At 70.2% G+C, this 226,847-nt stretch carries 207 protein-coding genes, 1 tRNA gene, 7 pseudogenes and 1 other annotated feature (2 of these 216 only partly in view); of the genes and pseudogenes, 104 read left to right on the top strand and 111 right to left on the bottom strand.

Annotated features, from left to right (window positions below):
• On the bottom strand, positions 1–1,025 hold the 5' portion of the coding sequence (locus ACETWP_RS06330) for a putative sulfate exporter family transporter (protein WP_373971375.1). Its footprint begins 31 nt before the window's first position; 1,025 of the gene's 1,056 nt are visible here — the first part of the coding sequence; it begins with the start codon at positions 1,023–1,025; the stop codon falls past the left edge of the window.
• 107 nt (positions 1,026–1,132) lie between these two features.
• Between ACETWP_RS06330 and ACETWP_RS06335 the strand changes: the two genes are divergently transcribed.
• From ACETWP_RS06335 to ACETWP_RS06345, 3 genes are all read left to right on the top strand, one after another.
• Positions 1,133–2,698, top strand: a complete 1,566-nt coding sequence (locus tag ACETWP_RS06335) for a circularly permuted type 2 ATP-grasp protein (RefSeq protein ID WP_373971376.1) — start codon at positions 1,133–1,135, stop codon at positions 2,696–2,698.
• Between the two features lie 73 nt (positions 2,699–2,771).
• Entirely contained in the window at positions 2,772–3,698 is a 927-nt protein-coding gene (locus ACETWP_RS06340; RefSeq protein WP_373971377.1) for an alpha-E domain-containing protein, read from the top strand.
• The gene (locus ACETWP_RS06345) at positions 3,695–4,546 is read left to right on the top strand and encodes a transglutaminase family protein (protein ID WP_373971378.1); all 852 of its coding nucleotides are present in this window, start codon (positions 3,695–3,697) and stop codon (positions 4,544–4,546) included. The genes ACETWP_RS06340 and ACETWP_RS06345 overlap by 4 nt, the downstream gene beginning before the upstream one ends.
• Positions 4,547–4,642: 96 nt before the next feature.
• On the opposite strand, the gene ACETWP_RS06350 is transcribed toward ACETWP_RS06345, so the two are convergent.
• Together ACETWP_RS06350 and glgC are read right to left on the bottom strand one after the other, a co-directional pair.
• Positions 4,643–6,121, bottom strand: a complete 1,479-nt coding sequence (locus tag ACETWP_RS06350) for an SDR family NAD(P)-dependent oxidoreductase (protein ID WP_373971379.1) — start codon at positions 6,119–6,121, stop codon at positions 4,643–4,645.
• A gap of 32 nt (positions 6,122–6,153) precedes the next feature.
• Positions 6,154–7,395 carry a glucose-1-phosphate adenylyltransferase gene (glgC, locus tag ACETWP_RS06355; protein WP_373971380.1) on the bottom strand — a complete coding sequence of 414 codons (1,242 nt, stop codon included), beginning with the start codon at positions 7,393–7,395 and terminating at the stop codon, positions 6,154–6,156.
• Positions 7,396–7,494: 99 nt separating this feature from the next.
• On the opposite strand from glgC, the gene glgA reads away from it, so the two are divergent.
• Positions 7,495–8,697 (top strand): glycogen synthase, encoded by a 1,203-nt coding sequence (gene glgA, locus ACETWP_RS06360; RefSeq protein WP_373971381.1) that lies wholly within the window; start codon positions 7,495–7,497, stop codon positions 8,695–8,697.
• Positions 8,698–8,802: 105 nt separating this feature from the next.
• Here glgA and ACETWP_RS06365 read toward each other — a convergent pair whose 3' ends face one another.
• Together ACETWP_RS06365 and ACETWP_RS06370 are read right to left on the bottom strand one after the other, a co-directional pair.
• Positions 8,803–10,893, bottom strand: a complete 2,091-nt coding sequence (locus tag ACETWP_RS06365; protein WP_373971382.1) for an acyl-CoA dehydrogenase family protein — start codon at positions 10,891–10,893, stop codon at positions 8,803–8,805.
• Positions 10,890–11,654 carry a TetR/AcrR family transcriptional regulator gene (locus ACETWP_RS06370; RefSeq protein WP_373971383.1) on the bottom strand — a complete coding sequence of 255 codons (765 nt, stop codon included), beginning with the start codon at positions 11,652–11,654 and terminating at the stop codon, positions 10,890–10,892. The genes ACETWP_RS06365 and ACETWP_RS06370 overlap by 4 nt, the downstream gene beginning before the upstream one ends.
• 62 nt (positions 11,655–11,716) lie before the next feature.
• Between ACETWP_RS06370 and ACETWP_RS06375 the strand changes: the two genes are divergently transcribed.
• From ACETWP_RS06375 to ACETWP_RS06385, 3 genes are read left to right on the top strand one after another with little or no spacing between them, the layout of a single operon-like run.
• Positions 11,717–13,033, top strand: a complete 1,317-nt coding sequence (locus ACETWP_RS06375) for an acetyl-CoA C-acetyltransferase (protein WP_373971384.1) — start codon at positions 11,717–11,719, stop codon at positions 13,031–13,033.
• Between the two features lie 2 nt (positions 13,034–13,035).
• Positions 13,036–14,373: a 3-oxoacyl-ACP reductase gene (locus ACETWP_RS06380; protein WP_373971385.1), complete on the top strand. Its 1,338-nt coding sequence runs from the start codon at positions 13,036–13,038 to the stop codon at positions 14,371–14,373.
• Positions 14,370–15,251, top strand: a complete 882-nt coding sequence (locus ACETWP_RS06385) for a MaoC/PaaZ C-terminal domain-containing protein (protein WP_373971386.1) — start codon at positions 14,370–14,372, stop codon at positions 15,249–15,251. The genes ACETWP_RS06380 and ACETWP_RS06385 overlap by 4 nt, the downstream gene beginning before the upstream one ends.
• A gap of 42 nt (positions 15,252–15,293) precedes the next feature.
• Here the strand turns inward: ACETWP_RS06385 and ACETWP_RS06390 are convergent, their stop codons facing one another.
• Positions 15,294–16,688 (bottom strand): glycosyltransferase, encoded by a 1,395-nt coding sequence (locus ACETWP_RS06390; protein WP_373971387.1) that lies wholly within the window; start codon positions 16,686–16,688, stop codon positions 15,294–15,296.
• A gap of 180 nt (positions 16,689–16,868) precedes the next feature.
• On the opposite strand from ACETWP_RS06390, the gene ACETWP_RS06395 reads away from it, so the two are divergent.
• Positions 16,869–18,098 carry a glycosyltransferase family 4 protein gene (locus ACETWP_RS06395; RefSeq protein WP_373971388.1) on the top strand — a complete coding sequence of 410 codons (1,230 nt, stop codon included), beginning with the start codon at positions 16,869–16,871 and terminating at the stop codon, positions 18,096–18,098.
• Here ACETWP_RS06395 and ACETWP_RS06400 read toward each other — a convergent pair.
• The 3 genes and pseudogenes from ACETWP_RS06400 to ACETWP_RS06410 all read right to left on the bottom strand — a co-directional run bounded on the left by ACETWP_RS06400 (position 18,095) and on the right by ACETWP_RS06410 (position 20,091).
• Positions 18,095–18,223 carry a hypothetical protein gene (locus ACETWP_RS06400; RefSeq protein ID WP_373971631.1) on the bottom strand — a complete coding sequence of 43 codons (129 nt, stop codon included), beginning with the start codon at positions 18,221–18,223 and terminating at the stop codon, positions 18,095–18,097. The two genes, ACETWP_RS06395 and ACETWP_RS06400, sit on opposite strands and share 4 nt — an antisense overlap.
• 750 nt (positions 18,224–18,973) lie before the next feature.
• Positions 18,974–19,717: pseudogene (locus ACETWP_RS06405) on the bottom strand (M23 family metallopeptidase); the annotation flags it as partial.
• A 289-nt stretch (positions 19,718–20,006) separates the two neighbouring features.
• Positions 20,007–20,091 (bottom strand) — tRNA-Leu (locus tag ACETWP_RS06410).
• Positions 20,092–20,258: 167 nt separating this feature from the next.
• Here ACETWP_RS06410 and ACETWP_RS06415 point away from each other — a divergent pair.
• Complete coding sequence (locus ACETWP_RS06415) at positions 20,259–21,587, top strand: M20/M25/M40 family metallo-hydrolase (RefSeq protein WP_373971389.1); 1,329 nt, start codon at positions 20,259–20,261, stop codon at positions 21,585–21,587.
• A 7-nt stretch (positions 21,588–21,594) separates the two neighbouring features.
• Complete coding sequence (locus ACETWP_RS06420) at positions 21,595–22,788, top strand: acyl-CoA dehydrogenase family protein (protein WP_373971390.1); 1,194 nt, start codon at positions 21,595–21,597, stop codon at positions 22,786–22,788.
• Here ACETWP_RS06420 and ACETWP_RS06425 read toward each other — a convergent pair.
• Entirely contained in the window at positions 22,785–23,027 is a 243-nt protein-coding gene (locus ACETWP_RS06425; protein WP_373971391.1) for a DUF5703 family protein, read from the bottom strand. The two genes, ACETWP_RS06420 and ACETWP_RS06425, sit on opposite strands and share 4 nt — an antisense overlap.
• 41 nt (positions 23,028–23,068) lie before the next feature.
• On the opposite strand from ACETWP_RS06425, the gene ACETWP_RS06430 reads away from it, so the two are divergent.
• Genes ACETWP_RS06430 through mshC form a run of 3 tightly spaced genes read left to right on the top strand, consistent with a single transcriptional unit; the run spans position 23,069 to position 25,516 of the window.
• Entirely contained in the window at positions 23,069–23,323 is a 255-nt protein-coding gene (locus ACETWP_RS06430; RefSeq protein WP_373971392.1) for a hypothetical protein, read from the top strand.
• A 59-nt stretch (positions 23,324–23,382) separates the two neighbouring features.
• Positions 23,383–24,216 carry an undecaprenyl-diphosphate phosphatase gene (locus ACETWP_RS06435; protein ID WP_373971393.1) on the top strand — a complete coding sequence of 278 codons (834 nt, stop codon included), beginning with the start codon at positions 23,383–23,385 and terminating at the stop codon, positions 24,214–24,216.
• 40 nt (positions 24,217–24,256) lie between these two features.
• A complete protein-coding gene (mshC, locus tag ACETWP_RS06440) occupies positions 24,257–25,516 on the top strand; it encodes a cysteine--1-D-myo-inosityl 2-amino-2-deoxy-alpha-D-glucopyranoside ligase (protein WP_373971394.1) in 1,260 nt (419 codons plus the stop codon).
• A 142-nt stretch (positions 25,517–25,658) separates the two neighbouring features.
• Here mshC and ACETWP_RS06445 read toward each other — a convergent pair whose 3' ends face one another.
• Complete coding sequence (locus ACETWP_RS06445) at positions 25,659–26,171, bottom strand: GNAT family N-acetyltransferase (RefSeq protein WP_373971395.1); 513 nt, start codon at positions 26,169–26,171, stop codon at positions 25,659–25,661.
• 275 nt (positions 26,172–26,446) lie between these two features.
• Here ACETWP_RS06445 and ACETWP_RS06450 point away from each other — a divergent pair, with 275 nt between their 5' ends.
• Both ACETWP_RS06450 and ACETWP_RS06455 read left to right on the top strand, forming a co-directional pair.
• On the top strand, positions 26,447–26,920 hold the full coding sequence (locus ACETWP_RS06450) for a DUF1990 domain-containing protein (protein ID WP_373971396.1): 474 nt from the start codon (positions 26,447–26,449) through the stop codon (positions 26,918–26,920).
• A gap of 285 nt (positions 26,921–27,205) precedes the next feature.
• Positions 27,206–28,387: an SLC13 family permease gene (locus ACETWP_RS06455; RefSeq protein ID WP_373971397.1), complete on the top strand. Its 1,182-nt coding sequence runs from the start codon at positions 27,206–27,208 to the stop codon at positions 28,385–28,387.
• A gap of 49 nt (positions 28,388–28,436) precedes the next feature.
• Here the strand turns inward: ACETWP_RS06455 and ACETWP_RS06460 are convergent, their stop codons facing one another.
• Together ACETWP_RS06460 and ACETWP_RS06465 are read right to left on the bottom strand one after the other, a co-directional pair.
• Positions 28,437–29,531, bottom strand: a complete 1,095-nt coding sequence (locus ACETWP_RS06460; protein WP_373971398.1) for an SDR family oxidoreductase — start codon at positions 29,529–29,531, stop codon at positions 28,437–28,439.
• Positions 29,532–29,584: 53 nt separating this feature from the next.
• Entirely contained in the window at positions 29,585–30,589 is a 1,005-nt protein-coding gene (locus tag ACETWP_RS06465; RefSeq protein ID WP_373971399.1) for an NADP-dependent oxidoreductase, read from the bottom strand.
• Positions 30,590–30,766: 177 nt separating this feature from the next.
• Here ACETWP_RS06465 and ACETWP_RS06470 point away from each other — a divergent pair, with 177 nt between their 5' ends.
• On the top strand, positions 30,767–31,387 hold the full coding sequence (locus ACETWP_RS06470) for a TetR/AcrR family transcriptional regulator (protein WP_373971400.1): 621 nt from the start codon (positions 30,767–30,769) through the stop codon (positions 31,385–31,387).
• Positions 31,388–31,519: 132 nt separating this feature from the next.
• Here ACETWP_RS06470 and ACETWP_RS06475 read toward each other — a convergent pair whose 3' ends face one another.
• The gene (locus ACETWP_RS06475; RefSeq protein WP_373971624.1) at positions 31,520–32,446 is read right to left on the bottom strand and encodes a PAC2 family protein; all 927 of its coding nucleotides are present in this window, start codon (positions 32,444–32,446) and stop codon (positions 31,520–31,522) included.
• Between the two features lie 89 nt (positions 32,447–32,535).
• On the opposite strand from ACETWP_RS06475, the gene ACETWP_RS06480 reads away from it, so the two are divergent.
• The 20 genes from ACETWP_RS06480 to ACETWP_RS06575 all read left to right on the top strand — a co-directional run bounded on the left by ACETWP_RS06480 (position 32,536) and on the right by ACETWP_RS06575 (position 54,260).
• Positions 32,536–33,291 carry an HAD family hydrolase gene (locus ACETWP_RS06480; protein ID WP_373971401.1) on the top strand — a complete coding sequence of 252 codons (756 nt, stop codon included), beginning with the start codon at positions 32,536–32,538 and terminating at the stop codon, positions 33,289–33,291.
• The gene (locus ACETWP_RS06485) at positions 33,288–34,418 is read left to right on the top strand and encodes a site-2 protease family protein (RefSeq protein WP_373971402.1); all 1,131 of its coding nucleotides are present in this window, start codon (positions 33,288–33,290) and stop codon (positions 34,416–34,418) included. Before ACETWP_RS06480 ends, ACETWP_RS06485 begins: the two co-directional genes overlap by 4 nt.
• Positions 34,419–34,545: 127 nt before the next feature.
• Complete coding sequence (locus ACETWP_RS06490) at positions 34,546–35,721, top strand: tRNA (adenine-N1)-methyltransferase (RefSeq protein ID WP_373971403.1); 1,176 nt, start codon at positions 34,546–34,548, stop codon at positions 35,719–35,721.
• 74 nt (positions 35,722–35,795) lie between these two features.
• On the top strand, positions 35,796–37,571 hold the full coding sequence (gene arc / locus ACETWP_RS06495) for a proteasome ATPase (protein ID WP_373971404.1): 1,776 nt from the start codon (positions 35,796–35,798) through the stop codon (positions 37,569–37,571).
• Positions 37,568–39,190 (top strand): depupylase/deamidase Dop, encoded by a 1,623-nt coding sequence (gene dop / locus ACETWP_RS06500; protein ID WP_373971405.1) that lies wholly within the window; start codon positions 37,568–37,570, stop codon positions 39,188–39,190. The genes arc and dop overlap by 4 nt, the downstream gene beginning before the upstream one ends.
• A 90-nt stretch (positions 39,191–39,280) precedes the next feature.
• Positions 39,281–39,484, top strand: a complete 204-nt coding sequence (locus ACETWP_RS06505; RefSeq protein WP_373971406.1) for a ubiquitin-like protein Pup — start codon at positions 39,281–39,283, stop codon at positions 39,482–39,484.
• A 2-nt stretch (positions 39,485–39,486) separates the two neighbouring features.
• Positions 39,487–40,290 (top strand): proteasome subunit beta, encoded by an 804-nt coding sequence (gene prcB, locus ACETWP_RS06510; RefSeq protein WP_373971407.1) that lies wholly within the window; start codon positions 39,487–39,489, stop codon positions 40,288–40,290.
• Positions 40,291–41,013 (top strand): proteasome subunit alpha, encoded by a 723-nt coding sequence (prcA, locus tag ACETWP_RS06515; RefSeq protein ID WP_373971408.1) that lies wholly within the window; start codon positions 40,291–40,293, stop codon positions 41,011–41,013.
• A 3-nt stretch (positions 41,014–41,016) separates the two neighbouring features.
• Positions 41,017–42,378: a Pup--protein ligase gene (gene pafA / locus ACETWP_RS06520; protein WP_373971409.1), complete on the top strand. Its 1,362-nt coding sequence runs from the start codon at positions 41,017–41,019 to the stop codon at positions 42,376–42,378.
• 180 nt (positions 42,379–42,558) lie between these two features.
• Positions 42,559–43,533 carry an FKBP-type peptidyl-prolyl cis-trans isomerase gene (locus ACETWP_RS06525; RefSeq protein WP_373971410.1) on the top strand — a complete coding sequence of 325 codons (975 nt, stop codon included), beginning with the start codon at positions 42,559–42,561 and terminating at the stop codon, positions 43,531–43,533.
• Positions 43,534–43,621: 88 nt separating this feature from the next.
• The gene (locus tag ACETWP_RS06530) at positions 43,622–44,017 is read left to right on the top strand and encodes an FKBP-type peptidyl-prolyl cis-trans isomerase (RefSeq protein WP_373971411.1); all 396 of its coding nucleotides are present in this window, start codon (positions 43,622–43,624) and stop codon (positions 44,015–44,017) included.
• A 99-nt stretch (positions 44,018–44,116) separates the two neighbouring features.
• Positions 44,117–46,126 (top strand): helix-turn-helix transcriptional regulator, encoded by a 2,010-nt coding sequence (locus ACETWP_RS06535; protein ID WP_373971412.1) that lies wholly within the window; start codon positions 44,117–44,119, stop codon positions 46,124–46,126.
• Positions 46,126–46,473, top strand: a complete 348-nt coding sequence (locus tag ACETWP_RS06540; RefSeq protein ID WP_373971413.1) for a hypothetical protein — start codon at positions 46,126–46,128, stop codon at positions 46,471–46,473. The genes ACETWP_RS06535 and ACETWP_RS06540 overlap by 1 nt, the downstream gene beginning before the upstream one ends.
• 32 nt (positions 46,474–46,505) lie before the next feature.
• On the top strand, positions 46,506–46,733 hold the full coding sequence (gene tatA, locus ACETWP_RS06545; RefSeq protein ID WP_373971414.1) for a Sec-independent protein translocase subunit TatA: 228 nt from the start codon (positions 46,506–46,508) through the stop codon (positions 46,731–46,733).
• Positions 46,734–46,781: 48 nt separating this feature from the next.
• Positions 46,782–47,549 (top strand): twin-arginine translocase subunit TatC, encoded by a 768-nt coding sequence (tatC, locus tag ACETWP_RS06550; RefSeq protein WP_373971415.1) that lies wholly within the window; start codon positions 46,782–46,784, stop codon positions 47,547–47,549.
• Positions 47,550–47,591: 42 nt separating this feature from the next.
• Complete coding sequence (locus ACETWP_RS06555; protein ID WP_373971416.1) at positions 47,592–50,429, top strand: DEAD/DEAH box helicase; 2,838 nt, start codon at positions 47,592–47,594, stop codon at positions 50,427–50,429.
• A 49-nt stretch (positions 50,430–50,478) separates the two neighbouring features.
• On the top strand, positions 50,479–52,113 hold the full coding sequence (locus tag ACETWP_RS06560; protein ID WP_373971417.1) for an amidohydrolase: 1,635 nt from the start codon (positions 50,479–50,481) through the stop codon (positions 52,111–52,113).
• A 360-nt stretch (positions 52,114–52,473) separates the two neighbouring features.
• On the top strand, positions 52,474–53,202 hold the full coding sequence (locus tag ACETWP_RS06565) for a polyprenol monophosphomannose synthase (RefSeq protein ID WP_373971418.1): 729 nt from the start codon (positions 52,474–52,476) through the stop codon (positions 53,200–53,202).
• A 212-nt stretch (positions 53,203–53,414) separates the two neighbouring features.
• A complete protein-coding gene (locus tag ACETWP_RS06570; RefSeq protein WP_373971419.1) occupies positions 53,415–53,741 on the top strand; it encodes a carboxymuconolactone decarboxylase family protein in 327 nt (108 codons plus the stop codon).
• Positions 53,742–53,804: 63 nt separating this feature from the next.
• Positions 53,805–54,260 (top strand): LURP-one-related/scramblase family protein, encoded by a 456-nt coding sequence (locus tag ACETWP_RS06575; RefSeq protein WP_373971420.1) that lies wholly within the window; start codon positions 53,805–53,807, stop codon positions 54,258–54,260.
• A 123-nt stretch (positions 54,261–54,383) separates the two neighbouring features.
• Here the strand turns inward: ACETWP_RS06575 and ACETWP_RS06580 are convergent, their stop codons facing one another.
• From ACETWP_RS06580 to ACETWP_RS06600, 5 genes are all read right to left on the bottom strand, one after another.
• Positions 54,384–54,731, bottom strand: coding sequence for an RNA polymerase-binding protein RbpA (locus tag ACETWP_RS06580; RefSeq protein ID WP_373971421.1), 348 nt, complete (start codon positions 54,729–54,731; stop codon positions 54,384–54,386).
• 228 nt (positions 54,732–54,959) lie between these two features.
• Positions 54,960–55,883, bottom strand: a complete 924-nt coding sequence (locus ACETWP_RS06585; protein ID WP_373971422.1) for an SPFH domain-containing protein — start codon at positions 55,881–55,883, stop codon at positions 54,960–54,962.
• A gap of 68 nt (positions 55,884–55,951) precedes the next feature.
• Complete coding sequence (locus ACETWP_RS06590; protein WP_373971423.1) at positions 55,952–56,431, bottom strand: NfeD family protein; 480 nt, start codon at positions 56,429–56,431, stop codon at positions 55,952–55,954.
• A 292-nt stretch (positions 56,432–56,723) separates the two neighbouring features.
• Positions 56,724–57,293, bottom strand: a complete 570-nt coding sequence (locus ACETWP_RS06595) for a dihydrofolate reductase family protein (RefSeq protein WP_373971424.1) — start codon at positions 57,291–57,293, stop codon at positions 56,724–56,726.
• Positions 57,294–57,557: 264 nt separating this feature from the next.
• On the bottom strand, positions 57,558–57,878 hold the full coding sequence (locus ACETWP_RS06600; RefSeq protein WP_373971425.1) for a hypothetical protein: 321 nt from the start codon (positions 57,876–57,878) through the stop codon (positions 57,558–57,560).
• Positions 57,879–58,453: 575 nt separating this feature from the next.
• Here ACETWP_RS06600 and ACETWP_RS06605 point away from each other — a divergent pair.
• Positions 58,454–58,762 (top strand): hypothetical protein, encoded by a 309-nt coding sequence (locus ACETWP_RS06605; RefSeq protein WP_373971426.1) that lies wholly within the window; start codon positions 58,454–58,456, stop codon positions 58,760–58,762.
• Between the two features lie 86 nt (positions 58,763–58,848).
• Here the strand turns inward: ACETWP_RS06605 and ACETWP_RS06610 are convergent, their stop codons facing one another.
• The 3 genes from ACETWP_RS06610 to ACETWP_RS06620 all read right to left on the bottom strand — a co-directional run bounded on the left by ACETWP_RS06610 (position 58,849) and on the right by ACETWP_RS06620 (position 60,786).
• A complete protein-coding gene (locus tag ACETWP_RS06610) occupies positions 58,849–59,376 on the bottom strand; it encodes a hypothetical protein (protein ID WP_373971427.1) in 528 nt (175 codons plus the stop codon).
• Positions 59,377–59,560: 184 nt separating this feature from the next.
• On the bottom strand, positions 59,561–60,085 hold the full coding sequence (locus tag ACETWP_RS06615; protein WP_373971428.1) for a tetratricopeptide repeat protein: 525 nt from the start codon (positions 60,083–60,085) through the stop codon (positions 59,561–59,563).
• 164 nt (positions 60,086–60,249) lie between these two features.
• On the bottom strand, positions 60,250–60,786 hold the full coding sequence (locus ACETWP_RS06620) for a hypothetical protein (RefSeq protein ID WP_373971429.1): 537 nt from the start codon (positions 60,784–60,786) through the stop codon (positions 60,250–60,252).
• 983 nt (positions 60,787–61,769) lie between these two features.
• Between ACETWP_RS06620 and ACETWP_RS06625 the strand changes: the two genes are divergently transcribed.
• Positions 61,770–62,420 (top strand): hypothetical protein, encoded by a 651-nt coding sequence (locus ACETWP_RS06625; protein WP_373971430.1) that lies wholly within the window; start codon positions 61,770–61,772, stop codon positions 62,418–62,420.
• On the opposite strand, the gene ACETWP_RS06630 is transcribed toward ACETWP_RS06625, so the two are convergent.
• Positions 62,413–62,679, bottom strand: coding sequence for a hypothetical protein (locus ACETWP_RS06630; protein ID WP_373971431.1), 267 nt, complete (start codon positions 62,677–62,679; stop codon positions 62,413–62,415). The genes ACETWP_RS06625 and ACETWP_RS06630 overlap by 8 nt on opposite strands.
• A gap of 485 nt (positions 62,680–63,164) precedes the next feature.
• Between ACETWP_RS06630 and ACETWP_RS06635 the strand changes: the two genes are divergently transcribed.
• Positions 63,165–64,037, top strand: a complete 873-nt coding sequence (locus ACETWP_RS06635) for a hypothetical protein (protein WP_373971432.1) — start codon at positions 63,165–63,167, stop codon at positions 64,035–64,037.
• Between the two features lie 98 nt (positions 64,038–64,135).
• Here the strand turns inward: ACETWP_RS06635 and ACETWP_RS06640 are convergent, their stop codons facing one another.
• The 4 genes and pseudogenes from ACETWP_RS06640 to ACETWP_RS06655 all read right to left on the bottom strand — a co-directional run bounded on the left by ACETWP_RS06640 (position 64,136) and on the right by ACETWP_RS06655 (position 67,675).
• The gene (locus ACETWP_RS06640) at positions 64,136–64,735 is read right to left on the bottom strand and encodes a recombinase family protein (RefSeq protein WP_373971625.1); all 600 of its coding nucleotides are present in this window, start codon (positions 64,733–64,735) and stop codon (positions 64,136–64,138) included.
• Between the two features lie 192 nt (positions 64,736–64,927).
• A pseudogene (locus tag ACETWP_RS06645) lies at positions 64,928–65,110 on the bottom strand (RHS repeat-associated core domain-containing protein); the annotation flags it as partial.
• 1,165 nt (positions 65,111–66,275) lie between these two features.
• Positions 66,276–66,725 (bottom strand): hypothetical protein, encoded by a 450-nt coding sequence (locus tag ACETWP_RS06650; RefSeq protein WP_373971433.1) that lies wholly within the window; start codon positions 66,723–66,725, stop codon positions 66,276–66,278.
• A 26-nt stretch (positions 66,726–66,751) separates the two neighbouring features.
• Complete coding sequence (locus ACETWP_RS06655; RefSeq protein ID WP_373971626.1) at positions 66,752–67,675, bottom strand: RHS repeat-associated core domain-containing protein; 924 nt, start codon at positions 67,673–67,675, stop codon at positions 66,752–66,754.
• A 50-nt stretch (positions 67,676–67,725) separates the two neighbouring features.
• Here ACETWP_RS06655 and ACETWP_RS06660 point away from each other — a divergent pair.
• Positions 67,726–68,978 (top strand): annotated as a pseudogene (locus ACETWP_RS06660) (IS3 family transposase).
• Positions 68,010–68,141 (top strand) — a sequence feature (AL1L pseudoknot). It overlaps the preceding pseudogene by 132 nt.
• Positions 68,979–69,065: 87 nt before the next feature.
• Here ACETWP_RS06660 and ACETWP_RS06665 read toward each other — a convergent pair.
• Complete coding sequence (locus ACETWP_RS06665) at positions 69,066–69,572, bottom strand: hypothetical protein (RefSeq protein WP_373971434.1); 507 nt, start codon at positions 69,570–69,572, stop codon at positions 69,066–69,068.
• The gene (locus ACETWP_RS06670) at positions 69,560–76,369 is read right to left on the bottom strand and encodes a DNRLRE domain-containing protein (protein WP_373971435.1); all 6,810 of its coding nucleotides are present in this window, start codon (positions 76,367–76,369) and stop codon (positions 69,560–69,562) included. The genes ACETWP_RS06665 and ACETWP_RS06670 overlap by 13 nt, the downstream gene beginning before the upstream one ends.
• Positions 76,370–76,893: 524 nt before the next feature.
• Between ACETWP_RS06670 and ACETWP_RS06675 the strand changes: the two genes are divergently transcribed.
• From ACETWP_RS06675 to ACETWP_RS06690, 4 genes are all read left to right on the top strand, one after another.
• Positions 76,894–77,346, top strand: coding sequence for an SOS response-associated peptidase family protein (locus ACETWP_RS06675; protein ID WP_373971436.1), 453 nt, complete (start codon positions 76,894–76,896; stop codon positions 77,344–77,346).
• 142 nt (positions 77,347–77,488) lie between these two features.
• Entirely contained in the window at positions 77,489–77,818 is a 330-nt protein-coding gene (locus ACETWP_RS06680; RefSeq protein ID WP_373971437.1) for a helix-turn-helix transcriptional regulator, read from the top strand.
• Between the two features lie 224 nt (positions 77,819–78,042).
• Positions 78,043–78,282, top strand: a complete 240-nt coding sequence (locus ACETWP_RS06685; protein ID WP_373971438.1) for a hypothetical protein — start codon at positions 78,043–78,045, stop codon at positions 78,280–78,282.
• Between the two features lie 391 nt (positions 78,283–78,673).
• Positions 78,674–78,964, top strand: a complete 291-nt coding sequence (locus ACETWP_RS06690) for a hypothetical protein (RefSeq protein ID WP_373971439.1) — start codon at positions 78,674–78,676, stop codon at positions 78,962–78,964.
• Between the two features lie 566 nt (positions 78,965–79,530).
• Here ACETWP_RS06690 and ACETWP_RS06695 read toward each other — a convergent pair.
• Positions 79,531–80,223, bottom strand: coding sequence for a DUF4913 domain-containing protein (locus ACETWP_RS06695; protein WP_373971440.1), 693 nt, complete (start codon positions 80,221–80,223; stop codon positions 79,531–79,533).
• A complete protein-coding gene (locus tag ACETWP_RS06700) occupies positions 80,223–80,804 on the bottom strand; it encodes a type IV secretory system conjugative DNA transfer family protein (protein ID WP_373971441.1) in 582 nt (193 codons plus the stop codon). The genes ACETWP_RS06695 and ACETWP_RS06700 overlap by 1 nt, the downstream gene beginning before the upstream one ends.
• Positions 80,805–80,838: 34 nt before the next feature.
• Here ACETWP_RS06700 and ACETWP_RS06705 point away from each other — a divergent pair.
• Together ACETWP_RS06705 and ACETWP_RS06710 are read left to right on the top strand one after the other, a co-directional pair.
• Positions 80,839–81,000: pseudogene (locus ACETWP_RS06705) on the top strand (integrase core domain-containing protein); the annotation flags it as partial.
• A gap of 276 nt (positions 81,001–81,276) precedes the next feature.
• Entirely contained in the window at positions 81,277–81,855 is a 579-nt protein-coding gene (locus ACETWP_RS06710; RefSeq protein WP_373971442.1) for a dihydrofolate reductase family protein, read from the top strand.
• A 385-nt stretch (positions 81,856–82,240) separates the two neighbouring features.
• On the opposite strand, the pseudogene ACETWP_RS06715 reads toward ACETWP_RS06710, so the two are convergent.
• Positions 82,241–82,492 (bottom strand): annotated as a pseudogene (locus ACETWP_RS06715) (YciI family protein); the annotation flags it as partial.
• Between the two features lie 17 nt (positions 82,493–82,509).
• On the opposite strand from ACETWP_RS06715, the gene ACETWP_RS06720 reads away from it, so the two are divergent.
• The 4 genes from ACETWP_RS06720 to ACETWP_RS06735 all read left to right on the top strand — a co-directional run bounded on the left by ACETWP_RS06720 (position 82,510) and on the right by ACETWP_RS06735 (position 86,315).
• The gene (locus ACETWP_RS06720; RefSeq protein ID WP_373971443.1) at positions 82,510–82,899 is read left to right on the top strand and encodes a mycothiol transferase; all 390 of its coding nucleotides are present in this window, start codon (positions 82,510–82,512) and stop codon (positions 82,897–82,899) included.
• A 692-nt stretch (positions 82,900–83,591) separates the two neighbouring features.
• Positions 83,592–84,413, top strand: a complete 822-nt coding sequence (locus ACETWP_RS06725; protein WP_373971444.1) for an FAD-dependent monooxygenase family protein — start codon at positions 83,592–83,594, stop codon at positions 84,411–84,413.
• Between the two features lie 811 nt (positions 84,414–85,224).
• Positions 85,225–85,569 carry a hypothetical protein gene (locus ACETWP_RS06730; RefSeq protein WP_373971445.1) on the top strand — a complete coding sequence of 115 codons (345 nt, stop codon included), beginning with the start codon at positions 85,225–85,227 and terminating at the stop codon, positions 85,567–85,569.
• Positions 85,570–85,688: 119 nt separating this feature from the next.
• Positions 85,689–86,315, top strand: a complete 627-nt coding sequence (locus ACETWP_RS06735; RefSeq protein WP_373971632.1) for a hypothetical protein — start codon at positions 85,689–85,691, stop codon at positions 86,313–86,315.
• Positions 86,316–86,501: 186 nt separating this feature from the next.
• Here ACETWP_RS06735 and ACETWP_RS06740 read toward each other — a convergent pair.
• Positions 86,502–86,741 (bottom strand): annotated as a pseudogene (locus ACETWP_RS06740) (hypothetical protein); the annotation flags it as partial.
• Positions 86,742–86,931: 190 nt separating this feature from the next.
• Here ACETWP_RS06740 and ACETWP_RS06745 point away from each other — a divergent pair.
• Entirely contained in the window at positions 86,932–87,183 is a 252-nt protein-coding gene (locus tag ACETWP_RS06745) for a hypothetical protein (protein WP_373971446.1), read from the top strand.
• A gap of 165 nt (positions 87,184–87,348) precedes the next feature.
• Here ACETWP_RS06745 and ACETWP_RS06750 read toward each other — a convergent pair whose 3' ends face one another.
• Positions 87,349–87,774, bottom strand: a complete 426-nt coding sequence (locus ACETWP_RS06750; RefSeq protein ID WP_373971447.1) for a hypothetical protein — start codon at positions 87,772–87,774, stop codon at positions 87,349–87,351.
• A 441-nt stretch (positions 87,775–88,215) separates the two neighbouring features.
• Between ACETWP_RS06750 and ACETWP_RS06755 the strand changes: the two genes are divergently transcribed.
• Positions 88,216–88,710 (top strand): hypothetical protein, encoded by a 495-nt coding sequence (locus ACETWP_RS06755; protein WP_373971448.1) that lies wholly within the window; start codon positions 88,216–88,218, stop codon positions 88,708–88,710.
• Between the two features lie 217 nt (positions 88,711–88,927).
• Here the strand turns inward: ACETWP_RS06755 and ACETWP_RS06760 are convergent, their stop codons facing one another.
• On the bottom strand, positions 88,928–89,491 hold the full coding sequence (locus ACETWP_RS06760; protein WP_373971449.1) for a hypothetical protein: 564 nt from the start codon (positions 89,489–89,491) through the stop codon (positions 88,928–88,930).
• A gap of 515 nt (positions 89,492–90,006) precedes the next feature.
• Between ACETWP_RS06760 and ACETWP_RS06765 the strand changes: the two genes are divergently transcribed.
• Positions 90,007–90,651 (top strand): DUF4240 domain-containing protein, encoded by a 645-nt coding sequence (locus ACETWP_RS06765; RefSeq protein WP_373971450.1) that lies wholly within the window; start codon positions 90,007–90,009, stop codon positions 90,649–90,651.
• A gap of 63 nt (positions 90,652–90,714) precedes the next feature.
• On the opposite strand, the gene ACETWP_RS06770 is transcribed toward ACETWP_RS06765, so the two are convergent.
• A complete protein-coding gene (locus ACETWP_RS06770; RefSeq protein ID WP_373971451.1) occupies positions 90,715–91,635 on the bottom strand; it encodes a hypothetical protein in 921 nt (306 codons plus the stop codon).
• Between the two features lie 199 nt (positions 91,636–91,834).
• On the opposite strand from ACETWP_RS06770, the gene ACETWP_RS06775 reads away from it, so the two are divergent.
• Positions 91,835–92,320: an SOS response-associated peptidase family protein gene (locus ACETWP_RS06775; RefSeq protein WP_373971452.1), complete on the top strand. Its 486-nt coding sequence runs from the start codon at positions 91,835–91,837 to the stop codon at positions 92,318–92,320.
• Positions 92,321–93,058: 738 nt separating this feature from the next.
• Here the strand turns inward: ACETWP_RS06775 and ACETWP_RS06780 are convergent.
• Entirely contained in the window at positions 93,059–93,934 is an 876-nt protein-coding gene (locus tag ACETWP_RS06780) for a putative RNA methyltransferase (RefSeq protein WP_373971453.1), read from the bottom strand.
• Positions 93,935–94,000: 66 nt separating this feature from the next.
• Between ACETWP_RS06780 and ACETWP_RS06785 the strand changes: the two genes are divergently transcribed.
• Positions 94,001–96,085, top strand: coding sequence for a S9 family peptidase (locus tag ACETWP_RS06785; protein WP_373971454.1), 2,085 nt, complete (start codon positions 94,001–94,003; stop codon positions 96,083–96,085).
• A 2-nt stretch (positions 96,086–96,087) separates the two neighbouring features.
• Here the strand turns inward: ACETWP_RS06785 and ACETWP_RS06790 are convergent, their stop codons facing one another.
• Positions 96,088–96,756, bottom strand: a complete 669-nt coding sequence (locus ACETWP_RS06790; protein WP_373971455.1) for a peptide deformylase — start codon at positions 96,754–96,756, stop codon at positions 96,088–96,090.
• An 82-nt stretch (positions 96,757–96,838) separates the two neighbouring features.
• Between ACETWP_RS06790 and ACETWP_RS06795 the strand changes: the two genes are divergently transcribed.
• Positions 96,839–97,216 (top strand): VOC family protein, encoded by a 378-nt coding sequence (locus tag ACETWP_RS06795; protein WP_373971456.1) that lies wholly within the window; start codon positions 96,839–96,841, stop codon positions 97,214–97,216.
• A gap of 703 nt (positions 97,217–97,919) precedes the next feature.
• On the opposite strand, the gene ACETWP_RS06800 is transcribed toward ACETWP_RS06795, so the two are convergent.
• Positions 97,920–98,627 carry a 4a-hydroxytetrahydrobiopterin dehydratase gene (locus ACETWP_RS06800; protein ID WP_373971457.1) on the bottom strand — a complete coding sequence of 236 codons (708 nt, stop codon included), beginning with the start codon at positions 98,625–98,627 and terminating at the stop codon, positions 97,920–97,922.
• A gap of 492 nt (positions 98,628–99,119) precedes the next feature.
• Here ACETWP_RS06800 and ACETWP_RS06805 point away from each other — a divergent pair, with 492 nt between their 5' ends.
• Both ACETWP_RS06805 and ACETWP_RS06810 read left to right on the top strand, forming a co-directional pair.
• Complete coding sequence (locus tag ACETWP_RS06805; protein WP_373971458.1) at positions 99,120–100,142, top strand: DUF808 domain-containing protein; 1,023 nt, start codon at positions 99,120–99,122, stop codon at positions 100,140–100,142.
• A gap of 233 nt (positions 100,143–100,375) precedes the next feature.
• Positions 100,376–100,780, top strand: a complete 405-nt coding sequence (locus ACETWP_RS06810; RefSeq protein ID WP_373971459.1) for a hypothetical protein — start codon at positions 100,376–100,378, stop codon at positions 100,778–100,780.
• Positions 100,781–100,868: 88 nt separating this feature from the next.
• On the opposite strand, the gene ACETWP_RS06815 is transcribed toward ACETWP_RS06810, so the two are convergent.
• The 3 genes from ACETWP_RS06815 to ACETWP_RS06825 form a co-directional block, all read right to left on the bottom strand.
• Positions 100,869–102,329 carry a S8 family serine peptidase gene (locus ACETWP_RS06815; RefSeq protein ID WP_373971460.1) on the bottom strand — a complete coding sequence of 487 codons (1,461 nt, stop codon included), beginning with the start codon at positions 102,327–102,329 and terminating at the stop codon, positions 100,869–100,871.
• Positions 102,330–102,541: 212 nt separating this feature from the next.
• Positions 102,542–103,144 carry a hypothetical protein gene (locus tag ACETWP_RS06820; protein WP_373971461.1) on the bottom strand — a complete coding sequence of 201 codons (603 nt, stop codon included), beginning with the start codon at positions 103,142–103,144 and terminating at the stop codon, positions 102,542–102,544.
• The gene (locus ACETWP_RS06825; RefSeq protein WP_373971462.1) at positions 103,145–103,744 is read right to left on the bottom strand and encodes a hypothetical protein; all 600 of its coding nucleotides are present in this window, start codon (positions 103,742–103,744) and stop codon (positions 103,145–103,147) included.
• 82 nt (positions 103,745–103,826) lie between these two features.
• Between ACETWP_RS06825 and ACETWP_RS06830 the strand changes: the two genes are divergently transcribed.
• Positions 103,827–104,216 (top strand): DUF3054 domain-containing protein, encoded by a 390-nt coding sequence (locus ACETWP_RS06830; RefSeq protein ID WP_373971463.1) that lies wholly within the window; start codon positions 103,827–103,829, stop codon positions 104,214–104,216.
• A gap of 58 nt (positions 104,217–104,274) precedes the next feature.
• Positions 104,275–104,553, top strand: coding sequence for an Lrp/AsnC family transcriptional regulator (locus ACETWP_RS06835; protein WP_373971464.1), 279 nt, complete (start codon positions 104,275–104,277; stop codon positions 104,551–104,553).
• A gap of 24 nt (positions 104,554–104,577) precedes the next feature.
• Here the strand turns inward: ACETWP_RS06835 and trpD are convergent, their stop codons facing one another.
• Positions 104,578–105,633 (bottom strand): anthranilate phosphoribosyltransferase, encoded by a 1,056-nt coding sequence (gene trpD / locus ACETWP_RS06840; protein WP_373971465.1) that lies wholly within the window; start codon positions 105,631–105,633, stop codon positions 104,578–104,580.
• Between the two features lie 147 nt (positions 105,634–105,780).
• Here trpD and ctaE point away from each other — a divergent pair, with 147 nt between their 5' ends.
• The 4 genes from ctaE to qcrB all read left to right on the top strand — a co-directional run bounded on the left by ctaE (position 105,781) and on the right by qcrB (position 110,061).
• The gene (gene ctaE / locus ACETWP_RS06845; RefSeq protein WP_373971466.1) at positions 105,781–106,419 is read left to right on the top strand and encodes an aa3-type cytochrome oxidase subunit III; all 639 of its coding nucleotides are present in this window, start codon (positions 105,781–105,783) and stop codon (positions 106,417–106,419) included.
• A gap of 64 nt (positions 106,420–106,483) precedes the next feature.
• Complete coding sequence (gene qcrC / locus ACETWP_RS06850) at positions 106,484–107,272, top strand: cytochrome bc1 complex diheme cytochrome c subunit (protein WP_373971467.1); 789 nt, start codon at positions 106,484–106,486, stop codon at positions 107,270–107,272.
• Positions 107,273–107,341: 69 nt separating this feature from the next.
• Positions 107,342–108,385 carry a cytochrome bc1 complex Rieske iron-sulfur subunit gene (gene qcrA, locus ACETWP_RS06855; protein WP_373971468.1) on the top strand — a complete coding sequence of 348 codons (1,044 nt, stop codon included), beginning with the start codon at positions 107,342–107,344 and terminating at the stop codon, positions 108,383–108,385.
• Positions 108,386–108,387: 2 nt separating this feature from the next.
• On the top strand, positions 108,388–110,061 hold the full coding sequence (gene qcrB, locus ACETWP_RS06860; protein ID WP_373971469.1) for a cytochrome bc1 complex cytochrome b subunit: 1,674 nt from the start codon (positions 108,388–108,390) through the stop codon (positions 110,059–110,061).
• Positions 110,062–110,274: 213 nt separating this feature from the next.
• Here qcrB and ACETWP_RS06865 read toward each other — a convergent pair whose 3' ends face one another.
• The 6 genes from ACETWP_RS06865 to ACETWP_RS06890 all read right to left on the bottom strand — a co-directional run bounded on the left by ACETWP_RS06865 (position 110,275) and on the right by ACETWP_RS06890 (position 116,755).
• On the bottom strand, positions 110,275–111,063 hold the full coding sequence (locus tag ACETWP_RS06865) for a GntR family transcriptional regulator (protein ID WP_373971470.1): 789 nt from the start codon (positions 111,061–111,063) through the stop codon (positions 110,275–110,277).
• 600 nt (positions 111,064–111,663) lie between these two features.
• Positions 111,664–112,065, bottom strand: coding sequence for a cytochrome c oxidase subunit 4 (locus ACETWP_RS06870; protein ID WP_373971471.1), 402 nt, complete (start codon positions 112,063–112,065; stop codon positions 111,664–111,666).
• Positions 112,066–112,067: 2 nt separating this feature from the next.
• A complete protein-coding gene (gene ctaD, locus ACETWP_RS06875; RefSeq protein ID WP_373971472.1) occupies positions 112,068–113,786 on the bottom strand; it encodes an aa3-type cytochrome oxidase subunit I in 1,719 nt (572 codons plus the stop codon).
• Between the two features lie 5 nt (positions 113,787–113,791).
• Positions 113,792–114,667 (bottom strand): aa3-type cytochrome oxidase subunit II, encoded by an 876-nt coding sequence (gene ctaC, locus ACETWP_RS06880; protein WP_373971473.1) that lies wholly within the window; start codon positions 114,665–114,667, stop codon positions 113,792–113,794.
• A gap of 209 nt (positions 114,668–114,876) precedes the next feature.
• On the bottom strand, positions 114,877–115,251 hold the full coding sequence (locus ACETWP_RS06885) for a HesB/IscA family protein (RefSeq protein ID WP_373971474.1): 375 nt from the start codon (positions 115,249–115,251) through the stop codon (positions 114,877–114,879).
• A gap of 85 nt (positions 115,252–115,336) precedes the next feature.
• The gene (locus ACETWP_RS06890) at positions 115,337–116,755 is read right to left on the bottom strand and encodes a dipeptidase (RefSeq protein WP_373971475.1); all 1,419 of its coding nucleotides are present in this window, start codon (positions 116,753–116,755) and stop codon (positions 115,337–115,339) included.
• A gap of 69 nt (positions 116,756–116,824) precedes the next feature.
• Here ACETWP_RS06890 and ACETWP_RS06895 point away from each other — a divergent pair, with 69 nt between their 5' ends.
• On the top strand, positions 116,825–117,409 hold the full coding sequence (locus ACETWP_RS06895) for a DUF3043 domain-containing protein (protein ID WP_373971476.1): 585 nt from the start codon (positions 116,825–116,827) through the stop codon (positions 117,407–117,409).
• A gap of 142 nt (positions 117,410–117,551) precedes the next feature.
• Here the strand turns inward: ACETWP_RS06895 and ACETWP_RS06900 are convergent, their stop codons facing one another.
• Positions 117,552–118,631, bottom strand: a complete 1,080-nt coding sequence (locus tag ACETWP_RS06900; RefSeq protein WP_373971477.1) for a quinone-dependent dihydroorotate dehydrogenase — start codon at positions 118,629–118,631, stop codon at positions 117,552–117,554.
• 60 nt (positions 118,632–118,691) lie between these two features.
• Between ACETWP_RS06900 and ACETWP_RS06905 the strand changes: the two genes are divergently transcribed.
• Positions 118,692–120,044, top strand: a complete 1,353-nt coding sequence (locus ACETWP_RS06905) for an alpha/beta hydrolase (protein WP_373971478.1) — start codon at positions 118,692–118,694, stop codon at positions 120,042–120,044.
• 77 nt (positions 120,045–120,121) lie between these two features.
• On the opposite strand, the gene ACETWP_RS06910 is transcribed toward ACETWP_RS06905, so the two are convergent.
• The 7 genes from ACETWP_RS06910 to ACETWP_RS06940 form a co-directional block, all read right to left on the bottom strand.
• A complete protein-coding gene (locus ACETWP_RS06910) occupies positions 120,122–120,931 on the bottom strand; it encodes an isoprenyl transferase (RefSeq protein ID WP_373971479.1) in 810 nt (269 codons plus the stop codon).
• Complete coding sequence (recO, locus tag ACETWP_RS06915; RefSeq protein WP_373971480.1) at positions 120,928–121,680, bottom strand: DNA repair protein RecO; 753 nt, start codon at positions 121,678–121,680, stop codon at positions 120,928–120,930. Before recO ends, ACETWP_RS06910 begins: the two co-directional genes overlap by 4 nt.
• 65 nt (positions 121,681–121,745) lie before the next feature.
• The gene (leuA, locus tag ACETWP_RS06920) at positions 121,746–123,488 is read right to left on the bottom strand and encodes a 2-isopropylmalate synthase (protein ID WP_373971481.1); all 1,743 of its coding nucleotides are present in this window, start codon (positions 123,486–123,488) and stop codon (positions 121,746–121,748) included.
• Positions 123,489–123,720: 232 nt separating this feature from the next.
• Positions 123,721–124,698, bottom strand: coding sequence for a GTPase Era (gene era / locus ACETWP_RS06925; protein WP_373971482.1), 978 nt, complete (start codon positions 124,696–124,698; stop codon positions 123,721–123,723).
• A 5-nt stretch (positions 124,699–124,703) separates the two neighbouring features.
• Entirely contained in the window at positions 124,704–126,038 is a 1,335-nt protein-coding gene (locus ACETWP_RS06930; RefSeq protein ID WP_373971483.1) for a hemolysin family protein, read from the bottom strand.
• Positions 126,035–126,508: an rRNA maturation RNase YbeY gene (gene ybeY / locus ACETWP_RS06935; protein WP_373971484.1), complete on the bottom strand. Its 474-nt coding sequence runs from the start codon at positions 126,506–126,508 to the stop codon at positions 126,035–126,037. The genes ACETWP_RS06930 and ybeY overlap by 4 nt, the downstream gene beginning before the upstream one ends.
• Before the next feature lie 3 nt (positions 126,509–126,511).
• Positions 126,512–127,639 carry a PhoH family protein gene (locus tag ACETWP_RS06940; protein ID WP_373971485.1) on the bottom strand — a complete coding sequence of 376 codons (1,128 nt, stop codon included), beginning with the start codon at positions 127,637–127,639 and terminating at the stop codon, positions 126,512–126,514.
• A gap of 247 nt (positions 127,640–127,886) precedes the next feature.
• On the opposite strand from ACETWP_RS06940, the gene ACETWP_RS06945 reads away from it, so the two are divergent.
• A complete protein-coding gene (locus ACETWP_RS06945) occupies positions 127,887–128,828 on the top strand; it encodes a GerMN domain-containing protein (RefSeq protein WP_373971486.1) in 942 nt (313 codons plus the stop codon).
• A gap of 6 nt (positions 128,829–128,834) precedes the next feature.
• Here ACETWP_RS06945 and ACETWP_RS06950 read toward each other — a convergent pair whose 3' ends face one another.
• From ACETWP_RS06950 to hrcA, 3 genes are read right to left on the bottom strand one after another with little or no spacing between them, the layout of a single operon-like run.
• On the bottom strand, positions 128,835–129,677 hold the full coding sequence (locus ACETWP_RS06950) for a 16S rRNA (uracil(1498)-N(3))-methyltransferase (RefSeq protein WP_373971487.1): 843 nt from the start codon (positions 129,675–129,677) through the stop codon (positions 128,835–128,837).
• Positions 129,677–130,795 (bottom strand): molecular chaperone DnaJ, encoded by a 1,119-nt coding sequence (gene dnaJ, locus ACETWP_RS06955; protein WP_373971488.1) that lies wholly within the window; start codon positions 130,793–130,795, stop codon positions 129,677–129,679. Before dnaJ ends, ACETWP_RS06950 begins: the two co-directional genes overlap by 1 nt.
• Positions 130,796–130,850: 55 nt before the next feature.
• A complete protein-coding gene (gene hrcA, locus ACETWP_RS06960; RefSeq protein WP_373971489.1) occupies positions 130,851–131,864 on the bottom strand; it encodes a heat-inducible transcriptional repressor HrcA in 1,014 nt (337 codons plus the stop codon).
• Between the two features lie 191 nt (positions 131,865–132,055).
• Here hrcA and ACETWP_RS06965 point away from each other — a divergent pair, with 191 nt between their 5' ends.
• Positions 132,056–132,904: a DUF3097 domain-containing protein gene (locus ACETWP_RS06965; protein ID WP_373971490.1), complete on the top strand. Its 849-nt coding sequence runs from the start codon at positions 132,056–132,058 to the stop codon at positions 132,902–132,904.
• On the opposite strand, the gene ACETWP_RS06970 is transcribed toward ACETWP_RS06965, so the two are convergent.
• Entirely contained in the window at positions 132,901–133,275 is a 375-nt protein-coding gene (locus tag ACETWP_RS06970; protein WP_373971491.1) for a hypothetical protein, read from the bottom strand. The genes ACETWP_RS06965 and ACETWP_RS06970 overlap by 4 nt on opposite strands.
• Positions 133,276–133,383: 108 nt before the next feature.
• On the opposite strand from ACETWP_RS06970, the gene ACETWP_RS06975 reads away from it, so the two are divergent.
• Complete coding sequence (locus tag ACETWP_RS06975; RefSeq protein ID WP_373971492.1) at positions 133,384–133,815, top strand: DUF4870 domain-containing protein; 432 nt, start codon at positions 133,384–133,386, stop codon at positions 133,813–133,815.
• Between the two features lie 130 nt (positions 133,816–133,945).
• On the opposite strand, the gene hemW is transcribed toward ACETWP_RS06975, so the two are convergent.
• Complete coding sequence (hemW, locus tag ACETWP_RS06980; protein ID WP_373971493.1) at positions 133,946–135,175, bottom strand: radical SAM family heme chaperone HemW; 1,230 nt, start codon at positions 135,173–135,175, stop codon at positions 133,946–133,948.
• 4 nt (positions 135,176–135,179) lie between these two features.
• Positions 135,180–137,033 carry a translation elongation factor 4 gene (gene lepA / locus ACETWP_RS06985; RefSeq protein WP_373971494.1) on the bottom strand — a complete coding sequence of 618 codons (1,854 nt, stop codon included), beginning with the start codon at positions 137,031–137,033 and terminating at the stop codon, positions 135,180–135,182.
• A 129-nt stretch (positions 137,034–137,162) separates the two neighbouring features.
• On the opposite strand from lepA, the gene ACETWP_RS06990 reads away from it, so the two are divergent.
• Together ACETWP_RS06990 and rpsT are read left to right on the top strand one after the other, a co-directional pair.
• Positions 137,163–137,738, top strand: a complete 576-nt coding sequence (locus tag ACETWP_RS06990) for a type II toxin-antitoxin system PemK/MazF family toxin (protein ID WP_373971495.1) — start codon at positions 137,163–137,165, stop codon at positions 137,736–137,738.
• Positions 137,739–137,949: 211 nt separating this feature from the next.
• Entirely contained in the window at positions 137,950–138,210 is a 261-nt protein-coding gene (gene rpsT / locus ACETWP_RS06995; RefSeq protein ID WP_373971496.1) for a 30S ribosomal protein S20, read from the top strand.
• A gap of 170 nt (positions 138,211–138,380) precedes the next feature.
• Here the strand turns inward: rpsT and holA are convergent, their stop codons facing one another.
• The 5 genes from holA to leuS form a co-directional block, all read right to left on the bottom strand.
• Positions 138,381–139,403, bottom strand: coding sequence for a DNA polymerase III subunit delta (gene holA, locus ACETWP_RS07000; RefSeq protein WP_373971497.1), 1,023 nt, complete (start codon positions 139,401–139,403; stop codon positions 138,381–138,383).
• Positions 139,404–139,461: 58 nt separating this feature from the next.
• Positions 139,462–142,035 carry a ComEC/Rec2 family competence protein gene (locus tag ACETWP_RS07005; RefSeq protein ID WP_373971498.1) on the bottom strand — a complete coding sequence of 858 codons (2,574 nt, stop codon included), beginning with the start codon at positions 142,033–142,035 and terminating at the stop codon, positions 139,462–139,464.
• On the bottom strand, positions 142,032–142,967 hold the full coding sequence (locus ACETWP_RS07010; protein WP_373971499.1) for a ComEA family DNA-binding protein: 936 nt from the start codon (positions 142,965–142,967) through the stop codon (positions 142,032–142,034). The genes ACETWP_RS07005 and ACETWP_RS07010 overlap by 4 nt, the downstream gene beginning before the upstream one ends.
• 160 nt (positions 142,968–143,127) lie before the next feature.
• Positions 143,128–144,165: a DegV family protein gene (locus ACETWP_RS07015; protein WP_373971500.1), complete on the bottom strand. Its 1,038-nt coding sequence runs from the start codon at positions 144,163–144,165 to the stop codon at positions 143,128–143,130.
• Between the two features lie 52 nt (positions 144,166–144,217).
• The gene (gene leuS, locus ACETWP_RS07020; RefSeq protein WP_373971501.1) at positions 144,218–146,755 is read right to left on the bottom strand and encodes a leucine--tRNA ligase; all 2,538 of its coding nucleotides are present in this window, start codon (positions 146,753–146,755) and stop codon (positions 144,218–144,220) included.
• A gap of 199 nt (positions 146,756–146,954) precedes the next feature.
• On the opposite strand from leuS, the gene ACETWP_RS07025 reads away from it, so the two are divergent.
• A complete protein-coding gene (locus ACETWP_RS07025) occupies positions 146,955–147,821 on the top strand; it encodes an alpha/beta fold hydrolase (RefSeq protein WP_373971502.1) in 867 nt (288 codons plus the stop codon).
• Positions 147,822–147,973: 152 nt separating this feature from the next.
• On the opposite strand, the gene ACETWP_RS07030 is transcribed toward ACETWP_RS07025, so the two are convergent.
• Positions 147,974–148,375: a type II toxin-antitoxin system VapC family toxin gene (locus ACETWP_RS07030; RefSeq protein ID WP_373971503.1), complete on the bottom strand. Its 402-nt coding sequence runs from the start codon at positions 148,373–148,375 to the stop codon at positions 147,974–147,976.
• 339 nt (positions 148,376–148,714) lie between these two features.
• Between ACETWP_RS07030 and ACETWP_RS07035 the strand changes: the two genes are divergently transcribed.
• The 3 genes from ACETWP_RS07035 to ACETWP_RS07045 all read left to right on the top strand — a co-directional run bounded on the left by ACETWP_RS07035 (position 148,715) and on the right by ACETWP_RS07045 (position 151,463).
• Positions 148,715–150,124, top strand: a complete 1,410-nt coding sequence (locus tag ACETWP_RS07035) for an AI-2E family transporter (RefSeq protein WP_373971504.1) — start codon at positions 148,715–148,717, stop codon at positions 150,122–150,124.
• A 214-nt stretch (positions 150,125–150,338) separates the two neighbouring features.
• Positions 150,339–150,509, top strand: coding sequence for a hypothetical protein (locus ACETWP_RS07040; RefSeq protein ID WP_373971505.1), 171 nt, complete (start codon positions 150,339–150,341; stop codon positions 150,507–150,509).
• Positions 150,510–150,572: 63 nt separating this feature from the next.
• The gene (locus ACETWP_RS07045; RefSeq protein WP_373971506.1) at positions 150,573–151,463 is read left to right on the top strand and encodes a diacylglycerol/lipid kinase family protein; all 891 of its coding nucleotides are present in this window, start codon (positions 150,573–150,575) and stop codon (positions 151,461–151,463) included.
• An 82-nt stretch (positions 151,464–151,545) separates the two neighbouring features.
• Here the strand turns inward: ACETWP_RS07045 and ACETWP_RS07050 are convergent, their stop codons facing one another.
• A complete protein-coding gene (locus ACETWP_RS07050) occupies positions 151,546–152,115 on the bottom strand; it encodes a cupin domain-containing protein (RefSeq protein WP_373971507.1) in 570 nt (189 codons plus the stop codon).
• 47 nt (positions 152,116–152,162) lie between these two features.
• On the opposite strand from ACETWP_RS07050, the gene ACETWP_RS07055 reads away from it, so the two are divergent.
• From ACETWP_RS07055 to ACETWP_RS07065, 3 genes are all read left to right on the top strand, one after another.
• Positions 152,163–153,002 carry a class I SAM-dependent methyltransferase gene (locus ACETWP_RS07055; RefSeq protein ID WP_373971508.1) on the top strand — a complete coding sequence of 280 codons (840 nt, stop codon included), beginning with the start codon at positions 152,163–152,165 and terminating at the stop codon, positions 153,000–153,002.
• Positions 153,003–153,232: 230 nt separating this feature from the next.
• Complete coding sequence (gene otsB / locus ACETWP_RS07060) at positions 153,233–154,012, top strand: trehalose-phosphatase (protein WP_373971509.1); 780 nt, start codon at positions 153,233–153,235, stop codon at positions 154,010–154,012.
• A 496-nt stretch (positions 154,013–154,508) separates the two neighbouring features.
• On the top strand, positions 154,509–154,946 hold the full coding sequence (locus tag ACETWP_RS07065) for a hypothetical protein (protein ID WP_373971510.1): 438 nt from the start codon (positions 154,509–154,511) through the stop codon (positions 154,944–154,946).
• Between the two features lie 182 nt (positions 154,947–155,128).
• Here ACETWP_RS07065 and dhaM read toward each other — a convergent pair whose 3' ends face one another.
• From dhaM to dhaK, 3 genes are read right to left on the bottom strand one after another with little or no spacing between them, the layout of a single operon-like run.
• Positions 155,129–155,806 (bottom strand): dihydroxyacetone kinase phosphoryl donor subunit DhaM, encoded by a 678-nt coding sequence (gene dhaM, locus ACETWP_RS07070; RefSeq protein ID WP_373971511.1) that lies wholly within the window; start codon positions 155,804–155,806, stop codon positions 155,129–155,131.
• Positions 155,803–156,450, bottom strand: a complete 648-nt coding sequence (gene dhaL, locus ACETWP_RS07075; RefSeq protein WP_373971512.1) for a dihydroxyacetone kinase subunit DhaL — start codon at positions 156,448–156,450, stop codon at positions 155,803–155,805. Before dhaL ends, dhaM begins: the two co-directional genes overlap by 4 nt.
• 32 nt (positions 156,451–156,482) lie before the next feature.
• Complete coding sequence (dhaK, locus tag ACETWP_RS07080; protein ID WP_373971513.1) at positions 156,483–157,481, bottom strand: dihydroxyacetone kinase subunit DhaK; 999 nt, start codon at positions 157,479–157,481, stop codon at positions 156,483–156,485.
• A gap of 337 nt (positions 157,482–157,818) precedes the next feature.
• Here dhaK and ACETWP_RS07085 point away from each other — a divergent pair, with 337 nt between their 5' ends.
• Both ACETWP_RS07085 and ACETWP_RS07090 read left to right on the top strand, forming a co-directional pair.
• Entirely contained in the window at positions 157,819–158,595 is a 777-nt protein-coding gene (locus tag ACETWP_RS07085) for an alpha/beta fold hydrolase (protein ID WP_373971514.1), read from the top strand.
• Positions 158,596–159,015: 420 nt separating this feature from the next.
• Positions 159,016–159,618: an NADPH-dependent FMN reductase gene (locus ACETWP_RS07090; protein WP_373971515.1), complete on the top strand. Its 603-nt coding sequence runs from the start codon at positions 159,016–159,018 to the stop codon at positions 159,616–159,618.
• 233 nt (positions 159,619–159,851) lie between these two features.
• On the opposite strand, the gene ACETWP_RS07095 is transcribed toward ACETWP_RS07090, so the two are convergent.
• The gene (locus ACETWP_RS07095) at positions 159,852–160,391 is read right to left on the bottom strand and encodes a DUF4240 domain-containing protein (RefSeq protein ID WP_373971516.1); all 540 of its coding nucleotides are present in this window, start codon (positions 160,389–160,391) and stop codon (positions 159,852–159,854) included.
• Between the two features lie 312 nt (positions 160,392–160,703).
• Here ACETWP_RS07095 and ACETWP_RS07100 point away from each other — a divergent pair, with 312 nt between their 5' ends.
• Positions 160,704–161,102 carry a hypothetical protein gene (locus ACETWP_RS07100; protein ID WP_373971517.1) on the top strand — a complete coding sequence of 133 codons (399 nt, stop codon included), beginning with the start codon at positions 160,704–160,706 and terminating at the stop codon, positions 161,100–161,102.
• Between the two features lie 168 nt (positions 161,103–161,270).
• Here ACETWP_RS07100 and ACETWP_RS07105 read toward each other — a convergent pair whose 3' ends face one another.
• Together ACETWP_RS07105 and ACETWP_RS07110 are read right to left on the bottom strand one after the other, a co-directional pair.
• Positions 161,271–161,600 (bottom strand): hypothetical protein, encoded by a 330-nt coding sequence (locus tag ACETWP_RS07105; protein WP_373971518.1) that lies wholly within the window; start codon positions 161,598–161,600, stop codon positions 161,271–161,273.
• A gap of 219 nt (positions 161,601–161,819) precedes the next feature.
• A complete protein-coding gene (locus tag ACETWP_RS07110) occupies positions 161,820–162,794 on the bottom strand; it encodes a hypothetical protein (RefSeq protein WP_373971519.1) in 975 nt (324 codons plus the stop codon).
• Positions 162,795–163,528: 734 nt separating this feature from the next.
• Here ACETWP_RS07110 and ACETWP_RS07115 point away from each other — a divergent pair.
• Together ACETWP_RS07115 and ACETWP_RS07120 are read left to right on the top strand one after the other, a co-directional pair.
• Positions 163,529–163,900: a hypothetical protein gene (locus ACETWP_RS07115; RefSeq protein ID WP_373971520.1), complete on the top strand. Its 372-nt coding sequence runs from the start codon at positions 163,529–163,531 to the stop codon at positions 163,898–163,900.
• Positions 163,901–163,978: 78 nt separating this feature from the next.
• Entirely contained in the window at positions 163,979–164,413 is a 435-nt protein-coding gene (locus ACETWP_RS07120; protein WP_373971521.1) for a hypothetical protein, read from the top strand.
• A gap of 131 nt (positions 164,414–164,544) precedes the next feature.
• Here ACETWP_RS07120 and ACETWP_RS07125 read toward each other — a convergent pair whose 3' ends face one another.
• Both ACETWP_RS07125 and ACETWP_RS07130 read right to left on the bottom strand, forming a co-directional pair.
• The gene (locus tag ACETWP_RS07125; RefSeq protein WP_373971522.1) at positions 164,545–164,907 is read right to left on the bottom strand and encodes a hypothetical protein; all 363 of its coding nucleotides are present in this window, start codon (positions 164,905–164,907) and stop codon (positions 164,545–164,547) included.
• 186 nt (positions 164,908–165,093) lie between these two features.
• On the bottom strand, positions 165,094–165,426 hold the full coding sequence (locus ACETWP_RS07130; protein WP_373971523.1) for a hypothetical protein: 333 nt from the start codon (positions 165,424–165,426) through the stop codon (positions 165,094–165,096).
• A gap of 251 nt (positions 165,427–165,677) precedes the next feature.
• Between ACETWP_RS07130 and ACETWP_RS07135 the strand changes: the two genes are divergently transcribed.
• The 6 genes from ACETWP_RS07135 to ACETWP_RS07160 all read left to right on the top strand — a co-directional run bounded on the left by ACETWP_RS07135 (position 165,678) and on the right by ACETWP_RS07160 (position 173,045).
• Entirely contained in the window at positions 165,678–166,298 is a 621-nt protein-coding gene (locus ACETWP_RS07135) for a hypothetical protein (RefSeq protein WP_373971524.1), read from the top strand.
• Positions 166,299–166,459: 161 nt separating this feature from the next.
• Positions 166,460–166,993, top strand: coding sequence for a hypothetical protein (locus ACETWP_RS07140; RefSeq protein ID WP_373971525.1), 534 nt, complete (start codon positions 166,460–166,462; stop codon positions 166,991–166,993).
• A gap of 1,120 nt (positions 166,994–168,113) precedes the next feature.
• On the top strand, positions 168,114–169,298 hold the full coding sequence (locus ACETWP_RS07145) for a heparan-alpha-glucosaminide N-acetyltransferase domain-containing protein (protein WP_373971627.1): 1,185 nt from the start codon (positions 168,114–168,116) through the stop codon (positions 169,296–169,298).
• Positions 169,299–169,406: 108 nt separating this feature from the next.
• The gene (locus ACETWP_RS07150; RefSeq protein WP_373971526.1) at positions 169,407–169,775 is read left to right on the top strand and encodes a hypothetical protein; all 369 of its coding nucleotides are present in this window, start codon (positions 169,407–169,409) and stop codon (positions 169,773–169,775) included.
• Between the two features lie 918 nt (positions 169,776–170,693).
• Entirely contained in the window at positions 170,694–171,800 is a 1,107-nt protein-coding gene (locus tag ACETWP_RS07155; protein ID WP_373971527.1) for a hypothetical protein, read from the top strand.
• 123 nt (positions 171,801–171,923) lie between these two features.
• On the top strand, positions 171,924–173,045 hold the full coding sequence (locus ACETWP_RS07160) for a hypothetical protein (RefSeq protein WP_373971528.1): 1,122 nt from the start codon (positions 171,924–171,926) through the stop codon (positions 173,043–173,045).
• 133 nt (positions 173,046–173,178) lie between these two features.
• Here ACETWP_RS07160 and ACETWP_RS07165 read toward each other — a convergent pair whose 3' ends face one another.
• Positions 173,179–174,333: an MFS transporter gene (locus ACETWP_RS07165; protein WP_373971529.1), complete on the bottom strand. Its 1,155-nt coding sequence runs from the start codon at positions 174,331–174,333 to the stop codon at positions 173,179–173,181.
• Between the two features lie 321 nt (positions 174,334–174,654).
• Positions 174,655–175,932, bottom strand: a complete 1,278-nt coding sequence (locus tag ACETWP_RS07170; protein WP_373971530.1) for an MFS transporter — start codon at positions 175,930–175,932, stop codon at positions 174,655–174,657.
• A gap of 279 nt (positions 175,933–176,211) precedes the next feature.
• Between ACETWP_RS07170 and ACETWP_RS07175 the strand changes: the two genes are divergently transcribed.
• The 8 genes from ACETWP_RS07175 to ACETWP_RS07210 all read left to right on the top strand — a co-directional run bounded on the left by ACETWP_RS07175 (position 176,212) and on the right by ACETWP_RS07210 (position 187,386).
• Positions 176,212–177,759 carry an ABC transporter substrate-binding protein gene (locus ACETWP_RS07175; RefSeq protein ID WP_373971531.1) on the top strand — a complete coding sequence of 516 codons (1,548 nt, stop codon included), beginning with the start codon at positions 176,212–176,214 and terminating at the stop codon, positions 177,757–177,759.
• A 42-nt stretch (positions 177,760–177,801) separates the two neighbouring features.
• Positions 177,802–178,743 (top strand): ABC transporter permease, encoded by a 942-nt coding sequence (locus ACETWP_RS07180; RefSeq protein ID WP_373971532.1) that lies wholly within the window; start codon positions 177,802–177,804, stop codon positions 178,741–178,743.
• On the top strand, positions 178,736–179,575 hold the full coding sequence (locus ACETWP_RS07185; protein WP_373971533.1) for an ABC transporter permease: 840 nt from the start codon (positions 178,736–178,738) through the stop codon (positions 179,573–179,575). Before ACETWP_RS07180 ends, ACETWP_RS07185 begins: the two co-directional genes overlap by 8 nt.
• Positions 179,568–181,136: an ATP-binding cassette domain-containing protein gene (locus tag ACETWP_RS07190; protein ID WP_373971534.1), complete on the top strand. Its 1,569-nt coding sequence runs from the start codon at positions 179,568–179,570 to the stop codon at positions 181,134–181,136. The genes ACETWP_RS07185 and ACETWP_RS07190 overlap by 8 nt, the downstream gene beginning before the upstream one ends.
• 248 nt (positions 181,137–181,384) lie before the next feature.
• Positions 181,385–182,680, top strand: coding sequence for an ATP-binding protein (locus tag ACETWP_RS07195; protein ID WP_373971535.1), 1,296 nt, complete (start codon positions 181,385–181,387; stop codon positions 182,678–182,680).
• A 399-nt stretch (positions 182,681–183,079) separates the two neighbouring features.
• A complete protein-coding gene (locus ACETWP_RS07200) occupies positions 183,080–184,768 on the top strand; it encodes an FAD-dependent oxidoreductase (RefSeq protein WP_373971536.1) in 1,689 nt (562 codons plus the stop codon).
• Positions 184,765–186,108: a cytochrome P450 gene (locus ACETWP_RS07205; RefSeq protein ID WP_373971537.1), complete on the top strand. Its 1,344-nt coding sequence runs from the start codon at positions 184,765–184,767 to the stop codon at positions 186,106–186,108. Before ACETWP_RS07200 ends, ACETWP_RS07205 begins: the two co-directional genes overlap by 4 nt.
• A gap of 120 nt (positions 186,109–186,228) precedes the next feature.
• A complete protein-coding gene (locus ACETWP_RS07210) occupies positions 186,229–187,386 on the top strand; it encodes a glutamate--cysteine ligase (RefSeq protein ID WP_373971538.1) in 1,158 nt (385 codons plus the stop codon).
• A 110-nt stretch (positions 187,387–187,496) separates the two neighbouring features.
• Here the strand turns inward: ACETWP_RS07210 and ACETWP_RS07215 are convergent, their stop codons facing one another.
• Positions 187,497–188,738 carry an ROK family protein gene (locus ACETWP_RS07215; RefSeq protein ID WP_373971539.1) on the bottom strand — a complete coding sequence of 414 codons (1,242 nt, stop codon included), beginning with the start codon at positions 188,736–188,738 and terminating at the stop codon, positions 187,497–187,499.
• A 106-nt stretch (positions 188,739–188,844) separates the two neighbouring features.
• Between ACETWP_RS07215 and ACETWP_RS07220 the strand changes: the two genes are divergently transcribed.
• The 4 genes and pseudogenes from ACETWP_RS07220 to ACETWP_RS07235 form a co-directional block, all read left to right on the top strand.
• Positions 188,845–190,146, top strand: a complete 1,302-nt coding sequence (locus ACETWP_RS07220; protein WP_373971540.1) for an ABC transporter substrate-binding protein — start codon at positions 188,845–188,847, stop codon at positions 190,144–190,146.
• Between the two features lie 25 nt (positions 190,147–190,171).
• Positions 190,172–191,095, top strand: a complete 924-nt coding sequence (locus ACETWP_RS07225) for a carbohydrate ABC transporter permease (protein WP_373971541.1) — start codon at positions 190,172–190,174, stop codon at positions 191,093–191,095.
• Positions 191,092–191,985: a carbohydrate ABC transporter permease gene (locus tag ACETWP_RS07230; RefSeq protein WP_373971542.1), complete on the top strand. Its 894-nt coding sequence runs from the start codon at positions 191,092–191,094 to the stop codon at positions 191,983–191,985. The genes ACETWP_RS07225 and ACETWP_RS07230 overlap by 4 nt, the downstream gene beginning before the upstream one ends.
• 36 nt (positions 191,986–192,021) lie before the next feature.
• Positions 192,022–192,681, top strand: a pseudogene (locus tag ACETWP_RS07235) (alpha-amylase family glycosyl hydrolase); the annotation flags it as partial.
• A gap of 122 nt (positions 192,682–192,803) precedes the next feature.
• Here the strand turns inward: ACETWP_RS07235 and ACETWP_RS07240 are convergent.
• Positions 192,804–193,973 (bottom strand): MFS transporter, encoded by a 1,170-nt coding sequence (locus tag ACETWP_RS07240; protein ID WP_373971543.1) that lies wholly within the window; start codon positions 193,971–193,973, stop codon positions 192,804–192,806.
• A gap of 211 nt (positions 193,974–194,184) precedes the next feature.
• The gene (gene ppk2 / locus ACETWP_RS07245) at positions 194,185–195,117 is read right to left on the bottom strand and encodes a polyphosphate kinase 2 (RefSeq protein ID WP_373971544.1); all 933 of its coding nucleotides are present in this window, start codon (positions 195,115–195,117) and stop codon (positions 194,185–194,187) included.
• 300 nt (positions 195,118–195,417) lie between these two features.
• On the opposite strand from ppk2, the gene ACETWP_RS07250 reads away from it, so the two are divergent.
• Together ACETWP_RS07250 and ACETWP_RS07255 are read left to right on the top strand one after the other, a co-directional pair.
• The gene (locus ACETWP_RS07250; protein WP_373971545.1) at positions 195,418–196,149 is read left to right on the top strand and encodes a DUF72 domain-containing protein; all 732 of its coding nucleotides are present in this window, start codon (positions 195,418–195,420) and stop codon (positions 196,147–196,149) included.
• Positions 196,150–196,461: 312 nt separating this feature from the next.
• Entirely contained in the window at positions 196,462–196,947 is a 486-nt protein-coding gene (locus ACETWP_RS07255; RefSeq protein ID WP_373971546.1) for a hypothetical protein, read from the top strand.
• A 174-nt stretch (positions 196,948–197,121) separates the two neighbouring features.
• Here ACETWP_RS07255 and ACETWP_RS07260 read toward each other — a convergent pair whose 3' ends face one another.
• The 14 genes from ACETWP_RS07260 to pyrR form a co-directional block, all read right to left on the bottom strand.
• Positions 197,122–197,586 carry a hypothetical protein gene (locus tag ACETWP_RS07260; protein ID WP_373971547.1) on the bottom strand — a complete coding sequence of 155 codons (465 nt, stop codon included), beginning with the start codon at positions 197,584–197,586 and terminating at the stop codon, positions 197,122–197,124.
• Positions 197,587–197,678: 92 nt separating this feature from the next.
• Positions 197,679–199,757 (bottom strand): primosomal protein N' family DNA-binding protein, encoded by a 2,079-nt coding sequence (locus ACETWP_RS07265; protein ID WP_373971548.1) that lies wholly within the window; start codon positions 199,755–199,757, stop codon positions 197,679–197,681.
• Between the two features lie 8 nt (positions 199,758–199,765).
• Entirely contained in the window at positions 199,766–200,971 is a 1,206-nt protein-coding gene (gene metK, locus ACETWP_RS07270; protein ID WP_373971549.1) for a methionine adenosyltransferase, read from the bottom strand.
• A gap of 9 nt (positions 200,972–200,980) precedes the next feature.
• Positions 200,981–202,327: a bifunctional phosphopantothenoylcysteine decarboxylase/phosphopantothenate synthase gene (locus ACETWP_RS07275; protein WP_373971550.1), complete on the bottom strand. Its 1,347-nt coding sequence runs from the start codon at positions 202,325–202,327 to the stop codon at positions 200,981–200,983.
• Between the two features lie 11 nt (positions 202,328–202,338).
• Positions 202,339–202,605 carry a DNA-directed RNA polymerase subunit omega gene (gene rpoZ / locus ACETWP_RS07280; protein ID WP_373971551.1) on the bottom strand — a complete coding sequence of 89 codons (267 nt, stop codon included), beginning with the start codon at positions 202,603–202,605 and terminating at the stop codon, positions 202,339–202,341.
• A gap of 43 nt (positions 202,606–202,648) precedes the next feature.
• Complete coding sequence (gene gmk / locus ACETWP_RS07285; protein ID WP_373971552.1) at positions 202,649–203,227, bottom strand: guanylate kinase; 579 nt, start codon at positions 203,225–203,227, stop codon at positions 202,649–202,651.
• Positions 203,228–203,238: 11 nt separating this feature from the next.
• Positions 203,239–203,574 carry an integration host factor, actinobacterial type gene (mihF, locus tag ACETWP_RS07290; RefSeq protein ID WP_373971553.1) on the bottom strand — a complete coding sequence of 112 codons (336 nt, stop codon included), beginning with the start codon at positions 203,572–203,574 and terminating at the stop codon, positions 203,239–203,241.
• A 101-nt stretch (positions 203,575–203,675) separates the two neighbouring features.
• Complete coding sequence (pyrF, locus tag ACETWP_RS07295; RefSeq protein ID WP_373971554.1) at positions 203,676–204,521, bottom strand: orotidine-5'-phosphate decarboxylase; 846 nt, start codon at positions 204,519–204,521, stop codon at positions 203,676–203,678.
• 1 nt (position 204,522) lies between these two features.
• Complete coding sequence (gene carB / locus ACETWP_RS07300) at positions 204,523–207,825, bottom strand: carbamoyl-phosphate synthase large subunit (protein WP_373971555.1); 3,303 nt, start codon at positions 207,823–207,825, stop codon at positions 204,523–204,525.
• A complete protein-coding gene (gene carA / locus ACETWP_RS07305) occupies positions 207,825–209,015 on the bottom strand; it encodes a glutamine-hydrolyzing carbamoyl-phosphate synthase small subunit (protein WP_373971556.1) in 1,191 nt (396 codons plus the stop codon). The genes carB and carA overlap by 1 nt, the downstream gene beginning before the upstream one ends.
• Positions 209,012–209,593 carry a PH-like domain-containing protein gene (locus ACETWP_RS07310; RefSeq protein WP_373971557.1) on the bottom strand — a complete coding sequence of 194 codons (582 nt, stop codon included), beginning with the start codon at positions 209,591–209,593 and terminating at the stop codon, positions 209,012–209,014. Before ACETWP_RS07310 ends, carA begins: the two co-directional genes overlap by 4 nt.
• Complete coding sequence (locus ACETWP_RS07315) at positions 209,593–210,936, bottom strand: dihydroorotase (RefSeq protein WP_373971558.1); 1,344 nt, start codon at positions 210,934–210,936, stop codon at positions 209,593–209,595. Before ACETWP_RS07315 ends, ACETWP_RS07310 begins: the two co-directional genes overlap by 1 nt.
• A 15-nt stretch (positions 210,937–210,951) precedes the next feature.
• Positions 210,952–211,932, bottom strand: a complete 981-nt coding sequence (locus ACETWP_RS07320) for an aspartate carbamoyltransferase catalytic subunit (protein ID WP_373971559.1) — start codon at positions 211,930–211,932, stop codon at positions 210,952–210,954.
• Positions 211,929–212,534 carry a bifunctional pyr operon transcriptional regulator/uracil phosphoribosyltransferase PyrR gene (gene pyrR / locus ACETWP_RS07325; RefSeq protein WP_373971560.1) on the bottom strand — a complete coding sequence of 202 codons (606 nt, stop codon included), beginning with the start codon at positions 212,532–212,534 and terminating at the stop codon, positions 211,929–211,931. The genes ACETWP_RS07320 and pyrR overlap by 4 nt, the downstream gene beginning before the upstream one ends.
• Before the next feature lie 117 nt (positions 212,535–212,651).
• On the opposite strand from pyrR, the gene ACETWP_RS07330 reads away from it, so the two are divergent.
• A complete protein-coding gene (locus tag ACETWP_RS07330) occupies positions 212,652–213,875 on the top strand; it encodes a PrsW family intramembrane metalloprotease (protein WP_373971561.1) in 1,224 nt (407 codons plus the stop codon).
• A gap of 114 nt (positions 213,876–213,989) precedes the next feature.
• On the opposite strand, the gene nusB is transcribed toward ACETWP_RS07330, so the two are convergent.
• The 14 genes from nusB to ACETWP_RS07400 form a co-directional block, all read right to left on the bottom strand.
• Positions 213,990–214,400: a transcription antitermination factor NusB gene (gene nusB, locus ACETWP_RS07335; protein ID WP_373971562.1), complete on the bottom strand. Its 411-nt coding sequence runs from the start codon at positions 214,398–214,400 to the stop codon at positions 213,990–213,992.
• The gene (efp, locus tag ACETWP_RS07340) at positions 214,400–214,960 is read right to left on the bottom strand and encodes an elongation factor P (RefSeq protein ID WP_373971563.1); all 561 of its coding nucleotides are present in this window, start codon (positions 214,958–214,960) and stop codon (positions 214,400–214,402) included. Before efp ends, nusB begins: the two co-directional genes overlap by 1 nt.
• A gap of 98 nt (positions 214,961–215,058) precedes the next feature.
• Entirely contained in the window at positions 215,059–215,559 is a 501-nt protein-coding gene (locus tag ACETWP_RS07345; RefSeq protein WP_373971564.1) for a tetratricopeptide repeat protein, read from the bottom strand.
• A complete protein-coding gene (aroB, locus tag ACETWP_RS07350; RefSeq protein WP_373971565.1) occupies positions 215,556–216,647 on the bottom strand; it encodes a 3-dehydroquinate synthase in 1,092 nt (363 codons plus the stop codon). The genes ACETWP_RS07345 and aroB overlap by 4 nt, the downstream gene beginning before the upstream one ends.
• Positions 216,647–217,183: a shikimate kinase gene (locus ACETWP_RS07355; protein ID WP_373971566.1), complete on the bottom strand. Its 537-nt coding sequence runs from the start codon at positions 217,181–217,183 to the stop codon at positions 216,647–216,649. The genes aroB and ACETWP_RS07355 overlap by 1 nt, the downstream gene beginning before the upstream one ends.
• Complete coding sequence (aroC, locus tag ACETWP_RS07360; protein WP_373971567.1) at positions 217,183–218,382, bottom strand: chorismate synthase; 1,200 nt, start codon at positions 218,380–218,382, stop codon at positions 217,183–217,185. Before aroC ends, ACETWP_RS07355 begins: the two co-directional genes overlap by 1 nt.
• A gap of 26 nt (positions 218,383–218,408) precedes the next feature.
• Positions 218,409–219,275, bottom strand: a complete 867-nt coding sequence (locus ACETWP_RS07365; protein WP_373971568.1) for a shikimate dehydrogenase family protein — start codon at positions 219,273–219,275, stop codon at positions 218,409–218,411.
• Positions 219,272–220,594, bottom strand: a complete 1,323-nt coding sequence (mltG, locus tag ACETWP_RS07370) for an endolytic transglycosylase MltG (protein ID WP_373971628.1) — start codon at positions 220,592–220,594, stop codon at positions 219,272–219,274. Before mltG ends, ACETWP_RS07365 begins: the two co-directional genes overlap by 4 nt.
• Positions 220,595–220,616: 22 nt before the next feature.
• Positions 220,617–221,132 (bottom strand): Holliday junction resolvase RuvX, encoded by a 516-nt coding sequence (gene ruvX, locus ACETWP_RS07375; RefSeq protein WP_373971569.1) that lies wholly within the window; start codon positions 221,130–221,132, stop codon positions 220,617–220,619.
• Between the two features lie 5 nt (positions 221,133–221,137).
• Entirely contained in the window at positions 221,138–223,819 is a 2,682-nt protein-coding gene (alaS, locus tag ACETWP_RS07380) for an alanine--tRNA ligase (protein ID WP_373971570.1), read from the bottom strand.
• Between the two features lie 60 nt (positions 223,820–223,879).
• On the bottom strand, positions 223,880–224,134 hold the full coding sequence (locus ACETWP_RS07385) for a hypothetical protein (protein WP_373971571.1): 255 nt from the start codon (positions 224,132–224,134) through the stop codon (positions 223,880–223,882).
• Positions 224,135–224,149: 15 nt separating this feature from the next.
• Positions 224,150–224,521: a DUF948 domain-containing protein gene (locus ACETWP_RS07390; protein ID WP_373971572.1), complete on the bottom strand. Its 372-nt coding sequence runs from the start codon at positions 224,519–224,521 to the stop codon at positions 224,150–224,152.
• A gap of 137 nt (positions 224,522–224,658) precedes the next feature.
• Positions 224,659–225,285: a 30S ribosomal protein S4 gene (gene rpsD / locus ACETWP_RS07395; protein ID WP_373971573.1), complete on the bottom strand. Its 627-nt coding sequence runs from the start codon at positions 225,283–225,285 to the stop codon at positions 224,659–224,661.
• Between the two features lie 169 nt (positions 225,286–225,454).
• Positions 225,455–226,847: the 3' portion of a replication-associated recombination protein A gene (locus ACETWP_RS07400; RefSeq protein ID WP_373971574.1), read on the bottom strand. It continues 2 nt past the right edge of the window; 1,393 of the gene's 1,395 nt are visible here — the last part of the coding sequence; only part of the start codon is in view: it crosses the right edge, with 1 base visible at position 226,847; the stop codon is at positions 225,455–225,457.

The following is a 226,847-nucleotide window of genomic DNA, read 5'->3' on the forward strand; positions in this document are numbered from 1 at the left end:
CCCGCGGCGGCGACGACCAGCCACGCGGTGAGCGCCGCGGCCGTCGCGCGCCACGCGGTGCGGAACAGGGCACGGACATCGATCGCGAAACCGAGCCCGACGAGGGCGCCGGCCAGCAGCAGGTGCTGGGCCACGGCCGCGGCGTCGAGCACCGCGTCGGGCAGCAGACCCGTGGAGCGCAGGGCCACCATCGCGGCGAAGCCGGCGACGAACAGTGGCACCAGCGGTGCTCCCGCCCGGGCCGCGCCGCCTCCGGGCGCGCGCCGGGCCGCCAGGGCGCCGAGCAGGGTCACCGGTGCGAGCGCCAGCACGCGGACCAGCTTGACGACGACGGCGGCGGCCAGCGCGGCCGCGCCCGCGGTCTGCGCCGTGGCGACGACCTGGCCGACGTCGTGCACCGAGGCCCCCACCCAGCGCCCGAAGTCCACCGCGCCGAGCCCCAGCGCGGCGTTCGCGGCCGGGAGCGCCGCGATGGCGAGCGTCCCGCAGAGCGTCACGAGGGCGACGGGCACGGGCGCGTCGCGCTGGCTGCCGCGGGCCTGGGCCATCGCGCCGATGGCGCTGGCGCCGCAGATCGAGAACCCCGCCGCCAGCAGGACGGGCTGGTCGCCGGGCAGGCGGAACAGCTTGGCCGCCAGCCAAGTCCCGCCGAAGGCGACGGCGACGGCGACGGCGATAGCCGCCACCCCGCCCACGCCGAGCGCCGCGACGTCGGCCAGGACCAGCTGGAGGCCCAACAGGACGATCCCCGCCCGCATCAGGTGCCGCGCGGCCCACGCCATGCCCGGAGACACGCGTGCCTTCCCCCCGGCGGCACCGGTCCGCCCGCGGGCCGCCGCCGGACCCCACGGCAGGTTCGACGCCAAGGCGCCGAGCAGGACGCAGAGGCTGAGCGCGGGCGCCCCCGGGAGCAGGGCGTGCAGGCCAAACGCCGCGGCGACGACGGCCGCGGCGGCCGCCAGTCCCGGCAGCAGGCGGCCGAGGACGCGGCCGGGGGCCGCCGGGGCGGGCGTGGAGGACGGCATGGGGGCCTTTCGCGGGAACAAGTGGAACGACTCCATCCTGCAACACCACACCCGGAGTTGGCGCGGCTAGGTGCCAGAACGCCCCGGGTCGTGAAAGTGTTGCACCTATGTCAGATCTATTTGAGGACTACGCCCGGGCGCAGGGGCGCTCCGCGGCCTTCGACGAGATGTTCCGTCGGGACCACGGGGTGCGCGACGTCTACGGCCAGGTGTCCGCCGCACTCGGCCGGCTGACGCCCGCCGACGTCGCCGCCCGTGCGGACTCCATGGCGCGGACGTTCCTGGACCGCGGCGTCACGTTCGACTTCGCGGGGGAGGAGCGGCCCTTCCCGCTGGACATCGTCCCGCGCGTGATCTCCGGTGAGGACTGGGACGTGCTGGAGCGCGGGGTCTCCCAGCGGGTCCGCGCGCTCGAGGCGTTCCTGGACGACGTCTACGACAAGATGCACGTCGTGGCGGACGGGGTGGTTCCGCGCCGGCTCATCACCTCCAGCGCGCACTTCCACCGCCAGGTCCACGGCTTCCGTCCGGCCGGGGGCGTGCGCGTGCACGTCTCGGGCATCGACGTGGTCCGCGACCAGGAGGGGACGTTCCGCGTCCTGGAGGACAACGTGCGCGTGCCCTCCGGAGTCTCCTACGTCATGGAGAACCGCCGCGCGATGGCGAAGGGCCTGCCGGAGGCCTTCGGCCAGCAGAACATCCGCGGCGTGGACGAGTACCCGCGCCGCCTGCTCGCGGCCCTGCACAAGACCGCTCCCGGGGGCGTCGAGGACCCGAACGTCGTGGTGCTGACCCCCGGCGTCTTCAACAGCGCCTACTTCGAGCACACGCTGCTCGCGGGGCTCATGGGCGTCGAACTCGTGGAGGGCCGGGACCTCGTCGTCCGCGGCAACCGCGTCTACATGCGGACCACGGAGGGCGAGCAGCGCGTCGACGTCATCTACAAGCGCATCGACGACGAGTTCCTGGACCCGCAGCAGTTCCGCTCCGACTCGGTGCTGGGCTGCCCCGGCATCGTCAACGCCGCGCGTGCCGGCAACGTGACGATCGCCAACGCGGTGGGCAACGGGGTCGCCGACGACAAGCTCGTGTACAGCTACGTGCCGGACCTCATCCGGTACTACCTCGGCGAGGAACCGGTCATCCCGAACGTCGACACCTTCCGGCTGGAGGAGGACGCGGCGCGGGAGGAGGTCTTGGACCGGCTGCACGAACTGGTGGTGAAGCCGGTCGACGGTTCCGGCGGGAAGGGCCTGGTCATCGGGCCGGACGCCAGCCGCGAGGAGCTCGAGGCCCTCCGTGCCCGGGTGCTCAAGGATCCGCGCGGCTGGATCGCGCAGCCGGTCCTGCAGCTCTCCACCGTTCCCACGATGGCGGAGGACCGCTTCAGCCCGCGGCACGTCGACCTGCGGCCCTTCGCCGTGAACGACGGCGAGGAGGTCTGGGTTCTGCCGGGCGGACTCACGCGCGTCGCGCTGAAGGAGGGCTCGCTCATCGTGAACTCCTCGCAGGGCGGCGGCTCCAAGGACACCTGGGTGGTGGACGAGACGTCCCCGGCCCAGACACCGGGGGCCGCGGCGGAGCCGCCCCCCAGCCGACGCCGGGAGAACGTGTGGCCGATCGAGGTCGGCAAGCGCGACGCCGAGCCCGACGAGCAGCAGGAGCAGCAGTGAGCGGCCGCGAGTCCCGCGGAACCAGGGCCACCCGGCCACAGTGCGGCCCCCGGGCCCGGAAGGGGAACACACCATGCTGAGCCGCATCGCGGAATCGCTGTTCTGGATCGGGCGCTACATCGAGCGCGCCGACGGGACCGCCCGCATCCTCGACGTCCACCTGGAGCGGCTGAACCAGTTGCCGCTCGCCGAGCAGCGCAGCGCGTCCCAGGAGCTGCTCGCCGTCATGGGGGTCCGCTCCGAGAGCGACGACTTCGACCTGGCCGATCTCCTGCACCACATGGCCTACGACCCGACCAACGCGGCGTCGATCGCGGGTTCGCTCGGCGCGGCCCGGGAGAACGCGCGCCGGGCGCGCGAGACCGTGTCCTCCGCGCTGTGGGAGACGCTGAACACCACCTGGTACGGCCTGAGCCAGCACCGCAAGGACGTGGTCGGGACCTTCCGCTTCTGCCATTGGACGCTGGAGCGCACGGCCATGGTGCGCGGCGCGGCCGACACGACCATGAGCAAGGACGAGTCGTGGAACTTCCTGATGCTGGGCCGCAGCCTGGAGAAGGCGGACATGACCGCGCGGATGCTGTCCACCGCCGACACGCAGGCCTCGGGCCTGTCGTGGGTGAACATGCTGCGCTGCGCCGGCGCCTACGAGTCCTTCCTGCGCACCCAGCGCACGGCGTTCGGGGAGAAGTACGCGGCCGAGTTCCTGCTCCTGGACCGCCTCTTCCCCCGCTCGATCGTCTACTCGCTGTCCGAGGCCGAGGACAGCCTGCGCATGCTGGACCCCTCGCACCGCCGCGTCGGCTTCCACAGCGACGCCCGCAGGATCGTCGGCCAGGCACGCTCCTTCCTCGAGTTCCACCAGTCCGAGGACCTGCTGCAGGAACTGCCCGAACACATGGAGCGCGTGCAAAAGGCCTGCTCCCAGGCGTCCGACGCCATCAGCCGGAAGTACTTCTCGCGCGCCGAAGACAACGCATGGGTAGGAGAGATCTCATGACCCGCCTCAAGATCCACCACCGGACCCGATACGACTACTCCGGGCGGGTGACGCTGTCCTACAACGAGGCGCGCATGTCCCCGCTCACGGACGCGCAGCAGGTGGTGCTCGAGAGCGGCGTCGCGGTCTCGCCGAGCGCCGCGGTCGCCACCACCTACCGGGACTACTGGGGAACGAAGGTCACCGCCTTCGACCTCACCGCCCCCCACGAGTTCCTGCAGGTCGACGCCGAGTCCACGGTCGAGGTGCACCGCGCCGAGCGCCCGGCCTCGCCGGACGCGCTGGCCGGCTGGGACACCCTGCGTGACTCCGCGGCCGCCGACGAGTTTGCGGACTGGCTGCCGCAGTCCCGGCTCAGCGAGCCCGGCCGCGAGGTCCGCGAGGCCGTCGCCCCCTTCGGCGCGCTGCCCACCCCGCACGAGGCGGCCCACGCGGTGCTCGGCTGGATCCGCGACCACATGGAGTACGTCCCGGGCGTCACCGGCGTCCACTTCAACGCCGAGGACGCCTGGCGGGAACGGCGGGGCGTCTGCCAGGACCTCGCCCACCTCGGCCTGGGCGCGCTGCGCTCCCTGGGCATTCCCGCCCGCTACGTGTCCGGCTACATCCACCCGCGTCCCGACGCCCCCGTGGGGGAGACGGTCGCCGGGCAGTCCCACGCCTGGATCGAGTGGTGGGACGGCGAGTGGCGCTCGTGGGACCCGACCAACCACAAGGCCGCGGGGGACCTGCACGTCTCGGTCGCGCGCGGCCGCGACTACCGGGACGTCAGCCCGCTGAAGGGGATCCAGTCCGGCGGGCGCGAGGCGTCGCTGAGCGTCGAGGTGCTGGTCACGCGGGTGGCGTGAGGCGCGGGGCGGTCGCGGGGAGGCCCGCGACCGCGGGGCGGTCGTCCGCCGTGCCGAGCGAGGGCGTGTGTCCGTCCCAGGCCTACCCGTGTGTGCCTACCAGGGGGAGGGCCGGTAGTCCTTGATGAAGCAGCCGTACAGGTCCACGCCGCGCTCGCCCTCGACGATCGGTTGGTAGACGCGCGCCGCGCCGTCGACCAGGTCCAGCGGCGCGTGCCAGCCCTCGGCCGCGTGGCGGATCTTCGAGTCGTGCGGCCGCTCGTCGGTGATCCAGCCGGTGTCGACGGCCGTCATGAGGATCCGGTCCGTCTCGAAGAGCTCCTCGGCGGAGGTGCGCGTGAGCATGTTCAGCGACGCCTTGGCCATGTTCGTGTGCGGATGGCCGGCACCCTTGTAGCGCCGCGAGAACTGGCCCTCCATGGCCGAGACGTTGACGACGTACTTCCTGCGGGCGTCGGCCGCCGCCATGGCCGGTCGGAGGCGGCTGGCCAGGAGGAAGGGCGCCGTGACGTTGCACAGCTGCACCTCCAGGAGCTCGAGCGCCTCGACCTCGCCCAGGGTCTGGGTCCAGCTGTTCTCGCTGACCAGGTCCGGGATCAGTCCGCCGGCGTCGATGGCCGTCCCGGCGGCGATCCGCTCCAGCGACGCCGATCCGGCGGTCATCGCCAGGGCCGCGAGTTGCGCGGGCTCCACCGCGCCGGTGGGCCGGAGCGTCGTCGTGTCGAGGTCGAAGGCCGCGGCCAGCGCCTGCGGATGGGCCTCCGGCGCGTGCCCCGCGCCCCAGACCTCGGGGCCGCCGCGCCCGGGCCCGAGCTCCGCGGGCAGCGGGACGCGCTCGGCGTCGATGAGGTGCCGGTAGGCGTTCCCCGTGCGGCGGACGGTCTGCGCCGCGTTGTTGATGAGGATGTCGAGGGGCCCCTCGGCGACCATGCGCTCCGCGAGCGAGACCACCTGGGACGGGTCGCGCAGGTCGATGCCGACGATGCGGAGCCGGTGCAGCCAGTCCGCGCTGTCCTCGAGCGCGGCGAAGCGCCGGGCGGCGTCGCGCGGGAAGCGGGTGGTGATGGTGGTGTGGGCGCCATCGCGCAGCAGCCGGAGCGCGATGTGCATGCCGATCTTCGCCCGGCCGCCGGTCAGCAGGGCCGTGCGGCCCGTCAGGTCCGCGCGCGCCTCGCGCCAGTGGCGGCCGCTGGCGGCGCACTCGGGGCACAGCAGGTGGTGGAAGGCGTCCACGCGCGTGAACGGCTGCTTGCACACGTAGCACTTGCGCGGTTGGCGGTACTCGCCGGCCGACGCCCCCTCGGCCGCCGATGTCAGCGGCAGTCCCTCGGTCTCGTCGTCCAGCCGGTCCGCCGCGCCCGTGGCCGTGGCCTCCATGGTCCGCCGGTCGGCCTCGAGGTCCTCCAGCCGCGCCGTCGTGCGCCGGTGCTTCTTGACCGCCTTGAACATCTTGCCGGTGGCGTGGCGGACGGCGACGAAGCGGTCGTCGTCGTCGGGCAGGACATGGACGGCCGCGAGGACGCGCAGGCAGGCCTGCAGGTCCTCGGGCGAGAAGGGGTTTTGGGCATCAGTCATGACCCGAGAACTCTACCGCCCGGGGCGCCGGATCACGGCATAACGACCTGGCCCTTGCTCAGCACCGTGATGCCGGATTCCGTGACGGTGAAGCCGCGCGCGCGGTCGTGCGCGGGGTCGACGCCGATCTGTGCGCCGTCCGGCACGACGACGTTCTTGTCGAGGATGGCGCGGTTGACGCGGGCGCCCTCGCCCACCAGCACGTTGTCCAGGAGCACGGACCCGGTGACGTGGGCGCCGCGCAGGAGCCGCACGTCCGTGGAGAGCACGGAGTTCTCGACCCGGGCGCCGGAGACCACGACGCCGGAGGCGAGGATGGAGTCGTGCGCCTCGCCCTGCGTGCCGTCGGCGCCGCGGACCAGCTTCGCGGGCGGGGAGACGGTCTGGCGCGTGAACAGCGGCCACTCCTTGTTGTAGAGGTCGAACTGCGGGATCGGCGCGATCAGGTCCATGTGGGCGTCGTAGTAGGAGTCCAGCGTGCCCACGTCGCGCCAGTACCGGCCGTTCCCGGGGTTCTCGCCGGGCACCGGGTTGGCCGAGAAGTCGTAGACGCCGCAGTCACCGCGCTCGACGAAGTGCGGAATGATGTCGCCGCCCATGTCGTGCTTCGTGTCCTCGCGCGTGTGGTCCTCGTCGAGCGCGGCGATGAGCGCGTCGGTGTTGAAGATGTAGTTGCCCATGGAGGCGAGGAAGCTGCCCGGATCGTCGGGCAGGCCCGGGGTGGTCTCGGGCTTCTCGACGAACGCGCCGATCCGGTCGGGGCGCTCGGGGTCCACCTCGATGACCCCGAACTGGTTCGCCATGGACAGCGGCTGGCGGACCGCGGCGACGGAGGCCGAGACCCCGGCCTTGATGTGCGCGTCGAGCATGTCCGAGAAGTCCATGCGGTAGACGTGGTCCGCGCCGACGACGACGACGTACTCGGGCTTGGCGTCGTGGACCAGGTTCATCGACTGGTAGATCGCGTTGGCGGACCCGAGGAACCAGTCCTTGCCGAGCCGCTGTTGGGCGGGCACGGACGCGACGTAGTTGTCCAGGAGCACCGACATGCGCCACGTCTCGGAGATGTGCCGGTCCAGGCTGTGCGACTTGTACTGGGTCAGCACCACGACCTTGCGGTACCCGGAGTTCACGACGTTCGACAGCGCGAAGTCGATGAGCCGGTAGCTCGCGGCGAACGGCACGGCCGGCTTGGCGCGGTCCGCGGTCAGGGGCATCAGGCGCTTGCCTTCTCCGCCGGCCAGAACGATGGCGAGTACCTTCTTCGTGGGCATGGAAGCTCCTTATCCAGGGCCGGTCCCCGGTGTTCCGGCCGCGACATTCACTACTGTGTCACACTATGTGACCGAGGCCGCAGGGACTACGTTGGCAGTGTGCGAATCGACATTATTTCCAAGGAATTTCCCCCGACCATCTATGGCGGGGCCGGTGTGCACGTCGCCGAGCTCTCACGGGTTCTGGCGCCGCTCGTGGATCTGCGGGTCCACGCGTTCGGAGACCCCCGTCCGGACGACTACCACGGGGCGCACGTGAGCAGCTACGGCGTCCCGGCGGAACTCGACGGAGCCAACCCGGCGGTGCAGACGCTCGGCACGGACCTGTCCATCGTCGGCAACCTGGCGCAGGCGGACCTGGTGCACTCCCACACCTGGTACGCGAACATGGCAGGACACCTCGGCTCGCTGCTGCACGGGATCCCGCACGTCGTCAGCGCGCATTCGCTGGAGCCACTGCGACCCTGGAAGGCGGAACAGCTCGGCGGGGGCTACGCGCTGAGCTCCTGGGCCGAGTCCACGGCCTACCACGCGGCGGCCGCCATCATCGCCGTCTCGGACGGGATGCGGCGCGACATCCTGCGCGCGTATCCGGACGTGGACCCGGGCAGGGTTCACGTGGTGCACAACGGGATCGACGTCGACGCGTGGAGCCCCGAGCCGGGAACCGACGCGCTGGCGGGTCTCGGCATCGACCCCGAGCGGCGGTCGGTGGTGTTCGTCGGGCGCATCACGCGGCAGAAGGGCGTGCCGTACCTGTTGCGCGCGGCGGCGCACCTCCCCGAGGACGTGCAGCTCGTCCTCTGCGCCGGGGCGGCCGACACCCCCGAGCTGGCGGCCGAGGTGGGCCGGCTGATCGAGGGCCTGCGGGCCACGCGCAGTGGCGTCGTCGTGATCGAGCGGATGCTCCCGCGCGACGAGCTGACGCAGGTCCTGTCCCAGGCGACCGTGTTCGCGTGCCCCTCGGTCTACGAACCGCTGGGCATCGTCAACCTCGAGGCCATGGCCTGCGGGACGGCGGTCGTCGCCAGCGCTACCGGCGGCATTCCCGAGGTCGTCGTCGACGGCGAAACGGGCTACCTCGTGCCGCTGGAGCAGACGCAGGACGGCACCGGCACGCCGCTGGACCCCGAGGGCTTCGTCGTCGCCTTCGCCGCGGCCCTCAATCGCGCCCTCGAGGACCCCGAGCGCGCCCGGGCGATGGGCGCCGCGGGCCGCCGGCGGGCGGCCGAGCACTTCAGCTGGACCGCAATCGCGGAGAAGACGCTCGAGGTCTACCGCAACGCCATCGCCGGCGCCTGACCGGCACCGCATCCGGCGGCACGGAGGCTCCCGCCGCCCGCGGGGGAGCCTCCGTGCCTCTGTCGCCGGGGCCCGCTGGTGCGGCCCCCCGGCCGCGTCCGCCGGTCAGCGCGCGGCGACCGCCCGCTCGGTTCCGCGGGTCGCCCGCTCCTCGGCCTTGCGCCGGGCCACGAGGATCTTCTCGTCCACCGGCGCGTCGGCGGAAGCGCGCTGCCGGCGCAGGTACTCCATCGACTCGGCCTGCCGCTCCGCCTCGATGCCCGTGGCGATGTCTGCGCGGAGGTGCTCCGGGCCGTAGCCGAAGGCGTCGACCAGGTCCTGCGCGTGCGGGCGCAGCCGGGCCAGGAGGCGGTTGATGTAGGGCCCCAGCGTGCGGGCGCGCTGGCTGGAAAGCCGGCCGTGCATGAGGTACCACGACAGGTTGGATTCGATGAGGCCGAGTCCGTAGAGGTCGCGCAGCCACGTCAGCACGGCCTTGGTGCCGGGATCCTGGACCCGTTCGACACCGCGGGTAAAGGCCTCCCAGAGCAGGAGCTCGGCGTGCGAGCGGGCCGCCTCGATGACCTGGTGCTGGTGTTCGTTGAACACTGCCGCCGCCTGGTCCTGCGGCAGGCGCGCCGCGCCGCGCATCTCGTCGGCGACCTCGGAGACCATGGTGCGCACGCGGTCGGTCAGCAGTTCGCGCTGCGTGTCGGCGTCCTTGAGGAAGTTCGCCGAGCGCTTTTCCGAACCGGTGTCCGCCCACGTCTGCGCGAGCTGGCGCAGGCCCGAGCGGTTCAGCGCGACGTGCTCGGCACGGCGGACGACGTAGCGCGCGAGCACTCCCGCGTCGAGGTGCCGGAACTCCTGGGCGTAGTCGGCCAGGAGCCGCTTGGCGACCAGCTGGAGAAGGACGTTGTTGTCGCCCTCGAACGTCGCGTAGACGTCGAGGTCCGCGCGCAGCGAGGTGAAGCGGTTCCGGGTCAGGAACCCGGCCCCTCCGCAGGCCTCGCGGCATTCCTGCAGGATGTCGAGGGCGTGCCACGTCGAGGTCGGCTTCAGGGCCGCGGCGAGCGTCTCCAGGTCCTGGCGGTCCTCGTCGGTGTCGTGCGCGCCGGAGAAGACGTCGTCGAACTTCTCCAGCAGCTCCTCGTGCGCGAAGGACATGGCGTACGTCGTCGCGATGCGCGTGACGAGCCGCCGCTGGTGGCGCTGGTAGTCGAGCAGCACCTCCTCCGTGGTGGTCGAGGAGGCGTTGAACTGGCGCCGCTCGTTGGCGTAGCGGACGGCGATCTGCAGGGCGACCTTGCTGGCCGCGACCGCCGCGCCGTCCAGCGAGACGCGCCCCTGCACCAGCGTCCCCAGCATCGTGAAGAACCGGCGGCCGGGGCTGGCGATGGGGGAGGTGTACGTCCCGTCCTCGGCGACGTCGCCGTAGCGGTTGAGCAGGTTCGTCCGCGGGACCCGCACGCGGGTGAAGTGCAGGCGCCCGTTGTCGATGCCGTTCAGTCCGCCCTTGAGCCCGTCGTCCTCGCCACCGATGCCGGGCAGGAAGCCGTTGTCGTCGCGGATCGGCACGTAGAAGGCGTGCACGCCGCGGTTGACGCCGCGGCTGATCAGTTGCGCGAAGACGACGGCGGCGCGCCCGTGGAGCGCGGCGTTGCCGAGGTAGTCCTTCCACGCGCCGCGGAACGGCGTGTGGATCACGAACTCCTGGGTCTCGGCGTCGTAGGTGGCCGTCGTGGCGATGCTGGCGACGTCGGAGCCGTGGCCGATCTCCGTCATCGCGAACGCGCCGGGGATCTCCATGTTCATGATGCCCGGCAGCCACTTGTCCTGGTGCTCCTGCGTCCCGAGGTGCATCACGGCGGAGCCGAACAGGCCCCACTGGACGCCGGCCTTGATCTGCAACGAGGGGTCGGCGACGACGAGCTCCTCGAAGTTCGCGATGTTGCCCCCGTGGTTGTCCTCGCCCCCCAGGCGCCGGGGGAGTGAGCGCGAGATGGCCTTGGCCTCCACCAGGAGCGTCAGCTGGTGGAGCACACGCTCGCGTTGCTCCGCCATGCCGAGGCCCTCGATGCGCTGGAACTCCGGCCGGCCGGCGAGTTCGCGGGCCTGCTTGCGGATGTCCGCCCACTTGCCCAGCAGCTGCTCCCCGAGGGCCGCGACGTCGACGCCGGGGTTCGGGGTGGCGGAGGTCGGTGTTTCCTGAGTCACTGCGGTGGCCTTTCGTCGTGCACGGGTGTGGTGGTGGGTGTGGAGGCGGGTGGGGTCGCAACTGTCGGCCGGCGCACGATGCCGCGGACCAGCCAGCGGGTGATGGTCTCGGCCAGCTCCTCCTCGGTGGGCTTCTCCGGGCCCTCCGGCAGGCGGAGCCACGTCTCCCCGGCGGCGCGGACCATGCCGATCGAGGCGCGCGGCCACAGCGCGACGGCGGCGGCGCCGCCCGCGTGGGCCTCGCCGGCGCCGATGTACGCGTGCAGGCGCTCGCCCATCATGGCCGTGATGTCGGCGAAGAAGTGGTGGAGGGGCTCCTCGTCCTCGCCGGCCGCGCCGCCGGAGGCGTCGGGCACGGCGAGCGGGTCCCGGCCGGTCGAGGTGACGAAGAAGTAGACGTTCGGGGATGTCTGCGCCATGTGCAGGTAGGCGCCCACCATGGCGCGCAGGCCCTCCTCCTCGGAGGAGGCGCGGCGCGCGGCGTCGATGACCTTGGAGCGCATCTGCGCGATGACGACCTCGCCCATGGCGCGGCGGAGACCGTTCTTGTCCCCGAAGTACCGGTAGAACACGGACTTGCTGGTGCCGGCGGCCGCGGCCAGGTCCTCCATGGACGCGGCCGGCCCCAGCCGGTGCAGCGCGCGCCGGGCGACGCTGATCAGCTCGAGCCGCCGGACCTGCCGGTGCGCGTCCCAGCGCGCGGACCGGCCGTCGCCGGCGGGCGCCTCGGGGACCTGGGTTTGTCGCGGGGTGACGTTCACGATACCCAGCGTATCAGGTACGCTTGGTATCGGTAACCCTCACCGATCCCCAGGAGCGTCCCATGGCCCCGCAGCCCACCCCCGCCACAGCCGGCGGAACCGCCCGCCCCGCCGTCGTCATCGGGGGAAACCGCATCCCGTTCGCCCGTTCCGGCGGCCCCTACGCGCGGGCCTCCAACCAGGACATGCTGACCGCGGCGCTGGACGGGCTCGTCGCGCGCTTCGGCCTGCAGGGGGAGCGCATCGGCTCCGTGGCCGGGGGCGCCGTCCTGAAGCACTCCAAGGACTTCAACCTGGTGCGCGAAGCGGTGCTGGGCACCTCGCTGGACCCGCAGACCCCCGCCTACGACGTGCAGATGGCGTGCGCCACGGGCATGGAGGCCATCGGGTCCCTCGCCAACAAGATCCGGCTCGGGCAGCTTGAGTCCGCGATCGGCGGCGGGGTGGACACGACGTCGGACGCGCCCATCGCCGTGAGCGAGGGCCTGCGCGCGGTGCTCCTGGACCTCTCGCGGGCCAAGTCCGCGCGGCAGAAGCTGGCCGCCGTCTCGCGGCTCCGGCCGCGCGACCTCGCGCCCCACGCCCCGGGCACCGGCGAGCCCCGGACCGGGCTGTCCATGGGCGACCACCAGGCAACGACGACCGCGGCGTGGGGCATCACGCGCGCCGCCCAGGACGAACTCGCGCTGGCCAGCCACCGCAACCTCGCGGCGGCCTACGACCGGCACTTCTTCGACGACCTCATCACCCCCTTCCGCGGCGTCTCGCGGGACACCAACCTCCGCGCCGACACCACGGCCGAGAAGCTGGCGGGCCTCAAACCGGTCTTCGGCAAGGACCTCGGGGACGGGGCCACCATGACGGCGGGCAACTCCACCCCGCTGACCGACGGGGCCTCCGTGGTGCTGCTCGGCTCCGAGGACTACGCCCGGACCCACGACCTGCCCATGCTGGCCAACTTCGTGGACTTCGAGGCGGGCGCCGTCGACTTCGTGCGCGGCAAGGAGGGGCTGCTCATGGCCCCGGCCTACGCCGTACCGCGGATGCTGGAGCGCAACGGGCTCACGCTGCAGGACTTCGACTTCTACGAGATCCACGAGGCGTTCGCGGGCACCGTGCTCAGCACGCTGGCCGCCTGGGAGGACCCGGACTTCTGCCGGAACAAGCTGGGCCTCGAGTCGCCGCTGGGGGCCATCGACAGGACGCGCCTGAACGTGAACGGCTCCTCGCTGGCGGCGGGACACCCGTTCGCCGCGACCGGCGGCCGCATCGTCGCCACGCTCGCGAAGCTGCTGCACGAGAAGGGATCCGGGCGCGGCCTGATCTCCGTGTGCGCCGCCGGCGGCCAGGGCGTCGTCGCGATCCTGGAGGCGCGCTGACCATGGGCGACAGCTACCTGAAACTCGTCAACACCGGCCTGACCCAGGACCTGGCGAAGCGACTGGGATTGCCGCGGCCGGCGATCCTCCGGCGGCACGACCCGGGGGCGCCGCTTGTCCCGGGCCCCGTCGTGCTGCTGGGCGCCGGGGAGGCGGCCCACCACCTCGCCGAGACGATGCTCGGCTGGGGACTGGACGTGCGTCGGCACGGCGCGGGATCCGAACGGATCGGCGCCATCGTGCTGGCGCTGGACTCGGTCCAGACGCCCGCCGAGCTCTCCGTGGCCGCGCTGGAGGCCGGGCAGTCCCTGCGTCACCTCCTGCCCGGCGGGCGCGTCGTGGGGGTCTCGCGGCCGGCGTCCGAATCGGTGGACCCCGAGCAGTCGGCCGCGCGGCAGGGGATCGACGGCATGCTCCGCTCCCTGGGCCGCGAGCTGCGCGGCGGCGCGACCGCCAACGGCATCGTCCTGGCCCGGGGCACCGGCGCCGACGCGCCGTCCGCGGTGGCCGCCCTGCGCTTCCTGCTCTCCGGCCGCAGCGCCTACGTCGACGGCCAGTTCGTCCGGGTCTCCACGGGCGACGGGGCGCTGCCGGCGTCCTGGGACGCCCCGCTGGCCGGCAAGGTCGCCGTGGTGACCGGCGCAGCCCGCGGCATCGGCGCGTCGATCGCGCGCACGCTCCGGCGCGACGGCGCGACCGTCGTCGTGGTGGACGTGCCGGCGGCCGGCGAGGCGCTGGCACGCGTCGCCAACGAACTCGGGGGGACCGCGCTGCAGCTGGACATCACCCGGCCCGACGCCGGCACGGTCATCCTCGAGCACGCGACCACGCGCCACGGGTCGCTGGACATCGTGGTGCACAACGCCGGCATCACGCGCGACAAGCTCCTCGCCAACATGGACGCCGCGCGGTGGGACTCCGTGATGGCGGTGAACCTCGAGTCGCAGCTGCGGATGAACCGTATCCTCCTGGACGCCGGCCTGCGGGGCCTGCGGATCGTGTCGCTCGCCTCGACCAGCGGGATCGCGGGAAACCGCGGGCAGACGAACTACGCAGCGTCCAAGGCCGGGGTGATCGGCATGGTCCGGGCCACCGCCCCGCTCGTCGCGGCCGCGGACGGCGGCATCAACGCCGTGGCCCCGGGATTCATCGAGACGGACATGACGGCGAGGATTCCCGCGGCCACGCGGGCGGTCGCGCGCATGCTCATGCCCTCGCTCATGCAGGGCGGACTCCCCGTGGATGTGGCCGAGGCGGTGGCCTTCCTCGCGGCGGACGGCGCAGGTGGCATCAACGGGGAGACCCTGCGGGTCTGCGGACAGTCGCTGGTGGGCGCATGAACCGCCGCGAGGTCCGCTTGGACGCGGTGCCGGGGCTGGTCGGCCTCTACGCGACCGCCCTGCGGCGGCAACTCGTGGCGCGGCGGAGCCGGCAGGGGGAACCGCTGGAGTTGCCGGCGGTCGAGCACGCGGTCGACGGAGTGACCGCCGACCCCGACCGGCTTGTCGCCTACCAGCGGCTGATGGGCGACACCGTCCGGGACACCCTGCCGAGCGTGTTTGTGCACGGCATGGCGTTCCCCGTGGCGATGAGCGTGCTGGCCGCCGAGGACTTCCCGCTGCCCCTGCTCGGCATGGTCCATCTGGGCAACGAGGTGGAGCACCGGCGGGCCGTCGGTGCCGAGGAGGAGCTGGCGGTGCGTGCCTGGGCGGAGGGCCTGAGACCGCACCACGCCGGAACCGCGTTCGACGTCGTGTGCGAGGCGTCGGTCTCCGGCGTCGTGGTGTGGCGCGGCGTCTCCACGTACCTCGCCAAGGGGGTCTGGGCCGGAGCGCGGCCGGAGCGCACGGAGCGCGCCGAACCCTCCGCCGCCGCGCGGACCAGGACCGGGGTGTGGAGGCTCGGGGCGGAGACCGGCCGCGCCTACGCCGCGGTTCTCGGCGACTACAACCCGATCCATCTCGGCCTCCTGCCCGCGAAGGCGCTGGGGCTGAAGAGCCACATCGCGCACGGCATGTTCCTGGCCGGCAGGGCGCTGGCGGCGACGGCGCCGAACGACGGCGGGTACCGCTGGTCGATCGGGTTCGAGGCTCCCGTGTTCCTGCCGGCCTCGGTCCAGTTCGGCGTCAGGGAGTCCGGGGACGCGACCCTGTTCGAGGGCTGGAGCGCCGCCTCGTCGCGCCGCCACTTCTCCGGGTCCGTTCGTCCGCTGCGCTAGCCGCGCGGCCGGCGGGCTGATGTCCGGCCGGCGGGGCGGGGATCAGGTCCGCCGCGCCGGCTCCGGCCGACCAGCCGTCGCCGTGAGGGCCCGACCGTAGGAGCCGAGGGCCGCCTCGGCCGTCCGCGCCCAGTCGAACCGCGCCGCGTGCCGCGCAGCCGCCTCTCCGTAGGCGGCCAGCCTCTCGGGGGTGTCGGCGAGCCCGGCCAGCGCGGCGGCCCAGCGCCCCGGATCCAGGTCGGGGAGCAGCACGCCCGTCTCCCCGTCCAGGACGGTGTGCCGCAGGCCCCCGACGTCGTGCGCCAGGACTGGGGTGCCGCAGGCCTGGGCCTCCATGGCCACGAGCCCGAACGACTCGCTGTAGGACGGAACGGTCACGAGGTCGGCGCCGCGGAACCAGCCGGCCAGTTCGTCGGGAGGAACCGGAGGCAGGAGACCCACCTCGCGCTCGACGCCTTCCTCGGCCACGAGCCGGTGCAGGTTCAGCTCCGGCGCCCCGCTGCGGGCGCCGATGACGGCCAGCTCGACGGCGAGGTCGGGCCGGGTGCGGTTCAGCACGCCGAGGGCCCGGACCAGGATGTGCGGGCCCTTCAGCTTCTGGATCCGGCCCGCGAAGAGGAGCCGCAGCGGGCGTCGGACCATCGTGTCGGGTGCGGGTGCGGGTGCGGGTGCGGGTGCGGCCGCGTCGGGTGCCGTCTCGGCGGCGCCCGTGGCGGCCGGCGCACCGCCGTGGAAGCCCCGCCACTGCCGCGGCCCGTCCGGACGGAAGATCCCGAGGTCCACCCCCGGGGGAACGACGTCCACCATGGACGGATCGGCGGAGTACAGGGACACGAGCTCGCGGACCTCGGCCGGGGTGTTGGCCGTGATGCGGGCCGACTCCGCCACCAGGCGAAGCTCGGCGCTGAGCCGGACGTCCGGTTCGTCGGCGTCGGCGTGGTGGCGGCGCTTCACCTTCCCCATGGTGTGCATGGTGTGGACCAGGGGCACGCCCCAATCCCGCGCAAGTTCGAGACCGGCCAACCCCGACATCCAGTAATGGCTGTGGATCAGGTCGAACCGGCCGGAGCAGCACTTCTGGATGGCGGCCACGATCTCGGGCAGGAACTCGGGCAGGCGCTCCTTGGAGAGGGGGCCCTCGGGTCCGGCGGCCATGTGGTGCACGGTTACGCCGTTCCCCAGCACCGTGGTTCCCGCCCCGTCGACCGCCCGAGTGAAGATGTCGACGCCGACGCCTCGGCCGGCGAGGGCCGCCGCGAGCTGGCGGACATAGACGTTCATGCCCCCGGCGTCGCCGGATCCCGGCTGGGCCAAGGGGGAGGTATGCAGGGAGAGCATCGCGATGCGCAGGCCTCCGCCGGCGCCACTCGGCGGTTCCGATGCGTCGGACCGCCGGGCGGCGCCGCCCGGCAATTGCTCGCGGAGTGAGGGGGTCATGTGCTTCCTAGCGGCGGTCCGACGGTTCGCCGGAGTATCACCTGAAGATTAGTCCCCGGCCGCGGCGCCCCGCCACTCCGGTCCGCGCTCTCCGGTGAGGCGGACTCCGGTAAGGCGGACTCCGGGCGAACCGCCGCCGCCCCGGCGTGGCGGGAACGACCCGTGGCCTACGCTGGAGCAATGCGTGTGGCCCTGATGTGCGACTACTCCCTCGAGTACCTCGGTGGCGCCCAGACGGCGTTCATCCAGCAGGCACGCGTGCTCGCCGACGCCGGGCACCGGGTGACGGTCATCGCGCCGCGGCCGACCACGTCCGTGCCCGAGCTGGAGACGCACGAGCGCATCGAGCTCGCGCCCATCGATTTTCCGCTGATCGTGCCGTCCGTCGGGCTGCCGCTGATTCGCAACACCGCCGCGGTGGTGCGGCAGGTCGGCGAAGTGCTCCGACGGACCGAGTCCCAGCTCCTGCACTGCCATTCGGAGTTCGGGCTGGTCCGGGCCGGGTTCACCGCGGCGCGGCGGGCCGGATTGCCGGTGGTCCTCACCGTGCACACGTTCTTCTGGCAGGCTGTGGGGCCGTTCCAGCGCCCCAAGGCGGCCATGGTCCGCGCCTGCTACCGCTGGCTCACCCGCTCCGGCATGACGAACGCGCGTCTCGGCCAGCGCCCTGTGGACGCGGCCCTGCGGAACATGACTTTGACCACGGCGCGGCTCGCCGACGCCGTGGTGTCGCCGTCGGCCCACCAGGCCGCCCATCTTCGCGCGGCCGGACTGGTGGACGTGGCCGTCATACCGAACACGTTCAGGATCGCCGAGCGCCCGGCCCCGCTGCCCCCGCAGACCGGGGACGCGCCGCTCCGCCTGGCCTGGATCGGACGCTGCGTCGAGGAGAAGCGTCTGCTCCCGTTCATCGAGGCCATCCGGTTGGCGGCGAAGGATCTGGGTCCCGGGCGCCTCAGTGTCGCGGTGATCGGCGACGGTCGGCAGCTGGCGGCGGCGCGGTCCGCCGCGGCCGCACTGCCGGAGGTCGAGTTCGTGGGCCGGGTGGGCAACGAACGCGTGCGGCGACTGATCAGCTCGTCGCACCTAACGTGCCTGACCTCTCACGGTTTCGACAACCAGCCCATGACCGTCGTGGAATCGATCCTCTTGGGCCGCGGGGTGCTCTATGTCGATCCGGAACTGCGCGAGGGACTGGTGTCCTGCGGGGTGCTGGCGGACGCACCGGACCCCGCCGCGATGGCCCGCGCGATCGTCGCGATCGCCAACGACCCGGAGATCGCCCGGGATCTCACGGACGCGGCTGCGGAGGCCGCGCGGGAGTTCCTGCCGGCGACCTTCGCCGGCTCGTCGACGGAACTCTACGGCCGGCTCATCGCCGGTTTGCCCGTCCGCGCGCGGCGGGCCTAGGCCACCTCGACGGTCCGCCGCGCGGCGGCGGTGGCGGCCTCGTGCGCGGTGTCGGCCAACGGTTCGCCGGACGCCCCGGAACCGGCGTCCGTGGTCGCGGCCGCGCCCGACTCCGAGGGAACCATGGTCGCAGTCGGCGTCGGGGCGGGTGCATCCGACGGCGGAGCCTCGCTCGGGACGGGTGGCCCGGGCGTCTCGGAGGGCACCGGCGGCGGATCGACCGGCGCGGGCTCGGGCGACGCGGGCGGCGTCCCCGGGGACGGTGAAGGCGGATCGACCGGCGCTGGCGCCGGGGCCGGTGGAGTCGGAGCCGGTGGGGTCGGGACCGGTGGGGTCGGAGCCGGGGGGTCGACCGTCGTCGGGGGCGCCGGCTCGCTCGGAGGCGGCGTGTTCAAGGGCGGAGTCGGAGTCGACGGGGGCGGTGTGGGCTTCGGCGTCGTTGTTGGCGGCGGGGTGCTCGGCGGGGGAGTCCCCGGCGGCGTGGAAGTCGGCGGGGGAGTGCCCGGCGGCGTGGAAGTCGGCGGGGGAGTGCCCGGCGGCGTGGAACCCGGAGGGGAGACAGGGGTGCCGCCGGACGGCGGCGTAGGGCGTGGAGAGGGCTTGCCCGGGGTCGCATCTGGGCGTCCCGGAACCGGCGACGGTGTCGGGTCCAGGGCGTCCGAAGGTGGCGCTGCCGGTGGCGCGGGGGCCCGCGGGGCGGGCGGAACCGCCACGCGCGGTGGCGACATGCTCGGGTCCCGGAGCGCGCCGATCGGCGCCTTGGGGCCGGCGAGGACACCTGCGGCCACCGTGCCCTGCACCGACCTCAGCTCCGCGGGCGTCAGGGGACGGGGCTGACCGGGCACGCTCGGCAGATACAGTGCCGGATCCGTCCATTTGCCGTTCAGGTAGACCTCGAAGTGGACGTGGCATCCCGTCGAATTGCCGGTCGTTCCGGAGAGCGCCACCAGCGCGCCCTGCTCCACCCGGTCGCCGACCCGCGCCACGAGGAGGGAGTTGTGGCTGTACGCCGTGCTTACGCCCGAACCGTGGTCGACGGTGATGCGGTTGCCGGAGTGCCCCGCCCAGGCGGACTGGACCACGGTGCCGGACTCGGCCGCCCGGACCGGGGACCCGCAGGCGATCGCGTAGTCCTGGCCGATGTGTATTTGGTGGCCGGAACCCGTGGGGTTCGCCCGCCAGCCGAATGGGCTGGTGATGCGCAGCGTCGAGACCGGATGCGCCAGGCGAAGGCCTCCCGGGAGCCCCGCGTCGGCGCCGACGAGCGCGAGCCGGTCCACGGCACGCAGGACGCTCTCGCCGTCCGCGGCGCTACCGTCCCGGTTCACCTCCAGGCCGGGAGGCTGCCTCCACGCGGCCGCCTGACGCGCGACGGCTTGGGCGGGCCCTTGGAAGGCCGGCGCGGCGAAGCCGGGCACCAGCACGGGTGCGGCCACGCCTATGGGCAGCGCGGCCGGTCCCGCGGCCACGGCCACACCCCGCGAAGCGGGCGTGAATCCGGCCGCGGGCGATGAGCCCACGAGTAGTGCGGCGGCGGTGGCGGTGGCCAGCCAGCGCCACGTCAAGAAGGTATTGCTGCGGCGCACCCCAGTTTGCCGCACGCTCCCCAATGTCGTCATGTTGTTCCCCTAAGTAACCCGCAGGGGACGCTCCCCAAGAGACCCCCCACAGGTACGACAACTGCGTACGCCTCACCGTACAGGCGGGACGTGGTCCGGTCTAGGGAACTGGTGAACTTGTGCGTCGGACCCCATGAGGGCCCCGACGGCGCGCGCTCCGGCATCGCGTCCCGCCGCGCACAAGCCCTCGCGGTTGTTCAGGGACATACAAGGTGCGTTGGGCGTCAATGGGGGTTCGGCGGGGAACGAAAAGGCCCCAGCCGGATCTCTCCGACTGGGGCCTTCGCTGTGCGCGGAGGGGGACTTGAACCCCCACCCACTATCCGTGGACTAGCACCTCAAGCTAGCGCGTCTGCCTATTCCGCCACCCGCGCAGGTGGTGCATTCCACGTCCGGAACCCGATCCTTGGATCGTCGTTCCCGGTGAAAGCGGCGAGTAAGACTCTAACACGGTCCCTACGGAGTTCCCAATTCGGCGGTCCCGGGCCGCGGCTGGCTAGGCTGGGGGTCTGGAGGTCCAGCACAACCGGAAGGTGAAGCCATGACACAGCAAACGAACGAGGGCGCGCATGGCGTGCCGGCGGGCGACGAGGTCGTCGAGATCTGCCGCGACCTCATCCGCTTCGACACCTCGAACTTCGGTGGGAACGACAGCCGGGGCGAGCGCGGGGCCGCCGAGTACGCGGCGGGGCTGATGTCCGAGGGCGGGCTCGAGCCCCGGATCTTCGAGTCCTCGCCCGGGCGCGCCAGCGTCGTGGCGCGCATGGAGGGCACCGACCCGAGCCTGCCCGCCCTCGTCGTCCACGGCCACCTCGACGTCGTCCCCGCGCTCAAGGAGGACTGGAGCGTCGACCCGTTCGCCGCGGACGTCAAGGACGGCATGATCTGGGGACGCGGGGCCGTGGACATGAAGGACATGGATGCCATGATCCTCGCCGTCCAGCGCCAGATGCACCGCGACGGCACACGCCCCCGCCGAGACCTCGTCTTCGCGTTCTTCGCGGACGAGGAGGCCGGTGGCGACTATGGAGCCTCGTGGCTCGTGGACCGGCATCCGGAGCTTTTCGAGGGAGCGGCGGAGGCCATCAGCGAAGTGGGTGGTTTCTCCTCGACCGTCGGCGGCCGCCGAGCCTACTTCCTGCAGACCGCGGAGAAGGGCATCGCCTGGCTGAAGCTCGCCGCGGCCGGCCGCGCCGGGCACGGCTCGCAGATCAACGACGACAACGCCGTCACGCTCCTGGCCGAGGCCGTCTCCAGGATCGGCCGCCACGAGTGGCCGTTGGAGTACACGAAGACGACCCGCGCCTTCCTCGAGGGCGTGTCCGAACTGACCGGTGTGGAATTCTCGGAGGACGATCCGGCGGCCCTGCTGGACCAACTCGGCACGGTCGCCCGGTTCGTCGGCGCGACGCTGCAGAACACGTCGAACCCGACCGTCCTGAAGGCCGGGTACAAGCACAACGTCATCCCGGGCGGGGCCGAGGCGCTCATCGACTGCCGGACCCTGCCGGGGCAGGACGAGCTGGTCATGCGGACCCTGCGCGAACTCGCCGGCGAGGGCATCGACATCAGCACCGTGCACTCCGACGTCGCCCTGGAGGTCCCGTTCTCCGGGACCCTGGTGGACAGCATGGTCGGCAGCCTGCGGTCCGAGGATCCGGACGCCGTGGTGCTGCCGTACATGCTCAGCGGGGGGACGGACAACAAGTCGTTGTCCCGCCTCGGCATCACGGGCTACGGCTTCGCGCCGCTGCGGCTGCCGGACGACCTCGACTTCACCGGAATGTTCCACGGCGTCGACGAGCGTGTCCCCACGGAATCGCTGCAGTTCGGCACCCGGGTGCTCCACCGCCTGCTGACGACCTACTAGGAGAGCGGTGACAGGGCCCGAAGACCTCCTCACCCCGGACCTGCTGGGCCGGGTGCGCGCCCGCGCCGCCGGCTACGACGCGTCCAACTCCTTCTGCGTCGAGGACTTCGAGGAGTTGCGGGCCGCGGGGTACCTCAAGGCCATGCTGCCGCCGGAGCTCGGCGGGTTCGACTGGGGGATGGAGCGCACGACGGCGGCGCAGCGGCTGCTGGCCGCCCACGCGCCGGCCACGGCGCTGGCGGTGAACATGCACCTGGTATGGACCGGTGTCGCGCGGCTCTTGGCCGCGCGGGGCGACCACAGGCTGAACGCGGTGCTGGAGTGGGTCGCCGACGGGGAGGTGATGGCATTCGGCGTCTCCGAGGCGGGCAACGACTCGGTCCTGTTCGACTCGACGACCGTCGCCGCTCGGGCGGCCGACGGGTCCTACGCGTTCACGGGCACCAAGGTCTTCACCTCGCTGGCGCCCGTCTGGACGAAGCTGGGGGTCTTCGGGAGGTCGGCTGAGGACGGCGGGGACATGCTCGTGCACGGATTCCTCGATCGGGCGGCCCCGGGAATCGAGGTGCTGAGCAACTGGGACACGCTCGGGATGCGGGCGACGCAGTCCCACTCCACCCGCCTCACGGCGGCCCGCGTCCCGGCGGAGCACGTGCACACCGCGTCGCCCGTCGGGCCGAGCGCGGACCCCTTGGTCTTCGGGATCTTCGCGTCGTTCCTGACACTCACGGCGTCCGTCTACGTGGGGCTCGCGGAGCGTGGCATGGAGCTGGCGGCGTCGATCCCCGGAACAAGGCATTCGCTGCGCGGCGGCGGGCGGACGTATGCGCAGGACCCGGACATCCGGTGGCAGGTGGCCGACGCCGGCCTTGCCGTCCTCGGGCTTGATCCCCAGCTGCGCCTCGCGGCCCGCGACCTGGACGATCTGGTGGACCATGGGGACTCGTGGTTCCCGCGCCTCGTCGCCCTGCGAACGCACGCCGGCGATGCGGCGCGGCGGAGCGTCAACCTCGCCCTGCAGGTGTCGGGTGGTGGCCAGTACTTCCGCGGCACCGAACTCGAGCGCCTCTACAGGGACGCGTTGGCGAGCCTGTACCACCCGTCCGACGCGGAGTCCGCCCACGCGACGGTTGCCCAGTGGCTCCTGGGCCCACCGGAGCGTTCGGGCCCGGCGGAGAGCCCGGGCCCCACGGAGCACTAGAGAAGGGGCGGGAGGGTCCGCTCCACGCGCATCAGGCGCCGGCGCATCCAGTACCGCCGCACGCCACCGTAGTAGATCCGACTGCGGCGCAGTTCCCATTTGCCGTATTCGGCGTGCTCGGCGAGCGAGCGCCGGGCTTCGGCCAGGGACTGTCCGGGGCGGACGGTCATGACCAAGTACTCGAAGGCCCCGGAGGGGTCTCGATACAGCTCGGGATCGGCGACTGCTTTTTCCATCATCTCCTGACCATTGTGCTCGAAAAACGGGTAACGTCTAGTCCATGAGCACTGATCCGCGCGTCGCCTTGCAGGCCCTCGTCTCCTCCTTCGAAGAGCACCTCTCGGCCATCGCGTCCCGGCGGGGCGAGTCGGACACGTCCGTCGAGTCGGCGTTCTTCTCGATCGCCGACGCCTTCGAGGAGTACGAGGACGCGCTCTACGAGGCCTACGGCGAGGTCACCCCGTTGGAGCTCTACGACGACGCCGCGGACGACGAAGACGGCGAAGAGGACGGGCGGACCGCCGCACGGGCATGAGGCGTCTCACGGTGCACTGACGCGGTTCGTGTGTCCCAAGTGAAGTAGTGTCTCTTCCTGTGAATTGGTTCGAAGCTGCCTTCCTTGGGCTGATACAAGGCCTGACCGAGTTTCTCCCGATCTCCTCCAGCGCCCACCTGCGCATCGCGGGGGAGTTCCTGCCCAACGCGGGCGACCCCGGGGCGACCTTCACCGCCATCACGCAGCTCGGTACGGAAACCGCCGTCATCGTTTTCTTCTGGCGCGACATCGTCAGGATCATCAAGGCCTGGTTCGGGTCGCTCGTGGGGAAGGTCGACCGCAGCGATCCGGATGCGCGGATGGGCTGGCTCATCATCCTCGGCAGCCTGCCGATCGCGGTCCTGGGCCTGATCTTCGAGGAGCAGATCGACTCCACCTTCCGCAGCCTGTGGCTGGTCGCGACCACGTTGATCGTCTTCGGCCTCATCCTGGCGGTCGCCGACACCATCGGGCGGCAGGACCGCACACTGGACCAGCTCACGTACAAGCACGGCATCCTCTATGGGCTGGCCCAGGCGCTCGCGCTCATCCCGGGCGTCTCGCGCTCGGGCGGCACCATCACCGGCGGCTTGTTCCTGGGCTACACCCGCGAGGCGGCCACGCGCTATTCGTTCCTCCTGGCGATCCCGGCCGTCTTGGCCTCCGGCTTCTATAAGCTGGGCAAGGCGGTGACGGACGAGACGGCCAACGGGCCCTTCGGCATCGGCGAGACGCTGGTGGCGACCGCCGTGGCGTTCGTCGTCGGCTACATCATCGTGGGCTGGCTTCTGCGGTACGTCGCCACACACAACCTCCGGCTGTTCGTTTGGTACCGCGTCCTGCTGGGGCTGGCCCTCTACCTGCTCCTGGGCCTGAACGTCATCCAGCCGTAGCCGGCCCCCGGCCTCCCGGAACTTCCACGAAAGGACCCCCGTGCACGCATGGTCCGCGCCCGCCATCCCGTCCCTCCTAGGTTCCGGCCCCGCCCTGCGGATCCACGACTCGGCGACCGGTCGTCTGGAGACGCCCAGCACGCCCTCCGCGGCCGGGCTGTACGTCTGCGGCATCACGCCCTACGACGCCACGCACATGGGCCACGCGGCGACCTACGTGGCCTTCGACCTCCTCAACCGGTACTGGCGCGACGCCGGACACCGCGTGGACTACGTCCAGAACGTGACCGACGTCGACGATCCGCTGCTGGAGCGGGCCGAGGCCACCGGTGTCGACTGGCGAGAGCTGGCCGTGCAGCAGACCGACCTCTTCCGCGCGGACATGGAGGCGCTGAACGTCGTCCCGCCCGAGCACTACATCGGCGCCGTCGAATCGGTGTCCTGGATCGTTCCCGTGGTCGAGGAGCTGCTGTCGCGGGACCTCGCCTACCGCGTTCCCGGCGGCGAGGGGGAGCCGGACGGCGATGTCTACTTCGACGCCCAGCGGGCAGCGTCCTCCGTGTGGCAACTCGGCTCGGTCAGCGGCTACGACCGCGACACGATGCTCGGGTTCTTCGCCGAGCGGGGCGGGGATCCCGGGCGGGCCGGCAAGCGGGACGCCCTGGATCCCCTCCTGTGGCGCGCCGAGCGCTCCGGGGAACCGAGCTGGGAGGGATCGACGCTCGGCCGTGGACGGCCGGGCTGGCACATCGAGTGCTCAGTGATCGCGCGCCGTTTCCTGCCCGCGCCGTTCACCGTCCAGGGCGGGGGCTCGGACCTGATCTTCCCGCACCACGAGTTCTCCGCGGGCCACGCGACCGCCTGCGACGGACTGCCCTTGGCCGAACACTATGTGCACACCGGGATGGTGGGCCTGGACGGCGAGAAGATGAGCAAGTCCCGCGGGAACCTGGTCCTCGTCTCGGCCCTGCGTTCCTCGGGTGTGGACCCCATGGCCGTCCGCGCCGCGTTGCTCGGCCAGCACTACCGGACCGACTGGTTCTGGACCGCCGAGACGCTCAACCGCGCTACGGCGCGGCTGGCCGCCTGGCGCGCCCGTCTGGACACGTCGACCGAGGGGGAGGCGACGGGCCTCGTCGCCGCCATCCGCGATCGGCTGGCGGACGACCTCGATGCTCCGGGCGCCCTCGACGCGCTGGACGCGTGGGCGGGCGGTAGTCCGGCCGACGGTTCCCCGGGTTCGGGGTCGGACCTGATCGTCGCGGCTGCCGACGCGCTGCTCGGCGTGCGCCTCCGCTAGGCCAGGGGGCCGGGCCGGCTTCACGCCTGGGGTCGGTCCAGGCCCCCGGTACGGAGCTCCGGCACCGTACTCCGGCACGCGACTCCGGGACCGTACTCCGGGACCGGGCGTCCCGCGGTCCACGTGGCGGCCTGCCGGTACCTCAGATGCCGAACGGCTCGGCGTAGCGCACCTCGCCGCGCGGCAACCGGCGCGCACCGTCCAGGCTGAGCGCCATCAGGGCGTCGTCCGGGATCTCGATGCCGAGACGGATCCCGGCTGTGGAGGCACGGCGGAATCCGAATCGTGGGTAGTAGTCGGGGTGTCCCAGGACCACCACGAAGTGTTCCCCCATCTCCCGTGCGGCATTCAATGCGGCGCGGATGGCCGCAGACCCCGCGCCCTCGCGTTGATGGGCGGGAAGCACGGCGCAGGGAGCCAGGCACAGGGCGGGGACGTCGCCGATGTGGCAGCGCGTCAGCAGTGCGTGCCCCACGGGCCGGTCCCGTGCGTCCGTCACCACCATCGACAGCCCCACGATCCACGAGGCGTCCGCGCGGAGTGCATCGACGAGATTGGCCTCCGCGGGCGTCCCGAAGGCGGCCACGTTGATGTCGTGGATGGCCGGAACGTCGGCTGGCCGTTCCGCGCGGGTGTTCCATCGTGGCTGGTGCATGGGCCGGTGCTCCGATCTGGGCGTTCGTGGGAGTCGTCGGGAATCCGGGACCGGGAAGCCGGTCCCCGGGCGATCCCAGTCAACCACGGAGTCCGGTCGGGCGTTTCGCGGTGTGGCGGCTCGGCGGATGACGGCCGGTCCGCGACGTGGGTGTCCGGCTTCGGCCGGCACTTCGGGGGCGGCGCCGCGGTGGCACGGCCCGGCAACAGCATGCGGGACAATGAAGACACGCCCGGAGGCACCGGGACGCGGCGCGGGACGCAGGGGGATGGGGCATGACGAGTCCGGGCAATCGCGACTGGCCCGCCACCGACCCCGCCTACCGTCGATCCGAGGTGACGGCGGCCTTGGGAGCCGGCGACGCGGTGTGGGCGAGGGCCGGGGCGGACGTGCTGGGATGGCGGGTGAAGACAGCGAGCGGCTTTTCCGTGGATTCGAGGGGTCCGGCCTGCCCGGGCGAACGCGTGCGCGTCACGGCCCGTTGTTTCGGTCTCGGCGTTGTCGAGCCCATCGAAGTCGTCGCCGTCGTCCGGGAACGGGATCGGGTGGGGTTCTCCTACCGCACGCTGCCGGGGCACCCCGTCAGCGGTGAGGAGGCCTTCATCGTGCACCGGCACGGCGGCCAGGCGTACCTCACCGTCCGATCGATCACGCGGGCGGCTCCGCAACAGCCGTGGAGGGCCCTCTTCCCCCTCCTGCGCGTCGTGCAGCACATCGTGCGCCGGCGCTACCTGCGCGCCCTCCTGTGATGCACGAAAGGCCAGGACGATGACGGACCGCACCGAAGTGCCCGCCCACATGTCCGCGACGGGATGGCCCCGGTGACGATCGAAGCCGTCGCCGCGTAGTACCGGTCGATCCGCCGAGCCCGCGCCCGCTCCGTCGAGGGCCGGCGGCGGCACCCGTCGGACCAGGCGCAGTGCCGCGTGTCGGGCGACGGCGGACGCTCCGGTCCGCTCCACATGCGACGATGCATCCATGCCGACTTTCCCCCTGTTTCCCGCGGCACTCCCGCCAGCCGGATGCGTCCCGCGGTGGTGACCTTCGCTCGGTCCTTCGCGGTGCCCCTGTCGCTGTGCCTTCTCGGCGTCGTCCTCCTGGCTGCCGGGGCCCTTCCCTGGGGCGACTTCCTGGAACTGGCCGACCGCACGGGACCGGTGTTGCTGTTCGTGGCGTCGATGTCGGTGGTCACGTACCTGGGGGACCGCGCGGGTGTTTTTCACGCGGTGGGACGGGCGATGGCCTCGACGGGCCCGGGGCGGGACGGCGGGGGACGGGTCGCGATGCTGTGGATTTTCGTGGCGGTCCTGTCGGTGGTGTGCACGGTCTTCCTCTCGCTGGACACGACGGCGGTCCTCGTCACCCCGATCGTGGTGCGTCTGGCGCTGTCGGCCGGCATCGCCCCGCTTCCGTTCGCGCTAACCGCGGTGTGGCTGGCGAACACCGCCTCGCTGCTGCTCCCGGTCTCGAACCTGACGAATCTCCTGGCGCAGAACCGGCTCGACCTCACCACCGCCGAGTTCGCGCGCCTGGCGGCGGCGCCGGCGCTGGTCGGCGTCGTCGTTCCCACGGCATTCCTGTGGGTGATCTTCCGCCGACAGCTCCGGGGTGGCTTCCGGGCGCCGCGCGGGCCGGCGGAGTCCGACCGCTTCCTGCTCGTCGGGACGTCCGTGGTCCTACTGGTTCTCTTGGTTCTCCTGGTCTCCGGCATCCCCGTGGCGATCTCCTCCACCGCCGCGGCGCTGGTGCTGGCGGCCGGATTCGCGTGGCGCAGGCCGTCGGCCTTCACGTGGCGGATGGTTCCGTGGCGGCCCCTGCTGCTGACCGCCGGCCTGTTCCTGATCCTGCAAACCCTGCACGCGCACGGGCTGTCCGAGGTCCTGGCACGCGTCGCCGGCGGGGGAGAGGGCCTCGGGGACCTGATGCGGCTGGCGGGTGTCGGGGCCGTGGCCGCGAACGCGGTCAACAACCTTCCCGCCTACCTGGCGCTCGAACCGGTCGCGGGATCGCCCGCGCGGCTCATGGCGCTGTTGATCGGCGTCAATCTGGGCCCCCTCGTGTCGCCGTGGGCGTCGCTGGCCACGCTGCTCTGGCACGCGCAACTGACCGCGATGGGCGTGCGGGTGAGTTGGTGGGGCTTCGCGCTGGCCGGCTTGCTGCTGGTCGTCGCCATGCTCCCGCTGGCCGTGTTGGCACTGTGGCTTGCCGGCGGCTGACGGCGGACGGCGCCACGGTGTCGCGCGCCCACCGTGCGCGCCGCGCCGGTCAGGGGACGATGCGCTCGGCGCGGTAGCGGTCGAACAGGTCGGTGAAGGCGTCCTGCGTGCGCCGGTACCCGGTGAATCCCGCGAGCCGGCTCTTGCTCATGTCCGCCACGACCTCGAGGGGACGCCCGAGGTCCGCGTCCGTGTGCCACCACGAGGCCACCCGCGCCAGGTCCGGCTCCACGAGTCCGTGCCGGGACGCGATGCCGCTCCACACGTCCTCCCGGCCCCGCATCTGGGTCTCCAGCGGCCGGGGTTCGCCGCTGAAGCCCTCCCACTCCAAGCCGAAGTAGTCCGCGAGTGCCGGCCACATCCGCCGCCACCGGAAGACGTCGCCGTTGACCACGTTGAACGCCTGGTTGCGCCCGGCGTCCTGCGTCGAGGCCCAGATCATGTGCTCCGCCAGCAGGTCCGCGTCCGTCATGTCGGTGAGGCCGTTCCACTGCGTCTCGGAGCCTGGGAAGACGAACGGCGTTCCGGTCTCGCGGCAGATCGCCGCTTGGGCGGCCAGCGTGAGACCCATGTTCATCGCGTTGCCGACCGCGTGCCCGATGACCGTGTGGGCGCGGTGCACCGACCATCCGAAGCCCTGGCGGTCCGCCGCGTCCCACAGGACGTCTTCCTGCGCGTAGTAGAAGTTGTCCACCGGAAGCCGGGGCTCCTCCTCGCGGAACGGCGTGTCCGGCAGGTCGGCGCCTTGCCCGTAGGACTCGAAGGGGCCCAGATAGTGCTTCAGGCCGGTCATCAGGGCCACGTGGCGGACGGGGGCGTGCCCCAGCGCCGCCAGCAGGTTGCCGAGCATCGCGGAGTTGACCGCGATGTTCTCGCGCTCCGTCTCCTGCCGCGACCACGCCGTGAAGTACACGTGGGTGGGGTTCTCGTCCCGGAGCGCGCGCGCCACGGAATCCGGCGAACGCAGATCCGCGCCGATATGCCGCGCGGCGCTTCCCGGGACCGGATTGCGGGACAGCGCGAGCACCTCGTGGCCGTCCGCGGCCAGGCGCGCAACGAGCGCAGAGCCGGCGATGCCGCTGGCGCCGACCACGAGCGCGGTCTGCGGCTGCCCCTGTGCGGGGTCGGTCTTCGATGCTGCCATGGTGGTGCCTCGTTTCCTCGGGGTGGGTCTTCCGGTTCTCGGTCGGGCGGGGACTACAGGCGGACGACCATCTTGCCGGTGTTCCCGCCGGCAAGCATGGACAGGAACGCCTCCACGGTGTTCTCGAGGCCTTCGGCGACCGTTTCGTCGAAGACGACGTCGCCCCGGCCCAGCCATTCTCCCATCTGCGCCGCGAAGGCGGGGAAGTGCTCGGTGTGGTTCCCCACGGTGAAGCCGCGCACCGACAGGCCGCGCGTGACGATGTTGGCCATGTTGCGGGGACCGGGCGCGGGCTCGGTGGAGTTGTACTGCGAGATCGCCCCGCACAGCGCGGCGCGGCCGCCGTCGTTGAAGGCGCCGAGCGCGGCCTCCAGGTGGTCGCCGCCCACGTTGTCGAAGTAGACGTCGATGCCGCCGGGCGCCGCGGCCTCCAGCTGGCCGGGGAGGTCCCCGTCCTTGTAGTTGAACGCGGCGTCGAACCCGTAGCGCGACGTGAGCAGCGCGACCTTCTCTGAGCTGCCCGCGGAGCCGACGACCCGGCCCGCGCCCTGCAGGCGGGCGATCTGTCCCACCATCGAGCCGACGGCGCCGGCAGCTCCGGAGACGAACACGGTGTCCCCCGCGCGCAGGCCGGCGATCTCGCGCAGCCCCACCCAGGCCGTCAGGGCGGTCATGCCAAGCACCCCCAGGTACGCGGACAGGGGCACGCCGGGGAGTTCGGCGACCTTGCGGAAGCCCGCCGCCGGACCCTGCGCCACGTCGCGCCAACCGAGCTGGTGCACCACGACGTCACCCGGGGCCAGCCCGTCGGCGGCGGACTCGAGCACGCGCCCGACGGCGCCGCCGGTCAGGGCCTCGCCGAGCCCGAACGGCGGCACGTAGGACCTCACGTCGTTCATGCGGCCGCGCATGTAGGGATCCACCGACAGGAACTCGTTGGAAACGCGGACCTCGCCGGCGGCCAGGGCGGGGAGTTCGACGACGGCGGTGCGGAAGTTCTCGGGAACGGGCCAGCCGGTCGGACGGCTGACAAGCTGGATCTGCGTGCTGGAGGTCATGGGAGTCCTTCTTCTGCTGATGGCGGCCCGCCGGCCGGCGCGGCGTTGGCGGGGTGGCCGGGTGGCGCGGTGGCCGGGCGGTGGATGGTGTAGTGGTCCGTCCGATACACTATCGATAGTAGAACGGTCAGTACAAATAAGGTGTCGCCGGACACCGCCACCCAGCACGGAGGCCCCATGGGACGCACCCAGTCGTTCGACACCGCCACGGTTGTCGGGGCGGCGCGCGACGTCTTCTGGAGGCTCGGCTACGACGCCACCTCCCTCGGAGACCTCGAGCGGGCCACGGGGCTCGGCCGATCCAGCCTCTACCACGCCTTCGGCAGTAAGCGCGGGCTCTTCGACGCGGCCGTGGAAAACTACCTGGACGAGATCGTCCGCCCCCGCCTCGCGGGTCTGACGGGCGGCGACGCTTCCGCGGACGGCGACGACCCCGCCGCGGCGCGGGCGGCGCTGAGGTCCTACTTCGCCGAGATGTCCGATGCCGTTGCCACGCTCGGGCACGACGACGGGCGCGCCGGCTGCCTGTTGCTCATCAGCACGGCCGGGCAGGCCGGCCACGATGCCATGGTGCGCGGCGCGGTCGACGCCTACCGGGCCGAGCTGGTTGCCGCGTTCTCCGCCGCGGTGCGCCGGGCTCTGCCCGGGGCCGCAACGGACGCCGTCGAACGCCGCGCCCGGCTGTACACGGCCCTGGTGGTCGCCGCGCTGACCCTGGCCCGGGTCAACCGGGAGGAGGCCGTCGCCACGCTCCGTCTGGCGGAGGATGCGGCGGGCGCCCCGGTTCCCGGTCCCTGACCGCGAGCCCGGAATCCGGGCCGCTGGAGAGACGGCCCGGGCCCGTTCGCCGGCCGCGTGCGCCGGACGCCGGTCTTCGACCGTAAGCCGATCGTCGACCGGACGGGCCCCGCGCGGCGGCCGAAGACCGCCTCAGTCGCCGCCCGACCGTCCGTCGTCGCCGCCGGAGCGCCCGTCGTGCCCGTCGCGGCCCCCGCGGTCCCCCCGGTCCCGCCGCTTGAGGTAGCGCTCGAACTCGCGGGCGATCGACTCGCCCGAGGCCTCCGGGAGCTCGGCCGCGTCCTGGGTCTCCTCGAGCTGCCGCACGTAGGCGGCAATCTCCGGGTCCTCGGCGGCCAGCTCGTTCACGCCGCGTTCCCACGCGTCCGCGTCCTCGGCCAGCGCCTGGACATCGAGCCCCACGCGCAGGACGTCCTCGAGCCGTCGCAGCAGCGCCAGCGCCGCCTTGGGCGACGGCGACTGGCCGACGTAGTGCGGCACGGCGGCCCAGATGGACACGGTGGGCAGTCCGGCGGAGTCGGCGGTCTCGGCCAGGACCCCCAGAATGCCCGTGGGCCCCTCGTAGGTCGCGGCCTCGGCGCGCAGCGCCGTCCGGAGCGCCGCGTCCTCGCTTGTCACCGTCGCGGGCAGCGGGCGGCTGTGCGGCACGTCGGCCAGGAGGGCGCCCACGAGGACCACGGCCTTGACGTTCTCCACCTCGGCCCGGGTCAGGAGCTCCGCGGTGAAGGCCTGCCACCGGTACGTCGGCTCGACGCCGCGGACCAGCAGGACATCGACGTCGCTCCCGGGAATCCGCGCCCGGAACATGCGGGTGGACGGCCACTGGATCACCCGTTTCCCGGCGGCGTTGCGTCGCACGGTGGGCCGGGAGAACTGGTAGTCGTAGTAGTCGTCGTCGCCGAGCTGCGCGACCTTCCGCGCCTTCCATGCGCGGGCCAGGGTGCGCACGGCGTCGCTCGCCGCCTCGCCCGCGTCGTTCCAGCCCTCGAAGGCGACCACCATGATGGTGGGCCGCTTGCCGTCGGTCGCCGCGGCACCGGCCGCGACGATGTCGGTCAGTGAGCTGCGCTCTGGGAATTGCTCTGCCACGGTCTCACCCTAACGCGATCGCGCGCGGGCGCTAGGTGGGCCGCCGGTAGAATCGGAACATGCCCCTCACCTCCCTGCCCGCGACCACGCCCGCGAACGCCTTCGACGCCCGCCACGGAATCCAGGCGGTCCTGTGGGACATGGACGGCACGATCGTCGACACCGAACCTTATTGGATCGCGGCCGAGAAGGCCCTGGTGCACTCCCACGGCGGCTCCTGGACGGACGAGGACGCGCTCCGACTCGTGGGCCAGGCGCTCCCGACCAGCGCCGGCATGCTCCAGGAGGCCGGGGTCCGGCTGGAGATCCGCGAAATCATCGACATCCTGACGCAATCCGTCTGCGACGGCGTCCGGGAATCCGTGCCCTGGCGCCCCGGCGCGCGGGAACTGCTGGAGGACCTGGCCGGCCACGGCGTCCCGTGCGCCATGGTCACCATGTCGGAGGGACCGCTGGCCGGGCTGGTCGCCGACGCGCTGCCGGAGGGCACCTTCCGCTTCCGCGTGACCGGGGACATGGTCCGGCGCGGCAAGCCGCACCCCGAGCCCTACCTGCTGGCACTCGACCGGCTTGGCGCGCACGTGCCCGGGGTCGACCCGCGCCGCGTGGTGGCCATCGAGGACTCCGCCCCCGGCGTCGCTTCGGCGTCCGCCAGCGGCGCGACGACCATCGCGGTGCCGCACTTCCTGCCCCTCCCCGCCTCGGAGGACTGGGCCCTCTGGCCGACGCTCCACGGCGTCACCGCGCCGGCGCTGGACACCTTCGTCCGCTCCCGGAACGGCGGCGCCGGGGGCGGTGCGGTGGAGCTGCCGTGACCGCCGTCGAGCAGGAGAAGCGGACCGGCATCCCGCTGGGCCGCGTCTTCGGGGTGCCCGTCTCGCTCGCCTGGTCCTGGTTCGTGATCGCGGCGTTCATCGTCGTCGTCTTCTCCCCGGACGTCGCCCGGGCGCTGCCCGGGATCGGGTCCGGCGCGTACGCCGTCGCGCTCGCGTACGCCCTGCTGCTCCTGCTCTCCGTGCTGGTCCACGAGCTGGCCCACGCGCTCAGCGCCCAGGCGTTCGGGTGGCCGGGGGCCCGCATCGTCCTGACCCTTTGGGGCGGCCACACCCAGTTCGGCAGCTTCCACGCGACGCCGGGCCGCTCGCTGCTCGTGGCCCTCGCCGGGCCCGCGGCGAACTTCGCGCTGGCCGGTGCCGGCTACGCCGTGATGGCCGTGGCGGAGCCGCAGGGGGTCGCCGGGCTCCTGCTGAACATCCTCGTGTGGGCCAACTTCCTCGTCGCCGTCTTCAACGTGCTCCCCGGGCTGCCGCTCGACGGCGGCCGCCTGGTCGAGTCCGCGGTGTGGCGGGCCACGGGCTCCCAGGAGCGTGGAACCGTCGCGGCCGGCTGGGCGGGCCGGCTGATCGTGATCGGCCTGGTCGCGTACTTCGTCGGACTGCCGCTGGTGACCGGGCGGCAGCTGGACCTGCAGCTGACGATCGTCTCGCTGCTCGTCGGCGCCTTCCTCTGGGCCGGGGCCGGACAGGCGATCCGCGAGGCGCGCATGCGCCAGCGCCTGCCCCGCGTCACCGTGCGCGGCCTCATGGAGCCCGCCAGCGCCCTCGCGTCCGCGGCGACCGTCGAGGACATCGACCGACGGCTCGCGGAGCGCCCGGGCCACGTGGTGCTCGTCGCCGCCGACGGCACGCCGGAGGCCGTGGTGGACGGCGCCTCGCTCGCCTCCGTCCCGGCGGGCGTGCGGGCCGCCACGCCCGCGGGGACCGTCGCCCGCGCCCTGGCCCCCGGCGCCGTCGTCGACGTCGCGGGAACCGGCCGGGACCTCATCACCTACCTCGCCGGCCTCGGCGGCAGCGAGTACGCCGTGCTCGACGGCGGCCGCGTCGTTGGGCTCCTCGGCCAGTCGGCGGTCGTCGGCGCCGTCACCGGTCGCCGCGGCCCGTAGCCCGGACGACGCTGGACCCGCCGGACTCCACCGGGGCCCTCCTCCGCCGAAACCCCGATTCCGCCGACGCCACACCGCCACCAGAACCCCAGCCAACACCCCGACCCCCACCGGAATGAGCCACAGCATGTCAGAAGAGCAGCAAAGCCCCGCCCCCGCGAACCCTGCCGCGGGGCAGCCCGCCCCACACGGGGCGGCCGGCCGCCGCGGGCCGTTCCGCGCCGGTGACCGCGTGCAGCTCACCGACCAGAAGCGCCGCATGAACACCATCACGCTGACGCCGGACGGGGCCTTCCACACCCACAAGGGCGTCCTGGAGCACAACGCGCTGATCGGCCAGCCCGAGGGCGTCGTCGTGGAGAACACCACGGGGCACCGCTACCAGGCGCTGCGCCCGCTGCTGAAGGACTTCGTGCTCTCGATGCCGCGCGGGGCCGCCGTCGTCTACCCCAAGGACGCCGCGCAGATCGTGACCATGGGCGACATCTTCCCGGGCGCCCGCGTCGTCGAGGCCGGGGTCGGCTCCGGCGCGCTGTCCATCTCGCTGCTGCGGGCCGTCGGCGACTCCGGCTACCTGCACAGTTTCGAGCGCCGCGAGGAGTTCGCCGACATTGCCCGCGGCAATGTCGAGACCATCTTCGGCGGACGGCACCCCGCCTGGGACATCACCCTCGGGGACTTCCAGGAGAAGGTCCTCGAGACGGAGGAGCCCGGATCCGTGGACCGCGTGGTGCTGGACATGCTGGCGCCCTGGGAATGCGTCGACGCCGTCGCCACGGTCCTGGCGCCGGGGGGCGTCTGGGTCAACTACGTGGCCACCGTGACGCAGCTGTCACGCACCGCCGAGGCCATCCGCGCCGACGGGAGGTTCACCGAGCCGGAGGCCTGGGAGTCCATGGTCCGCGGCTGGCACCTGGACGGGCTCGCCGTCCGCCCCGACCACCGCATGGTGGCGCACACCGGGTTCCTGATGACCGCCCGGCGGCTTGCGGACGGCGCGGCCGGGATCCCGGGGCAGAAGCGCGCCAAGAACATGGAGTTCGCCGAGGAGGACCTCAACGCCTGGACCCACGGCCACGACCCCGAGGTGTGGAACGCCCCGGGCCTCGGCGAGCGCGGCGTTTCCGACAAGCGGCTGCGCCGGGCCGCGAAGGACGCCGCGTCCACCGTGCAGCGCGGCGCCTTCCGCGACGACGACGGCGCCGTGAGGGACCCCGGCAGCGTCGGGGACGCCGGCACTGTGAAGGACGCCGGCACCGTCGGGGACGCCGGCACTGTGAAGGACGCCGGCAGCGAACAATAGGGCCGCTGCCGCGGCGCTGGCTACGATGGAAGCAGCCGCCCCCGACGGGCGGCGGAGAACAGAGGGGTGCTGACATGGCAACGGAACCGCAGGCCGGAGCCGGCCCTGACGCCGAGGCCCGCGCCGCACGGCTGGAGGCCCAACTGGGCGTCGCCGAGCGGCAGCTGAACGTCCTGCGGGACAAGGCGCGCAACCTCGACCGGCAGCTGGGCGCCGCCGGCCAGAACAACAGCCGGATGGTGGCCATCCTCGAGCGCACGCGCGAGGAGATCGTCACGCTCAAGGCGGCGCTGGACAAGGACGGCGACACCCCGTTCAGCCACGGCACGATCGTCCAGCGCAACCCCAAGAGCCAGCCCGCGCCGGGCAAGGCGATCGCCGCGTCCACCGTCCAGAGCGTCGACATCATGCAGGGCGGCCGGAAGCTGCGCGTGGCGGTCAGCCCGCTGCTGGACTTCGAGGCGCTCGAGGTCGGCCAGGAGGTGCTGCTCAACGAGTCGCTGACGGTCGTGGCGGGGCTGGGCTTCGAGGCCGCCGGCGAGCTGGTGGCGGTCAAGGAGATCCTCGACGACGGGCGCGTCGTCGCCGTCGGCCGGGCCGACGACCAGAAGGTGGTGCGCCTCGGCGGGCCGCTGATGCGCGAGCGGGTCCGGGTCGGGGACACGCTGGCGATCGACCCGCGGACCGGTCTCGCGATCGAGCGGGTGCACCTCTCCGACATGCAGTCGCTGATCCTCGAGGAGGTCCCGGACATCTCCTACGCGGACATCGGCGGGCTCGGCACGCAGATCGAGCAGATCCGCGACGCGGTCGAGCTCCCGTTCCTCCACGCCGACCTCTACCGGGAGCACGGGCTCAAGGCGCCCAAGGGCATCCTGCTGTACGGCCCCCCGGGGTGCGGCAAGACGCTCATCGCCAAGGCCGTGGCCAGTTCGCTCGCGGAGCGGACGGCGGAATTGCGCGGCGGGGCCGCCGCCCGCAGCTACTTCCTGAACATCAAGGGCCCGGAGCTGCTGGACAAGTACGTGGGGGAGACCGAGCGGCACATCCGGCTCATCTTCGCCCGCGCCCGCGAGAAGGCGGCCGGGGGCAACCCGGTGGTGGTGTTCTTCGACGAGATGGACTCGCTGTTCCGCACGCGCGGAACGGGCGTGTCCTCCGACGTCGAGACGACGATCGTGCCGCAGCTACTCAGCGAGATCGACGGAGTGGAGAAGCTGGACAACGTGATCGTGATCGGCGCGTCCAACCGGGAGGACATGATCGACCCGGCGATCCTGCGCCCGGGACGGCTGGACGTGAAGATCAAGGTCAAGCGCCCCGACGCGGAGGGTGCCGCGGAGATCTTCGCCAAGTACCTCACCACGGCCGTCCCGCTGCACCCCGAGGACGTGGCCGAGCACGGGGGCGACCCGGAGGCCACCGTCCGGGAGATGATCCGGCAGACGGTGGAGGCCATGTACTCCACGGAGAAGGGCAACGAGTTCCTGGAGGTCACCTACGCCAACGGCGAGACCGAGATCCTCTACTTCAAGGACTTCAACTCGGGCGCCGTCATCCGCAACGTCGTCGACCGGGCCAAGAAGTCCGCCATCAAGGACCTGCTGACCACGGGGGTGCGGGGCCTGCGGATCGAGCACCTGCTGCGCGGCGTGGTCGACGAGTTCCACGAGCACGAGGACATGCCCAACACGACCAACCCGGACGACTGGGCGCGCATCTCGGGCAAGAAGGGCGAGCGCATCACCTACATCCGGACCATCGTGCAGGACAAGGGGAGCGCCGGCGTCGGCCGCAGCCTCGAGGCGGAGGGCCCCGGCCCGTACACCAACACCGGGCAATACCTGTGACGGTCCGCCGCGTCGTCGGCCTCGAGACCGAGTACGGCGTCCTGGCGCCGTCCGCACCCGGCGCCAACTCCACGCTGCTCTCGGCCCAAGTGGTCAACGCGTACGCGGCGACGGTCCGGCAGGGGTACGGCCACCTCGCCGGGACCCGCTGGGACTACGCCGACGAGACCCCGCTGAGCGACGCCCGCGGGTGGAGCGTGCCGCGGGCGGGCGCGGATCCCACGCAGCTGACGGACGCGCCCCGCGAACTCACGGCCGAGCAGGTCGCCCTCGCAGGCGGCGACGCCCGCGCGGGCGAGACCCTGTACAGCGAGGTGCTCGACGAGGGGGCCGACGCGGCCGGGCACGTGCTCATGAACATGGTACTGGGCAACGGCGCGCGGCTCTACGTGGACCACGCGCACCCGGAGTACTCGTCCCCGGAGACCACCAACCCGCGCGACGCGGTCCTCTGGGACCAGGCCGGGGACCTCGTGACGCTCGCGGCCGCGCGGCGGATCGCGGAGAGCCCCGGGTTCGCGGAGGTCCTGCTGTACAAGAACAACACGGACAACAAGGGCGTGAGCTACGGGGCGCACGAGAACTACCTCATGCCCCGGCAGACGCCGTTCGACGACATCGCCACGGGACTGCTCCCGTTCTTCGCCTCCCGGCAGGTCCTGTGCGGCTCGGGGCGGGTCGGGCTGGGCGCGGCCGGCCGCGCGCCCGGCTACCAGGTGAGCCAGCGCGCGGACTTCTTCGAGGCGGAGGTCGGCCTCGAGACGACCATCCGCCGCCCGCTCGTGAACACGCGCGACGAGCCGCACGCCGTGTGGGAGAAGTACCGCCGGCTGCACGTGATCGTCGGCGACGCGAACCTCGGGCAGGTCTCCACCTACCTGCGCGTGGGCACCACCTCGCTGGTCCTCGCCCTCATCGAGGCCGGCCGCTGCCCGGACCTCGGTTTGCGCGACCCGGTCGCCGCGCTCCAGTCCATCAGCCACGACCCCACGCTGCGCGCCGCCGTCGAGCTCTCCGACGGGCGTCGGCTGACGGCGTTGGACCTGCAGGAGGGCTACCTGGACGCCGCGCGGGCGCTCTGCGCGGACACCGGCGCCGACGACGCGCAGACGACGGACGTGCTTTCCCGCTGGCAGTGGACCATCGACACGCTGCGCCGCGACGTGGCGGCCGCCGCCGGGCAGGTCGACTGGGTGGCCAAGCTCCGGCTCATGGAGCAGTACCGGGATCGGCACTCGCTGGGCTGGGACGATCCGCGGATCTCGCTGATGGACCTGCAGTGGGCGGACATCCGTCCCGAGAAGGGCCTGTACCACCGGCTCGCGGCCCGCGGCATGGTCGAGACGCTCTTCACCCCCGAGCAGGTCGCCGCGGCGGTCGGCACGCCGCCCGAGGACACCCGGGCGTACTTCCGCGGCCGGGCGCTGACGGCGTATCCGGACGACGTGGTGGGCGCCAGCTGGGACTCGCTGATCTTCAGCGTGCCGGGACGCCCCGGCCTCGAGCGCGTCTCGATGCTCGAGCCGCTGCGCGGGACCCGCGGGCTGGTGGGACCGCTCTTCGACGCCTCGCTGGAGATCGGGGAGTTCGTCGACCGGCTCCGCTCCGGGACGCGCTAGGCCGCCGGCGGGCCCAGCGGGTGGCAAGATGGAGACGACGGCGAAGCAGCCGTCCCGCGGCAGCCGCCGCACGCGACAAAGGAGGACGCCATGGCCCAGGAACAGTTCAAGGCCAAGCCCGCCGAGCAGCTCCAGGAGCAGGAGGACGCGTCGGCCCCGGTCCCGGGAGCCGCGGCCGCCGGAGCCCAGGGCCAGACCCAGGGCGTGGACGACCTGCTCGACGAGATCGACGGGGTGCTGGAGAAGAACGCGGAGGAGTTCGTCCGCGGGTTCGTCCAGAAGGGCGGCCAGTAGCGGTGGACGTCCCCGCCGGTCCCTCGTTCCTCGAGTACCTGGCGCGCGAGCGCCCCGACCTGCTGCCCCCGTCCGGGGGCGCCCGGCAGGCCGCGGCGCCCGGCGCCACGGAGCCGGGGGAGGTCCGGCACGCGACGACGATCGTGGCGCTGACCTACGACGGCGGCGCGGTGATGGCGGCGGACCGGCGGGCGACCATCGGCAACGTCATCGCCAGCCGGCACATGGAGAAGGTCCTGGCCACGGACCGCTACTCGGTGGTCGGGGTGGCGGGATCCGCCGGGATCGCCCTGGACATCGCCCGGCTCTTCCAGGTGGAGCTGGAGCACTACGAGAAGATCGAGGGCACGCTGCTGAGCCTGGACGGCAAGGCCAACCGCCTCGCCGCGATGATCCGCGCCAACCTCGGCATGGCCCTGCAGGGCATGTCCGTGGTGCCGCTGTTCGCGGGGTTCGACCCGCGGCGCGGCCACGGGCGGATCTTCTCCTTCGACATGACCGGGGGGCGGTTCGAGGAGCTCGAGCACCACAGCATCGGCTCCGGCGCCGTCTTCGCCCGGGGCGCGCTGAAGAAGCTCTGGCAGCCGGGAATGGACCGCGAGCTGGCCGTCCGGGTCGCGGTCGAGGCGCTCTACGACGCCGCCGACGACGACTCCGCGACCGGCGGCCCGGACCTGGTGCGGCAGCTGTGGCCCGTCGTGCACACCGTCGGGGCGGAGGGCGCCGCCCGCGCCGCGGACGACGTGCTGGCCGAGGCCGCCGCCGACATCGTCCGCCGCCGCTCCATCACCGGCAGGGAGGCCTAGATGACCGCGCAGTTCTACGTCTCGCCCGAGCAGCTCATGAAGGACCGGGCGGACTTCGCCCGGAAGGGCATCACCCGGGGCCGGTCGGTCGTCGTCGTCAGCTGCAGCGAGGGCATCGCGCTCGTGGCCGAGAACCCGTCGGCCTCGCTGCGCAAGATCGGCGAGATCTACGACCGCATCGCCTTCGCCGCCGTCGGCAAGTACAACGAGTTCGAGTCGCTGCGGCAGATCGGCGTGCGCTACGCCGACACGCGCGGCTACTCCTACGCCCGCGAGGACGTGACGGGCCGCGGCCTGGCGAGCGTCTACGCGCAGAGCCTCGGGGCCGTGTTCACCGCCGAGAGCAAGCCGTTCGAGGTGGAGCTGGCGGTCGTGGAGGTCGGCCGGGCCCCCGCGGAGGACCGCCTGTTCCGGCTGACGTTCGACGGCTCGATCTCCGACGAGCCGGGCGTCATCGTCATGGGCGGCGACGCCGAGCACGTGTCCGCCGCGATGCGCGCGGGCTGGGCGGGGCCGGAGGGCCCGGACGCGGGCTTCGCCGGCGCCATCCGCGCCGCGGCGTCCGCCCTGCCCGGAGTCCCGGCGGGGGAAGCCGGCACCGCGCTGCTGGAGGTCGCCGTGCTCGACCGCGACCCGGCGGCCCTCCGCGGGCACCGCCGCGCCTTCCGCAGGCTGACCGGCACCGACGTGGCCGCGGCGCTGGCCGCCGGCCGAGGGGAGTAGGGCATGGACCGCAGGATCTTCGGCATCGAGACGGAGTACGGGATCTCGTACTCGGCACCGGGGTCCAGGCCCCTCACGCCCGAGGAGGTGGCACGCTACCTCTTCCGGAAGGTCGTCGCGTGGGGCCGCAGCTCCAACGTCTTCCTCACCAACGGCTCCCGCCTGTACCTCGACGTCGGGTCCCACCCCGAGTACGCGACGGCGGAGTGCGACGACGTCGCGCAGCTGATCGCCCACGACCGGGCCGGCGAGGCCATCCTCCAGGACCTCGTGGTGAGCGCCGAGGAGCGCATGCGCGAGGACGGCTTCAACGGCTCCGTGTACCTGTTCAAGAACAACACGGACTCCGCGGGCAACTCCTACGGCTGCCACGAGAACTACCTCATCCCGCGGCGGCTCGAGTTCGCGCGCCTGGCGGAGATCCTCATCCCCTTCCTGGTCACGCGCCAGCTGTTCGCGGGCGCCGGGAAGGTGCTGCCCGTCGACGGCGCCCACAGCTACGCGTTCTCGCAGCGCGCCGACCACGTGTGGGAGGGCGTCTCGTCGGCGACCACGCGCTCGAGGCCCATCATCAACACGCGCGACGAGCCGCACGCCGACGCCGAGCACTACCGCCGCCTGCACGTGATCGTCGGCGACTCGAACATGTCCGAGACCACGCAGCTGGTCAAGGTCGGGGCCACGGACCTCATGCTGCGCATGATCGAGGCCGGCACCATCATGGACGACTTCCGGCTCGAGAACCCCATCCGCAGCATCCGCGAGATCTCCCACGACCTCACCGGACGCGCCCCGGTGCGGCTGGCCAGCGGGCGGGAGATGACGGCGCTGCAGCTGCAGGAGATGTTCTTCGCGAAGGTCGCCGGCTTCGTGGAGCGAGAGGGCGCGCACACCCCGTACGTGCCGCGCGTGATGGACCTGTGGCGCCGGTCCCTCGATGCCGTGGCCGGCGGCGACGCGTCGGGGATCGACACGGAGATCGACTGGGCCATCAAGCACAAGCTCGTCACCGGATACCAGGCGCGGCACGGGCTGGACCTGTCCTCCCCGCGGATCGCGCAGCTGGATCTGACCTACCACGACATCTCGCCGACGCGCGGACTGTTCCAGCTGCTCAGGGCCCGGGGGCTGGCCGCCGGCGTCGTGACGCCGGAGGAGATCGACGACGCGCGCTCGACACCGCCGCAGACCACGCGGGCGAAGCTGCGCGGGGACTTCGTGCGTGCGGCCAAGGCCGCGGGGCGCGACTTCACCGTGGACTGGGTGCACCTGAAGCTCAACGACCACGCGGGGCAGACCGTCCTGTGCAAGGACCCGTTCGCCAGTTCCGACCCGAGGGTGGACGAACTCCTGTCCCTCCTCTGAGCCGGCCGCCGGCCGCACGGACGCCCGCGTCCGGGGGCATCCGCGGGTTCCGCTGCGCGCGGACGGGGGCGGCAGACTGTGAAACCTCACAGGGAAAGCGCCTAAGCTGGTTGCGGTTCGCCATGATCCGGCCCGAGCGCCGGAGGCGAAGACACCGTGTTCCCGACGAAAGTTGATTCCGTGCGCAAGCTTCTGTCACTAGTGCTGGCGATGGCACTCCTGGTGCTCACCGCCTGCGGGGCGGCCACCCCCAAGACCGTCGGCGAGGCGGCGCCGCTCGACTCGATCGAACTCACCCCCGGCGCCGACGACAACACCGCGCCCACCGTCACGTTCGATGCCCCGCTGAACGCCACCGCGGCCGGCGCGAAGGTCCTCGAGGAGGGTGACGGCGCCGAGATCAAGGCCAACCAGAACGTCTCCTACAAGCTGGCGGGCTACAACACCGAGGACGGCAAGGAAGTGGGCAACATCTTCGCCTCCGAGCCGCAGATCCTCTCGCTGACCGAGGAAATGAAGAAAGCCGACCCGGAGATCTACAACATCCTGCTCGGCTCGAAGGTCGGGTCGTGGGTGGCCTACGTGCGCCCGACGCCGGCCACCCCCGCCCCCGAGGCCGAGGGCGAGGGCGGGAGCTCGGCCCCGGCGGAGCCCGCGAAGGCCAGCGAGGTCCTCGTTCTGAAGGTCGTCGGCGCCGAGGACATCCCGCCGACGCCGGAGCCGGCGCGCATGCTGGAGAAGGCCGAGGTCGACAAGCTCGAGGCCGACGGCTCCCTGCCGACGGTGAAGTTCTCCGAGGGCAAGCCCGCCATCACCATCCCCGAGGGCAAGGAGGCGCCGGAGGGCCTGGCGGTCCAGGTGCTCAAGCAGGGCGACGGCAAGACGCTCACCGAGGAGTCCACCATCACCGCCGACTACGCCGGCGTGCGCTGGGAGGACGGCGAGGTCTTCGACTCCAGCTACGACCGCGGCGAGGCCGCCTCGTTCTCGCTGAACGAGGTCATCCCGGGGTGGACGCAGGGGCTGGCCGGCCAGAAGGTCGGGTCCCAGGTGGTGCTGAGCATCCCCTCGTCGCTCGCCTACGGCGACGACCCCGCCACCGGGCGCCCCACCGGCCCGCTGGTGTTCGTCGTGGACATCAAGTCCGCGAAGTAGGACCCCGAAGCAGCAGGACCCGAAGCAGCAGGACCATGACGCGGCGCGCCGGGACGCCCCGGGCGCCGTCACGACCGAAAGGAACGCCATGTCGTTTGGACAGCGCGAGTACGACCGCACGAAGCCGGAAATCGAGTTCCCCGGGGACACCCCGCCCCAGGAGCTGGTCAGCGAGGACATCATCGTCGGCGACGGCACCGAGGTGGTGGCGGGCTCGACCGTCTCCGCGCACTACGTCGGCGTCGCCTGGTCCACGGGCGAGGAGTTCGACTCCTCCTGGAACCGCGGGCAGCCGCTGGACTTCACGGTCGGCATCGGCCAGGTCATCCAGGGTTGGGACCAGGGCCTCCTGGGCATGAAGGTCGGTGGCCGCCGCCGGCTGGAGATCCCCGCGCACCTGGCCTACGGCGACCGCGGTGCCGGCGCGCTCATCGGCCCGGGCGAGACGCTGATCTTCGTCGTCGACCTCGTCGGCGTGCGCTAGGAAGCCGGATCAGCGGGCCGCGGCCCGCGGCCACGCACAGGCGGCGCGCACCGGGGGGAGCCCGGTGCGCGCCGCCTGCCGCGTAGTACGGTAGAAACCGTGCCTGCCAAACAGAACGACGTGTCGCCCTCGCGGACGGAGAAGCTCGTCAGCCTCACCTACGCCCTGATGTCGCGCAAGCGCGGCTACACCAAGAACGAGCTCCGCCACCGGGTCGAGGACTACAAGGGGCTGGGCGAGGACGCGTTCGAGCGCAAGTTCGAGCGCGACAAGGAGGACCTGCGGTCCCTGGGCGTGCCGCTCGAGACCATCAGCGGCGAGGCCCCCGGCGACACCAACCGGCAGGACAGCCGCTACCGGATCCTGCCCGAGCAGTACCGGCTCCCCGAGGTCGCGTTCGACGCGGAGGAGGCCGTGGCGCTCGGCCTGGCCGCGAAGGTCTGGAAGGACCCCACCGTGGAGACGGCCGCGGCGCGCGCCATCAACCGCCTGTCCCTCGCGGGCGACGGCGACGGCGATGCCGGCGCCGCGTTCGAGTCCTTCGAGCCGCGCCTCCACGCCGGCGACGCGGTGTTCCCCGACCTCCTGCGGGCCGTCTGGGACCGCACCCCGGTCCGGTTCGCGTACCGGGGCGCCGACGGCACCGAGAGCCGCCGGCAGGTGGATCCCTGGGGCATCGGCAGCCGCTTCGGCAACTGGTACCTGGTCGCCCGGGACCACGACCGGGACGCGCAGCGCATCTTCCGCCTCTCCCGCATCGTGTCCGCCATCGCCCGCCTCCCGGGCGCCGTCGCGCGTCCGGACGGCTTCCGGGTGGCCGACGTCCTGGACGGACTCGATCCGCGGTCCGCAACCACCCCGTTCTCGATCGAACTGCGCCCCGGCCGCGGGCTGGCCCTGCGGGCCCAGGCGGCGACGGACGAACCCGGCTCCGCGCCGGAGGGCGCCGCCGGCGGCTTCGACCTGGTCCGCGCGATCTACCACGACGCCGAGGCGACGTCCGCGGAGATCGCCGAGCTGGGCGACGCGGCCCGCGTGGTCGAACCCGAGGCGCTGCGCGCCGCCGTCGTGCGGCGTTTGCGCGCGGCCCTCTCCGCGCAGAACCGCGACACGTCCGGCTACGTCCTGAGGGAAAGCCGCGCCACCGGGCGCCCGCCCGCGACGGACGTCGTGGCGCGCGCCCTCGACATCATCGCCTACGTGGTCCGCGAGGGCTCGCCGCGGATCGACGAGACCGCGGCCCGGTTCGGGCTCAGCCGCCGCCGCCTCATCGACGACCTCACCATGATCCGCATGTGCGGGGTGCCCAACGGCTACCCGGACGAGTTGATCGACGTCGACTACGAGGGCGACACGGTCAGCATCGCGAACGCCGAGGGCTTGGCGCAGCCCATCCGGCTCAACCTCACGGAGGCCTTCTCGCTCATCGTGGGACTCCAGACGATCCTGGACCTGCCGACGCTGCGGCGTCCCGACGCGGCCCGCTCCGCGCTGGCCAAGCTGCAGCGCGCCGCCGGGGAGTTCGGGGACATCAGCGAGCTGGTCTCGGCGCGCCTGGCCTCCACGGAGGACGCCGCGCGGACCGACGTGCTGAACGCGGCCGTGCGCCGGCGCGAGGTGCTCTCCATCGGCTACTACAGCCCGGCCCGCGACGAGGTGCGCCGCCGCGAGGTGGAACCCGTCCGGGTCATCGAGGACGGCGGCCGCACCTACCTGCAGGCATGGTGCCGCCGGGCCGACGGTCCCCGCAACTTCCGGCTCGACCGGATCCAGTCGCTCGAACCCACCGGCGAGGTCTTCGAGCGCTCGGCGGAGCGGCACGCCCCGCAGGAGCGCCTCTTCACCCCGGGCGCCGACGACGCCGTCGTCGTGCTCGCGTTCGGCCCGCGCCTCGCCGGGCTGCTCGAGGACTACGCCCCCAGCCGCACGGCCAGGGGGCCCGACGGCGCCGTCCTGGCCGAGGTCCGGATCGCCTCGCCGGAGCAGCTGCCCGGCCTCGTGGCCCGCCACGGCGGGGACCTGGCCGTCGTGGACCCGCCCGACCTCGCCGGGGCCGCGCGCGCCTGGCTCGAATCCGCGCTGTCCGGCTACGGGGAGGTGGCACCGTGATGCCCTGGTGGTTCTGGACGCTCCTGTGGCTGTTCCTCCTGGCGGCGACCGCCCTGTTCCTGGTGCTCTGCGGCATCCGCCTGTTCCGCGGCTTCATGCGGCTGCTGGACGAGGCGGGCGAGGCCGCCGACCGCCTGCACCTGGGCGAGGCGGCGCCCCTCACCGCGCCGGAGGACCCCGACCGGCCCGAGCCCGGACTCGCCGCCGTCTTCGGCGACCCGCGGGAGGCGCGCCGGTTCCGCGACGCCGGCAAGGCGGAGCGCCGCGAGGCCCGCCGGCGGCGGCGGATCGAGGCCAAGGTCCGCCGCGGGCAGCCCCAACGGGTACGCGACCTCGACCTGCCGTGACGTAGACTTTCAGCAGACGAAAGGAATTCCCCATGGGTGGTCTACAGGGATGGCATCTGGTCATCATCATCGTGCTCGCGCTGCTGCTGTTCGGCGCGCCGAAGCTCCCGGGTCTGGCCCGCTCGATCGGCCAGTCGCTGCGCATCTTCAAGTCCGAGGTCCGCCAGATGAAGGACGACGACCCGAAGGCCTCGGACTCCACCGAGCAGACCGTCGAGGGCAAGATCGTCGATCCGGACCAGCGCGACCGCAACCTCTAGCCGCGCGTGGCACCAAAGGCAGGGCGGGCCTCCAATCCCGACGGGAGGATGGCCCTCAAAGAGCACCTGATCGAGCTGCGGAACCGGCTCTTCGTCGCACTCGTCGCGCTGTTCCTGGCCACCGTCGGCGGCTTCTTCCTCTACCAGCCCGTCCTGCAGATTCTCATCGCGCCCGTGAACGCCATGGGCGGCGAGGTGAACTTCGGCTCGGTGATCTCCCCGTTCGACAACATGATCAAGATCTCGGTGTTCCTGGGCCTGGTCATGTCCAGCCCGGTGTGGCTCTACGAGCTGTGGGCGTTCATCGTCCCCGGGCTGAAGAAGAACGAGAAGCGCACCGCGCTGGCGTTCATCGGCGCGTCCGTCCCGCTGTTCGTCTTCGGCCTGGGCCTGGCCTACTGGGTCCTGCCGCACGCCCTGACGTTCTTCCTCGGGCTGACCCCCACGCAGGCCACCAACATCGTCGAGGTGGACACCTACCTCAACTTCGTCATCCGGCTCCTGCTCGCGTTCGGCGTCGCGCTGATCGTCCCGGTGCTGATGGTGGGGCTGAACCTCGTCGGCATCCTCCCCGGCAAGGTGATCGTCAAGAACTGGCGCATCACCGTGTTCCTCATCTGCCTCGTGGCCGCCATGGCGGCGCCCGGGGGCGACGCGCTGACCATGTTCGCGCTGGCCGGGCCCCTGCTGGTGGTCTTCGCCGCGGCGACCGGGTTCTGCGTCCTGCACGACAAGCGCAAGGCCAAGCGGCTCGCGGCCCTCGAGGCGGAAAACGCGGCGACCGCCGGGAACGCCAGCGACATCGATACGCTGTAGTCAAGCAACCATCGATCTGACCGAACCCGAAGGGCGGGCACCATGGGCTCTCCGGCCGAACAGTACGCCGCGGCACGTTTGCGCGCGGCCGAATCCAAGACGCAACTCCACGCGTTCCGCGAGACGCTCGGCTTCGAGCTCGATCCGTTCCAGGTGGACGCCTGCCGCGCGGTGGAGGCGGGCAAGGGCGTCCTCGTGGCCGCCCCGACGGGTGCCGGCAAGACCGTCGTCGGCGAGTTCGCGGTGCACCTGGCGCTCGAGGGCGGCCGCAAGGCGTTCTACACCACGCCCATCAAGGCGCTGAGCAACCAGAAGTTCACCGAGCTCTCCGCGCGCTACGGGTCCGACCGCGTGGGCCTGCTGACCGGCGACACGACCATCAACGGCGAGGCCGAGATCGTGGTGATGACCACCGAGGTGCTCCGCAACATGCTGTACGCGGACTCCTCGACGCTGGCGGGGCTGGGCTACGTGGTGATGGACGAGGTCCACTACCTGGCCGACAAGTTCCGCGGCGCCGTCTGGGAGGAGGTCATCATCCACCTGCCCGCCGATGTGCTGGTGGTCTCGCTGAGCGCGACCGTCTCCAATGCCGAGGAGTTCGGCGGCTGGCTGGACACCGTGCGCGGGGACACCGAGATCGTCGTTTCGGAGCACCGGCCCATCCCGCTGTACCAGCACGTCCTCGCCGGAGGGAGGATGCTGGACCTCTTCGCCGGCGAGGTCTCCTTCGACGAGGCGGCGACGGGGGATGCCGCGGGCGCCGAGTCCTCGATCGCCGTGAACCCCGAGCTCACCAAGCTGGCCCAGCGCGACGAGCGCCGCTCGTTCCGCCCCGGCTCCGGCCGCGGCGGGCGCGGCCGGGGGGGACGCGACCACGGGGGCCAGCGCCGGCCGGACGCACCGGCGGAGCGCCACCAGGTGTCCCGGCCGGAGATGGTCCTGACCCTGGACCGGGCAGCCCTGCTGCCGGCGATCGTGTTCATCTTCTCCCGGAAGGGCTGCGACGCGGCCGTCGCCCAGTGCGTGCGCTCCGGCCTGGCCCTCACGACCCAGGAGGAGGCGCGCCGGATCGAGCAGGCCGTCGACCTCGCCGCCTTCGAGCTACCGCCCGAGGACCTCGAGGTCCTGGGCTTCTGGTCCTGGCGCGAGGGCCTGCTGCGCGGCTTCGCCGCGCACCACGCCGGGCTGTTGCCGATCTTCAAGGAGGTCGTCGAGAAGCTTTTCGCGCAGAACCTGGTGAAGGCCGTGTTCGCGACCGAGACGCTGGCGCTGGGAGTCAACATGCCGGCGCGGTCCGTCGTGCTGGAGAAGCTGGAGAAGTTCAACGGGGAGCAGCACGTCTCCGTCACCGCCGGCGAGTACACCCAGCTCACCGGCCGGGCCGGGCGCCGCGGCATCGACGTCGAGGGCCACGCCGTGGTGCTCTGGCAGCCGGGAACGGACCCCGCGGCGGTCGCCGGCCTCGCCTCCCGCCGCACCTACCCCCTCAACTCCAGCTTCCGCCCGACCTACAACATGAGCCTGAACCTGTCCTCGCAGTTCGGGCGCGGGAAGGCGCGCCGGATCCTCGAGTCCTCGTTCGCCCAGTTCCAGGCCGACCGCTCCGTCGTCGGGCTCGCCCGCCAGGTGCGCAGCCGCGAGGAGTCGCTCGCCGGCTACGCCAAGGCCATGACATGCCACCTGGGCGACTTCGCGGAATACGCCCGGCTCCGGCAGGAGCTCGCCGAGGCGGAGAAGACCGTGGCGCGCACCGCCAGCCGCGCCCGGCGCTCCGCGGCCGAGGAGTCGCTCGAGCAGCTGATGCCGGGCGACGTCGTCGATGTCCCCGGCCCCCGCAGGCTGGGCCGCAGCGTCGTCATCGCGGTCTCCGACTCGCACCGGGACCCCCGGCCCACGGTGCTCACCGAGGACCGGCAGATCCGGCGCATCGGCGCCCAGGACCTCGACGGGCCGCTCGAGGTCATCTCGCGCATCCGCATCCCGAAGGCCTTCACCGGGCGGTCGCCGAAGGAGCGCAAGGATCTCGCGGCGAGCATGCGCAACGCGATCCACGACCACCGGCCGCCGCGCCGCGGCGCCGCCGGCTTCGACTTCTCCGGGACCGCCGAGCAGGACCAGCGGATCGCCGAGCTGCGCCGCCGCCTCAAGCGGCACCCCTGCCACGGCTGCGGGGAGCGCGAGGACCACGCGCGCTGGGCGGACCGCTGGTGGAAGCTGCGCCAGGAGACCGACCGGCTCGCCGGCCAGATCAGCGGGCGCACCAACACCATCGCCAAGACCTTCGACCGCGTCTGCACCGTGCTGGAGAGCTACGGCTACCTCGAGCCGGGCGCGAAGGGCGCCGGGGGAGAGACCGTGCTCGCCACGACGCCCTCGGGCAACCGCCTGCGCCGCATCTACGGCGAGCGGGACCTGCTGACGTCCCTCGTGCTCGAGTCCGGCGTCCTGGAGCCGCTCGGTCCGGCCGAGCTGGCCGGCAGCATCACCATGCTCGTCTACCAGGCCAAGCGCGAGGACAAGGGCGTGCATCCCAAGCTGCCCAGCCCGGCCATGGAGCGGGCCTGGGACACCGCGGTGCGGCAGTGGTCGGAGCTGACCGACCGCGAGGTCGCCAACCGGCTGCCGGAGACGGCCGAGCCCGAATCGGGGCTCATCTGGCCGATGTACCGGTGGGCCAAGGGCCACGAGCTGCGCGAATGCCTGCGTGGCACCGACCTCGCTGCCGGCGACTTCGTGCGCTGGGCCAAGCAGGTCATCGACACCCTGGACCAGCTGGCCAAGGTCCCGGACCTGCCGCGGCCCTTCGCCCGGACCTGCCGCGAGGCCGTCGACGCGGTGCGCCGCGGCGTCGTGTCCTACTCCAGCGTCGCCGACTAGCACCCCCGGCCGCGCGGCGGCCGCCCCCACCCCGGAAGGAAGCACCACCATGTCTTCTCTCGTCATGTACCGCAACGGCGCCGTCTACAGCCAGGCGGACCCCTTCGCCACGGCGATGCTGGTCGACGGCGACACCGTCGCCTGGGTCGGCCAGGAGGCCGCCGCCGCCTCGCTCGTCGACGACCGCGTCCGCGTGGTGGACCTCCGGGGCGCGCTCGTCGCCCCCGCGTTCTTCGATTCCCACGTGCACCTCACGGAGACGGGCGCGGCGCTGGCGTCGCTGGACCTCACGGGCGTCGGTTCCGTCGCCGAGCTCCTCCGGCTGGTGGCGGACGACGCCGCGCGCCACGCCGGGGCGGTCGCCGGCGCCGGCTGGGACCAAAGCGCCTGGCCGGAGGGCCGCGTGCCGACGGCCGCGGAGCTGGAGGAGGCCGGGGGAGGGCGCGACGTCTACCTGACCCGGATCGACGTCCACTCCGGCCTCGTCAACGCCTCGCTCGCGCGGCGGCTCGGGCTCGCCGGCATCGACGGCTGGGACGGCGACTCCACCGTGGTCCGCGAGGCCCACGCCCGCGTCCGCGCGGCCGTGCTGGACTTCGGGGACGCAGCCCGCGCGGACCACCAGCGCCGGGCCCTGCGGCACCTGGCCGCCCACGGCTACGCCGGAGTCGCGGAGATGGCGGCGCCGCACATCGGGACCAGGCGCGACCTCGAGATCCTCTTCGAACTCCTCGACGCCGAGGGCGACGATCACCCCGGCGTCCACGCGTACTGGGGCGAGGCCGTCACGACGCCGAAGCAGGCGCGGGCCCTCGCGGACAGCTTCGGTCCCGGCCGGCTGGCCGGCCTCGGCGGCGACCTGAACATCGACGGTTCGCTGGGTTCGCGCACCGCCTACCTGCGCGAGCCGTACGCCGACGACCCGGGGAACCGCGGGACGCTCTTCCTGGACGCCGCACGGATCGCGGACCACGTGGTCGCCTGCTCCTCCGCCGGCGTCCAGGCGGCGTTCCACGTCATCGGCGACGCCGGGGTCGACGAGGCCGTCGCCGGCTTCCGGCTCGCCGCGGAGCGGATCGGGACGGCCGCGGTGCAAGCCGGCCGCCACCGGCTGGAGCACGTCGAGATCGCCGACGAGTCGGCCGTCCAGGCGCTGCTCGAACTCGGCATCACGGTGTCCCTCCAGCCCGCCTTCGACGCGTACTGGGGCGCCCCCGGGGGCCAGTACGAGCAGCGTCTGGGCGCCGAGCGCTCGTCGCGCATGAACGAGGTCGGCCGATTCTTGGCGGCTGGCGTCCCCGTGTGCCTGGGCTCGGACACCCCGGTGACGGAGGCCAGCCCGTGGGCCGCCGTGAAGGCCTGCCTGGAGCACCACACGCGGAGCGCGCGCGTCTCGGCGCGGGCGGCGTTCCTGGCCCACACGCGGGCGGGTCACCGCGCGGTCGGCGCCCCGGATCCGCTCGCCGGGCAGCTCGTCCCGGGGGCGGAGGCGACCTTCGCGGTGTGGGCCGCGTCCGAGCTTGCCGTCCAGACCCCCGACGCCCGCGTGTCCTCGTGGAGCACGGACGCGCGCGCCGGGACGCCGATGCTGCCGGTGCTCGAGGACGAGCTGCCCGCGTGCCAGCGCACCGTGCGCCGCGGCCGGGTGATCTTCGACGCGTTGGCGGGCGAGGGCGCTTCCTGAAAGCCCTTGTCAGCGATTGGTTGACACCCGGTAACCAACAGCTAGGCTAGGGTTCCGACGGCGGATCGCTTCCGTGTGCGCCACGCCGCATCGACGGCGACCAGCGCGGGAACAAGACCCCGGGAACAGTAGAAAACAGGGCGACCCGCCTCTGCGCGGCACCCTGGTCCGAAGTTCCCGGGGTCTTGCCGCGCCGGCATCGGGGCTCCCGGACCGCCGGGCCGCATGGTGCCCGTATACTGGTTCACTGGCTTCCCCGGCCCCGGATCGCCGGCCGGCGGGGGAGGGGCTGGAGCCCCGGGCCGTTGAAGGGGATCCGCGACGCGGGTTTCGCCACACAGTGCAGAGGGGTAGAACCGCGTGCGGGTAGTCACCATCATTCCGACCTACAACGAACTGGAGTCGCTGCCGATCACGGTGGCCCGCCTGAGGGCGTCCGTGCCGGACTCCGACGTCCTGGTGGTCGACGACAACAGCCCGGACGGCACCGGCGACCTGGCCGACCGCCTGGCGTCCGAGGACCCGCAGATCCACGTGCTGCACCGCGCCGGGAAGGCCGGCCTCGGTGCCGCCTACCTCGCCGGATTCCGCTGGGGCCTCGGCCGCGGGTACGACGTCCTGGTCGAGATGGATGCCGACGGCTCGCACCGTCCCGAGCAGCTCCCGCTGCTCCTCGCCGAGATCCCGCGCGGCGCGGACCTGGTCATCGGCTCCCGTTGGGTCAAGGGAGGCAGCGTGGTGAACTGGCCGCTGCACCGGAAGCTGATTTCCATGGCCGGCAGCACGTACTCGCGTCTTATGCTGGGCATCCGAGTCCGGGACATCACCGCCGGGTACCGCGCCTTCAAGCGCGAGACGCTGGAGGCACTGGACCTGGACGCCGTCGAATCGGTCGGCTACGGGTTCCAGGTGGACATGACGTTCCGCGTGGCCAAGCTGCGCAAACGGATCGTCGAGGTTCCGATCACCTTCGTGGAGCGCGAACTGGGCGTGTCGAAGATGAGCGGGAACATCGTCGTCGAAGCCATGGTGAACGTGACCCGCTGGGGCCTCAAGGCCCGCTGGGAGAAGCTGACGGCCCGGTGGTAGGCGTCACCCGCGGGAGGCGCGCGCCGGGGAGGTCCTCGTGGCACCGCTGGTGCGGAGGGCTCGAGGGAGGTCGCAGGGGCCACGGCGGGGTCATCCCCTGCGGGTGATGCTGTCCTCCGTGGTGGCGGAATAGGTTGGCAACGAGAGTCGCGGCACCCGGTCTCGCCGCGTCCCTCGGCCCACAACCCCCGCAACCAGATGGAGACGTCACCATGGCCGAAGAAGAAAGCCCCGTCAGCGACACCCTCGTCGAGATCACGGCCGTTTCGCTCGAACGCTCCACGCTCGAAGCACGCGAGTTGATGCTGGCCCGGATCGCGGCCCTCGCGGCAGTCGACGCCCCGCCCGCCTCGTACCTGCTCAACGTCGGCGCCGCAGTGGAGGTCGGCATCACCCTGGAGGATGTCGAGGGCATCCTCGTCGCCGTTGCGCCCATCGTCGGGACCCCCCGGGTCGTGGCGGCATCCGGCAACCTCGCCGTGGCCCTGGGTTTCGCCATCGCGCTGGAAGCCGAATCCGAAACCGAAGCCGAAGACTGAATCGGCCTGGGCATGGGACTCTTACGACGCGGGTCTGACGCACCGGCAGGCGCGCGGTTCCAGATGCGTGAGAAGCTGCTGTCGGTCGGGGACGACTTCTGGATCGAGGACGACCAGGGCCAACGCGCCTTCAAGGTCAATGGGAAGGCGGTCCGAATCCGGGATACGTTCGTGTTGGAGGACGCCTCGGGAAACAGGGTGGCGAGTATCCAAGAGCGCAAGCTCTCGGTCCGGGACAAGGTCGAGATTGAGCGTGGCGGCGACACCGCCGCGACGGTCCGCAAGGCGCTGGTCGGGCTTCGGGATCGCTTCGCCATCGAGCTGAAGGACGGTGCCGAACTGAAGGCACACGGGAACATCGTCGACCACGAGTACCAGATCGAGCGGGACGGCCGCACGGTCGCCACGATCTCGAAGAAGTGGTTCCGGGTGCGTGAATCCTACGGTGTCGACATCGCGCAGGGCGAAGACGTCGCGCTCCTCCTGGCGATCGCCGTCGCCATCGATTCGATGACCTAGCCGACAGTGGACACGGAAAACCTCCGGGGTCGTGACGGTCTCTGAACGAGCCCGCCTTCATCCGGAGGTTTTCCCTGGCGCAATCACCCACGTGGGGCGCACCGCGGTGCGCGGTGGATGAGCCTAGGACTTCACCTTTTCGCCGCGGGCGGCCCGGAGCTTGTCGAGGCGGTCCTGCAGGATCTGCTCGAGTTCGTCGACGGAGCGGCGCTCCAGCAGCATGTCCCAGTGCGTGCGGACCGGCTTCTCGTTCGAGTCGACCGGCTTCTCGCCGTTGACGAGGAGGGCCTCCTTGCCGGTCTTCGACACCCAGGTCGGCGGGATGTCGGCCTCGGAGGAGAACGTCACGAAGACCTGCTCGCCGTCCTCGCACCGGTACTCGACGCGCTGGCGCGGCGCCGGCTCGACCCCGGCCTCGGTCTCCATGCTCTGTGCGCCAAGGCGCATCCCGCGCAGACTGCGATCGCTCATCTTTTCTCCCTACTGCGTTCCAACGACTGACGGTAACGACTACGTTTATCAACGCCTCCGCCGGGCTGTGAATTCCCCGGGGGACGGAAGTCTCGAACAACCTAGTATACGCCCACGCACCGGGGCCCCGGCGGATGGAGATCCGCCGGGGCCCCGGTGCGCCGCGGGAGGGGCCCGCCGCGCCGGCGCCGAGCGCCGACGGTCCGCGATCCCCGTTCGGGGTCCGCCCTACGGCGTCCGCCGCGTCCCGGCGTCGTCCTCGTCCGGGCGCAGGTTGCCGAGTGCCCCGCCGATGCCCTTGAGCGCCTCGCCGACCTCGCTCGGGATGATCCAGAGCTTGTTGGAGGAGCCCTCGGCGAGCTTGGGCAGGGTCTGTAGGTACTGGTAGGCCAGAAGCTTCTGGTCCGGGTTGCCCGCGTGGATCGCGCCGAACACCTTCGAAATGGCCTGCGCCTCGCCGTCGGCCCGCAGAATCGCTGCCTTCGCGTCGCCCTCGGCGGCGAGAATCGCCGCCTGACGCTGTCCTTCCGCGGTCAGGATCTGGGACTGCTTCGTGCCCTCGGCGGTCAGGATGGCCGCGCGGCGGTCCCGCTCGGCGCGCATCTGCTTCTCCATGGAGTCCTGGATCGACAGCGGCGGGTCGATGGCCTTGAGCTCCACGCGCGAGACGCGGATGCCCCACTTGCCGGTGGCCTCGTCGAGGACACCGCGCAGCTGCCCGTTGATCTGGTCGCGGCTGGTCAGCGCCTCCTCGAGGTTGAGCCCGCCGACCACGTTGCGCAGCGTGGTGGTGGTGAGCTGCTCCACGGCCTGGATGTAGTTCGCGATCTCGTACGTCGCGGCCCGCGGCTCCGTGATCTGGAAATAGACGACGGTGTCGATCGAGACCACCAGGTTGTCCTCGGTGATCACCGGCTGCGGCGGGAAGCTAACCACCTGTTCACGGAGGTCCAGCAGGGGGAGTAGCCGGTCGACGAACGGGATAAGGATGGTCAGGCCCGGCCCGAGGGTGCGCTGGTACTTGCCCAGCCGCTCCACGATGCCGGCGCGCGCCTGCGGGACGATGCGCACTGAGCGCAGGAGGGCGATGATGACGAAAACGGCTAGGACTATCAGCACGATTCCGACGCCGGTGCCCGGCGAGTCGAACATGGTGTTCCCCCTTGTTGGGTGCGCGGTTGACACGCTGGCGGGATGGCCGGGAGACCCGGCCGGTGGTCTTAGGCGCCGTGGCCGGCGGCGTGCGCCTGGTTCGGTCGGGCGGTGATGAAGGCCGTGGCACCGGAGATGCGCACGACGGTGCCGTACATGCCGGGGTCCAGCGGGGCGTCGTCGTCGGTTCGGGCGCTCCAGGTCTCGCCGCCGATCTTGGCGCGTCCGGACATCCGCGACGTGGGCTCGAGCACGAGCGCGTCCTGCCCGAGGAGCCGGTCGACGTTGGTCCGCTGGTTGGGGGGTCCCTTGCGCAGGTGACGGATGGCGATGGGCCGCAGGATGAAGATCATGGCCAGCGAGACGACGCAGAAGACCAGCGCCTGAAGCCAGAACTCGCCGCCGGCGAGGGCCACGAAGCAGGCCGCGAGGGCGCCGCCGCTGAGCATAACGAAGTAGAGGTCCAGCGACATCATTTCGATGATCGCGAGGATCAGGAAGAGCGCCAGCCAGAAGACCCAGCTATTGACGACGATCCACTCAAGCATTTGGTCCCTCGTGTTGCGATCGAGAGGGCGCGTGCGGCCCTCGGTAGGTTCCATCTTGCCTGATCACCACCCCCGAACCCATCACCCCTGCGGCGTATGTTGACGGCCGACCCGGCTCCGCCGTCGGGTGCGGGGAGGGACGCCGCGGACGAGGCCCTCGTCGTGCCGGCAACACGCCGACGCGACCCGTGGGGGCGACGCAGGGCTCGGGCGGCTGTGTGCGCCGAGGCCGGCCCCCGGGTGCCCACCTCGGTCGCCCCCGGCGCAACGGGCGGGTCGGACGGGCGAGGAATCACGCTCGGCGCCTCGTCTCGTAGCGGGTCAGTACCACGCCGCCGGGAAACGTCCGCGTTTCCACCAGGTCCAGGTTCACCCAGCCGTCCAGCGCGGGGGAGAACGGCGTGCCGCCACCCACCAGGACCGGATGGGTGGCCAGCACATACTCGTCGATCAGGCCGGCCCGCATGGCCGCGCCGGCGAGCGTTGCGCCGCCGACGCTCATCGGGCCGCCGTCCTCGGCCTTGAGCCGGGCGATCTCGGCGATCGCATCGCCGCTGAACAGACGGGTGTTCCAGTCCGCCTTGTCGATGGTGGAGGAGAACACCACTTTCGGCGTGTCCCGCCAGTTCCGCGCGAACTCGACTTCCGCCGGGGTGGCGTTGGGCTGCTGGTCGAAGGTGGGCCAGTAGGAGCTCAGGGTCTCCCAGAGCCTGCGCCCGTACAGGGACAAGCCGGTTGCCTTCTCCTGGTCGAGCCACCATTGGAACAATTCGTCGCTCGGCACGCCCCAGGCGATGTCGTCGCCGGCCGCGGCGATGTAGCCGTCCAGGGTCACGTTCATGCCGTAGGTGAGTTTCCGCATCCCGCCAGCCTTCCGTCAGACCCCAGCGTATGGATCGGGCGGTCCGCGGGGAACCCCGGTGCACGATCCGCGCTCGCAAGTAGTACCTGTGTCCACGGCCCGGCGGGCGGACTCGGCCGACGCTGCGACGATGGGCCGTCGATGTCGCAGCCGAGTGGTGCGCGGCTCCAACCACGGCGGCTTGCTGTTCCCCGACGCGCTCCGCTGGAGCTTTAGGGAGTCATCGGCCGCGCGGAATGCCCGCTGCAGCGATACTGCTGCGAGCTAGCCAAAGTGGGTACGGGCCGATGGAAGCCGGCCTCGGGCGAAGGCGTCAACAAGCTGATCCACCTCGTGCAAGCACTCGCGTGGCGCAGTCTCGCTATCTGCCTCCCAGGTCCATTCCCGGTACTCGACGTCGCCGGACACGAACACGTCATGATCGAGGTTGTCGTACCAAACCTCCATCACCCTTCGCGGATCCGCTGCTAGGGCAATCTCGGTGCGCCATCCGCTAACAGATTCATGGCAGGCTTCCCATCCCTCATAGGAATGGGACACCTTGATGCTTTCGTGATTCCGGGCCACGGCGGAATCAATAGTCACGCGAAGATCGACTAAGAACTTCGGCCTGACAGGCTCGGCTAGCGCACGGCTCTTTCCAGGACGCTTTCTCATCCTTGAGGATCGCCTCGTTCATTCATGAATTCAGCATGCCAGCAGTTCCAGCGTCCCAACAGCGCACCGATTGCTGCGACAAGGCCTGCGGAAACCCTTGGGCAGGGCCCGCTAAAGCGAGGAAAATGACAGTGCTGTCGAGTGAACGCTGAAGATGGTCTTGAGTCTAAAGAGCAGACCTGACTGGGGGCACCATGGCCGCACGGCCCACGCACGCTTCTCACGGGGCCCGTGTGGGCGGCATCGCGGCTGGGATCTATCTCCTAATTACAAGGGGAGAGTGGATCGTATTGATCGCCGGCGTTGTAGGCCTCATTGCCACGGCCGTGTATGCGCGGGAGAACGAACGATAACACCGGGGCGAACCCTGGCGCTGCACGGGAAGGAGACTCGCATGGCCGAATGGTTGTAAGCCGTCCTTGCAGATGGTGAGTGTCGAGATGAACGCGCGAGACAGCGCTAGTCTTTGTTCGCCTTGAGTGCCACTCCGATGGGAGCGAGATATGCGAGATTACGAGAAATTCGTTTCGGACCTGCGACGAATGACTTCCGAGGACGGAGACCTCGAATCCGACGGTCTTGATGCCCTCAGCAGGGTGTCAATCGTTGGCCGCGACGGGCGGCGTTTGGTCTTCGACGCAGGCTTGGCAAAGATACTTGAGGCAGTCCAGCGCATCGACTCAAGCGGTCTATTCGACTCGCCCGACGGCCCGCTGAGGCTGTTCTCCGTCCACCTAATGGAGGCACTCGAGATGGCACCTGATGGCGCCACCCGGTTGGAGCTCCGTGAATACGGTGTCGTGGCCACGTAACCCTTGGGCCGCAATAGCTGCGCCGCAGCCGACTCCATCCCTCTCCCGTGCGATCTCGGCATCTGGACGCGCCGGGCACCCTTCCCTTACGGCGAAGGCATGTCGGGCACCGTCCGGATATCCGACGTCAGGTGATCATTGCCTAGATAGCGCATCTCAAGGACAACCCCGAGGTCAAGATCCACAAAGGCGTACCCCTTGAGTTCGGCGTCATCCGGCTCGTCTCGGGGACCGAATTCTAGGCGGACCAGGCCGGGACCATCCGAGGTGGCCGACGTGACGCGGTTGTTGTCGTTGGGTCCACCCCAGATCGGCAAGTCGAGCGGGCTGAACATGGCGAGCACGACGGGCGTCATGGGGAAGTGGGGACGGTACGCCGGGCGGGAGAGGATGCCGCCCTCGCTGGAGAGGAGCTGGCCGTCTGCCGGCCTGTACGACATCGCGAATCCGTCCGTGGAAAGCTCGAAGGTGCCCGTGGGTGTCCGGGCACGCACGTCGTAGACAGACTTCACGCCGTGACCGGCCTCGTGGACCGTCGCCACGACCGTGTCTCCGTTTCTGGCCACACGCATTGCGCCAATGAAGTCGACCAGGTGAATCAAGCCGTCTTCCATGCACGTCCCCCTTGCTTGTTTCCCCTAACGTACCGGCAGGGTCGAGGGAGTCTTGCGGATCCCCGGTGACCCGGCGGGCCCACCCGTCATTCGATGCGCGGGCCGCGGATGCGGTGGCACGTGGAGTCAGCCGAGATCGGCGCCAGTCAGGTTGGGCGCCTCTTCTAAGACAGCGAATCGAGACTCAAGTGAGTCGGCCCTTCACCACACTCTCCTTCGGCTTGACCGCACGTGGAAGGTCCTCGGCATACCCCGCAAGGGATCGTCTGTAACCGTGCAGGGTAGGGATGAGGGCATTCAAGGCCGTCCGCAGTGCGTCCCCGTAGCGGCCCTCGTCGTAGAGAGCGAGGGCGAGAAACGCCTGGCGTGGCGCTTCGTCGGCGCCTGCCGCCGGCATTGATTCGAGCATCGAAACCGCTTCCGCCGAGGCGCCAACGTTGCGCAGGGTGCTTGCCAGCTGGATGTACACGCGGGTTGCGCGCTCCCCCTCGAGCCCCGCCGCGATCGCGTCGCGGTACAACCGGATGGCTTCGCCTTCGAGCCCAAGGGAATCATGTACGCCGCCCATTTCGAAAAGCGCGGCCGCGTCGCCTTCCGGGCGTTCCGAAGCGAGGACCTGCATTTTCTTGATCGAGCCTCGCGGATCCGACTCATCGAACTCGTGCTCGTAGAAGCGGTCAATCTTCTGATCCCAGGTCGCGTCCGTCATTGCCTCAGCATGGCATGCGTCCAACGCCGGGGTGTCGCGATGAATTCTCATTCGGCAAACGCGGGCCGAAGTGCCCTGCCGACGGCCAGTACCGAGGCGCATCCTCGAGAGGTGTGGGCGGAACAACGGCACAGGTCGCTGGATCGTTCGCGCAGGGGTTCGATTCAGTGCTGCGAGGCGACGCCGACAGAAGCCCCTGCGGCACGTGAACCGGCCCTCCCCGCCGCCACTTCGACCCGGCCACCCCCAGATTCGAAGGAGACTATTCTCCACAGGGGCGGGAGCCTGAACAGGATTTCGGTCCAGGTCGGGACGCGCTCCCGCGCTGGACCGTCGATGGCGATCCGAATGACATCACCGGCATCGGGGCCCAGAAGGCCGGCCCGCGGCTGGAACTCCAGCCTGCCTGCCCTCACCGTCGCAAGACCCAGGGTCCACTTGGCTGTCAGGGGTGGCAGGGAACCGTCGACGGTCCGAACGCGACAGCGGAACGTGTCGCGCTTTGGCTCGCGGCCCTTCCACCAGTACCGGATAGCCACACCGCCCAGGGCCCCGAGCGCCGGGCCGGTGGATATGACCAGGACCGATTTCCAGTTGCCGTCGGTCATCCACATTCCGAGAAGGAAACACAGCAGAAACCCCACCACAAGAAGAATCAAGAGCCACGCGAATCGTTTGCCGGCACCCATTCCGTGCTTCACACGCTCTCCCGCCGGCCGACGTCCTGATCTGGTCAGTTCCTGTATATGTGCAAGTGTCGGCGTTGCCCATGGGGAGCAGGAAAATAGGGTTGGGAGAATGCGGATGCCAGTGTGAAGCAGGACCACCAATTCGCGGTTCATGCGACCGCACCCGCGGTGGGACACTGCGGGTTGCTGAGCTTGCAGATGGTGGGTAGCAAGACGCATCGTTGGTTCATCCGTAGTCGGGCGCTACTTGGCCAAGGACTGTTAGCTCAATAAGCTACCGAGGGACACTCAACTCGGGGGACTGATAGAACGATGGCCATAGCGACCATATTGGCCGTAGCCGCTCTGATCTCCACGGTTTCCATCGTTGCGGCTTGCCTACGATCCAAACGAAATCAGATCGGCTACCTGATGCCGCTAGTCGTTTTGGGAATAGCGTACGTGATGGTCTCGATCCCGATTGGGCAGGTCAAGGATAGTGTGGACGGCATCGTATTCGTCTCCACGTCGGTTCTTGCATTGAGTTCGGCGTTGTTCCTGGGTTCACTCTCGAGTCCCATCCGCCCAGTCACGTACGCGGCCTGCATCATGGCCTCGAGAATTACTCCCCGCCAAAGTGCGGACTACGAGGAAGATCTCGTTCTCAGAAGGGAAACAAGATGGTACTTCCTGGCAGCCGTATGCCTCTTCCCCGCACTCTTTTTCACGTTCCACCCGCTATTCGCGAGCCTTGCTGGAGTTTCTGCCTAACGACCCGCGGCTTCGCTTTTTGTCTTAGTACGTCAAGATGACACCTTTGATGAGACCGCTGAAACTGCATGCGCTGACTCCCTTTATCGCCAGCCGCCAATCCCAAGCCAGCGACGCCCTTCCAGGCGTGCGCTAAAGCCTTCCGCCGAGTAGATGGTCGATGAGGCGCTCTGGACAATATTGACCGTTCCCCGCAGGGTGGGGGCAGGACGCCCAATCTCGGGCGCGAAGCCGAAAGGACCCCCATGGCCGAGACCGACGTCCCGGCCCGCTGGGCGAGGGCTAACCAGAAGGCCGCCGTCATTGCCGACCATGGCATCGACGAGCCTCTGCGCATCTACCTCCGCTGGCACCTGCCGCTCGGCGTGCTGATCCTAGTAGGGCTGGGATACGCCCTGTCCAACCTATTGCTAAGCGAACCGTGGAATACCGACCTCGCGCTTGGACTCATGCTCGCCGTCTTCGGAACGTTTGCCGGGGGCCTCGCCTACACGAACCGCCGCCTCAAGTCCCGGGTGTCCCTGGCCCGGTCAACACCGCTGTACGGGCTGGAGAAGCCCGAACAAAAGTCCATCCGTCGGCAAATGCTGGGCAACGAGCCGCCGGTTCCGGAGCAGCTGGGCGTGGTCCGCGGCGTCGCCATCGAGCATCGGTACATGATGGCCAGGCAGTTCGTGTTCCTCTTTCCGTTCCAGATGCTCCTCTGCGCGTCCCAGATCGTGAACTTCTGGACAGATACGGTCTCGTTCGCGACCTTTCTTTGGGTTGTCGCGCTTTTCTTGAGCGTTTGGGCATGCGCCTATTCAGCCTGGCAGTACCGCCGGATTGGAGCGTTCCTGAACGGCACCTACGCCGCCGGTGAACAGGGCGCTGCGCAGTCGTCGTCCGCTACTTGAGCGGACCCTCCCGAGGTGCGTCCTCGCTCTCAGGCTCATCGTCGAAGGTCGGCACGCGGTGCTCGCGCTCGTTCTCCCGCACATACAGTGCCAAGAAGCCGGCCCCGGCCAGGCTAAGGACCACCATGAGCCAGTCGCCCCTGGTGATGAGCAGGTAGACACCGAAGGCGAGCCCGCCGATGAGGGTGAGCCCCCAAGAAACGGCGAGGGTCCTCCCGCGGTCCAGATAGCTCCACTGCTGGCCCCTCTTCGGCAACATGTTGGCTCCAGACCGTTGATCGTTTTGCCGATCATCTACCAGGCACAGTTGGCACACAAGGGCGGTGGGCATCCCGTCGAATGCACCCATGGCGAGAGTTCACGGCACTCCCAATCAGAAGCGCGCGCGTCCTGAATGGGTACACCCCAGCCTGACGTCAGGCGCGGTTTCGAAAAGCGTCAGGGTGGGATCGATTTTCGCGATAACGGACACTCTCGGCGCGAGGTCCCAGAGCTCATCCTGACAGTCGGAATGAAGTGGGGAGAACCGGAGGCCCAGCATGCGTCGCCTGGCCGTGCTCAAGTCGAGCATCGGGATTCGGGGCAGCGAAACGGGCGCCTGACGGTGAGTTGCCGGTGCTGAACCCCGGCCAGGCTCCTGACTGTGAATAGCATCATAAACGCACGCCGGCCGGGCGGAGGCCGCCCGCAAGCTGATAACGTTACCTATTCGTAATATTATTCTCTGACTGAAGTGTGTGCAAAATGGCCGACGACAAAGCGACCGAAGACAAGCCGAAACTCCTAGGACTAAGCGGCGCCCAGACTCTTGCATCGGCCATGGCCGCTGTCACCGCTGCCTTGGTGGGTTCGTTCCTGGGGGTCGCCGGAACGCTTCTCGGGGCCGCACTCGGTTCGATCGTCGCCACGGTCGGAGCGGCCCTCTACGCCCAAACACTCCTTTCGGCGGCTGGCGTGGCCAAGGAGAGAATCCCCGTGCGACGCCGGCGGGGCGTCGCTGCCGACACCGGTGACGGCGGCACCGAGGACAGCACCCGTGAAAGGCTGGTCGCCAGTGCGCCCTCCAAGGCAGCCGACCCCCGGCCGGCACGTGCTGGAAAGAAGTCCACTCCCAAGGCCTGGATCAAGATCGCATCGGTCAGTGTCGGCGCGTTCGCAATCGCGATGGTCGGCATCACCGCCGTCGAATTCGGCACCAGTCAGCCGATCTCGACTCTGGTCTCGTCAACTACGGCCACTGACAGCGGCACGGCCGAGCGGAAGACAACGCTCGGCAGCGTTCTGACCGGCAACCAGTCACCCTCGGACGAGGCAGACAAACCGACTGAGCAAGTCGAGGAAGTGCCGGAGCAAGTCGAGGAGGGCACGAACCTCGATGGCCTGGATACGGACGGCACCCCCAGTGGCGGGGACAGCGGCTCGGCCGAAATCGTAGAGCCGGGAACTGGCGAAACCAGCGAGACCGCGCCGGCGGACCCCGCCCCCGACACCCAGCAGACTCCGGCGCCTGCCCCCGAACCGGATCCGATCCCCGAGCCGGAAGTCTCCTCGGATCCGGGATCAGCCGAGCAGGACGGCCCGTCCGGTGACGGCGGAGCTGCTGGCACAGACCAGTAGGGAGCCCCGTCCAGCGCCAGCCACAGGGCGGCAACCACGGTGCCAGCCTCGGTCGGCAGGGATCCTGAGGGAAGTAGGTCAGCGCCGGCGCGCCGCCTCTAGACGTCTCGGCTGCTCTCGCGGATGGCGAGGGCTTGTTGGTGGCGGTAGAGCGTCGCGCGGCTCCAGCCCACGAGGCGTGCGGCGTCTTCCGCGGTGCGCCCCTTCGCGCGGGCTTCCGTGGCGAGCGCGAGCTTGTCGGCGATCACGGCCGGATCCGACAGCGGCCGGCCGAAGCGGGTGCCGCCTTGGCGGGCGGCGGCAATGCCGGCGTTGACGCGTTCGACGATCAGCTCGCGCTCGTACTCGGCCAGGGTGGCCAGCATGTTCAGCATCAGCCGCCCGGTCGAGGTCGCGGGGTCGATTCCGTCCGATATGGACCGGACCTGCACTCCATTTTCGCGCAGGAGGTTCACGGTGTTCAGGACGTCGATCAGGGAACGGCCCAGCCGGTCCACCCGCCAGACGACGACGGTGTCGCCCGTCTGGGCGTAGTCGAGAAGCCTCTTCATGCCGGGGCGCTCGATCGCGGTCTTGCTCCCGGAGGTGACGTCGGCGAACACGTCGCGTTTCTGGACCCCTGTCGAGACGAGCGCGTCGAGCTGCAGTTGGGCGTCTTGGCTGGTCGGACTCACGCGCGTGTATCCAAGAAGTCTCATCCCGCCATTCTGCCTCGGAAACCCCCTCCCCGTCCCATGCTGAGACGTTTTACGGTGAGACGGCTTTCCGAGACAGCGTGGGCCCCGTCTTTTCGGCACGGATTTTCGGCACAACCTGCACAAGGGGCGTGTCTCGAAAACCTGTTGCTTTCCGAGACAGTTGAACGTCCGACCTCTGAGCAGCCCGCTGGGATCAGTCTTGTTCACGGGATTGCATTCGGCGTAAGCGTAGGTGTTGGCTTCCTGTCCGGAGAGGTCGGGTTGGGTGAAGCGGCCGGTGGTGGCGTCGTAGTAGCGGGCGCCGAACTTGTGCAGGACGGTGGCTGGGGAATGATCGGAGGGCCGTCCCCCTGACAGGGTGGAGACCTCCGGCATTAGCGCGAATACGGATTGAGAGTCCCCTTATACGTATCGAAAGCGCAGGTAAGCTATGTGCATCTCGGCCCTACCCATAATGTGGGTATCTACCATGAGAAGATGAGCCCCTGGAGGCCACTCTTCCCACGATCCTGACGCGGCATTCTTCTCCTCAGCAACTAGGCGCGGTAACTCCAGATCGACGTGTAGAGCACCTTCAACTTCTCGTGCGCTGATCGATAAACGATCCTGAAACGGCCTCCGTTTGCCAACCGGTCCCGTCGGAACGCCCAGCGAATTGTCTGCCATGTTTGCAGTTGCCACGAGGCTTAGACTCTCTAACCGCACCGATGCTGAACCCAACAAGTCTGCATCTGTCGATAACTCAATCCTGCCAGGAGCTTCTGCGATAAGAGCGACCCCTGTCAACCACGGAACCATTTCGGCGGTTGCGTTCTCGATGACAGCATGGATGCTTTGCGCACTGCTAGATCCGATAAGTATTCGCACCATTCGCTCCTAGTACTTTGGCCCAATGAGGTAGTAGTGCCAACTGTTTACGCGGAACGCGTTTACAGGCGTTTGGGAACCGGGCCTAGTGCTTGCGCCAAGTCGAACCTGACCAACATTCATTGATCTGGCGCTGCTCGTACTTGCCTGGTTAACAGATCGGTTGAGCGCTCCTGTGTAGATCGATGATCGGATCCTAGTCGGGGGTACGGGGAGTTCTTGGACCCCGTGCCGCGGACACGTTGCGCAGGGGTGCGGTGTGGGGGGTTGTCTTTCGCCTTTCCCGGGAGCTTCGCAACCGTGTTTGGGTGTGCGGTTTCGTCTTGTCGCTTGTGAGGCATGGTGGCAAGACAGTCGGTCCCTTTAGTTCTCGGGGGATTGAAAGTGTCTCGACGGGTTGTCTTGCAACCGGCCGGTTGTGAGTCACCAGATGACTTACTTCGTCCTTCGGTGGCGGACTTTCCCATAGGGCACTCGATAGATTCGCTATGGCTCCGAAAGCTGGAGTATATGTTCGCGTGGATCACGTATCTACACCCCAAACCGGTCACGTCGGCGACTGGGAACCCAGTGGCGTTCAATGCAGTGGGACGCACCCTAAGACAAGCCCTCAAAGCTCAGGGTCCCACGGAACCGCTGGCCGGCCGATTCGGTCGGTGTGCGACGTGAAGGATTAAGTTGTAGGAAAGCCGGGCACTTCCGAGCCGCTTTCGCTAAAGGATCCGAGCACAAAATACCTTGAGAGGTAGGTTTCACTAGGGCCGAGGCAGCCCTTGTTGGCTTCATTTATATGCTCCTGCGCGTGCGATCTCACACGGTCGAGAGTAGTCTCATCCCACTCAACGGTGGCCTTTGAAAAAATTTCGCCAAGAATGGGATCCGATTCGACATAACGCGGTGTCCTAACGCGTATCAGCAGGTATGTGTCGTCGAAATCTTTGTCCGGACCGAGCCCCAGCCTGGAGATAAACCGACCGAGCCCTGAGGTGACACGCTCGACCATATCGATGCGGAAAACTCGAGCATGGTCGAATGACGCTGATTCCGCGCTCTTTTCAGAGGCTACGCCGCTTCCTTCGTCCCTCGATTTAGTAGTACGGAAGAATTCTTCCAGTTCCTCCACACTAATAATTTCGAGCCGAGACATACTTATCGCCTTCCTAACCCCAGCCATCTGCCGGAAATATACGGAGTACGCACATGATAGTTAGCGATGCGCTTCTCACTCCTTTTTGCAGCGCGATTGCTTCGTATTGGGGTACTGAACCTGTAGAAGTTCGCTTTTCTAAAGACTGCGTTTCGTGCGCTATTTACGGATCGATACCCACGCAGTCCGTTATTGCTAACTCTGATTCCGCTATATGTCGTTGCGCGAGATCCCGTGTAGATGCGCCCAGCTAGGTCCAGCGTCCTCTTTGAGTAGAAACCTCGATGGGATCCCATTTTTTGGTTGCGAATTGCCGCTCTGGCCATGTTGGTGGCCTTGAACAGACGCTTTTTCGCATAGTACTTAATGCCCCAGCGAACAGCTGCCCATCCCAACCACACCAATGGAGCAGCTAGCCCACTTACATCGTGGCTATTTACTGGGTCTTGCGGGTAGGTGTAAGAGGTGGAATTCCCACCGGTTACGGGGTCGCGGGTGGTGAAGTGACCTGTGGTGCTGTTGTAGAGGCGGGCACCCATGAGAATGAGCCCACTGGTTTCGGCGGCGCGTTGGTCTACGCCATGCCAGCCGTAGGTCGTGGTGCCGGTGTCGACGGGCGAGGACTGTTGGTCGCCGTATTCGTCGTACTGGGCCCAGGCATTGATCCCACTTGCATTACCTGCGGCGGGCAGTGTGGTCGTGGCGACCGTGTCGCCATGGGGATTGTTAATGGCGAGCTTCGCTTGACCGTCTTCGATGGTGAGGGCGAGGTCGCCGCCCAGGGTGGTTGCGTAACGGCTGGTCGTTGTGGTGGTGCCGATGGTCTGGCTGGTCCAGCCGGGGTTGTCGCTGCTGTCGGTGTAGTGATTCCTGTGGATGCCGTTGGCCGTGCTGTCGAGGGTGAGGCGGCGTCCTTCGGGATCCAGTGAACCGCACTGGGTCTGGTAGAGACTCTTTCCTCAACGGAGAATGAATCGTGACCAGTGGAATCAAGTACGAGCGGGAGTTCAAGGACCGGGCCGAGCGCCTGTACGCGGAGCGGCGGGCCGAGCACCAGGAGGAGTCCAAGGCGGCGGCGCTGCGCCACGTGGCCAAGATCGTCGGGATGCCCGAGGACACGTTGCGCACGTGGACGCGCCGGGCCGAGGTCGACGCCGGGGAGCGGCCGGGGGTGACCAGCGACATGGCCGCGGACCTGCGCCGGTTGCGCAGGGAGAACGCGGAGCTGCGCCGCGCGAACGAGATCCTGCGCACGGCGTCGGCTTTTTTCGCGGCGGAGCTCGACAGCCCACGGTAGTGATCGTCGCATACATCGATGCCTTCAGGCATCGGTTCGGGGTCGAGCCGATCTGCCGCGTCCTGACCGAAAAGGCCGGGATGAAGATCGCCCCGTGCACCTATTACGCGTTCAAGTCCCGCCCACCCTCGGCCCGGGCCGTGTCCGACGCGGCGATGGCCCGGGTGATCGCGGACATCCACCGGGAGAACTACGGCTGCTACGGGGTGCTGAGGATGTGGCACGAGCTGAACCGGCGGGGCCACCGGATCGGCCGCGACCGGATGGGCCGGCTGATGCGCGGCGCCGGACTGGGCGGCGCGGTCCGCGGCCGGCGGCGCACGGTGACCACGGTGCGCGACGGCGCCGCGCCGCGGCACCCGGACCGGGTCAACCGCGGGTGGGAGGTGCAGGCGCCGAAGACCGTGTGGGTCGCGGACTTCACCTACGTGTGGACGCACGCGGGGTTCTGCTACGTCTCCTTCATCACCGACGTGGCCTCCCGCATGATCCTGGGCTGGAAAGCCTCGATGTCCAAGGAGGCCGCGCTGGTCACGGACGCGCTGGCCCAGGCCCTGGCCCTGCGCCGCCGGGGCGGCGCCCGGTTCACGACCCGCGGCCTGGTCCACCACTCGGACGCGGGCTCGCAGTACACGTCCATCGCGCTGACGCAGAAGCTGGTCGAGGCCGGCATCGCGGGCTCCATCGGCACCGTGGGCGACGCGCTGGACAACGCCCTGATGGAGTCCACCATCGGCCTGTACAAGACCGAGCTGATCGACGCGGACCCGCGCCGGTCGTGGACCTCGCGGCAGTGCGTGGAGAGCGCGACGGCGGAGTGGGTCCACTGGTTCAACCACCGGCGGCTGCACTCGTCCATCGGCCACCGGGCGCCGGTAGAGCACGAACACAATTACCACCGAAACCGCACCCGGGAGCCCCTGAGTGCGTGAAGCCCGAGCCTCTACGAAACCCAGCAAAGTTCAGCCAAGGAGAGAGTAGCCGCTCAATCGCACGTCAGAAAACTGCTGGAGACCGGGCTATCCAAGTGTCCCCATGAGCAGTTTGACTATGATTGAAAGAAATACCCCGCCCACCGTTCCGACCAATATCCCTATCCAGGCCCAGCCCAAAAGGAACTTCGGATCTAACCGGAAGTCGGGTGTGGGAAGAGCCTCGCCTTGGTTTATCCTGCGGGCTCTTCGGTCACATTCATAAGCGCACATTACTGAGACACCCAAGACTGAGCAGACCAGGATGAAAACACCAGTGGCCAGCAATCGCAGTGGTGCAGGCGAGATTAAATAAACGCCTCCCAGGCCCAGCATGACAAATGTGCCTACAACCGCGAACCGATAGCAGTTCTCTTCATAGACTTGGCTCAAGATCCCGTAATACTTGCTCGCTGCTTGGGCCTTGCGGGAGGCCGCCTTTTTCCCTCCGTCGCGGCCGCGCAGGAAATCTTCGAGGGAGGGAGATCGCCGAGCAAGCACGAGCAGCAGCATACGTGCAGGATTCAACAGCATGAGGAAGTTCACCACGTCCAAGCTGAGTGAGCCAAGCTGGCTCCGTTCCAAGCCCGTGAACGCGCTACTCGCCCCCACCTTTGTGACTTTCGTTGATAGCGGGCTGCTCTCTTCGTGATGGAGTGACGCTTTGCCTTGTACTTTTTGCCGGACCATGATGCTTTGCCTGCGTGGGCATACGAGCTCCTCGAGGCCCATTTGGACGCGCGCTTGGCGGCCCCCCACTTTCCGATACCCGGGATAAACCCAGCTGACGCCTTCGCCGCGCCGCGCCAGCCTCCGTCGCGGGCGCCCTTGTATACGCCGTACACACTATTGGCATGTGACGCGTATCTAATGCCCATGAACGCCAGTCTGATTCCCAGACTGACAGCCACTCCACCAGGGATGAAGATTGCCGCAATCGAGACGACGTTCAGCGCGGTTTCCCACCAAGCGCGGCCAGTGATGTCGTTTTTGTTCACCGGATCTTGGGGGTGGGCATAGGTGGTGCTGTTTCCGCCATCAACGGGGTCCCGGCTGGTGAAAAGGCCGGTGGCGCTGTTGTAGAGGCGTGCTCCCATGAGGATCAGGCCGGAGGCGTCCAATGCCCGTTGGTCGGCTCCGTGCCATCCGTAGGTGGTGGCGCCTGTGCCGACGGGATCCGTGATCTGGTTCCCGTACTCGTCGTACTGCGCCCATCCCTTGATGCCCTGTCCGGCTTCATCCCCTGTGAGGGGGATGGTGGTGACGGTGTCGCCGTGGGGGTTGTTGACGGCGAGTTCCACGGTCCCGTCGGTGATGGTCAGGGCCAGGTCCCCGCCGATGGTGGATTCGTAGCGGGTGGTGACCGTGGTGGTGCCTTGGAGGCGGGTGGTCCAGGCGGGGTTGTCGGAATCGTCGGTGTAGTGCTTGGTTTCCTGGCTGCTGCCTCCGGAGCTGGTCAGGGTGAGGCGGCGGCCCGCCGGGTCCAATCCGATCGTGGTCGTGACCCCGCCCCGGGCGATGGTGCGCGCCGCGTCGGTGTCGTAGTACCCGATCTTGATGTCCCCGGTTCCGGCGGCCGTAGTTGCGGTCTTGGGCGCGTCCTTGGCAGGGATCGTTGTCTGGCGGCCCAGCCCGTCATACACGTAGTCCCCGGTGACCCGGTCTGCGGCATCGTAGGCCCACGTTTTCGGGGTGGCTGTTGTCCCGTGGGTGGTGGTCAGGGAGGTCCGGTTGCCGTTTTTGTCGAACGCGTACGTCCGGACGGTGCCGGGCGTGGCGGTTTCCCCCTCGCCCGGGTCCGTGTTGATGGCTTCGCCGGGTTGGCCGGTCAGGTCGGTGACTTGGGTCAGGCGTCCGGCCCGGTCGTATTCGTAGGACTTGTCGTATTGGGCGGCGCGGTCGCCCGCGGTCGCGGTGCCGGAGAGCAGGTCGCGGTCCGGGGTGTTTTCCCCGACGATGCGGCCGGTCACGTCGCGGATCGTGGACCAGGAGATCCATGGGCCCGTCGAGGTGTTGCCGTCCTGGTCCTTGACCGGTCCGGTGTAGGAGAGGCCGATGGGGGCGCCGGTGGCGGGGTCGTAGTCGTTGATCTGGGCGAAATCTCCCGGGATTTCCTGGGTGAGGATGTTGCCGTCGCCGTCGTAGGTGGCCCGGTAGGTGCCGTTTTCGGGTCCGCCGTGGTTGGAGATGGTCATTTCCGTCACGACGCCTTGGTATTCGGTGTCCCCGTCGCCGGAGAGCGCCCCGTACTTGAACGTGGTCGTGGCTTTGGGGGTGACCGTCTTGGAGACGTTGCCGTAGTCGTCGTACTCCGTGCGCGTGGTCTCGTTCAGGGAGTTGGTGTACGAAACGGTGCGGCCCCACAGGTCCTGGGTCCACAGCACGTCCGGCTGGCCGGCGGCGCGGATCCCGGTCTGCACGCCCCGGCCGTCGTAGAGGTTCTCCGTGGCGGGGACGGCGGTCGATCCGGCGAGCCCGGTGGTGGTGACGGTGGTCTTCAGCTGCTGTCCGTCGGCCCGGTAGGTCTGACTCGTGGTGCGCGATGCGCCGTCGGTTCCGGTGGAGGACTCGGTGACCCGGGACGGTTGGCCGTAGATGTTGAAGTCGGTTTGGTGTTTCTTCACCGACCCGGGGCCGCCGGGTGTGGTCTTGCAGAGGTACCCGGCGAACTGCGGGCTGCTCCCGCAGTCCGGATGGGAGGTGTTCGCGGCCGCCGTGTAGTACACGGTCGTGGTGGCGCCGGCGTCCCCGCCCGCGGACTTCGGCTGCCGGGTCTCCTTGACCCGGCCCTGGTCATCGAACCGGGTCTCGGTCGCGATGTCGTTCTGCGCGCCGGCGCCCATGAGGGTGGTCACCGTCGTGGGGGACCCGACGACCCATCCCGAGCGCTTGTTCTCCTTCGAACCGGTGGGACGCTGGTCCGCGTCGGGTTCGAACGCGTCGTACCCGTTCTTCGTGGCGGAGAGGACGGTCTCGGTGGCGGGAACGGGTTCCCCGCTGGACGGATCCAGGGTGGGGGACCCGGAAGCGGCCTGGGTGGTGGTGCTGGCGGTCACCAGCATGCGGGGCATCCCGCCGGCGTCGACGTCGTCGGTTCCGGTGTAGTCGGTGCGGGTGTGCACGCGGGCCTGCTGGCCGGTCTCGTCGGTGGTGACGGGGGAGTACGTGTGGGTGGCGTAGCCGCGCAGGAACTCCGCGGTGGCCTCGTTCTTCTGCTGCTCGGCGAGCTTCTTCGCGGGATCGGTCTCGGAGCTCCTGCCGACGCCGTCCTCGTCGAGGAAGTCCCCGAGCCTGCCGAAGTAGTAGGTCAGGCTCGCGTAGTCCTCGTGCGACTTGAGGACCCCGTTGTCCATGAGGGAGGCATCGCCCTGCCGGGCGGTGATGTTGCGAATGCCGCGGGCGTCGTAGCTGCGGATGACGTTGCCGTCCTGGTTGAACACCTGCGCCGTGCTCTGCCACGCTCCGGCGGCGTAGGAGGAGGTGTTCACGACCCGGTTCGTGGCATCCACGTACTGCAGGTCGGCGAACTTCCAGTTCGCCGCGGCGTCCCCCTCGGGCTTGGACGTGGTGATTTCCTTGCCCGGGCCGAAGACCGCGTACCCGGTGCGCGGTTCCTGGTCCTGGTCCCAGTGGGCGATCCGCGTGGGGGAGAGGTCGGGAAGGTTCTTGTCGTCGCCGGCGGGGTCGACCCCGTAGACGAAGCGGGCGAGCTGGACCTTGTCGGATCCGTCCGTGGCCTTGCCGCGCTTGACGGCCTCCAGCCAGTCGGGGCGGCCGCTGGCGTTGTTTCCCCTGCCGTATTCGTAGTAGGTCGGCGCGTCGATGAGCGCCTGGGACGCGCTTCTCTCGGTGCTGGAGGTCAGCAGGGGCACTCCTGCCGCGGAGTTCTCTCCGTAGCCGTAGGTCGTGACGTCCCCGGTGCGGGAGTCCTTGACCGTGAGGAGTTTCGCGTCCAGGGAGGTCCCGTCGTAGGTGTATTCGGCGATCGGGACGGTGTCCACGGCGTTCTTGGCGGTGTCCCAGGCGGTGTAGGTGACTTTCGTGACCTTGCCGGCGGCATCGTAGGCGAGGTTGAGGACGCGGCATCCCTTAGCCGGGGTGATGTCGCAGTTCGGCGTCGACTCCGTTCCGGCGACGACCTGGGTGATGCGGCCGGTCTGGTCGGAGACGAAGCGGGAGACTCCGACGGTGTTTCCCCCGGATACCGTTTCGGCGACCCACTCCCAGATCTTGGCGTTGTTCTCGAGGTTGGCGCCCTTCTTGAACGTCGTGGCGGTTCCATCGGCCTCGGTGATCCTGATGCGTTCTCCTGTGCCGGCGATGATCACCTCCACCCTCCAGCCCGAGGCGGTCGCGTCTTCGTTGGCCGGGACGTAGATGCCGGTCTTGAGCTTGGCCTGGCCGTTGCCGGGCTGGCGGAAGACCGCCGCGGCCTCGTCGTCGCCGATCAGGGTGATGGTGCCGTCCAGCTCCGTGGACTCCGCGACCAGGAGACCGGCGAGGCCCGCTTCCGGGCCGTCGATGTTCGCCCGCCAGCCCTTGCCGAAGATCCGGGAGTTCGCGCCGATCCCGGAGTAGGACGAGTACGAGCGGGAGATCGACAGGCCGGTGTTCCCGGCGTCGACGTTGACGTCGGTTTCGGAGAGGTTCAGTTCCCCGGTGGTCAGGGCGACCTGCCCGTCTCCGGCCTCGGCGACGGGGAAGTCGTTGCCGAAGGCGTGCGGAAGGCGGGTGACGGCGGTCGCGTCGTGGGTGGAGTTGGTCGAGCATTGCGTCGCGGCCTCGCCGGTTTGGCCGGCGTAGGCGAAGCAGACCTGGATCTCCACGAGCGCGGCGACGCGTTCCTTCCCGAGGTCCTTCAGCCTGTCGGTGGGGGAGGCGGCGATGTCCAGGGTGGTGTCCACGCGCACTTCGGTGCTCGGGGCGACGGGGTCCAGTTCCTGGGCCTCGAGCCATCCGTGGAGGTTGTCGGCGCTGCCGTAGGTGCTGTTGTCTTTTCCGTCAGCGGTTTGGGCGGGGCGCCAGTACACGGTGGGGGTGACGGTGCCGGTGCCGGAGGCCGGGGCCTTGGCCTGGACGCGGAACGCGTCGGTGGTCGTGGTCCCGGCCGCGGGGGCGGTGAGGGCCGCGAGGCCGTTCATGAACGTGAACGTCCGCTCCTGGGAGATGTTCCCGGCCTTGTCCACGGCGCGCACGCGCAGCTGGTGGGCGCTGTAGGGGTTCCAGTCCAGGGCCGCGGTGCGCGGGTTCGTGCCGGTCGCGTCCACGTCGGTCCAGGCGCCGCCGTCCTTGGAGTGCTGGAACTTCGCGGTGTCGGTGGCGGTGGAGGCGAACGTGAACGTGTTGGCCGCCGGCCTCGTCTGGAGCCACCCGTTGTCGGTGTACGCGGTGGAGGTGACGGTGGGGGCGGCGGGGGCCGTGGTGTCGACGGTGAACGTCGTGGCCGGGCCGGCGGCGGGGGAGCGCAGCGTCCCGTCGTGGGACCAGGCGGTCGCCGTGTAGGTCCTGCCGTTCGTGAGGGAAGCGGTGTAGCCCTTCAGGACCGAGGTCGATCCGGACGGGACGGTGGTGCCGCCGACCTTGTCCAGGACCTTCGTGCCGTTGGAGTCCACGACCTCGAACTGGGCGGTGACGTTGCCCTTGTCCGGGTCCGTGACCATGGCCCGGAAGTCGGGTTTGAGGGTCTTCACGTAGGTCGTGGTGGCCGAGCCGGCGGTGTGCGTGGAGGACTGGCCGGTGCCGAACGCCGGGGCGGGGGCGGTGTCGGGGTAGGAGTTGTAGGTGACGAGGAGGTGCGGCTCGACGGGGTCCACGGAGCCGGAGACGTGGTCGTTGGAGCGGTAGCGCTTCCAGGTGTTGCTGTTGGTCTCGTCGGTCGCGATGATGCGCACGCCGAAGTTCTGGGTGGGGTTGTCGGCCCAGTGCTGGACGATGGGGGTCGCGGGGAAGAGCACGGAGCCGGCGGCGCAGGCCGAGGAGTATCCCTTGGACTGGGTGTTCGTGCCCTGGCCGGTCGTGGTGGCCACGGGCTGCCCGGTCCACACCAGCGCGTTGGTGTCCCAGGCGGCGCCGACGCGCTGCAGGCGGATCTCGGAGGAGGTGCAGGAGTAGGAGTAGTGGTTGTTCAGCCGGACCTCGGCCTTGAGGATCTTCTTGCCGGTGAGCTTCTGGACGCTGAACTTCATGTAGGAGCGGGCCTTCGTGGCGCCGCCGTCGTAGGTGCCCACGCGCAGTTCGGTGGATCCGCCGTGGCCGACGGTGGAGCCGGACTGGACCCAGGTGTCCCCGCCGGCGGCCCCGGACCAGGCCGGGTCGATGGTGACCGGGTATTCGCGGGCGGGGTCGTTGAGCCAGGCGCGGTCCGCGCGGAGCACGAGGACCTGGGTGCCGTCCTCGTCCAGGAGCTCGGTGTCCACGGGGGTCTCGGCGGCGGGCAGACCGGAGGCCTCGTTGGTCTTCGCGTCCCACATCAAGGGGGTCGGGGCGTGGAAGACGGTGTCCCCGTCGCGGTCCTTGACGCGGATCTCGGAGTTCTCGGGGTTCAGTTCGGCCTTCAGACCGGCGGAGAAGTCCAGGGGGAAGCGCAGGACGACGTCGCCGTCGGGGGCCTGGTCCAGCACGACGGTGTGCAGGAAGCCGGTCCGGGTGGGTTCGACCACGACCCGGGCGTCCGCGGACTCCTCCGCGCCGGCGGCGGGGTCCGGGGTGGGCGCGGCGGTCCCGGTGTCCTGCGGATCCTGTCCGGCGCCGGGCGTGGCGGACGGCGCGGTCTCCTGGACCGTGACCTGCACGCCGTCGTCGTAGACGGCTTGGGCGCCGTCGATCTCGGGTTCGGGCAGGGCGCCTTCCCAGCCGAGGACGAGTGTGCGGTCCGCGTCCTCCCCGGTGCCGGTGAGCTCGACGAGGGGCACGGATCCGGCGCGGCCGGGTTCGCCGCCGTCGGAGACGGTGATCTCGGCGCCGGCGCCGGTGAACGCGGTCCCCGCGTCGGTGAAGGTCCCGGCGTCCTTGATCGGGACGAGGGTCCCGTCGTCGGCGGCGCGGAACCTGGGCAGGGTGAAGGATTCCATGGCCCAGGTGCCGTCGGGGTTCGCGAAGACCTGGGTGGTGGTGGAGCGTTGGGAGAGGTCCTCGACGCGGTGGCCGGTGGCTTTCGCGGTGACCTGCGCGGAGACCGCGTCGGGGCGGGTGTCGGTTTGCCCGGCGCCGGCCACGGTGCCGGCCGCGGGGTCCGGTTCCTCGGCGGGGGCGGCCGCCGCGGGGGACAGCCCGGAGCCGACCAGGGCGAAGGAGCACAGGGTCGCGGTCAGGGCGAGGAAACGGCGCACGGAAACTGGAACGGTGGTGGACACCGTTACCCCCAAACATGAAGAAAGCCGCCCACTGTCAGCGGCGGCTTTTCGAGTGAATGAACATATGGAACCCCGAAACCGGTTCCCAGGCAATTCACAGGGAAAAAACAGGCTCCTTGGATCTTCGGGCGGCCGCGGGGTTTGTCAAACGGACGGTCCCGGAATCCGCGGATCCGAGGGGACGCGGCGGGGTCCTTTGTTTAATTCCCCCCCGAAAAACGGATTAATAACGATTCGGTAACCGGGTGTCGGGTTGGCTGCTTATCCGTTCCCTGCCTAGTCAGCGCGTTGTCGGTATCCCGCGGACCCGGTGCCGTCCTCGCGGCCAGGCGGTGACCGGTGGGCCCTCGCGTTTTGGGTGGTGCTCTTGCCGGGGGTGTCCACCGTTTCCTTCCCGGTCCGTGGGGGTTGCCGTGGCCCACGTCCCGGCCATGCTCACCGCCGGAACACCGTCGGGCCACGAAACGCCTCGGAGAGGACCGGTGTCGGTGCCGTGTCCGGCTGGTGCGTGCGAGACTTCCAGCATGTGCGGGAGATTCGTGGTTTCGAAGGCCGACGGCGACCTGGTGGCCGCCCTGGGAATCGACGTGGTGGTGGGGGAGGAGCTGCGCCCGAACTGGAACGTCGCGCCCACCCAACAGGTGCGGATCGTGACCGGGCGGGGCCCGGACGGAGCGGTCGCGGGGCGCCGGTTGGAGACCGCCCGGTGGGGGCTGGTCCCGGTGTGGGCGAAGAGCAAGGGTGTGGGTGCGAGGGCGATCAACTGCAGCGGCCGCCTTGCGGATGGTCAGTATCGAGGTGCATCAGTGAGGCTCGCGCGAGGAAGGCTGCACAGGTGGACGGATTACGTGCTGGGCCTCCGAGCTTCAACTCTCCGCTGCGTCCAGACGCCAATTGAAGCCTTTGCCACCCGTGGGTCGACCTGTCCCGCCGCACTTTTGGCCCGCCCGCCCGGCCGAAACGGCCACTCCCCTTAGTCCCCGCCACTCCGCGACGTTGCGCCGGCAACCCTCAGTGGCCGGCCAGCCACGAGCCCGGGGAGCCAGCAGGGATCAAGCGTGATCCATCCGAAAGGGGCAACTCCTTCACTTTCTAAATCTATATAGGTATAGTTGAGGCATGGATTCCATAGGCAGAGTCACCCCGGCCACCGCGCGCGTCCTCGAGGTGCTGCTCGACGCAAAGGCACCGATATGGGGCCTGCTGGTCGTCAAAGGCACGGGCAAGAAGGCTGGAACTGTCTATCCGATTCTAGACAAACTCGAATCCGCCGGGTGGGTGACTAGCCAGTGGGAAGAGTCCACGGAACGCAAGGGCCCCCGGCGCAGGTACTACCGGATCGAGCCGTCGGCCCACGCCGTCGCGCTCGATTACGTCCGTACCCAGCAGCGACGTGAAGCGACCGCCCACTCCGCGTCGCCCAGCGCCGCCAACTGGCGTTCCGCATGAACGACCTCCCGCTGGCCCTCCGAGCGGCCGTTAGGTTACTGCCGGCCTCTGTCCGCGAACGCAAGTCAGAAGAATGGGCGGCGGACCTGCGGGACGCCGCCGAGTGCGACATGAGCAGGAAGGACCTCCTCGCCGGCATGGCCGGCGCCGCAATGCTCGCACGATCGCGCCACACCCTCACCTGCGCCGGAAATCTCATAGTCGACACACGAAGGAGCTATCAAATGAAACCCATACTCTCCCTGGCCCTGGCCGGCGTCATCGCCGTTGGCGGCGGACTGGTTGCCGTCGGAGCCGAGCCACTGGTCGAAGCCTTCAGCCACACCCCGATCATCGAGGTAGTACCCGAGCCGGCGACCCCCCAAGAGCTGGCCGATCTGGTCATCATCGAGACCGAAATCCCCGGTTCCGGCGAGCAGGTTCCCTGCTCCGAACTCCTCCCCGAGGAGCGCGGCAACTGCTGAATCGGCAGCCCACACGGGCTGACTAGCATTTATTCGAAGCGTTAGATTACGATCACTTCATATCTATCTATCTAGATCTGGGGGATCATTAAAATCGAACACCGCACTGGCTGCTGTCTGTCCGGCGACAGCCGCCCTTCTGCTCACTCTGCTCGCACCACTTCCGGCCACCGCGGCCGCTGGTCTCGGGTTAGTCGAAACCACCTCGACCGCTTCCGGAGTTTCCGCGCCATGGGACGAAGGGCTGACGATTATTGAGGTCCACCCCGAGGATGGTGTCCTCCTGACCGACGAGGAGGTGGAGGAGCTACTTTCCTCGGAGACCATCGAGGTTCCGGCCCCGGGCTCACTGACGTATTTGGGCCCAAACAACTCGGCAAACGGTTCGCCCATGATCCAGCCGTTCACCAACCAGGTTTCGTGTGGAACGCGGAAGGATTTCTATCGAATCTTCAGCCCCAACGGCACGAAGACCTGCTTTGCCAATTCCGGCAAGGTGGCCATCGGAGGAAACCTTAGCGCCTCGGTCCTCTGCCCCGGGGCAAACAGGGGACAGATTTACTACCTCTACCAGAGCAAGTATTACTACAGCACTTTGCGGGGCCCATTCCCGGTTGGAAGCTACGACACTTGCTTCGATTTTGGTACGACCGTAATCGCGAAGCGCGTCCACATCGTCTAATCCTGGTCAGGCCGGAGCGGAGCGTATCCGCGCTGGCCGTCATGAGGTCAGTCAGCGTGAAGCTGCGAGGATTCCGTTTGAAAACGGCCTCGCAGCTTCACGCTTTAATGATCGTCGTGTAGGGGAACCGCCATTCAATACAAGGACCAGTTCACGCTTCCGAGCGAACGGGAACGGCACGGCAAGCTCCGATTCACCGGTCGCGCGCTGGGACGCCGACCTGCAGCTGGAGGCCGGGAACTCGCGGTTCGGAGTCAGGGCTCCCTCATCAGGCATTTCCCCACTGAGGCCTAACGGCAAATGGCGTGGACCGGCTCCGCAGGGCTCCTGGCCGAGCGGGCCAGAGGCGGGAATGGTCGTAGTTCATATTTGCAGACGAGAGTGTGCCTCTCGGCAGAGCGCCACGGAGCCTCGCAACCCCCGCCAGGAATCCAATGCACAAACACCGAAGCGAGACGCCGCCGGAGCCGGACACGCCTACGGGATAGGACAACCGGCCAGGGAATGGTTCGAAGTCCAAAGACTCCTGCAGTTCCTTGGGGTGGGCCCCGCCCCCTTCGGCTCCCTTACTTGGGTTGGATTTCCCCGTCCTGGGGGAACCAGCCCTCGGGTGCGTAGTCGCAGGGAAAGGGTTCGGGGGTGTTGTGCCGATCGGCGCTACACCCGTAGAAGGGTCCCTTTTGGCTCAGCAGGACGGACATATGCGGGTCGGCGTGATCGCGCCACCAGACGCTCATCCCGGTTGCCGCATCGAGCCGCAGGTGCTCCCAGGCACGCCAGACCGCCTCCACCCGACTGACCGCCTCGGGGTGGAGAAACCACTGGCGGCACCACTTGCCGTTGCGGGAGTCAAGGATCCGGTTGTAGAGCGGCAGGAGCTGCTCGTGGAGGAACTCCTCGGCCGATGCGTAGACCAGCGGGGATTCATCCGTGGCGGCCGCGCCGGATTCCGGCGAGGCTTCGGGGGCGCCGCCTGGTTCCCGTGCCGCAGCAACTTCGCCGGCCGCCTTCTCGACCTCGGCCACTGCCCGGTCACGGGTCCGTTCGGCTTGGGCCAGAGACTCGGCGGCGGCGCGGATCCACCCGGACATTCCTTCGGCGATTTTGGCTTCCGCGTCGCGCACCGCGCCCTCTGCGGCGGCCAGAGCCTGGTGCGCGGCCTCTAGTCGCCGTCCGGCATCGTCAGTCGTTTTACTGCCCGCATCGGCTCGGATGGGAGGCGGCGCGTCCATCTGGCCCATGAGGTCGAGGCCATCCATTACCGGGCTCCCTTTCCGGCGGTGATCCACGGGTTCTCCGGGGCGGTGGGACCGGCCGGTGTGACCTGCTCCGGCACCGGGGCGCCCGTGGGGGCGTACCGGCTAATCGATTCGTTCACCGCGGATGCATGTGGGGTCTTCCACCAGGGCCGCGTCTTGACCAACGTGGCGCGGGCACCGGAGGCAAAGACGATGGCCCTCCCGCGTTGCATCTCGGTCAGATCCGAGACGTCCAGGATCCTCTCCTTACCCTCTTGCTGGGAATGGCTGGTTCCACCGCGTCCGTTGGACCGGGAGACGCTGTTGTAGGAGTAGTCCCCGATCAGGTCCGAGAGGGTGCGTAGGAAGGTGTCTTCCTTAACGCCGCCGCCGTAAACGACGACGTTGGCTGCCGACCAGATTTTCCTCATGCCGGGTTCGCCCCACAGCTCGACGCCCTGAGACCAGGACTGAAGGATGGCCATGACGATGATCCCGCGGGAACCGTAGTGGCTGAAGAGATCCGGTAGGGCCGCCCAGCGGACAACATTGGCCAACTCGTCCAAGGCAAAAACGGCGGGAACCTCGAGGCGCCCTCCCATCCGCGCACCGACCGAGCTGATCGACGCGGACCCGCGCCGTTCGTGGACCTCGCGGCAGTGCGTGGAGAGCGCGACGGCGGAGTGGGTCCACTGGTTCAACCACCGGCGGCTGCACTCGTCCATCGGCTACCGGGCGCCGGTAGAGTACGAACACAATTACCACCGAAACCGCACCCGGGAGCCCCTGAGTGCGTGAAGTCCGAGCCTCTACGAAACCCAGCAAGGTTCAGCCCGACGGTGCGAAGCTCCTGAACTCAAAGTAGGGCCCCGGCTACTTGCTTGTCAGATTGGCCGGTTCCACCGCCTCGGTGGAAGTTTTCGAATTCGGTCAGGGAGTTTTCGTGACGCGACGGCCGCGGCGGGGGACCGCCAGGCGGGCATAAGCGCCCCGCATAACAGCATCATTTCTGACCAGCACTAGACTCTGTCGACACCGGGGACCCGCCCGGCACCCGAGGAAGGACCATCTTGCATGCGGAAGCTCGTGTACTACGTGGCCATGACCCTAGACGGCTACATCGCTGGCCCGGACGGTGCCGACCCAAGCGGGGCGGACTACTTCCCGCTGACGCCCGATGTCGTCCAGTACATCGTCGAGCACTACCCCGAGACGCTTCCCGGGCCGGCGCGAGCAGCCCTGGGCATCGACAGTCCCGGTCAGACGTTCGACACGGTCCTTGAAGGACGGGCGTCGTACGAGATCGGCCTCGCCGCCGGGTTGACCGACGCGTACCCCCACCTTCGCCATCTCGTATTCTCGACCACGCTGGAAAGCCGCGATCCCGTCGTCGAGATCGTTCGCTCCGACGCCCTAGAACGGGTGCGCGCGCTCAAGGCCGAAGAGGGCAAGGACCTGTGGCTGGTGGGTGGTGGCACGCTCGCCCACTCGCTGCTGCCAGAAATCGACCGGCTCGTGCTCAAGCAGAACCGGTCCGTCATCGGAACCGGCATCCCGCTCTTCGACGGTCCGTTCCAGCCCCACATGTTCCGACCTGTCGACGAGACCCTGCTCGACTCAGGCTTGCGGGTCCTCACTTACGACCGCGCCTGAAGCCCACTCTGACAGGTCCAGCTCGAAAGAGACCCGCATGCGGTCACCTCCGATGCCCCAGTGGACGTTTCTCCTACGGGCACAGGCGAGCTGTGTAGTCGAGTTCGGACATTCGGAGCAGTGGACTCCGAAAAAATGACACGTGTATCCCAGTGCCCACTTGCCGCCATCCCGCCTCGGAATTCCCCTCTCTGCACCCGGATGAGACGATTTGCAGTGAGTCGACTTTTCCGAGATGGCGCGGGTCCCATGAGTATGTCAACCTGATGCAGGTCCGCAGTGACTCGTAGTCTTGCCGCGGATTCCCGCCGGAATGGGACCACGCGTATGTCTCGAAAAGCTGCTGCTTTTCGAGGCAGCATGCCACTAACTGTGCGTGTATCGCCTAGTGGCCATTGGCTGTGATGCCTCCGCTGTGTACGGGGCGGACTTCGACGCCTCCAGTGCGAGTGCGGACCGCTGGGTTCAAGCGGGCCATCGCCACAGCGGCATTCAGGTCAGGGGCTTCTATGACGTAAAAGCCTGCAACGAACTGCTCGTCTTGGACGAACGGTCCTGCGTCTGTGCTGTCTCGTCGGATGGACACCGCATTGGCCCGGGGGGTCAGGGCATAGGCGAGAGACATCCTGCCTGAGGCTGAGAGGTCCTTGGCGTGTGCCTGTCCCCACGCTGGAGGGAGGCTTTCGGAATCGCGACTTCATGTACGCAACGGCGCATGAGGCGCGTGAGGACGTCATGGCCGCGTACCGACGGGCATGCCTGCACGCCGATGCCACGATCGAGTCGCTGACGCTCGACGCCACCGGACACGTCTCATGGTGGGGTTCGGACGTCTCCCTTTTCTCGGTGCTGGTGCACATGCTCCTCGAGACCACTCAACACCTGGGACACGCAGACATCATTCGCGAAGCCCTGGATGGGGCCGTGGGGGCGACGACGAACGCCGCCGAGCACGTCCGCGGATGCCGAGTGGGCAACGCACCGGGCGATGGTAGAAACCGCGGCCCGCAATGCGGCGAGGATCTGGTGTTGAGGAGCGGGTAGGCCATGCTCACGGACTCGCCGTTGTTGGTCGGACCGATCAGTAGGAGGCTGCGCACGCCACATGTGCGGGACAAGCGGCGATGGTCTGTCTCAACAAATGTGTCCGACGAGCCGTCGAGGCACCTGGGGTGAATCACATCGTACGCGGCGCAGGCATCGCCGCCACGACCAACCCCAACCCTGACCAAGATAGCGTGCAAGAGTTCTCCGTCGGTCACGCGAAACGGCGGCCGTTTCTCACCTGAGCTTCTGTTCCACGGCGTGGCATCACACACTGTGATCATGGGTGTGAGTCGCAGCAATAGGTGGCGTAGTTCTCGTAGCGGCTAGCGTCCGATGGGGAGGTCGTATCCGGCACACGCCGATCGATGACCGAGGTGTTGCAGTCATGGGATGCCGTGGCGCTCCTCGAGTGTGGTGGGCACCGACCAGCGGCTCCGCGAGAATGCCGCCACCTGACTTTCGGAAGCTGCGCAATTGGTGCGCTTGAGCCGTCACCGCAGTGGCCTGCGCATAGCATGGGCGCACCGAACGGCTGACATTCAACCGACTCGGCGCACACCAGGAGGATGCCTGTGGACATAGATGCGGCCGGGAGCCGGAGAATCCCAGAGGGAGGGTGCCGCCACGATGGGGACAGGGGCCCAGCGCGCCGACGACCCACGACTTGCAGGCATCGATCGCTGGCTGCTGTGGCCTGTGCGGCGCTGATCGCCCCCCTGCTGTTGTCGGCCACCGGGTGCGCTTTTCAGGAGGATCGTGACCGGGCGGCGGTCGCCCAGCAGATCCGGAACCAGGTCGTGCCCGCGTTGTCCTCGAGCAAGGAGATCGGCGCGCTGACGGATCTGCGCGACCTGGAAAAGCCCAATGGGAAGCTCCAGCAGTTCTTCGACAACCACTCCTCAGTGCCACGGGTGATCGAGGCCGAACCGGACCGCGCCCTCCTGGCGATCTGGCGCACAGCCCCGGCGGGAGCGGAACCGTTCAATGCGAACCGCTCTGCCACGGCCAGCGCCTGCGTCGAGCTCCAACGCACCACCGAGGGCACGCACCCCGAGATCGTCGATTGCCCGGGGTCGCTTACCGAATACGAACCCCACGGGGAACCCGTCTATGGGCCGGTGACCTGGGCACGCAATGCCGAGGCCGTCGCGCATACGTCGTTCGCGGCGGCCGAACTGGGCCAGGAAATCCGATGGCTAGTGTTTGAAAATGAGGACGGCACCCAACCGCGGACCGAGGAGCGCAGCGACCGGTCCGTCGAGAAAGCCCTCGACGAACGGGCGGAGTCCCTCGGCAGCAGCGTCCTCCGCGTCCATGTTGAGACCACGGACTTCGCCCAGGACGACGAGATGGTGACGGGAACCCTCGTGATCGCCGCCGAGGTGCCGGACCCCACCGATGAGGCTGGCACGGTGACGGCAACCTGCCGCTATGCGGTGGAGGCTGACCTGACTATCACATCCTCCGAAGGCAATGAGAACTGGATCCCCGTCCGACAGGCCTGGTGTTGATTCGCGAACCCCGTGGGGCACCTCGTGCCGCCATAAGACTTCAGCAGAAAGCCGCCACTTACCTCCGAAAGTCACAGAGTAGGGAGTGGGGGAGCGGAACCAACTCCGATGTCTCGTATAACGTTCCTAACCGGGGCAGACAACATCGGGACGTCCGTGGCGGGAATGCCCCCGTACTCGGTGCTGGATTAGAGCGGCTGGCCGTATGGGTAGTCAACCCATGCTCCGGTGCCTTCCTCAGGGCACGCAGCTCTGGCGCCGTTCTTCGTGGACCGGTAGTCCGCGGGGTAGCGGGATCCCTGAAGTACGGCGTCCAAATCGACGTCGTACTCCTCGCGCCCGTCCGCGAACCGCGCGTCATACCGGATGCTGAGATGCCGACTCCTCAACCAGCGACGCGTCTTCCAATATGCGGTGGCTCGTATGGCTGTCGGCATTTGTGGACTCATGCCTACATCGTCGCCTGTCAGAGACTTCTTCCGTGGCGAACCGCCGGTGGAAAGGCCCGACGGATAATCGGACCATCGTGTCCCAGATCCCTGGAAGTGGGACGCCCTGCATGGGATGGCCCGAAGGCACGACACGCCTGGGACGCTCGTTCCAGAACCAATGCCACGTGGCTTCCCAGGGAGGCCGCACGAAGGAGACTTCCGGCATGTTCGCGCCCCCTACATCCAGGAGACCGCGGCGTCCCCGGCCCTAGGATGCTGGGGTGGAGGACCATCAGCGATTCCGGCCCGGACGGGTCGAGCGTCGACGCCGGCTGGCGACCCGTCATGGCCGCCGTAGCGCCGCATCGGGGCGAAACACCTTGCCGCTGCGCCGGGCCATCGCCGTGGGAATCGCCGTCGTGCTGGTGGCGCTTGCTTTCGGCATGGATGCCGCGTCCAGGGAATCGTTCGAGTCCGACGCGCGACTCGTGGCCACGCAGCCGCACCTGAGCGCCCCGCTGGTGGACGTCCGGAACTGCGGGCGTGCCTGCACGGAGTACGTGGTTGCCGTGGACGGACGCGAGATCGTGTTGGACAACGACGGCGCTCTCCACGACCCGCGGATCGGCGAGGCCGTCCGCTACGTCGTGGATCCGGAGGATCCGGACCGGACCGTCGCCGTGGGCGAGCCGGAAAATTGGATGCTTGCCCCACCGGGGATCTGATCCTGCTCGTGTTTTTCGTGGCCGTCGCCCTCGGGACATCGGCCTGGGTCGCGTACAAGTTTCTGCCCGAAGACGTGGAGCGGCTGCGGCGCTGACGGGCAGTGGGGGAGACTGTTGCCATGGTGTGGTTCACGCGGAAAACGTCCTGGCACGGGGATTGCCATGTCTGTGGGCATGACTGGCGGGAGCACCTCTCTGAGGACGGCAAGCAGTGCGAATGCAGCGAGTGCGTCTACGAGATCGACCACGGGGCGCCCGAGGCCCCGTCCGCGCCCTGCGGGCTCGTCCCGCCTGCCATCGAGGCGGCGGAACCCCGCGTGGGGGGCCGGGGCGGGTGGCGCAAGCCCGGGTACGGTGCGCCGGAGCTGTTCTTCGCGGAACTCGCGCGGCGTGTCCGGGAGGCTTCCACGGCACACGTGGACCAGACGGCGGGCATCGAACCCGCGGCGTACGGCTCGGTGAACGTGCCCTGGTTGTCCCTTTCCACCCCGCAGGCGACGATCAGGGTGTGTTGCCCCGTGATGGGGGAGCTGCGGATCGAGATCGAGACCGGTCGGATCTCCGGCGGCAGCGAGGAGTACCCGGTCCGTGCGCGCCTGGACCACCCCGGGATCGCGGAGAAGGAGGCCGGGGACCTGGCGCCGGTGATCCTCCGGCTTCTCGAGCACCCCGACTCGTGGCGGAGGGTGGAGGACGGCTACGTCTTCCCGCTGCCCCCGACGGGGGAGTTCTACTTCCGGGAGTAGCGGCGGGAAAGAGGCCGTCTGGACGGGTTGGCGGCCCGTCATTGGCCCGACGCTCCGCGGCCGTCCGGCCCTCGCGGGAACGTCAGTTCTTGTGGGCCTGATCCAGTCCTTGGCGTCGAGGTCCGCGATCCTGCGGTACAGGGTCGCCCTGGACATGCCGAGGTCGCGGGCGACGTGGGTGGCGGGTTGGCCGGAGTCGATGAGGCGGCGGGCGTTGGCGATCTGGCTGTCGGTAGAGGCGGGGCGCCGGCCATCAAGGTCGTGACCGGCCGCGTGGCGCTTGGTCGAAGGCGGGCCGACTGGCGCGGGATCCGCTGATGCCGTGGTCGACGTAGAGGTCGTCGCGGCGGACGCCGGCGGGAGCCCGTGCCCTATCAGCGACCAGTTGAACTCTTGCGTTTTACCCCGGGCACGGTTGACGATCAACCTGTGCTCGTTGGGGGCGCGCCGCGGCTCGCTTCAGAGCGCATTCCGTTGGGGGCAGCATGGTTGCGCTGTGGTCAGTCGTATCGGTTTTGGATTATCCCGCGGAGGCGTTCGGGCCGGCAGCCTCTGCATGCACCTGCCGCGAAGCTGTGGTCTTCGTCGTCACCGCGATGTGCCGAAGGATGACGCCATGATAGCCCTGCACTTGGTCGGAGCCCTGGCCTTCGGCGTCATCTGGGGTCTCATCATCTACCGCGCTGAAACCCAGGTAGGTCGCAAGAGGACGGTGGCGGTAGCGCGGTGCGGAGGAGGCTTCGCCCTGCTGGCCTTTTGCGCCTATTCATTTCTGGGCTTCGCGGTTTGGCACCTGCTCACGGCCCTGCTCGTGGCGGCTATAGTTCGCTACCTGAAAGGGAGGGCTCGCTCTTCCAAGTCCGTCTAAAGGATCTCGCACCAGGCTGTGCATCGCAATCGGCCGGACGCAGGACGGTGTCGCTGCGCGTGCGTCCCCACCCGGATGCATCGAGGGCGGGGTATCAGGGTCAGCGGAGCGATTCGGACCGGCGTCTCATGGACCACCGGTCGTTGCCGGCCTCCCGTGGGCAGATCAGCTGTCCTCCACCCCGGTTGCGTCGTCCTTGGGCCAGCGTGGCCCCTTTTTCCGGGGGCGGTGAACCACGGACTTGTACGGCAGTTCGGCGTTCTCGGAGTAGCGGCGTATCAGGGCGAAGGTTTCGGCGTCGGCGGGGCTGGAGGTTTCGATCGACCTTAGCCAGAACGCGAAGTCGGGATCGTCCTTCCAAGGTATGTTCCGGAGGTATCCCGTGAGGAGTTCGGCGCGCTCGTCGGAGGTGCGTGCCGCGTCCATGAGCTGGCGGAACACGAGCAGGCTATTCGCGTTTCCGATGATCATGCCATCGAGGGCATCGGAGAAACCCTCCTGGTGCTCGTAGTTGCCGTGTTTTGGTCCCGTGTAGCGATGCACGGCCCAGTAGTCCGCGACTTGCCGTGTGGTCAGCCCTGGCGAGTCCAATTGAAGAACGCTCCTTGTCCTAGGTTCCGGCGTGGCGGGACCGAACCGATTTCCGTTTTAGTTCATGAAACCACGCGAACGCGACTTCCGTGCTGGTAGGGCGCGTTTCTGCGATTTTTGGGAGGGCGTCGAGTGTTTGGCGCCGTGGCTCGGTGGTGACCTCTCGGTTCTCGGCGCCGCTTCCGAGAGAGAGGCCATGCGGTGGGGGCCGGGCGGGTTCCGCCGTTACCGGAGGCGCTGCAATGGAGTGTTTCGGCAAGGAGTGTCTTGCTACCCGCCGGATGCGAACACCCATCTTGGCCGTTCGCCTCCTCTTCGCTTACGCCCGCGGAGTCTCGTGTCAGTAGCTTCGAATCTTCGCATGGTGCGCCGCCAGCCAGACACGAGCGAAAGCTTGCGGATGCTCGATCCTGACCGGGTTCGTTCCGTTAGGGTTCGACCGTGGAAGAACCAAGCAGCGCGCAAGAGCGGCGCATCACCTTCTGGCTGACGTTCCTGGGCCCCGTGGCCTTCGGCGTGGTGTCGGGCACCGTCAAACTCCTGTTTCCCTGGCTGTCTGCGGATGGTGCGCTCACCCCACCGGCGGAGCGCTTCTGGATTCCGGTGCTGGGGGGATTGGGCGTGGCAGTGGTGGTGCAGGTCGGTCGATGGTGGCTCCATGGCAGGGCTCGGGATCGACAGGGCGAAGCGGTAAAGACGCTGGTCGCGGTCGCACTGCTGGTCTCGTTGTTTGCCGCCGGTCTGGCGCTGCTGCATGATCCAAGTGCCTTGGTGATGTTTCTGCCGCTCGTTCTCCTCATGGGATTCCTGATGTGGTGGCCGCGGAAGAAGACGCCCACGCCCCAAGACCGGAACCTCGGCATCTACTGCATTTGCATCTTCTGCTTCATCGTCTCGGCGGCCACGGTGTCGATGGCCCTGACGCCCGCAACGTGAACGCGGCAGGTGAGGGTCTCGCTCCATGAGTGGGGCAGCCGCGGGAGAAGCGAAGGGGCCGCCGATTGTCTGGGGCGTGTCTCGGAGCAAGTGTCTCGCTACCCGCTGGCCACATGATGAGTAAGGTGCGCGGGGCGTCTGATCACCTTCCGTCATCAGCGGTCCGCCGGCTGCCCACGGACGCGGCGCCATCGTGCGCCTTTGTGAATCTTTCCCGCTAGCCCGGCTGGCCGTGCTCTGCCGTGGGCGGGGGTTTCGGCCCCGCGACCGTCACGAGGGCTTTGTTGTAGTCGTCGGCGAAATCGATCCGGGTCAGGTGCTTGAACTTGAACTGGGTCATGTAGTCGTCCCATGTCGCGTCGGGATCGATCGTGAGAATCCAGACGGACTTCTTGCCCCAGTCCGCCGGGGACCCGATCCAGCACATGTCTGGTCGCCGGGCTTCTTCGAAGAGCGTGACGACGCCGGCGAGGCTCGCGGCGGCGGAGATGAAATTGGACGGGCTGGAAAGGTCGATGGGTTCCGCGGGTTGGGCCGGCGGCCATGCCTGGTGCTCGCGCAGGAAGGGCAGGAACCGGGTGTCGGTTTCCACGCTGCGGAAGTCGGTGGGCCTGACGATGTTGTAGCCGTCGAAGTATCCGCCGTCGCGGATTCCGGTCAGCAGGACCCAGTCCCGCGTCAGGTCCAGCACGATGCCGTGGAGGGTCTCATTCGGGGCCACGGTTCGGACGATCTGGACGGGAACGCTCTGGTCCAGGGACCGCTGCAGGAGCTTCAGCATCTTTTTCTGCGATTGGTGTTTCTTCTACACAGGCACATCCTGCCACGTGCAGGTTTCCCCCGTCCGACGTTCCCTTCCGGTGCCTGCGGGCCGCGGGGGATGTCCGTCCCCCCGCTTTTGCGAAGGTTGCGCAAGGTGTCTCGATAGATTGCCTTGCTGCCCGCCCGCTGTGAAACAGCGACTGCGCAGAAGGCAGTGCCATGCGCGGCTGGGGCGCGCGAGACACCCACCATGTGCGGGAGATCGTGGTGGCAAAGGAAGTGGGAATTATCCGAGGGGATGCAATCCGCTGAGTCGAGAGTTGGGCAGTTCCACGCGACAGGCCAAATGCGAACAGGGCTGCAACAGGTCCGTGTCACGGCGAGCCGTTGCCTCAAACTCGTGGCGTGCTCCGGGAAGTGCATAGATACCCACCATCTGCAAGTCGCCGTCACCTCGCTTCTCTTCGCGCGTTCTTGAGACAAGCGCATGTCGTCGGTTGGCCTGTCGCTATCGACGCGGATACCCGGCAATCGATGGATCGCCGCCGATGGTGCTTCCATGGCGCCCGTTCAGCCGTGGCGCTTAGAGTTCGAGTAGGTTCTCGGCGTCGCCGAGCGGATGCCGGAGGGAGCAGGCGTGGACGACAACGGGTTCTGGGATGCCATCAACAGCTCCCGCGAGGTCCAGGAGGACGGGATAGAGGCGCAGGCCGAGGAGCTGGAATCGATCCTCGCGCGTGGACGCCGGAGGGGATCGCGGCGTTCGACGTGGCCTTCGTCCGGCGGAACCTCGAGTTGTATTCGTGGGATGTCTGGGCTGCCGCCGAATCCCTTATTGGCTGGTGCAGCGAGGACGTCTTCACGGACTTCCGTAGCTGGGTGGTGGCCCAGGGCAGGGAGTACTTCGAGGCGTGCCGCGCCGATCCGGCCGTACTCGCTGACGGGCGCCTGCGGGACGAGGAAGAGGTGGGTGCGGCGGAGGTGTTCGCGTCGGTTGCCAACACGGTCTACGAGGCAATGACCGGTGGACGGATCGAGGACGACTATCCGGCGCATCCGAGCGTCTACGACGTCGGCGAGCCCGCCGGGGACCGGATGGACGACGAGGCGATCGCGGCCCGCTTCAGCGGGATCCGCCCGATCGCCACGCTCCGTCCGCCATCCGCGTGGGGGAACTGACCCGGGCAGCTCACGGTTCCGGCGTCCGAGTGGGCCAGCTACACGGCCGCCTCCTGCCCGGTCCTACCCGGCGAGTTCCGGCGGATCCGAGACGCCTAGATGGTCCGCGGCGGCCCGGAACACATCCTCGAAGTCGGTGGTCGCCCGCGCCGTGGCCTCGTCGACGGTGAGAGCCAGGATGGCGTTCTCGTCGGGCGTGAGTCCGAGTATGAGGTGGCACCCTCGGCGGAGGAAAGGCCGCGGGCTGCGGACTGTGCGGGAATACGTCCCGGACTTCCGGCGCCGGGCGCCGTACCAGTCCCGCGAGCCACAGTCGAGGGTGAATTGCCGGACGTCGGTGGTTCGCAGCCAAGCCCACCATTCCTCCGAGTCGTTCACCTGGTCGGCGTGTTCCTCGAGCCGGCTCCAGTAGTCGCGCAGCGGTGACGGGGCGCGTCCGTTCCCCAACTGGCGGGGATTAGTGAACTCCAGCAGCGGTTGCCCCGACCCGCGCATGCGGACTCCCCGCGGCCACAGATGCCCGGCGGCCTTCTCGTACGCGAGCGGGATGACGTCGTACAGAAATTGGGTGCCCATGTTTCCCTCGACCCAAATTCCCATATCGTCGTGGAACTCCGCCGTGCATCCGGTGCCATTGGGGTCGTCCGCGGAGTCGGGGTCATCGCGTGGGAAGCCGCAGAGCGCGGCATGGGCGTGGAACCCCAGATACCAACGGTTGAAGGCGTCCAGACGTCGGAGCGCGCCCGTTGGTGTCGCCTCGAGCAGGTCGGGGTGCCCGAGGTCGAAGGACCGCATGATGCCCTGCGGGATGGGCTCCCGCTGGCAGCGCGCGCTGGCTTCCGCAACCAGATCGTCGTGGAAGCGCAGGATGTCGTCGGGGCTTTCGCCGATGAGGGAACGCTCAAACAGGGTGTGACGCCTGTCGTAGTCCTTATCGCCCAGGGACAGCCTGGCCGCAAGGGCATCGATCTCGATCATCGGCATGACCTCTTCCTCCGGAACCGCGAGCTTTACCGCCGAGCATAGGGACAATTCCGCTCGCGCACCGAACCGTGCGACCTTGAGTCCGGGCTAAAGACCTCGACGGCGGAGTGCCTCTGCAGAACTGTCTCGCGGACTACCGCTTGATGTACGGGTGTCTAGGAGCCTTCGCAGGTAAACACCGGTGGGGGCTGGTCCCGGCATGGGTGAAGAGCAACGGTGTGGGTGCGCGGCGATCAACGCCCGCTCCGAGACGGTGTTGGAAAAGCCGACGTTCCGCTCGGTCGCGGTCAGGCGCAGGGCCCTGGTCCCGGCCGACGGGTACTACGAGTCGCAGGACTCGGGGACGGGGAAGATCCCGATGTTCATGCACTCGGAGGATGGGGGAGTGGTGGCGTTCGCGGGGTTGTACGAATTCTGGCGCGATCCCGCGGTGCCCGGGGGCGGGGAGTGGAAGTGGATGATGACGGCGACGATCCTGACCCGGTCGGCGGCGGACGCGTCGGGGCACATCCACGACCGGACGCCGGTCATCGAGCCGAAGGGCCTGCGGGAGGAACGCCCCGATCCGGGAATCACGCACAAGGGGGAGATCCGGTCGCTGCTGGACGCGATTCCGGACCCCCACTGTTCCCTCGCGTGGTGGGGGCGGTCGTGGGCAACGTGCGCAGCAACGGGCCGGAACTGATCGAGGCAGTCGCGGCCACCTAGGCTTGGCGGCCTGGGGCCTGTGTCAGGGAGAAAGCCGGTCCACGCGGATCGAGATGAACTGGACGCCCGTTTTAGCCTGTGCTTCGTGTCGCCCATCCGCCCCCGGGAATCGTTCGCCTCGACGGCAGTCTCTGCGGCCGTATTCGACGTCACTGACCCGATGACATTCGCCCGAAGACCCACGGTCGTGCCGACTCCCCCTGCCGAAGAACGGTGCCCACGGAGCCCATGATGAGAGCTCTGGAACCTCTGTCTGCGCCGCCTTCAAACACCACCGACGCGGCCCGAGAATCGACACGCGGACACCAGCCACCGTGAATCGACAATGCCGAGCGATCCCGGTGCGCCCGGTTCTTGGGTCGGCCTATGCGGCTGGGTCCATGTGAAAGGCGTCCCTTCCCACATGTTTCGCCGAGGCTGCGCCCCGCCGCCGGCAGCGGTGGGTGGGATTGCGGGGGAGTGGCGACCCGGTGGCCGTGCGCGGGCGGTCGATGGGGTCCCGGTGTCCACATGTGTGCGGGAAAAGCAGCCTGACAGCGGGCTTTCGGTGTGCAGGTGCGGGCATGGGGCTAGTAGGTCCGCACACGAAAAGAGAGGGCCCCGGACGCATGGCGGACTGTGCCTCGCCCGTAAGTCGAAGACTCGGCGTGTCCGGTGGTGGGCGCGCCGGCCTTTGCGACCGACCGCCTGCTCCGGGCGCAGGATCCACGGAGGGTCAGATCCTGCGGAACGTCTGGACGCGGAAGGCCGCCGTGACCGCCACCGGGGGAGGCGCCGCCTCGACGCGTCCGCGCAGGGCGTGCGCGTCGAGGTGGTGTCCGGCCGGACCCATCACCGCGAGCCGGACGGCGTCCGCCTCGGAGAGCCGGAGCGCGGCGCGCACCTCGCGCGTCCCGAGCGGTTCGAAGCCGTCGCCGAGGCTCGCCGCCACGGTCTCCTCCTTGCCCGGAGCGATCGCCAGCAGCCCCAGCAGCTCGGAGGCCTCCGCGAGGTGTTCGGGCAGGGGAGTGACCACGACGGCGACGCCGCCGGGGGCGAGGACCCGGCGGTACTCGGGGCCGTTGCGCGGGGCGAAGACGTTGAGCAGCACGTCGACGCCGGCGTCGTCGAGCGGGAGCGGCCGCCACAGGTCCCAGACCAGCGCCGTCGTGCCGGGCAGCTTGGCGGCCCGGCGCATGGCGTGGCGGGAGATGTCCAGGGCGACGGCGGCCGCGGGCTGGCCCGTCGCGGCGCCGAGCGAGGCCAGGATCCGTTCGAGGTAGTAGCCGGTGCCGGCCCCGGCATCCAGCACGCGCGCGCCGTTGCCGGGACGCGCGCCGATGCCTCGCCCCGCCTCGGCGGCGACGGCGTCGGCCAGCGGGGCGTAGTGGCCGGCGGCCAGGAAATCGGCCCGCGCGGCGACCATGTCGCCGGTGTCCTCGCGGAACGCGGTCCCCTTGCCCACCAGCAGGTTGAAATAGCCTTGCCGGGCGGCGTCGAAGCGGTGTCCTGCGACACACGCGAGGGTCCGTCCGGCGTCGCCCGCGCGCTCCAGAACGGCCGCGCACACGGGGCACCGCAGCGGGATGCGGGGAGCGGGCGGTTGAGTCACGGGTCTATTTCCTTCAACAAATCTTTCAGATAGGCTCGCGCTGTGAAACCGACGCAGCTTGAACTGATGACCACTGTATCCGCGCCGTCGATCAGCCCGGACGGCCGACATGCCGTCGTGGCCGCGTCCCGGCCCAGCTTCGACGCGGACAAGTCCGTGGGCCAACTGTGGATGGTGGACCTGCAGGGCGCCGAGCCGCCGCGCCGCTTCACGCGCGGACAGTGCGACTCCAGCCCGCGCTACTCCCCGGACGGTCGCGTGATCGCGTTCCTGCGCCCCGACGACAAGGGCCGGCCGCAGCTCGCGCTCGTCGACGCCCGCGGCGGAGAGCCGCGCATCGTCACGGACCGGCACCTCGGCGTGGCGGGCTTCGCGTTCTCGCCCGACGGGGCGCGGATCGCGTTCGCCAGCCGCACCCCCGAGGACGGCCGCTACGGGACGCTCGACGGGGTGGGGGCCGGCGCGGAAGACCCCCGGCGCATCACGGGATTCAAGTACCGCGGCAACGGTCTCGGCTTCACCCGGGACAAGGTCCAGGGCATCTACCTCATCGACGTCCCGTCCGTCGGGGACGAGCCCTTCGTCGAGCCGGTCGGCCGCGCCGCCAAGGCGCTGAAGGGCATGGCCGCGGAGTCCGACGACGGCGCCGCGGCGTCCGCCAAGGACCTTCCCCACGCGCGGCTGCTGACCCCGGAGGACCGCGACGCGTCCGAGCCAGAGTTCTCCCGCGACGGACGCCACCTCTACTTCACCGCGTCGCTGCACGACGGCGCGGACCGCGACCTGCGCTCGATGGTCCACCGCGTCCGGGTCGACGACGCCGCGGCTGCCCCCGAGCCCGTGGCCGGCTCCGCCACGGCGGCGCACGGCTTCGGCACGCCGGTCTTCTCCCGCGACGGCGCCACGCTGTTCCTCCTGGGCCAGGAGCTCGGCCCCGACGGCACCGACTTCGTCGCGCGCAACGCCGGCGTCTACGCGCTGGACCTGGCGGACGGCTTGCCGGCGGGCGAGCCCCGGCTCCTGACGGATCTGGACGCGAGCGACTACGGCGACGTGCACTCGACCCTGGTGCCGCACGGCGAGTCGCGCGTGATGGCCTTCGCCCGGGTCCGCGGCAGCGGCGAACTGCACCTCCTCGACGCCGCCGGCGGCGTGGAGACGCTCGTTTCCGGACCGCTCGAGGTGACCGGAGCCGCCGAGGCCGGCGGCGCCGTCGTCGTGGCTTTCGCCGATCCGAGCACGACCGGCGAGGTCGGGCTCGTGGAGGACGGCACGGTGCTGCGGCTGACCGACTTCTCCCGCGCGCTGCGCTCCACCACGCGGATCGCCGAGCCCCGCGAGCTCGTTGTCGACTCGGCGGACGGCTACCCGGTGCACGGTTGGGTCTTCCTGCCGGAAGGCGAGGGGCCGCACCCGGTGCTGCTGAACATCCACGGAGGACCCTTCTCCCAGTACGGGTGGTCCTACTTCGACGAGGCGCAGGTCTACGCCGAGGCCGGCTACGCCGTCGTGCAGTGCAACCCCCGCGGCAGCGCCAGCTACGGCCGCGAGCACGGCCTGGCCATCAAGGGAGCGATGGGCACGGTGGACCTGCAGGACGTCCTCGCGTTCCTGGACGGGGCCGTCGCCGCGGAACCGGCGCTCGACGGCGGGCGGGTCGGCGTGCTCGGCGGTTCCTACGGCGGGTACCTCACCGCCTGGACCATCGCCAACGACCACCGGTTCCAGGCGGCGATCGTCGAACGCGGCTACCTGGACCCGCTGAGCTTCATCGGTTCCTCGGACATCGGCTGGTTCTTCAGCGAGGCCTACACCGGCGCGGATCCGGAGCACACGCTGACGCAGAGCCCCATGGCGCGGGTCGCCGACGTGCGGACGCCGACCCTGGTGCTGCACTCCGAGGAGGACTACCGCTGCCCGCTGGAGCAGGCGCAGCGCTACTACGTCGAGCTTCTGCGCCACGGCGTCGACGCCGAGTTCCTGTTGTTCCCGGGGGAGAACCACGAGCTCTCCCGCGCCGGGACCCCGTGGCACCGGCGGCAGCGCTTCGAGGCCATCCTCGAGTGGTTCGGGCGGTACCTCCCGGTGGGCGGCGCTGCGCCCGAGGCCGCCGAGGCCACGGGCGCGCCCGTGCCCGCCAACGCCCGGTAGCCTCAGAAACCGAGGCCGCGGCGCGCGCGGCCGATTCCCGGATCGGCCCAGCGCGCCGCGTACTCCGCGTGCGTGCAGAGGCTGCGCGTCAGCACCTTGTCGACGTACACGGTGCCGTCGAGGTGGTCCGTCTCGTGCTGGAAGATGCGCGCCTGCCAACCGGAAAGACCACGCTCCACGGCCCGGCCCTCGGGCGTGGTGTAGGAGGCGGCCACCTCGGCCGGCCGTTCGACGACGCCCTGGAACCCGTCGAAGGACAGGCATCCCTCGAAGAACGCCGCCGTGCGCGGCCCGGCCGCCCGGTACGCGGGATTGAGGGCCGCGAAGTAGGCCAGCGGTTCGCGCTCGCGCTCGGCGCCGATGTCCGGGTCGATCGGAAACGCATCCTCCATGACGGCGATGCGCAGCGGGATGCCGATCTGCGGCGCGGCCAGCCCGACGCCGGGGGCGGCGTGCATGGTGTCGCGCATGACGGCCAGGAACCGGGGGAGCAGTTCGCCGTCCAGCTGCCCCTCGAACTCGGCCGCCCGCATCCTCAGGACCGGGTGGCCGAGCTGGACGATCGGCGGCAAGGATCCCAGGGCATGGGCCTCCACCATCGCGTGCGCGAGTTCCGCCATCCTGGCGGCGGGGTAGTCGACGGGGCCCGGGCCGGGCGCGGCGTTGCTCATGGCACTAGCGTGGCACATCGCGCGCAGGGGAGGCCCGCCCGCAACGCTGGACAGCGTCCGTGGCGGTGGACATGCTGGGGGCATGGATGCCCGCGCCGCCATCAATCTCACCTCCGTGGTCCTCGGGGCTCGCGAACCGGTCGCACTGGCCGGGTTCTACCGGGAACTGCTCGGATGGGAGAGGCACTTCGAGGAGCCGGATTGGGTGATGATCAGGCCTCCCGGTGGGGGCGTCGGACTCTCGTTCCAGGGCGAACCCGATCATGTCCCGCCCGCCTGGCCCGCGGGTCCCAGCCGTCAGCAGATGCAGATGCACCTGGACCTGCGGGTGGAGGACCTCGGGGCGGCTTGCGCTCACGCCGAGCGACTCGGCGCCTCGCGGGCCGGGTTCCAGCCGCAACGCGATGTCCGGGTGTATCTGGATCCGGAGGGGCATCCCTTCTGCCTGTTCGAGGACTAGGCCAGGGTCGGGGATACGGCAACATGCCGCGGACCGGCACCGCGGAGGGCTCAGTTATGTCAGGTTCCGTTATCCGCGTCCTGGCGGAATTCTTGTCGGCAGGGCCGGTGGGGTACCGATGGTGGGCCAGCCCGCGGGCGCGGACGCCTGGGTCTGCGACGGGTCCGGCGCCCGGGCGGGCCGGCACCCGGGCGGCCCGGTCGCCGCGGCATGCGTGGCGGTCGGCTTACCGGCCAACGTATTCAGTCGACCAAGAGATCCGGCGGCGGAATTCGGACAGGCGCGACTGTGCGGGCCCGCACCGGCGTCGCCGCAGCCCGCGCCAGATCGCCCGTGTGTCCGAGACGTGCCCGACACCGCCGGGCCGGCCGACTGCAACGTGACGCCGCGGCGTGCGTGCTGGACGGCCGTAAAGTGATCGCGCACGACACGCGTCGCTCGCACCGCCTCGTCGTCTTTTGGGGCCCTTCCGGGAGCCGATCCAAAACGCCGATAATCAACATTATGTCAGTTAGTGCGCTGAGCAGCGTAACGGCAAATCCCTCAGGATGCCGTACTCCACCCATCCAACGGCCTTGTAGCCCCCACTGGCGGTCCGCTGCATCTCGATAGTTGGCCTAGCCTAGAGAGACGTTTTCGGTAGTCGATCCCGCGGGCCGCGGTGACCCGCGACGATGCGCCGCAGGTCGACCCAATGGGCTTTTCAAGCCTGCGGCGAAGCGGACACGTCGATGCATACGATTCCCCTGTTGCCGTCCTGGTCGGCGATCACAGTGAGCGCGGGCGCGTTGCTGTCATCGACGACGGTCCCACCCGCGGCGAGGGCTGCGGCGACCCGTTGCTCAACCACCTCGGGCGCTACATAGACTTCGAGGTGGAACCGCTGACGCGAAGCCTCGTCCCCGTCGGCGTCCCCGAACCATAGGTTCGGTACCCGTCCCGTGGCGTCTCGGATTTCGTCGCTGGGCGACCCGCGGCCCTGGGACTCGGCACTCCCGGTCAACAGGGCGGCCCACACTGGAGCGATAGTCGCGGAGCGCGCCGTGTCGAGGCCAAGCTCAATGTCGCTGACCGAAGCCGGGTCGGAGTCGGCCATATGGTCGGCGGCGATCTCGGTGATCCGTCGCGCCAGGTCGATATCCTGCTGGGTGACCCATTCAACGACGTGTTCGGTACCCCCGTCATCGCGGTAGATGGCGTCGTCTGAGACCAGCTTGAGGTCGACGTACCCGTGGCCGATCGCCACGCGCGGGTGGTGTCCCAGCGCATCGCCCGCCTCGCCCACCGCAGCGACGAAGCGTGCGCCGGCGCCGAAGTCGTCGACCAGATAGCGGGCATGCAATCCCTGTGCCAGTTTGCGCCACTCGGTCAAGTTGGCCCCGGCGATCTGTTCGCCCGTCAGCATGTCCATGGACGGGGATCCTACTAGGGTCGCTTCAAAGTTGATATGGCCGTGAATGGTGCAACTCGCAGGCGATCCAAGAGGTGGACCAACGCGGTGACTCGACAGGGTGCTCTACGTCCGGAGTCGATACTCAAGCTGTCCCCCGGCATTTCCCGCGCAGACCACGTACTGAAGGTGCCAGGTCGCCTCCGGACACCTCCTCCCCCGGTCGTCGTCGGGTTCCATGGCGGCAAACCGTCTCTCGCGGCCGCGGCAACATCACCGGACGCGGCCGCACGGAACCGCATCCGGCCTAGTCGGCAGTCGGAAACCGAGCCGGCGACGGGCCCCGGGCGACTGCGAACCAACGCGCCGCCGCGGATTGGCGCCGTCCCGATGATGCACGCCGCTTCCCGTCGACGGCTGCCCGCCGCCGTATACTCCAACCATGCCAATCACGCGCCCCAATCGGGGCCTCCACGCCCAGCAGCCCTTCCGCGAACAGCGCGGAGGCGATCTGTGAGCGGCGGTCTTGTTGCCCTGCTGGACGACGTCGCAGCCCTGGCCCGTATAGCGGCGGCCTCGCTGGACGACGTCGCGGCAGGAGCCGCCAAGGCTGGGTCCAAGGCCGCGGGCGTGGTGATCGACGACGCCGCCGTCACCCCGCAGTACGTCTCCGGGGCGGACCCGTCGCGCGAACTCCCCATGATCAAGCGGATCTTCTGGGGCTCGCTCCGGAACAAGCTGTTGATCATCCTGCCGGCGCTGCTGCTCATCAGCGCCTTCATCCCGTGGCTCATCCCGTTCATCCTCATGCTGGGCGGCACCTACCTCTGCTACGAGGGTGCCGAGAAGGTGTGGCACAAGCTCCGCGGCAACCACGAGGCCGAAATGGCGCCGGCGGTCGAACGGGGCCCGGAGGCAGAGGCCAAGGTCACCAAGGGCGCCATCACCACCGACTTCATCCTGTCCTGCGAGATCATGGTCATCTCGATGAACGAGGTGGCCGATGAGTCCCTGTGGGTCCGGGCCCTCATCCTGGTCGTCGTGGCCCTCGCGATCACCGTGCTCGTCTACGGCGCCGTCGCACTCATCGTCAAGATGGACGACATCGGCCTGCACCTGACCACCAAGGACTCCCCGGGCGCCCAGCGCTTCGGTGAGATGCTCGTCAAGGGGATGCCCTCCGTGCTGGCCGCGATCACCCTCGTCGGGACCATCGCCATGCTCTGGGTTGGCGGTCACATCATGCTTCAGGGTGCCTATGACCTCGGCTGGCACGCTCCGTACGACCTGGTCCACGCCCTTGAGGCCCCTTTCGCGGGGATCGCGGTGGGCGGCGCCTTCCTGGCCTGGCTCGTGAACACCCTGTGCTCGGCCGTCCTCGGGCTCGCCTGGGGCCTCGTCGTCATGGCCATCCTGCACCCGCTGCTCAAGGTGCTGCCGTTCGGCAAGAAGAAGGGCGGGCACGACGAGGGCGAAGTCCGCGCCGGCGCCGCCGACCATCGGTCGCCGAAACGCGACGCCGATCCCGCGCCCTAGCTGGACCCGGCCGACCCGCGGCGCCCTGATCCAGCGGCACCGCGCGGCACCGACGCCCGGAACGTTGCCGGATCGGAATGGCACCGAGATTCCGGCGGGCGCGCCGGAGGGCTACGGTGGCCGTGGGTGCCGGAGGAGCGGTCCGCGCAGGATGCGGTGAATCGCGGCGCATGCCGGATGGCGGCGGGCTGGAGCGCCCTGGCGGAAGCATCACGACGGCGGACGGAGCGATCATGAGCGGCAACCTCTACCGAAGGGCGGCCCTGGCCGCCTGCGTCCCGGGGCTTCTCCTCTTGGCGGCGTGCTCCGGCGAGCCGTACGAGGACAGCCACCGGGGTCTTCCCGAATCCGTGGCGCCGGGTGACACCGGCGAACCTTTCGCAGTCTGGACGGATCACCCGGATCGCTTCGCCGTCGTGCTGTATGGAAGCAGCAGCTGCCCGCCGCGTCCGGAGTCCCTGAGTGTCGACGGCCCGGACACCATCATCCTGACGCTCGAGGATCCCCCGTCGGGACCCTGCACCGCCGACCTAGCGCCGACGACTTACGACTTCGATGCGCCGGACGGGTTGGAGACCGGCGCGGATGTCACGATCCGCATGGGTGCCAGCACGATGACCCTCAGCGCGCCGTCCTGAGGCTGGCCGCGCCCACCGGTGGTGCGGAGGCGGCAGGGCTGGCGCGATCGACCTCCGCTCCCCCGGCCGCGGGCGGAATCAGGTGTCCTCAGTAGGCCGCGAGATGGACCAGGTATCCGTAGTGCGACGACGCCGGCGGCCTAATCGGATCGCCGGAGAATCCGTGGGCCTGGTCCTCCTGGTTGTAGTCGGCGGTGAGTTCGAGGAACTGGGCGGCCATCTCCGCGCCGGAACCGCCACAGGTTCCGCGTCCGATGCACAGGGCGATCGACCCGGCCACGTACGGGCTGGCGAAGCTGGTGCCGTTGGCCACGGCGTACTGGCCGCCGGGATACGTGGACGAGACGCAAACGCCGGGCGCCGCGACGGTGTGGTCCCGGTCCCCCGCCTGCGTCGCGTAGTTGGAGAACGTGGCCACACCGTCGTCCCGGCCCAGGGACGTGTAGTCCGCGTTCCCGCACTGCGAGGCCGACTGGCGGCCCGGCACGCCGTCGTAGTCGGCCATGGCGGTGGCCGCCAGCACCTCCGAGTAGGTCGCGGGCACCGAGGCGGCCAGGTCGCGGCGCGCATTGCCGGCCGCCGCGGCCCAGACGACGCCCTCCTCGACGGATTGGCAGATGGCCCGGTGGAGCGCATCGGTGTCGCCGCCGCACGTCTCGGGGTCCGATCCGGGTCCCGTGATGCTGATGTTGGCCACGGCGATGTCGTTCGTCTCGTCGTCATCGGTGTGGGTCGAGGCCACCCAGTCGGCGGCGCAGATGAGGCTGGCCTCGGTGATCCCACCGGCGTCGTTCATCACCCGCACCGACCACAGCGTGGCGCCCGGCGCGGCCCCGACGACCCCGAATCCGTTGTCCAGCGCCGCGATGACGCCGGCCACCTGCGTGCCGTGCCCGTTCGGGTCCACCGGGACCTCGTCCGAGACCACCGCGGTCCCGGACGAGCAGTCGGCACCCCAGCGCGCGTTGAGGTCGGGGTGGGTGCCGTCGATGCCCGTGTCGATGACCGCCACGTTGACGGCGGAGAAGTCCTGGGGGACGGCGTCGACCGCGGCCGTCTCGGGCGCCAGCCCCCCGATGCGCAACAGGCTCAGGGGCGTCAGCTGGGCCGCGGGCGCCGGGTCCTCGGCGGCATCGACCGGGGCGCCCGCGATCCCGAGACCGCCCACCAATTCGAAGTCCCGTTGGCGCTGCAGGAACTCCACGGACGGGTCCGCGCCCAGGCGAGCCGCGTCCGCGGCCGTGAGCGTCGCCGCGTACCCGTTGATGGCGTGGCTGTAGGTCCCCGCGTGCTCCAGCCCGTAGGCGTCGCCTTGCGTGGTGGCGACGCGGTCGACGTCCCGGACGGAGTCCTTGAGGACCACGATGTACTCGTCGGCGCCTCCGGCGGCCGACGCCGGGCCGGCGGTCGCGAGGCCCGCGCCCGTCGCCAGCGCCACGGAGCAGAGCACGGCCGACCAGCGGCGCGCGCGTGCGTGGACGAGTGGTGCACGGGACGCGGTCCGCGTGCGACGGGACGTGGCGTCCGGCTCGGAGTTCGGGGTGTTCATGGGTCCTCCCAGCGCTTGCGCCGCATGCGGCCTGGTGCGGCTGCCGGCCTCCGGCCCCGGTGGTCGACGACCGCTGGGGCGCCGGGACACGACGGCGGCTTCCTCGGATGGCCAGTATGTGGCAGTCCCCCCGGGGTGTCCATGCCCCGTGGCCATCCTCCAGCGGGAGCGGCGGACTTTTGTGCCGGCGCGGCCTTGGCACGCCGGGCGCCTCAGGCGCGGAGCAGGAAACCGATGCCCGCGCAGGCGCAAGCCCACAGCACGCTGGCGAAGGTCCCGAGGATGAAGCGCTCGGCCGCGCCGTCCTGGCCCAGCTCGGAATACCGGCCCAGGCCCTTGACGGCCAGGACAACCGCGAGCCCCTCCGGCCAGCCGGCCCACAGGGTCGCCGCGATGGCCGTGCGCTCCAGGACGCCGATCCAGGCGCCGCCGCGGAGCACCGGCTGGCCGGGTCCTGCCGCCGTGGTGTCCGCCCGCGCGGGGGTCCCGCCCCCACCCGCCGCCGCGGCGTCGCGTTCCCTCTCCTCGGCCACGTCCTCCCGGTGGGACAGGCGAAGGATGGCCAGGGTGACGGGACCGCCGCCCAGGGCCGCCGCGGCCACCGTGAAGGCGGCCGCAACGGGCGCGTTCACGCCGGCGGGGCCGCCCGCGGCGCCCGCCGTCGCGGCGAGGATCGCCGCCGCCCCGAGGAGCGTCAGTTGCGTGCCCGCCGTGGCGTAGAGCAGACGGTGGGAGCGCCCGCGGAATCGCCGGAAATACTGGGGAAGCCCACCCACGGCCGCGAGGACCACCAGGATCAGCGCCAGAACGGCCATCTAGGAATCTCCGTCCGTCGCCTCGGAATACGCGGCCATGGCCCCGGCGGCCTGCGCGGCCAGGCCGCGGCTCTGGTGCCACAGGCCCGAGGCCAGGCGGCCCGAAACGGCCTGCTGGGTGATCCCGAGCCGTTCCCCGGCCTCCCGCTGGGACAGGCCCGAGGCTATCAGCCTGCCGGCCTCCTCCGACGCCTGGGTGCGGCGCAGGTTCACCTCCGCGACCAGCTGCAGTTCCGCCTCCAGCCGCTTCGCCTCACTCCCGGGGCCGGCGACGGCCAGCGACGCCGGGGAATGCTTTGCGCGCTCCACCGCCTCGCGCGCCAGTTCGAAGGCCTCGCCGGAGCCGGCCCGGGTCTGTTCCGGGAGCGGACGCTTCACCGATCCCACGCCGATTCCCACGCTCCACTCCCCCGTGCCCGCCACGTCCAAGGCCAACTCGACCGCTGCCACGCCGTCGTCGAGGACGCCCTGCAGCTCGTCGCCCGCCGTGCGTTCGAAGCGACGCAGCGGCGCGTACCGTTCGTTGAGGCGGGCCACCAGGTCGTCGACCAGATCCGGACGACGGCGGGACGCCCGCTGGTCGATGGTGATGACGATCATTCCACAAGACTAGAGCATTGTGTCACATCATACAAGGAACGAGCCTTGTGGCGGCGGTACCGCACCCAACTACGATGGAGCCATGCGACGTTCTTCCCACTGGGTCCCCCTGCTGGCGCTCGACGCAGTGCTGGTGACCGCCTTCGCGGCGATCGGCCGGCAATCCCACGAGCACGGCCTGTCGGTGGTGGGGATCCTTCAGACCGCCGCGCCCTTCCTCGTGGCACTGGTGGTGTCCTCCGCCGCCGCGCGCGTCTGGTCCCAGCCCTCCAGGGTGGTTCCCCACGGGCTCGTGGTGTGGATCGGCACGGTGTGTTTGGGGCTCGCGCTGCGCGTCGCCGCGGGCGCGACCGCCGCCCTTCCCTTCGTGATCGTGGCCACCGTCACGCTGGGCGTCCTGCTGCTCGGTCGGCGGGCGGTCACGTCGCGCTTTGCGGGTCGCGGAGTGCGCGCACGCGGGACCGTGAACTAGGCTCTGAACCATGACCGGCGACCCTCCCGGGCCGCCCCGAGAGCCGGAGGAACGACCCATGATCACAGCGTTTGTCATGATCCAGACCCAGGCGGACAGCATCCCGGAGTGTGCCGAGCGGATCTCCGAGATCGATGGCATCAGCGAGGTCTACTCCGTCGCCGGCGACTGGGACCTCATCGCCGTCGCTCGCGTCCGCCACCACGAGGACCTCGCCGAGGTCATCGCCAACAAGCTGTCCAAGGTCCGCGGCGTCACGGAGACGTCCACGCACATCGCCTTCCGCGCGTACTCCCAGCACGACCTCGACGCCGCCTTCTCGCTCGGGCTCGAGTAGTCCGGGGCCGGGTCGCCGCGGCGCCTAACCCGCGGTCGCCTCGACCCAGCGGTCCAGCGCCGACTGCGCCCGTCCCGCGTCGATGGACTCCTCCGCGCGGACGACGGCGGCCGCCATGCGCCCGGTCAGGCTGCCGGCCGACGACTCGTCGTACGCCACCAGGGCGGCCGCGGCGTTGAGCACGACGGCGTCGCGGACCGCGCCGCGCTCGCCCGCCAGCAGCCGGCGCACGACGGCCGCGTTGTGCCGGGCGTCGCCACCGCGCAGGTCCTCGAGCGTGGCGCGGGGAATTCCGAGGTCCTCCGCGTCCAGCTGGTGCTCGCGCACCCGGCCGGAACGGACCTCCCAGACGTGGTTCACGGTCGTCGTCGTCAGTTCGTCGAGGCCGTCCCCGCCGCGGAAGACCAGCGCGCGCACTCCGCGCGCCGCCAACACGCCGGCCATCAGCGGGGCCATCCGGCGGTCCGCGCAGCCGATCGCCGAGGCGGTGGGCAACGAGGGATTCGTCAGGGGGCCCATGAAGTTGAAGGCGGTGGCCACGCCGAGCTCGCGCCGGGGCACCGCGGCGAAGCGCATCGACGGGTGGAAGACCTGCGCGAAGCAGAAGGTGATGCCGGCGGCGTCGAGGACGTCGCCCAGGCGCTCGATGCCGACGTCGAGCCGCACGCCCAGCGCCTCCAGCACGTCGGCGGAGCCGGAAGACGACGAGGCGGCCCGGTTTCCGTGCTTGACGATGCGGGCGCCGGCGCCCGCGCAGACCAGCGCCGCCATCGAGGAGATGTTGACGGTGTTGTGGCGGTCCCCCCCGGTGCCGACGATGTCGAGCTTCTCCCCCGCCAGTGGCAGCGGCCGCGCGGTGGCCACCATCGCCTCGACCAGGCCGGTGAGCTCCTCGACGGTTTCGCCCTTCGCCCGCAGCGCGACGAGGAAGCCGGCGATCTGCGCGTCCGTGGCGTTGCCCCCCATGATTTCGCCCATCGCCCAGGCCGCGTCGGCGCTCGTCAGATCGTTCCGGCCGATGAGCGCGGTGAGGATCGAGGACCAGTTCGGTGACGTGCTCGGGGCTGGAATCGTAGACACGCACCAAGGTTATCTACGTTTTGTAGAAAGTGCGGAATTGTTTCTGCCCCGGTATTCCGCGGAACTTTCGCCTGACCGGCGCCAAAACGGGCGACTCGGGCCCCTACGCATTGGTGCGGCCAGCACTTTTATAGACATAATGGCTCTGTGACAACTGCGACTCATGCCCTCAATGCCCCGGCGCATCCCGCGCCGAACCGTCCCAACATGGTGTCGGTAGGAACTGTCGTCTGGCTTTCCAGCGAGTTGATGTTCTTCGCCGCGCTCTTCGCCATGTACTTCACACTCCGCGCGGCGTCGCCGGACCTGTGGGCCGCGGAAACGGAGAAGCTCAACGTCCCGTTTGCGCTCATCAACACGATCATCCTCGTGTCCAGCTCCTTCACCTGCCAGTTGGGGGTCTTCCGCGCGGAGGACCTGAAACCCCGCCGCACCGGCGGCCTGTTCAACTTCAAGGAATGGGGCATGGTCGAGTGGTTCATCGTGACCTTCCTCCTCGGCGCCATCTTCGTCTCCGTCCAGGCCTACGAGTACGCCGAGCTGGTGCACCACGGCGTGGCGCTGAACTCCAACGCCTACGGATCGGCCTTCTACATCACGACCGGCTTCCACGGCCTGCACGTGGCCGGCGGGCTGATCGCCTTCCTGCTGATCATCGGCCGCGCGTACATCGCCCGGAAGTTCGGCCACTTCGAGGCGACCTCCGCGATCGTAACGTCGTACTACTGGCACTTCGTCGACGTCGTCTGGATCGCGCTGTTCGCGATCATCTACTTCCTGAAGTAGGAACCCGGCCGGCAACGGCCGCACCCGCACCACCACTCCCCCGAAACTAGTGAGGAACCAGCAAGTGAAGGCTCTTTCGCAAAGGCGCCGCCATCCGCTAGCCGCCGTCGCGCTGCTCTTGATGGGTCTGCTCGTCACCGGCGGCCTGTACGCCGCGGCCGGCAGCGTCAACGAGGCCCAGGCCTCCACCGTGTCCAGCGCCAGCGACATCGAGGAGGGCGAGAAGCTCTTCGTCGCCAACTGCGCCACCTGCCACGGCATGAACGCGGAGGGCAGCTCCAACGGTCCCTCGCTGGTGGGCGTCGGCGCCGCCGCCGTCGACTTCCAGGTCGGGACGGGACGCATGCCCATGCAGATGCAGGGCCCCCAGGCCCCGGTGAAGCCGGTGCAGTTCGACGACGAGCAGACGGCCCAGCTGGCCGCGTTCGTCGCCTCCCTCGGTGCCGGCCCCGCGATACCGGACGAGGAAATGCTGGACACCTCCCTGGGCAACTCCGCGGCGGGCGGGGAGATCTTCCGCGTGAACTGCGCGATGTGCCACAACGCGGCCGCCGCCGGCGGCGCGCTGACCCGGGGCAAGTACGCCCCGGCGCTCGACGGCGTCTCGGAGAAGCACATCTACGAGGCCATGTCGACGGGACCGCAGAACATGCCGGTCTTCAACGACTCCAACATCACCCCCGAGGAGAAGCGCGACGTGATCACCTTCCTGAAGGAGATCGAGGCGCAGGGCTCCCCCGGCGGGGCCAAGCTCGGCTCGCTGGGCCCCGTCTCCGAAGGCCTGTTCATCTGGACGGCGGGCCTGGGCATCGTCATCGCCTTCACCATCTGGCTGACCTCGCGTCCCTCCTAGGGCCGCCGGGGGCGTCATCGCCCAACCACTTCGTACCCACACACTTTGAGAAAAAGGATGAGAGACAACATGGGCGACCATAGTCACGGCAGTCCGAACGACCCGGGCACCGTTGCTAAGGCTGGTCCGGGCACCCTGGAGGCCTTCCAGGACCCCGGCCTTCCGCCGCATCGGAAACGGCTGGCGGATGTCGATCCGCGCGCCGCCAAGCGCGCAGAGCGGCAGGTGGCGCTGCTGTTCGTGATCTCGATCATCGGCACCCTGTCGTTCTTCATCGCCTACTTCGGGCTGGGCCGCAGCGAGTCGATCGCCGAGATCCGCACCCAGAACATGATGCTGGGACTCGGCACGGCGTTCGCGATGCTCGGCATCGGCGTCGGCATCGTGCACTGGGCACGCGCGCTCATGCCCGACCACGAGATCGCCGAGTCCCGGCACGAGATCCGCCCGGAGAAGGACCGCGCCGACGCCGAGAGCATGATCGGCGAGATCATCGAGGAAACGGGCATCAAGCGCCGTCCGCTGATCCGCAACACGCTCATCGGCGCCATCGCGCTGGCCCCGATCCCCGCGATCTTCATGTTCCGGGACCTCGACCGCACCGGCGCCACCGCCGGCAGCATCGTCGAGCGACTGCGCCACACCATGTGGGACACGGGAATGAAGCTGACCCGGGACCCCTCGGGCACGCCGATCAAGGCGTCCGACGTCCAGCTGGGGTCCGCGTTCCACGTGATCCCCGAGGGCCTCATGGACACCGAGGACCCACTGAACGAGAAGGCGAAGGCCGTGGTGCTCCTCATGCGCCTGGATCCGGAGAAGATGACCATCTCCCCCGGCCGCGAGGACTGGCACTACAACGGCATCGTCGCCTACTCCAAGATCTGCACGCACGTCGGCTGCCCCGTGGCGCTGTACGAGCAGCAGACCCACCACCTGCTGTGCCCCTGCCACCAGTCGACCTTCGACCTCACGCAGGAGTGCAAGGTCATCTTCGGTCCCGCGGGTCACGCGCTGCCGCAGCTGCCCATCACGGTGGACTCCGAGGGCTTCCTCGTCGCGCGGAGCGACTTCCAGGAACCCGTTGGCCCGAGCTACTGGGAGCGTGGCTGATCATGAGCACCACAAACGAGTACACCGCCAAGACCTCCACCGGCAGGATCGCGAACTTCGTCGACAGCCGCGTCGGCGGCTCGCAGATCGTGAAGGAGTTCGGCCGCAAGATCTTCCCGGACCACTGGTCCTTCATGTTCGGCGAGGTGGCGCTCTACACCTTCGTCATCCTGCTGATCTCCGGAACGTTCCTGACGTTCTTCTTCGACCCGTCTATGGCGCACACGGTCTACAACGGCTCCTACAACCCGCTCAAGGGCGTGGGGATGTCCGTGGCCATGTCCTCCACGATGGACATCTCCTTCGACGTCCGCGGCGGCCTGTTCATGCGCCAGGTTCACCACTGGTCGGCGCTGCTGTTCGTCGCCGCCGTGTCGGTGCACATGCTCCGCGTGTTCTTCACCGGCGCGTTCCGCAGGCCCCGTGAGCTGAACTGGGTCGTCGGCGGGGTGCTGCTCATCCTGTCCCTCGCGGCCGGCTTCACCGGCTACTCCCTCCCGGACGACCTGCTCTCGGGCAACGGCCTGCGCATCATCGACGGCGTCGTCAAGGCCCTCCCGGTGGTCGGCACCTACATCTCCGCCTTCCTCTTCGGCGGCGAGTTCCCGGGCACCGCGATCATCGGCCGCCTCTACATGCTGCACATCATGCTGATTCCGGCGCTGATCCTCCTGATGATCGCCATCCACCTGTTCATGGTGGTCGTGCACAAGCACACCCAGTACCGCGGCCCGGGCCGGACCAACGACAACGTCGTGGGCTTCCCGGTCGGACCGGTCTACGCGGCCAAAGCCGGCGGCTTCTTCTTCATCGTCTTCGGCATCATCGCGCTGATCTCGGGCTTCTTCACGATCAACCCGATCTGGAACTACGGCCCGTACGACCCCTCCCCCGTCTCGGCCGGCACGCAGCCCGACTGGTACATCGGATGGGTCGACGGCGCGCTCCGCCTCATGCCCGGCTACATCGGCAACATGTCCCTGGAGTGGGTCATCCCGTTCCCGTGGGGCGACAACACGCTCGTCCTGAACGTGCTGCTGCCGGCGCTGGTGCCCGCCATGATCCTCTTCGGCGTGATGTTCGGCTGGCCGTGGATTGAGCGTTGGGTCACCAAGGACAACCGCGAGCACCACCTCTTGGACCGTCCGCGCAACGCCCCGACCCGGACCGGAGTCGGCGTCGCCGGAGTCATCTGGTACTGCGTCATGTGGGCCGCGGCGAGCTCGGACCTCATTGCCACGCACTTCCACGTGTCCCTGAACGACGTGACCTACTGGCTGCGGGCGCTGTTCTTCGTTGGTCCGATCGTCGGCTTCATCGTGGCCCGGCGGATCGCCCTCGCGCTGCAGCGCAAGGACCGCGACATCGTCCTCCACGGCCGCGAGGCGGGCATCATCGAGATGTCGCCGGAGGGCGGGTTCAGCGAGCGCCACGAGCAGCTCGACGAGTTCAAGCTCTACAAGCTCGTCGCGTTCGAGTCGCACGAGGTGCTCCCCGCGCAGCCGGACCGCGCCGGGCACGTCTCGCGCAACGAGAAGGCGCGCGGCGCCATCTCCCGCTTCTTCTTCGAGGACCGGGTCGCGCCGGTCACCCCGAAGGAACTGGCGGAGGCGCACGCGCACCACGGCCACGGCGCCGTCGAGCGGACGCCGGAGAAGGCCTCGATCGAGCGGTAGCCCCCGTCGGGGAGCTACGGCGCACGACAAAGGGCTGGCCCCGACCGTGAGGTCGGGGCCAGCCCTATGTCGTGCGTGGCCCGGTTCGCCGCGGCCTGGCACGCGCCTGCCGCCCCATGCTGTGTCCCGTGCATCGCGCCGCCACCGTGCCCGCCCGTCGGGTCACGCGCCAAGGCCGGCCGGGCACGGAGGCCCAGGGCGCCGCTGGGACGCCTAATCCCGGCGGGTGTCGTAGGAGTGCGGGGCGCGGCTGCCGGGCCGCTGGAGGGGCACCCAGAGCTTGTAGCGGTCGGCACGGTAGAGCGAGACGGAATAGTCGACGAGTTCGCGCCGCACGTAGGCGTGACGCTGGATCTTGAGCAGCGGCGAGCCCACGTCGACAGCGAGCTGCTGGGCGTTCTCGTGGGTTGCCGCCGTGGCCTCCACCTGGTCCTCGCCCCACTCCATCACCAGGCCGTAGCGCTCGTTGAGGCTGCTGTAGAGCGACGTCGGGGCGGGCTCGTCCAGGAAGCCGGGGACCTTGTGCGAGGGCAGATAGTTCTCGTCGACGCTCATCGGCTGTCCGTCGGCAAGCAACAGCCGTCGGAAACGGACTACCGGCGTACCCTCAGGCAATTCCATTTCGCGCGCCAGCGCGCCGACGGCCGGCACCTCGTCGAAGCGGAGGACGCGTGCCGCGGGCACCATGCCGCGCCGGTGCATCTCCTCGCTGTAGGAGGTGAGCTTGACCTGGAGATCCATCTTGGGACGCGCGACGAACGTCCCGACCCCGATGATGCGTTCGAGGACGCCGTCCTCCACCAGCGAGTCGATCGCGTGCCGGACAGTCATCCGGGCAACCCCGAAGTGGCGGGTGAGGTCGCGCTCGGAGGGGATCGCCTGGCCGGGCCGGCAGACCGACACCGCGTGCCGTTGGAGGATGCCCTTGAGTTGGCGGTGCTTGGACACCGGCGAGGCGGCGTCGAGCGTGCCCTGGATCGACGCGGCGCGGCTACCGGTCACGGTGTGCCGCTCCCGCGCGCATAATGGCTTCCACTCCCCCATTCTAGGACCGTCTGTCACCCCGGCCCGCCGTCTACGGCAGCCGGATCGACGGGAACAGCGGCGGGCAACGGCGATCCTCGCGCTCCGCCCGAGGGCGGCCTCCCGAGGGGGTAGCTCGGGGACGGCCACGCCGTCGGGCACGGTGTGGCCCGGGTGCCTGCCCGCGGTGGCGGCGCCGTCGCCTGGCACGCCCCCGTTCCACGTCCGCGTCGATCCCGCCGTCGAAGACGTGCACGCCCGCCAGCTAGGATCCGCCGAGGACGGCATGGACGGACCTCGAGCGAGGCCTTCAGGTCCATGCGGGCGCACACCCTGGCTCCACCGGTGAACGAGATCAGTACCCCACCCACGGGGACTCTTGGCTCCGTCGAAGCTCTGCGGGTCGGGTTGTCCGGACGATGGACGCACCCACGCCGTCCATCCACGGGACCTCGACATGCGCGTGCAGCCCCCACGACCAATTTCGAAGAGCCCGCTCAACGCCGGAAGAGCCCGTTAAACGCGGGAGGCGGCGCATCTTGCGATGCGCCGCCTCCGAGGCGTGGTGCGGTGGCTGCCCTAGTGGGCGTGGTCCCCGCGGCTGTACTCGTAGACCCACCCGACGAGGCCGATGACGGCCATGCCGGCGCCGATGTACAGGATCCACCAGCCGATCGCGAGGCCGAGGAAACCGGTCGCGGCGGCGGCGGCCAGCATGATGGGCCACCAGCTCCACGGCGAGAACGCGCCGATGACGCCTGCGTTCTCGTGGATCTCACCGTCGACGCGGTCCTCCGGGCGGGGCCCGACGCGCTTGGCGGTGAAGTAGAGGTAGGAACCGACCATGCCGGACAGGCCGGCGACCATGAACAGGGCCGGGAAGCCGACCCACTCCTGCCACTCGGTGAGGATGCCGTAGACGATGCCGACGGGAAGGAAGAAGAATACCCCGCCGAGGAAGAGCCAGGACTCGATCTTCATGGTTACTTGTCCTTCTGGTCTGCCGGGCCAAAGATTTTGGCGACTCCTGCTTCGGGCGTGGTGCGCATGCCCAGCTCCGGGTGGTGCAGATCCAGCGCGGGACGCTCGGAGCGGATGCGCGGGATCGAGTGGAAGTTGTGGCGCGGCGGCGGGCAGGACGTCGCCCACTCCAGGGAACCGCCGAAGCCCCAGGGGTCGTCGACCTCGACCTTCTTGGCGTGGCGGGCGGTGGACCAGACGTTCCAGAAGAACGGGATCATCGACATGCCGAGGATGAACGCGAAGACCGTGGAGAACTGGTTCATGGCGGTGAAGCCGTCCTCCGGCATGTAGTCCGCGTAGCGCCGCGGCATGCCCATGACACCGAGCCAGTGCTGGATGAGGAACGTGCCATGGAAGCCGATGAAGAGCATCCAGAAGTGGATCTTGCCGAGGCGCTCGTTGAGCATCTTGCCCGTCCACTTCGGCCACCAGAAGTAGAATCCGGCGAACATCGCGAAGACGACGGTGCCGAAGACCACGTAGTGGAAGTGCGCGACGACGAAGTACGTGTCCGAGACGTGGAAGTCCAGCGGCGGTGCGGACAGGATGATGCCCGTCAGGCCGCCGAACAGGAACGTGGCCATGAAGCCGATGCTCCAGAGCATGGGGGTCTCGAACGTGATCGATCCCCGCCACATGGTGCCGATCCAGTTGAAGAACTTCACGCCCGTGGGCACGGCGATCAGCATGGTCATGAACCCGAAGAACGGGAGCATCACGGAACCCGTGACGTACATGTGGTGGGCCCACACCGCCACGGACAGGGCCGCGATGGAGATGGTCGCGAAGACCAGGCCCTTGTAGCCGAAGATCGGCTTGCGGCTGAAGACCGGGAAGATCTCGGAGACGATGCCGAAGAACGGCAGGGCGATGATGTAGACCTCGGGGTGCCCGAAGAACCAGAACAGGTGCTGCCACAGCACCGGCCCGCCGGCCTCGGGGTCGAAGATGTGCGCCCCGAACCTGCGGTCGGCGCCGAGCGCGAAGAGCGCGGCGGCCAGCGGCGGGAAGGCCATGAGGACCAGGATGGCGGTGATCAGCGTGTTCCAGCTGAAGATCGACATGCGCCACATGGTCATGCCCGGAGCCCGCAGGCAGATGATCGTGGTGATGAAGTTGACCGCGCCGAGGATGGTGCCGAAGCCGGACAGCGCCAGGCCGAACACCCACAGGTCGCCACCGACTCCGGGGCTGAACGTGGTGTTGGACAGCGGCGCGTAGGCGAACCAGCCGAACGAGGCGGCGCCCTGCGGCGTGATGTAGCCGGCGACGGCGATCGTGGAGCCGAAGAGGAAGAGCCAGAAGGCCAGCGCGTTCAAGCGCGGGAACGCGACGTCGGGCGCGCCGATCTGCAGCGGCATGATGACGTTCGCGAAGCCGGCGAACAGCGGCGTGGCGAACATCAGCAGCATGATGGTGCCGTGCATCGTGAAGAGCTGGTTGTACTGCTCCTTCGTCTGCAGGATCTGCATGCCGGGCTCGAAGAGCTCGGCGCGGATGACCAGCGCCATGACGCCGGCGATGCAGAAGAACACGAAGGACGCGATCAGGTACATGTACCCGATGGTCTTGTGGTCGGTGGACGTGATCCAGTTGACGACGATCCGACCCTTGGAGACCGGCACGACGCGCGGGGCGACCGCCTTCGCCTCGTCGGTGGCGTATTCGTAGGTTGTCATGACTCCTACTCTCCTTCGCCGCTAGGCAGCGTGGTGGTGGCGACCTGGTCCGGCTTGCGGTCGTACTCTTCGCCGAGCTGGCCGTCTTCGAGCGTCGCGAGGTGGTCGAGGAACTCCTGCTCGGAGACCACCTTGACGTTGAAGAGCATCTCGGAGTGGTACTCGCCGCAGAGTTCGGCGCACTTGCCGTCGAAGGTGCCCTCGACCTGCGGGGTGAGCCAGATGTGGTTGGTCTTGCCCGGAATCATGTCCAGCTTCTGCAGGAACGCGGGGATCCAGAACGAGTGGATCACGTCGCGGCTGTTCAGCTCGAACGTGACGGGCACGTTGACCGGGAGGTAGAGGGTCGGCAGGGTCTCCTCGACGCCTTCGTTGCCGTCGAGCTCCGCCTGCACGCCGCTGAAGTACTTCTGCTGGCCCTGGTAGTCGTAGTTGAAGTCCCACGACCACTGCTTGCCGCGGACGTCGACCACGAGCTCCGAGTCGACCGGGGTGTTGATCGACTTCTCGGTCGCGTCGGAGAAGGAGAAGAAGGTCAGGACCAGCATCAGTGGAACCGCCGTGTAGAAGACCTCCATCGGCAGGTTGTAGCTGAGCTGCCGGGGGTAGCCGGTGTCGCCCTTGCGGCGCCGGTAGGCGATGATGCTCCAGATGAGCAGGCCCCAGGTCAGCAGGCCGACCAGCAGAACCACGATCCAGGAATTGACCCAGAGGTCCTGGATGGACCCGGTGTGGTTGGTGGTGTCGCGCTCCACGTTGGGGAGCCAGCCACGCTGGACTTGTTCTGAACATCCCGTCAACAGCAACGCCCCCGCGCTGGCGATGGCCAAGACCTTGGCCCTGCCCCCGCGGCTGCTGCTGGTTCGGTCTTGCGAACTCACAGACGGCCCTTCCTCTTTGTTAGTGCTGAATGAGCCTCCGGCCCGCCGCGTGCCGCCCCGGGAGGCAACCGTCGGTGACTAGGCCGAAGAAAAGCATAGTTTTACTACTTGCTGTAGAGCTTACCCTCTGGGATGCCCGATTGCCGACAGAAACCACGACGCCGCGCGCCGGTGACGCGCGGCGTCGTGGGCCTCCGCGGCCGCCGTCCCTAGTGGAAGGAATCGCCGCACGCGCACGAGCCGCCGGCGTTCGGGTTGTCGATGGTGAAGCCCTGCTTCGCGATGGTGTCCTCGAAGTCGATGGACGCGCCGCTGAGGTAGGGGACGCTCATCTTGTCGACCACGACCTCCACGCCCTCGAAGTCGCGGACCGCGTCTCCCTCGAGCAGGCGCTCGTCGAAGTAGAGCTGGTAGATCAGGCCCGAGCATCCTCCGGGCTGGACGGCGACGCGCAGGCGCAGGTCGGTGCGCCCCTCCTGCTCGAGCAGGCTGCGGACCTTGCCGGCTGCGACGTCCGAGAGCTTGACCTCGTGGGTCGCGAGCTCCGTGGCGTCCGGGGTGGTGTCGTTCGTGGTGGCAGTCATCTGCATCCTCCGTTGCTGCTGGTGGCGGAAGGCGGCGCCGTAGCGCGCCGTCCTCTCCCCACTATGGTACGTCGCGGAGCCATTGTTACAGCCCCTCGGCGTCGATCCTGGCCAGCAGCAGCGCCTCCGCGAGCACCGCCCGCCGGAAATCCTCGACGTGGAGCGACTCGTTGGCGCTGTGCGCGCGCGAGTCCGGATCCTCGACCCCCGTGACGAGGATCTGCGCCTCGGGGTAGACCTCCGTGAGGTCGGAGATGAAGGGGATCGACCCGCCGATCCCGGTCTCCACCGCCGGCACGCCCCACGCCTGTTCCAGCGACCAGAGGCTGGCCCGGGCGGCGGGCGCCGTGGTGTCGGTCGAGAACGCGTTCCCGGTCTCCTCGGCGGCGAAGCTGACGCGCGCGCCGAACAGGTCCTGCCCCAGGATGTGGCGCTCGAGCGCCTCGGCCGCGGCACGGGGATCCTGCCCCGGGGCGAGCCGGACGCTGACCTTGACGCGCGCGACCGGCAACAGGGTGTTGGAGGAGACGGCGACGGGGGGCACGTCCATGCCGATGACCGACAGGGCCGGCTTGTTCCAGAGCCGGTCGGCCAGGGGGCCGGTGCCGGCGAGCCGAACGCCGTCGAGCACGGAGGCGTCCCGCCGGAAGTCGTCCTCCGGGTAGTCGACGGCCGCGGTCTCCCGGGCCACCAGCCCCTCGACCGCCACGTTCCCGGCGGCGTCGTGGAACGTCGAGATGAGGCGGGCGGCCAGCGTCGGCGCGTCGAGCACCGGCCCGCCGAACATGCCGGAGTGCACCGCGTGCTCCAGGACCCGCACCTCGAACACGCCGCCGACCATGCCCCGCAGGCTCGTCGTCAGGGCCGGCACCCCGACCTTCCAGTTGCTGGAGTCGGCCACCACGATCACGTCCGCGGCCAGCAGGTCGCGGTACCGCTCCAGGAACGGCCGGAAGCTCGGCGAACCGGCCTCCTCCTCGCCCTCGAAGAAGTAGGTCACCCCCACGCCGAAGGCCGCGGTGGCGTCGAGGACCGCCCGCAGCGCGGCGACGTGGACCATGATTCCGGCCTTGTCGTCGGCGGCGCCGCGCCCGTAGAGGCGCCCGTCGATCTCGGTGGCCTCGAAGGGCGGTGTGTCCCACAGGGACTCGTCGCCCGGCGGCTGCACGTCGTGGTGGGCGTAGAGCAGCACGGTCGGCTTGCCGGGGCGCGCGGGACGGCGCGCGACGACGGCGGGGCTGCCCGGCCGGCCATCCGCCGTCTCGGCGCTGAGGATGCGCACGTCCTCCATGCCGGCCGACCGCGCGAGCGCGGCGACGGCCTCGGCGCTGCGGTCCAGCTGGCTCGCGTCGAAGGCCTCCCAGGCGATGCCCGGGATGGCGACGAGTTCCTTGAGTTCGGCGAGGGTCCGGGGGAAGTCGGCGAGGACGCGGTCGGCGATGGCCTGCACGTCGACGCCCACGTCGGCGGTTCCGGCGGCGCTCACGGTGTCGGGAGTAGTCATGGTTTCACCCTACAACCGGGTCCACGGCGGCCGTTCGGCGCCCCGCGCCCCACCGGCTAGACTTGACGCGTGTTTGGACGTAAGAAGGACGACGCCGCCGCAATGCCGGCCGCCACAGACGAGACCATAGAGCCCGGACCCGGCAAGGGGGCCCCGACCCCCCGCCGCAGCCAGCAGGTCGCGCAACGCCAGCGCCCCCTGGTCCCGACCGACCGCAAGGTGGCCAAGGAGGCGGAACGCCGCCGCCGCATGGAGGCCTCCGAGAAGCTGCGCCAGGCCAACGAGACCGGCGACGACCGCTACATGATGCCGCGCGACAAGGGGCCGCAGAAGCGGTTCGCCCGCGACTTCGTCGACTCCCGGTGGATGGTCGGCGAGTTCCTCATGTTCATCATCTTCGCCTTCCTGATCGTCGCGCTGGCGATGCCGGGCGCGCTCCAGCTCCAGGCCTACATCACCATGGGCCTCTGGGCCGTGCTGCTGCTGACCGTCATCGACGCGTACATCATGACGCGGCAGCTGAAGAAGCGACTCGTCGCGAAGTTCGGCTCGAGCGAGCGCGGCGTGCTCTGGTACGCCTCGATGCGCGGGCTGCAGTTCCGCAAGATGCGGCTGCCGAAGCCGCAGGTCAAGCGCGGCGAAAAGCCCAGCTAGCCACGCCGCGGCGTCCGGACCGCGCCGACCGCGCCCCGAACGACGACGGGGCCCCGCCTTGGCGGGGCCCCGTCGTCGCGTGTGGCCATGCGTCGCGTGCGGCCATGTGTGGTGCGTGGCCCTGCGGGGCGACGGGACGGGCTCAGCCGGCGCGGCGCGCGAGGGCCTTGCGCAGGCCGCGGTTGATGCGGGAGGCCCAGAACGGTCCCTCGTAGAGGAATGCCGTGTAGCCCTGGACCAGGTCGGCGCCGGCATCGAGCCGCTCGAGGACGTCGTCGGCGTCCTCCACTCCCCCGACGGAGACGACGGCGGTGTCCTCGCCGAGGCGCGAACGGAGTCGGCGCAGGACTTCCAGGGAGCGGGTCTTCAGGGGGGCCCCGCTCAGTCCACCGGCCCCGATCTCCGCCAGGCGCGCGGGCGGCGTGCGCAGGTTCTCGCGCGCGACCGTGGTGTTGGTGGCGATGATGCCGTCGAGGCGCAGGTCCGCGACCAGGTCCGCGACGTCGTCGATGTCGGCGTCGGCCAGGTCGGGCGCGATCTTCACCAGCAACGGCACGTGGCGCCCCGCCACCCGGTCCGCCTCCGCGCCCACCGCGGTCAGCAGCGGCCGCAGCGTCTTGATGTCCTGCAACAGGCGCAGGCCGGGCGTGTTCGGGGAGCTGACGTTGACGACCAGATAGTCGGCGTGCTCCGCCAGCAACCGCGTTCCGGCCAGGTAGTCCCCCAGGGCGTCGTCGAGCTCGACCGCCTTCGTCTTGCCGATGTTGACGCCGACCACGGGGCGGGTCCCGCGGAAACGGCGCTCGAGGACGGGGCGGGCGGCGCGGACGCGGGGCGCCACGGCGGCGGCGCCGTCGTTGTTGAAGCCCATGCGGTTGATGACCGCGCGATCCTCGACCAGGCGGAAGAGGCGCGGGCGCGGGTTGCCGGGCTGGGCCTGGCCCGTGATGGTGCCGACCTCCACGTGGCCGAAGCCGAGGTCGGCCAGGGCCGCCACCCCGTGCCCCTCTTTGTCGAATCCCGCCGCGAGGCCGAACGGGGAGGGAAAGTCGATCCCCATCACGGTGCGCCGGAGCGAGGGGTGCGGCCGGCAGGTGCGCCGCAGCACGGCCGAGACGCCCGTGCGCTCCGCCAGCCTGATCATCCGGAAACCGATGTGGTGGGCCTTTTCGGGATCCATCCCGGAGAAGACAAGGCGGAAGAAGGCGGGGTAGATGCGCATGGCACCAGTCTCCCGCGCCGCGCGGGCGACTGCCAACTCGCGGCGGGCTAGGCTCGACACATGGACAGATGGAACCGAACCCGGTCGCCCGGGCCCGGGAAACCGTCCGGCGGTCCGGAGGGAGCCGCCCCGCCGGGAGCGGTGGCCGGCGGAGCGGAGACGACTCGCGGCGCCTCCGGGGAGACGACGCGCAGCGGGGCCGGGCCGGCCGGCGCCCAGTCGCCGCCCGCGGCCGGCTCCCCGGGGGAGCCGCTGCCCGCGGCCGGCGATTCGCCCGGCGAGCCGCTGCCCGCGGGGGTCATCGCGTCGGACGCGGGGCCCTCCCCCCAGGGCTACGCCATCGACACCGCACCGGGCCAGTGGCTGGATGATCCGCTGGGCGCGGGTTTCGCCTACACGACGCTTGCGCAGGGCGAGGACGAGGAGGGCCCGGTCTGCGCGACGCTGGTGCGCTACCTTCCGCCGCGGCCGGCGCGGGAGCCGTGGCGGGATGCGCTGCTCGATCTGGCCGGCGGGCTCCGCCGCGCCGGCGGCGCCCTCCGCGGGCCGCCGGACGGCGCGGCGCCGGTGCCCGTGGTCCTGTCCGTCCACGGCTGGACCGACTACTTCTACAACGCCGAGCTGGCGCGGTTCTGGTCCGGGCGGGGCTACCGGTTCTATGCGCTGGAGCTGCGCCGCTACGGCCGCAGCCTGCGCGCGTGGCAGACCCCGGGCTTCGTCCAGGACCTGCGCGAGTACGACGACGACATCGACGCCGCGCTCTCCGCCATCCGCGCCGACGTCGGCCGGCTCGGCGACGTGGTGTGCGTCGCCCATTCCACCGGCGGCCTGGTGGCGAGCCTCTGGGCCGACCGGCACCCGGGAGCCTTCTCCGCCCTGGTGCTCAACGCGCCGTGGCTGGAGCTCCAGGGCAGCTCCCTGGTGCGCGCCGCCGCCGCGGGGCTGTTGGACCCCGTCGCCCGGCGTCGGCCCCGCGCCAAGCTGAAGCTCCCCGAGGTGGACCACTACTGGCAGTCGCTGAGCGCCGAGGCGCACGGCGAGTGGGCGCTGCACCCCCTGTGGCGGCCCCGCCACTCCTTCCCGGTGACGGTGGGCTGGATGACGGCCGTGCTGGCGGGCCATGCGGCCGTCTCGCGGGGGCTGGACATCCGCGCGCCCATCCTGGTGCTGACCTCGGACCGCACGCAGCTGGGCACCCAGTTCGACCCCGCGATGCTGACCGCGGACGCGGTGATCGACGTCGAGGTGGTCCGGCAGCGGGCGTTGAAGCTGGGCCGCGAGGTGACGGTCGTGCGTGTGGAGAACGCGATGCACGACCTGTTCGCCTCCGCCGCCCCCGCGCGCTCGGCCGCGTACGACGCCGTCACGCGCTGGTCGGAGGGGTACCTGCCCCCGCCGCGCCGCGGCCGGTAGCCCACCCGTCCGGCCGGGGCTCCCCGGCGCCCGCGACCGCGGGCCGGGGCCGTGGAGCCGCCGGTCCGCTCCCGGGGCTACGGCTGCGGGACGTCGACCGCCGCGCCGTAGCGGCGGTCGCGGCGCGCGTACTCCTCGATGGCGCGCCAGAGGGTGCGGCGGTCGACGTCGGGCCACAGCACGTCCATGAAGACCATTTCCGCGTAGGCGGACTGCCAGAGCAGGAAGTTCGAGGTCCGTTGCTCGCCGGAGGTGCGCAGGAAGAGGTCCACGTCCGGCAGGTCGGGTTCGTCGAGGTACCTGCCGATCGTCTTCTCCGAGATCCCGGAGGGTTTGAGCCGCCCGTCGGCGACGTCGCGGGCGATGGCCGCGACGGCGTCCGCGAGCTCGGCCCGGCCCCCGTAGTTCACGCACATCGTCAACTGGCACACGTCGTTCGTGTCCGTGGCGCGCTCGGCCTCGAGCAGCTCGTTGACGACGGACCGCCAGAGCCGGGGCCGGCGTCCGGCCCAGCGGATCCGCACGCCCCACTCGTTGAGTTGGTCGCGCTGGCGCCGCAGCACGTCGCGCGAGAACCCCATCAGGAAGCGCACTTCGTCCGGGCTGCGCTTCCAGTTCTCGGTGGAGAACGCGTACACGGAGACGTACTCGACACCGATTTCGATGGCGCCGGCCATGACGTCCAGGAGCGCGGTCTCGCCGGCGCGGTGCCCCTCCGTGCGCGGCAGCCCGCGTTGGTTGGCCCACCGGCCGTTGCCGTCCATGACGATCGCGACGTGCCGCGGGACCAGCTCCGCGGGCAACTCCGGCGGACGGGCACCGCTGGGGTGGGGCGCCGGTTTCGCGTGCGCGGAGGGGGGACGGGGTGTGCTCCGCAGGGGACTCACGCTCTTTCCACATGCTTGAGGGACTTGACGACACGTTCCAGGTGCCACTGCAGGTATCCTGCCACAATGCCCGCGCCCTCCCGGCGGTGGGCGGGTCCGCTGGCGGCGACGCGGTCCCAGTCCCCCGCCAGCAGGGCGGCCAGCAACTCCACCGTCTCCGGCGCGGGCGAACTCGATCCCGCGGGGCGGCAGTCGGGGCAGACGACGCCGCCGAGCGGGATGTTGACCGCGGTGTGCGGGCCCGGGGCGCCGCACCGCACGCAGACGGTGAAGCTCGGGGCCCATCCCGCCGTCGCGAGCGCGCGCAGCAGGTAGGAGTCCAGGAGCTGGCCGGCGTCGCCCGTGCCGCGGGCCAGCGCCGCGAGGGCGCCGTGGAGCAGGCGGAACTGCGGGGCCGCGGACTCCGAATCGGCGTCGGTGAGGCGCTCGGCCGTCTCCGCCATGGCGTGCGCCGCCGTGTACCGGGCGTAGTCCGCCGCGAGCGACTGGCCGTAGGGCCCGCGCAGCTGGGCCTGGGTGACGATGTCCAGGGACCGCCCGTGGACCAGCTGCAGGTCCACCAGCATGAACGGCTCCAGGGTGGCCCCGAGCTTGGAGCTGGTCCGACGCACGCCCTTGGCGACCGCGCGGACCTGGCCGCGGTCCGGGGTCAGCAGCACGACGATCCGGTCGGCCTCGCCCAGCTTGTGGGTGCGCAGGACGAGCCCCTGCGTTCGGTAGGTCTTGGAGGCGAAGCTGGAGCGGGACACGCTCACCATTGTCTCAAACCGCGGCGGGCGGCGGGCCGCCCGCCGCGGTCGGGACTCCGGCCGGCCTAGCGGGCGTCGCGCACCGCGCGGTTCACGGCGGACACGACGGCCTTGAGCGAGGACATGGTGGTGTTCGTGTCGATCCCCACGCCCCAGAGGACGCGCTCCCCCACCGCGCACTCGACGTACGCGGCGGCCTTGGCGCTGCCGCCCTCGCTGAGCGCGTGCTCGGTGTAGTCCAGAACGCGCACGTCCACGCCGTCCTCGGCGAGGATGCTCACGAGCGCGTTGATCGGGCCGTTGCCCCCGGCGGTGCGCCGCTGCGGGACGCCGTCGACCAGCAGCGTCGCGGTCAGGGTGAATGCCCCGTCCTCGGCGGTGTCGGTGGTGACGCTGCCCAGCTCGTAGCGGCCCCAGCGCTGCGCGCCCTCGACGTCGCTGCAGGGGAGGTACTCGTCCTGGAAAGCGCGCCAGATCGCCGCGCCACTGATCTCCCCGCCCTCGCCCTCCGTCTTGCGCTGGATGACGCCCGAGAACTCGATCTGCGCCCGGCGGGGCAGGTCCAGGTGGTGCTCGTTCTTGAGCAGGTAGGCCACGCCGCCCTTGCCGGACTGCGAGTTGACGCGGATGACCGCCTCGTAGCTGCGGCCGATGTCCTTGGGGTCCACGGGCAGGTAGGGAACGGCCCAGACCAGCTCGTCGACCGTCTTGCCGGCCTCCGCGGCGTCGCGCTCCATGGCCTCGAAGCCCTTCTTGATGGCGTCCTGGTGCGAACCGGAGAACGCCGTGAAGACCAGGTCTCCGCCGTACGGTGAGCGCTCCGGCACGGCCAGCTGGTTGCAGTACTCGGCGGTGCGCCGGATCTCGTCCATGTCGGAGAAGTCGAGCATGGGATCGATGCCCTGCGCGAAGAGGTTCATGCCCAGCGTCACCAGGTCGACGTTGCCCGTCCGCTCGCCGTTGCCGAACAGGCAACCCTCGATCCGGTCGGCGCCGGCCAGGTAGCCCAGTTCGGCCGCGGCGACGCCGGTGCCCCGGTCGTTGTGCGGGTGCAGGGAGAGGATGATGGCCTCGCGGTTGGCCAGGTTGCGGTGCATCCACTCGATGGAGTCGGCGTACACGTTCGGCGTTGCCATCTCCACCGTGGCCGGGAGGTTGAGGATCATCTGCCGGTCCGTGGAGGCCTCCAGCACCTCCGCGACGGCGTTGCTGATCCGCGCGGCGAACTCCAGCTCCGTGCCCGTGAACGACTCGGGCGAGTACTCGTAGGTCACCTGCGTGTTCCCGAGCTGCTCCTCGTACTTGCGGCAGAGCCGGGCGCCGGTCAGGGCGATGTCCACGATCCCGTCCTGGTCCTGGTTGAACACCACGCGCCGCTGCAGGACGGACGTGGAGTTGTACAGGTGGACGATCGCGCGGTCGGAGTTCTCGATGGCCTCGTAGGTGCGCTCGATCAGGTGCTCGCGGGACTGCGTCAGCACCTGGATGGTGACGTCGTCGGGGATGCGGTCCTGCGTGATCAGCTGCCGGACGAAGTCGAAGTCGGTCTGCGAGGCCGACGGGAAGCCGACCTCGATCTCCTTGAAGCCCATGCCCACCAGGAGGTCGAACATCCGGTGCTTTCGCTCGGGGCTCATCGGGTCGATCAGTGCCTGGTTGCCGTCGCGCAGGTCGACGGCGCACCAGCGCGGCGCCTGCGTGATGACCTTGTCCGGCCACGTGCGGTCCGGGAGGGAGACGTTGATCTGGTCCTGGAACGGAACGTACTTGTGGATCGGCATTCCGGAGGGCTTTTGCGCGTTATGCATGACAGGTGGCCTTTTCAGTGGTGGTTGAAAATGGTGGCCGGCAGCACGAAACACCGCAGCGAGGGTTCGGCCTCAGGGCCGTGGGCCCCGTGTTGCCTCGCCGCGGCGGCTAAGTAGAAGCATTCCCGCACGCATGGTCCTCACCCTAGCACCAGGGTCCTGCAGGCCCGGCGACCCGCGCGGAATGTTGCGCGCGACGGCCCGGGCCGCCCGGCGGGCCCCGGCGCCGGAGCTAGAAGCCCAGCCGGCCGAGCTGCTTGGGGTCGCGCTGCCAGTCCTTGGCGACCTTGACGTGCAGGTCCAGGTACACGCGGGTGCCGAGCAACGCCTCGATGCCCTTGCGGGCCCGGGTCCCGACGTCGCGCAGCCGCGCGCCCTGGTGCCCGATGATGATCGCCTTCTGCGAGGATCGCTCGACGTAGAGGTTGACGTGCACGTCCAGGAGCGGCTTGTCCTCCGGGCGGCCCTCCCGCGGGATCATCTCCTCCACGACGACGGCCAGCGAGTGCGGGAGCTCGTCCCGGACGCCCTCGAGGGCGGCCTCGCGGATGAGCTCCGCCACCATGATGGCCTCAGGCTCGTCGGTGAGCTCGCCCCCGGGGTAGAGCGGCGGCGACAGCGGCATCTGCGCGACGAGCACGTCCGCGACGGCCTGGACCTGGAAGTCCGCCGTCGCGGAGACGGGGATGACGGCGGCCCAGCCGTCCTCCCCCAGCGTCTCGGTGCCGAGGTCCGCGACGGCCATCAGCTGCTTCGCGAGCGTCGCCCGGTCCACGAGGTCCGACTTCGTGACGATGGCGACGATCGGCTTGCGGCGCAGCTGCGCCAGCTGGGCCGCGATGAACCGGTCGCCCGGTCCGATCTTCTCGTTCGCGGGGAGGCAGAAGCCGATCGCGTCGACCTCGGCGAGCGTGTCCGCGACCAGGTCGTTGAGCCGCTGGCCGAGGAGCGTCCGCGGCCGGTGCAGGCCGGGGGTGTCCACGAGGACCAGCTGGGCGTCGTCGCGGTGCACGATGCCGCGGATGGTGTGCCGCGTCGTCTGCGGCTTCGCCGACGTGATGGCGATCTTCTGCCCCACCAGCGCGTTGGTGAGCGTCGACTTGCCGGCGTTCGGCCTGCCGACGAACGAGGTGAAGCCGGCGCGGAAGTCCGCCGGCCATTCGCCGGAGAGCAGCCCGTCGCCGGGTTCGTTGTTCTTCTCGTGGGACATGGTTCCTACTCCTTGGTGGCGTCGCCGGCGTGGGCGGCTTCCTTGCGGCCCGTCGAGCCGTCTTCGGTGGCGGTGTGGGCGTCGTCGGCGTCGTGGGTGTCGCGCCACGCGAGGAGGTAGCCGATGCGGTTGCGCCGGCCCTCCAGTCGTTCGGCGTGGAGCCTGATGCCGCCCACACTGACCTCCGATCCGACGATCGGGACCCGGCCCAGCGTCTTGGCCAGGAGCCCGCCGACGGTGTCGACCTCGTCGTCCTCGATGTCGCGCTCGAACAGCTCGCCGAGGTCGTCGATGGACATCCGGGCGCTGATCCGGAACACGCCGTCGCCGACGTCCTCGCTCTCGGCCCGCGTGGTGTCGTACTCGTCGTCGATCTCGCCGACGATCTCCTCGATGAGGTCCTCGAGCGTCACCAGGCCGGCCGTGCCACCGTACTCGTCGATGACGATGGCGACGTGGGTGGACTCGCGCTGCAGCTCCTGGAGCAGCTCGGCGACGGACTTCGACTCCGGGACGTAGCGCACGTCGCGGCAGACGGCCTCGACGGGACGCTGGTCGTCGGGGTGCGCGTGCAGTCGCGCGGCGACGTCCTTGAGGTAGACGATGCCGATGATCTGGTCGGTGTTGTCGCGGATGACGGGGATCCTCGAGCATCCCGAGCGCAGGAACAGGCTCATGGCGCTGCCCAGCGACGTGCCGTAGTCCACCGTGACCATGTCGGTGCGCGGGACCATCACGGAGCGGACCTTGGTGTCGCCGAGATCGAAGACCGAGTGGATGAGGTCGGCCTCGACGTCCTCGATCATGTCCGCCTCGTTGGCGCGGTCCACCATGTCCCGGAACTGCTCCTCCGTGAAGAAGGCCTCCTCCTGGACGGGCGCGCCGGGCGCGATCGCGGTGCCGACGCGGACGAGCCAGCCCGGGACGGGGCCCAGGATCACGCGGAGGAACCAGACCAGCGGCGCGGTGAAGACGACGACGCCGGCGGCGCGGACGCGGCCGATCCGCCGGGGTGAGACGCCGACGAGCACGAAGCCGATGGCGGCCATCGTCACCGTCGCGAGGAGCCCGGCGAGCCAGACGCTGTCCAGCAGGTCGTGGTAGAGGATGGCGATCGCCACGGCGGACGCCGTCTCGAACCAGATGCGCCAGAAGCGGACGGCGTGGGTGTGCGCCGTCGGTTCGGACAGGATCCGCCGCAACCGTGTCCGCGGGCGGTCCGCGAGCATCTGCTCCGCCTCCTGGCGGGGCAGGAAGAGGTAGGCGGACTCGGCGGCCGTGAGCAGCGCGGCGGCGCCGATGAAGGCGATCGACAGGCCGATGAGGACGGCAGTGATCATTCGGTGGTCTCCCGCGGCGCGGGCCGTCCGAGGAACGCCTCGAGCAGGTTGCGCTGCAGCGAGAACATCTCCTGTTTCTCGGCCGGTTCCTCGTGGTCGTAGCCGAGCAGGTGCAGCATGCCGTGGGTCGCGAGCAGCATGATCTCGTCCTCCGTGCTGTGGCCGCCCGCACGCGCCTGTTCGGCGGCGACCTGGGGGCAGATCACGACGTCGCCGAGCATGCCGGCGGGCGTCGGGCTGCCGGGGCTCCCGGGTCGCAGCTCGTCCATCGGGAAGGACATGACGTCGGTCGGCCCGGACAGGTCCATCCAGTCCAGGTGGAGCCGTTCCATGGCGTCCTCGTCGACGAGGATGATGGAGACCTCGGCCTCGGGGTGCACGTACAGCGAGTCGAGGATGTGCCGACCCAGGCGGCTGAGCCGCTCCAGATCCGCCTCGACGGCGGATTCGTTGTTGACCTCGACGGACACGGCTCAGCCCTCCTCGGCGGCGGACGGCCGGGGCGCCGCCGGCTCGGCGGGCGGCGCCGGGGTCGGCGGGCGGCGGGGCGATGCGGGCCGCCGGTTCGTGCGCCGGGTGCGCCAGTCGACTGCGGGGGCCGTCTCGCGCGAGGACCAGGACTCGTACGCGGTGACGATCTCGGAGACCAGCCGGTGCCGCACGACGTCGGACGCGTCGAGCGTGAGGAAGGCGATGTCGTCGACGCCCTCGAGGATCTCGGAGACCACACGCAGGCCGGACTTCGTCCCGCCGGGCAGGTCGACCTGGGTGATGTCGCCCGTGACGACAATCCGGGAGCCGAAGCCGAGGCGGGTCAGGAACATCTTCATCTGCTCCGGCGTCGTGTTCTGCGCCTCGTCGAGGATGATGAACGCGTCGTTGAGCGTCCGGCCGCGCATGTAGGCCAGCGGCGCGACCTCGATCGTTCCGGCCGCGATCAGCCGGGGGATGGACTCGGGGTCGATCATGTCGTGCAGCGCGTCGTAGAGCGGACGCAGGTACGGGTCGATCTTGTCGGTCAGGGTGCCCGGGAGGAAGCCGAGCTTCTCCCCCGCCTCGACGGCCGGCCGGGTGAGGATGATGCGGCTGACCTCCTTCGCCTGAAGCGCCTGCACCGCCTTGGCCACGGCGAGGTACGTCTTGCCTGTGCCGGCGGGCCCGATGCCGAAGATCACCGTGTTCGCGTCGATCGCGTCGACGTAGGCCTTCTGGTTGACGGTCTTGGGGCGGATGCTGCGGCCGCGGCCGGTGAGGATGTTCAGGCCGAAGACCTCGCTGGCGGTGCCCGCGGGAGGCGTTTCGCGCGCGGCCACCATCCGCACCAGCTGCTCCACCAGGTGCGCCGAGATCCGCGTGCCGCGCGCCGCGATCCCGCGTGCCTCGTTGACGACGCGCAACGCCTTCCCGGCGTCCTCGGGATCGCCGGTCACGGTGAGCTCGTTGCCCCGCACATGCAGGTCGGCCCCGGGATACACGCCTTGCACGATGCGCAGGACCTCGTCGTGTGCGCCGAGCGCGGCGACCATCTGGTCGGTGGTGTCGAAGCGGACTACGGTGCCCAGCCCCGACTCCGGCTCTGGGTTCTTGGCGTCCTCGGTCATGCTGGCGACGTGGCCTCCCGTGCGTGGGCGCCGGGGATCCCGACCCGGGCGCTCCCGAGGCGTTTCCGGCGCCCCTCCATCCTACGTGAAGCGGCCACGGCGCCCCGGAGGGGGTCGCGCGGGCGCGTGTATCGTTCGTGCAACAGTCCGGTGACAACCCTGCAACCGGCCGCCCGAGCGGGGAGTGCCTGTGACAAGCTGGTGTGGCGGCCGCCGAGTCCGCCCTGCCCCGAGGAGAAGGACCCCGTTGACCCCCGCCCCGCACAGCCGACGCACCAGGCCCCGCCTGGCCGTCGTCGCGCTGGTGGTGTGCCTCGGCGCGGTCTCAGCCTGCGGCGGACTGTCCACCCCCTCCACGACGACCATGCCGCAGGGCGCGACGGCGGCGAATCCGGTGGTTCCGCCCAAGTCGGATGCCGCGGAACTGGAGAAGTTGAGCACCCACCGCTCCGCCCCGGTGTACTGGCTCGGGGAGCGGGACGCGACCGTGTACCTCTACCGCGAGTACGTCGAGGCCGAGGACCAGGGTGATCCCATCACCACCAGCATCAAGCACATGCTCGAGCAGCAGCCCACCGACCCCGACTACTTCAGCCTCTGGAGCCCCGCGAGCCGGATCGGCACGTCCATCGACGGGGACAACGTGATCACCGTGGACCTGTCCGCCGACGCGTTCGCGCGCCAGATGGACGCCGGCCTGGCCGAGCGCGCCGTCCAGCAGCTCGTCTACACGGCGACGGGGGCCGCCGCGAACGCGGGCCTGCTGACGGGCTCCGCCCCGGCCCGGGTCGCGGTGTTGGTCGACGGGCGCCCCGGCTACGAGGCGTTCGGCCACGTCCGGCTGGACGGTCCGACGGAGCGGGTCTCGAGTCTGCGCGCCCCCGTGTGGATCATCGAGCCCCACCACGGCAGCGCCTACGCGGCCGGAAACGTGGCCGTCCGCGGCGCCGGCGCGGTCTTCCCCGGCGGCATCCGCTGGGAGGTCCGCCGGGTCCAGGAGGGTGGGCCCGGCGACGTGGTCTCCGACGGCCGCATCACCCTCGGTGCCGGCGACCTGCCCGCGGATGAGTTCGAGTTCGCGGTCGACCTCGGCGAGGGCGACTACGACGTTTCGGTGTGGGGGCAGAACGGCGTCGACACGGCGCGGCTGAGCGAGGACACCAAGCGCATCACGGTCGCGGGCCGCTAGCGGCGGTCACCGGTCAGCCTCGCCCGCGGCCGGTGCCCGGCGGGGATCCAGCTGCCCGGCCAGGTGGCGGACCAGAACCAGCGCCGCCGGGCCGGCGGTCGAGGCCCGCAGGACGTTCGACCCCAGCGACGCCGTCGCGGCGCCCGCGGCGCGCAGCGACTCGATCTCGGCCGGCGCGATGCCGCCCTCCGGGCCCACCACCAGGAAGACCTCTCCCACGGGTCCCCCGGGGTCGGCGGGAGAGGCCTCGAGCCAGTCTCCGACGACCTCGGCCAGCGGGCTCGCCGCCTCCTCGTGGAGGACCACCACCAGGCGCCGCGCGGCGGGTCCGGCGTCGTCGGCCGCGGGGCGCGCCAGTGCCGCGAGCTGCGGCGTGCCCGCCACGGGCTCGACGCGCGGCGTGCGCGCGCGCCGGGACTGCTTCACCGCGGCGCGGACGGTGGCCTCCCACTTGGCCCGGCCCTTGTCCGCCTTGTCGGCGGCCCAGCGGACCACGCACCGCTCGGCCTGCCACGGGAGCACCCGGTCGATGCCCAGCTCGACGGCGGACTCGACGGCCTGCAGGTCGCGGTCGCCCTTGGCGAGGGCCTGGACGAGGACCGTCAGCACCCGCGGCGCCGCTTCGACGTCGATCCGCTCGATCCGGGCCCGCAGGGAGGCCTTGCCCGTCTCCGTCACGACGCAGACGGCGCGGCGGCCCTCGCCGTCGAGCAGGTCCACGGCCTCGCCGACCCGGATGCGCTTGACGGCCACGGCGTGCCGTCCCTCGGGGCCGTCGAGCTCCACGGTGTCCCCCGGGACGGCCGCGGCCAGCGTCTCCGGCGGCGTGAGGAACGCCTGGTTGCTCATCAGGCCCGGTGGCCCAGCTTGTCGCGCAGGCGCGAGAAGACCCCTCCGCGGTCCGTCAGGCGGCCCTCGGCCACCTCTTCGCCGCGCAGCTCCGCCAGCCGCTCCAGCAGCTCGCGCTGCTGGTGGTCCAGCTTCGTGGGGGTCTCCACGTGGATGTGGACAATCAGGTCGCCGCGGCCGCCGCCACGCAGCCGGGGCACGCCCAGCTGGCCCAGCCGCACGGTGTCGGCGGACTGCGTCCCCGCCTCGATGCGGATGTCCCGCTGGCCGTCGAACGTCTCGAGGTCGAGGTCGGCGCCGAGGGCCGCGGCGGTCATCGGGACCGTGAGGGTTGCGTGCAGGTCGTTGCCGTCGCGCTCGAACACGGGGTGGCGCCGCACGTCGATCTCGACGTAGAGGTCGCCGGAGGGCCCGCCGCCCGGTCCGGCCTCACCCTGGGCGGCCAGGTGGATGCGCGTGCCGGTCGCGACGCCGGCCGGGACCTTGAGCTGCTTGCTGACCCGCTCGCGCACGCGGCCGGAGCCCATGCACTCGTTGCACGGGCTCGGCAGGGTCGTGCCGAAGCCGCGGCAGGCGCTGCAGGTCTCGACCGTCATCATCTGGCCGAGGAAGGAGCGCACGGGGCGCTGGATCTGTCCGCGGCCGTGGCAGATGGTGCAGGTCTGCGGCGACGTGCCCGGCTGGCAGCAGGTGCCCTCGCAGGTGGGGCACGTGACGGCGGTCTCCATCTCGAGCGGGTAGACCACGCCCTGGACGGCGTCCTTGAGGTCGATCGTGGCCGTGATCAGCGCGTCGCGGCCGCGACTGGTGCGCGAGGCGGGTCCGCCGGCCTGGCCGCCGCCGAAGAACTGCTCGAAGATGTCGTTGAACCCGAAGCCGCCCGCCTGGCCGGGGCCCGGGGCGTTTCCGTTCTCGTTGCCGGTGGTGTCGTAGTTGCGGCGCTTCTCCGGGTCCGACAGGATCTCGTAGGCACGCGTCACCAGCTTGAACTGCTCCGAGGCGTCGTCACCGGGGTTGACGTCCGGGTGGAGCTTGCGGGCCAGCTTGCGGTAGGCCTTCTTGATTTCTTCGGTGCTCGCGTCTTGGGAGACGCCGAGAACGTCGTAGTGGGTGCTCACAGTGGTCGCTGTGTCCTTTCCAACTGGATCGATGCTTTGGGGGCCCGGGGCGGCGCTAGCCAGCCAATATCCGGGAGAGGTAGCGGGCGACCGCGCGCACGGCGGCCATGCTCGAGGGATAGTCCATGCGGGTCGGGCCGAGGATTCCCATCTTGGCGGTCTCCCCGGGCCCGTAGCCCGTCGCGATGACGGAGGTCTCGGTCAGGCCACCGTAGCTGTTCTCGCTGCCGATCCGCACGGCGATGCCCCGCGCGTCCAGCTCCATCTCGGAGAACAGCCGCAGCAGGACCACCTGCTCCTCCAGCGCCTCGAGCACGGGCGTGATCGTCAGCGGGAAGTCGCCCGTGGATCGGGCCAGGTTTGCCGTCCCGGCCATGACGATCCGATCGACGGCGCTGTTGTCGCCCAGGGTGCCGAGGGCCGCGGCAAGCGTCCGCCCCGCGGTCTGCAGCCGTGCTGGCAGGTGGTCGACGGCGGCGGCCGCGGCGTCGGAAAGCTCGTTGAGGCGCCGGCCCCCTCCGGCCGCCAGGAAGGCGGACTTCAGGGTGAGCAGGTCCTCGTCCGTGGTGTCCGGCGGCGTCATCACGACCCGCTGGTCGACCTTGCCGGTGGTGCTGATGAGGACGGCGAGCACCTGCCCGGAGCCGAGCCCCACGAGCTCGATGTGCCGGACGGTGGCGTCGGTGTGCTGCGGGACCTGGATGACCGCCACCTGGTGCGTCAGGTGGGCCAGCAGGCGCACGGTGCGCTCCAGCACGTCGTCGATGTCGTCGGCGCCGGCGATCAGGGACTGGATGGCCCGGCGCTCCGCGGCGGAGAGGGGCCGCACGTCGCCGATGCGGTCCACGAAGCGGCGGTATCCCTGTTCGGTGGGCACGCGCCCCGAGGAGGTGTGCGGGGCGACGATCAGGCCCTCCTCCTCGAGGGCGGCCATGTCGTTGCGGATGGTGGCGGCGGAGACGCCGAGCTGGTGGCGCTCCACCAGCGCCTTCGACCCCACGGGCTCGCGCGAGTGCACGTAGTCCTCGACAATGGCCCGGAGGACCTCAAGTCGACGCGGTTCGGACATGGGACCCTCCTGTTTCCGTCGATGGTGGCGTGTCGGCGGTGGCGCGCCGGCAGGTGGCCGACGCCTTAGCACTCGACACGTTCAAGTGCTAAGTCTAATACCTTAGCCGGGTTGTTAGCATGGTTCCCGCGTCCGGGAGCCCGGCGCACCGCGGCCCGCCGGGGGCCACCACGAAAGGCCGGGTCAGCCCAGTGAACAACTACGAGTGGGGCGCACGCGACATTTCGGCGCCGAAGCGCGGCGAGCTGCGCCGGGTGCCGGTCGCCCGGGGCCAGGTGCTCGAGGACGTCCAGAGCGGGTGGGTCGGCGAGGTCGTCCGGATCGAGAAGGCGGGGGGCATGCGCGTCGTCGTGCTCGAGGACCGCCGGGGCAGGACGAAGTCCTTCCGCACCGGCTTCGGCTTCCTGCTCGAGGGCGAGCCGATCGAGCTGGTCGAGCCGGTGCGCGCGGCGGCGTCCGCGCCCTCCCGCACGGCCTCGGGGTCGGTCCGCGTCGACCACCTGAAGGCGCGCACGGCGCGGGCCAGCCGGATTTGGGTCGAGGGCAAGCACGACGCCGAACTGGTCGAGAAGGTCTGGGGGCACGATCTCCGCGTCGAGGGCATCGTCGTCGAGCCCCTGCATGGCGTGGACGACCTCGCGGGCGCCGTGCGGGACTTCTCCCCCGGCCCGGGGCGCCGGCTGGGCATCCTGGTGGACCACCTCGTGGCCGGCACCAAGGAGGAACGCATCGCGGCCGCGGCGATGGCCGTCCCCGGGGTCCGCGGCAACGTGCTGATCGTCGGTCACCCCTACGTCGACGTGTGGCAGGCCATCCGCCCCTCGGTGCTCGGGATCGCCGCCTGGCCCGTGGTGCCGCGCGGCACCGACTGGAAGACCGGCATCCTCAGGGGCCTTGGGTGGCCGCACTCGACGGCGGCCGACGTCGCGCTGGGCTGGAAGCGCCTGCTCGGCAGCGTCACCACGTACGCCGATCTCGAACCGAGCCTCCTGGGGCGCGTCGAGGAGGTCATCGACTTCCTGACCGCCGACGGCAGCTAGAGACTGCCCGCGGGGCCCGGGGATCTCCCGTCGTCGGGCCCGGCATCGGATGCGGCGTCGGGTGCGGTGTCCCCCGCGGCCCCGACCCTCCGCGGTGCCGGCGCGCCGGGTCCCGCGGCACCGCCGTCGTGCGGTGTGTCGGCACCGAGGGCGTTCCCGACCGACACGATGCGCCGCTTCTCTTCTTCCTGAGCGGCGTGGGCCTCCACGGCTTGGGGCTGGTAGAAGTCCTGCACGACCCCTAGCGACCCGGCGAGTCCGCCGCCGGCATGCCGGCCGTCGAAGCGGGCGCGGGAGGCCAACCAGACGATCAGCGTCAGCGCCGCGAAGGCCGCGACCGCGGATCCGGCGATCCACACCAGCGTTTCCATGTGAGGAGCGTATCCCGCGGCACGGCGCCGGCGTGGGCGGCGCCGCCGGTTCTTAGCGATAAACTGTGACCCAGAGACGGATGCAGTCATGCCGTCGGAGCGCAGACGATGGAGGAAACCGCCGTGACCCACGGGTTCGACGACAAGGCGCGGAACGGTCCCACCGGCGCCGCGCGGTTCGAGGGGTCCTCCCCCGCTCCGCTGCCGCTGAGTCCCTCGGAGGACCGGCAATGGGCCACCATCGCGCACTTCGGGGCGATCCTCGGATTCCTGCCGTCCGCGGTCATCTACTACGTCTACCGCGCGCGCGGGCCGTTCACCGCCCAGGAATCCAAGGAGGCGCTGAACTTCACGCTGCCCCTGACCGCCGTCGCGATGCTCGCGAACCTGCTCACGCTGGTGCCCGTCATCGGGGGATTCTTCGCGGTCATCGCCGTCGCCATCTGGGTCTACCTCACGGTCAGCGGCGTCGTCGCGGGCATCGAGGTCAACCGCGGCCGCCCGTACCGGTACCCCTTCAACCTGCGCCTGGTCAAGTAGTCCCGCACGCTCCGGCGTTCCGCGGCACGCGGGTTTCCGCACGCCACGCCGCCCGTCGTCGTGCGGGTCCTTTGGTACTTCTGGCCCGCACCCCGGAGGTCCCCCGGAACTCGAGCACCCCGGACGTCCCCTAGAACTCGAGGAGCCGCCGGACCACCGCGTCGGCGAGGAGCCGGCCCTGCAGCGTCGGCACGATCCGGCCCGCGACCGCGTCCCGGCCCTCCACCAGCCCGTCGGCGATGAGACCCGCGACGGCCCGGCGTCCACCCGGCCGGAGCCCCTCGATCGGCATCCCCTCCGCGATCCGCGTCAGGAGCATCGCGCGCTCCAGGTAGCGGGCATCCTCGTCGGGGGTCTCGCGGCCCGCGGCGGGCGACACCGCCGCATCGATGCGCTGCTGGTACGCCGACGGGTGCTTGACGTTCCACCAGCGGAGCCCGCCCACGTGCGAGTGCGCGCCCGGGCCCGCGCCCCACCAGTCGGCGCCGGTCCAGTAGGCCAGGTTGTGGCGGCACCGGGTGGCGGCGGACCGGCTCCAGTTGCTCACCTCGTACCAGGAGAACCCGGCGCCGGCGAGCAGGCGGTCGGCCAGCAGGTACTTGTCGGCGTGGTCGTCGTCGTCGATGTCCGGCACCTCGCCCCGCCTGATTTGCGCTGCCAGCCGGGTCCCGTCCTCGATGATCAGCGCGTAGGCCGAGATGTGGTCCGGCTCGTAGGACAGCGCCGCCTCCAGGCTTGCCCTCCAGTCCTCGAGGCTCTCCCCCGGTGTCCCGTAGATCAGGTCGACGCTCACGTCCAGACCGGCGTCCCGGGCCCACTGGACCGCCAGCGGCACGCGGTCCGGCCGGTGCGTCCGGTCCAGGGTCTTCAGGACGTGCGGCACCGCGGACTGCATGCCGAAGGAGACACGCGTGAACCCGGCCTCCGCCAGGACGCGCAGCGACTCCGGCGTGACCGAGTCCGGATTCGCCTCGGTCGTGACCTCCGCCCCCTCGGCGAGCCCCCACAGGCCCCGGATGCGCCCGAGGACGTGCGCGAGGTCCTCGGCGGGCAGGAGCGTGGGCGTGCCGCCCCCGAAGAACACGGTTTCCACCGGGCGCTCGTGGATTCCCGACGCGCGCAGCGCCGCGTGGCCGAAGTCCAGCTCCGCGGCCACGGCCGAGGCGTAGGTGTCCTGGGTCGCGCCGGAGCCGAGCTCGTGCGCCGTGTAGGTGTTGAAGTCGCAGTACCCGCAGCGCACGGCGCAGAAGGGGATGTGGACGTAGACGCAGAAGGGACGCGTCGCCGCGCCCTCCCGGCTGGAGGGGGGCAGCAGGCCGTCGGCCGGCGCCGGGTCGCCCAGCGGCAGAACAGAAGGCATGCGGCTACTTCTTGCCCTTGTCCTTGGACTCGTCCGAGGACAGCGCGGCGATGAAGGCCTCCTGGGGCACCTCGACGCGGCCGACCATCTTCATGCGCTTCTTGCCCTCCTTCTGCTTCTCCAGCAGCTTGCGCTTGCGGGAGATGTCGCCGCCGTAGCATTTCGCCAGGACGTCCTTGCGGATGGCGCGGATGCTCTCGCGGGCGATGATGCGCGACCCGATGGCCGCCTGGATCGGCACCTCGAACTGCTGGCGCGGGATTAGTTCGCGCAGCTTGGAGGTCATCATCGTGCCGTAGGAGTACGCCTTGTCCTTGTGCGTGATGGCGCTGAACGCATCCACCTGCTCGCCCTGCAGCAGGATGTCGACCTTCACGAGGTCGGCGATCTGCTCGCCGTCGGCCTTCCAGTCCAGCGACGCGTAGCCGCGGGTCTTGGACTTGAGGATGTCGAAGAAGTCGAAGACGATCTCGGCCAGCGGTAGCCAGTAGCGCAGCTCGACGCGCTCCTCGGAGAGGTAGTCCATGCCGCGCATCTGGCCGCGCCGGGACTGGCAGAGCTCCATGATGGCGCCGACGAACTCGTTTGGGGCCAGGATGGTCGCGGCGACCATCGGCTCGTGCACCTCGTGGATCTTGCCGGTGGGGAACTCGCTGGGGTTCGTGACCGTGACCATCCTCTTGTCGTCGGTCATGACCTCGTAGACCACGTTCGGCGCGGTGGAGATCAGGTCGAGGTTGAACTCGCGCTCCAGCCGCTCGCGGACGATCTCGAGGTGCAGCAGGCCGAGGAAGCCCACGCGGAAGCCGAAGCCGAGCGCAACGGAGGTCTCCGGGACGTAGGTCAGGGCCGCGTCGTTGAGCTGCAGCTTGTCCAGGGCGTCGCGCAGGACCGGGTAGTCGGAGCCGTCGATGGGGTAGAGGCCGGAGAACACCATCGGCTTCGGGTCCTCGTAGCCGCCCAGCGACTCCTTGGCCGGCTTGGCCAGGTTGGTCACCGTGTCGCCGACCTTGGACAGGCGCACGTCCTTCACGCCCGTGATCAGATAGCCGACCTCGCCGACGCCGAGGCCCTGCGACGGCGTCGGCTCCGGGGAGCTCACGCCGATCTCCAGCAGTTCGTGGCTGGCGCGCGTCGACATCATCTGGATGCGCTCGCGCGGGCTCAGGTGGCCGTCGACGACGCGCACGTAGGTCACGACGCCGCGGTAGGTGTCGTAGACCGAGTCGAAGATCATCGCGCGGGCCGGGGCGTCGGGATCCCCCACCGGCGGCGGGAGGTCGCGCACGATCTTGTCCAGCAGAACCTCGACGCCCTCGCCGGTCTTGCCCGAGACGCGCAGCACGTCCTCGGGCTTGCCGCCGATGAGGTTCGCGAGTTCGGCCGCGTACTTCTCCGGCTGCGCCGCCGGGAGGTCGATCTTGTTCAGGACCGGAATGATCGTGAGGTTGTTCTCCATAGCCAGGTAGAGGTTGGCCAGCGTCTGGGCCTCGATCCCCTGCGCGGCGTCGACGAGCAGCACGGCCCCCTCGCACGCGGCGAGGGAGCGGGAGACCTCGTAGGTGAAGTCCACGTGCCCCGGCGTGTCGATCATGTTCAGCGCGAAGGCGGTTCCGTCGACTTCCCATGGCATGCGCACGGCCTGCGACTTGATGGTGATGCCGCGCTCGCGCTCGATGTCCATGCGGTCCAGGTACTGGGCCTTCATGTCGCGCTGCTGGACGACGCCGGTCGACTGCAGCATCCGGTCAGCCAGGGTGGACTTGCCATGGTCGATGTGGGCGATGATGCAGAAGTTCCTGATAATCGCCGGATCGGTGGCGGCGGGCACCGGTGCGGTGCGGGCCATGGGTGACACGTGGGTGACCTCGCTCTGGTACAGACAGTCGTGAAGTGGGCGCGGAAGTTCCGCAAAGCCCCATTCTCCCATGTTTCGACGGCGCCGCTCCCCCGCCGCGCCCCGCGGCCCTGCTGGTACCGTGTGCGCATGCAAAGCAACGGCCGCCACCTGATGAAGCTGCTCGAGTCCGCGCTGCGGCTGTTCCGCCCCGGCGCGCCCTCGCCGACGCGCCCCGGCGGGCCCGTCCCCGGCGCGGCGGCGGATCGGCGGCCGAAGGCCCGGCTGGCGGGGGCGCCGATCTCCGGCGCGGTGTCGGGCGAGGCGGCGGGCTGGCGCGGCGGCGGCTATCCCGGGGACTTCACGGGCCGGCTGCGGCCGACCTACCACCCCAGACCGGACGGCGAGCCCGATCCGGGCGAGGTCGTGTGGGCCTGGGTTCCCTACGAGGAGGACCACGGCCGGGGCAAGGACCGCCCCGTGCTGCTGGTCGGGCACGACGGCGGCTACCTGCTGGGCCTTATGCTCACCTCCAAGGACCGCAACAACGGCAGCGGCGGCGACAGCGGCTACGTCGACATCGGGTCCGGCGCGTGGGATTCGAAGGGACGACCCAGCGAGGTCCGGGTGGACCGCGTGGTCCGGCTCCTGCCCGAGGGCATCCGCCGGGAGGGCGCCGTCCTGGCGCGGGACAGGTTCGAGCAGGTGGCCGCCCGCCTGCGGTGAGGCCGGCTCCGACCCGTAGCCGGCCCGGCGCGCCGGGGGGCGTCCCCGAATCGCGGGCCGGCGGCATCGGTGCTAACATTGTCTGCTGTGTGTCCGCGCAGGTCGACGGGCACTTCTCCCGAGTCGCCACAGGTATCCCCACGCCGCTCAGTCAATGGCTCTGGAGTGAACCCTCACCGACCATTTCCGCGAGAGCAAGAGAGTTTATCCAGTGGCAAATATCAAGTCCCAGAAGAAGCGCATCCTCACCAACGAGAAGGCCCGCCTGCGTAACGCGGCCATCAAGTCGGAGCTGAAGACCGCCATCCGCTCCGTCAACGTGGCCGTGGCCGCGTCGGACAAGGATGCCGCCGGCACCGCGCTGGCCGCCGCCAGCCGCAAGCTGGACAAGGCCGTCAGCAAGGGCGTCGTGCACAAGAACAACGCGGCGAACCGCAAGTCGGCCATCTCCAAGAAGGTCGGCGCTCTCTAACGAGACCGCATCAGCGTCAGCAGGGCCGCCCCGGCATCCGGGGCGGCCCTGCTTTTTGGGTCGACGTCCCGGGGCAGCGGACCGGCTGGCGCGCGGCCGTTGCCGCGGGCCGGGCAGCCCCCGGCGGCCGCCTACCGGTCGCGTTGCCCCGACCGCCGTGCGGCCGCCTCCTACCTCCGGGCGGCGAGGGCGATGCCCGTGACGGCGCGCTCAACGGCGTACTCCGGGTCCCGCGAGGCGCCCTTGACCTGCGCGTCGGCCTCGGCCACCAGCCGCAGGCAGCGCACCAGCTCGTCGGGTGTCCAGTACTGCGCCTGTTCCTGCGCCTGCTGCACCTGCCACGGCGCCATGCCCAGCTCGCGCGCCAGCTGGCCGGAGGATTTGCGTTGTCCGGCGACCTTGGCCACCTGCCGCAGCTTCATGGCCAGCGCGGCGACGATGGGCACGGGATCCGTCCCGGTGGCGAGCGCGTGGCGGAGCGTGCTCAGCGCGAGTGCCCCGCGACCCGTCAGCGCGGCGTCGGCCACCTTGAAGCCCGTGGCCTCGACCCTCCCGCCGAAGTAGCGGTCGACAGTGTCCTGCTCGATCTCTCCCGTGGTGTCCTGGATCAGCTGGCTGCAGGCGGCGGCCAACTCCTGCAGATCGGAACCCACCGCGGCGACCAGCGCGCGGGCGGCATCGGAGTGGATCCGCCGCTTGGCGTTCTTGAACTCCTGCGCGACGAAGTCCAGCTTTTCGGCGTCCTTCTTCAGCGGCTGGCACTCCACGACCACGGCGCCCGCGGACTTGAGCGTGTCGAGCAGCTTCTTCCCCCGGTTGCCGCCCGAGTGGTGCATGACGACGACGACGTCCTCGGCCGGCGCGGCGGAGTAGGCCATCATGTCCTCGAGGAACTCCTCGTTCATGGTGGCCAGCGAACGGACCTCGATGATCTTGCCCTCGGCGAAGAGCGAGGGGCTGGCGGCGAGCAGCAGCTCCCCGCGCTGGTAGGACGTCGCCTCGAACGCGATCGTCTCCGCCTCGGGCTGGTCCTCCCTGACCCTGGACCGGACGCGGTCGAAGGCCCGCGACGCGATGTAGTCCTCGGGTCCCTGCAGGAGCACCAGCGGCGCGGGTTCCGCGCTGCGCCATGCGTGGGGGGCGCCGGTCCTCCCCGCCGCTCCCCTGGAGGGATTCGCCCTGCCTGTCGCCATCGTGTCCGCCTTCCGCCTCGGTGGTGCCCCTGCATCCTATCCCCTCCCCCGACGCCGCTCACGGGTCCAGCCGGGCGCCGAGGCCCATGACCGCCAGTCCGCCGTCCGGTGTGCTCCGCAGGACCAGCGTCCCCGACGTGTCGGTGCGGAAAGCCGGGGTCCCCGCGGATTCCAGGGCGGAGAGGATGGCGGGCGCCGGATGCCCGTAGCTGTTGTCCCGTCCGACGCTGATCAGCGCAACGCCGGCTCCGACCTGTTCGATCACCTCGTTGCCCCCGTTGCGAGCCCCGTGGTGGCTGACCTTCAGGATGTCGGCGCGCAACGCGGGATTCCTGCCGAGCAGCGCCCGCATCGCGTCCTCCTCGATGTCGCCGGTGGCCAGCAGGGTGGTGCCGGGCGTCCCGGGGTCCGCGGACCCGGAGGCGGCACGCGGCTCCGCGGAACCGTCCCACCCGAACAGGACCACCAGGGAGGCGTCGTTTTCCGTGACCGACGGGCGCCCGGCGTGGGGCGAAAGCACGGACCATGTCACGGGTCCGGCGGAACCGCGGTCGCCCGCACCCACCCGAACCGCGGCCACGCCGGGCGGCAGGTCGGCGGGCCCGGGCGCGTCGCCCGCCGTCGAGTAGTAGACCGGGCCGACCGGCCTGCCCCCGAACACCCCGGCCACCCCGCCGGCGTGGTCGGCGTGGAGGTGCGTGATGAAGAGGGCGTCGACCCTGGCGACGCCCAGCGCGCCGAGACAGGAGTCGACGGCGTCCGGGTCCGGGCCCGCGTCCACCAGCACCGCACTGTCCGTTCCCGTGCGCAGCGCGAGCGCGTCGCCCTGTCCGACGTCGCACGCGGCCATGAGCCACTCGTCCGGGGCGGACCGCTGGAGGGAGGTGATCGGCAGCGTGATGCCCAGCAGGAGTCCGGCCGCGGCGGCGGCCAGCGCCGCGCCGAGGGTGCGCGGCGCGGCGAACCGGCGCGTCCCGTCCCCGTCACCGGCCGGTTCGGCGGGAGTGGGGCTCAGCGCGAGCCACGACGCCACCAGCGCCAGGGCCGCCAGCAGGACGGCGCCCGCAACGCCGCCCGGCCCCTCGGGCCAGGGCAGGGTCGCGTGGGGCAGGTCCGCGACGCGTCGCCCGACCCAACCCACCAACGCCGCGGGAAGCCCCGCCACCCACACCCACGGCGCGACGAGGGGAGACGGGAGGCCGCCCAGCAGCAGCGCCGCGGTCCCGGCCACGGTCACCACCGGAATCAGCGGCGCCACCACGACGTTGGCCGGTACCGAGTACACGGCCAGGCCCGCGTCCATGGCGACGAGGATGGGCAGGCAAAAGAGCTGGGCCGCCACGCTGATCGCGGTGCCGTCCGCGAGCCACCCCGGAAGGACCCTGCGGAGCAGGAGGCCGAGGGGCCGACCGAGCAGGACGATGCCGGCCGTGGCGGCCACGGAGAGCTGGAAGGCCGGTTCCCCCGCGAACCACGGATCCCACGCGAGCAGGGCCACAACGCAGGCGCTCAGCGCCGCGAAGGCCTGGCGCCCCCGCCCCGCGTACACGGCGGCGGCGGCCACGGCGCCCATCACGGCGGCCCGCACCACGGACGGCTCCGGCCGCACCAGCGCGACGAAGCCCAGCAGGCACGCGAGGGACGCGAGGAAGACGGCCGCGCGGGGCAGTCCGGCGGCACGGCCGATCCACAGCACGGCACCCAGGATCATGGCGCAGTTCGCCCCGCTCACGGCGGTCAGATGGACCAGCCCCGCGCTCTTCATCGCGTCGGAGAGTTCCCCGTCCTGGCCGGAACGGTCGCCCATGACCATTCCCGGGAGCAGGGCGGGACCGTCGGCGGGGAGGACGGCCGCGTGCCGCACCAGCCGGGACCGCAACTCCTCAGCCGGGGCCGGCGGTCCCGGGGCGGGCAGCACCCGCACGCCCGCGGAGGACCGGAGCCAGAGCCGCTCGCGGTCCTCGCGCGGCGCCGCCGTGGCCCGGGCGAGCCCCTCGACGGCGTCCCCTGCGCGCGGAAACCCCGTGGCCGGCAGGTGCCGGGCGGACAGCACGAGGAGCACGCGGTCGCCTCCCGAGGCATGCCAGTTCCCGTCGGCGGCGTAGCGCTCCAAACGGGCACCGGCCATCCACGTCGACGCGGCGGGCTCGGCCGTCCTGGCGGGCGGGTGGGTGCCGGACGCTGCGCCGCCCGATTCGGCACCCAAAGCGGCGCCCGCCGGTTCCTCCTCTTGGGCGAACGCGGGCGCGGCCCGGAGCGGGCGCGGGGCCTCCAGCAGCCGCGCGGTGAAGCGAACGGATTCGCCGGAGCGCACGTGCGCGTCGAGGACGGGATCGTGCCGGCCGACGGACTGGCCCGCGATGGAGCCCGCGACCACCGTGGCCCCGGCGAGGGCGGCGGCCAGCGGCGCCCACCAGCGGCTGGCCCACGCCAGCAACCCCCTGTTCCGGAGCAGGACGAGCGCGAAAAGAGACAGCGCCCCGCTGCCGAGCGCGGCGGCCGCGGCCGGGACCCAGGCTTCCTGGCGGACCAGCAGCCACGCGGCGGCCCACCCTCCCCCGGCCAGCCACAGCCCGCGGGCGTCGACGCGCGTCGGCGCGTCCTCGGCGGCCCTGGGGCGGCTGCGGCTCATTGGAACGCCACGAGGCCCTCGAGCTTGCCCATCATGGCGGGCCCGATCCCCGAGACGGCGTCCAGTTCGGCCATCGAGGCGAACGGGCCGTTGCGTTGCCGAAAATCCACGATGCTTCCGGCGAGCACGGGACCGATGCCCGGCAGGGTATCGAGCTCCGCGGCGGTGGCCGTGTTGATGTTGACCGCCGCGCCCGGTGCCCCGCCGCCCGGGGGCCCCGCCGTCCCGCCCCGGGTTCCCGGGGAGGGCTCTCCGCCCGACGGCGGCGCGGCCGGCGCCTCGCCCCGGACCGGGATGAGGATTTGCGTCCCGTCCACCACGGGTGCCGCGAGATTGACGGCCGCGGCGTCCGCGTCGGCCGTCAGCCCCCCGGCGGCCGCGACGGCCGTGCCCGCCCGCGTCCCCGGTGCGAATTCGTAGACGCCAGGCTTCCTCACGGCCCCGGCCACATGCACGACGAGCAGGGTCCGGGACTCCTCGGCGGCGGTCCCGGGCGCGGACCCTGGGGAAGGGCCCCCCGACAGCCCGCCCGGTGGCGGCGCGGACGCCGGCCCGCCGCCTGTCCCCTCCCCGGGCGGGGCCGGATCCTGCGCTGGCGGGGGCGGATCCTGCGCTGGCGGGGCCGGTTCCTGCGCTGACGGGGCCGGTTCCTGCGCGGCCGGACTCCCCGGCAGTTCATGTGTCTGGACGCCGGGCGCCTCGGGCGGCCCGGACACGCCGTGCCCGGAGGCGCGGTCGGGCTCCAGCCGCACCTCCCCCAGCAGGGTCCCACCGCCCGACGCGGGATGGAAAAGGAGGCTGGCGGCGATCCACGCCACGGCGCCGAGCAGGATGCACAGGGTTGCGCCCCGTCCGAGGCGCAACCGGAGGCGCCGGCCGGACCCGTGGGGTGCGGCGACGTCCTCGCGGAGTTCCCAGCGGTGACGGACCATGCGCCAACGCTAGGCCGCGCGGCGCGCGCCCGAGCCCGCTCCGGCAGCCCGTGTGCAACCCGGGTCGGCCGCGGACCCTGTGGAGGGCGAGTCGCGGGGCCGCGCCGTCCTTGCGCGAGCCGGCGGCTTCTGCGCGGACCGGCAGCGACGAGCCGGCGGCTCAGGCAGCCGGGGTGGCGGACCCCTGCCCGTCGGATGCGCCGGGCACCGCCGGCGCTGGTCCCCCCGACGCCGGCCCGGGCAACCCGGCCACCACGACGGCCAGCACGCCCGCGCCGGTGTGCGCGGCGAGCACGGCGGGCAGCGGCTCGCACAGCACGGGCTCCGCGGCGGAGCCCGCGAGCTCGTGGACGAGTTCGCGGGCCTGTTCGTCGTTGCCGAAGTACTGCACGGCCACGCGCGCCCCGCCGGGAAGATCCGCCGCCCGCTCGCGGCTCAGCGCGACCAGACGGACCAGCGCCCGGGGAAGCGTGCGCACCTTCTCCCGGACCACAATCTGCCCGTCGGCCACCGCGAGCAGGGGCTTGACGGCCAGGAGCGTCCCGAACATGCTGGCCGCCGCGTTGATCCGGCCGCCCTTGCGCAGCTGCTCCAGGCTGGGGACCACGAAGCCGATCGTGTTGTCGCCGGCCCGCGCGGCGGCCTCGGCGACGGCGGAGGCGGACAGTCCCGCCTCGGCCGCGGCGACCGCGTCCATCACCGCGAAGCCCTGGGCCAGGCCCACCGTCGCGGAGTCGACCACGGTCACCGGCACGGGCGCCTCCTCCGCGGCCCAGCGGGCGGCGTCGACGGTGCCGGAGAGCTTGGCGGAGAGGTGCAGGGAGACGATCTCCTCGAACCCCGCCTCGGCGAGCCGGCGGTAGGTGCGCAGGACCAGCCCCGGCGCCGGCCGCGACGTCTGGACCGGCTTGCCCAAGGCCAGCGCGAGCGCCAGCTCGGTCTCGACGTCGTCGAGCCCCTCGGTGTACATCTGCCCGTCGATCATCACCGGCATCGGCACGATGGCCAGCGTGGCGGCGTGCGCCGCCGCCCATGCCGCGGGAACCGCCGCCGCCGAGTCCGTGACGACGGCGACCCGGCCCGGGGCGGGCCGGGCGCCGGCCTGCTGGGCGTCGCGGCCGCGAGAGCGCAGGCGGTCCAGCCAGCCCGGGGCGCGGTCCTGCCGAGCGGGCTTCCCGGCCGCCTGCTGGGGCTCCATGCGCTGCGTTCCGTTCTCTGCGGTGTCCGACGACGCGCCGGTTCGGATCAGGTTACTCCGGAACGATGTTCACGAGTTTCGGCGCGCGGACGATCACGGTCCGCAGGCCGCGCCCCTCGAGGGCCCGCTGCACCGGCTCGGACGCGAGCGCGAGCTCGCGCAGCGCGTCCTCCGTGATGTCCGCGGGCACGTCCAGCCGGTCGCGGACCTTGCCCCGGACCTGGACGACGGCCACGACCGTGTCCTGGACCAGCAGCGAAGGATCGACCGTCGGCCAACCGGCGTTCGCAACGGACGGCCCGTGGCCCAGCTGCGCCCACATGTCCTCCGCCGTGTAGGGGGCGAACAGGCTGAGGATCACGGCCACGGCCTCCACGGCCTCGCGCACGGCCGGGTCGCCGGCGCCGGGGCCGGAGTCGATGGCCTTGCGGGTCGCGTTCACCAGCTCCATCGTCTTGGCGACGACGACGTTGAACTTGCTCGCGTCCAGCAGCTCGGCCGCGTCCGCGACCGTGCGGTGCGTGACGCGGCGCAGCGCCACGTCGCCCGCCGCGGGGTCCGCGCCGGGCGCGCTGGTCACGTCGCCGGCCAGGCGCCAGGCCCGGGCCAGGAACTTGGCGGACCCCGACGGCGAGACATCCGCCCAGTCGACGTCGTCCTCCGGCGGGGAGGCGAAGATCATGGTGAGCCGCACGGCGTCGACGCCGTACTTGTCCAGCTGCTCGCCCAAGTCGACGCCGTTGCCCAGCGACTTGCTCATGGCCTTGCCGCCGTTGAGCACCTGCCCCTGGTTGAGCAGCGCCGAGAAGGGCTCGCTGAAGGGGATGAGTCCCAGGTCGTGGATCACCTTGGTGAAGAAGCGGGAGTACAGCAGGTGCAGGATGGCGTGCTCGACCCCGCCCACGTACTGGCCGACCGGCATCCAGCGCGCCGCCGCGGCCGGGTCGAACGGGCCCTCGGTGTATTCGGGCGACACGAAGCGGAGGAAGTACCACGAGGAATCCACGAACGTGTCCATGGTGTCCGTGTCCCGCTTCGCGGCACCGCCGCACGACGGGCAGGTGGTGTTGACCCAGTCCTCGGCCGCCGCCAGCGGGGACGTGCCCTGCGGCGCGAGGGCCTCGCCCCGGAGGTTCTCGGGCAGGGTGACGGGCAGCTGGTCGTCCGGGACGGGGACCTCGCCGCAGTCGGCGCAGTGGACGATCGGGATCGGTGTCCCCCAGAAGCGCTGGCGCGACAGCAGCCAGTCGCGCAGGCGGAAGTTCACGGTGTGCCGTCCGGTGCCCGCGGCCTCCACGATCTCGATGGCGCGCGCGATCGCCTCGTCCTTGCCCAGCCCGGACAGCTCGCCGGAGTTGACCAGGGTGCCCTCGCCCACCGTCGCGGTGCCGCTGACCGCCGGGTCCTCCTCGCCCGTGTCCACGACCATGCGCACCGGCAGGCCAAAGGTCTTGGCGAAGTCCAGGTCGCGCTGGTCGTGCGCGGGAACCGCCATGATCGCGCCCGTGCCGTACTCGGCCAGCACGTAGTCGGCGGCCCAGACCGGCAGCCGCTCCCCGTTCAGCGGGTTGATGGCGTACCGTCCCAGGAAGACGCCGGTCTTCTCGCGCTCCGTGGACTGGCGCTCGATTTCGGACAGGGCCTTGACCTGCTCCTGGTAGGCCTCCAGCCCGGCGCGGCGGTCTGCGGTCACAAGTTCGCCGGCGAGGTCGGCGTCGGCCGCGACGACGAAGAAGGTGGCCCCGTAGAGGGTGTCGGGCCGCGTCGTGAATACGGTGACGGCGCGGGACGGCGACTCGTCGGTGGCCTCGACGGCGAAATCGACGTGGGCCCCCTCCGAACGGCCGATCCAGTTGCGCTGCATGGCCAGGACGCGCTCGGGCCAGTGGCCCTTCAGCTGGTCCATGTCATCCAGCAGCCGGTCGGCGTACTCGGTGATCCTGAAATACCACTGGTTCAGGGACTTCTTCGTCACGGGCGTCCCGCAGCGTTCGCAGGCGCCGGCGACGACCTGCTCGTTGGCCAGCACGGTTTGGTCCTTGGGGCACCAGTTGACCGGGTGGTCCTTCCGGTAGGCCAGGCCCTTCTCATGGAAGCGGGTGAACAGCCACTGCGTCCACCGGTAGTAGCCGGGGTCCGAGGTGTGCAGCCGGCGGGACCAGTCGGCGCTGATGGCGTAGCGCTTGAACGACGCGGCCTGGGTCTCGATGTTCGCGTACGTCCACTCGGAGGGATGCGCGTTCCGCTTGATCGCGGCGTTCTCCGCCGGCAGTCCGAAGGAGTCCCAGCCGATCGGGTGCAGGACGTCGTAGCCGAGCTGGCGCCAATAGCGCGAGACGACGTCGCCCATCGCGAAGGCCTCGGCGTGGCCCATGTGCAGGTCGCCGGAGGGGTACGGGAACATGTCCAGCACGTAGCGGCGCTCGGCGGTGCCGTCGTCCTTCGGGGTGAAGACCCCGAGCTCCTCCCACACCGGGCCCCACGTCGCCTCGAGGTCCTGGAATCGGTAGCTCGACCCGGTGGCCTCGGTTTCGCTGTGCTGCGTGCTCACGTCTCGTGTCGCCTTACTTGTCGGTTCAGCCGGAATCATGGGTGGGTGCTGGCGCGGGGCAAAAGGGCCCCGAACACACAAAAGCCCCTTGCATCGAAGGGGCGGCCGCGGAGGGAAATCCCCGCGGCTAGGTTAGCGTCAGTCCCGTGGCCATGGGGCCATTTTACAGCACGACGCCGGAGCCTGGCCCGCGCCCCAGCCAACCGTCGATCCCGCCCGGCCCCGGTAGGCTGGGCGCATGCCCCAGAACCGTTCCTCGCTGGTCAGCGCCCACCGCGTCCGCGGCTCCGACCTGCGATGTTGGACCTACCCCTCGGTCGGTCCCAGCTCCGGCATCCTCCTGGCGGTGCACGGATTCCGCGGCGACCACCACGGGCTGCAGCTGCTCGTCGACCAGCTGCCGGAGTACACGGTCGTCGTGCCGGATCTCCCGGGGTTCGGCGCCTCGACGCCGATGGCCGCGACCGCCCACGACGTGCCCGGCTACTCCGCCGTCGTCGCGGACCTGGCGAAGGAGCTGGGCCTCGGACCGCGGACCACGCTCCTCGGGCATTCGTTCGGCTCGATCGTCGCCGCGTTCCATCTGGCGGCCCACCCCGGGTCGTTCGAGCGTATGGTCCTGATCAACCCGATCTGCGAACCCGCGCTGGAGGGCTCCCACGCGCTCATGTCCCGGGCGGCCGCGGCCTTCTACGCCGCCGGCGCGCTGCTGCCGGAGTCCACCGGCGAGCGGTTGCTGCGCTCCCGCATCGTCTCGGACCTGATGAGCGCGACCATGACGAAGTCGTCCGACCACGCCGTGCGCGCCTACGTGAAGGACCAGCACCGCCGGTATTTCGGTCGGTTCAGCGGGCGCGACACCCTGCGCGAGGCGTTCGGCGCGTCCATCACCGGGACCGTGCGCCAGGTCGCGCCGGCGATCGGCGCCCCAACGCTCCTGGTCGCCGGCGCGCTGGACGAGCTGGGATCGCCCGCGGGCCAGGAGGCGCTGGCGGCGGAATTCCCGGCAGCGGAACTTCGCGTCATCGACGGCGTGGGGCACCTCATCCACTACGAGCGGCCCGCGGCGGCCGCCGGTCACATCCGCGCCTTCCTCGCCTCCTGAGCGGAACCTCCCGAGCTGTACACCTGAGGGGAACCTCCCCACCTGTACACCTGAGGGGAACCTCCCGAGCCGCCCACCCGAAGGAACCCCCGGAGCCGACCTCGTGAGTGGACCGCGCCCGGCGCCCGCGTCCGCTGGTGGCCGCCCTGGTCTCAGGGCGTCAAGAGCGCCCCGAAAGGCTCCAGCGGCACCAGGCCACGGGCCTTGGCCGACAGGGTGGCATCGACCGTGACGAGCGCGTCGGCCTGCAGCCGGGTGACCGCGAGGTACTCGGCGTCCCACGTGGTGTCCCACCCCTGTTCGCGGGCGATGTTCCATGCGGTGCGTCGCGACACCCTGTCGCCCAGCAGCCGGACCTTCAGCGCGGTCAGGCGCTCGTGGTGCCGTAGCGCGGCCTCCTCGGTGAGCTCCCGGCGCCGGACTGCCTCGAACAGCAGGGCCAGCGCCTGGGAGCGGAGGGTGCTGGGAGCCACGAGCCGGTGCTTCTCGGGCACTGCGAGCTCGCTCGCGACGAGGCGCAACAGCGTGGGTGCGTCGATCACATACCGTGTCATGGCGGCACCATACCCGCGTGGGACACCGGATCGCCACGGAAGGAGGGCGCGTGGTCGCCGTGCGTGGTCCAGGCGTTCCGGGCCGAAAACCAGGCCGGGATGTCGGCGGCTGCGGTCTTGACGCCCCGATCTCCATGGCCTACCACCAGCGCAAACGGGCGGAGGGGAAGAAACACAACGGCCATGATGTGCCTGGTCCGCCAACGCTGCGACGTCCGCTACCCACTGATCAAGAACGGAACCCGAACGGCGGCGATCGACCTAGAGTGTAGCCAGCCTTCACCCACGGTCGCGGTGCCCGCCGCCGCCACCGCGCCGCCCGATACCCAGGAGCACCCCATGACCAACCCTCCATCCCGTCCAGCACCTCCTGCGCAGCGGGACCCCGAACCCACCGCTCCTCCTGCGCAGCCGGACCCCGAACCCACCGATCCGCCTCCGGCCGCACCCGGTCCCCCCGCTGCCGACGGCACGGAACTGGACCGCGCCACCCGCACCATCTCCGCCGCCCTGCGGCCGTGGTCCGGGGCCATGGGGCGCGCCGGTTCCCACGCGGCCCAGGCGGTCCTCCTCGCGACCGTCGCCGTAGGATTCGTCTGGCTGCTGCTGCAGGTCAAGCTCGTTGTGGTCGCGGTGCTCGTCGCCCTGATTCTCGCCGCCGCTGTGTCTCCCCTCGTCCGGTGGCTGGTGGGCAAGGGCTGGTCGCGCCTGTGGGCCACCGTCGCCGCATTCCTCGGCATCCTCGCGCTGCTCGGTGGGATCGTCGCAGGCATTGTTCTGGCCGTTCGCAGCGAATGGGACTCCCTGGTGTCCTCCGCGACCGAGGGTTGGCGGGAACTGCAGGATTGGGTGACGTCGGGTCCGCTGCCGGTGGACACCGCCGCGATCGGCGCGGCGGCCCGACAGGCCACCGAATTCGTCGCCAGTGGCAGCTTCGCCAGCAGCTTCGCCGGCAATGCGCTCACCGGGATCACCGCGGCCACCGAGTTCCTCGCGGGGACAACGCTGATGGTCGTCATCCTGTTCTTCTTCCTCAAGGACGGGCCGAAGATGCTCAACTTCGCCCTGCGGTGGTTCCGCGGGAGCGTCCGGGCGAAGCTGGCCGAATCCGCCGACCGCGGTGCAGAGGTACTGGGCGGCTACGTCCGCGGCACCGCCATCGTGGCGCTGGTGGACGCGGTCATCATCGGACTGGGCTTGGCCATCGTGGGTGTCCCCCTGGCCCTGCCGCTGGCGGTCATCGTCTTCATCGGCGCCTTCATCCCGATCGTCGGGGCCACCGTGGCCGGGATCCTGGCCGCGTTGGTCGCGCTGGTGACGAATGGACCCGTCGCGGCGCTCGTCGTGGTGGCCATCGTCATCGCGGTCAACCAGATCGAAGGGGACCTGCTCCAGCCGGTGGTCATGGGCCGCACCCTCAGCCTGCACGCCTTGGCGGTGCTTCTCGCGCTGACGGTGGGGACCCTCGTGGGAGGGATTTTCGGTGCCATCCTGGCCGTGCCCTATACGGCCTTGGCGTGGACCCTGGTCCAAGTCTGGACAAGCCAGTACCAAGCTGGAGAGGATCCGGTGCTCGGGGAGGACCCTCTGAGCCCGAAGGACCGCGTCGAGGCCAAAGCGACCATGGCACAACGGTGGAAGTACGAGCGGATGCGCCGGCAACACCGCCGCGGGCGCAGGCTCGGCGCCGCCGATCAGGAGAGGGGCAAGGCGAACACCCACGACGACGCCGGGGCGGCCGGAAGGTAGACCGGCCATGTCGGGCCCGACGGAGTTCCAGCGTTGCGGACCGGTCATGGGTGGAATCCGTGTCCACGGCAGGGAAGGCCGCCACCGCCGTGAAGGAGAAGGCCCGGCCGCTGACCGACGAACTCGCCGGCGTGGCCAAGGGCGTCGGGAACCGTGGCACGGAAGCCAAGGAGAACGTCGGCGCCGCCGGCAGATCAACAACGAGGCGTTCGCGGTGGACATGGAGGGAATCCCCGATTCCGACAGCGCGAAGCGCCGGACGCCCAGGCTGTCCGCAGGGAAGGAGCCGCACTTCGCCGCGCCGGTCGGCGAGACCATCTGGGTCCCCCTGCGCCCGTTCCCCTGGCGCGCCGGCCACTCCTCCGGCAACCCGCGGCGCGCATAGGATGACAGGCACCCGCCCCTCCGCCCGCAAGGGCGCCGTCAACCACCCGACTGGGAGCACACCATGGAGACCACACGCGCGTTCGAGTCGATCGTCATCATCTACAACCCGAACAGCACCGGGGACGCCCCGCGGCTCGCCGAGCGGCTGAAGGACCGGCTGGCCGCATCGCTCCCCGACCGGCCACGGATCGACTTGATGCCCACCGACCACGCGGGGCACGCCGTCGAGCTGGCGCGGGACGCGGCGGCCGGCGGCACCCGCGTGCTCGTCGTCTCGGTCAGCGGGGACGGCGGCTACAACGAGGTCGTCAACGGGGTCATGCAGGCCGGCAATCCCGAGGCGGTATGCGCCGTGATGGCGGCGGGCAACGCCAACGACCATCGGCGGACCGTCGGGACCCAGCCCCTGGAGGAGGCCATCGCCGAAGGTGCCGTGCGGCACATCGACCTGCTCCACATCGACGCGGGCGACGGGGACGGCGAGTACGCGCACTCCTACATCGGCTTCGGCCTGACCCCCGTCGTGGCCATCGATCTGGAGAAGGGCAGCAAGGGCGCGCTGAAGGAAATGGTCTCCGTGGTGCGCACCTTCTCGAAGTTCCAGCCCTTCGAGATCCAGCATTCCGACGGGACGCGCCAGACGCTGGACAGCCTGGTGTTCGCCAACATCCCCGAGATGGCGAAGCACGCCACGCTCAGCGAGGCCGACGAGCAGCCCCGCGACGGGAAGTTCGAAGTCATCGCCTTCCCGCACATGCCCAAATGGCGGATCGTGGTGACCGCCGCGCGCGCCGCGCTCAAGGGCCTGGGCGACAAGCCCAGCGTCGGGCGCTATGAGTTCACCACCATCAAGCCGATGCCGTACCAGATCGACGGCGAGGTGCAGTCCGTCCCCGCCGACACCGTCGTCCGCGTCCGGAGCGTGCCCCGGGCCTTGGCCACCATCGGCTGAGAGCGGCTTTGGACCTGCCCGCGACACCTCCGGAGGGCCAGAAGGCGGACCGCGCCGAGGAACCAGCTCCGAAGACTCCCGGTCACGCGTCGTGCAGGTGCGCCCGTTCCCCGTCGCGGTTGAAGATCGACAGAATCTCCAGGTCCCCGGACTCCGGGACGGCGCCGATACGGTGCGGCACCATCGTGGAGAACTCCGCGGCCTCACCTGCCTCGACGACGAGCACCCGGTCGCCCAGCTCCAGGCGGGCTCGGCCGGTCAGCACGGTGAACCACTCCCACCCCGGATGCACCTGGCTCTCCGGCGCCAGGGCCGCTCCGGCGGCCACCCGGGTCTTGACCACCACGACCCCCGCGGCGGCGCGGTCCCGCGAGAGCAGCCAGGTCGTCACGTCCGCGCGGTGCGCGGGCTGGGGCCGGATGACGACGTCGTCGTCCTCCTGGGAGCTGACGAGGTCGTCGAGGGTGGTCTCCAGGGCGCGGGCGATCGGCACGAGCTGGTCCAGCGCGATGCGACGGTCCCCGGTCTCGATGCGGCTCAGCGTCGACGGACTCAGGAAGCAGGAACGGGCCAGGACGTCCAGCGACCACCCCCGGGCCACGCGGAGGGCGCGGATGCGCTGCCGAATGAGTCCGTCAATATCTTGCTTCATACGCAAGATGCTATGCCGTAAGCGCATACCACCTCTACGGTGGAGGCATGGATCACCTCTCCCACCGAACCCGGAACCACGACCACCGGTCCCACCCACAGTCATCCGACCCCGACCAGCACCGCGTGCTCGAACTCGACGCCGAGGTGTTCGGCGACCACCTCGCAGCCGTCCTGGACCTGGCCGCGGCGCCCGCCGCGCGCGGGGTCGTCGATCTCGGCGCGGGCACCGGCGCCGGTAGCCGGCTGCTCCGCGAGCGGTACCCGGACGCGGCGGTGACATGCGTCGACAACGATCCGCGGATGCTCGAGCTCCTGCGCGAGCAGGGTTTCGCCGTCGTCGAGGCCGATCTCGACGACGGCTTCCCCGCGCTGGCCGGCGCCATGGGCACGGCGGATGCGGCGGCCACTGCACCGGTTGACCTGGTGTGGGCGTCGTCCTCGCTACACCACGTTGCGCACCCCGCCCGGCTGCTGTCGGGGGTCCGTCGGGCACTGGCGCCGGGTGGCGTCCTGGTCGTCGTCGAGCTCGCCACCCTGCCCCGCTTCCTCGGCCATCCGCGCGGGGCGCTGCTGGAGCAGCGCTGCCACGCCGCCGCGGCGGCCGAGGGGTGGAACCAGCACCCCGACTGGACGCCGGTCATTGCGGCCGCCGGGTTCGGCGTCACCAGGTCCGAGGTGACGTCCGCCGCGCCTGTAACCCCGGCCGCGCGGGAGTACGCCAAGCAGTGGTTCGCGCGATACACGCAACTGGAGGGCCTGACCCCGGACGACCGCGACGCCGTCGCGGACCTGCTGGAGCGGTTCCCCGAGGCGCACGAGCTCGAACCCCGCGCCACCCGGACCGTCTGGGTCGCCGCCCCGGACGGAAGCCACGATCGGCCGTGACCCGGCACGTTTCGCCACATGCCGCTCGCCCAGGGTCTACCCCCGTCCTTGGCTGAAGCCGCAGGCCCCCTAAGTCGAGCGGGAACGTTCCGTCGGCCCACCGGCGCCGCAGGGAATCCGGCAGCGCCTTCGGGAACCGAGGCCAGCGCCCGACAGCGCCGTCGGTCACCGCGATTCGACCCGACCGGACCCTGCGCCGTCGAGCCATGCGCCGCGTCTAGAGTGGACATATGGACCCCGGAGCAGCTGCCCTGAATGCCATCGCGAACCGCAGCAAGATGGCCGGCCTCGTGATGGACTTCGATGGAGTCCTCTCCCCCATCATCGATGATCCCAGCGCCAGCGAACTGTTGCCGGGCACCGAAGAAGTCTTGGGAAGCCTGGCAACGAAACTCGGCCTGGTCGCTCTCCTATCGGGCCGGCCCGTGGACTTCCTCGCCGACAGGGCCGCTGTCCCCGGAGTGGCGCTCTATGGCTCCTACGGACTCGAACAGCGGACCGATAGCGGCGTCAGTGTCCTTCCCGACGCGGAGCGGTGGATGCCCAACGTGCAAGCCGCCACCGCCTGGCTCCACGAGAAGCTCGATGGCGCCGAAGGCATCCATGTCGAGGACAAGAGCCTCGCGGTGGCCGTGCACTGGCGGCGCGCGGCCGACCACGCCGCCGCTGCCGACGCGATCAACCCACTCGTCCAGGAAGCGGCGTCGCTCCACGGACTACGCCGCGAACCCGGCAAGTTCGTCGAAGAGCTCCGCATACCCGTGAACCAAGACAAGGGCACCGCCCTGCACAGGATCATGGACGAAGGCGGACTCGAAGTGACCGCATATGCCGGGGACGACCTCGGCGACCTCCCCGCGTTCAGGGCCGTATCCCTCGCCAGGGGCCACGCACTCATCGTCGACGGCCCCGACATGGCCCCCGGTGTGGAGACAGTGGCCGGCGCGCACTTCGACGGGCCCGCGGACTTCCACCTGTGGCTGAAGCGACTGGATGAGGCGACAAGCTAGGCCTGAACCTCCGTTGACTGGATGGCCGCAGGCATGCCCGTCCCACCAGGCCGGGGCTCGGACGGAACGGTCGCCGAGAGACCTGCCAGTGATCCGGACCAGCTGACGCGTGCATCGATTTGGCCAAGTTACCGCAAGGTACTTGTTCCCCGAGAGTGCGGCACGCTCTAATGTCAGAGGTATCCAGTTCGCTGGAGGACCCCCAGCATGGCGGGGCCCGGTGTCGCAGGGGCGCGCCTTCTCAGGACTGATCGTCAGCGTCCGATTTTGCCACCACCACGGGGTGGGGCGACGACCCATCAGGGCCACAGAAGATCTACTCAAAACCCTTTCATCCATGGACCTTCGCTGAACGTGGAGTGCCATTTGGTGTCCTCGGTTCAGCGTTGCCTGGCGAGGATTCATCATGAAAAACACACATGCCACAAACCCACCCGTTGCTCGTGACGCGATGTCGCCGAGGCTGCGGGGAAATGGCCGCGCCTGGCTGGGCCGGATGGCCGGAGCTCTGGCGGCCGGGGCCCTCGTGGTTCCCGGGCTGATCCTGGGTGCGTTGCCGGCCCAAGCCGCGTACGCATGCACTGTCACGCCCCTCACCCCCGAGTACTCGCACACCAACTCGGCCGGGGTGAAGGTCATCAACTACAAGATCTCGGTCTATTGCGCGAAGGAACGGTACCTGAACATCGAGCAACAGCGTTGGGAAGAGGACGACTGGCCCAATGACGACGACTACATCGGAGGAACGTACTGGGAGAACGAACACTTCGTCGCGGGCGAGTCGTACGTCTACGACAACAAGCGCACATTGGTCGATGGCGAAGTAGGCAACGAGGAGTTGTACCAGAGGGTGGCGTTCCAGGAGGGCCTCTCGGACATTTGGTCGCCCTGGAGCGGCTGGATGCAGAGCGGCATCCTGGACATACCAAACTGACGATCCGGAGCGAGGGACCGGCCCTGCCGGTCCCTCCCTGCGGTTCCTTGTCCCCGGTGCTCCCCTCGACCGTTTTCGGACAGCCGCACCGGGCCATGGGCTGCCGGCCTAGGGAAAGCCACTGGGCACCGCCCCCGGCCCCGGAAACGCATCCAGGCGGTGCGAGGGACGTGTTCCGCCGCTCAGCCTTCACCGAATCCGGATGCCACCAGATCGGCGAGGGCGTCCACGGCGTCCCTGCCGTCGGGATCCGCGGTGGCGATCTCCACGTCGCGACCGCGGGCGAGGCCCAGGGCCATGATCGCCAGCAGGCTCTTCGCATCCTCGCCGTTGACCGTGACCTGGGTCGGGAAGGTGCCGGCCAGCTTCACGAATTCGGCCGCCGGGCGCGCATGGAATCCGGTGCGGTTGACGATGGTCACCACTCGCGAGTATCCGGAGGGTCCTGCGGCCCCACGGGTCGCCGAGGAGCCGGCGGCCGCCGGAACGGCGGTCCTGGCGGCGGCCGCGACGCCGTCCCGGTCGTCGCCGGTCTGCGCCGCGACGGCGGCGGCGACCCCGCCCTCGACGAGCGGAGCGTCGACGATGCTCACCCGGGACCTTGCGTCGTCATCGAGGAAGTCGAGCGCGGTGTCGGCGGTGAGGATGGCGGAGCCCAGATCGCAGAGGATGATGACGCCGTCCCCGGCCTCGGCCCGCGCGATGGCATCGGTGACGAGGCCGAAGCTCGTGCCGATCCCGCCGTCGTCCATTCCCCCCGCGGCCACCAGCGGAACATCCGGTGCCATCTGCCGCGCCAGGTCGACCAGGCCCTCGGCGATCTTGGAGCTGTGGGAGACGAAGACGAGGCCGACGGTCATGGCGCCGCCACGCCGCCGGCGACGTCGGCCGCCGCCCTGAGCAGCAGGGCGGTCGACTGGGCTCCGGGGTCGCGGTGCCCGATCGCACGCTCGCCCAGATAGCTGGCGCGCCCCTTGCGCGCGATGAGGGGCTCGGTCGCCACAGCACCCTGCTCCGCGGCGGCCGCGGCGGCCGCGAGGACGGCGGCGGCGCCGGCGTCCTGCCCGACGGCGGCATCGGCGGCGTTGACCGCGGGGGTCCACGCGTCAACCATGGTCTTGTCGCCGCTCTCGGCCTTCCCCCGGAGCACGATGCCGTCTCGCGCCGCGCGGAGCAGCGCCGCGAGGGCGCCGCCGTCGAGTTCGACCCGTCCGGCCACCGCGCCGGCCGCCTTCAGGTACGCGGTGCCGTACAGCGGTCCCGCCGCCCCGCCGACGGTGGAGATCAGGGTCGTCGCCACGAGCTTGAGCACGTCGGCGGGGAGGGCATCCGCCGGCAGGTCGTCGAGCTTGGCGAGGACGGCGGAGAAGCCGCGGTCCATGTTCTCCCCGTGGTCGCCGTCGCCGATCTCCCGGTCCAGGGTGATCAGCTCCACCCGGTGGTCGGCGATGACGGCGGCGCTCGTCCTCACCCAGTCGATCATCCACTCGGCGCCCAGGCTCATCGGCCTTCCTCTCGTCGGGTCGTGGTCACGGGTCAGCGGCCCCAGCGCAGGGCGGCGGTCTGGACGGGGGCGTCCCACAGCTCGGTCAGGGCGTCGTCGAGTTTGAGGACCGAGATCGACATCCCTTGCATCTCGAGCGACGTCGTGAAGTTGCCCACGAGCGACCTGGTGACCTCGATCCCGCGCTCGGCCAGCACTTGCGCCGCGCGGCGGTAGACGATGTACAGCTCGACCTGCGGAGTCCCACCCATCCCGTTCACCAGGAGGAGCACCTTGTCGCCGGACGCGAAGGGGATGTCGTCGAGGATCGGGCCGAGAAGGCGGTCGACGATCGCGTCGGCCGGCTGCAGCTTGACCTTCTCCCGCCCCGGTTCCCCGTGGATACCGATGCCGATCTCGATCTCGTCCTCGGCCAGCGTGAAGCTCGGTTCCCCCGCGTGCGGAACGACACAGGGGGTGAGCGCCACGCCCATCGAACGAACCTGGCCGATGACCTTCTCGGCGACCGCGGTCACCTCGTCGAGGGAGTCCCCGCGCTGGGCGGCCGCGCCGGCGATCTTCTCGACGAGCACCGTGCCGGCCACGCCGCGGCGGCCGGCGGTGTACAGCGAGTCCTGCACCGCGACGTCGTCGTTGACGATCACGCTGCGCACCTCGATGCCGTCCGCGCCGGCGAGGTCGGCCGCGGTCTCGAAGTTGAGCACGTCACCGGTGTAGTTCTTGACGATGTGCAGCACCCCGCGGCCACCGTTCACCGCCGCCGTCGCGGCGACGATGGGATCCGGGGTCGGCGACGTGAAGACGGCGCCGGGGACGGCCGCGTCGAGCATCCCGTATCCGACGAATCCTCCGTGCATCGGCTCATGACCGCTTCCGCCGCCCGAGACGATGCCGACCTTGCCCGAGGGGGCGTCCGTTCTCACGACGTAGGTCGGGTCCGTTGACGCGCGCACGATGTCGGCGTGCGCTGCCGCGAATCCCTCGACCGCCTCGGTGACCACGTTCTTCGGGTCGTTGATGAGCTTCTTCATTGAACTCTCCTCTTGTGCGCGTACCGGGTGCTGGGCCGGCTGGGGCTGCCTGCACTCAACCTAGCCGCCCCGCACCCGCGCGGGGAAGGGGTTGAGGCGCCGAACGGACGGCCCCGGGACGCGGCGATCCAATCCTCCAGATTCTCCGTGGTCTGGCCGGATCCCCTCGACTCGCGGGCGGCCAACAGCTGCCCGAGGAACGGCTCGAGGACGCCGCCATCCCCACTGGGAACTCACGGCCAAAGAAAGCGAACAATCACGGACCTGGGGGATCGCATCGCAGCGAAACGTCGGGCAGGATGGTAGGGACCGACGTTCGCCAAGCCTTGGAGCAACGGTGCCCTTCTTCGATGGGGTGTCAGGCCCCGTGTACTACCGGCACTGGGACGCGGCCTCGCCCAGGGCCGCGGTGGTCTTCCTGCACGGTTTCGGCGAGCACACCGGGGTCTACCATCGCTTCGGCGCGGCCTTGAACCAGGCGGACATCGATTTGTGGGCGCTGGATGAGATCGGGCACGGCCTGACCGGCGGCCAGCGTGGTGAGATCGAGAGCATCGATGCGCTGGTCTCCAACGGCCAGCGCCTCACCGACCTGGCCGCGCGGGCCGGGCTGCCGCTGGTGATCGCGGGGCACTCGCTGGGAGCGGTGGCGGCCATGGTCACCACCCTGCGGCACCCCGACCGCTACCGCGCGGCCGTGCTGACCGGGGCCCCTCTGAGCATGCCGCAATGGTTCGCCGAACTCGAGGGTGCGGGCGACGCGTTTTCCCTCGATCTGGACGAACTTTCCGGGGACCCGTTCTACCGGGACTCCCTGGAGAACGATCCGCTCGCCTTCACGGAGGCCGACATCGTCGACGTTCTCCGCAGGGCCCTGCCACCCGCATGGGCCGAGGTCGCCGAGACGATCGGCGACCTCAGGATTCCGGTCCTCGCCCTCAACGGTTCGGAGGACGCCGTCGCGCCCGCTGCGGACGTTGCCGTCGTCGCCGCCCGGTCCGCGCAGATCCGCACCCTGGTGTTCGAGGGCATGAAGCACGACATCCTCAACGAGACCGCGCACCGAGAGGTGGCGGAAGCCATCACCGCGTTCGTGAGGAGCGCGGCTGGTTGAAGGACCCGGCCTCATTGACGGTCCGGACGTTGGGGGCGGGGCCAGCCGCGGGCACCAGCCACCCGGGGTGACCGGTCCTGGCCGCCACGGGCTGCTGTCCCCGTCAGCACTCGTCTATCCTGCCCTATGCGACGGATGCGTCCGCTCCGCGCTGGGGCCGGCCTTGTGCCTCAGGGGCCGGTCCCGCAGGCTGCCTGTTTTCTGCACGCGATGCCGCGCGGTGCCGCCATCCTGATTCCCGCATGGCGCGCCCAGAACGGTCCCGCGACCGTTCGCCGACCATGGACTGGCGGGGCCGCGCGGTCTGGTCATGCCGTTGCCGCCCGTGCTAGACCGGTGAGCGTGTGACCCACCATCAACGCACGAGCACCCCGGAATCCGTCGGGGTCCCGTTGCGCGGCTTCGGGAAGGAAAGCAACCATGCCCACGTACAAGATCGGCTACTTCGTCGGCAGCCTGGCCAGCAAGTCCATCAACCGAACGCTCTCCAGGGCCCTGATCAGGCTGGCACCCGCGGACCTGGAATTCACCGAGATCCCCATTCGGGACCTCCCGCTGTACAGCCAGGACTACGACGCCGACTTCCCCGCCGCGGGATCCGCCCTGAAGTCCGCGATCGAGTCCGCGGACGGCATCCTCTTCATATCCCCCGAATACAACCGCTCCATCCCCGGCGGGCTGAAGAACGCCATCGACTGGGGCTCCAGGCCGTGGGGGACCAACTCGTTCGCCCGCAAGCCCACCGGCATCATCGGCGCCTCCCCGGGCGGAATCGGCACGGCCGTGATGCAGTCCTCGATGCGCGGCGTCCTGAGCTTCCTCGATGCCCCGCAACTCAACGCTCCCGAGGCGTACATCACCTTCAAGCCCGAGGTTTTCGGCGACGACGGCGAGGTCAGGGACGCATCGACGGAGTCCTTCCTGCGCCACTACATGGAGGAGTACTGCGCCTTCGTCCAGCGTGTCCTCTACGCCGCGGGTCCGGGACACATCGGCGACGAGCACCCCGACTCCCGGAAATAGCCGCAACACCCACAGGCGGAACCGCCGCGCATGCCCGCGGCCTTCGGCAGGCACAGTCGGCCTCCGCGAGGACTCTCTTACGGCACCGTCCCATGTGCGCCCTCGACCTAGCCAGCGGTGACACCCGGCGTGGGACAGCGCCGGCCCTGACGGCGGTGCCCCGCGCCCGTCCCGCCGGACGCGACAGGGACGTGCGCAACCGCGACGGGTGCCGGCGGAACCGCGTCACGCGTCTAGCGCGGACCCCCCGGGGCGGGGATGTGCGCGATCGGGCGGATGGCGGCGAACCGTCGCGCGATGGTGGCCTCGTCGAGCCGCTCCCCCGCGGGTTCGTCGACGTCGAACACGTTCGGGTGTCCCGGGAAGTCGTCCTCGATCGATCGCCCGGTGAGGTCCTCGTAGACCTGCGAGGCCGTGGCGGCCAGCACCTCGGCCACGCCGACCTCCTCCTCGTCTGCGAGGCGGCCGTCGGCGAGCACCGCGGGATCGGCGCGGCATGCCTCGAAGTACTCGCTGCCTTGGGCCACGACCCAGCTGCGGAAGTCCGTAAAGACGTCCCCGCTGCACCAACCAATCAGGACTTCAGCCGCCGCCCAGAGATCCCACCTGTGCAGCTCGAGGTTGTGCCGGATAAACGCGGCGTCGAACGCCGCGACCTCCTCCGGAGACCACCCCGACAGGAGCGCGTGCAGGGCCTCCGCCTGGGCCTCCACGTCGCCCTCCACGCCCTCGCGAGACCGGTCGATTGCCTGCCAGAATGCACTGTCGTCCACTTTTCCCCTAGTCATGTCCCACACGGATACGCCAATGACACCTGAAGCATACGGCGCACGCGCCATCGCGGAGAGTCCCACAACGGTGGCCATCGAGGCGGGCTTGTCGGGACACCCCGGCTCTGTCGGGGGCGGGTCCACGTCGACCGGCCGTGCGATCACGTAGCCTCGGACGATTCCGGATCCGCGTACAAAGCGCGGCTCGCTAGGATCAAGATATGAACCAGAGCAGGGGCCGGCCGGAACTGCAATGGGCTCCGGGAACACGACCGGTGAGCGAACGCGGTTCGCTCGGGGGACGGATTGCCATCGATGAGTGACGGCGAGAAAGTACGCGGGTATCTGTCATGGCTTTCCGGAGAAGTCGAGGGTATCCTCGCCGGTCTTCCCTACGGTGTCCATGGCACGACACGTATTCGCGACAACCACGTCTACGCGGAGATCAAGGGGCCACGGCTCGGAACCTTCACGCTGGTCCTCGGCAGCGAGGCGCCAGAGATCGTCTACGACGGTCTGTACATCCGCCACGACCTGATCGGAGGAGAGCCGGAGGACCAGACCGAGTTCGCGAAGGAATCCGTGGACGCCATCGTGTACTTCCTCCTCAGCGGCAGGGTCCCTGTGAAGCGCAAGAGTCCGGTCTTCAAGCGTCCCTATCTTTCCGTCCCGATGGCCGGGGGCGACGAGTGGAGAATGAAGGAGTTCCGCTAACTACGCCGCGAGCGGCCGCGATTCCATCCGAGCGACTGTCTTGCAACCGGCAGGTTGCGAGACTGCGCGTCGAGACTCCGCGACGCGGGTAAAGCCTCAAGGGAGCTGTCAGCAACCCCGTTGCGTAAGACATGGATGCGCCGTTCGCGGCGGCCAATCCGATGCTGATCAGTTCAGGGAATCAGCGCTCTCCAGTAGCAAAACGAACAGGTAGGCGGTACAGGCCACAGCCAGGATCTGAATCACGGTGCAGTGGAACATCGCCCACAGCTCGGCCTTGCCGCGTTTGATCTCGTAGTAGCTGCGAAACTTCATCGTCCCCCAAGCGAAGACCAACGTTGAAGGGATGAGGCCCACGAGAGCCACAGTCACCACGAACGCAGATGGCAAGGGCAGAGCATTGGCCATGCCAACCACGGCCGAGGCGACCGCGCTAGGGACAAGAACAATGAGGGCGCACATGGGAGGCATGGCCATCAGCCTTGAAATCGCCTTCATCCATCCCCCAGACCGTCCAAAAATGCCGGTTGAGTCCTCCCCGCAACACGAGGCTGGCACCCATCCCGTGGGCAACTCTAGCTTCGTCCAGGCACATGGAGGGATGAGCCGGAATTGGTGCCCAACCCCGTGTTCAACGCTCCGCGGCCGAACTTGACCCCGCCCTCGCCTGCTAGCAGGCCCCTACGCCGAGTGAGCCGGCCAGGCTGACCCCCTGCGTCAGATGCGTTCCACAACGCGACGCAGAGTCTCGTCGTGCTGCCGGCGGTCGAAGGTGAACGTCAGCTTCCGATCGTAAGGGTGCCCATCCCCCTCCGGTCCCGCCCCGTGAACCCGGAAGCCGCTCCAGACGACGATGCTGTCCAGCCGATCGACATGGGCGGTGATGCTTCCGCACGCGACGTCGAGGCCTTCCCCAACCAGCAGGGGAACCCGGCCCGGCAGCTCCTCCCACGTTCCCTCGCCGAGCAGCAGCCGGATCGCGTTCCGGCCCACTTCCGCAGAGCTGTCCCGGCACTCCTGCACCACGGAGAATCGGAGGTCCGACTGCAACCCGGGCCCCGTTCGCGACAACGTGCCGGCGGCATCACTCAGGAGCCGGGCCAGGGGACGCCCGTTCACGGTCCACTGCAACCCCTCCCGCGGATCCGGGGACCTCTTCCTCAGCTGCCTGCGGGAAACCACGCGCTCGAGTCCGAGGGTCGCCTGGTTCAGTGCATCGGTGCTGCGCCAAAAGGCCACGAAACTGCGCCCCAGCTGCTCGGCCACGCGGTCCAGGGCCGCCTCGTATTCGACGCGGTCGAAGACCAGTGTCCCGACGGCGGGGATCGCGTCTTCGTCGTCGAAGTGTGCCGCTTCGTCGTCCGTGTCGGACGGGCTGTCGTGGCGGAAGTCGCTCCATACCACCCGCTCGCTTCCAACCTGAACCCTGGCGCTGATTCCACCGCAACCCTCGTCGTAGCATTCCTCGCAGAAATAGAGCCAGACCCGTTCCGGAAAGAACTGTCCCGGCAACTCGCCCTTCAGGCGGCGAATCTGCTCCCGTGCCACGCCCGAGGGAAGCCCTCGGCGCAGCAGGGAGACCTCGCACTCCTGCATGTCCTCGCCCTCGAAAACCAGCTCCCGAAGGAACCGGCCATCGACCAGGAAATCGAAACCGCCACTTGGATCGGGGCGCAGATCAAACCGGTTCACAGGGTTCCTCCTACGTAGCCAGCGCGACTACGGCCGGTACATCTGACGCACGATCCGAGCGGACTCGACCGGCCCGTACCAACCGACCTCCAAATCGCCGACGACTCCATCGAGGTCCTCCCACGTAAGAACGAACATGTCCGTCTCCTCGCGCGGCTCAATGCCCTCGGGCGGGTCTTGGAAATCGATCCAGGCACAGATCTCTCCATCGCCAGCGCCACCCTGCCCGTGTCTGCGGCCACCGTCAACGACGATCTCCCAACCATTCCACACACCGCCGGAGACACGACCGGCCCACGCCATGCATCCCAACGCCCAACTCCGCACGGAGGGTCCCTGCCGGGCCACGGGAATCCCTTCCAATCGGCGCAGGCGTGCCAGATGCGCGTTCCGTACACGTTTCATTCGCCACCACACAGGAGCGAGCATCTCACGCGCGATCGGGAAGCAGGTACGCCATCCCGATCTGACCCCGCGCCCGAACCACCGCCACGAACGCTGCCGACGCACGATGAACGAGTCCTGCGCCTCGGCAACGAATGCTTAATCACTCCTGCTGATCAGCGGTTTCACAGCAGGCGAGTACCAGCACACTCCTTATCGAGATACTCCCGCTTGCGCAGCCAAGTTCAGAAGGACGCTGAAGACGCTCGCTTAGACTCTTGAATGCAGCCGTGCCGCGTAGAGCGGTTCAACTATCCGGTCCGCTCCACGTCTGGGAAGTGCAGGTCATCGTGAGCACGCTTGAGCGCCTTGCAGAAAACCTTCGTCAGGCCCTCGGATCCGACGTACGGACCGGTTTCAGCCCGTCTGAATTCGGCGGTGATGGTGCAGAATTCGCGCGGATCGAGCTACCGTCCTGCCGTTTCGAAGTCCTCCCCTACACGGAATACGACTTCCGGATCCGGATCATACTGCAGGACGGCTACACCTTCTTTTCTGGCGAAACCTGGGTTCCAACCGACGACAGCGCGACCCAGGACCGCGCCCTGGTCGAAGGCATGAGCGCACTCGTGGAAGCAGCCAGGAACGACGTCCGACGCCTCATCGACGACGGCCTAGAGACAAGGATCGGCTATGTCTACTTCGACCCCGAACCAACGTAGAGGGACGAAGTGGAACCCCACCGGAGAAATGCCCACGGTCTGATCCCCTCCCAGACCGACGGGCCATAGGCTCTGCATATGAGGTGGAAACGAAAGCGCGAATGGGCCGAACGCGTGGCACAGATGCACGCGCTGGAAGCGGCTCCCGAACCTGAGCAGGGATACGGCCCGAGCTGGGACGCGATCCTGGCCGGCCGCCGGGAGTTCGCGGGCCAAGTCCTCGGCGGACCATGGCTGGGCCACGACATCCTCATCCTGGCCTACGGCACGACGCGTCGCCGCCGAGAGCCTCGTCCCGACGGCTTCGGATACTCCGCCGACTATGCGATCAACGACTGGAACAACCACGGTCCCGGCGACGACGACGACTCGTTCAGTGTCGCCACGATCGACGAACTCTACGAACGACTCGACGACACCCAAATCCAGTGGTACCCGCCGGCCAGGTCCCTGGCCAAGGCGGGACTCCTCTTCGGCGGATCAGGCAAGGAACAAGACCTCGAGAACGGATGAGGGGACCGCGGCCGCCCGCGTGGCTGACCGCGCATCGAAACGGTGTCCTGCCGCCACCCGGCGGCGCTTCAAGCCCAGCTCTCCAGTCGGCAGGGTCGGGGAGGGACGCCGGAAAGGGTCGACTGAACGGACTAGTCGAGAACGACTCCGGCGAAGAGAGCGGTCAGCACAACCCCGACGACGAGGACCGGCAGGACGAGCGCATAGAGCTTCCATTCGGTGGCGCGCAGGTGACGGACTCTCCTGCGGTAGTTCTTGTGCTCGGCGGTGAACGGCAGAGCCAGATGGTACTCCGCGTACAAGCCCAGTAGACGCGCCACCCTGTACGGGTGCCCGCATGAAGCCGCTTCGGCGGCTATCGGCCACAGCACCCCCCACGCGACCAGACCGGCGATCCCGGAACCCACGAAGTCCTCACCGCCCAGATAAGCGCAGAACCCGAGGAACAACACCACGGGGTGGAAGGCCAACACCCACGGAACGTCCCCCAGCATGCGGCGTCGCCCCTCCTCCCTTCGCGATACCCCCGGTCGCTCGGACCGCGCATGGAGGAGCAGTCCGGTCACCGCGACCAAGGCCACGGCAAGGCCAAGGCTCGTACTTAGGGGCACAGCGCCACCTTCTGGGCGGGCGCTGTCGCGGCGGAGACGGCGGCGGACCTGCGCATCGAGCCGGGCCCCCTAGCCCTGCTCGCGCCCGGGAAGCGCCGCGCCCCGCAGGAACGCCGCGTAGTCCTCGCGCGCGTCGTCGTCGACCATGGGCTGCTGGGAACCGTACCGGCCATCGGTCCGGTCGCGTTTCGGTCCGGACACCCAGTACTCGTCCCCGGATTCGACGTCGTAGAAGTTGGAATCGCGATTGGCGTGCGCGGTTCCGGCCACGCGCCGAAGGACGTGGTCGCGAAAGCAAGCGGTCCGCCACGACTTGCTGAAGCGCAACCGGGCGATCCACGCGGGTCCCCGGTCGGCGTCGTACCCGGTCTTGAGTTGCACGTACATGATCCGCTCAGGCATTCATTCAGCATAGGTTGGCCCGGACAGGAGCTGGCCGGACCACGCGCCGCACAACCGGTGGTTGGTTCCGCGACTCTTCCTGCAGAGGCACACGCGATTCCCAGACACGAGGAATTCCACCACAAGGTCAGGGGCCGAGCGCCGGTGTGGTCCGTCCGCGTCCAACCGAACGGGGCCTAGAATGCGATCCGGCACGAGTCCGAAAGCGGAAAACCACAGGACCCGGTTCAGGGAGGGGAGGCGTACGCGTCATGCCGTGGCAGAGGATAAGGCCCGGATACCCCGTGCCGGGAGAGCTTTTCACACTTCTCAAGGAGTCGAAGCTCGTTTCCGTCGGGGACGAGGGAGGCGACCGTGACAGCTCGGTATTCGAGGTCAAGCATGCCTCCCTCTGCGCCACCGTCGTCTGTTCCAGGCATGCCGGTGTGCCTGACGGCACGAGCTTCCAGGCCGCCCTCATTTTGCTCGAACGAGGGCACGGCACCAACTCAACGGGTTACGGCACCCACATCAAGGGCCACTCGGCGCCCGAGAGGGCGAAGTATGTGGAAGCCTGGATGCTCGCCAAATCCGACGCCACCACCGTTCCGCGCCTCCAGCCGATGGGACGTCCCTGCCGGCCCGCCGACCTTGTCGAAAGACTCGCCGGCTGGGGCCTTGCCGGGTTGATCCTCGACCAGTCGGACACCAACCTCAAACTCGGTAGCAGCGAGGTCACCGTGGCCGTCGCCTTCCACGAGGATCCGGCCATGGCCCGGGTGCTTCCCCGCGGTATCGCCGTCCCTCTCCAGGGAAGTGCAGCAGGCGAAACAACCTCCTGGGTCATGGGCCTGCTTGAAGGGGCCACCCGCACTTCCGACGTGGACGAGTGACGCGTCCGCGTGACGCCGGTTCGCAGACGGAGACGTCGCCTCGCATCGGGTCGGTAACACTGACAGCCCATCAATCCGCTCACCCCTCGGATGATGCCAGACTGGGGGCATGGATGACGAAAGGACCGACGACAAGTTCGTGCGCTCTGGACTGCCGCTACATGGACTACGCCGCCAGCCAGGCGGTGGGTATGTCTAGGCTCGAAATTGTCAGTGTGGAGGAACTCGAAGAATTCTTCCGATCAAGTGGGTCAAGGCATGCGGAAGGCAGTGTCGCGTCGGAAAAACTGGGGAAATCAACGGCGCTCGACCATGCGCGAGTCTTTCGCATCGATATGGTCGAGCGTGTCACCTCCAGATTCGGTCGGCTCATGTCGAGACTTGGGTTTGGCCCGGACGCCGATTTCGACGACACGTACCTATTGATACGCGTAAGGACGCCGCGCTATATCGAATCAGACCCTGTCCTGGGTGAGATCTTCTCAAAAGCCACCCTGGTGTGGGACGAGGCAACCATGGAACGTGTGCGGTCGCACGCGCAGCAGCACATAGATGAGGCCAACAAAGGCCGCCTCGGTCCCGATGAAACCTACCTATCAAGACATTTCGTGCTCGGATCATTTAGCGAGAGTGGATCGGAAGTGCCCGGCTTTCCCACCACTTCATCCCAAGGGCCATACACGGACCCCGTCTGAAGCGACCGGGGCCACCAACGATTTTGTCCACTCGTGTTCCGCGAGGACTTGTTCTAACGGCTACATTTGACCGGTTGTGGCTCCACGCGGATCCCGGTCAGCGTTGTCACCGGGTTTGAGAGAGGCGGCAGCGGAGGGGGAGAGGAAGCATGGTCCCTTCCGCTCTGCTGTTGATTGCCCCTATTCTCATCCCAGCGGTGCCCAAGGCACGGTCCTGACGTCGCTGGTTGCGTAGTCCACGCCGCCGATGCGCATCTCCCGGACGATGCCGAGTTCCAAGTCAACGATGGCTTAGCCCGCCTCCACCGGACTCGAAGGCTCGTCGCGGTGCCCGAAATTCAGTCGCACTCTGCCTTCCCCGTCCGGCTCCGCGGAGACAACGCGATGGCTGTCGCTCGCCCCGCCCCAAATCGGCAGATCCACGGGACTGAACATTGCGAGCACCACAGGGGTCATGGGGAAGTGGGGACGATGCTCTGGGTTGGGTTGCTCCCCACCCTCGGCGCCGAGCAGCAAACCGTCCGAGGGGCGGTACGACATCGTGAAGTTGTCGGTGGCAAGCTAGGAAGTCGACCAGATGGCCCAATCCGTTGTCCATGGGACTCCCCTAAGTTGTTTCCGCCACCGCACCGAGGCCGTCAAACAGGCGTACCAGGCACCAACTGCGTCGCCAAGCGCCCTACCGCCCCCGCCGACAGGCAGATCGCCAACGCCCTCCGGTTCACGGACTCGGGCCCGCCCGCCACCCACGTCGCCCGGGACCTCGGCATGTCCCCGGCGACCCGCTACCGCAGGATCACCGGCGCCCGAAACTGGATCACAACACTTCAGGAATGTCATCACGGTTCAGTGCTGGCACTGGGCATCCCGGCATATCGTACTGGGTCCCAATCGGCTATAACGTAGCGGTAACACATCCCCGATTTCACTGGGTTCGGCGTGACTCGACCGGCAGGGGGCGAGGCCGTCTCGTCGTGGCCCGGCCCTTCCGGTCCGGGAGCACCTGAGAAAGGTAACCGCCTTGCCAACTCGACGCGAAGCCACGCCGCCCCCGGATCCAAAACGGGCCTCAGCACAGGCCCGGCCGAGACGGACGGGCCAAGACGGTTCCCGGCGCGTGGTGGGGATCGATGTCGCAAGGGGCGTGGCCCTGCTCGGGATCGTTGTCGTAAATGTCCTGCCGAACGAGACCCCGGAAGGCGAGCCCATGATCGTTGGGGCGCTGCTCGCCGGCCGGGCCGCCGCCCTCTTCGCCCTGATTGCCGGGATTTCCATCGCCCTGCTCTCGGGTGGCAGTCGGCCTCCGACGGGTCGGACGATGACCGCGAACCGGGCCGCCCTGGCACTGCGCGCCCTGCTCATCACGACGATCGGCCTGCTGCTAGGCCAGACGGACGCACCGGTGGCGATCATCCTGCCGTACTACGGGATCCTCTTCCTGCTCGCCGTCCCCCTGCTGGGCCTGGGGCTGCGTGCCTTGCTGGTCCTGGCCGTCGTGTGCGCTGTGCTCGGCCCCGTGGCCATGCAACTGGTCCGCGCCGGGTGGCCGGACATGCCCCTGGTCGACGGCGAATACACGTTCGCCCTCGCCGCCGCCGACCCGGGGGTGTTCCTCACCGACATGCTGCTCACCGGGTTCTACCCGGCGCTGCCTTGGGTCGCGTACATCTGTGTGGGAATCGCCGTCGGACGCATGGACCTCGGATCACGGAAGACCGCGGCCGTCCTCTTGGGCGTGGGAGCCGCATTGGCCGCGTCCATGTGGCTGCTGTCGGTCCTGTTGCTGGGCCCGGGCGGGGGCTTGGACCGGATCGAAGCCGCCACACCCCTGCTGGACCGCGGCGAGATCGACGAGATCCTGGCCTTCGGCCCGGACGACGAGACCAGAGCCGACGCACTGCCGTCCACCACAGGCTGGTGGCTGGCCATCCTCGCCCCCTACTCCTCCACCCCCGTCACGATCCTTCATACGCTGGGGACGTCGCTGGCCGTCCTCGGCGCCGTGCTCCTGCTCGTCCCTCTTCTTGGCCGGACCACCGCACCGTTAGCCGCGGCCGGCTCGATGACGCTGACCCTCTACTGCGCGCACGTGGTCATCCTGGCCGCCGAGATCCTCGACCCGGAGCGCCCGGTCATGTCCATCGCCATGCAATGCATCCTGTTCCTCCTCGCCGCCGTTCTGTGGCGCAACGCCGTCGGCAAGGGCCCACTCGAGTCCATCGTCGCCGACGCCACCGGCTGGCTCCGCACGCTGGTTCTCACCGGCCGGCGCCCCGGCCCGCCACGAGACCCGGCACCCGGGTAGCGGGCGCGCAGCGATGGGTGGCGGTTACCCGCGACGTCAGGCTGGGGTTCGCTCCAAGACGTCCGGAACCGCCCGTCGGCTGGCGGTTCACCAACTTTTGGGGGAGCCATGAAGCACACCAAGTCAGTCATGCTCGTCCTGGCTGGCCTCTCGCTCACCGCCTGCGGCCAGCCGGGCAGTTTCGACAGCGTCGAGGACATCCGGACCGTTATCGAGAAGTCCGGCGTGGATTGCCCGGCGTCCGAACCGAAGCTCGTCCAAGAGGGCACCTACGGGCGGTGCGGCGAGATCAACTACATCCTCCACGACGCCCAGGAACAGGCCAGGACCCTCCAGCAGGAAGCGCGGGCCACAGGCTACGCGGGCCTCTTCATGCTGGCCGGAGACACCTGGTCCATCATGATCCACGGTAAAGGGGAGCAGGCAGAGAGAATCGCCAAGGCGGTGGGCGTCGACTCCGAAAGACTGGGCAGCTAGCGCTTCAGCCTGCTTGGGGACGTCCAGAGATCTCATCAATGGCCCGCCCCCGGACTTATTGGGACGCGGGGAATCGAGACACACGGCGTTCTTACGGAGCCCTTTCGCGGCACGCTGTGGCAAGCGATCAGGATCAATCGAGGCATGCCGCCCGACTACCGGCTTCGTGCCGCGCCGACGAACACGATGGGCTGCTAGAACTGGTACATGGGATGGCTCGACAAGTGGTTTAACGAGAAGGACTGGCCGAAAGACCCAGCTTTGGACCCGTTCCGGAACTCGGTCTGGAGACTCTCTCGGGACGGCACGGCTGTGGGGCGGATAACCACGTCCGTCATGCCTATGCGGTCCTTCCCGCTGCTCGGGACCAAGCAGGAGCCTCTGTGGTCCCAGGTGCACTGGATGGATGGGCGCCACGAGTACTGCGAGGAGGACTATGGGCCTGAATGGCCCGTAGTGGAGGAATTGCGCGGTGGGCACTTCCGCACATTCGAGCCCGCCGGGGGTAACGAGATCGACTTCGAAGCCGTGACTGTCATGGGTGCCGAGCGAGACCGACTATGGGCGTTCCTGGAGCACGGGCTCGAGCCGCACGCGCGGGGATAGGCTTCGTGCGCCGCGACGGCCCGGGTCTTCCGGGTAGGCAGCACCCAAGGGGGGCGTCTCCCCTCAGCGATTGCAGGCGACCGCTGGTAGGACGCGCTTCAGGCCGATGGTGTCGAAACCGCAGCGAGCATCCATAGCGTTGACAATCGGCGACACAGCCAGGCTGCCATCAAAAATCCGCAGTTCCAGCCCATGTTCGGTCACAGACGTCCACGCATGAAGTCGCCGTTCAGCCGTCGGCGTCGAGCTTGGCGCCGCACGGCCGTCGCGGACCGCAAGTTTGCCCGAGGGCTGGGGTGCGAGGATGGGCGGATGAAGGACAATCTGGAATCGGTCCTCGAAGGACCCCGGGGCCGCCGGCTCTGCCTCGAGCTCGCGATGGAGCTCGACCCGGACGTCAGGGACGCCGTGTTCCGGCTCGGGTACGACCTCGATCCCGGGAAGGGGAAGTCAAGGGTCATGTTTGGTGCCGGCTTCGACGACACGGGCCCGCCACCTCCCTCGCCGTCACCGGAGCAGCTGGCGGCCGCACTCGCTTCCCTGAATCCCGCTGCCCTGAACGACTCGCTGATCCAGGCGGCTCTCGGGCGCTCGGTCGACACCGCAAGGTACTGGCAGGCCCCCGACGGCGAAGACGTGCTCGCCGGGCTCCCTGTGATCCGGGCGGCTCTGCTCCCCCTCGCCGCCCAGGTCCTGGACTCGCCCGGCACGCAGTGGTGGGCTGAGCCCGGCCGCGCTCTGCAGTGGGCCATCGACTGGCGACCCTCGGACGACCCGGCGCCGCTGACCAAGGACCCCCAGCAGACCCTGGCGGCGTGGGGACGCAACGTCCGCGCCGAGGAGGCTCGGGCCTCGCGCGAACGGCCGCGCGCCGCCGACGCCAACTGGTCGGGATCGTGGTGGTCGATCCCGCACGGACTCGTCCACACCGTCGGACAGATCCCGGCCGGACTCAGCCTCGTGGAGGATTCCCAGGGGTGGGAGCACGCGACCGTGATCACCGTTCGCGGAGCAGGCAGGACCCTCGAGATCCGCACCGCGGAGGATTGGATATCGCTGTGCCGCGCCCTCCCGCTTGAGGTCACCGGGTCCCGCCGGCACGATTGGTTCCGCGCCACCGGACGCGACGGGCGGTGGGTGATCCCGGACTGGGAACGCGGCGCATCCGAGTGGGACGCCGTGCACCTCACCGTGCTGGGCTACCTCGGGAGCGCGACGCGCGCGCTCCAGGTCGACGCCGGCACCGCATCGGTCATCGCCGGATGGGACCCCGACAGCACGATCTGGCTCACGGACGTCGCCCGCGAAGGGGAGGGCCCGCGGCAGGCATGGCACCGCGCCCCCCACGACAACACCTGGATCCGGACGCCAACGCACCCCGTCGGCGCTTCCTGGCCCATCCCCGACCGAAATGGCTGAGTTCCCAGCCACAGACGGTGGTGTTGGTGCCGCGGCTGCTCCGCTGGTGTGGCGACTGACAATCTGTGCGGCGACTGCCCCGTTCAACAGGTGCCACCATCGATCGATGGTTAGCATCGAGCCATGACCGACTGGATGTCACCCTTGCCGCGCACCACGATTGGCAAGACAACGTTTTTCGTCGACGAGGAACGTCCCGTGGCCCTGGTCCGTCGCGAAGCCGAGCCTGATCTGTTTCTCGCGTGGCCGGAACTTGACGCCGGACTGTTCGTCCCACATGTGTCGGTTTACCCGGCGTCGGACGCGCTGTGGGTCGTGTACGAGAGCGACGATGACGGCGGTGACGACCACTACCCGGCCTTGCGGGCACCGTCCCAGGTGCTCGCGGTGCGCATCGGCACAGACGGATCACTGGGCCATGTCCGCACCGAAGGAGTCTCGGTCGTGGGCGCGACACGTGCCGGACTATGGACGAGCGACTCCATGGGCGAGAAAATCGACGACGATTACCGCGGTGGTGACCTGCCGACGGACTGGGCGGCTCCAACGACGCTACTCATCCACCTGCCCGGGCGGCCGACACGAAGACTGGAAGTGGACCGCTACGTCAACGCCGTCCAAGAGGAAGACCAGGGACACGTGCTGTTCGTGAACCCGTCCCCGCCCGTGGCCCACCACGACGGGGTCGGAATCGACTACGAATACCGGTGCGCAGCCCTGGCTGTGGGCACGCATGATCAATGGCCCACCCACGTGAGGTTCAGGGACTTCGTTCCCCAGGGCTGGGGGACCCCTGTCGCCCCGGAACGGCTCGGCCGGGACCACGACCCTTGGGCTACGGGCCAGGATCCCGTGCGAATCGACCTTTCCTCGGTGGATGGGACCCATTGGCAGCGGGTGACCTTGACCGATGCACAGAAAACCCAGGCGGTAAGTGCGCTGGCGGAGCAGTTCGCCAACGCTGATTCCTACTGGCGAGCGGCGGATGGAACCACCAGTCCGCTGGCCGAGGGTGTCCGCGAAACACATGTGGGCGTCCTCGGTGAGTGGCCCCGAACCGTGGTTCAGGTCACGTGCCGCCACCCCTATTTTCCCGCCGGCAGGATCCGCCGCAGCATGAGGGTCTTCGACGATGCGGGACGCATCAAGTTCGACCGCTACGCAGGTCTCGAATTCATGGAAGACCTAGACACCACTGCGCTCCCGGACATCCGCGAAGCGAGGGACGGGGTCCTGGACGTCTAGCGCGGGGCAGGCCTAGGGGATGAGGCCGGTTCCGCGCATGGAGGACCCCGAACCGCCGTCTGGCTGGGTGTCTTGGCGCTGGAAGTCCAGGCCACCGGTTGCCGACCGTGATGTTCCTCTGCGTCGTGATGGGTCAGTGGCCCTCGGAAGAATCCCCGTCGCGAAAGCCGGTCCGCGGTCGGGAGGTGGGATGCCCGGGGCGTCGGGCGGTTCGCCGGTCGAGGATGGACGCGGCCGCGCAGGCCGTGGTCAGAACCAGGGCCATGGCCGCAGGGGCCCGGTCCGATCCGAGGGCGACGGCGCCGGCGCCGGCGAGGGCCGTTCCGGCGGAGCCGGCGGTGATCTTCAGCGCCCCCACCCAGACGAACACCTGGGCCCGTGCCTGCCGCGGGGCGTACTCGCTGCGCGCCGCGAGCGTCGCGGCGAAGAAGCCCGCATTCAGGATCCCCGCGGCGGCGTAGGCGACGGCCGTGACCACGAAGCCGTCCGCCACGACCAGGAGGGCCAGGGCCGCGGCGACGGCGAACGCGAACCCCGTCATCAGCCGGTCGGCGTCGCCCTTCGGGGGCCGGAGCATCAGCCCGGCGGATCCGGCGAGGTTGCCCAGACCGTAGGCGGCGACGAGGATCCCCGCGGCGGCCGGGCCCGCGCCGAGCCGGTCCGTGGACACGACGGCGGCGATGGGCAGGACCGCGACGGAGAGGGCGACCGTCACCGTCATGTACAGGGTGCGGCGCAGCGGCCCCGAGGCGAGCATGAGCGCCAGGGTGCGTCCCGGTCGCGGGACGTCCAGGCCGGCGGCCAGCGGCGGGGCATAGGGCAGCAGCCCCACGAGGGCGGCGGCGGCGAACGTGGCGGCCGTCAGGATCAGCGCCGCGACGGTGGGGCTGGCCCAGGAGGAGGCCGCGGCGACGACGGCGGGGCCTATCGTGCCGCCCAGTCCGTAGGTGGCGACGTCCCAGCCCTGCGCCCGGCGCTGGCTGTCCCGGCCGGGTCCGGCGATGGCGGGCAGCCTACTGCTGATCCCGCCGGTCAGCAGGGGCCCGGCCAGTCCGGAGGCCGCGAGCAGCAGCGCGGCCACGACGGGCCAAGTGTGCGGATAGAGCAGCACGGCCGCGGCGAACGTTGCGCCGTGGAGCACGCACGCGAGGGCGATGACCCGGCGTCCGTCCCGGGCCGTGTCCAGGCTCCGCGCGACGAACGGCCCGAGCAGGTGTGGCGCGGTGATGCTCGCGCCGAGCAGCCCCGCATGCCAACCCGGCGCGCCGCTGCCGGTCACCAGCAGCACGACCGCGACAACGGCGCCGCCGTCGGCCGCGCGGGGCAGGGTCGCGACCGCGACATAGCGGGCCAGCCCGCCCGGACCCGCTCCCCCGCCCCGGGCCCTCTCCTTGTCCCGTCCCGGCGGCCGCGGTGGGCTCCCCGCCGGAGGCGTTCGTGAGGAACGTGCGCGGTGGGCCGGAGACAACCCCGAGGAACCGGCTGAATAGAGGAGAGACGGCGGTTTCGGGTAGCGGCCACCGATCCTCATCGGGACGCCGACAAAGCCGCACATGACGTGTCAACCAAGCGAAATATCGCGAGATGGGTGCGGACACTCAGGACTATCTCACGTCGCCGTTGTTGTTCCCGCTGGGAGGGACGCCTTGGCTGCGGGCTGAGCGGGCAGCACGCGCGGCAGTGCCAGGGCGGACATCAAGGCGACCATCACCAGCGGTACCCATGGCGTACCTGGCCACCACTGGTGCCGTTCGGTGGCGTCCACCAGACGACCCAGCACCATGTTGCCCGCCAACACCGCGACGCCTCCGCTCGTAGCGACCAGCCCGTACCCCGCCCCCAGTCCGGCGGAGAGGCCCCGTGGAAAGTAGTCGGGCACGAGCGCCAGGATCATGGGCGTGATGGCCATGTGTCCCAGCACCAGAAACGCGACGACCGCGGCGATCGGCGCGAACGACGTGCTCGGCGGACCCTCGGGATCCACCGATGTGGCGGCCGCGACCGCGAAGGCCACGGCCAGCAAGGCGAAGCCGGCCGAAAGAGTGGGTCCCGGACCGATCCTGCGTGACGCCGCGGCCACTGGCAGCTGCAGGGCAAGGGTAAGGACCGAGGCCAACAGGAACAACCCGCCCATCCATGCCTGCCCCAGACCGCGCCGGTCCAGCTCGACGGGAACCGCGAAATACAACTGGTTGTAGGCCAAGAGGTTGACCGAAGCCAGGAGACAGAAGGCGAGGAATCGTCGATCGCGCAGGCACCCGCCGGCGGGGCGGAGTGAAGCCGGGGAGCGTCCCGCAGCGCCGTCCCCGTGCGTCTTGTCCGGTGGCAGGCGCCACCACAGCAGGACGGTGATGACCGCGAAAATCCCGATCCCGGCGGCGAGGGCGGCATCGAAACCCCATCCCAGAAGCGCGGTCCCCAGCAAGGGGCCGAGCACGGCACCGGCTTCTCCGGTGATCGCCAACCACACGAAGACGGAGTTCCGCTTGGGGTTGACTTCCGTGGTCCTGTCCGCCACGGCCAGCCGTGCCTGCAGCGCCGGCGAAAAGAGGGCCCCGCCCACCCCGGTGAGCACTGCGCCAAGGAGGAACAGCGGCAGATCCGAGGCCGCGAGCAACGTGCCATAGCCACCAATGCGCACCAGGCAGCCGGCGAGGATGGACCGTCGTGCGCCCCACCGGTCCGCGAGCATCCCGCCAAAGAGGAACATGCCCTGCTGGCTGAACGTGCGTGCCCCCAGCACCAGCCCGATCGCCGCCGCCCCCCAACCGAAGTCGGAACGCATGGCGCCGGCCATGAACGGGACTACGGCGTAGAAGCCAAGGTTGAACACCAGTTGTGCTCCCAGAAGCGTGCGCGTCTCCGGCGAGTAGGCACGAAACGGCATCCACCAGCTCCTGGGTCACGGGGTGCGCGTCGACATGGAAACCTCCGCGCCGGTCCCCTCAATTTCGGGTTGCTTAGAGTTTCCCCTACCTTGACCCACCGTGCGCAATCGTCAACGACGGGTGCCCGCGGCGAGAATTTCCGAGTGACGAGGATTATGACACCCCGGCATACGCCAAAGTCGACGGAGTAGCTAAGGCTGGCCTAAGCTTCTTCATGGCCATCAGCGGCCGCTCCCCCACCCGCGAGTTGTTGCGGGCCCCGAATCAAGGTGGTTTCTGTGCGCGCATCCTTCCCTTCGACCCTGGCCTTGGGGCTGGCGGCTCTCGTGGCGTTGACAGGATGCGGCTTCAACGCCCCCGAAGGCGGAGCGCCGACAACGGCCGGCGCCAACCAGCGGATCGTCGTGGACAACTTCCGCGCCCCCGTCGCCGACTGGGCGCTGGAAAGCGACGCGGCCTACATCCTGTCTCTGTCCGGCTGCCTCGAGACCCTCACCCGCTACGACGAGTCGGAGGGCAAGGTCGTGTCATCGCTCGCGACGGAGTGGAAGCAGGTGTCCGACCTCGAATGGGAGTTCACCCTCCGCGACGGGGTGAGGTTCCAAGACGGAACCCCGCTCACCGCCGACGCCGTCGTGACGTCCCTGCGCCATGTGCTCGACGCCGACGTGCCGGCCCGCGCGTTCAACCCCACCGTGGTCAGCGACGTCGAGGCCACCGACGCGCGCACGGTGCGGATCACCACCCCCTCCGCGAGCCCACTGGTGCCCTACCGGCTGGCAAGCGTCAACACGGGGATCCTGTCCCCGTCCGCCTTCGCGGGCAAAACCGTGGATCCGTTCGGGACGTGCACCGGCCCGTTTGTGGCGGTGTCGGAGAAGCCCAAGCAGTCCGTGACGCTGGACCGCAACGCGGACTACTGGGGCGGGGAGGTGCAGCTCGCCGGGGCGGAGGTCCGCTTCATCACGGACGGCGCGACCCGGGCGACCCAGGTGCAGACCGGGGAGGCGGACATCTCCCTGTCCGTCCCCGTCTCCAGCCTCTCGGCGCTTGAGGCGGCGACGGACGTCGAGGTCCTCAAAGCCGACTCGCCCAGGACCGCGACCCTGTACATGAACAACGGCCGGGCGCCGTTCGACGACGTCGACGTCCGCAAGGCGGTCGGCGCCGCCATCGACCTGAATGCTTTGGCCAGCAGCGTCTACGAGGGAGCAGCGCTGCCCGCCAACGGCCCGTTCGCCCCGTCGGAACCGTGGGCCGCCGATGACGCTCCCACGCCGGTCCAGGACGTCGCCGTCGCGCGTGAACTGCTGTCCAAGGCGGGATACACGGCCGACCGCCCGCTGGAGATCATCGCGATCGTGGAACGTGCAGAGTTCGCGGACGTGGCGACCGTCATCCAAGAGAACCTCAAAGCCGTCGGCGTGCCGGTGGAGATCCGGACCGCGGAGTACGCCGCCGTCGAACCAGACCTGTTGGCCGGCGACTACGACATGGTGCTCAGCCAGCGCAACCGCCTGATCGACATCGCGGATCCCATCGGCTTCCTGTCCGCGGACTACACGTGCGACGGCGGGTACAACCTCAGCCACTTCTGCGACGAGGACTACGACAAGCTGGTGGCACAGGCATCAGAGACCGCCGACGCGCAGGAACGCTACCGGCTCTACGGGGAGGCGGGCAAGATCCTCCAGGAGCAGGCGGTGAACGTCTGGCTCGTGAACGAGCAGGCCATCGACGCCGCCCGCACGGCCGTCGGAAACCACACGCAGGATCCGCTGTCCCGCTATGTTGTTCGCGCGGAAACCAGCAAGTCCGGTTCCTAACCCCGTGGGTGCCGGCCAGCGTGCCCCGAGAGGGCACCGCGCGTGATGGTTTTCCTGGCCAAGAGGACGGCCGCACTGGTGGCCTCCGTCCTCCTGGCGTCCTTGGTGGTCTTCTTGGTCCCCTACGTCACACCCGGGGACCCGGCGCGCAAGATCATCCGCTCCCGGGTCGCCGGTGAGCTTGTCGACGATTCCACGGTGCAGGCACTCACCGCCGAGCTCGGCATCGGCGACCCCCTCCTGGTGCAGTACCTGCGGTGGCTGGGACGGTTCGTCCGCGGCGACATGGGACTGTCCTACACCAGCCGCACGCCGGTGTCCGAGCAGGTCCTGCCGGCCCTATGGGTCACCCTGAGTCTGGTGGTGGCCGCCCTAGCCGTCGCGGCTCTCGTGTCCATCGTGCTGGGAACCGCGGCCGCACTCAGGGAGGGCAGCCTGATCGACCGCCTCATCACCATGGTGACGCAGGCATTCATCGCCATTCCCGAGTACTGGCTGGCGCCGCTGCTGGTGCTGGTCTTCGCGCTCAACCTCTCCGTCCTGCCCTCCGCCGGATGGGCCGGACCCGCGTCCGCGGTGCTGCCCGTCGCCGTGCTCGCCCTGCGGCCCACCAGCTACTTCACGTCGGCCGTGCGCGAGGGGGTGCTCGACGCGCTCGGCTCGGAGCACGTCGTCGCGGCCCGCGCCCGCGGCCTCGGCCATGCCCGGACCGTGCTGCGGCACGTCGTCCCCAACGGCCTCCTTCCCCTGACCACCCTGGCCGCCGTGTGGTTCGCCGGCCTGCTGGGCGGATCCGTGATCGTCGAGGTCATCTTCGCGATCCCCGGCATGGGCCGCCTGCTCTACGACGGAGTGCTGAACAGCGACATCCCCCTCGCGCAGGGCGGCGTCGTCGTCGTCGTCGCGCTGGCCGTCGCCCTGACCACCGCCGCCGACCTGCTCCACAGGATCCTCAACCCGCGACTCAGGAGCCACCATGCGTAGCCGCCCCGCTTCCGTCCTGGCGGCGGCCTCGATCCTGGCCATCGTGGTCGCGGCCGTCGCCCTGTCCGCGTGGATCGCGCCCTACGACCCGGCCGGGCAGGACCTCTCCGCCCGCCTGTCCCCCGCCAGTCCCCAACATTGGCTGGGCACCGACCATTTGGGGCGCGACACGTTCAGCAGGCTCCTCGAGGGCGGCCGCTTCTCCCTCACGGTCGCCGCGCTCGCCACCGTGCTCACAGGGGCGATAGGGACGGCCGTCGGCGTGCTCAGCGCGCGCCGCGGCGGTTGGCTCGACGAGTTTCTCACGCGAACCAACGACGTGTTCCTGGCGATACCGGAGATGGTGGTGGCGCTCTTCCTGGTCGCCATGATGGGCAGCGGCTTTCCAGCACTGCTCCTGGCGCTGACCCTGACCGGGTGGACGCCCTTCGCCCGGCTGGCCCGCGCACTGACCTACGACGTCGCCGCCCGCGGCTTCATCGAGGCCTCCCGCGTCCTCGGGTGCTCGCCGGGGTTCATCATCCGGCGCCACATTCTGCCGCATCTCGCGGGACCGCTCCTGGGACAGGCGACGCTGCGTTTCGGGCAATTCCTCATCACCGTCGGCGCCCTGTCCTATCTGGGCCTCGGTGTTCAGCCCCCACAGTCGGACTGGGGTTCCATGCTTGCCGCGGCGCAGCCCTTTGCTCTGCGCTCCCCGCTGACCATCCTTGCGCCCGGCCTGGCGATCTTCGCCGTCGCGCTGTGCGTCACGGTGATCGGGCAGCACGTTGCAAAGGGCGCCGGCAACCGCCTCCCCGCCGCGGACACCCGGAGCGCGCAGGATGCGTGAGGGCCTGGTGATCGAGCAGCTGCACCTCGCGCGCCGGGATCTCCGGACGGCGGACCGCAGCCTCCTGTCCGGGGTCGACGTCACCGTCGCGCCGGGCGAGTTCGTCGCGCTGGTGGGACCGTCCGGCAGCGGCAAGACCCTGACCGCGATGGCCGTCATGGGATTGCTGCCGCCGCAGGTGCGGGTCGACTCCGGCTCGATCCGGTTGGGCGGGACTGACCTCGGAGGCGCCGGCGACGCCGAGCTCAACCGGGTGCGCGGGGGCCGGATCGGCATGCTGTTCCAGCAACCGAAGCGCATGTTCAACCCCCGCCGCACCATTGCCAGCCACATCGGCGAGCCTTTGCGGCTCCACCGCGGACTGCGTGGCAAGGCCGCCCGAGACCGCTCCTTCGAGCTGTTGGCCGAAGTGGGACTGGAGGATCCGGAGCGTTGCGCACGCTCGTACGCCCATCAGCTCTCGGGGGGGATGGCGCAGCGCGCGATGGCCGCCGTCGCCCTCGCCGGGCAGCCGGAACTGCTGCTGGCCGACGAACCGACGTCCTCCCTCGACAAGGTCCTCGAGCGGCAGGTCATGGAGCTGATCGACCGGGAACGGAGGGACCGCGGACTGGGCGTCCTGTACATCACCCACGATCTTGCGTCCGTCGCCCGCTTCGCCGACCGGGTGCTCGTCATGGAGGCAGGCCGCGTTGTCGAGTCCGGGCCGACCGCCATGGTGCTTCCGGCTCCCCAGTGCATCGCCACCCGGAACCTGCTCGAGGCGTCCACCCTCGCGCCGTCCGCCAAACGCGCGCCGGAACAGTCGGCCGCCACCGTGCTCTCCCTCGACGCCGTCACCAAGCGCTTCGCCAAGGCGTCACAAGGCCGGCCCGCCCTGGACCGGGTCTCGCTCAGTCTCCGGCAGGGGGAGATCCTCGGCGTCCTGGGGCAATCGGGATCCGGGAAGAGCACGCTCGCCAGGCTCGTCGTCGGTCTCGAGACACCGGACGGCGGCATCATCGACCGGCGGACGCCGGAGGGCTCGCCCACGGAAGGCACAGAGACCGGGGTGCAGCTGGTGTTCCAGGAACCACACGACTCCTTCGACCCCCGAATGACCCTGCGGTCCAGCCTGGAGGCGCCCCTGTTGCATCGTCCCGGCACCGCCGCGGACCGCGCCGGGCGCATCCTCCGCGTCTTGCGGGAAGTGGAACTGGGGCCCGAATTCCTGGCCCGGTACCCCCGCGAGTGTTCCGGCGGGCAGCTGCAGCGACTCACGATCGCACGGGCACTGCTCCTGGAGCCGCGGGTGCTGATCTGCGACGAGGCGACGTCCGCCCTGGACACGGTCTCGCAGCGCAGGATCCTGGAACTGCTGCTGCGGCTTCACGCGGAGCACCGGCTGTCCCTGGTCATGATCTCGCACGACATGAACGTCATCCGGTACATGTGCCACCGGGTGGCCGTGCTGTTCCAAGGCTCCCTGGTGGAGGTGGCCGAGACCCGCGACTTCTTTGCCGACCCCCAGCACGGACACAGCCGGGAACTGGTCGCCGCGTCGCTTCCTGTCCGGCGCTAGTCAGCACGCGTCCCACGTCCCTCGGGCCGGGCAGACAGCGTCCTCAGGCTGCGCGCGCAACCGGTGCTGAACGGCGCTTTTTTGCGGCAACGCGAAGAAGCGCCGTTCCTTCACGCGCATTCCCCTAGTGGGACATGCGGAAATGGAGAACAGTGGTCAACACCAGGAACCGAATCACCAGCCAGTGGGGCGCGTCCCCAGGGCGGGCGGTCTGGATCGAGAGGAAGCTCCAGAAAGGGAGTCGCGGCATGACCAACTGGCGAATCAGGGATTTCCATTCGGCCGATCTGGACGGGATCCTGCATCTTTGGGAATCCCTTAAGGCCACCGATGTCGAGCCGGTCTACGCGCTCTCCGAGGTGCTGGCCTCCTGCGAAAAGGACCACGCCGTCGTCGCGGTCCAGGGCGACCAGGTGGTGGGCGCCGCCGTCGGGCGCGCTGCGCACGACCAGGGCTGGATCGTTTTCCTGGCCACCCTGCCGGAATACCGGGGCCGCGGGATCGGCACCTCGCTGCTCTCCGCCGTCGAAAACCGGATGGCCCCGCACGGACTCAACAAGCTCTCCGCGCTCATGCCGGAAGCAGAGACCCGGGTGGATGCGTTCCTTGACCGCGGCTTCGTCCTGAAGCAGAACCTGCGCTACTTCGAGCGGAAGATCCCGGTCCAGCGCCAGGAGCTCGAGCCCCTCGGCCTGCTGGGCGGCCGAATCCTCGCGCGCGACCTCTGGGAAAACGTGGCGGGCATGCGCAACGAGAAGGAGCTGCTGGAACGACGCCTGGTCCTGCCCCTCGCCGAGGCCGATCTCGCGGACGAATTCGGCGTGGTTCCGCCGCGCGCCGTTGTCCTCTTCGGCCCGCCCGGCACCGGCAAGACGACCTTCGCGAAGGCGATCGCGTCCCGGCTGGAGTGGCCGTTCGTGGAGGTGTTCCCCTCGCGGCTCGCCTCCGATCCGCAGGGACTGGCCGGCGCGCTCCGGGAGACGTTCCTGGAGATCGCGGAATTGGAGCACGCCGTCGTCTTCATCGACGAAGTGGAGGAGATCGCCTCCCAGCGTTCGGGCGAACCGCCGTCGCCGCTGCAGGGCGTCACCAACGAGCTGCTCAAGATCATCCCGGCGTTCCGCGAACAGCCCGGCCGCCTGCTGGTCTGCGCCACGAACTTCATCCGCGCCCTGGACTCGGCGTTCCTGCGCCACGGCCGCTTCGACTACGTCATCCCGATCGGACTGCCGGACGGCCGGGCCCGAGAGGCCATGTGGCAGCGCTTTATCCCCGCCGCCGTGGTGGACGGCGTGGACGTGGAGCTGCTGGTGGGCCGCACCGACGGCTTCTCCCCCGCGGACATCGAGTACGCGGCCCGAAGCGCCTCCCAGCGCGCGCTGGAAAAGGCCGTGTACGACGACGGCGCAAGCACGGGAAGCGAGGCGCGGAAGGGACCGGCCACCCAGGACTACCTCGACGCGATCGCCGACACCCGCACCACGGTCAGCAAGGAAGTCCACGAGGGGTTCCTCGAGGACATCGAGGCCCTGGGCCGGATGTAGCCCGCGGAAGGCCACCCGCAGTGGAGGTCCATTCCCTGCCCTGTTCCCGTCCGCGGCCCCGGCCAGTACAGGATCCTCGACTTCGCCGGCACGCATGCAGGCCTGCTGTGGGTTTCTCGCGCCTTGCCTCCCGAGGGGCACCTTCCGTCGGCAGTCGATGCCTCGCGCCGTCGGCGGTCGATGCCTCGCGTCATCCGGTCACAGGTCTCTCTTCCGCCGCCCTCCCGCGGGGCCTAGACTCAATCCACTCGCCCGGAAATCCAATCCGGGCCCCTGCTTCCGGGTCCGGCCCAGTGTCCCGCAAGTGCCAGCAGAACCGGGGACACCGCGGTCCACGGAAAGAATGGCCGGCCCGCCGGCGGACGGCCCGCCCCGGCCGGCAAGAGGGAAAGGTTCGGCATGAGGCTCGTCGTCGACCTCAACAGATGCCAGGGCTACGCCCAATGCGCCTTTCTCGCCCCGGACGTCTTCACCATCCACGGGGACGAAGCCCTGACCTACGACCCCGATCCCGATGCAACCCAGCTCACCAGGATTCTGCGGGCCTCCGCTGCGTGTCCGGTTCAGGCAATCACGCTCGAACGGATGGACGGCGCGGACGGATCGCGGCCTCCGGGGACAGAGCCAGGGAGGGCCGATATCGTCGGGAACGGCGGGGGCGCGTTCAAGAAGTCAGGACGAATCGTCATCGTTGGAGCATCCCTGACGGGACTGCGCGCGGCGGAGCGGCTGCGAGCGGAAGGGTTCAGCGGATCGCTGACGCTGGTTGGCGAGGAACCACACGAGCCATACGACCGGCCGCCGCTGTCCAAGCAGCTCTTGGCCGGCCGGACGCGGTCGGCAGATTCCTCGCTGCCTCGCCACCGTGACATCGACGCCACATGGCGGCTGGGCGTGGCGGCGACCGGCTTGGACTTGGCCGCGAGGCAGCTCCATCTCGCCGACGGCGGCCGGATCGGATTCGACAGGTTGTTGATCGCCACCGGCCTGCGGGCCCGCCCCTGGCCCAACGCTACGGAGGCGGCACTGGCGGGAGTTCTGACGTTGCGCACCCGGGAGGACGCAGCAAGGCTACGGCAGCTCCTCGCAGGGCGACCCCGGCGGGTGCTGGTGATCGGCGCCGGGTTCATCGGCTGCGAAGTCGCTTCGGTCTGTCGCGACATCGGTCTCCCGGTGACCGTAGCGGAGGCAGGGCCGGAACCGCTCGTCGGGGCCCTCGGCGCAACGATTGGTGCGATAGCCGGGGGGCTTCAGATCGAGGCGGGCGTCGATCTGCGTTGCGGCGTCCGGGTCGCGTCCCTCGAGGGTGATGCCGCCGGCCAACTGCGCCGCGCCGTGCTCTCCGATGGCACAAGACTCGAGATCGACGTTGCGGTCGCAGCGCTGGGCGCCGTCCGCAACGTCGAATGGCTCGCGGGCTCCGGCTTGTCGTCCGGCGTAGGGGGCGTCGCCTGCGATGCCGCTTGCCGTGCCTTCGACGCGAATGGCCTGGTCACCGACGACGTGTTCGTCGCGGGCGACATAGCGCGTGCCCCGCAGTCGATGCTCGGCGACGAATTCCTCGCCGTCGAGCACTGGGGCAACGCCGTGTCCCAGGCTGAGGTCGCGGCGCACAACATGGTCAGCGGCGAGACCGAACGGTGGATTCACTTGGCGGTCCCGAAATTCTGGTCGGTCCAGTTCGGCACCGACATCAAGAGCGTCGGGGTGCCCTCGGCGGCCGACGAGGTTGCCATCGTCCAGGGATCGGTGGCCCGCCGACGCTTCGTGGCCGTCTATGGCCGCAGGGGCCGGACCGTGGCGGCGGTCGCCTTCAACCAGAGCAAGTGGCTCGGGTTCTACGAACCGTTGATCGAGCAAGCCGCACCCTTCCCGCCGTCGTTCCGGCATGTCGATGAGCCATCCGATGCCCAGCCCGTGCCGGCGGGGTTCCGGCCGGTGGCCAGCCCCGCCCGGGCCGCGACCGTCGTCACGACCGGTCAAGATCCCCATCAACTCCGCGCCGGGTTGACCCGTCCGTCCGCAGACGACACACCCCCGCGGGGGCCGACGGAAACCGCACGACGTTCAGAGGGGACACTGCCATGACCGCGGCCAGCGCCTGGGAGCAGGTCCTGGACTACTCCAACAGGGCCAACCCCTACCCGTTCCACGCCGAGCTCCGCAGGACTCCCGTGACGAAGCTTCCGGACGGGACCTACGTCGTGAGCACCTACGCCGAGATCGCCTCGCTGCTGCACGACCCGCGGGTCAGCTCCGACATCAGCCGCAACCCGGCCGCGGCCGCGGCGGGCGCAACCGGGGACGACCTGGACGGCCCCGGCATGTCACCGACGTTCCTGAGCATGGACCCGCCGGACCACGACAGGTTTCGACGGATCGCCATGCGGCACTTCGGACCGCCCACGACGCCGGGCCGGGTCGCCGGAATGGAGGTGAGGATGAGGGAAATCGTCGCCGAACTGATCGACGGCATGGCGGACCGCAACCGGATCGACGTTGTCGACGACTTGGCATATCCGCTGCCCGTCACCGTGATCTGCGAACTTCTTGGCGTGCCACCCGGCGACGAACGGCGCTTCCGGGTCTGGGTGGACGTCGCCCTGCAGTCCACCGACCCCGGCCTGGATCCCGAAACCCAGCAGAAAAAGCGGGCCGAGGCCGGAACGGAACTGGGGGCCTACATGGAAGAGCTGGTCGAAGCCCACCGGAAGTCACCGGGCAACGACCTGCTCTCGGCGATGGCCACCGACGACGGCCCGGAAGGCCGCATGCCGGCAGAGCAACTGGTGAGCACCGGTCTGCTCCTGCTCATTGCCGGACACGAAACCACCGTGAATCTCATCTCCAACGGCGCACTGACCCTGCTCCGCCACCCGCACCAGCTCCAAATGCTGCGCAGCGACCCCGACCTGGCGATCCCGATGGTCGAGGAGCTGCTGCGCTACGAACCGCCCGTGCACTTCGTCCCCTTCCGCACGGCCCTCGACGACATCGACATCGCCGGCACGACCATCCCCGCAGGATCCTCGCTCACGCTGCTCCTGGCCGCGGGCAACCGCGACCCCGCCCACTTCACCGACCCCGACCTGTTCATCCCGGAGCGGCGCAACAACCAACACCTCGGCTTCGGAGGCGGCATCCACCTCTGCTTCGGCGCGCCACTGGCCCGGCTGGAAGCCCAGATCGCCCTCACCGAATTCGCCGGCAGGATCCGGAACCCGCGCCTGGTCGCCGATCCCCCGCCCTACCGGCCGAGCCCCTTTCTCCGTGGACCATCCCACCTGCCACTGGACATCGACGGCGTCGCCGGGAAAGAGCACGGCCGGCCGGGCCCCGGACCACCACCGCCGACACCTGCGGAATCCCATCCCTCCCCGGCGGGCACCGACGCCCAGACAGGTCCCGCGCGAGGACTTCCCCGGTGAGGCACGGTGCTGGAGGCCAGCACGCGGCCCGTCGGGGCGGCATCGAGCCGCCGCGCCGTCCGGCGGCGCGCGGGCATACTGCGGAACCAACCACACGGGGCACGACGGGAAGGCAATCCGATGCGCACGTTCGGGGTGGAGGAGGAGCTGTTGCTCGTGGACGCAACGACGCTGGTGCCCATGCCGGCTGGGACGTGGGACGTGCCCTTGGAAGAACGAGCCGGCGGCAGCGGGCACCGGCTGACCCTGGAGCTGCAGCAGGAACAAATCGAAATCGACTGCCCACCCCAGCACACCCTGGCGGGACAGCTTGAGGCGATCCGCTGGGGCCGCGCGCTGGCCGACGGGGCCGCCGCCACGATCGGGGGACGGGCCGTGGCCCTACCCACGGCCCCGGGCCCCGTCACCCCGCACCTGGTTCCGAAGCCGCGGCACCAACGGATCAGGGAGCAGTTCCGCCTCGTCGCGGACGAGCAGCTCACGTGCGGCTTCCATGTCCACGTTGCCGTGGAATCCCGGGAGGAGGGCGTCGCGGTCTTGGACCGCATCCGCGTCTGGGTCCCGGTCCTGCTGGCGCTGAGCGCGAACTCCCCGTTCTGGAACGGCGCCGACAGCGGGTACGCCAGCTACCGCTACCAGGTCTGGTCGCGGTGGCCCACCGCCGGTCCCGCGGAGACGTTCGGGTCGGCCGCCGCCTACGACGGCCACCTCCAGGCCGTGCTCGCGAGCGGGGTGGCGCTGGATCCCGGCATGCTCTACTTCGATGCCCGTCTGTCCGAGCGCTATCCAACCCTGGAGGTCCGGGTTGCCGACGTTTGTCTGGACGTCGAACACGCCGCCGCGATCGCCGCGATCGTCCGCGCGCTCGTCGAAACCGGCGCCAGGGCCTGGCACACCGGAACCGAGGCACCCGCAGTGTCCGCGGCCGTGCTGCGGACGTGGACCTGGCAGGCCAGCCGCTACGGCCTCGACACCAACCTCGTGGACCCGACCACCGGGATCCCCCGTGCCGCCGAAGCCGTGGTGTCGCAGCTCCTGGACTTGGTGCGCCCGGTCTTGGCCGAGTACGCGGAGGAACGAACGGTGGAGACGGTCATCGCCGACATGCTCGCCCACGGGACGGGCGCCCGACACCAGCGCGACGCCTACGGCGTCGGCAACGACTTGGGGGACGTGGTGTGCGCCGCCCTCGAGGCAACACACCGCGCCCCGACCATCGTGGCGGCACGCGATGGTCGGGAAACCAACCAGCGGAAACAGGACCTTCCGGAGCTCTGACAGGCGGAGGCCCTGCGACCTCCAGCCGCACGCCCCCGTCCGGTTCCCGGTGGCCCTTGCCAGACACAACGGGGTCTCAGGCGCCCCCGCAGCGGGAACGCGCCCGCGGGCTAGTTCGCGAAGGCGCCCGCGCGGACCAGCGTGATCGCCGACTGCACGGCGCCGAGCAACACCACGCCGTCGCCGTGTTCGGAGGCCACCAAATCCGCCCAAGACAGGGTGCTGCCCCGCCCCATGAGCTCGCGCGTGCGCTTGAGCACCGGCGCGATGGCGGGGGCGATGGCGCCGGCGATGATGATCCGCTCCAGGTCCAGCATGCCGGACAACAGCATGGCGACCGGGGCGAGGCGCCGCGCGAGGACGTCGACGATTTCGAGCGCGAGCGGGTCGCCCTCCTCGGCGGCCGCGAAGACCTGCCTGGCCTCCGGCTCCCCCGTCGGGCAGGCCGCCAGCATCCCCACGAGCCGGCCCTCGTCGGCGGCGCGCACCAGCTCGACCCGCGCCTGGTGTGCCAGGCCCAACGCCGAATCCACGCCACCCACGAGGTCCAGGACGCGCAGCTCCCCCACCGCACCGCGCGGTCCGCGCAGGAGTTGCCCGTCGATGACGACGCCGGAGCCGAACCTTTCTCCGGACAGCAGCGTCGCGTAGGCCCGCACGCCGGCGTCCGTCCCGCTCGCGTGTTCCGCGAGGGCGGCCAGGTTCGCGTCGTTGTCCACGACGACGTCCCAGTCACGGTCCGCGAAGACGTCGACGAATCCGGGGTTCATGCGGCTCCAGAAGTTGTCCAGCTCGTCGTTGGGAGACTCGCCCGCCGCGTCCACGGGAGCGGGCACTCCGACCACGAGCGCGGACACCCGTTCGGGGTCGACGTCGGCGTTGGCCAGCACGTCCAGCACGAGGGACTCGAGCTCCGCGCGGCGCTCCGCGCCGGAGGCCTCCGGGTCCGCCGCGCGCCGCAGCCGCGCGAGTTCGGCGCCGGCCAGGTCGGCGACGGCGGCCGTCATGGAGTGCGCTCCCGCGTCGACCCCCACCACGTAGCGGCACTCTGGGCGGAACGCGTACCGGCGCGCGGGACGGCCCTTCTCGTAGTCCCCGGCCTCGCGCGCGTTGGCGAGCTCGGCCAGCCAGCCACCGGAGACCAGGTCCTTGCAGACCGCGAGGACCGTCGCGCGGGTCAGGCCCGTCGCCGCCATCAGGTCGGCCGCCGTGAGCGCGTTCCCGGACCAGGCGGCAGCGAGGATGCGGCGCGCGCTGCCGACCCGCGGCGAGGGCGCGCCGCCGTCGTACACCCGCGGCTCGCCGCGCCTCGTCGCGAGGTGACCGGCCCGAATTCCCTCGACGCTCTTCATGAAGAGGATTATAGACGCGCATAAATTTACGTGCTAATTTATCTACGACTTCCTGTGGCGCCGGTCACACCACCCCGCGCCCACGCTCACACCAAGGAGACGAAGAATGCTCAGACGGCTGCCACCCGGCGCTCCACACCGGCCCACGGGCTCCACCTCGCGGCGCGCCTTCCTGGCCGGGCTCGGCGGGGCCGCCGCGCTCGGGATGGTGGGGTGTGGCGGCGCGGCCTCGGCCGCCCCGGAGGTCCGCTTCTTCCAGTCCAAGCCGGAGGTCATCCCCTACTTCGCGGATCTGCTCCGGGACTTCGCCGCGGAAAACCCCGGCATCCGTCCCATCCACGAGATCGGCGGCAGCCTCGGCGGCCTCGCCGGCACCTTCGTGCGGAACGACCCGCCGGACCTCGGATGCCTGAACTACAACTACGAGATGGCGAACTTCCAGGCGCGCGGCGAGCTCTCGGACCTCTCGGACCTTCCGCAGACGCAGGCCGTGTCCACGCTGGTCCAGGATCTCGTGGACCTGTACCCGGCGTTCCCCGGCCGCACGTCCGTGCTTCCGTACTCGATGATGGCCGCGTCCGTCATCTACAACCGCGACCTGTTCGAGAAGCACGGCGTCGCGGTCCCGACCACGTACAGCGAGCTGATCGCCGCCTGCAAGACGTTCGAGGCCGCCGACGTCACGCCCGTCTACAGCACCTTCGGCGACGCGTGGACCGTCATGCAGGGCCTGGTCGACTACTCGATCGGCGGCATGGTGGACGTGATCGACTTCTACCGGAAGATGCGGGAGCAGGGAGCCGACGTCACGCCGGACTCCCCCGTCTCCTTCAGCCGGGTGTTCCGCGAGCCGCTCGAGAAGATGCTGGAGATCGCCGCCTACTCGAACTCCGACGCCGCCGGCCGCAAGTACGGCGACGGCAACGTGGCCTTTGCGAACGGCGGGGCGGCGATGTACATGCAGGGGCCCTGGGCGCTCACCGAGCTGGAGAAGCTCAATCCGGACATCCGCGTGGGCACGTTCCCGCTGCCGATGACGGAGGACCCGGCCGACAACAAGGTGCGCGTCAACCTGGACCTTTCGCTCTGGATCCCGGAGAAGTCCGACCGCCAGGAGGAGGCCCGGGCGCTGCTGGGGTTCCTGACGCGGCCGCAGGTGCAGGACGCCTACAACGCCCACGCCCTCGGCTTCGGCGTCAGGAAGGACGCGCCGCCCGTCGAGGACGAGCGACTCCTGGAAATGCAGCCGTACGTGGACCGGGGCGCGTTCTACCAAGGCGCGTCCCAGGGCATTCCCCGCACCATCCCGTTCGAGAGCTACTCGCAGGCGATCGTCTTCGGCGCCGACCTCGAGAACACGCTCCGCACCCTCGACGCCGACTGGGCCCGCCTGGCCCGGCGCTCCTGACCCGCGACCGCCAAGGACCCCCGACATGGCTCTGACCACCACCCCCGTCCCCACGCCCACGGTGCAGGCCCCCCTGCCTCCCAGGCCAACGCGCCGCGTCGACCGCACGCACTATCTCTTCCTGTTGCCCGCCGTCGCCGCCTTCACCCTCTTCATCACCCTGCCGGCCGCCATGGGCATCTTCTTCAGCTTCACCAACTCAGTCGGCTACGGCGAATGGGACTTCGTCGGGTTCGCGAACTACGCGCTGATGCTGACGGACCCGGCCATCCTGGCCTCCTACGGCTTCACGCTCGGTTTCGCGGCGGTGACCGTTGTGGTGACCAACCTGATCGCCTTCCTGCTGGCCGTGGGCCTCACCTCGCGGATCCGCGCCCGCGTCTTCCTGCGCGCGGTGTTCGTGATCCCCATGGTGGTCTCGGCGATCATCATCGCCTACGTCTTCAACTTCCTGTTCTCCAAGTCGCTGCCGGCGGCCGCCCAGGCGGTCGGCTTCGGGCCGCTCGAGGAGAGCATCCTCGCCAACCCGGACCTCGCCTGGCTGTCGATCGTGCTGGTCACGGCGTGGCAGGCCATCCCCGGCACCATGCTGATCTACATCGCCGGCCTCGTCGCCATACCGCGCGAACTCTACGAGGCCTCCTCGCTCGACGGCGCCAGCGCGTGGCAGCAGATCAGGACCATCACCCTGCCGCTCATGGCCGGCTACGTCGTCATCAACGTGATCCTGACCTTCAAGAACTTCCTCAACGCCTACGACGTCATCATCGGTCTGACCGGAGGCGGCCCCGGCACGTCGACGCGCTCGGTCGCCATGACGATCTTCTCCGGCTTCGACACGGGCGACTACGCCTACCAGATGGCGAACGCCACCATCTTCTTCCTGATTGCACTCGCGATCGCAATGATCCAGCTGCGCCTGATGCGCGGAAAGGGGCAGGCCCGATGACCGCCCAGGGAACGACCACCCTCGACACCACCGGCACCACGCCCACCACGCGCGCCAAGGCCAAGACGACGAAGGACCGCGTCAACTGGCGTCTCACCGTCATCCTCGGGCTGTGCACCCTCGCGGTGCTCGTTCCGCTGTTCGTGACGGTCTCCATGGCCTTCAAGACGGGCGCCCAAGCCGTTCAGGGACAGGCCTTCGACCTGCCCAACCCGATCAGCGTCGAGGGATTCGTCGAGGCCTGGGAGCTGACCGACTTCCCCGTGAGCTTCTCCATCTCGCTGTTCGTCTCCGCCATCGCGGTGGCCGGCGCGATCCTCGTCAGCAGCGCCGCCGCCTACGCCATCCACGTCAACTGGGAACGCCGGTTCTTCCGCTTCTCGTTCTTCTACCTGCTGGCGGCCATGTTCCTGCCGTTCCCCGTGCTGGCGCTGTCCCAGATCAAGCTCACCGGCATCGTGGGCCTGGACAATCCGCTTGGCGTCGGCATCCTGCACGTGATGTTCGGCCTCGGCTTCAACGTCCTGCTGCTCACCACGTTCCTGCGGAACATGCCGGACGAGCTGGACGAGGCCGCGCGGATCGATGGGGCCAACACGTGGCAGACGTTCTGGCGCATCATCTTCCCGCTGCTCGCGCCGATGAGCGCGACGGTCGGGATCTTCGCCTTCCTGGCCTCCTGGAACGACTTCATGATGCCGTCGCTGATCATCTCCGACCCCACGGTGCAGACGCTGCCCGTCATCCAGCAGATCTTCCAGACGCAGTTCAGCGAGAACTACCACGTGTCCTTCGCGTCCTACCTCATGGCGATGGCACCCTCGATCGTCGTCTTCATCTTCACGCAGCGCTGGGTCCTCTCCGGGGTCACCCAGGGCGCCGTCAAGTAGCGGAACCCCACGCCCCACAGCCCGAAGGGAACAACGACCCGCTGCGGCCTTCCGCCGCGTCGCGCGGACGTGGGGAGCACGGAGCAGGACCAGAAGCAGGGCCAATCCTGGGTCCTTGCCGGCGCGCCCGAGGGGCGGCTGGACCGTGGTCTCGGCGCCCGCCGGGCGCGCGCGGCGAGCCTGTTCCAGCTGGCGCTGCCGGGTTCGGCGTACCTGTACCAAGGCGAGGAGCTCGGTCTGCACGAGGTCGGCGACATCGCGGACGAGGGCCGCCAGGATCCGACGTTCCTCCGGAGCCCGGGCGTCGACAAGGGCCGCGACGGCTGCTGCGTGCCGCTCCCGTGGGAGCGCGCGGGCAGCTCGTTCGGCTTCGGCGACGGCGGCGCGCACCTGCCGCAGCCGGGCTGGTTCGGCGAGTACTCGGTCGAGGCGCAGGACGATGTCGCGGGATCCACGCTGGAGCTCTACCGCGCGGCCCTGCGCCTGCGCCGCGAGCTGCGGACGGCCGAGAGTCTCGAGTGGCTGGAGACGGGATCCGAGTCAGTCCTGGCCTTCCGCCGCCCAAACGGCTGGGTGACGGTCACCAACTTCGGCGGCGGACCCGCCACGCTTCCGGAGGGCGAGGTGCTGCTGAGCAGCGCGCCGATCGCCGACGGGACGCTGCCCGGCGCCAGCACCGCCTGGCTGCTGCGCTAGCGCATGGTCTTCCGCCGGGGTCCACGTTCCCCGACCCGTCCACTCCCGCAGAGGACGTGGAATCCCGGGCCGATACCCCATCAGGATCGGATATCAAGCGCAGGCGAGGAGGCAGGCAGTGTTCAGCCGATCAAGCGGTTCCGTCCGGACTGTACCGCCGTGACACACAACAGGAGCATGAGCGCGGAGGTGACGAGCAAGGGAAGCGTCCAACTGCCGCTGAGATCGCGCAGGGCGCCGAAGGCCACGGGTCCGGCAGCCGCGATGGCGTAGCCGACGGACTGCGCCATCCCGGACAGCGAAGCGGCCTGCTGGTGGTTTCCGGTACGAAGGCTGAACAGAGACAACGCGATCACGATGAGGCTGCCGCAGCCGGCGGCCCCGACGACGATCCAGAGCAGGGAGAGTTGCGGCGCGAGGGCGAGTCCCGCATAGGCGCAGAATGCCAGGACACTGCTCCCCAGGGCCACCGGTCGCTGGTCCGCGGCACGGTGCAGCACGGCTCCGGCGGCCAGGCTGGCCAGCACGCCGACCAGGAGGAAGATCGAGGTGTGCAGGCCGGATGTCTCCGCGGGGATGCCCTGTTCGCGTTCGATTCCGGGTAGCCACGCGACCAGCACGAAGAACGCCAGCGACTGCAGCCCCATAAAGAGGGTGATCTGCCAGCCCAGCGCGGACTTCCAGGGCGAGCGGAAGGCTCCGGCGCGGCCGTCGACCTCGGCGACCACCGGATTCCGGGACCGCAGCCACGGGAGCAGGATGGCAAGGGCGATCAGCGCGAGCCCCACCCAGACTCCCAGCGCCAGTCGCCAGCCGTAGGCGGTGGCGTGGGCAATGGGAACGACGACGGCGGCGCCGGCCGCAGACACGGCGCCCTGGACCGCCGTGTACATGCCGGTTGCCTGGCTGACCCGGGACGGAAGGTCCCTTTTGACCAGCGAGGGAAGCAGGACGTTCAGGAAGGCAATGCCGGTCCCGATCAGCACGGTGCCGGACCAGACGGCTGCCTCCGCGGGAACGGACCGGCCGAGGATTCCCGTGGCGAGCAGCATCAGCGAGAGCCACAGGGCCCGGTCCAGGCCCAGCCGGCGCGCCAGGCCCGGCGCCACGGGCGAGAAAACCGCGAATGCGATCAGCGGCATCCCGGTCAGCAGGCCCGCGGTGCTGCCGGACCAGCCGAACTCCGCGCCGACGTCCGAAAGCACTGGCCCAACGCTGACAAACGCGACACGCAGGTTGACGGCGATGAGCAGAATGCCGAGGAACGCGGCGCCCCACCGCGCCGTGGGCACCGTCCTTGCCCCTTCAACCACCGACATCCCCGCTACCCCCGTCCCCGCACTCGGCCGCGACCACGGCACAGGCACCCATTCTGGCACGGGGTCTTCCGTGCCGGCCCCGCGGGACGCACTCCAGCGGGGCCGGAGATGGCGCATGCGCCGGGTCCATACCCAGCCCAGGTCCAGCGATGGGCCGAGTCCGAGCCTCGGCTTGAACAGCGCGCTAGTCGCCGACGGCGTCGCGCGCGCGCCGCACCAACAGCGGATCCGGCTCGTGGACCACCGAGGCGTCCTTGCCCTCGTAGTCGAACTGGTTCAGGAAGAAGCGCATGGCGTTGAGCCGTCCGCGCTTCTTGTCGTTGGACTTGATGGTGATCCACGGTGCGTGGTCCGTATCCGTGTGCAGGAAGGTCTTCTCCTTGGCGTCGGTGTAGTCGTCCCAGCGGTCCAGGGACGCCAGGTCCATCGGCGAGAGCTTCCAGTGGCGCACGGGGTCGATCTGCCGGATGGCGAAACGGGTCCGCTGCTCGTGGCGCGTCACCGAGAACCAGAACTTGGTCAGGTGGATGCCGGAGTCCACCAGCATCTTCTCGAACAGCGGCGCCTGCCCCATGAACGTGTTGTACTCCGCGTCCGTACAGAAACCCATCACCCGCTCGACGTTTGCCCGGTTGTACCAGGAGCGGTCGAACAACACGATCTCCCCCGCCGTGGGCAGGTGTTGGACGTAGCGCTGGAAGTACCACTGGCCCAGTTCGCGGTCCGACGGCTTGTTGAGCGCCACCGCGCGGGCGGACCGGGGGTTCAGGTGCTCGGTGAACCGCTTGATCGTCCCGCCCTTGCCGGCCGCGTCGCGCCCCTCGAACACGATGACGTGCCGGAGGCCGTGGTCCTGGCCCCAGTACTGGAACTTCAGCAGCTCGACCTGTAGGCGGTACTTCTCGAACTCGTACTCCTGGCGCGACATCAACTCCTCGTAGGGGTAGTCCTGGCGCCACGTCTCCACGGCGAGACCGCCGGGGTTGATGAGGTCGGGGTCCTCGCCCTGCCCGCCGCGGACCTGGTACCCCAGTCCCACGAGCTGGTCGATGGTCTCCCGCAGGTTATCCCTCACCCACGCGTCGTCGGGCACCCACCGCTCGCCTGCCACCGACATCGCATGCCCCTTCCGGCCGCTGACCCAGTTCGCCGGGTCGGACGCGCCTTCCGCGCCGCGGGTCCCCGTCGCGCCGCGGGCGCTTCCACCCGAGGTAAGAGTGCAACAGCCTGGCTCCGAACACAACGGGCCGAGCACCGCGAAGGTGCACCGGACGTTCCGCGCGGGGGTGTAGCCTGCGGAGAAACCCGCATTCAGGGGCCAAACGCCCGCGGCGAACACCGGCAATCCGGCACCGGTGGCGCGCGGCATGCTGGGCCCCGGCCGCCGGGTCGGGCCCACAGGTTGGAGGTTGCCTTCGTGAGCATCCGGATCGGCACATCCGGTTGGAGCTATGCCCACTGGAACGAGGTGCTGTACCCGCCCGGCACGGCCGACAGGGACCGGCTCGCCATCTACGTCCGCCATTTCGGCACGGTGGAATTGAATGCGAGCTTCTACCGCTGGCCCCGGGACCAGGTGTTCGCCGGATGGCGACGCCGACTACCCGACGATTTTGCCCTATCCGTCAAGGCTCCCCGGGGGCTCACCCACGCAAAGAAGCTCTACGCGCCGGAGATCTGGATCGAGCGGATCAAGGCTTCGTGGCACGAGTTGGCGGACAAGCGCGCCATCCTGCTGGTCCAGCTACCGCCGGCCATGGAACGCGACGATGCCCGGCTAGGCTATTTCCTCGACAAGCTGCCCGAGTGGATCCGCGTGACCGTCGAGTTCCGCCACCCCAGCTGGCACCATCCCGACGTGTACGCCCTACTCCGACACCACGGGGCCGCCTACTGCATCATGAGTGGCGCCAACCTGCCCTGCGTGCTCGCCACCACCGCGCCCTTCGTCTATGTCCGCATGCACGGACCGGACCACAACCACCTGTACGCGGGATCCTACTCGGACGCCGACCTGCAATGGTGGGCCGACAGGATCCGCACGTGGCAGGCAGACGGCAAGGACGTGTTCGTGTACTTCAACAACGACGGCGAGGGCAATGCCGTGCGCAACGCCGACACCCTCCGCCACATCCTCGGCCAGGGTTGACGCGGGCCACAACGCCGAGGCCGAACAAGCACCGTCCGCGGGCCGAAAGGCATCGGGCCTGCTCTCGGGCCGACATCCTCGAGGACCGGGTCGCCACGGCGATGATCGACCCGGTCGTCCGCCAATCGCAGGACCGCCTTCGGGCGCTACCGACCCGAAGAAGGCGACACAGGGTTCCTGCACTCGACAAAGAGGGAATATCGGGCACAATAACGAAAGCCGAATGAGAAACTTCGGACGCTTCGACTTCACGGACAGCGTCCCGGGGCCGGCGACAATCCGGCCATCGAAGGCCGCACGCAGAGGGGGACCATGGCATACCGGAAACCTCCGCACGGAGCCGCGGGGCGGAACACCGCCCGGGCACCGTGGCGCGTCTGGTGGAGGCTGCAGGGGACGGCGGCCGGCCTCTATCTGGTGGTCGGCGTGCTTCCCGGGTCCTTCCTCATGCCGTTCGGGTTCGCCGTCCTGCTGTACGTCGGGGTGGTGTTCGGCCTCCTCGCGCTGGCGACCTCGGCGGTCGCGATGCCATTGCTGAACAACGGCCGGAGATCGGCGGGGCGGCGGGCGGGCCTTTCCGTCCTGATCGGCACGCCGGTGGCCCTGTGGCTCGTGCCCACGACCATCCTTTTGCTGGGGACGCTGGTCGACGGGCTTGCCGTTCCCCGCGCGGTTTGGCCGTTCTCCGTCATCCCCGCGGCGGTCTACGGGGTCACCGCAGCTCTGGCGCTCCTGTGGGATGGGCGGGGCGGCGCCGGAGGCGGCAGGCCGGGCCCGACCCGACCGGTCGACGCCTAAGTCGTGGAACCCGGCACCATGCCAGGCATTCTCGGCTGGAACATCGGTGCCGGCCTCGCCGTGGTGGTGCTGGTGCTCGTCGCCGCCGGAATCACGGTCTTCGTCCGCCGCCGCATGCAGGGCCCCGGAGACTAGGGCGGAACGGCCCGCGGCACCACTCCCGGAGACCGTCGCCTACGGAGTGTCCATGAAGTCCCGGACCAGCAGGTTCCCGTGGACCCGGGTCCACCCGTCGGCCAGGAGGCGGGACACGTCCTGCCCGTCCGGGACCACCTTCGCCTCGCCCGGATGGAAACCTGTGGTGGTGCCTCCCGTCCCGCAGGACATCGTTCCGCTGCCCGCCTCCGCGAGACACACCGCCGCCACCTCCGCGGGAGACGGACCGGACTGGCGGGCGAGGTAGAATACGCGGGGACCGCGGTCCGTGGGAACCTCCGCGAGGAACCGCGCGCTCCCCTCGCGGACGAGGTCCCCGTCGAACGCACCGGGCGGCAGGGTGTCGCCGGAGTCGGCGGGCCCGTCCAGGATCGCGAAGCCAGAGCCCGTCTGCCCGCAGCCGGACAACGCCAGGGACACGGCGAGGACGGACGGGACGAGAACGGACGAGCGGCAGGCCCGCGCGGGCAACGTGCGTTTCATGGGTCCCCCTCCGTGACGGCTGATGCGTCCAGACTAGTCAGCGGCGAACGGGAGCGCGAGGGCTTGAGGGGCGCCGGCCGCGGAACCTCCGCCTACAGCAACCCCTCCGGATCCACGCGCACGTTGACCACCGGATCGCGCTGCGCCGAGGACGTCGCCTTGCGGCGCCGGAGCTCGGCGGCCACGGCCGCCCCGTCCGCGTACGGGAAGAAGGCCAGCCAGCGGTGCTCCCCCTCCCCCTCGATCACGGGACCGGTCAGGCGCACGGACGGAGGCAACTCGAGTGCCCCGACGAAGCGGTCGGCCGCCGCCGCCGGACCGGACACGACGGCGCTGCGCACCGCCGGCGGCAGTCCCAGCTCCCGGCGCTCGGCCAGCTCCCTTTCGGCGAACGCGGCGGGGTCCCAGCGAACCAGCGCACGCACCGGATCCGACGTCGAGGCCGCGACGACGACGATGCCGCCCGCGGACGCGGGTCGGGCCAGCGCCGCGGCGGCCATCCAGCGGTGGAGCACGTCCTCCGCCGTCCGCAACCCGTCCCGGGCCAGCATCCGGTCCCCGTCCAGCAGCAGCACGGCCGCGTAGCCGCCGTCGGCCACGGGCTCGGCTCCGGGCGTCGCGACGACGACGGCCGGGGCGGACCCGACCCGCTCGCGCGGCTGCGCGCCGGTGGCGCTGACCACGGGCGCCTGCGGGAAGGCCCGGCCCAGCTCCTCGGCCGTCCGGTCCGCGCCGATGGTGCTGGCGCGCAGCCTCCGCCCGCCGCATTCGGGGCAGATCCACGCCGGCGCCTGCTCGCCGCACCAGCGGCACGACGGCGCGGACCGCGCGTCGCGGAACCCGAGCGGACCGGAGCAGGCCGTGCAGCGGGCGCTTTCGCGGCACGTCTCGCAGCGCAGCGCCGGGACGAAGCCCGTCCGCGCCACCTGCACCAGGACGGGACCGGACGCCAGCGCGTCGGCGGCCGCCTTCCACGCGACGCGCGGAAGCCGCGCCGCGTGCAGCAGCGGGTCGCGTTCCTGTTCGTGCGAGTCCGAGCTGGCGACCACGCGCGGCGCCGCGTGCCGCAGCACGGTGCGCGGCGCGGCCAGCTCGGTCGCCCAGCCCGTGAGTACCAGCCGCTGCGCCTCCGCGCTGCGGCCGTGCCCGGCGGCCAGGAACGCGCAGCCGAGCTGCTCGGCGCGCAGCAGCAGCGTGTCGCGGGCGTGGTGGTACGGGGCCCGCGGTTCTGCGTGGCTGGAGTCGTGGTCCTCCCACAGCACCAGCAGTCCCGCGTCCCGCACGGGGGCGAACGCGGCGGAGCGCGTGCCGACGGCGATCGACACCTCGCCGCGGCTGGCGCGCAGGAAGTTGCGGTAGCGCGGCGTCGCGCCGTCCTCCGCGGAGAGGCGCGCGTAGCCGGCGCCGAACTGGGCGTCCAGCGCCTCGGTGAGCCGGTGCAGGTCCCGCGCGTCGGGGACCACCACGACGGCGCCGCGCCCCGAGGCCACGCAGGCCCGCACGGCGGCGGTCAGCAGCGCCGGCCAGCCGCCGGGCTGGTTGGGCAGGACGCTCGCGACGGCCCGCGGCGAACCGCCGGCGGCCAGGGACGAGATGAAGGCGGCGCCGCCGTCGTACTCGGCGAACGGCCCCGGGTCTGCGGACCGCTTCGGGCTCCCGGACGGCCCCGGGCCGGCCCCGGGCGCGTCGGCTGCCGCGGGCGCGTCTGCTGCCCCGGGCGCGGTCGCTGCCCCGGTCGTCTCGGCGCGGGGCTCCTGTTCCACGCGCGCCATGCGCGGGGGCACGGCGCTGCGCACGACGTCGGAGACCGAGCCCGCGTAGCGGGCGGCGACGGCCTCGCAGAGCCGCAACACCCCCGGCAGCAGGACCACCTCCGGGGACACGACCTTCCCAAGCGGCTGCAGGCGCACGCCCGCCTCGGCCTCCGCGCGGCGGTCGACGATGAAGCCGGCGAGCTCCTGCCCCCCGAATCGGACCTTGACCCGAGCGCCGACCCGGGCGTCCGCGGCCAGGCCGGCAGGCACCAGGTAGTCGTAGTAGCGGTCCAGGTGCGGCACCGGGGTCTCCAGCAGCACGCGCGCGACGGGGAGCTCGGCCGCCGGGACCGGGGACCCCGGCAGCGGCTTGGCGACGTCGAAGCCCTGCAGCAGCGAGGGCTGGCGGGGCTCCACGGGCCCGATCAGGCGTTGAAGTAGCTGCGCAGGGCGTCGGCGCGGTCCGTGTGCTCCCAGGTGAAGTCGGCGTCCTCGCGGCCGAAGTGGCCGTGGGCCGCGGTCCGCTGGTAGATCGGGCGCTTGAGGTCCAGGTCCTCGATGATGCCCAGCGGGCGCAGGTCGAAGACCTCTTGGACGGCGTCGGCGATCCGCAGCGGGTCGACCGTCTCGGTGCCGAACGTCTCCACGTACAGTCCCACCGGGTGGGCGACGCCGATCGCGTACGCGACCTGGATCTCCACGCGGCGGGCCAGCCCCGCGGCGACGACGTTCTTGGCGATCCAGCGCATGGCGTAGGCCGCGGACCGGTCCACCTTCGAGGGGTCCTTGCCGCTGAACGCGCCGCCGCCGTGGCGGGCGAACCCGCCGTAGGTGTCGACGATGATCTTGCGGCCGGTCAGGCCGGCGTCGCCGACGGGACCGCCGATGATGAACGGGCCCGAGGGGTTGAGGATGATCCGGGTGTTGCTGGTGTCGAGCTCGGTGCCCGCGAGCACGGGCTTGACGACGAGCTCCAGCAGGTCCTCGCGCAGCTGCGGCAGGAGCAGCTCGCTGGCGTGCTGGGCGGAGACGACGACGGTCTCCACGGACACGGGCCGGTCGCCGTCGTAGCCGATGGTGACCTGGGTCTTGCCGTCCGGGCGCAGCAGGGACTGTTCGCCGGACTTCCGGACCTCGGTGAGCCGCTCGGAGAGCCGGTGGGCCAGGAAGATCGGCGTGGGCATGCCCACGGCGGTCTCGTCGGAGGCGTAGCCGAACATGATGCCCTGGTCGCCGGCGCCCTGCAGGTCGCGCGCGTCCTTCTGGATGCCCTCGCGGGCCTCGAGCGAGTTGAAGACGCCGTCGGCGATCTCCCGGGACTGCTGGCCGATCGACACGGAGACCCCGCACCGCGCACCGTCGAAGCCGTTGGCCGAGGAGTCGTAGCCGATGTCCAGGAGCGTCTGCCGGACCAGCTGCGGGATCTCCACGTAGCCGTCCGTGGTGACTTCGCCCGCCACGTGCACGAGCCCGGTCGTCGTCAGGGTCTCGACGGCGACCCGGGAGTTCGGGTCCTGCGCCAGCATGGCGTCGAGGATCGCGTCGCTGATCTGGTCGCAGATCTTGTCCGGGTGGCCCTCGGTGACCGATTCGGAGCTGAATAGGCGCAGGGCGGCGTTCTGATGAGTCACCCGACCACTCTACCGGCTCAGCTGGGCCCCGATGATCCCGACGATCCCGGCGGCTACGCGGTCTTTCGTGCCCTCGAACCGGCGCGGTCCGCTACCGTCGGCGGAGAGCACGGTCACCGAGTTGCGGTCCGTGCCGAAGACGAGCTTCTCCCCCACCTGGTTGACCACGAGCAGCTCGCAGCCCTTCCGCGAGAGCTTCGCGTGGCCGTGCTCCAGCACGCCCGCGGCCGCGTCGCCCGTCTCGGCGGCGAATCCCACGACGAGGCGCGGCAGGCGGCTCCGCTGGCCCTCGGCGTTCCGCCGAGCGACCAGCTCGGCGAGGATGTCCGGGTTGCGGACGAGTTCGATGGTCGGCGCGCCGCCGTCGTCGCCCTTCTTGATCTTGCTCGCGGCGTACTCCGCGGGACGGAAGTCGGCGACCGCGGCCGCCATGACCAGCACGTCCGCCCCCTCGGCGGCGGCGTTCACGGCCTCGCGCAGCTCCAGCGCCGTGGAGGTGGCGGCCAGTTCCACGCCCTCGGGGGCGGGATCGTCCATGTGCGCGGCGACGAAGCGGACCTTGGCGCCGGCCGCGAGCGCGGCGCGTGCGATCGCGATACCCTGCTTGCCCGACGAGCGGTTCCCGAGGAACCGCACCGGATCCAGGGGCTCCCGCGTGCCGCCCGCCGTCACGACGACGGTCCGCCCGGCCAGCGGGCCCCGCGCCCGCGGGACGGGTGCCGACGAGGCGGGCTCGTCGCCGTCCCGGCGGGTGGCGGCTCCATCGCGAGGCCCGGTTCCCGGATCCCCCGCGGACGAGGACGCGCGCCGCCCCGGGGCGCCGGCGAGCAGGTCCGCGACGGCGGCGAAGAGGTCGTCCGGCTCGGGCAGCCGCCCGGCGCCGGAATCCTTGCCGGTCAGGCGTCCGACGGCGGGCTCGACGACGACGGCGCCGCGTTCGCGCAGCGTCGCGACATTGGCCCGGGTCGCCGGGTGCTCCCACATCTCGGTGTGCATGGCGGGGGCGAACACGACCGGGCAGCGCGCCGCGAGCAGGGTGTTCGTGAGCAGGTCGTTGGCCAGGCCCGCGGCGGCCCGCGCCAGCAGGTCCGCCGTCGCGGGCGCGACCACGACGAGGTCGGCCTCCTGGCCGAGCCGCACGTGGTTGACCGTGTCGACGGCGTCGAACACGTCCGCGGTCACCGGCCGCCCCGAGAGCGCCTCCCAGGTGGCCTTGCCGACGAACTCGAGCGCCGAACGGGTCGGCACCACGTCCACGTGGTGACCGGCCTCCTTAAACAACCGAAGCAGCGACGCCACTTTGTAGGCTGCGATTCCGCCGCCGACTCCAAGGACGATGCGCTGCTGGGTTGCCATCGGGGGAGGTGCTACTCGGCGGGCTCGGCGTCGATCGGGGTGACCTTCAGCAGGCCGGTGTTGATCTCGCGCAGCGCGATCGAGAGCGGCTTCTCGTTAAGCTTGGTGTCGACGAGCGGGCCGACGTATTCGAACAGGCCCTCGTGGAGCTGCGAGTAGTAGGCGTTGATCTGCCGCGCGCGCTTGGCGGAGTTGATGACCAGGGCGTACTTGGAATCGGTCGTCGTCAGCAGTTCATCGATCGGCGGATTGATGATGCCCTCAAGGTTCGTGGACACGAAGCCTCCAAATTCTGTGAGTTGTTCGTCGGTGCCGGTCCGGCTACCGCGTGTGCGGCGTCAGGCCCATGTGGGAAACCAGCTCGTCGGCCGCGCGCCGGATCTCGTCGTTCACGATGGTGACGTCGAATTCCGGCTCGGCGGCGAGTTCCAGTTTAGCCGTATCCAGGCGGCGCTGTTGTTCCGCCTCGCTCTCGGTGCCCCGGCCCACGAGTCGGCGGACCAATTCCTCCCACGTCGGCGGCGCCAAAAAGACGAATTTCGCCTCCGGCATGCTCTCCTTGACCTGCCGTGCGCCCTGCAGGTCGATCTCGAGCAGGACGTGCTTGCCGGCGTCGACGGCCTCTTGGACCTTGGAGCGGATGGTGCCGTAGCGGTTCTGCCCGTGGACGACCGCCCATTCGAGCATCTCGCCGCGCTCCACGAGCGACTCGAACTCCTCCGGCGGCAGGAAGAAGTAGTGCACCCCCTCCTGCTCACCCGGCCGCGGGGCGCGCGTGGTGGCGGAGACGGAGAGCCAGACCTCGGGGTAGTTGTCGCGGATGTAGGTGGAAATCGTCCCCTTGCCGACGGCCGTGGGGCCCGCCAGTACGGTGACGTGTGAGCGGCTCTCTGCCGGCATGTTGTCCTTCGTTACTCTTTTGTCGGCGGCGGCGCGTCCGTGAAGTGCTGGATCAGCGCCGCCCGTTGTTTGCGGCCGAGGCCGCGCAGTCTCCGGTTCGGCGAGATGCCGATCCGTTCCATCAGTGCCGCCGCGCGGATCTCCCCGACGCCCGGAACGGACTCGAGGAGGTCGGCCACGCGCAGCCGTCCGACGGCCTCGTCCTCGGCCGTCATGTCCAGCAGTTCGGTGATGCCCAGCCGGCCGGAGCCGAACGCGTTCTTCACCTCCGCGCGCCGCGTTCGCGACTGGAGGGCCTTGGCCCGCGCCCTCGCGCGGTCCTCGTCCGACAATGACTTCAGAACCATTGCGTACACCCCAGTTGACTAGGAATCCCGGTGGAATTGGTTGACCTGCACCGAACCTAGCGAACCGATCCACTCCGCGCAATGGCGGCAGCCTACCGACCCTAGACGAGAGTGTCGCGCGTCCGCAAGGCGGCGCTCCGCAGCGCCGCCGCATCCGGTCCCGCCCGGAGGATGTCGCGGCTGCTCGTGGCCAGGAGCTGCGGCCAGCAGTCGGCGAACGCGGCGCGCAGGTCCGCCCCCGTCGCGCCCTGGGCGCCCAGGCCCGGGGCCAGGATCGGCGCCCGGGAGCCCGCCAGGTCGATGCCCAGGCGGGCGAGCGCGTCCCCGACCGTGGCGCCGACGACGAGGCCGGTCGACCCGAAGGGGGACGCCCCGGAGTTCTCGCGCCCGGCGGCGTCGACGATCCCCCGGGCGACGGACCGCTCCCCGCCGACGTGCTGGACGGAGGCGCCCTCGGGATTGGAGGTCAGGGCGAGCACGAACACGCCGCGTCCCGTCCGGCGTGCGAGGTCCAGCGCCGGGCGCAGCGACTCGTAGCCCAAGTACGGGCTCAGGGTCACGGCGTCGGCCGCGAGGGGCGAGCCCTCCCCCAGCCAAGCCGCGGCGTAGGCGTCCATGGTGGAGCCGATGTCCCCGCGCTTGGCGTCCGCGATGCTCAGCAGCCCGGCTTCGGCGCAGGCGGCGAGGGTCTCCTCGAGCACCGCCATCCCGCGGGATCCGTGCCGCTCGTACAGGGCCACCTGCGGTTTCACGGCGGCGACCTGCCCGGCCAGCGCCCCGACGACGGTGCGCGAGAAGGCGCGCAGCCCCTCGGCGTCGTCCGGCAGGGACCACTGCTCCAGCAGCCCGGGGTGCGGGTCGATGCCCACGCAGAGCGGACCGTGCTCCGCCATCGCCGCGGCGAGGCGTTCGCCGAACGGCCGGCGGGTCGGCGTGCCGGCGGCCACGCTAGAGCGCCGCCGCGGTCGAGGCCTTCAGCCGGGCCGCGTGCTCCTGCAGGCTGGTGACCGACCAGGAGTACTGGCGCATGGCCTCGATCGCCTGGATGGCCGCGCCGAACTCGGCGACCGTGGTGATGACCGGAGTCCCGACGGACGTCGCGGCCGCGCGGATCTCGTAGCCGTCGTGGCGGGCGTCTCCGCCGGAGGGCGTGTTGAGGATCATGTCGATGCGGCCCTCGGTGATGAGGTCCACGATGTTGTCCTCCCCCTCGGCGCTGCCCTCGCGGACCTTCCGGACCACGGTGGCGCGGATGCCGTTGCGCCGCAGGACCTCCGCGGTCCCTCCCGTGGACACGATCTCGAAGCCGAGGTCCGCCAGGTGCTTCACCGGGATGACGATCGAGCGCTTGTCCCGGTTGGCCACGGAGACGAACACCTTGCCGGACGTCGGCAACGGGTTGTTCGCGGCGGCCTGGCTCTTGGCGAAGGCGGTGTCGAAGTGCTTGTCGATCCCCATGACCTCGCCGGTGGAGCGCATCTCGGGGCCGAGCAGCGAGTCGACGACGCGTCCCTCGGGCGTGCGGAAACGCGCGAAGGGCAGGACGGCCTCCTTGACGGAGACCGGGGCGTCGGCCGGGAGGCGGGAGCCGTCGCCGGTCGCGGGCAGCAGGCCGTGCACGGAGCGGAGCTCGGCGATCGTCACGCCGGTGCCGATGAGCGCGGCGGCCTTGGCCAGCTGGACGCCCGTGGCCTTGGACACGAACGGGACGGTCCGCGAGGCGCGCGGGTTGGCCTCGATCACGTAGAGGACGTCGGAGGCCAGGGCGAACTGGATGTTGATGAGCCCGCGCACGCCCACGCCCGCGGCAATGGCACGGGTGGCCTCGCGGACGCGGTCGACCACGTCGGTGCCGAGCGTGATGGGGGGCAGCACGCAGGCGGAGTCGCCGGAGTGGATGCCGGCCTCCTCGATGTGCTCCATGATGCCGCCCACGAAGAGGTCCACGCCGTCGTAGAGCGCGTCGACGTCGATCTCGATCGCGTCCTCGAGGAAGCGGTCGACCAGGACCGGGTGGTCCGGGGTGATCTCGGTGGCGTTGGCGATGTAGCGCGAGAGGTTCGGCTCGTCGTAGACGATCTCCATGCCGCGTCCGCCCAGCACGTAGGACGGGCGGACGAGCACCGGGTAGCCGATCTCGTCGGCGATCTTCTTGGCCTCCTCGAAGGACACCGCGGTGCCGTTCTTCGGGGAGATCAGCCCGGCGCCGTCGAGCACGCGGGAGAACGCACCGCGGTGCTCGGCGAGGTCGATGGCCTCCGGCGAGGTGCCGAGGATCGGCACCCCGGCGTCCGCGAGCTCCTGGGCAAGCTTCAGCGGGGTCTGCCCGCCGAGCTGGACGAACACGCCCAGCACGCCGCCGGTGCTCTCCTCCGCCGCGATGACCTCGAGGACGTCCTCGAGCGTCAGCGGCTCGAAGTACAGGCGGGTGGACACGTCGTAGTCCGTGGACACGGTTTCCGGGTTGCAGTTGACCATCACGGTCTCGTAGCCGGCGTCGCGCAGGGCCATGGTCGCGTGCACGCAGGAGTAGTCGAACTCGATGCCTTGGCCGATCCGGTTCGGGCCGGAACCCAGGATGATGACCGAGGGCTTCTCGTGCCGGCCGATCTCCGTCTCCTCGTCGTAGGAGGAGTAGTGGTACGGCGTGTAGGCCTCGAACTCCGCGGCGCAGGTGTCCACCGTCTTGAACACCGGCCGGACGCCCAGCGCGTGCCGGACGCCGCGCACCACCGCCTCGGGCGTGTGGGTCAGCATCCCGATCTGCTCGTCGGAGAACCCGTGGCGCTTGGCCAGGCGGAGCACCGGCTCGGTGAGGGCGCCGGCGGCGCGGACGGCCTCGGCCGTCTCGTTGATGAGCACGAGCTGGTCCAGGAACCACGGGTCGATCCCCGTCGCCGCGTAGAGCTGCTCGACGCTGGCCCCGCCGAGCAGCGCCCGCTGCACCTGGGCGAGCCGGTCCGTGGTCGGGCGCTTGGCGAGCTCGACGAGCTCCGCCGTGCCGGACGCGTCCGGGGCGTCGAAGGAGAGCTGGGAGCCCTTCTGCTCGAGTGAGCGCAGGGCCTTCTGGAGCGCCTCGGTGAAGTTGCGGCCGATGGCCATCGCCTCGCCGACGCTCTTCATGGTGGTGGTCAGCGTGGGGTCCGCCGCCGGGAACTTCTCGAACGCGAAGCGCGGGACCTTCACGACGACGTAGTCGAGCGTCGGCTCGAAGGAGGCCGGCGTCTTGCGCGTGATGTCGTTGGGGATCTCGTCGAGCGTGTAGCCCAGCGCCAGCTTGGTCGCGATCTTGGCGATCGCGAAACCGGTCGCCTTGGACGCGAGCGCGGAGGAGCGCGAGACGCGCGGGTTCATCTCGATCACGACGACGCGGCCGGTGTCCGGCTCGATCGCGAACTGGATGTTGCAGCCGCCCGTGTCGACACCGACCTCGCGGATGACCGCGATGGAGATGTCGCGCAGGTTCTGGTACTCGCGGTCGGTGAGTGTCATCGCCGGGGCTACGGTGATGGAGTCGCCGGTGTGCACGCCGACCGGGTCGAAGTTCTCGATGGAGCACACGACGACGACGTTGTCGTTCTTGTCGCGCATCATCTCCAGCTCGTATTCCTTCCAGCCCAGGATCGACTCCTCGAGCAGGACCTCGGAGGTCGGGCTGTACTGGATGCCGGCGCCGGCGATCCGGCGCAGGTCCTCGTCGTTGTAGGCCAGGCCCGAGCCGAGGCCGCCCATGGTGAAGGACGGGCGCACGACCACCGGGTAGCCGAGCTCCGCGACGGCCGCGAAGGCCTCGTCCATGGTGTGGACGATCAGCGACTTCGCCGACTCCGCGCCGCAGCGCTCGACGACGCCCTTGAACTTCTCGCGGTCCTCGCCGAGCTCGATCGCGGCGATGTTCGCGCCGATCAGCTCCACGCCGTACTTCTCCAGCACGCCGTTCTTGTCCAGGGCGATCGCCGCGTTGAGCGCGGTCTGCCCGCCCAGCGTGGGCAGGATCGCGTCCGGGCGCTCCTTGGCGATGATCATCTCCACGACCTCGGGGGTGATCGGCTCGACGTACGTGGCGTCGGCGAACTCCGGGTCGGTCATGATGGTCGCCGGGTTCGAGTTCACGAGGATGACGCGGACGCCCTCCTCCTTGAGCACCCGCAGGGCCTGGGTGCCCGAGTAGTCGAACTCCGCGGCCTGCCCGATGACGATCGGGCCGGACCCGATGACCAGGACTGACGTGAGGTCTTCGCGCTTGGGCATTACTTCTCTTCCTTGGAGTCGGACGCGGCGCCGGACTTCGCCCGGGCCATCACGTCGATAAAGCGGTCAAAGAGGTACGCGGAGTCGTGCGGGCCGGAGGCCGCCTCCGGGTGGTACTGGACGGAAAACGCCGGGATGTCCAGGCAGCGCAGTCCCTCGACGACGTCGTCGTTCAGGCTGACGTGGCTGACCTCGACGCGGCCGAAGCGCGCCTCCGGGGCGGTCTCGGCTCCCCCGCGCGGGGCGTCGACGGCGAACCCGTGGTTCTGGCTGGTGATCTCCACCTTGCCGGTGGCCCGGTCCATCACGGGCTGGTTGATCCCGCGGTGGCCGTAGCGCAGCTTGTAGGTGCCGAAGCCCAGGGCGCGGCCGAGGATCTGGTTGCCGAAGCAGATGCCGAAGAAGGGCACGCCGCGGTCCAGCACCTCACGCAACAGGTGGACCTGCGTGTCCGCGGTGGCCGGGTCGCCGGGGCCGTTGGACATGAACACTCCGTCGGGCCCGACGGCCAGGACGTCGTCGATGGTCGAGGTGGCGGGCAGGACGTGGACGCGCACCCCTCGCTCGGCGAGGCGGTGCGGGGTCATGGCCTTGATGCCGAGGTCGATCGCCGCCACGGTGAACAGGGGTTCCCCCACCCAGCCGCGGTCGGCGGGCTCCACCGTGTAGGCGGTGTCGACGCTGACCTCCTCGGCCAGCCGGGAGCCTTCCATGGGGGCCTGCGCGCGGACCTCCTCGAGCAGCCGGTCCTCCGGGCGGCGGGCGTCGTCGCCGGAGAAGACCCCGGCCTTCATGGCGCCGCGCTCGCGCAGGTGCCGGGTGACGGCGCGCGTGTCCACGCCCTGGATGCCCACGATGCCCTGCTCGGCGAGCTCCTCGTCGAGCGGGCGCTCCGAGCGCCAGTTGGACGGGCGGCGCGCCGCGTCGCGCACGATGTAGCCGGCGACCCAGATGCGGCGCGACTCAGCGTCGGCGCGGTTCACGCCGGTGTTGCCGATGTGCGGCGCGGTCTGCACGACGAGCTGCCGGGCGTAGGACGGATCGGTGATCGTCTCCTGGTAGCCGGTCATGCCGGTCGCGAAGACGGCCTCGCCGAGGGCCGTGCCGAGGGCGCCGTAGCCGGTGCCGCGGAAGACGCGTCCGTCCTCGAGCACCAGTACTGCCGGCTCGGTGTTGGTCTGTGCGCTCACTTGTTGTCCTTGTCTGCTGCGGGGAAATCGTCTGCTGCGGGTGTCTTGTCGGCGGCGCGGAAATCGTCCGCCGCGGGGGGTTTGCCTGCCGGGGGAACGAGCGCCGCGACGGCGTCGTGCAGGACGGCGGCCTGCGCGGGGCGGCGCGGCCGGAAGCCGGTGTCCACCGCGCGGTCGCCGAGGCGCCAGGTGAGCACGACGAGTCCGTCCCGCTCGACGAACTTGCCGGCCATCCCGGAGTCGCGGCGCACGCCGGCCAGGTCCGCCCGGGGGATGTAGAGGTCCTTGGCTCCGGAGCGGACGAAGAGGATCCCGCCGTCGTGGACCTCCAGCGTCGCGTTGGTGCGCACCCCGAGCGAGTGCACGGCGATGCGGTCCAGCCAGTCGCCGGCCGTCGTCGTGCTGACGTACTGCCCCTCGGCGCTCGCCGCCGGGTCGCCGAGTCCCGGCGGGACCTCGGCGGGGGCGGCCACGCCGCCCTGGCGGCGCAGGCGGTTGCGCCACCCGAGGCCGACCAGCGCGACCAGCGCGACGCAGACGGCGAGGGTGATCAGGATGGCGGGCAGGTACTCGGACATCAGTGGCCGCCGTCCGTCGCGCGCGGCGAGGCGAGCTCGCCGTCGAGCACGGTGGGGTGGCCGTGGAAGAAGGTCGCGACGACGGCGCCGGGCAGTTCGAGCCCCGCGAAGGGCGAGTTGCGGCCCATGGTCGCCATCTTCCCCGGGTCAACGGTCCAGCGCGCCGCCGGGTCCACGAGCACGATGTTGGCGGGCTCGCCGGCCTGCAGCGGGCGGCCCTGGTCCTCCAGCAGGCCGATCCGGGCCGGGGCGGCGGAGGTGATCCGGGCGAAGTCGGCCCAGGTGATCAGGCCCGTCTCGATCATGGTGTGCTGGACCACCGACAGCGCCGTCTCCAGCCCCGTCATGCCCATGGCCGCCTGCGCCCACTCGCACTCCTTGTCCTCGCTGGGGTGCGGGGCGTGGTCGGTGCCGACGATGTCGATGATGCCGTCGGCGAGGGCCTCGCGCAGCGCCATGACGTCCGCCTCGCGGCGCAGCGGCGGGTTCACCTTGTAGACGGGGTTGTAGGTGCGGACCAGCTCCTCGGTGAGCAGCAGGTGGTGCGGGGTGACCTCGGCGGTCACGCGGATGCCGCGGGCCTTGGCCCAGCGGAGGATCTCCACGCTGCCGGCGGTGGAGACGTGGCAGACGTGGAGCCGGGAGCCGACGTGCTGGGCCAGCAGCACGTCGCGGGCGATAATGCTCTCCTCGGCGACCGCGGGCCAGCCGGCGAGCCCGAGGACGGCGGAGACGTCGCCCTCGTTCATCTGCGCGCCCTCGGTCAGGCGCGGCTCCTGGGAGTGCTGGGCGATCACGCCGTCGAACGCCTTGACGTACTCCAGCGCCCGCCGCATGAGCACCGGGTCGCTGACGCAGACGCCGTCGTCGGAGAAGACGCGGACGCGGGCCCGGGAGTCGGCCATGGCCCCGAGCTCGGAGAGCCGCTCCCCCGCGAGCCCGACCGTGACGGCCCCGACCGGACGCACGTCGACCCAGCCGCTGCGCCGGCCCAGGCTCCAGACCTGTTCGACGACGCCCGCGGTGTCCGCGACGGGGTTCGAGTTGGCCATCGCGTGGACGGCGGTGAAGCCGCCGAGGGCGGCGGCGCGGGTCCCGGTCTCCACGGTCTCGGCGTCCTCCCGGCCGGGCTCGCGCAGGTGGGTGTGCAGGTCGACCAGCCCGGGCAGGGCGATCAGCCCGTCGGCCTCGACGACGGTGGCCGCCGCGGCGCGCGGATCGGCCGCCGCCGCCGGGCCGACGGCCGCGATGCGCCCTGCGCTGACGAGCAGGTCGGCGGGGCCGGCGCCGAGCGGGGAGGCGCCGCGGATGAGGAAGTCGCCTTCTGTGGCGGTGGTGTTCATGGTTCTCTCCGAGTTCTAGTTCGCGGGTCCGCGGTGCTGTTCGCCGGACAGGAGCAGGTAGAGGACGGCCATGCGGACGGACACGCCGTTGCTGACCTGTTCCAGGACCGTGGAGCGGGCCGAGTCCGCGGCGCCGGATGAGATCTCCAGGCCGCGGTTCATGGGACCGGGGTGCATGATGACGGTGTCGGCGAAGCCGCGCTCGTCCAGCGCGGCCAGCCGCGCGTCGTCGAGGCCCCAGCGGCGCGAGTACTCGCGCGTGCTGGGGAAGAACGAGGCGTTCATCCGCTCGCCCTGCACGCGCAGCATCATCACGGCGTCGGGGCCCTGGGCCAGCGCGTCGTCGAGGTCGTAGCTGATGGCGCACGGCCAGGCCGCCGCGCCAACGGGCAGCAGGGTCGGCGGCGCGACCAGCGTGACCTCGGCACCGAGGGTGCGCAGGAGCCACAGGTTGGAGCGGGCGACGCGGGAGTGCAGGACGTCCCCCACGATGACGATCCGCAGCCCGGCGAGGTCCCCGCCGAGGGACGGCCCGCCGTGGAGCCGGGCCCAGTGCCGGCGCAGCGTGAACGCGTCCAGCAGGGCCTGGGTGGGGTGCTCGTGCGTCCCGTCGCCAGCGTTCACGACGGCGGACGAGATCCAGTCGGTCGACGCGAGCCGGGCCGGGGCGCCGGAGGACGGGTGGCGGATGACGACGGCGTCCGCGCCCATCGCCTCGAGCGTCTGCGCGGTGTCCTTGAGCGACTCGCCCTTGGAGACGGAGGAGCCCTTCGCCGCGAAGTTGATGACGTCGGCGGAGAGCCGCTTGGCCGCCGCCTCGAAGGAGATCCGGGTGCGGGTGGAGTCCTCGAAGAAGAGGTTGACGACCGTCCGGCCGCGCAGGGCCGGGAGCTTCTTGATCTCCCGTGTCCCGACGGCCGCCATCTCCTCGGCGACGTCCAGGATCCGGATCGCGTCGTCGCGGGACAGGTCCAGGGTGGACAGCAGGTGCCTCACGCGGTCCCCTCGATCGCGACCTCGTTGAGCGGGCGCCCGTCGCGGCTGTCCGTCTCGCCGAGGCGGACGCGCACCTTCTCGCTGGTGGCCGTGGGGAGGTTCTTGCCGACGTGGTCGGCGCGGATCGGCAGCTCGCGGTGGCCGCGGTCCACGAGGACGGCGAGGCGCACGATCCGGGGCCGGCCGAGGTCCACGAGCGCGTCCAGCGCGGCGCGGATGGTCCGGCCGGAGTAGAGGACGTCGTCGACGAGGACGACCACCTTGCCGTCGATGCCCCCCGCCGGGAGCCGCGTGGCGGCCGGCGTGCGGGCCGTGCCGTGGCGCAGGTCGTCGCGGTACAGGGTCACGTCGAGCTGGCCGACGATCTGCTCCGGGTCCACCGAGCTTTCGGAGGCCGCGATCCGGCGGGCCAGGCGCTGGGCGATCGGGAAGCCCCGGCGCGGAATGCCGAGCAGGACCAGGTCGCGGGGACCCTTGTTGGCCTCCAGGATTTCATGGGCGATGCGCGTGAGGACGCGCTCGATATCACCTTCGGACAAAACGGTCCGTGCGTTCTTCGGCCCGGTGACGTCGGGCCGCTGTGTCGCGCCTTCGGTATCCATGATGCCGCCTCCTTCCCCGCCTCACAGGACGGCATTTAAAGGGTGACTGCCTCGTCAAAATTACCACAGCGGCACCCCGTGAATCGCTCCGAGCCCCGCCGTCCTAAGCTGTAGGCCATGAGCCCTTCCTCACAGCGACACCCCACCGCCCCCGTGGACGGGCACGGCGCGCCGCCGACGCCCGCGTGGCCGGAGCGGCGCCCGGCCAGGACGGTCGGACCGGCAGCGCGCCACGGTCGCGCCTGGTCCGGAGCCGGCACGGTCGCCGCCTTCGTCCTCTGCTCCGCCGTGCTGGTCCTCGTCGGGGTGTGGCTGGCGGGTTGGCTGGGGCCCGAGACGCTTTTCGTGGTGGGGCTGCTGGCGCTGGTGCCGCTGGGCATCTGCGCGGCGGGGCTGTGGTGGGTGGACCGCTGGGACCCCGAACCGAAGTCCGCCCTGGGCCTGGCGGTCGTCTGGGGGGCGGGGGCGTCGGTGGTCCTGACGCTGCTCGTCTCCGAGGCCGTGACGATGCCGATGGCGGTCCTGGCGCCCGCGGCCGACGCCGAGCTGCTCGGCGCGGTGGTGCAGGCGCCGCTGGTCGAGGAGCTGGCGAAGGGCCTGGGCGTGCTGCTGGTGTTCTTCGTGGCGTGGTCGCACTTCGACGGCCCGATCGACGGGATCGTCTACGGCGGCGCGGTCGGGGCGGGATTCGCCTTCACGGAGAACATCCTCTACTTCTCGGGGGCCTTCGCGCAGGGCGGATCGGAGGCCCTGACGGTCTTCGTCATGCGGGGGCTGCTGTCCCCCTTCGCGCACGTGCTGTTCACGGCCTGGACGGGCTTCGCCCTCGGGCTCGCCGCCTCGCGCGGCGCGCGCGGGCGCTGGCCGCTGTACTTCCTGCTGGGCCTCGTGCCGGCCATCGCCGGGCACTTCCTCTGGAACGGCGGTCTCGCGCTCCTGTTCCAGGACTTCTGGTCCTTCTACGTCCTGCTCCAAATGCCGCTGTTCGCGTGCGCCGTGGCGGCCGTCTGGATGCTGCGCCGGGCCGAGCGGCGGCTGACCGAGCAACGGCTCGGCGACTACCGGGACGCGGGCTGGTTCACCGACGAGGAGGTCGAGATGCTGGCGACCGGGCCGGGGCGGCGCGCCGCGGCGGCGTGGGCCCGACGCTACGGGGCCGGCGGGCTCATGCGGGACTTCGCGGGCTCGGCGGCGCGGCTCGCGGCGGTGCGGCACCGCATCCTCCGCGGGCACGGCGTCGACGCGGCGCGGGCGGAGGAGACGCGGCTGCTCACGCTCGTGCTGCGCCAACGCCAGCAGCTCCTCGCCCAGGTCGGGGCGCCGCGGTCGGGTGGGGCCTGAGCGCGCCGGCGCGCCGCTCACACCCGCCGGGCCGACGCGGGGCCCGATGCCCCGGGAACGCGCGGAAGGCCCGGACCAATGGTCCGGGCCTTCCGCGCGGGAGACGCCGGCCGGCTAGGCCAGCAGCGTCGGCTTGAGCTGTTGGATCCGGCCGAGCAGACCGTTGATGAATTCGGGCGACTCGTCGGTGGACAGGACCCGGGCGAGGGCCACGGCCTCGGCCACGGCCACGCCGTCCGGGACGTCGTCGTTGTAGAGCAACTCCCACGCGCCGATCCGCAGCACCGTGCGGTCCACGGCGGGCATGCGGTCCAGGGTCCAGCCCTTGGCGTAGGTGCCGAGGATCTCGTCGATCCGCTCTCCCTCCGCCATGACCCCCTCGATCAGCGTCACGGTGTACTCGTTGACGGTGATATCCGTGGATTCGCGGCGCAGGCGCAGGGCCTCCAGCGGGGAGACGTCGCGCTGCTCCGCCTCGAAGAGAATGTCCAGAGCCCGGCGACGGGCCTTGGTGCGTGCGCTCACTAGCTGACTCGCCCCAGGTAGTCGCCGGTGCGGGTGTCGACCTTGACCTTGGTGTTCTGCTCCACGAACAGCGGCACCTGGATCTCGTAGCCGGTCTCCAGCGTGGCGGGCTTCGTGCCGGCCGACGAGCGGTCGCCCTGCAGGCCCGGCTCGGTGTAGGTGATCTCGAGGACCACGGACGGCGGAAGCTCCACGTAGAGGGGCTCCCCCTCGTGCAGCGCGATCGTCGCCATCTGGCTCTCGAGCATGAAGTTGGCGGCGTCGCCGACGATCGCGGAGGGCACCGTGATCTGGTCGTAGTCGGTGGTATCCATGAACACGTAGTCCGCACCGTCCTGGTACAGGTACTGGTAGTCGCCGCGATCGACCGTAGCGGTCTCGATCTTCAGGCCGGCGTTGAACGTCTTGTCGACGAGCTTGCCGGAGCGCACGTTGCGCATCTTGGTGCGCACGAACGCGCCGCCCTTGCCCGGCTTGACGTGCTGGAACTCGACGATGTTCCACAGCTGGCCCTCCAGCTTGAGGACCGTACCGTTCTTGATGTCATTGGTGGTAGCCACGGGTACTCTCTCTGTTTTCGCCCGGTCCGCCGCCCGCGGGGGCGGCCGGCCCCACCTCAGAGGTGGCGGGCGCAGTTGTCAAAAATCCACTGACCATTCTACCGCACCCCACCGGCCCGCCGCTCGGCCGCCCGCAGCAGCCGCCGGGTGGCCTCGACGGCCTCGGGCCCCTCGCCGTGGGCGATCCGCAGGTCGACCGTCCGCCGGAAGCGGTGGGCGGCGGCCAGATGGTCGTGTGTCGTGTGGTGGAGAACACCGAGCAGCTCGTGCAGGTCGGCCTCCCGATCGGTGCCCGCGAACTCTTCGAGCAGGCCCCGCAGGCGCGTGATCGCGCGGTGGGGATCGCCGCTGGCTCGCACCACGTCGGCGTCGAGCATGCGCAGTCTGAGGTCCTGCGGGTCGGCCAAGCGCGCCTCGGCGACGAGTTCGCCGGCCGCCACGTAGTCGCCGCGCGCCAGCAGGACGACCACGCGGTCGCCCGCGTCCCCCGCCGCCGCGGCGGAGGCGAGCGCCTCGTCCGCGACCACGGGGAGCAGGGTCTCCGGGTCCCTCTCGATGCCCGCGACACCGGCGCCGATCCCGCCGCGGGCGGGGATCACTCGGCGATCTCCTGGTAGGCGGCGAACAGCAGCGACGTGTCCGGCACGTCGAGGATCGCGGGCTTGGCCAGGCCGTCCAGGACCACGAAGCGCAGCAGGTCGCCGCGGGCCTTCTTGTCCCGGCGCATGCCGTCGAGCAGCGCCGACCAGCGGTCCCTGCGGTAGGTCACGGGCAGCCCGAGCGACTCGAGCACGGTCTTGTGGCGGTCGGCCAACGCGTCGGGGATCCGCCCGACCGAGCGGGACAGCTCCGCGGCGAAGGCGAGGCCGATCGAGACCGCCGCCCCGTGCCGCATCGAGTAGCGCTCGGCCAGCTCGATCGCGTGGCCCAGGGTGTGGCCGTAGTTCAGGAACTCGCGCCGGCCGGTTTCCGTGAGGTCCTCGGAGACGATCGCGGCCTTGACCCGGATGGAGCGTTCGATGACCTCGCGCAGCGCGGGGCTGTCCGCGGAGGAGACCGCCGCGGGGTCGGCCTCGATGAGGTCCAGGATGGCCGGGTCGGCGATGAAGCCGCACTTCACGGACTCCGCCAGCCCGGTGACCAGCTCGTTGCGCGGCAGCGTGCGCAGGGTGTCGAGGTCCGCCAGGACGGCCGCCGGGGGGTGGAACGCGCCGACCAGGTTCTTGCCCTCCGCGGTGTTGATGCCGGTCTTGCCGCCCACGGCGGCGTCGACCATGCCCAGCAGGCTGGTGGGCAGGTGGACGACCTTCACGCCGCGCAGCCAGGTGGCGGCCACAAAGCCCGCGACGTCGGTCACGGCGCCGCCCCCGACGGCGACGATCGCGTCCGAGCGGGTGAAGTCGTTCTGCCCCAGGACCTGCCAGCAGAAGGCCGCGACCTGGATGTGCTTGCCCTCCTCGGCGTCCGGGATTTCGGCGGTCAGGGCCTGGAAGCCGGCGCCGTCGAGGTCGGCCTTGACGGCGTCGCCGGTGGCCCGCAGGGCGCGCGGGTGGATCACCAGCACCTTGCGGACGCGCTCCCCCAGGATCCCGGGCAGCAGGCCCAGGAGGCCGTTGCCCACCACGACGTCGTAGTTGGCGGACGGCGTCGTCCCGGTGACGGAAATCGTGGTCGCTGCGGTGTTCATCAGGGGGTGCCTCCGTGCTGTTCTGCGCGGCGCCGGTGGGCGTCGTCGATGGTTGCCGCGAGTTCCGCCGGGGTCGCGGCGCGGGCGTCGATGGTCAGGGTGGAACACTCCCGGTAGAAGGGCTCCCGGGCCGCGAAGATGTCCGTCCAGCGCTGCAGCGGATCCCCGGCCAGCAGCGGCCGGCCGCCGGACCCGCTGATGCGCGGCCACACCGTCTCGAGGTCGGTCTCCAGGTAGACCGTGAACCGCTCGGAGAGCAGCCGCCGGTTGGCGGGCTCCAGCACCGCGCCTCCCCCGGTGGCGACCACGGCCCCGGTCCGGTCCGCCGCGTCGGCCGCCCGGCGCAGCGCGCGCGCCTCGACGGCGCGGAACGCGGGCTCGCCCCCGCGGGCGAAGATGCCGGCGATGGAGCCGTGCTCGCCGGTGACCTCGGCGTCGGTGTCGATGAACGGGGCGCCCGTCAGCCGCGCCAGCTCGCGCCCGACCGCGGTCTTGCCGCTCGCCATCGGGCCGATCAGGAAGATCCCTCCCGGCATCAGGGGCGTACCGTCCCCAATGCGTCGGGGATCTCCTCGAGGTAGCTGCGCAGGTTGCGGCGCGTCTCGGGCAGGGAGTCGCCGCCGAACTTCTCGAGGACGGCCTGGGCCAGCACGAGCGCGACCATGGCCTCCGCGACGACGCCGGCGGCCGGGACCGCGCAGACGTCGGACCGCTGGTGGTGGGCCTTGGCGTCCTCGCCGCTGGCCACGTCGATGGTGCGCAGGGCGCGCGGCACTGTGGCGATCGGCTTCATGGCGGCGCGGACCCGCAGGACCTGGCCGATGCTCATGCCGCCCTCGATGCCGCCGGCGCGGTTCGTGGCGCGTTCGATCACGCCGTCGCCGGCCCGGACGATCTCGTCGTGCGCCGCGGAGCCGCGTCGGGCGGCGGTCAGGAAACCGTCGCCGACCTCGACCCCCTTGATCGCCTGGATGCCCATGAGCGCGCCGGCGAGGCGCGCGTCGAGGCGGCGGTCCCAGTGGACGTAGGAGCCGAGCCCCGGCGGCAGGCCGTAGGCCAGGACCTCGACCACGCCGCCGAGCGTCTCGCCGTCCTTGTGCGCGGAGTCGACCTCCGCGACCATCGCGTCGGAGGTCTCGCGGTCGAAGCACCGCAGTGGGTCGTTGTCGAGCGCGACGACGTGGTCGGGCTGCGGCAGGGCCGACCCCTCGGGCACGGACACGCTGCCCACGGAGACCGTGTGGCTGACCAGGCGCACGCCCAGTCCGTCCAGGAACCGCGCGGCCAGCGTACCGAGGGCCACGCGCGCGGCCGTCTCCCGGGCGCTGGCGCGCTCGAGCACGGGCCGCGCGTCGTCGAACCCGTACTTCTGCATGCCGGTGAAGTCGGCGTGCCCGGGGCGCGGGCGGGTGAGCGGGGCGTTGCGGGCCAGGTCGCCCAGGACGTCGGGGTCCACGGGGTCGGCCGCCATGACCTGCTCCCATTTGGGCCACTCGGTGTTGCCGATCTCGATGGCCACCGGGCCGCCCTGGGTGAGGCCGTGCCGGACTCCGCCGACGAAGGTCACCTGGTCGCGCTCGAACTTCATCCGGGCTCCGCGGCCGTAGCCGAGCCGGCGCCGGGCGAGGGCGTCGCCCACGTCCTGGGTGGTGATGGGGACGCCCGCGGGCAGCCCTTCGAGGATTCCAACGAGTGCGGGGCCGTGTGATTCGCCCGCCGTCAACCAACGCAACATGGTCTCCATACTGCCACGGCCCCGGGCTAGGCAGCGGGGCGCGGGAGCCCCACTGCGTCACACATCACGTTTGTGACACCCGCCCAGTCGCGTTCGCCACCGCCCGTGAACAGCCTGACCTGTTCCACCGCCTGGTGGACCAGCATGGACAGCCCGCCGGCGACGCGGCCGCCGGCCGCCTCCCAGGAGCGGGCCAGCTCGCTGGGCCACGGGTCGTAGATGACGTCCAGCAGGGCCGTGCCCGGACGGATGCTGTCCACGCGCAGGACGGGCAGCAGGGGGTCGGCGGCGCCCGCCGGGAGCGTCGAGATGACGGCGTCGTAGCCTGGCATCCGGAGCCCGGCCTCGGACGGGTCGATGGCCTCGGCGGCGAGCCCGAGCCGGTCCGCGAGGGCGAGGCAGCCTGCGGCGCGCGGGAGCGACCGCACGGCGAAGTCGACGGACCGCGCGCCGAGCAGGGACGCGGCCTCGGTGGCGGCCGTCGCGGTGCCGCCGGCGCCGAGGATCGCGACGCGCCGCACGCCGCGTGCCCCGGCGTCGTTCAGCGCCCGCACGATGCCCTCGACGTCGGTGTTCTCCCCGCGCAGTGTCGGGTGCCCGGGGGCGCCGCCGACGACGATCGTGTTGAGCGCCCCGAGCCGCCCGACGCGCGCCGAGACGCTGTCCATGAGCGGCACCATGGCGTGCTTGAGCGGCATGGTGACGGAGGCCCCGCGCCATCCGGGCTCGGTGCGGAGCCGCCGTGCCAGCGCGTCGGCGTCGTCCGCGCCGGCGTCGATCGGCTCGTACGAGATGTCCAGCCGCAGGGCCGCGTAGGCGGCGCGGTGCAGCGCGGGCGACTTCGAGTGGCCGATGGGCCGGCCGAAGACGGCGGCCCGGCCGCCGGGCGTCACTTGCAGATGTCCGGGTTGGCCTCGCACCAGGCGCGGAACTCGTTCTGGTTCACGCGGTGCTCCTCGTAGGTCTCCGCGAACTTCGTCTCGCCCGTCGTGGTGTCCACGGTGACCCAGTAGTAGTAGTCGTTCTCGTCCGGGGCGATGGCCGCCTCGATCGCGGTGTCCGCGGGCGAGCCGATGGGCGTCGGCGGCAGGCCGGGATGGACGTAGGTGTTGTACCTGTTCTCCGCGTCGTTCTTCTCATCGGTCGTGAACTGCAGCGAATAGCGCTTCAGGCCGTAGATGACGGCCGAGTCGACCTGCAGGAGGCCGCCCGTCTCCGTGTTGCCCGGCGCGAGCCGGTTCTCGAGCGCCCCGGCGACGACGGGGTAGTCGTCGGGACGGGCCTCCGCCTGCAGGATGCTCGCGATCTTCAGGATGCGGTACTGCTCCGTCGGGTCGGTGACGCCCTGGTCGGTCAGCTCCTTCAGGGTCGCGTCGACCATCAGCTGCAGGACGCCCGCGGCGTCGGTGTCCACCGGGAAGCGGTACTCGCCCGGGTGCAGGAAACCCTCCAGGTTCCGCACCGGGGGCTCGAGCCCGAACTTCTCGGGCTGCGCCGAGAGCTGCTCGAGCTCCGAGATGGGGATGCCGGTGGCCTTGTTGATCTCCTCGAACACCGCGTCGGTGCGCACGTTCTGCCGGATCGCGACGTAGCTGACCCGCTCGCCCCCGGTGCCCACCATGATCCCCGCGGCCGACAGCGCGGGCATCCGGTACTTGAGTTCGTAGTCGCCGGGGTGGATCACCTTCGAGTCGGACTCGACCTCCTGGATGGCCTCGAGGAAGAGCTGCTGGCTGGCGACGATGTCCTGCTCCTCCAGCGCGCGCCCGATCTGCAGCGGCCCCCAGCCCTGTTCGACCGTGAACGTGACCTCGCCGTCGCCCGCGCCGGTGTAGTCGTCCTTCTCCACGGGTCCGAGCAGGCCCTGGAGGAACACGACGATGCCGGTGATCGCCAGGGCGAACACGCCCAGGACGACGAGCATCACGATGTTGCGCCGGCGCCTGCGGCGCTTGCGGAGGTGGGTCGGCGCGCCGGGGGACGTCAGCAGGCGCCCGGCCGGGCCCTCGTCGTGGTCCTCCTCGTAGACCTCTCCCTCGTCCCAGCGGTCCCCGTACCCGGTCTCGGCCGCCCCCTGGCCGGAGTCGGCGAAGTGCGGTTCCCCGGCGTCGTGCCCGGGACCGCGGAACGGCGCACCCGCGCCGGGGTCCCCCGCGCCGGCCGGGGCGCCCGCGGCACGTCGCGGAGTCCGCTCGGGATACTCGGAGTGCATGTCGTTCACCGGCAGCCGTCCTTCAGGTCTGGTCCGTTGCCGGACGGGAGTCGCACTCGACGGCGACCCCCACGTCGCGCTTAAGTGATTTTTGCATATTCAGGGCATGTTGAAGGATATCCGCCGCGGCGACCTGGTCAACGACCTGCCGGTGTTTCCTGCCGTCGAGCCCCGCCTCGCGCAGCGAGCGGTGCGCCGACACGGTCGTCAGGCGCTCGTCCACGAGCCAAACGGTGGCCCCGGAGCCCGCGGACCGCAGCCGCTCGGCGAGGGACTGTGCGTAGTCCCGCGCCATGCGCGTGGACGCCGTCTCGCCGCCGCCGAGCGAACGGGGCAGACCCACGTAGACCTGGATGGCCTCGCGCTCCACCGCGAGGTCCGCGAGCAGGCGCAGGTCGTGGTTCTTCTTCGCGTCGCGCTTCAGCGTGCGCAGCGGCGTGGCGAGCATCCCGTCGGGGTCGCACACGGCGACCCCGACCCGGACGAGGCCGACGTCGACCCCCAACCGCACACCGCGCCGGAAGTCGTCGCCCGCCATCTCGATCAGGCCCTCTCCGCGATCTGCCGGACGACGGCGGACAGTGCCTCGGCCGTTTTGGTCGCGTCCTGGCCGCCGCCCTGGGCGACGTCGTCCTTGCCGCCGCCTCCGCCACCGAGGATGCCGGCCGCCGTGCGCACGAGCGCCCCGGCCTTGACGCCGGCCGCGCGCGCGGCCTCGTTGGTGGCGACGAGCACGAGCGGGCGCGCGTTGGCGACGCCCGTGACCGCGACCGCGGCCGCCCCGGTGCCGAGGCGTCCGCGCAGGTCCAGCGCGAGCCCGCGGAGGTCGTCGGCCGAGCCGACGGCGCCGGCGTCGTGCGCCAGGACACGGATCCCGGAGACGTCCGTGGCCTGCGCCACCAGCTCCCCGGCGCGGGCCGCGAGCTGGTCGCGGCGGAGCTTCTCCAGCTCCTTCTCCGCGGCGCGGAGCCGCGCGACGGTGGACTGGATCCGTTCGGACAGCTGGTTGGAGGGCACGCGGAACATCTCGGTCAGCTCGCTGACGAGGGCGCGCTCCGCGGCGCCGTGGCGGAAGGCCTCCATGCCGACGAGGGCCTCCACGCGGCGGTTGCCCGAGCCGACGGACTGCTCGCCCAGCAGGGTCAGCGTGCCGATCTGGGCGGTCGATCCCACGTGGGTGCCGCCGCACAGCTCGCGCGACCAGGCGCCGTCGATCTCCACGACGCGCACGCTGTTGCCGTACTTCTCCCCGAAGAGGCTCGTGGCGCCGAGCGCCTTCGCGTCGTCCAGGGCCATGGTGCGCGTCTGCACGCCGAAGTCGTTGCGGATCGCCAGGTTGGCGACCTCCTCGACCTCGCTGCGCGCGGCTCCGCTGAGGCCCTCGCCCCAGCTGAAGTCGAAGCGCAGGTAGCCGGCCTTGTTGAACGAGCCGCTCTGCAGGGCGTCCGGCCCGAGGATCTGGTGGAGGGCCGCGTGGATGATGTGCGTTCCCGAGTGGGCCTGCTCCCCCGAGTGCCGCCGCTGGCGGTCCACCTCGGCGAGGACGCGCGCCTCCTGCGGCAGCTCGCCCTCGCGGACGACCGCGCGGTGCACGCTCAGCCCCTTGACCGGTGCCTGCACGTCGAGCACCTCCACGACGAAGCCGTCGCCGGTGATCAGTCCGACGTCGGCGGCCTGGCCGCCCGCCTCGGCGTAGAACGGGGTCGCCTCCAGCACCAGGTCGATCTCCTCGCCCTGGGCGGCGAACGGGACCAGCTCGCCGCCGCGGACGATCCCGCGGACGCTGGACTCGGTGGTGAGCTCGTCGTAGCCCGTGAACACGGTGGACCCCGCGGCGTTGAGCTGCCCGAAGACGGTCAGGTCGGCGTGGCCGGCCTTCTTCTGCCGCGCGTCCTGCTGCGCGCGCTGGCGCTGCTCGAGCATCAGGGAGCGGAAGCGCTCCTCGTCCACCGCCAGGCCGGCCTCGCCGGCGATCTCCAGCGTCAGGTCGATCGGGAAGCCGTAGGTGTCGTGCAGGGTGAAGGCGTCTTCGCCGGAGAGCGCCCGGCCGGCGGCGCGGGAGCTCGCGACGGCCTCGTCCAGGCGGGCGGTGCCGCTGGTGATGGTCCGGAGGAAGGCGCGCTCCTCCGCGTAGGCGATGCGCGAGATGCGCCCGAAGTCGGTTTCCACCTCGGGGTAGACGCCCTTCATGGCGTCGCGCGAGACCGGCAGCAGCTCGGGGAGCACGGCGGTGTCGACGCCGAGCAGGCGCATGGCGCGCACGGCGCGGCGGATGAGCCGGCGGAGCACGTACCCGCGTCCCTCGTTGGAGGGCGTCACGCCGTCGGAGATGAGCATGAGGGCGGACCGGACGTGGTCGGCCACGACGCGCAGGCGCACGTCGTCCACGTGGTGCGGATCCCGCGGATCCTCGGTGCTGGTGTACTCGCGCCCGGACAGCGCGGCGGCCCGGTCCAGGACGGGGCGGACCTGGTCCGTCTCGTACATGTTCTCGACGCCCTGCAGGATCATCGCGAGGCGCTCGAGGCCCAGACCGGTGTCGATGTTCTTCTTGGGCAGCTCGCCGAGGATCTCGAAGTCGTCCTTGCCCGTGCCCTCGCCGCGCTGGTACTGCATGAAGACCAGGTTCCAGATCTCGATGTAGCGCGTGTCGTCGGCCTCCGGCCCGCCCTCGATGCCGTACTCGGGCCCGCGGTCGTAGAAGATCTCCGAGCACGGGCCGGCGGGGCCGGGTTGTCCGGTGGACCAGTAGTTGTCCTTCTTGCCGAGCTTTTGGATGCGCTCGGGGGGCACGCCGATCCGGTCGCGCCAGATCGCCAGGGCCTCCTCGTCCTCGTGGTAGACGGTGACCCACAGGCGCTCGGCGGGCAGTCCGAAGCCGCCGTCAGAGACCGGGGTGGTGAGCAGCTCCCAAGCGTAGGCGATGGCGCCTTCCTTGAAGTAGTCCCCGAAGGAGAAGTTGCCGCACATCTGGAAGAAGGTGCCGTGGCGCACGGTCTTGCCGACCTCGTCGATGTCACCCGTGCGGATGCACTTCTGGATGCTGGCCGCCCGCTGGTAGGGAGCCTTCTCGCGGTCGGTGAGGTACGGGATGAACGGCACCATGCCGGCCACGGTGAACAGCAGCGAGGGGTCGCTGGAAATCAGCGAGGCGCTGGGCACGGCGGTGTGGTCCTTCGCGACGAAGAAGTCAATCCACCGGCGGGCGATGTCCTGCGATTTCATGTGTTCCGTGATCCCTTCGAGCGGCTGCGTTGAGTGTGTGCGCGGGTCCCCGGCGGGGCCCTAGCGGCGGTGCGTCGGCGCGTGGGCCGTGTCCTGCCCGGCATCGGAGAGTCCCAAGGCCGCGCGCAACTCGACCTCGCGGCCGGTCATGCCCTCGCGGAAGGCGTCCGCCGTGTCCGCCAGGCCGTCGACGATGCGGGCCACGGCGCGGTTCAGGCCGTCCGTGCTCGCCGCGTTGCGGACCTCGCCGAGCTTGCGCACGGCCAGCGCACCGATGCCGATGCCGATGCCAACCCAGAATATCTTCTTTACCATGGTGATTCGGCCTTTCTAGCGGCTGCGGCGGCCCTTGCCGTCCGTCCGTGCGTTGAGGGCGGCGCGGACGCCGTGGCTGAAGGCGGCGACCTTGATGAGGGGCGAGCCGAGGACCGACGCCGCCAGGGAGGACAGCGCGGTGATGTTCGCCGACGCGTCCGAGACGTTGTTGGTGATGCCGTCCACCTTGCGCAGCTGCTCGTTGGTGGTGGCGACGGTGGTGGTCACCTCGTCCAGCAGCGGGCTGGTGCCGTCGGAGATCTCGCGGACGGCATGGCGGAGCTCGTCGAAGACCTTTCCGAGCTTCCAGACGGGAATGGCGAGCAGTGCCACCAGCACTGCGAACACGCCTGCGGCGATGAGGCCGGCGATGTCGGACCCGGTCATATGTGCTGCTCCTCGAATCGGTGCCATTGTCGGTTACCCACCCTACCGAACGGCGGCGGGTACCAGAGAGCCCGCGGCCACGGGCCGCGGGCTCTCTGGTGGTGATCGGTTCTACGCCGACCCGGGGGTGGCCGGGACTAGCGGGCGTAGTACTCGACGACGAGGTTCTCTTCGCAGGTCACGGGGACCTCCGAGCGCTTCGGGCGGCGCACGAGGCGGGCCTGCAGCTTCTCGAGCGTGACATCGAGGTAGCCCGGGACGGCCGGGAGGACGTCGCGGTGGGCGCCGGCCGCGGCGACCTGGAAGGGCACCATGGTCTCGGAGCGCTCGTGCACGTGGATCAGCTGGCCCTCGGCCACGCGGAACGACGGGCGGTCGACGCGCTGGCCGTCGACGACGATGTGGCGGTGCACCACGAGCTGGCGGGCCTGGGAGATGGTGCGGGCGAAGCCGGCACGCAGCACCAGGGCGTCCAGACGCATTTCCAGCAGCTCGACGAGGTTCTCGCCGGTCAGGCCGGGGGTGCGCTTGGCTTCCTCGAAGGCGCGGGCCATCTGGGCCTCGCGGATGCCGTACTGTGCGCGCAGACGCTGCTTTTCGCGCAGACGCACCGCGTAGTCGCTGTCCTGCTTCTTGCGGGCGCGTCCGTGCTGGCCGGGGCCATACGGACGGCGTTCCATGTACTTTTCGGCCTTGGGGGTCAAGGCGATGCCGAGGGCACGCGAGATGCGGACCTTGCGGCGGGCACGGGTGTTGTTAGCCACTGGTGTCCTTCTTTTCTGTCGGCGACTGTATGAGCCTGGCCTCCATGATGGAGAGTGGGGGGAAGTCGCTTCCCCGTGTCCTGCAGCGCGAACCCCACGCGTCGGAACGCCGGGCCCGAGGGCACCAGAGGGGAACGGCTTGCCAGCCAAGGGTCTAGCCTACCACCGGCTACTTGCCGCGGACGATCCGCCGGATCCGTGCGAGCCGCTCCCCGATGCCGCGCTCGGCCCCGTTGGCGGTCGGGGTGTAGTAGTCCCGCCCCACGAGGTCGTCGGGGACGTACTGCTGGCGCGCGATCCCGTGCGGCTCGTCGTGCGAGTAGACGTAGCCCTTCCCGTGGCCCAGTTGCCCGGCGCCCGGGTAGTGCGCGTCCCGCAGATGCGCGGGGATGCCCTGCCCGCGTCCCGCGCGGACGTCGGCCACGGCGGCGTTGATGCCGTTGTACGCGGCGTTGGACTTCGGGGCGGTGGCCAGGTGGACCACCGCGTGGCCGAGGATGATGCGGCCCTCCGGCATCCCGATGAGCTGGACGGCCTGCGCGGCCGCCACCGCCGTCTGCAGCGCCGTGGGGTCCGCCATGCCGATGTCCTCGGACGCGCTGATCATCAGCCGCCGGGCGATGAACCGCGGGTCCTCCCCCGCCTCGAGCATCTTGGCCAGGTAGTGCAGCGCTGCGTCGACGTCGGATCCCCGGATGGACTTGATGAACGCGCTGATGACGTCGTAGTGCTGGTCCCCGGCGCGGTCGTAGCGCTGGACGGCGGCGTCCATGGCCCGCTCCGCGTGCGCGGTGGTGACCGTGATGGTGCCCTCGCCCGCGTCGGCCTCGCCCCAGGCGACGCCGGCCGCGGCCTCCAGCGCGGTCAGCGACCGGCGGGCGTCCCCGCCGGAGAGTTTCACCAGGTGGTCCAGCGCGTCCTCCTCGAGGCGCACGGTGCTGGCGAGCCCGCGCTCGTCGTCGACGGCCCGGAGCACGAGGGCGCGGATGTCCCCCTCCTCCAGGGGCTTCAGCGTGAGCAGCAGCGACCGGGACAGCAGGGGCGCGACGACCGAGAACGAGGGGTTCTCGGTGGTCGCGGCGACGAGGACCACCCAGCGGTTCTCCACGCCGGGCAGCAGCGCGTCCTGCTGGGCCTTGTTGAACCGGTGGATCTCGTCGAGGAAAAGCACGGTGGTGGTGCCGCGCAGGTCCCGGTCCGACAGCGCCTGGTCCATCACCCGTCGCACGTCCTTGACGCCCGCCGTGATCGCCGAGAGCTCCACGAACTTCCGCCCGGGCCCGCGCGCGATCACGTGCGCCAGCGTGGTCTTGCCGGTGCCCGGCGGACCCCAGAGGATGAGGCTCGAGAGCCCCGCGGGGCCGGTGGTGGCGGCCCCGGCCAGCTGGTGCAGGGGCGACCCGGGCCTGAGCAGGTGGGACTGGCCGACGATCTCGTCCAGCGACCGCGGCCGCATGCGCACGGCCAGCGGGGCCCGCGGGCGGCGGCCGGCGCCGGGGTCGGCCGGGCCGTCGCCGGGCCGCTCCTCGTCGTCGTTGTCGTCCAGGCTGAACAGATCACTC

Origin of the sequence: Arthrobacter halodurans (assembly GCF_041877255.1) — a bacterium.
Classification (GTDB): domain Bacteria; phylum Actinomycetota; class Actinomycetes; order Actinomycetales; family Micrococcaceae; genus Arthrobacter_N; species Arthrobacter_N halodurans.

Excerpts from the sequence above, each read along its gene's own strand:
- ACETWP_RS06335 (WP_373971376.1), top strand. The coding sequence starts at position 1,133 with ATGTCAGATCTATTTGAGGACTACGCCCGGGCGCAGGGGCGCTCCGCG.
- ACETWP_RS06340 (WP_373971377.1), top strand. The coding sequence starts at position 2,772 with ATGCTGAGCCGCATCGCGGAATCGCTGTTCTGGATCGGGCGCTACATC.
- ACETWP_RS06345 (WP_373971378.1), top strand. The coding sequence starts at position 3,695 with ATGACCCGCCTCAAGATCCACCACCGGACCCGATACGACTACTCCGGG.
- ACETWP_RS06350 (WP_373971379.1), bottom strand. The coding sequence starts at position 6,121 with ATGACTGATGCCCAAAACCCCTTCTCGCCCGAGGACCTGCAGGCCTGC.
- glgC (WP_373971380.1), bottom strand. The coding sequence starts at position 7,395 with ATGCCCACGAAGAAGGTACTCGCCATCGTTCTGGCCGGCGGAGAAGGC.
- ACETWP_RS06375 (WP_373971384.1), top strand. The coding sequence starts at position 11,717 with ATGGCCCCGCAGCCCACCCCCGCCACAGCCGGCGGAACCGCCCGCCCC.
- ACETWP_RS06380 (WP_373971385.1), top strand. The coding sequence starts at position 13,036 with ATGGGCGACAGCTACCTGAAACTCGTCAACACCGGCCTGACCCAGGAC.
- ACETWP_RS06385 (WP_373971386.1), top strand. The coding sequence starts at position 14,370 with ATGAACCGCCGCGAGGTCCGCTTGGACGCGGTGCCGGGGCTGGTCGGC.
- ACETWP_RS06390 (WP_373971387.1), bottom strand. The coding sequence starts at position 16,688 with ATGACCCCCTCACTCCGCGAGCAATTGCCGGGCGGCGCCGCCCGGCGG.
- ACETWP_RS06395 (WP_373971388.1), top strand. The coding sequence starts at position 16,869 with ATGCGTGTGGCCCTGATGTGCGACTACTCCCTCGAGTACCTCGGTGGC.
- ACETWP_RS06400 (WP_373971631.1), bottom strand. The coding sequence starts at position 18,223 with ATGGTTCCCTCGGAGTCGGGCGCGGCCGCGACCACGGACGCCGGTTCC.
- ACETWP_RS06415 (WP_373971389.1), top strand. The coding sequence starts at position 20,259 with ATGACACAGCAAACGAACGAGGGCGCGCATGGCGTGCCGGCGGGCGAC.
- ACETWP_RS06425 (WP_373971391.1), bottom strand. The coding sequence starts at position 23,027 with ATGATGGAAAAAGCAGTCGCCGATCCCGAGCTGTATCGAGACCCCTCC.
- ACETWP_RS06430 (WP_373971392.1), top strand. The coding sequence starts at position 23,069 with ATGAGCACTGATCCGCGCGTCGCCTTGCAGGCCCTCGTCTCCTCCTTC.
- ACETWP_RS06445 (WP_373971395.1), bottom strand. The coding sequence starts at position 26,171 with ATGCACCAGCCACGATGGAACACCCGCGCGGAACGGCCAGCCGACGTT.
- ACETWP_RS06450 (WP_373971396.1), top strand. The coding sequence starts at position 26,447 with ATGACGAGTCCGGGCAATCGCGACTGGCCCGCCACCGACCCCGCCTAC.
- ACETWP_RS06460 (WP_373971398.1), bottom strand. The coding sequence starts at position 29,531 with ATGGCAGCATCGAAGACCGACCCCGCACAGGGGCAGCCGCAGACCGCG.
- ACETWP_RS06465 (WP_373971399.1), bottom strand. The coding sequence starts at position 30,589 with ATGACCTCCAGCACGCAGATCCAGCTTGTCAGCCGTCCGACCGGCTGG.
- ACETWP_RS06470 (WP_373971400.1), top strand. The coding sequence starts at position 30,767 with ATGGGACGCACCCAGTCGTTCGACACCGCCACGGTTGTCGGGGCGGCG.
- ACETWP_RS06480 (WP_373971401.1), top strand. The coding sequence starts at position 32,536 with ATGCCCCTCACCTCCCTGCCCGCGACCACGCCCGCGAACGCCTTCGAC.
- ACETWP_RS06490 (WP_373971403.1), top strand. The coding sequence starts at position 34,546 with ATGTCAGAAGAGCAGCAAAGCCCCGCCCCCGCGAACCCTGCCGCGGGG.
- arc (WP_373971404.1), top strand. The coding sequence starts at position 35,796 with ATGGCAACGGAACCGCAGGCCGGAGCCGGCCCTGACGCCGAGGCCCGC.
- ACETWP_RS06505 (WP_373971406.1), top strand. The coding sequence starts at position 39,281 with ATGGCCCAGGAACAGTTCAAGGCCAAGCCCGCCGAGCAGCTCCAGGAG.
- prcA (WP_373971408.1), top strand. The coding sequence starts at position 40,291 with ATGACCGCGCAGTTCTACGTCTCGCCCGAGCAGCTCATGAAGGACCGG.
- pafA (WP_373971409.1), top strand. The coding sequence starts at position 41,017 with ATGGACCGCAGGATCTTCGGCATCGAGACGGAGTACGGGATCTCGTAC.
- ACETWP_RS06530 (WP_373971411.1), top strand. The coding sequence starts at position 43,622 with ATGTCGTTTGGACAGCGCGAGTACGACCGCACGAAGCCGGAAATCGAG.
- ACETWP_RS06540 (WP_373971413.1), top strand. The coding sequence starts at position 46,126 with ATGCCCTGGTGGTTCTGGACGCTCCTGTGGCTGTTCCTCCTGGCGGCG.
- tatA (WP_373971414.1), top strand. The coding sequence starts at position 46,506 with ATGGGTGGTCTACAGGGATGGCATCTGGTCATCATCATCGTGCTCGCG.
- tatC (WP_373971415.1), top strand. The coding sequence starts at position 46,782 with ATGGCCCTCAAAGAGCACCTGATCGAGCTGCGGAACCGGCTCTTCGTC.
- ACETWP_RS06555 (WP_373971416.1), top strand. The coding sequence starts at position 47,592 with ATGGGCTCTCCGGCCGAACAGTACGCCGCGGCACGTTTGCGCGCGGCC.
- ACETWP_RS06560 (WP_373971417.1), top strand. The coding sequence starts at position 50,479 with ATGTCTTCTCTCGTCATGTACCGCAACGGCGCCGTCTACAGCCAGGCG.
- ACETWP_RS06570 (WP_373971419.1), top strand. The coding sequence starts at position 53,415 with ATGGCCGAAGAAGAAAGCCCCGTCAGCGACACCCTCGTCGAGATCACG.
- ACETWP_RS06575 (WP_373971420.1), top strand. The coding sequence starts at position 53,805 with ATGCGTGAGAAGCTGCTGTCGGTCGGGGACGACTTCTGGATCGAGGAC.
- ACETWP_RS06580 (WP_373971421.1), bottom strand. The coding sequence starts at position 54,731 with ATGAGCGATCGCAGTCTGCGCGGGATGCGCCTTGGCGCACAGAGCATG.
- ACETWP_RS06585 (WP_373971422.1), bottom strand. The coding sequence starts at position 55,883 with ATGTTCGACTCGCCGGGCACCGGCGTCGGAATCGTGCTGATAGTCCTA.
- ACETWP_RS06590 (WP_373971423.1), bottom strand. The coding sequence starts at position 56,431 with ATGCTTGAGTGGATCGTCGTCAATAGCTGGGTCTTCTGGCTGGCGCTC.
- ACETWP_RS06595 (WP_373971424.1), bottom strand. The coding sequence starts at position 57,293 with ATGCGGAAACTCACCTACGGCATGAACGTGACCCTGGACGGCTACATC.
- ACETWP_RS06605 (WP_373971426.1), top strand. The coding sequence starts at position 58,454 with ATGCGAGATTACGAGAAATTCGTTTCGGACCTGCGACGAATGACTTCC.
- ACETWP_RS06610 (WP_373971427.1), bottom strand. The coding sequence starts at position 59,376 with ATGGAAGACGGCTTGATTCACCTGGTCGACTTCATTGGCGCAATGCGT.
- ACETWP_RS06615 (WP_373971428.1), bottom strand. The coding sequence starts at position 60,085 with ATGACGGACGCGACCTGGGATCAGAAGATTGACCGCTTCTACGAGCAC.
- ACETWP_RS06625 (WP_373971430.1), top strand. The coding sequence starts at position 61,770 with ATGGCCGAGACCGACGTCCCGGCCCGCTGGGCGAGGGCTAACCAGAAG.
- ACETWP_RS06630 (WP_373971431.1), bottom strand. The coding sequence starts at position 62,679 with ATGTTGCCGAAGAGGGGCCAGCAGTGGAGCTATCTGGACCGCGGGAGG.
- ACETWP_RS06635 (WP_373971432.1), top strand. The coding sequence starts at position 63,165 with ATGGCCGACGACAAAGCGACCGAAGACAAGCCGAAACTCCTAGGACTA.
- ACETWP_RS06640 (WP_373971625.1), bottom strand. The coding sequence starts at position 64,735 with ATGAGACTTCTTGGATACACGCGCGTGAGTCCGACCAGCCAAGACGCC.
- ACETWP_RS06675 (WP_373971436.1), top strand. The coding sequence starts at position 76,894 with ATGTGCGGGAGATTCGTGGTTTCGAAGGCCGACGGCGACCTGGTGGCC.
- ACETWP_RS06680 (WP_373971437.1), top strand. The coding sequence starts at position 77,489 with ATGGATTCCATAGGCAGAGTCACCCCGGCCACCGCGCGCGTCCTCGAG.
- ACETWP_RS06685 (WP_373971438.1), top strand. The coding sequence starts at position 78,043 with ATGAAACCCATACTCTCCCTGGCCCTGGCCGGCGTCATCGCCGTTGGC.
- ACETWP_RS06690 (WP_373971439.1), top strand. The coding sequence starts at position 78,674 with ATGATCCAGCCGTTCACCAACCAGGTTTCGTGTGGAACGCGGAAGGAT.
- ACETWP_RS06695 (WP_373971440.1), bottom strand. The coding sequence starts at position 80,223 with ATGGATGGCCTCGACCTCATGGGCCAGATGGACGCGCCGCCTCCCATC.
- ACETWP_RS06700 (WP_373971441.1), bottom strand. The coding sequence starts at position 80,804 with ATGGGAGGGCGCCTCGAGGTTCCCGCCGTTTTTGCCTTGGACGAGTTG.
- ACETWP_RS06710 (WP_373971442.1), top strand. The coding sequence starts at position 81,277 with ATGCGGAAGCTCGTGTACTACGTGGCCATGACCCTAGACGGCTACATC.
- ACETWP_RS06735 (WP_373971632.1), top strand. The coding sequence starts at position 85,689 with ATGGTGTGGTTCACGCGGAAAACGTCCTGGCACGGGGATTGCCATGTC.
- ACETWP_RS06745 (WP_373971446.1), top strand. The coding sequence starts at position 86,932 with ATGATAGCCCTGCACTTGGTCGGAGCCCTGGCCTTCGGCGTCATCTGG.
- ACETWP_RS06760 (WP_373971449.1), bottom strand. The coding sequence starts at position 89,491 with ATGCTGAAGCTCCTGCAGCGGTCCCTGGACCAGAGCGTTCCCGTCCAG.
- ACETWP_RS06765 (WP_373971450.1), top strand. The coding sequence starts at position 90,007 with ATGGATCGCCGCCGATGGTGCTTCCATGGCGCCCGTTCAGCCGTGGCG.
- ACETWP_RS06770 (WP_373971451.1), bottom strand. The coding sequence starts at position 91,635 with ATGCCGATGATCGAGATCGATGCCCTTGCGGCCAGGCTGTCCCTGGGC.
- ACETWP_RS06775 (WP_373971452.1), top strand. The coding sequence starts at position 91,835 with ATGGGTGAAGAGCAACGGTGTGGGTGCGCGGCGATCAACGCCCGCTCC.
- ACETWP_RS06785 (WP_373971454.1), top strand. The coding sequence starts at position 94,001 with ATGACCACTGTATCCGCGCCGTCGATCAGCCCGGACGGCCGACATGCC.
- ACETWP_RS06790 (WP_373971455.1), bottom strand. The coding sequence starts at position 96,756 with ATGAGCAACGCCGCGCCCGGCCCGGGCCCCGTCGACTACCCCGCCGCC.
- ACETWP_RS06795 (WP_373971456.1), top strand. The coding sequence starts at position 96,839 with ATGGATGCCCGCGCCGCCATCAATCTCACCTCCGTGGTCCTCGGGGCT.
- ACETWP_RS06800 (WP_373971457.1), bottom strand. The coding sequence starts at position 98,627 with ATGGACATGCTGACGGGCGAACAGATCGCCGGGGCCAACTTGACCGAG.
- ACETWP_RS06810 (WP_373971459.1), top strand. The coding sequence starts at position 100,376 with ATGAGCGGCAACCTCTACCGAAGGGCGGCCCTGGCCGCCTGCGTCCCG.
- ACETWP_RS06815 (WP_373971460.1), bottom strand. The coding sequence starts at position 102,329 with ATGAACACCCCGAACTCCGAGCCGGACGCCACGTCCCGTCGCACGCGG.
- ACETWP_RS06820 (WP_373971461.1), bottom strand. The coding sequence starts at position 103,144 with ATGGCCGTTCTGGCGCTGATCCTGGTGGTCCTCGCGGCCGTGGGTGGG.
- ACETWP_RS06825 (WP_373971462.1), bottom strand. The coding sequence starts at position 103,744 with ATGATCGTCATCACCATCGACCAGCGGGCGTCCCGCCGTCGTCCGGAT.
- ACETWP_RS06830 (WP_373971463.1), top strand. The coding sequence starts at position 103,827 with ATGCGACGTTCTTCCCACTGGGTCCCCCTGCTGGCGCTCGACGCAGTG.
- ACETWP_RS06835 (WP_373971464.1), top strand. The coding sequence starts at position 104,275 with ATGATCACAGCGTTTGTCATGATCCAGACCCAGGCGGACAGCATCCCG.
- qcrA (WP_373971468.1), top strand. The coding sequence starts at position 107,342 with ATGGGCGACCATAGTCACGGCAGTCCGAACGACCCGGGCACCGTTGCT.
- qcrB (WP_373971469.1), top strand. The coding sequence starts at position 108,388 with ATGAGCACCACAAACGAGTACACCGCCAAGACCTCCACCGGCAGGATC.
- ACETWP_RS06870 (WP_373971471.1), bottom strand. The coding sequence starts at position 112,065 with ATGAAGATCGAGTCCTGGCTCTTCCTCGGCGGGGTATTCTTCTTCCTT.
- ctaD (WP_373971472.1), bottom strand. The coding sequence starts at position 113,786 with ATGACAACCTACGAATACGCCACCGACGAGGCGAAGGCGGTCGCCCCG.
- ACETWP_RS06885 (WP_373971474.1), bottom strand. The coding sequence starts at position 115,251 with ATGACTGCCACCACGAACGACACCACCCCGGACGCCACGGAGCTCGCG.
- ACETWP_RS06890 (WP_373971475.1), bottom strand. The coding sequence starts at position 116,755 with ATGACTACTCCCGACACCGTGAGCGCCGCCGGAACCGCCGACGTGGGC.
- ACETWP_RS06900 (WP_373971477.1), bottom strand. The coding sequence starts at position 118,631 with ATGCGCATCTACCCCGCCTTCTTCCGCCTTGTCTTCTCCGGGATGGAT.
- ACETWP_RS06905 (WP_373971478.1), top strand. The coding sequence starts at position 118,692 with ATGGACAGATGGAACCGAACCCGGTCGCCCGGGCCCGGGAAACCGTCC.
- leuA (WP_373971481.1), bottom strand. The coding sequence starts at position 123,488 with ATGCATAACGCGCAAAAGCCCTCCGGAATGCCGATCCACAAGTACGTT.
- era (WP_373971482.1), bottom strand. The coding sequence starts at position 124,698 with ATGTCCCACGAGAAGAACAACGAACCCGGCGACGGGCTGCTCTCCGGC.
- ACETWP_RS06930 (WP_373971483.1), bottom strand. The coding sequence starts at position 126,038 with ATGATCACTGCCGTCCTCATCGGCCTGTCGATCGCCTTCATCGGCGCC.
- ACETWP_RS06940 (WP_373971485.1), bottom strand. The coding sequence starts at position 127,639 with ATGACCGAGGACGCCAAGAACCCAGAGCCGGAGTCGGGGCTGGGCACC.
- ACETWP_RS06950 (WP_373971487.1), bottom strand. The coding sequence starts at position 129,677 with ATGAGCAACCAGGCGTTCCTCACGCCGCCGGAGACGCTGGCCGCGGCC.
- hrcA (WP_373971489.1), bottom strand. The coding sequence starts at position 131,864 with ATGTCCGAACCGCGTCGACTTGAGGTCCTCCGGGCCATTGTCGAGGAC.
- ACETWP_RS06970 (WP_373971491.1), bottom strand. The coding sequence starts at position 133,275 with ATGGAAACGCTGGTGTGGATCGCCGGATCCGCGGTCGCGGCCTTCGCG.
- ACETWP_RS06975 (WP_373971492.1), top strand. The coding sequence starts at position 133,384 with ATGGAGGAAACCGCCGTGACCCACGGGTTCGACGACAAGGCGCGGAAC.
- hemW (WP_373971493.1), bottom strand. The coding sequence starts at position 135,175 with ATGCCTTCTGTTCTGCCGCTGGGCGACCCGGCGCCGGCCGACGGCCTG.
- ACETWP_RS06990 (WP_373971495.1), top strand. The coding sequence starts at position 137,163 with ATGCAAAGCAACGGCCGCCACCTGATGAAGCTGCTCGAGTCCGCGCTG.
- holA (WP_373971497.1), bottom strand. The coding sequence starts at position 139,403 with ATGGCGACAGGCAGGGCGAATCCCTCCAGGGGAGCGGCGGGGAGGACC.
- ACETWP_RS07005 (WP_373971498.1), bottom strand. The coding sequence starts at position 142,035 with ATGAGCCGCAGCCGCCCCAGGGCCGCCGAGGACGCGCCGACGCGCGTC.
- ACETWP_RS07010 (WP_373971499.1), bottom strand. The coding sequence starts at position 142,967 with ATGGTCCGTCACCGCTGGGAACTCCGCGAGGACGTCGCCGCACCCCAC.
- ACETWP_RS07015 (WP_373971500.1), bottom strand. The coding sequence starts at position 144,165 with ATGGAGCCCCAGCAGGCGGCCGGGAAGCCCGCTCGGCAGGACCGCGCC.
- leuS (WP_373971501.1), bottom strand. The coding sequence starts at position 146,755 with ATGATTCCGGCTGAACCGACAAGTAAGGCGACACGAGACGTGAGCACG.
- ACETWP_RS07025 (WP_373971502.1), top strand. The coding sequence starts at position 146,955 with ATGCCCCAGAACCGTTCCTCGCTGGTCAGCGCCCACCGCGTCCGCGGC.
- ACETWP_RS07030 (WP_373971503.1), bottom strand. The coding sequence starts at position 148,375 with ATGACACGGTATGTGATCGACGCACCCACGCTGTTGCGCCTCGTCGCG.
- ACETWP_RS07035 (WP_373971504.1), top strand. The coding sequence starts at position 148,715 with ATGACCAACCCTCCATCCCGTCCAGCACCTCCTGCGCAGCGGGACCCC.
- ACETWP_RS07045 (WP_373971506.1), top strand. The coding sequence starts at position 150,573 with ATGGAGACCACACGCGCGTTCGAGTCGATCGTCATCATCTACAACCCG.
- ACETWP_RS07050 (WP_373971507.1), bottom strand. The coding sequence starts at position 152,115 with ATGAAGCAAGATATTGACGGACTCATTCGGCAGCGCATCCGCGCCCTC.
- ACETWP_RS07055 (WP_373971508.1), top strand. The coding sequence starts at position 152,163 with ATGGATCACCTCTCCCACCGAACCCGGAACCACGACCACCGGTCCCAC.
- otsB (WP_373971509.1), top strand. The coding sequence starts at position 153,233 with ATGGACCCCGGAGCAGCTGCCCTGAATGCCATCGCGAACCGCAGCAAG.
- ACETWP_RS07065 (WP_373971510.1), top strand. The coding sequence starts at position 154,509 with ATGGCCGGAGCTCTGGCGGCCGGGGCCCTCGTGGTTCCCGGGCTGATC.
- dhaM (WP_373971511.1), bottom strand. The coding sequence starts at position 155,806 with ATGACCGTCGGCCTCGTCTTCGTCTCCCACAGCTCCAAGATCGCCGAG.
- dhaL (WP_373971512.1), bottom strand. The coding sequence starts at position 156,450 with ATGAGCCTGGGCGCCGAGTGGATGATCGACTGGGTGAGGACGAGCGCC.
- dhaK (WP_373971513.1), bottom strand. The coding sequence starts at position 157,481 with ATGAAGAAGCTCATCAACGACCCGAAGAACGTGGTCACCGAGGCGGTC.
- ACETWP_RS07090 (WP_373971515.1), top strand. The coding sequence starts at position 159,016 with ATGCCCACGTACAAGATCGGCTACTTCGTCGGCAGCCTGGCCAGCAAG.
- ACETWP_RS07100 (WP_373971517.1), top strand. The coding sequence starts at position 160,704 with ATGAGTGACGGCGAGAAAGTACGCGGGTATCTGTCATGGCTTTCCGGA.
- ACETWP_RS07105 (WP_373971518.1), bottom strand. The coding sequence starts at position 161,600 with ATGAAGGCGATTTCAAGGCTGATGGCCATGCCTCCCATGTGCGCCCTC.
- ACETWP_RS07120 (WP_373971521.1), top strand. The coding sequence starts at position 163,979 with ATGAGGTGGAAACGAAAGCGCGAATGGGCCGAACGCGTGGCACAGATG.
- ACETWP_RS07125 (WP_373971522.1), bottom strand. The coding sequence starts at position 164,907 with ATGCTGGGGGACGTTCCGTGGGTGTTGGCCTTCCACCCCGTGGTGTTG.
- ACETWP_RS07130 (WP_373971523.1), bottom strand. The coding sequence starts at position 165,426 with ATGCCTGAGCGGATCATGTACGTGCAACTCAAGACCGGGTACGACGCC.
- ACETWP_RS07135 (WP_373971524.1), top strand. The coding sequence starts at position 165,678 with ATGCCGTGGCAGAGGATAAGGCCCGGATACCCCGTGCCGGGAGAGCTT.
- ACETWP_RS07140 (WP_373971525.1), top strand. The coding sequence starts at position 166,460 with ATGGACTACGCCGCCAGCCAGGCGGTGGGTATGTCTAGGCTCGAAATT.
- ACETWP_RS07150 (WP_373971526.1), top strand. The coding sequence starts at position 169,407 with ATGAAGCACACCAAGTCAGTCATGCTCGTCCTGGCTGGCCTCTCGCTC.
- ACETWP_RS07155 (WP_373971527.1), top strand. The coding sequence starts at position 170,694 with ATGAAGGACAATCTGGAATCGGTCCTCGAAGGACCCCGGGGCCGCCGG.
- ACETWP_RS07160 (WP_373971528.1), top strand. The coding sequence starts at position 171,924 with ATGACCGACTGGATGTCACCCTTGCCGCGCACCACGATTGGCAAGACA.
- ACETWP_RS07170 (WP_373971530.1), bottom strand. The coding sequence starts at position 175,932 with ATGCCGTTTCGTGCCTACTCGCCGGAGACGCGCACGCTTCTGGGAGCA.
- ACETWP_RS07185 (WP_373971533.1), top strand. The coding sequence starts at position 178,736 with ATGCGTAGCCGCCCCGCTTCCGTCCTGGCGGCGGCCTCGATCCTGGCC.
- ACETWP_RS07190 (WP_373971534.1), top strand. The coding sequence starts at position 179,568 with ATGCGTGAGGGCCTGGTGATCGAGCAGCTGCACCTCGCGCGCCGGGAT.
- ACETWP_RS07195 (WP_373971535.1), top strand. The coding sequence starts at position 181,385 with ATGACCAACTGGCGAATCAGGGATTTCCATTCGGCCGATCTGGACGGG.
- ACETWP_RS07200 (WP_373971536.1), top strand. The coding sequence starts at position 183,080 with ATGAGGCTCGTCGTCGACCTCAACAGATGCCAGGGCTACGCCCAATGC.
- ACETWP_RS07205 (WP_373971537.1), top strand. The coding sequence starts at position 184,765 with ATGACCGCGGCCAGCGCCTGGGAGCAGGTCCTGGACTACTCCAACAGG.
- ACETWP_RS07210 (WP_373971538.1), top strand. The coding sequence starts at position 186,229 with ATGCGCACGTTCGGGGTGGAGGAGGAGCTGTTGCTCGTGGACGCAACG.
- ACETWP_RS07215 (WP_373971539.1), bottom strand. The coding sequence starts at position 188,738 with ATGAAGAGCGTCGAGGGAATTCGGGCCGGTCACCTCGCGACGAGGCGC.
- ACETWP_RS07220 (WP_373971540.1), top strand. The coding sequence starts at position 188,845 with ATGCTCAGACGGCTGCCACCCGGCGCTCCACACCGGCCCACGGGCTCC.
- ACETWP_RS07225 (WP_373971541.1), top strand. The coding sequence starts at position 190,172 with ATGGCTCTGACCACCACCCCCGTCCCCACGCCCACGGTGCAGGCCCCC.
- ACETWP_RS07230 (WP_373971542.1), top strand. The coding sequence starts at position 191,092 with ATGACCGCCCAGGGAACGACCACCCTCGACACCACCGGCACCACGCCC.
- ppk2 (WP_373971544.1), bottom strand. The coding sequence starts at position 195,117 with ATGTCGGTGGCAGGCGAGCGGTGGGTGCCCGACGACGCGTGGGTGAGG.
- ACETWP_RS07255 (WP_373971546.1), top strand. The coding sequence starts at position 196,462 with ATGGCATACCGGAAACCTCCGCACGGAGCCGCGGGGCGGAACACCGCC.
- ACETWP_RS07260 (WP_373971547.1), bottom strand. The coding sequence starts at position 197,586 with ATGAAACGCACGTTGCCCGCGCGGGCCTGCCGCTCGTCCGTTCTCGTC.
- ACETWP_RS07275 (WP_373971550.1), bottom strand. The coding sequence starts at position 202,327 with ATGGCAACCCAGCAGCGCATCGTCCTTGGAGTCGGCGGCGGAATCGCA.
- gmk (WP_373971552.1), bottom strand. The coding sequence starts at position 203,227 with ATGCCGGCAGAGAGCCGCTCACACGTCACCGTACTGGCGGGCCCCACG.
- mihF (WP_373971553.1), bottom strand. The coding sequence starts at position 203,574 with ATGGTTCTGAAGTCATTGTCGGACGAGGACCGCGCGAGGGCGCGGGCC.
- carB (WP_373971555.1), bottom strand. The coding sequence starts at position 207,825 with ATGCCCAAGCGCGAAGACCTCACGTCAGTCCTGGTCATCGGGTCCGGC.
- ACETWP_RS07310 (WP_373971557.1), bottom strand. The coding sequence starts at position 209,593 with ATGTCCGAGTACCTGCCCGCCATCCTGATCACCCTCGCCGTCTGCGTC.
- ACETWP_RS07315 (WP_373971558.1), bottom strand. The coding sequence starts at position 210,936 with ATGAACACCACCGCCACAGAAGGCGACTTCCTCATCCGCGGCGCCTCC.
- pyrR (WP_373971560.1), bottom strand. The coding sequence starts at position 212,534 with ATGGATACCGAAGGCGCGACACAGCGGCCCGACGTCACCGGGCCGAAG.
- ACETWP_RS07330 (WP_373971561.1), top strand. The coding sequence starts at position 212,652 with ATGAGCCCTTCCTCACAGCGACACCCCACCGCCCCCGTGGACGGGCAC.
- aroB (WP_373971565.1), bottom strand. The coding sequence starts at position 216,647 with ATGAACACCGCAGCGACCACGATTTCCGTCACCGGGACGACGCCGTCC.
- ACETWP_RS07355 (WP_373971566.1), bottom strand. The coding sequence starts at position 217,183 with ATGCCGGGAGGGATCTTCCTGATCGGCCCGATGGCGAGCGGCAAGACC.
- aroC (WP_373971567.1), bottom strand. The coding sequence starts at position 218,382 with ATGTTGCGTTGGTTGACGGCGGGCGAATCACACGGCCCCGCACTCGTT.
- mltG (WP_373971628.1), bottom strand. The coding sequence starts at position 220,594 with ATGCACTCCGAGTATCCCGAGCGGACTCCGCGACGTGCCGCGGGCGCC.
- ruvX (WP_373971569.1), bottom strand. The coding sequence starts at position 221,132 with ATGGCGGGCGACGACTTCCGGCGCGGTGTGCGGTTGGGGGTCGACGTC.
- alaS (WP_373971570.1), bottom strand. The coding sequence starts at position 223,819 with ATGAAATCGCAGGACATCGCCCGCCGGTGGATTGACTTCTTCGTCGCG.
- ACETWP_RS07385 (WP_373971571.1), bottom strand. The coding sequence starts at position 224,134 with ATGGTAAAGAAGATATTCTGGGTTGGCATCGGCATCGGCATCGGTGCG.
- ACETWP_RS07390 (WP_373971572.1), bottom strand. The coding sequence starts at position 224,521 with ATGACCGGGTCCGACATCGCCGGCCTCATCGCCGCAGGCGTGTTCGCA.